General features: G+C 50.5%; 189 protein-coding genes, 2 pseudogenes and 1 riboswitch (1 of these 192 cut by a window edge). Of the genes and pseudogenes, 162 read left to right on the top strand and 29 right to left on the bottom strand.

The annotated features are described in order from the left end of the window. The 20 genes from I8J30_RS07445 to I8J30_RS07350 all read left to right on the top strand — a co-directional run. Window positions 1-590, top strand: partial view of a hypothetical protein gene (locus tag I8J30_RS07445; RefSeq protein ID WP_210656817.1) — the final stretch only. The gene continues 1,564 nt to the left of window position 1, outside the view; 590 of the gene's 2,154 nt are visible here — the last part of the coding sequence; its start codon lies off the left edge, out of view; the stop codon is at window positions 588-590. Between the two features lie 183 nt (window positions 591-773). After that, window positions 774-2,576: a sensor histidine kinase gene (locus tag I8J30_RS07440; protein ID WP_210656815.1), complete on the top strand. Its 1,803-nt coding sequence runs from the start codon at window positions 774-776 to the stop codon at window positions 2,574-2,576. Window positions 2,577-2,580: 4 nt separating this feature from the next. Further along, entirely contained in the window at window positions 2,581-4,257 is a 1,677-nt protein-coding gene (locus I8J30_RS07435; RefSeq protein WP_210656814.1) for a response regulator, read from the top strand. 111 nt (window positions 4,258-4,368) lie between these two features. Next, window positions 4,369-6,147, top strand: a complete 1,779-nt coding sequence (locus tag I8J30_RS07430) for a type 2 periplasmic-binding domain-containing protein (RefSeq protein ID WP_210656813.1) — start codon at window positions 4,369-4,371, stop codon at window positions 6,145-6,147. 73 nt (window positions 6,148-6,220) lie between these two features. After that, window positions 6,221-7,120: an ABC transporter permease gene (locus tag I8J30_RS07425; protein ID WP_420831211.1), complete on the top strand. Its 900-nt coding sequence runs from the start codon at window positions 6,221-6,223 to the stop codon at window positions 7,118-7,120. A 21-nt stretch (window positions 7,121-7,141) separates the two neighbouring features. Next, the gene (locus I8J30_RS07420) at window positions 7,142-8,029 is read left to right on the top strand and encodes a carbohydrate ABC transporter permease (protein WP_210656811.1); all 888 of its coding nucleotides are present in this window, start codon (window positions 7,142-7,144) and stop codon (window positions 8,027-8,029) included. Between the two features lie 79 nt (window positions 8,030-8,108). Further along, the gene (locus I8J30_RS07415) at window positions 8,109-10,001 is read left to right on the top strand and encodes a heparinase II/III domain-containing protein (RefSeq protein ID WP_210656809.1); all 1,893 of its coding nucleotides are present in this window, start codon (window positions 8,109-8,111) and stop codon (window positions 9,999-10,001) included. Window positions 10,002-10,331: 330 nt separating this feature from the next. After that, window positions 10,332-12,407 carry a catalase gene (locus I8J30_RS07410; protein ID WP_210656807.1) on the top strand — a complete coding sequence of 692 codons (2,076 nt, stop codon included), beginning with the start codon at window positions 10,332-10,334 and terminating at the stop codon, window positions 12,405-12,407. Between the two features lie 324 nt (window positions 12,408-12,731). Next, the gene (locus tag I8J30_RS07405) at window positions 12,732-14,345 is read left to right on the top strand and encodes an extracellular solute-binding protein (RefSeq protein ID WP_210656805.1); all 1,614 of its coding nucleotides are present in this window, start codon (window positions 12,732-12,734) and stop codon (window positions 14,343-14,345) included. 87 nt (window positions 14,346-14,432) lie between these two features. Then, window positions 14,433-15,380, top strand: a complete 948-nt coding sequence (locus I8J30_RS07400) for an ABC transporter permease (RefSeq protein WP_210656802.1) — start codon at window positions 14,433-14,435, stop codon at window positions 15,378-15,380. Window positions 15,381-15,393: 13 nt separating this feature from the next. Then, window positions 15,394-16,278, top strand: a complete 885-nt coding sequence (locus I8J30_RS07395; RefSeq protein WP_210656800.1) for a carbohydrate ABC transporter permease — start codon at window positions 15,394-15,396, stop codon at window positions 16,276-16,278. A 36-nt stretch (window positions 16,279-16,314) separates the two neighbouring features. After that, window positions 16,315-17,598: a glycoside hydrolase family 140 protein gene (locus I8J30_RS07390; RefSeq protein WP_210656798.1), complete on the top strand. Its 1,284-nt coding sequence runs from the start codon at window positions 16,315-16,317 to the stop codon at window positions 17,596-17,598. Window positions 17,599-17,998: 400 nt separating this feature from the next. Further along, window positions 17,999-18,142, top strand: a complete 144-nt coding sequence (locus I8J30_RS07385; RefSeq protein ID WP_210656796.1) for a hypothetical protein — start codon at window positions 17,999-18,001, stop codon at window positions 18,140-18,142. Window positions 18,143-18,578: 436 nt separating this feature from the next. Continuing rightward, the gene (locus I8J30_RS07380; protein ID WP_210656794.1) at window positions 18,579-19,478 is read left to right on the top strand and encodes an AraC family transcriptional regulator; all 900 of its coding nucleotides are present in this window, start codon (window positions 18,579-18,581) and stop codon (window positions 19,476-19,478) included. Between the two features lie 109 nt (window positions 19,479-19,587). Next, complete coding sequence (locus I8J30_RS07375) at window positions 19,588-20,673, top strand: fatty acid desaturase family protein (RefSeq protein ID WP_210656791.1); 1,086 nt, start codon at window positions 19,588-19,590, stop codon at window positions 20,671-20,673. A gap of 372 nt (window positions 20,674-21,045) precedes the next feature. Then, window positions 21,046-25,986, top strand: a complete 4,941-nt coding sequence (locus I8J30_RS07370) for a CehA/McbA family metallohydrolase (RefSeq protein ID WP_210656789.1) — start codon at window positions 21,046-21,048, stop codon at window positions 25,984-25,986. Between the two features lie 74 nt (window positions 25,987-26,060). Beyond that, complete coding sequence (locus tag I8J30_RS07365) at window positions 26,061-26,612, top strand: HupE/UreJ family protein (RefSeq protein ID WP_210656787.1); 552 nt, start codon at window positions 26,061-26,063, stop codon at window positions 26,610-26,612. A gap of 25 nt (window positions 26,613-26,637) precedes the next feature. Then, window positions 26,638-27,294, top strand: a complete 657-nt coding sequence (locus I8J30_RS07360) for a hypothetical protein (RefSeq protein ID WP_210656786.1) — start codon at window positions 26,638-26,640, stop codon at window positions 27,292-27,294. Window positions 27,295-27,336: 42 nt separating this feature from the next. Then, window positions 27,337-27,651 carry an SDR family NAD(P)-dependent oxidoreductase gene (locus I8J30_RS07355; RefSeq protein ID WP_210656784.1) on the top strand — a complete coding sequence of 105 codons (315 nt, stop codon included), beginning with the start codon at window positions 27,337-27,339 and terminating at the stop codon, window positions 27,649-27,651. Between the two features lie 75 nt (window positions 27,652-27,726). Next, complete coding sequence (locus tag I8J30_RS07350; RefSeq protein ID WP_210656782.1) at window positions 27,727-27,882, top strand: hypothetical protein; 156 nt, start codon at window positions 27,727-27,729, stop codon at window positions 27,880-27,882. A 125-nt stretch (window positions 27,883-28,007) separates the two neighbouring features. Here the strand turns inward: I8J30_RS07350 and I8J30_RS07345 are convergent, their stop codons facing one another. Next, window positions 28,008-28,877, bottom strand: coding sequence for an SPFH domain-containing protein (locus I8J30_RS07345; RefSeq protein WP_210656780.1), 870 nt, complete (start codon window positions 28,875-28,877; stop codon window positions 28,008-28,010). A gap of 296 nt (window positions 28,878-29,173) precedes the next feature. Here I8J30_RS07345 and I8J30_RS07340 point away from each other — a divergent pair, with 296 nt between their 5' ends. The 10 genes and pseudogenes from I8J30_RS07340 to I8J30_RS07300 all read left to right on the top strand — a co-directional run. After that, the gene (locus I8J30_RS07340) at window positions 29,174-30,298 is read left to right on the top strand and encodes a hypothetical protein (RefSeq protein ID WP_210656778.1); all 1,125 of its coding nucleotides are present in this window, start codon (window positions 29,174-29,176) and stop codon (window positions 30,296-30,298) included. Beyond that, window positions 30,282-30,461, top strand: a complete 180-nt coding sequence (locus tag I8J30_RS07335; RefSeq protein WP_210656776.1) for a hypothetical protein — start codon at window positions 30,282-30,284, stop codon at window positions 30,459-30,461. Before I8J30_RS07340 ends, I8J30_RS07335 begins: the two co-directional genes overlap by 17 nt. Window positions 30,462-30,559: 98 nt before the next feature. Continuing rightward, window positions 30,560-30,694, top strand: a complete 135-nt coding sequence (locus I8J30_RS33575; protein WP_276316092.1) for a hypothetical protein — start codon at window positions 30,560-30,562, stop codon at window positions 30,692-30,694. A 276-nt stretch (window positions 30,695-30,970) separates the two neighbouring features. Beyond that, window positions 30,971-33,169: a helix-turn-helix domain-containing protein gene (locus I8J30_RS07330; protein WP_210656774.1), complete on the top strand. Its 2,199-nt coding sequence runs from the start codon at window positions 30,971-30,973 to the stop codon at window positions 33,167-33,169. 246 nt (window positions 33,170-33,415) lie between these two features. Next, entirely contained in the window at window positions 33,416-34,390 is a 975-nt protein-coding gene (locus I8J30_RS07325; protein WP_091221731.1) for an ABC transporter permease, read from the top strand. Window positions 34,391-34,403: 13 nt separating this feature from the next. Further along, window positions 34,404-35,303, top strand: coding sequence for a carbohydrate ABC transporter permease (locus I8J30_RS07320; RefSeq protein WP_210656772.1), 900 nt, complete (start codon window positions 34,404-34,406; stop codon window positions 35,301-35,303). A 112-nt stretch (window positions 35,304-35,415) separates the two neighbouring features. Next, complete coding sequence (locus tag I8J30_RS07315; RefSeq protein WP_240547965.1) at window positions 35,416-37,080, top strand: extracellular solute-binding protein; 1,665 nt, start codon at window positions 35,416-35,418, stop codon at window positions 37,078-37,080. Between the two features lie 153 nt (window positions 37,081-37,233). After that, the gene (locus I8J30_RS07310; RefSeq protein ID WP_210656768.1) at window positions 37,234-37,467 is read left to right on the top strand and encodes a hypothetical protein; all 234 of its coding nucleotides are present in this window, start codon (window positions 37,234-37,236) and stop codon (window positions 37,465-37,467) included. 134 nt (window positions 37,468-37,601) lie between these two features. After that, the gene (locus tag I8J30_RS07305; protein ID WP_210656767.1) at window positions 37,602-38,081 is read left to right on the top strand and encodes a GAF domain-containing protein; all 480 of its coding nucleotides are present in this window, start codon (window positions 37,602-37,604) and stop codon (window positions 38,079-38,081) included. Window positions 38,082-38,095: 14 nt separating this feature from the next. Next, a pseudogene (locus tag I8J30_RS07300) lies at window positions 38,096-38,633 on the top strand (FecCD family ABC transporter permease); the annotation flags it as partial. A gap of 121 nt (window positions 38,634-38,754) precedes the next feature. Here the strand turns inward: I8J30_RS07300 and I8J30_RS07295 are convergent. From I8J30_RS07295 to I8J30_RS07285, 3 genes are read right to left on the bottom strand one after another with little or no spacing between them, the layout of a single operon-like run. Further along, window positions 38,755-39,864, bottom strand: coding sequence for a GerAB/ArcD/ProY family transporter (locus I8J30_RS07295; RefSeq protein WP_210656765.1), 1,110 nt, complete (start codon window positions 39,862-39,864; stop codon window positions 38,755-38,757). A 26-nt stretch (window positions 39,865-39,890) separates the two neighbouring features. Further along, window positions 39,891-40,979, bottom strand: a complete 1,089-nt coding sequence (locus I8J30_RS07290; RefSeq protein WP_210656763.1) for a Ger(x)C family spore germination protein — start codon at window positions 40,977-40,979, stop codon at window positions 39,891-39,893. Continuing rightward, window positions 40,972-42,513 carry a spore germination protein gene (locus I8J30_RS07285; protein WP_210656760.1) on the bottom strand — a complete coding sequence of 514 codons (1,542 nt, stop codon included), beginning with the start codon at window positions 42,511-42,513 and terminating at the stop codon, window positions 40,972-40,974. The genes I8J30_RS07290 and I8J30_RS07285 overlap by 8 nt, the downstream gene beginning before the upstream one ends. A 178-nt stretch (window positions 42,514-42,691) precedes the next feature. Here I8J30_RS07285 and I8J30_RS07280 point away from each other — a divergent pair, with 178 nt between their 5' ends. From I8J30_RS07280 to ytxJ, 4 genes are all read left to right on the top strand, one after another. Next, window positions 42,692-43,129: a MarR family winged helix-turn-helix transcriptional regulator gene (locus tag I8J30_RS07280; RefSeq protein WP_210656758.1), complete on the top strand. Its 438-nt coding sequence runs from the start codon at window positions 42,692-42,694 to the stop codon at window positions 43,127-43,129. Window positions 43,130-43,329: 200 nt separating this feature from the next. Beyond that, window positions 43,330-44,508, top strand: coding sequence for an MFS transporter (locus tag I8J30_RS07275; RefSeq protein ID WP_210656756.1), 1,179 nt, complete (start codon window positions 43,330-43,332; stop codon window positions 44,506-44,508). Between the two features lie 141 nt (window positions 44,509-44,649). Then, window positions 44,650-45,711, top strand: a complete 1,062-nt coding sequence (locus I8J30_RS07270; protein ID WP_210656754.1) for an alpha/beta fold hydrolase — start codon at window positions 44,650-44,652, stop codon at window positions 45,709-45,711. Window positions 45,712-45,742: 31 nt separating this feature from the next. Then, window positions 45,743-46,081 (top strand): bacillithiol system redox-active protein YtxJ, encoded by a 339-nt coding sequence (gene ytxJ, locus I8J30_RS07265; RefSeq protein WP_210656752.1) that lies wholly within the window; start codon window positions 45,743-45,745, stop codon window positions 46,079-46,081. Window positions 46,082-46,465: 384 nt separating this feature from the next. Here ytxJ and I8J30_RS07260 read toward each other — a convergent pair whose 3' ends face one another. After that, window positions 46,466-47,086: a YjgB family protein gene (locus I8J30_RS07260; RefSeq protein ID WP_210656750.1), complete on the bottom strand. Its 621-nt coding sequence runs from the start codon at window positions 47,084-47,086 to the stop codon at window positions 46,466-46,468. Between the two features lie 218 nt (window positions 47,087-47,304). Between I8J30_RS07260 and I8J30_RS07255 the strand changes: the two genes are divergently transcribed. Continuing rightward, complete coding sequence (locus I8J30_RS07255) at window positions 47,305-47,919, top strand: cysteine hydrolase family protein (protein WP_210656748.1); 615 nt, start codon at window positions 47,305-47,307, stop codon at window positions 47,917-47,919. Window positions 47,920-47,959: 40 nt separating this feature from the next. Beyond that, window positions 47,960-49,297 (top strand): MFS transporter, encoded by a 1,338-nt coding sequence (locus tag I8J30_RS07250; RefSeq protein ID WP_210656746.1) that lies wholly within the window; start codon window positions 47,960-47,962, stop codon window positions 49,295-49,297. A 167-nt stretch (window positions 49,298-49,464) separates the two neighbouring features. Here the strand turns inward: I8J30_RS07250 and I8J30_RS07245 are convergent, their stop codons facing one another. Further along, entirely contained in the window at window positions 49,465-50,061 is a 597-nt protein-coding gene (locus I8J30_RS07245) for a TetR/AcrR family transcriptional regulator (protein WP_240547896.1), read from the bottom strand. Window positions 50,062-50,284: 223 nt separating this feature from the next. On the opposite strand from I8J30_RS07245, the gene I8J30_RS07240 reads away from it, so the two are divergent. The 4 genes and pseudogenes from I8J30_RS07240 (at window position 50,285) to I8J30_RS07225 (ending at window position 55,804) form a co-directional block, all read left to right on the top strand. After that, window positions 50,285-51,784: a DHA2 family efflux MFS transporter permease subunit gene (locus I8J30_RS07240; RefSeq protein ID WP_210656744.1), complete on the top strand. Its 1,500-nt coding sequence runs from the start codon at window positions 50,285-50,287 to the stop codon at window positions 51,782-51,784. A 78-nt stretch (window positions 51,785-51,862) separates the two neighbouring features. Further along, window positions 51,863-52,186: pseudogene (locus tag I8J30_RS07235) on the top strand (SDR family oxidoreductase); the annotation flags it as partial. Between the two features lie 129 nt (window positions 52,187-52,315). Beyond that, entirely contained in the window at window positions 52,316-53,308 is a 993-nt protein-coding gene (locus tag I8J30_RS07230; RefSeq protein WP_210656740.1) for a 3'-5' exonuclease, read from the top strand. Window positions 53,309-53,587: 279 nt separating this feature from the next. Then, window positions 53,588-55,804 (top strand): hypothetical protein, encoded by a 2,217-nt coding sequence (locus I8J30_RS07225; protein WP_210656738.1) that lies wholly within the window; start codon window positions 53,588-53,590, stop codon window positions 55,802-55,804. Between the two features lie 425 nt (window positions 55,805-56,229). On the opposite strand, the gene I8J30_RS07220 is transcribed toward I8J30_RS07225, so the two are convergent. Beyond that, the gene (locus I8J30_RS07220; RefSeq protein ID WP_210656736.1) at window positions 56,230-56,427 is read right to left on the bottom strand and encodes a hypothetical protein; all 198 of its coding nucleotides are present in this window, start codon (window positions 56,425-56,427) and stop codon (window positions 56,230-56,232) included. A gap of 255 nt (window positions 56,428-56,682) precedes the next feature. On the opposite strand from I8J30_RS07220, the gene I8J30_RS07215 reads away from it, so the two are divergent. From I8J30_RS07215 to I8J30_RS07195, 5 genes are all read left to right on the top strand, one after another. Beyond that, complete coding sequence (locus tag I8J30_RS07215; protein ID WP_210656733.1) at window positions 56,683-57,819, top strand: GntR family transcriptional regulator; 1,137 nt, start codon at window positions 56,683-56,685, stop codon at window positions 57,817-57,819. A 363-nt stretch (window positions 57,820-58,182) separates the two neighbouring features. After that, window positions 58,183-59,367, top strand: coding sequence for an enolase C-terminal domain-like protein (locus I8J30_RS07210; protein WP_210656731.1), 1,185 nt, complete (start codon window positions 58,183-58,185; stop codon window positions 59,365-59,367). Between the two features lie 12 nt (window positions 59,368-59,379). Next, window positions 59,380-60,177 carry an N-acyl homoserine lactonase family protein gene (locus tag I8J30_RS07205; protein WP_210656729.1) on the top strand — a complete coding sequence of 266 codons (798 nt, stop codon included), beginning with the start codon at window positions 59,380-59,382 and terminating at the stop codon, window positions 60,175-60,177. Next, the gene (locus I8J30_RS07200; RefSeq protein WP_210656727.1) at window positions 60,174-60,935 is read left to right on the top strand and encodes an SDR family NAD(P)-dependent oxidoreductase; all 762 of its coding nucleotides are present in this window, start codon (window positions 60,174-60,176) and stop codon (window positions 60,933-60,935) included. The genes I8J30_RS07205 and I8J30_RS07200 overlap by 4 nt, the downstream gene beginning before the upstream one ends. Before the next feature lie 21 nt (window positions 60,936-60,956). Further along, complete coding sequence (locus I8J30_RS07195) at window positions 60,957-61,967, top strand: zinc-dependent alcohol dehydrogenase (RefSeq protein ID WP_210656725.1); 1,011 nt, start codon at window positions 60,957-60,959, stop codon at window positions 61,965-61,967. A 51-nt stretch (window positions 61,968-62,018) separates the two neighbouring features. Here I8J30_RS07195 and I8J30_RS07190 read toward each other — a convergent pair whose 3' ends face one another. Both I8J30_RS07190 and I8J30_RS07185 read right to left on the bottom strand, forming a co-directional pair. After that, the gene (locus tag I8J30_RS07190; RefSeq protein WP_210656722.1) at window positions 62,019-63,182 is read right to left on the bottom strand and encodes an ROK family transcriptional regulator; all 1,164 of its coding nucleotides are present in this window, start codon (window positions 63,180-63,182) and stop codon (window positions 62,019-62,021) included. Between the two features lie 73 nt (window positions 63,183-63,255). Then, window positions 63,256-68,772 carry a DUF7507 domain-containing protein gene (locus I8J30_RS07185; RefSeq protein ID WP_210656720.1) on the bottom strand — a complete coding sequence of 1,839 codons (5,517 nt, stop codon included), beginning with the start codon at window positions 68,770-68,772 and terminating at the stop codon, window positions 63,256-63,258. A gap of 188 nt (window positions 68,773-68,960) precedes the next feature. Between I8J30_RS07185 and xylA the strand changes: the two genes are divergently transcribed. The 3 genes from xylA to I8J30_RS07170 all read left to right on the top strand — a co-directional run bounded on the left by xylA (window position 68,961) and on the right by I8J30_RS07170 (window position 73,792). Further along, window positions 68,961-70,274, top strand: a complete 1,314-nt coding sequence (xylA, locus tag I8J30_RS07180; protein WP_210656718.1) for a xylose isomerase — start codon at window positions 68,961-68,963, stop codon at window positions 70,272-70,274. 21 nt (window positions 70,275-70,295) lie between these two features. Further along, window positions 70,296-71,795: a xylulokinase gene (gene xylB / locus I8J30_RS07175; protein ID WP_210656716.1), complete on the top strand. Its 1,500-nt coding sequence runs from the start codon at window positions 70,296-70,298 to the stop codon at window positions 71,793-71,795. Window positions 71,796-72,061: 266 nt separating this feature from the next. Further along, entirely contained in the window at window positions 72,062-73,792 is a 1,731-nt protein-coding gene (locus I8J30_RS07170) for a methyl-accepting chemotaxis protein (protein WP_210656714.1), read from the top strand. A gap of 116 nt (window positions 73,793-73,908) precedes the next feature. Here the strand turns inward: I8J30_RS07170 and I8J30_RS07165 are convergent, their stop codons facing one another. Beyond that, window positions 73,909-74,871, bottom strand: a complete 963-nt coding sequence (locus tag I8J30_RS07165; protein WP_210656712.1) for a helix-turn-helix domain-containing protein — start codon at window positions 74,869-74,871, stop codon at window positions 73,909-73,911. 68 nt (window positions 74,872-74,939) lie between these two features. Here I8J30_RS07165 and I8J30_RS07160 point away from each other — a divergent pair, with 68 nt between their 5' ends. The 3 genes from I8J30_RS07160 (at window position 74,940) to I8J30_RS07150 (ending at window position 83,316) form a co-directional block, all read left to right on the top strand. Further along, window positions 74,940-75,857, top strand: coding sequence for a DUF1835 domain-containing protein (locus tag I8J30_RS07160; protein WP_210656710.1), 918 nt, complete (start codon window positions 74,940-74,942; stop codon window positions 75,855-75,857). A gap of 72 nt (window positions 75,858-75,929) precedes the next feature. Further along, complete coding sequence (locus tag I8J30_RS07155) at window positions 75,930-76,331, top strand: hypothetical protein (protein WP_210656708.1); 402 nt, start codon at window positions 75,930-75,932, stop codon at window positions 76,329-76,331. 814 nt (window positions 76,332-77,145) lie between these two features. Then, complete coding sequence (locus I8J30_RS07150) at window positions 77,146-83,316, top strand: S-layer homology domain-containing protein (RefSeq protein ID WP_210656706.1); 6,171 nt, start codon at window positions 77,146-77,148, stop codon at window positions 83,314-83,316. 763 nt (window positions 83,317-84,079) lie between these two features. On the opposite strand, the gene I8J30_RS07145 is transcribed toward I8J30_RS07150, so the two are convergent. After that, on the bottom strand, window positions 84,080-84,733 hold the full coding sequence (locus I8J30_RS07145; RefSeq protein WP_210657552.1) for a transcriptional regulator: 654 nt from the start codon (window positions 84,731-84,733) through the stop codon (window positions 84,080-84,082). 1,241 nt (window positions 84,734-85,974) lie between these two features. On the opposite strand from I8J30_RS07145, the gene I8J30_RS07140 reads away from it, so the two are divergent. The 5 genes from I8J30_RS07140 (at window position 85,975) to I8J30_RS07120 (ending at window position 93,253) form a co-directional block, all read left to right on the top strand. Beyond that, window positions 85,975-87,822, top strand: a complete 1,848-nt coding sequence (locus tag I8J30_RS07140; RefSeq protein WP_210656704.1) for a sensor histidine kinase — start codon at window positions 85,975-85,977, stop codon at window positions 87,820-87,822. Beyond that, window positions 87,800-89,428, top strand: coding sequence for a response regulator (locus I8J30_RS07135; protein ID WP_210656702.1), 1,629 nt, complete (start codon window positions 87,800-87,802; stop codon window positions 89,426-89,428). The genes I8J30_RS07140 and I8J30_RS07135 overlap by 23 nt, the downstream gene beginning before the upstream one ends. Window positions 89,429-89,542: 114 nt before the next feature. Then, window positions 89,543-90,979 carry an extracellular solute-binding protein gene (locus I8J30_RS07130; RefSeq protein ID WP_210656699.1) on the top strand — a complete coding sequence of 479 codons (1,437 nt, stop codon included), beginning with the start codon at window positions 89,543-89,545 and terminating at the stop codon, window positions 90,977-90,979. A gap of 81 nt (window positions 90,980-91,060) precedes the next feature. Then, window positions 91,061-91,930, top strand: coding sequence for a carbohydrate ABC transporter permease (locus I8J30_RS07125; RefSeq protein ID WP_210656697.1), 870 nt, complete (start codon window positions 91,061-91,063; stop codon window positions 91,928-91,930). A gap of 6 nt (window positions 91,931-91,936) precedes the next feature. Continuing rightward, entirely contained in the window at window positions 91,937-93,253 is a 1,317-nt protein-coding gene (locus tag I8J30_RS07120) for a carbohydrate ABC transporter permease (RefSeq protein ID WP_210656695.1), read from the top strand. Between the two features lie 73 nt (window positions 93,254-93,326). On the opposite strand, the gene I8J30_RS07115 is transcribed toward I8J30_RS07120, so the two are convergent. Further along, complete coding sequence (locus tag I8J30_RS07115; protein ID WP_338044843.1) at window positions 93,327-94,619, bottom strand: BaiN/RdsA family NAD(P)/FAD-dependent oxidoreductase; 1,293 nt, start codon at window positions 94,617-94,619, stop codon at window positions 93,327-93,329. Between the two features lie 234 nt (window positions 94,620-94,853). Between I8J30_RS07115 and I8J30_RS07110 the strand changes: the two genes are divergently transcribed. From I8J30_RS07110 to nadE, 6 genes are all read left to right on the top strand, one after another. Then, entirely contained in the window at window positions 94,854-96,545 is a 1,692-nt protein-coding gene (locus tag I8J30_RS07110; RefSeq protein ID WP_210656691.1) for a two-component system sensor histidine kinase NtrB, read from the top strand. Between the two features lie 13 nt (window positions 96,546-96,558). After that, window positions 96,559-97,230 (top strand): hypothetical protein, encoded by a 672-nt coding sequence (locus I8J30_RS07105; protein WP_210656689.1) that lies wholly within the window; start codon window positions 96,559-96,561, stop codon window positions 97,228-97,230. Window positions 97,231-97,271: 41 nt separating this feature from the next. Continuing rightward, window positions 97,272-97,409: a hypothetical protein gene (locus tag I8J30_RS07100; protein WP_177245916.1), complete on the top strand. Its 138-nt coding sequence runs from the start codon at window positions 97,272-97,274 to the stop codon at window positions 97,407-97,409. A gap of 12 nt (window positions 97,410-97,421) precedes the next feature. Further along, window positions 97,422-97,814 (top strand): DUF3905 domain-containing protein, encoded by a 393-nt coding sequence (locus tag I8J30_RS07095; protein ID WP_210656687.1) that lies wholly within the window; start codon window positions 97,422-97,424, stop codon window positions 97,812-97,814. A 110-nt stretch (window positions 97,815-97,924) separates the two neighbouring features. Further along, a complete protein-coding gene (locus tag I8J30_RS07090; protein ID WP_091221603.1) occupies window positions 97,925-98,359 on the top strand; it encodes a BrxA/BrxB family bacilliredoxin in 435 nt (144 codons plus the stop codon). Between the two features lie 21 nt (window positions 98,360-98,380). Beyond that, entirely contained in the window at window positions 98,381-99,190 is an 810-nt protein-coding gene (gene nadE, locus I8J30_RS07085) for an ammonia-dependent NAD(+) synthetase (protein ID WP_210656685.1), read from the top strand. Between the two features lie 617 nt (window positions 99,191-99,807). Here the strand turns inward: nadE and I8J30_RS07080 are convergent. Then, window positions 99,808-100,488 carry a DNA-binding response regulator gene (locus tag I8J30_RS07080; protein ID WP_240547895.1) on the bottom strand — a complete coding sequence of 227 codons (681 nt, stop codon included), beginning with the start codon at window positions 100,486-100,488 and terminating at the stop codon, window positions 99,808-99,810. A gap of 291 nt (window positions 100,489-100,779) precedes the next feature. Between I8J30_RS07080 and I8J30_RS07075 the strand changes: the two genes are divergently transcribed. The 4 genes from I8J30_RS07075 (at window position 100,780) to I8J30_RS07060 (ending at window position 103,439) form a co-directional block, all read left to right on the top strand. Next, window positions 100,780-101,889, top strand: coding sequence for an SGNH/GDSL hydrolase family protein (locus tag I8J30_RS07075; protein ID WP_210656683.1), 1,110 nt, complete (start codon window positions 100,780-100,782; stop codon window positions 101,887-101,889). A 24-nt stretch (window positions 101,890-101,913) separates the two neighbouring features. Beyond that, entirely contained in the window at window positions 101,914-102,696 is a 783-nt protein-coding gene (gene modA, locus I8J30_RS07070) for a molybdate ABC transporter substrate-binding protein (RefSeq protein WP_210656681.1), read from the top strand. Window positions 102,697-102,731: 35 nt separating this feature from the next. Continuing rightward, the gene (acpS, locus tag I8J30_RS07065) at window positions 102,732-103,127 is read left to right on the top strand and encodes a holo-ACP synthase (protein WP_210656678.1); all 396 of its coding nucleotides are present in this window, start codon (window positions 102,732-102,734) and stop codon (window positions 103,125-103,127) included. A gap of 84 nt (window positions 103,128-103,211) precedes the next feature. Continuing rightward, a complete protein-coding gene (locus tag I8J30_RS07060; protein WP_210656676.1) occupies window positions 103,212-103,439 on the top strand; it encodes a hypothetical protein in 228 nt (75 codons plus the stop codon). 72 nt (window positions 103,440-103,511) lie between these two features. On the opposite strand, the gene I8J30_RS07055 is transcribed toward I8J30_RS07060, so the two are convergent. After that, the gene (locus I8J30_RS07055) at window positions 103,512-103,856 is read right to left on the bottom strand and encodes a c-type cytochrome (protein WP_210656674.1); all 345 of its coding nucleotides are present in this window, start codon (window positions 103,854-103,856) and stop codon (window positions 103,512-103,514) included. Window positions 103,857-104,029: 173 nt separating this feature from the next. On the opposite strand from I8J30_RS07055, the gene I8J30_RS07050 reads away from it, so the two are divergent. The 4 genes from I8J30_RS07050 (at window position 104,030) to I8J30_RS07035 (ending at window position 107,444) form a co-directional block, all read left to right on the top strand. Next, window positions 104,030-104,866, top strand: coding sequence for an AraC family transcriptional regulator (locus I8J30_RS07050; RefSeq protein WP_210656673.1), 837 nt, complete (start codon window positions 104,030-104,032; stop codon window positions 104,864-104,866). Between the two features lie 33 nt (window positions 104,867-104,899). Then, complete coding sequence (mutY, locus tag I8J30_RS07045; protein WP_240547894.1) at window positions 104,900-106,231, top strand: A/G-specific adenine glycosylase; 1,332 nt, start codon at window positions 104,900-104,902, stop codon at window positions 106,229-106,231. 68 nt (window positions 106,232-106,299) lie between these two features. Next, window positions 106,300-106,932 (top strand): bifunctional 4-hydroxy-2-oxoglutarate aldolase/2-dehydro-3-deoxy-phosphogluconate aldolase, encoded by a 633-nt coding sequence (locus I8J30_RS07040; protein WP_210656671.1) that lies wholly within the window; start codon window positions 106,300-106,302, stop codon window positions 106,930-106,932. 104 nt (window positions 106,933-107,036) lie between these two features. Beyond that, a complete protein-coding gene (locus tag I8J30_RS07035; RefSeq protein WP_210656670.1) occupies window positions 107,037-107,444 on the top strand; it encodes a GNAT family N-acetyltransferase in 408 nt (135 codons plus the stop codon). Between the two features lie 222 nt (window positions 107,445-107,666). Here I8J30_RS07035 and I8J30_RS07030 read toward each other — a convergent pair whose 3' ends face one another. Continuing rightward, window positions 107,667-108,407 carry a GGDEF domain-containing protein gene (locus I8J30_RS07030; protein WP_210656669.1) on the bottom strand — a complete coding sequence of 247 codons (741 nt, stop codon included), beginning with the start codon at window positions 108,405-108,407 and terminating at the stop codon, window positions 107,667-107,669. Window positions 108,408-109,252: 845 nt separating this feature from the next. Here I8J30_RS07030 and I8J30_RS34385 point away from each other — a divergent pair. The 11 genes from I8J30_RS34385 to I8J30_RS06980 all read left to right on the top strand — a co-directional run bounded on the left by I8J30_RS34385 (window position 109,253) and on the right by I8J30_RS06980 (window position 122,257). Then, entirely contained in the window at window positions 109,253-109,489 is a 237-nt protein-coding gene (locus I8J30_RS34385) for a DUF6199 family natural product biosynthesis protein (protein ID WP_476703947.1), read from the top strand. Window positions 109,490-109,783: 294 nt separating this feature from the next. Further along, window positions 109,784-110,104, top strand: a complete 321-nt coding sequence (locus I8J30_RS07025) for a Ger(x)C family spore germination C-terminal domain-containing protein (protein ID WP_240547959.1) — start codon at window positions 109,784-109,786, stop codon at window positions 110,102-110,104. Between the two features lie 58 nt (window positions 110,105-110,162). Continuing rightward, entirely contained in the window at window positions 110,163-111,377 is a 1,215-nt protein-coding gene (locus I8J30_RS07020; RefSeq protein WP_240547893.1) for a chromate transporter, read from the top strand. A gap of 125 nt (window positions 111,378-111,502) precedes the next feature. Then, complete coding sequence (locus I8J30_RS07015; protein ID WP_210656667.1) at window positions 111,503-112,561, top strand: Gfo/Idh/MocA family protein; 1,059 nt, start codon at window positions 111,503-111,505, stop codon at window positions 112,559-112,561. A 20-nt stretch (window positions 112,562-112,581) separates the two neighbouring features. Beyond that, window positions 112,582-113,664 (top strand): Gfo/Idh/MocA family protein, encoded by a 1,083-nt coding sequence (locus I8J30_RS07010; protein WP_210656666.1) that lies wholly within the window; start codon window positions 112,582-112,584, stop codon window positions 113,662-113,664. 157 nt (window positions 113,665-113,821) lie between these two features. Continuing rightward, window positions 113,822-115,567, top strand: coding sequence for a sensor histidine kinase (locus tag I8J30_RS33920; protein ID WP_210656665.1), 1,746 nt, complete (start codon window positions 113,822-113,824; stop codon window positions 115,565-115,567). 8 nt (window positions 115,568-115,575) lie between these two features. Beyond that, entirely contained in the window at window positions 115,576-117,261 is a 1,686-nt protein-coding gene (locus tag I8J30_RS07000; RefSeq protein ID WP_210656664.1) for a response regulator transcription factor, read from the top strand. Between the two features lie 92 nt (window positions 117,262-117,353). Further along, window positions 117,354-119,072, top strand: coding sequence for an extracellular solute-binding protein (locus I8J30_RS06995; RefSeq protein WP_210656663.1), 1,719 nt, complete (start codon window positions 117,354-117,356; stop codon window positions 119,070-119,072). Between the two features lie 84 nt (window positions 119,073-119,156). Beyond that, the gene (locus I8J30_RS06990) at window positions 119,157-120,068 is read left to right on the top strand and encodes an ABC transporter permease (protein ID WP_240547892.1); all 912 of its coding nucleotides are present in this window, start codon (window positions 119,157-119,159) and stop codon (window positions 120,066-120,068) included. A gap of 18 nt (window positions 120,069-120,086) precedes the next feature. Continuing rightward, window positions 120,087-120,971 (top strand): carbohydrate ABC transporter permease, encoded by an 885-nt coding sequence (locus tag I8J30_RS06985; protein WP_210656662.1) that lies wholly within the window; start codon window positions 120,087-120,089, stop codon window positions 120,969-120,971. Window positions 120,972-120,985: 14 nt separating this feature from the next. Then, window positions 120,986-122,257 (top strand): Gfo/Idh/MocA family protein, encoded by a 1,272-nt coding sequence (locus tag I8J30_RS06980; protein WP_210656661.1) that lies wholly within the window; start codon window positions 120,986-120,988, stop codon window positions 122,255-122,257. 98 nt (window positions 122,258-122,355) lie between these two features. Here the strand turns inward: I8J30_RS06980 and I8J30_RS33570 are convergent, their stop codons facing one another. Beyond that, complete coding sequence (locus tag I8J30_RS33570) at window positions 122,356-122,916, bottom strand: GNAT family N-acetyltransferase (protein WP_210656660.1); 561 nt, start codon at window positions 122,914-122,916, stop codon at window positions 122,356-122,358. A gap of 25 nt (window positions 122,917-122,941) precedes the next feature. Next, window positions 122,942-123,412: a heme-degrading domain-containing protein gene (locus I8J30_RS06970; RefSeq protein ID WP_210656659.1), complete on the bottom strand. Its 471-nt coding sequence runs from the start codon at window positions 123,410-123,412 to the stop codon at window positions 122,942-122,944. Window positions 123,413-123,612: 200 nt separating this feature from the next. Here I8J30_RS06970 and I8J30_RS06965 point away from each other — a divergent pair, with 200 nt between their 5' ends. The 11 genes from I8J30_RS06965 to I8J30_RS06915 all read left to right on the top strand — a co-directional run bounded on the left by I8J30_RS06965 (window position 123,613) and on the right by I8J30_RS06915 (window position 139,088). Next, window positions 123,613-125,643 (top strand): hypothetical protein, encoded by a 2,031-nt coding sequence (locus I8J30_RS06965; protein WP_210656658.1) that lies wholly within the window; start codon window positions 123,613-123,615, stop codon window positions 125,641-125,643. Window positions 125,644-125,777: 134 nt separating this feature from the next. Continuing rightward, complete coding sequence (locus I8J30_RS06960) at window positions 125,778-127,520, top strand: sensor histidine kinase (protein ID WP_210656657.1); 1,743 nt, start codon at window positions 125,778-125,780, stop codon at window positions 127,518-127,520. Between the two features lie 8 nt (window positions 127,521-127,528). Beyond that, the gene (locus tag I8J30_RS06955; RefSeq protein WP_338044827.1) at window positions 127,529-129,187 is read left to right on the top strand and encodes a helix-turn-helix domain-containing protein; all 1,659 of its coding nucleotides are present in this window, start codon (window positions 127,529-127,531) and stop codon (window positions 129,185-129,187) included. Between the two features lie 36 nt (window positions 129,188-129,223). Further along, the gene (locus I8J30_RS06950; RefSeq protein ID WP_210656656.1) at window positions 129,224-129,469 is read left to right on the top strand and encodes a hypothetical protein; all 246 of its coding nucleotides are present in this window, start codon (window positions 129,224-129,226) and stop codon (window positions 129,467-129,469) included. A 414-nt stretch (window positions 129,470-129,883) separates the two neighbouring features. Next, on the top strand, window positions 129,884-130,861 hold the full coding sequence (locus tag I8J30_RS06945; protein ID WP_240547891.1) for an ABC transporter permease: 978 nt from the start codon (window positions 129,884-129,886) through the stop codon (window positions 130,859-130,861). 13 nt (window positions 130,862-130,874) lie between these two features. Next, window positions 130,875-131,759 carry a carbohydrate ABC transporter permease gene (locus I8J30_RS06940; RefSeq protein WP_210656654.1) on the top strand — a complete coding sequence of 295 codons (885 nt, stop codon included), beginning with the start codon at window positions 130,875-130,877 and terminating at the stop codon, window positions 131,757-131,759. 66 nt (window positions 131,760-131,825) lie between these two features. After that, window positions 131,826-133,454, top strand: a complete 1,629-nt coding sequence (locus I8J30_RS06935; protein WP_210656652.1) for an ABC transporter substrate-binding protein — start codon at window positions 131,826-131,828, stop codon at window positions 133,452-133,454. A gap of 106 nt (window positions 133,455-133,560) precedes the next feature. Further along, window positions 133,561-134,289 (top strand): ThuA domain-containing protein, encoded by a 729-nt coding sequence (locus I8J30_RS06930; RefSeq protein WP_210656650.1) that lies wholly within the window; start codon window positions 133,561-133,563, stop codon window positions 134,287-134,289. Window positions 134,290-134,317: 28 nt separating this feature from the next. After that, on the top strand, window positions 134,318-135,370 hold the full coding sequence (locus I8J30_RS06925) for a Gfo/Idh/MocA family protein (RefSeq protein ID WP_210656649.1): 1,053 nt from the start codon (window positions 134,318-134,320) through the stop codon (window positions 135,368-135,370). A gap of 238 nt (window positions 135,371-135,608) precedes the next feature. Next, a complete protein-coding gene (locus tag I8J30_RS33915) occupies window positions 135,609-138,098 on the top strand; it encodes a GH116 family glycosyl hydrolase (RefSeq protein WP_210656647.1) in 2,490 nt (829 codons plus the stop codon). 159 nt (window positions 138,099-138,257) lie between these two features. Then, window positions 138,258-139,088, top strand: a complete 831-nt coding sequence (locus tag I8J30_RS06915) for a phytanoyl-CoA dioxygenase family protein (protein WP_210656644.1) — start codon at window positions 138,258-138,260, stop codon at window positions 139,086-139,088. 527 nt (window positions 139,089-139,615) lie between these two features. On the opposite strand, the gene I8J30_RS06910 is transcribed toward I8J30_RS06915, so the two are convergent. Then, window positions 139,616-140,428 carry a helix-turn-helix transcriptional regulator gene (locus I8J30_RS06910; protein WP_210656642.1) on the bottom strand — a complete coding sequence of 271 codons (813 nt, stop codon included), beginning with the start codon at window positions 140,426-140,428 and terminating at the stop codon, window positions 139,616-139,618. A gap of 195 nt (window positions 140,429-140,623) precedes the next feature. On the opposite strand from I8J30_RS06910, the gene I8J30_RS06905 reads away from it, so the two are divergent. The 8 genes from I8J30_RS06905 to I8J30_RS06870 all read left to right on the top strand — a co-directional run bounded on the left by I8J30_RS06905 (window position 140,624) and on the right by I8J30_RS06870 (window position 150,199). Beyond that, window positions 140,624-141,574, top strand: a complete 951-nt coding sequence (locus I8J30_RS06905; RefSeq protein WP_210656640.1) for a zinc-dependent alcohol dehydrogenase — start codon at window positions 140,624-140,626, stop codon at window positions 141,572-141,574. A 1-nt stretch (window position 141,575) separates the two neighbouring features. Continuing rightward, window positions 141,576-142,580: a zinc-binding dehydrogenase gene (locus tag I8J30_RS06900; RefSeq protein WP_210656639.1), complete on the top strand. Its 1,005-nt coding sequence runs from the start codon at window positions 141,576-141,578 to the stop codon at window positions 142,578-142,580. Window positions 142,581-142,919: 339 nt separating this feature from the next. Next, entirely contained in the window at window positions 142,920-143,936 is a 1,017-nt protein-coding gene (locus I8J30_RS06895; protein ID WP_210656637.1) for a LacI family DNA-binding transcriptional regulator, read from the top strand. Between the two features lie 122 nt (window positions 143,937-144,058). After that, a complete protein-coding gene (locus I8J30_RS06890; RefSeq protein ID WP_210656635.1) occupies window positions 144,059-144,973 on the top strand; it encodes a carbohydrate ABC transporter permease in 915 nt (304 codons plus the stop codon). Then, entirely contained in the window at window positions 144,973-145,857 is an 885-nt protein-coding gene (locus tag I8J30_RS06885) for a carbohydrate ABC transporter permease (RefSeq protein ID WP_210656633.1), read from the top strand. The genes I8J30_RS06890 and I8J30_RS06885 overlap by 1 nt, the downstream gene beginning before the upstream one ends. Window positions 145,858-145,893: 36 nt before the next feature. Beyond that, complete coding sequence (locus I8J30_RS06880; RefSeq protein ID WP_210656631.1) at window positions 145,894-147,189, top strand: ABC transporter substrate-binding protein; 1,296 nt, start codon at window positions 145,894-145,896, stop codon at window positions 147,187-147,189. Window positions 147,190-147,275: 86 nt separating this feature from the next. Beyond that, entirely contained in the window at window positions 147,276-149,300 is a 2,025-nt protein-coding gene (locus I8J30_RS06875) for an alpha-galactosidase (RefSeq protein ID WP_210656628.1), read from the top strand. Between the two features lie 116 nt (window positions 149,301-149,416). After that, entirely contained in the window at window positions 149,417-150,199 is a 783-nt protein-coding gene (locus I8J30_RS06870) for a transglutaminase domain-containing protein (protein WP_210656626.1), read from the top strand. Between the two features lie 133 nt (window positions 150,200-150,332). On the opposite strand, the gene I8J30_RS06865 is transcribed toward I8J30_RS06870, so the two are convergent. Continuing rightward, on the bottom strand, window positions 150,333-151,514 hold the full coding sequence (locus tag I8J30_RS06865; RefSeq protein WP_210656625.1) for a conserved virulence factor C family protein: 1,182 nt from the start codon (window positions 151,512-151,514) through the stop codon (window positions 150,333-150,335). Between the two features lie 200 nt (window positions 151,515-151,714). On the opposite strand from I8J30_RS06865, the gene I8J30_RS06860 reads away from it, so the two are divergent. The 6 genes from I8J30_RS06860 (at window position 151,715) to I8J30_RS06835 (ending at window position 157,445) form a co-directional block, all read left to right on the top strand. Continuing rightward, the gene (locus I8J30_RS06860) at window positions 151,715-152,641 is read left to right on the top strand and encodes an MBL fold metallo-hydrolase (protein WP_240547890.1); all 927 of its coding nucleotides are present in this window, start codon (window positions 151,715-151,717) and stop codon (window positions 152,639-152,641) included. A gap of 72 nt (window positions 152,642-152,713) precedes the next feature. After that, window positions 152,714-154,336, top strand: a complete 1,623-nt coding sequence (locus I8J30_RS06855) for an ABC-F family ATP-binding cassette domain-containing protein (RefSeq protein WP_210656622.1) — start codon at window positions 152,714-152,716, stop codon at window positions 154,334-154,336. A gap of 238 nt (window positions 154,337-154,574) precedes the next feature. Next, window positions 154,575-155,057 (top strand): zinc ribbon domain-containing protein, encoded by a 483-nt coding sequence (locus I8J30_RS06850; protein WP_210656620.1) that lies wholly within the window; start codon window positions 154,575-154,577, stop codon window positions 155,055-155,057. A gap of 145 nt (window positions 155,058-155,202) precedes the next feature. Next, the gene (locus tag I8J30_RS06845) at window positions 155,203-155,781 is read left to right on the top strand and encodes a class I SAM-dependent methyltransferase (protein ID WP_210656618.1); all 579 of its coding nucleotides are present in this window, start codon (window positions 155,203-155,205) and stop codon (window positions 155,779-155,781) included. 105 nt (window positions 155,782-155,886) lie between these two features. Next, a complete protein-coding gene (locus I8J30_RS06840; protein ID WP_091221456.1) occupies window positions 155,887-156,123 on the top strand; it encodes a hypothetical protein in 237 nt (78 codons plus the stop codon). A gap of 335 nt (window positions 156,124-156,458) precedes the next feature. Beyond that, window positions 156,459-157,445, top strand: coding sequence for a C40 family peptidase (locus I8J30_RS06835; RefSeq protein ID WP_210656616.1), 987 nt, complete (start codon window positions 156,459-156,461; stop codon window positions 157,443-157,445). A 185-nt stretch (window positions 157,446-157,630) separates the two neighbouring features. Here the strand turns inward: I8J30_RS06835 and I8J30_RS06830 are convergent, their stop codons facing one another. After that, complete coding sequence (locus I8J30_RS06830) at window positions 157,631-158,746, bottom strand: MGDG synthase family glycosyltransferase (RefSeq protein WP_210656614.1); 1,116 nt, start codon at window positions 158,744-158,746, stop codon at window positions 157,631-157,633. Window positions 158,747-158,931: 185 nt separating this feature from the next. Here I8J30_RS06830 and kapB point away from each other — a divergent pair, with 185 nt between their 5' ends. From kapB to I8J30_RS06810, 4 genes are all read left to right on the top strand, one after another. Then, window positions 158,932-159,324: a sporulation phosphorelay system protein KapB gene (gene kapB / locus I8J30_RS06825; RefSeq protein WP_210656612.1), complete on the top strand. Its 393-nt coding sequence runs from the start codon at window positions 158,932-158,934 to the stop codon at window positions 159,322-159,324. Between the two features lie 77 nt (window positions 159,325-159,401). Next, on the top strand, window positions 159,402-159,968 hold the full coding sequence (pyrE, locus tag I8J30_RS06820) for an orotate phosphoribosyltransferase (RefSeq protein ID WP_210656610.1): 567 nt from the start codon (window positions 159,402-159,404) through the stop codon (window positions 159,966-159,968). Window positions 159,969-160,080: 112 nt separating this feature from the next. Next, complete coding sequence (locus I8J30_RS06815; protein ID WP_210656608.1) at window positions 160,081-160,665, top strand: TetR/AcrR family transcriptional regulator; 585 nt, start codon at window positions 160,081-160,083, stop codon at window positions 160,663-160,665. 276 nt (window positions 160,666-160,941) lie between these two features. Continuing rightward, window positions 160,942-162,960 (top strand): YhgE/Pip domain-containing protein, encoded by a 2,019-nt coding sequence (locus tag I8J30_RS06810; protein ID WP_210656606.1) that lies wholly within the window; start codon window positions 160,942-160,944, stop codon window positions 162,958-162,960. A gap of 677 nt (window positions 162,961-163,637) precedes the next feature. On the opposite strand, the gene I8J30_RS06805 is transcribed toward I8J30_RS06810, so the two are convergent. Continuing rightward, window positions 163,638-164,975 carry an SGNH/GDSL hydrolase family protein gene (locus I8J30_RS06805; RefSeq protein WP_210656604.1) on the bottom strand — a complete coding sequence of 446 codons (1,338 nt, stop codon included), beginning with the start codon at window positions 164,973-164,975 and terminating at the stop codon, window positions 163,638-163,640. Window positions 164,976-165,296: 321 nt separating this feature from the next. On the opposite strand from I8J30_RS06805, the gene gltB reads away from it, so the two are divergent. After that, window positions 165,297-169,901 (top strand): glutamate synthase large subunit, encoded by a 4,605-nt coding sequence (gltB, locus tag I8J30_RS06800; RefSeq protein ID WP_210656602.1) that lies wholly within the window; start codon window positions 165,297-165,299, stop codon window positions 169,899-169,901. A 197-nt stretch (window positions 169,902-170,098) separates the two neighbouring features. Next, complete coding sequence (locus I8J30_RS06795; RefSeq protein ID WP_210656600.1) at window positions 170,099-172,930, top strand: right-handed parallel beta-helix repeat-containing protein; 2,832 nt, start codon at window positions 170,099-170,101, stop codon at window positions 172,928-172,930. 544 nt (window positions 172,931-173,474) lie between these two features. On the opposite strand, the gene I8J30_RS06790 is transcribed toward I8J30_RS06795, so the two are convergent. Then, a complete protein-coding gene (locus I8J30_RS06790; protein WP_210656598.1) occupies window positions 173,475-173,843 on the bottom strand; it encodes a helix-turn-helix domain-containing protein in 369 nt (122 codons plus the stop codon). Window positions 173,844-174,184: 341 nt separating this feature from the next. On the opposite strand from I8J30_RS06790, the gene I8J30_RS06785 reads away from it, so the two are divergent. The 29 genes from I8J30_RS06785 (at window position 174,185) to I8J30_RS06645 (ending at window position 203,078) form a co-directional block, all read left to right on the top strand. Beyond that, complete coding sequence (locus I8J30_RS06785) at window positions 174,185-174,934, top strand: YveK family protein (RefSeq protein WP_210656596.1); 750 nt, start codon at window positions 174,185-174,187, stop codon at window positions 174,932-174,934. After that, the gene (locus I8J30_RS06780; protein WP_210656594.1) at window positions 174,915-175,604 is read left to right on the top strand and encodes a CpsD/CapB family tyrosine-protein kinase; all 690 of its coding nucleotides are present in this window, start codon (window positions 174,915-174,917) and stop codon (window positions 175,602-175,604) included. The genes I8J30_RS06785 and I8J30_RS06780 overlap by 20 nt, the downstream gene beginning before the upstream one ends. A gap of 265 nt (window positions 175,605-175,869) precedes the next feature. Next, the gene (galU, locus tag I8J30_RS06775) at window positions 175,870-176,760 is read left to right on the top strand and encodes a UTP--glucose-1-phosphate uridylyltransferase GalU (RefSeq protein ID WP_210656592.1); all 891 of its coding nucleotides are present in this window, start codon (window positions 175,870-175,872) and stop codon (window positions 176,758-176,760) included. A gap of 15 nt (window positions 176,761-176,775) precedes the next feature. Continuing rightward, window positions 176,776-177,474, top strand: coding sequence for a sugar transferase (locus tag I8J30_RS06770; RefSeq protein WP_210656590.1), 699 nt, complete (start codon window positions 176,776-176,778; stop codon window positions 177,472-177,474). 19 nt (window positions 177,475-177,493) lie between these two features. Continuing rightward, window positions 177,494-178,432 (top strand): GDP-L-fucose synthase family protein, encoded by a 939-nt coding sequence (locus I8J30_RS06765; RefSeq protein WP_210656588.1) that lies wholly within the window; start codon window positions 177,494-177,496, stop codon window positions 178,430-178,432. A gap of 23 nt (window positions 178,433-178,455) precedes the next feature. Next, window positions 178,456-179,451 carry a GDP-mannose 4,6-dehydratase gene (gmd, locus tag I8J30_RS06760; RefSeq protein WP_210656586.1) on the top strand — a complete coding sequence of 332 codons (996 nt, stop codon included), beginning with the start codon at window positions 178,456-178,458 and terminating at the stop codon, window positions 179,449-179,451. A 79-nt stretch (window positions 179,452-179,530) separates the two neighbouring features. Continuing rightward, a complete protein-coding gene (locus tag I8J30_RS06755) occupies window positions 179,531-180,292 on the top strand; it encodes a WecB/TagA/CpsF family glycosyltransferase (RefSeq protein ID WP_210656584.1) in 762 nt (253 codons plus the stop codon). A 40-nt stretch (window positions 180,293-180,332) separates the two neighbouring features. After that, window positions 180,333-181,565 carry a glycosyltransferase family 4 protein gene (locus tag I8J30_RS06750; protein WP_210656582.1) on the top strand — a complete coding sequence of 411 codons (1,233 nt, stop codon included), beginning with the start codon at window positions 180,333-180,335 and terminating at the stop codon, window positions 181,563-181,565. A gap of 56 nt (window positions 181,566-181,621) precedes the next feature. Then, the gene (locus tag I8J30_RS06745; RefSeq protein WP_210656580.1) at window positions 181,622-182,722 is read left to right on the top strand and encodes a glycosyltransferase family 4 protein; all 1,101 of its coding nucleotides are present in this window, start codon (window positions 181,622-181,624) and stop codon (window positions 182,720-182,722) included. 5 nt (window positions 182,723-182,727) lie between these two features. Then, window positions 182,728-183,933 carry a glycosyltransferase gene (locus I8J30_RS06740; protein ID WP_210656578.1) on the top strand — a complete coding sequence of 402 codons (1,206 nt, stop codon included), beginning with the start codon at window positions 182,728-182,730 and terminating at the stop codon, window positions 183,931-183,933. Between the two features lie 42 nt (window positions 183,934-183,975). Next, window positions 183,976-185,070: a glycosyltransferase gene (locus I8J30_RS06735; RefSeq protein ID WP_210656576.1), complete on the top strand. Its 1,095-nt coding sequence runs from the start codon at window positions 183,976-183,978 to the stop codon at window positions 185,068-185,070. 1 nt (window position 185,071) lies between these two features. Then, on the top strand, window positions 185,072-186,391 hold the full coding sequence (locus I8J30_RS06730; protein WP_210656574.1) for a hypothetical protein: 1,320 nt from the start codon (window positions 185,072-185,074) through the stop codon (window positions 186,389-186,391). A gap of 39 nt (window positions 186,392-186,430) precedes the next feature. Further along, entirely contained in the window at window positions 186,431-187,594 is a 1,164-nt protein-coding gene (locus I8J30_RS06725; protein WP_210656572.1) for a glycosyltransferase, read from the top strand. Window positions 187,595-187,676: 82 nt separating this feature from the next. Next, complete coding sequence (locus tag I8J30_RS06720; protein ID WP_210656570.1) at window positions 187,677-188,582, top strand: ATP-grasp fold amidoligase family protein; 906 nt, start codon at window positions 187,677-187,679, stop codon at window positions 188,580-188,582. A 46-nt stretch (window positions 188,583-188,628) separates the two neighbouring features. Beyond that, complete coding sequence (locus I8J30_RS06715; protein ID WP_210656568.1) at window positions 188,629-189,240, top strand: acyltransferase; 612 nt, start codon at window positions 188,629-188,631, stop codon at window positions 189,238-189,240. Between the two features lie 41 nt (window positions 189,241-189,281). Further along, the gene (locus I8J30_RS06710; RefSeq protein ID WP_210656566.1) at window positions 189,282-190,775 is read left to right on the top strand and encodes a lipopolysaccharide biosynthesis protein; all 1,494 of its coding nucleotides are present in this window, start codon (window positions 189,282-189,284) and stop codon (window positions 190,773-190,775) included. A gap of 41 nt (window positions 190,776-190,816) precedes the next feature. Further along, a complete protein-coding gene (locus I8J30_RS06705) occupies window positions 190,817-191,935 on the top strand; it encodes a CapA family protein (RefSeq protein WP_210656564.1) in 1,119 nt (372 codons plus the stop codon). Window positions 191,936-191,984: 49 nt separating this feature from the next. Beyond that, entirely contained in the window at window positions 191,985-193,355 is a 1,371-nt protein-coding gene (locus I8J30_RS06700; protein ID WP_210656562.1) for a UDP-glucose dehydrogenase family protein, read from the top strand. Further along, on the top strand, window positions 193,336-194,367 hold the full coding sequence (locus tag I8J30_RS06695) for a GDP-mannose 4,6-dehydratase (RefSeq protein WP_210656559.1): 1,032 nt from the start codon (window positions 193,336-193,338) through the stop codon (window positions 194,365-194,367). The genes I8J30_RS06700 and I8J30_RS06695 overlap by 20 nt, the downstream gene beginning before the upstream one ends. An 89-nt stretch (window positions 194,368-194,456) precedes the next feature. Continuing rightward, a complete protein-coding gene (locus tag I8J30_RS06690) occupies window positions 194,457-195,830 on the top strand; it encodes a sugar phosphate nucleotidyltransferase (protein ID WP_210656557.1) in 1,374 nt (457 codons plus the stop codon). 122 nt (window positions 195,831-195,952) lie between these two features. Continuing rightward, window positions 195,953-196,912 carry an LCP family glycopolymer transferase gene (locus I8J30_RS06685; protein WP_210656555.1) on the top strand — a complete coding sequence of 320 codons (960 nt, stop codon included), beginning with the start codon at window positions 195,953-195,955 and terminating at the stop codon, window positions 196,910-196,912. Further along, window positions 196,902-197,408 carry a VanZ family protein gene (locus tag I8J30_RS06680; protein ID WP_210656553.1) on the top strand — a complete coding sequence of 169 codons (507 nt, stop codon included), beginning with the start codon at window positions 196,902-196,904 and terminating at the stop codon, window positions 197,406-197,408. The genes I8J30_RS06685 and I8J30_RS06680 overlap by 11 nt, the downstream gene beginning before the upstream one ends. Beyond that, window positions 197,409-197,669 (top strand): hypothetical protein, encoded by a 261-nt coding sequence (locus I8J30_RS06675; protein ID WP_210656551.1) that lies wholly within the window; start codon window positions 197,409-197,411, stop codon window positions 197,667-197,669. A gap of 45 nt (window positions 197,670-197,714) precedes the next feature. Continuing rightward, the gene (locus I8J30_RS32870; RefSeq protein WP_210656549.1) at window positions 197,715-199,583 is read left to right on the top strand and encodes a stalk domain-containing protein; all 1,869 of its coding nucleotides are present in this window, start codon (window positions 197,715-197,717) and stop codon (window positions 199,581-199,583) included. Window positions 199,584-199,729: 146 nt separating this feature from the next. Further along, window positions 199,730-200,245: a DUF1854 domain-containing protein gene (locus tag I8J30_RS06665; RefSeq protein ID WP_210656547.1), complete on the top strand. Its 516-nt coding sequence runs from the start codon at window positions 199,730-199,732 to the stop codon at window positions 200,243-200,245. A gap of 45 nt (window positions 200,246-200,290) precedes the next feature. Next, window positions 200,291-200,743: a hypothetical protein gene (locus I8J30_RS06660; protein ID WP_210656546.1), complete on the top strand. Its 453-nt coding sequence runs from the start codon at window positions 200,291-200,293 to the stop codon at window positions 200,741-200,743. 233 nt (window positions 200,744-200,976) lie between these two features. Continuing rightward, the gene (locus I8J30_RS06655; RefSeq protein WP_210656544.1) at window positions 200,977-201,234 is read left to right on the top strand and encodes a hypothetical protein; all 258 of its coding nucleotides are present in this window, start codon (window positions 200,977-200,979) and stop codon (window positions 201,232-201,234) included. A 112-nt stretch (window positions 201,235-201,346) separates the two neighbouring features. After that, window positions 201,347-202,285 (top strand): ABC transporter ATP-binding protein, encoded by a 939-nt coding sequence (locus I8J30_RS06650; protein ID WP_210656542.1) that lies wholly within the window; start codon window positions 201,347-201,349, stop codon window positions 202,283-202,285. Next, a complete protein-coding gene (locus I8J30_RS06645; protein ID WP_210656541.1) occupies window positions 202,278-203,078 on the top strand; it encodes an ABC transporter permease in 801 nt (266 codons plus the stop codon). The genes I8J30_RS06650 and I8J30_RS06645 overlap by 8 nt, the downstream gene beginning before the upstream one ends. Window positions 203,079-203,197: 119 nt before the next feature. Here the strand turns inward: I8J30_RS06645 and I8J30_RS06640 are convergent, their stop codons facing one another. Then, window positions 203,198-203,671, bottom strand: coding sequence for a bactofilin family protein (locus I8J30_RS06640; RefSeq protein WP_240547889.1), 474 nt, complete (start codon window positions 203,669-203,671; stop codon window positions 203,198-203,200). A 144-nt stretch (window positions 203,672-203,815) separates the two neighbouring features. On the opposite strand from I8J30_RS06640, the gene cls reads away from it, so the two are divergent. Continuing rightward, on the top strand, window positions 203,816-205,243 hold the full coding sequence (gene cls / locus I8J30_RS06635) for a cardiolipin synthase (protein ID WP_210656538.1): 1,428 nt from the start codon (window positions 203,816-203,818) through the stop codon (window positions 205,241-205,243). A gap of 5 nt (window positions 205,244-205,248) precedes the next feature. Here the strand turns inward: cls and I8J30_RS06630 are convergent, their stop codons facing one another. Together I8J30_RS06630 and I8J30_RS06625 are read right to left on the bottom strand one after the other, a co-directional pair. Beyond that, window positions 205,249-206,481, bottom strand: coding sequence for an NAD(P)/FAD-dependent oxidoreductase (locus tag I8J30_RS06630; RefSeq protein WP_210656536.1), 1,233 nt, complete (start codon window positions 206,479-206,481; stop codon window positions 205,249-205,251). Between the two features lie 97 nt (window positions 206,482-206,578). Continuing rightward, entirely contained in the window at window positions 206,579-206,758 is a 180-nt protein-coding gene (locus tag I8J30_RS06625) for a hypothetical protein (protein ID WP_210656534.1), read from the bottom strand. A gap of 366 nt (window positions 206,759-207,124) precedes the next feature. Between I8J30_RS06625 and I8J30_RS06620 the strand changes: the two genes are divergently transcribed. Next, window positions 207,125-208,336 (top strand): asparaginase, encoded by a 1,212-nt coding sequence (locus I8J30_RS06620; protein ID WP_210656532.1) that lies wholly within the window; start codon window positions 207,125-207,127, stop codon window positions 208,334-208,336. 726 nt (window positions 208,337-209,062) lie between these two features. Beyond that, window positions 209,063-209,224 carry a DUF1328 domain-containing protein gene (locus I8J30_RS06615; protein ID WP_210657536.1) on the top strand — a complete coding sequence of 54 codons (162 nt, stop codon included), beginning with the start codon at window positions 209,063-209,065 and terminating at the stop codon, window positions 209,222-209,224. An 81-nt stretch (window positions 209,225-209,305) separates the two neighbouring features. Here I8J30_RS06615 and I8J30_RS06610 read toward each other — a convergent pair whose 3' ends face one another. Continuing rightward, window positions 209,306-210,163, bottom strand: coding sequence for an AraC family transcriptional regulator (locus I8J30_RS06610; RefSeq protein WP_210656530.1), 858 nt, complete (start codon window positions 210,161-210,163; stop codon window positions 209,306-209,308). A gap of 189 nt (window positions 210,164-210,352) precedes the next feature. On the opposite strand from I8J30_RS06610, the gene I8J30_RS06605 reads away from it, so the two are divergent. The 4 genes from I8J30_RS06605 (at window position 210,353) to I8J30_RS06590 (ending at window position 214,837) form a co-directional block, all read left to right on the top strand. Next, window positions 210,353-211,525 carry a galactokinase gene (locus tag I8J30_RS06605; protein ID WP_210656528.1) on the top strand — a complete coding sequence of 391 codons (1,173 nt, stop codon included), beginning with the start codon at window positions 210,353-210,355 and terminating at the stop codon, window positions 211,523-211,525. Window positions 211,526-211,577: 52 nt separating this feature from the next. Then, window positions 211,578-212,567, top strand: coding sequence for a UDP-glucose 4-epimerase GalE (gene galE / locus I8J30_RS06600; protein ID WP_210656526.1), 990 nt, complete (start codon window positions 211,578-211,580; stop codon window positions 212,565-212,567). Window positions 212,568-212,599: 32 nt separating this feature from the next. After that, window positions 212,600-214,192, top strand: coding sequence for a UDP-glucose--hexose-1-phosphate uridylyltransferase (locus tag I8J30_RS06595; RefSeq protein ID WP_210656524.1), 1,593 nt, complete (start codon window positions 212,600-212,602; stop codon window positions 214,190-214,192). A 186-nt stretch (window positions 214,193-214,378) separates the two neighbouring features. Then, window positions 214,379-214,837: a hypothetical protein gene (locus I8J30_RS06590; RefSeq protein ID WP_210656522.1), complete on the top strand. Its 459-nt coding sequence runs from the start codon at window positions 214,379-214,381 to the stop codon at window positions 214,835-214,837. 72 nt (window positions 214,838-214,909) lie between these two features. Here I8J30_RS06590 and I8J30_RS06585 read toward each other — a convergent pair whose 3' ends face one another. After that, window positions 214,910-215,137 carry a DUF1128 domain-containing protein gene (locus I8J30_RS06585; RefSeq protein WP_091221340.1) on the bottom strand — a complete coding sequence of 76 codons (228 nt, stop codon included), beginning with the start codon at window positions 215,135-215,137 and terminating at the stop codon, window positions 214,910-214,912. A 273-nt stretch (window positions 215,138-215,410) separates the two neighbouring features. Here I8J30_RS06585 and I8J30_RS06580 point away from each other — a divergent pair, with 273 nt between their 5' ends. From I8J30_RS06580 to I8J30_RS06510, 14 genes are all read left to right on the top strand, one after another. Then, window positions 215,411-215,872, top strand: a complete 462-nt coding sequence (locus I8J30_RS06580; protein WP_210656520.1) for a hypothetical protein — start codon at window positions 215,411-215,413, stop codon at window positions 215,870-215,872. Between the two features lie 35 nt (window positions 215,873-215,907). After that, window positions 215,908-216,666, top strand: a complete 759-nt coding sequence (locus I8J30_RS06575; protein WP_210656518.1) for a sugar phosphate isomerase/epimerase family protein — start codon at window positions 215,908-215,910, stop codon at window positions 216,664-216,666. Window positions 216,667-216,755: 89 nt separating this feature from the next. Beyond that, the gene (locus tag I8J30_RS06570; RefSeq protein WP_210656516.1) at window positions 216,756-217,904 is read left to right on the top strand and encodes a Gfo/Idh/MocA family protein; all 1,149 of its coding nucleotides are present in this window, start codon (window positions 216,756-216,758) and stop codon (window positions 217,902-217,904) included. An 18-nt stretch (window positions 217,905-217,922) separates the two neighbouring features. Further along, window positions 217,923-218,507, top strand: a complete 585-nt coding sequence (locus I8J30_RS06565) for a GNAT family N-acetyltransferase (RefSeq protein ID WP_210656514.1) — start codon at window positions 217,923-217,925, stop codon at window positions 218,505-218,507. Window positions 218,508-218,604: 97 nt separating this feature from the next. Further along, window positions 218,605-220,017, top strand: a complete 1,413-nt coding sequence (gene yyaC, locus I8J30_RS33910; protein WP_338044826.1) for a spore protease YyaC — start codon at window positions 218,605-218,607, stop codon at window positions 220,015-220,017. Window positions 220,018-220,051: 34 nt separating this feature from the next. Beyond that, window positions 220,052-220,708 (top strand): DUF6483 family protein, encoded by a 657-nt coding sequence (locus tag I8J30_RS06550; protein WP_210656512.1) that lies wholly within the window; start codon window positions 220,052-220,054, stop codon window positions 220,706-220,708. A gap of 17 nt (window positions 220,709-220,725) precedes the next feature. After that, the gene (locus tag I8J30_RS06545) at window positions 220,726-221,919 is read left to right on the top strand and encodes a class I SAM-dependent methyltransferase (protein ID WP_210656509.1); all 1,194 of its coding nucleotides are present in this window, start codon (window positions 220,726-220,728) and stop codon (window positions 221,917-221,919) included. A gap of 138 nt (window positions 221,920-222,057) precedes the next feature. Continuing rightward, window positions 222,058-223,728, top strand: coding sequence for a histidine kinase N-terminal 7TM domain-containing diguanylate cyclase (locus I8J30_RS06540; RefSeq protein ID WP_210656507.1), 1,671 nt, complete (start codon window positions 222,058-222,060; stop codon window positions 223,726-223,728). 14 nt (window positions 223,729-223,742) lie between these two features. Then, the gene (locus I8J30_RS06535; RefSeq protein WP_210656505.1) at window positions 223,743-224,429 is read left to right on the top strand and encodes a GGDEF domain-containing protein; all 687 of its coding nucleotides are present in this window, start codon (window positions 223,743-223,745) and stop codon (window positions 224,427-224,429) included. Between the two features lie 36 nt (window positions 224,430-224,465). Continuing rightward, on the top strand, window positions 224,466-225,548 hold the full coding sequence (locus I8J30_RS06530; protein ID WP_210656502.1) for an HD-GYP domain-containing protein: 1,083 nt from the start codon (window positions 224,466-224,468) through the stop codon (window positions 225,546-225,548). Between the two features lie 31 nt (window positions 225,549-225,579). Beyond that, window positions 225,580-225,681: riboswitch (cyclic di-GMP riboswitch) on the top strand. A gap of 137 nt (window positions 225,682-225,818) precedes the next feature. Then, window positions 225,819-226,526 (top strand): PilZ domain-containing protein, encoded by a 708-nt coding sequence (locus tag I8J30_RS06525; RefSeq protein ID WP_210656500.1) that lies wholly within the window; start codon window positions 225,819-225,821, stop codon window positions 226,524-226,526. A 154-nt stretch (window positions 226,527-226,680) separates the two neighbouring features. After that, a complete protein-coding gene (locus tag I8J30_RS06520; RefSeq protein WP_210656498.1) occupies window positions 226,681-228,783 on the top strand; it encodes an O-antigen ligase family protein in 2,103 nt (700 codons plus the stop codon). Window positions 228,784-228,865: 82 nt separating this feature from the next. Next, window positions 228,866-229,156, top strand: a complete 291-nt coding sequence (locus tag I8J30_RS06515) for a MazG nucleotide pyrophosphohydrolase domain-containing protein (protein ID WP_210656496.1) — start codon at window positions 228,866-228,868, stop codon at window positions 229,154-229,156. 94 nt (window positions 229,157-229,250) lie between these two features. Then, entirely contained in the window at window positions 229,251-229,613 is a 363-nt protein-coding gene (locus I8J30_RS06510) for a hypothetical protein (protein WP_091221305.1), read from the top strand. 132 nt (window positions 229,614-229,745) lie between these two features. Here the strand turns inward: I8J30_RS06510 and I8J30_RS06505 are convergent, their stop codons facing one another. Together I8J30_RS06505 and I8J30_RS06500 are read right to left on the bottom strand one after the other, a co-directional pair. Beyond that, window positions 229,746-230,057, bottom strand: a complete 312-nt coding sequence (locus I8J30_RS06505; protein ID WP_210656494.1) for a dehydrogenase — start codon at window positions 230,055-230,057, stop codon at window positions 229,746-229,748. Between the two features lie 101 nt (window positions 230,058-230,158). Continuing rightward, window positions 230,159-230,605, bottom strand: a complete 447-nt coding sequence (locus tag I8J30_RS06500; protein ID WP_210656492.1) for a cupredoxin domain-containing protein — start codon at window positions 230,603-230,605, stop codon at window positions 230,159-230,161. Between the last annotated feature and the right edge of the window lie 81 nt (window positions 230,606-230,686).

Genomic DNA, 230,686 nt, shown 5'->3' with positions numbered 1-230,686 from the left:
CGTCGACAGGCTATTATTGGGACACGTTGGAGCGGATTTTGCTCAATACGGCCGTTGTCGGCACCAACGGCTTGACGCTCGGAGCTACCGATCGTACCGGCAAGGCGATGACCGCCTCGCAGCGGCTCCGCTGGCTTGCGCTCGACAAGTGGCGCAGGCGCGGAAGCGGATGGACTCCGTTATGGCTGGACGCAGACTTCGGAGATGTAAGCCGCGAGCCGGTCATCCGGTCATGGGGACGGGTGGAATCGCATACGGGCCGAGACAGCATAACCGCCCTCGCATTAAGACATGCATCAGGCGACGAGAAGGCTTTTTCGCAAGTGTCCGGCATCCGATTCACGGGGGACTGGGCGCTTATCGCTCAAGATGATCAGGATATTATACATTGCTCGGAGCTGGCTTGTATCCCGTTTGCGCCAGGCACTCTTGCCATTGAGGGAGTTTTCGAAGCCGTTATTGAATTCCGTCATCCCGATGAGGGCGAAACGACAAGGGTTTCGACTGCCGATCATAGCGGAAAAGTGACTTTATGCATAAGCGATAAGGACCTGAATGAGATCGTCGGCGTTCTGTTAGTAAGAAAATAAAGGTCTTAATCGGTAGGGGCTGACCATGCGGCAGCCCCATTGTCATGTGTTTTTCGGAAGAGTCGATCGCTTGGAACTGGAGATAAATGGTCGTATTCCTGTCGAAAGCGCTTTATAATTAGGTGAAAAGACTGATTTGCGACAATACGATTGTTCGACATCGGAGAGGAGAAACTGCTCGAAATGAAAATTTTTCGGAAACGACAGTGGAGAATGACGATATTTCCGAAGCTGATCATCGCGTTCCTGCTTGTGGTCGCTCCGATCTACGGCATCGGTCTCGGGATGAACCAGCTGGGCGAGAAGAGCGTCCGCGAGGAATTGTCGAAATCGCTCAAGTCGAAGGTCGATTTCTACCTCAACTCGCTCGAGGTCGAAAATGAGCTGATGAAGGGGCTGCTGCAGCAATACGCAATCGACAAAGACATCCAGCACGCCACATTTATCAGCAATACGATGACGATCGGAGTATGGACGGAAACGGTGCAGCGCATCCAGGAAAAGCTGCAGCTGATCAAGAACTCGAGCCTCTACATCAAGACCGTAAACGCTCACATTCTGACGCTGAAGCGAACGATATCGAGCGACGAAACGATCAGCGACACGATTGATCCCGATTATGAAGCTGTCGCTACCGTATCCAAGCTCCGGGGCGTCGGCAATTACTTCTGGAAAGACCGGCTGTTCATGGCGATCGCCTATCCCGGCTCCGATCTGCCGAATATGAAAGAAACATTCGCGCTCTCGATCGAGATCAACCAGGAGATGATGAAGCAGTCGCTGCAGAACTTCTCCGACTACAAGAATTCTGGAGCGATGCTGGTCAATCCGGAGAACGGCTGGATCTTGGGCAACCAATCCGACGAAGAACTTAGGAAAGAACTTTCGAATTACTTGAAAAACCGTCCCGAGGACAGCGCCGACGAAGACTATAAGCAAATCTCGGCGGGAAACAGCTCTTATTTTGTCGCCTTTAAGCGCTCACCTACGTTCGGCTACTATCTGATCGCCTATGTGCCGTCGTCCGAAATGCTCGGACCGATCGACAAATATCGAATGCTGCTATGGCTGCTGTCATTCGTCTCGCTCGTCTTTATCGTCGCTTACTCTTATTGGCTGTATCAGCTCATTCGCAAGCCTCTGCATCGGATGATCACCGGATTCCGCAAGGTGGAGGCGGGGATGATGGAGCCGATGCCGCTGCCGAAGTCCCGCGATGAGTTCCTCTACTTGTTCCAACGGTTCAATATGATGACGGACAATCTTAAGGTGCTGATTCATGAAGTGTACGAGCAGAAGCTGCGCGCCCAGACATCGGAGCTGAAGCAATTGCAGTCGCAGATCAATCCGCACTTCTTATACAACACTTATTTTATTCTATACCGCTTGGCGAAGATGAACGATAATGACAGCGTCATCCAGTTCAGCCAGCACCTCGGCGAATACTTTCAGTACATTACTCGCAACGGCTCCGACGATGTGCCGCTCGATGCGGAAATTAAACACTCTCGCACCTATGTGGAAATTCAGAATATCCGCTTCGCCAAGAGCCGCATTACCGTCGAATTCGGCGAACTGCCCGCAGGCTGCGGCGACATGCGCGTTCCTCGGCTCATCCTGCAGCCGTTTATCGAGAATGCATACCAATACGGGCTAGAGACCAAGCGCAGGGACGGCAGAATCGCCGTGACGATGATCGAGCAGGATGGCAAATTGCTCATGTCGGTCGAGGATAACGGAGAGAAGCTGACGAATGCCGACCTCCAGTCGATCGAAGCGAATCTAGTGAATCAGGGAGCGAATATGGAGTACACCGGCATGCTGAACGTACACCGCCGTTTGAAAATTCGGTTCGGCGGCGAGTACGGCGTGTCCGTTGCCCGCGGCGAAATGGGCGGCATGAAAGCGACGCTGATGCTGCCGATGCCCCAGTCTTTGGGCAAAGCCGCGGAACCCTCAGATACCAATGACGCGAGAGGAGAGTGACAGCATGTACCGTCTGTTGATCGTTGACGATGAGCCTATCATCGTCGAAGGTTTAAGCGAGCTATTCTTGCAGTCTGAATATCCATTGGAGGTCTATCAGGCGTTCGATGGCATGGAAGCTTTTGCGATCGCGAGGAAGCTGCGCATCGACATTCTGCTGACGGATATCGAGATGCCGGAGATGAACGGCATCGAGCTGCAGAAGGAGGTGCTGCGTCTCTGGCCGCGTTGCAAGTCGATTTTCCTAACCGGTTATAACGAGTTCGATTATATCCAGTCGTCGATCCGCGGGGGAGCGATCGATTACGTCCTGAAGACGGAAGGAGACGATTCGATCATCTCCTCGGTCGAGAAGGCCATTCGCGTCATTGCCGAGGAAGTGACCTACGAAGGGCTGATCGAGAGCGCTCGTTCGTCGCTTAAGCTGGCCATACCGGCGCTGCGCAAGGAGTATTTGACCGGTCTGCTGGAAGGGGAAGCTTCTTCGTTCGCCGTCCGGAAAGAGCGGTTCGCCCAGTTCGAAGTGCCGCTCGATCCCGACTTGCCGGTGGTCATGGCCGTTGGCCGGATCGACCGATGGCGCGAGGATGCGACGGGTGGCGATAAAGTGCTGTTCGCCTATTCGATCAATAACATCTTCGAAGAATTTTTCGCGCATGAATTCGAATTGACGCACTTCAGAGGCGATCACGAACGGCTGATCTGGCTGCTGCAGCCGAAGGCGGAGTCGGGGTATCGTCAGGCGATCGCCGGTAAACCGCACCTGCACGCAGGTTCCGCCTCGGATCCCAATCCGGAAGCCGCCTTACACGCTTACTTGCTGGGCATGCTCGAATCCGTGCAAACCGCCTGCAGCCATTACTTGAAGCTTACGTGCTCTTTCGTCGTGTCCAGCGAGCCGTTCGAGTGGGACACGCTCGCGCCTAAATACGAGCGGCTGTCGCAGTTGTTCGGCCGCGGGCTTGGACTCGGCAGCCAGATGCTGCTGTCGGACGACCGGGCGAAGTCAAGCGGAGACGAGGAAGCGCGAAGCAAGGTCAAGCGCATTCGGATGCTCGACCAATACTTGATGCAGAAGGAACGGGCGAAATTCGAGCAGCTGTTCGACGGGATTTCGGAAGCCGTAGGCGAGTCGGCGACGCTGGAGGCGGGCTTGCCGCTCGAGGTTTTCTACGAGCTTGCCGCGATCTTCATTCCGCATCTGAATCGGTTCGAGGCGCTGGGCGCAGCCGGCGGACAGGCCATCCCGGGCAAGCTTTTCTCGATCCGGGAGCATCGTTCGTGGAGGGAAGCTTCCGACTTTTTCCGCGAGCTGGCGAATTTGTTGTTCGAACGCATGGATGGCGGAAACGAGCAAGAGACGAGCGAAGTCGTAGAGCAGATTCATCGGTACGTGGAGAGGAATATCGACGGGGATCTGACGCTGAACCGTCTGGCCGAGCACGTCTACTTAACGCCTTTTTACCTCTCCAGATTGTATAAACAGAAGACGGGCCATAACATCAGCGACTACATCACGAGGACGAGAGTCGATAGAGCGAAGCGGCTGCTCGGCGAGAGCGCGCTTAAGATTCATGAGGTCGGCATGCGGATCGGATACGATTCGCCGTCTTATTTCACCCGTTTATTCAAAAAAGCAACCTTGTTGACCCCTCAGGAATACCGTGATTCGCTGAAATAGATATAAAAGGATAAGGAATGTAATCGCTTTATTATATTCTTGGCGTCTTGCTGACTTCATAATGAAAGCGTAGCACATATTGATGCAGAAATTAGGGGAGGAAAGCAGCTGATGTCGACAAATACGAAAGCGAAAGTGAAAGGCTCGGCCATACTTTCATTACTGCTTATCATGGTTACTGTTACAGCATGCAGCGACAACAACAAGGACAACACAGCTTCCAATGCCGGTAATTCGTCAAACGCAAGCGCAAGCGATAATGCAAGCAAAAATGCAAACAAAAATGCAAACAAAAATGCAAATGCAAGCCAAGCAGCAACCACTCCGGACGGCCCGACCGGCAAATACGATCCTCCGATCGAAGTCACGACGGTGCGCTCGGTCAATTCGGCCGCAGAGCTGCCGCCCGGCGATTCGCTCGACTCCAACATCTGGGTCAAGACGTTTCAAGAAGATCTCGGCATCAATTTGAAGAACGTCTGGAAAGTAAACGCTGCGCAGTATCAGAACAAGGTTGCCGTAACGATGGCATCCGGCGATATGCCGGACTTCATGGAAGTCGACGCTCAGCAGTTCCAGATCCTCGTAGAAGCCGGCACGATCGCCGATTTGACCGATGCCTATAACACGTACGCTTCCGATTTGACGAAGGGCTCGATGGAAGCAAACAACGGCGTGAGGCTCAAAGCGGCAACGATGGACGGCAAACTCATGGGTATTCCGGCAGACGGCGGAGATATCACCGATACCCAACTCATCTATATTCGCAAAGACTGGCTGGAGAATGTAGGGCTGCAACCGCCGAAGACGATGGAGGATGTCATCAATATCGCCTTGGCGTTCACGAAGAACGATCCGGACAAGAACGGCAAGAACGATACGTACGGATTAAGCCTCGACTTAAACCTGTTCAACGGCTGGTCCGGTCTTGACGGCTTCTTCAACGGCTACCACGCGTATCCGTTTAATCCGACGAAGGGCTCGGCCACGAGTCTGAACTTTATTAAAGACGCGGACGGCAAGGCACAGTGGGCCGACACTCAGCCGGAAGTGAAGACCGCTCTCGGCAAGCTGGCCGACCTGTTCAAGCAAGGCGCGATCTATCCGGAATTCAGCGTCATCGACGGCATGAAGTCCGCAGAGCTCGTCACATCCGGCAAAGTCGGCATGACGTTCGGCGCGTTCTGGGTGCCGACGTGGCCGATCAATAATATGTTCAAAGACGTTCCCGGCTCGGATTGGGGCATCTATCCGCTCGTATCGGCAGACGATCAGCCGGCGCTCTCGCAAAGCATGACCGGGTTGCCTTCGCACTTCTATGTCGTAAGCAAGAAGGCCGAGCATCCGGAAGCTCCAATCTTGATGCTGAACACGTATATTGAAAAGCTATACGGACACTTCGACAAAAATTACCACACGGTTACGGTAGACGGCAAGGATTTCGGCGTCTTCGGTCTTTCGCCGGTCCGCGGAGGCTCGCCGGGCAACAATCCGAAGGCGGCTGCCGCGGTTCAAGCCGCTAAGCAATCCGGCGACACGTCCGCGCTGAACGACGAACAGAAGCAATATTACGATCAGGTGGCCAAATTCGAAGCCGGCGACAAGGACATGTGGGCTGCGAACAAACTGTGGTCTGCGGGCGGGGTATTCAGCCTTCTGGGACAGTACAGCGACAATAACCAGGTCTTCCAGTCAGCGTATGTAGGCAATCCGACAACGACGATGATCGCCAAAGGTCCTTCGCTTCGCGATGAAGAAGTCAAGATGATGACCTCAATCATCATGGGCTCCAAGCCGCTCGATTACTTCGATGAGTGGGCGGCAAACTGGCTGAAATCCGGCGGTCAGGAGATTCTCGACGAAGTCAACGCAAGCGGTCAGGTTCGATAATACGTATTAGGGGGGATAGGGGCTAACCGCTAGCCGCTATCCCTTCTTTGTATCATGGCAGGAGGGGAATCGATTGAGCCGCAGAAATTGGGGATTGGAATGGCCGTTGCATCTGATGTTGGTTCCGGGGCTGATTATTGCGCTGATATTCAGCTATGGCCCGATGGCCGGCCTCGTCATCGCATTCCAGAACTTTATTCCGGTTAAAGGGATCTTTCAGTCCGAATGGGTCGGATTCGAACATTTCAAATATATCTACCATTTGTCCGAGACAAGGGAAGTTCTAAGGAATACGGTATTCATCGCATTCATGAAAATCGTCGGCGGCTTGTTCACGCCGCTCATTACCGCGCTTCTATTAAATGAAATCAGGATCAAGTACTTCAAGCGCACCGTCCAAACGATCGTCTACATGCCGCACTTCCTGTCTTGGGTCATTATGGCCGGCATCTTGCTGGATGTGCTCTCTCCGACATCCGGGATCGTGAATCAGTTCCTCTCTTGGCTGGGGTTCGATAAAGTGTTCTTCCTCGGCAACGATAAATGGTTTCCTTACGTGCTGGCGGGAACCGACGTATTGAAGGAATTCGGTTTCGGAACGATTGTCTACCTGGCTGCCATTACCGCAGTAAATCCGTCGCTGTACGAAGCCGCCGTCCTGGATGGGGCTAACCGCTGGAAACAAACGCTTAACGTAACGATTCCCGCGATCATTCCGATCACGATCTTGCTTACAACGCTCGCGCTCGGCAACGTTCTGAACGCCGGCTTCGACCAAGTCTTCAACCTGTATAGCCCATCCGTCTATTCCACCGGCGACATTCTCGACACGTACGTTTACCGGATCGGACTGGCCGGTGCCCAATATGGAGTAGCGACTGCCGTCGGACTGTTCAAGTCGATCATCTCGCTCATCCTCATTTCGTTGTCTTATCTCGCGGCCTACCGTTTCGCAAATTATCGCATCTTCTGATAAGTCGCAAGGAGGATTGTTATGATTCAACCCTACTCATGGAGTCGCAAGGTGTTCGTAGGCTTCAACTATACTTTGCTTGCGGTCTTGTCTCTCATATGTCTTCTGCCGTTGATTAACGTCTTCTCCGTTTCCTTAAGCTCGGCTGCCGCGATCGAAGCGGGCAAAGTTACCTTATGGCCGATCGATTTCACTACGAAGGCGTACGAGTTTGTAGCGAGGAAGCAGGAGTTTCTGATCTCGATGGGCATATCGGCAAAGCGCGTGGCGCTTGGCGTCTCCATTAACATGCTGTTAACGATGCTTACGGCCTATCCGCTGTCCAAGGAAGCGGCGAACTTGAAGTTCCGGACGGGATACGCTTGGTTCTTCGTCTTCACGATGTTGTTCTCCGGCGGATTAATTCCGTCTTATATGGTTGTCCGTAATTTGCATATGCTGGACAGTCTCTGGGCGCTTGTTCTCCCTGGGGCGCTTCCGGTATTCAATGTCATTCTGATGCTCAACTTCTTCAGAGGCTTGCCGAAGGAACTGTCGGAGTCGGCTTATATCGACGGCGCCGGACATTGGCAGACGCTCTGGCGCATTATCGTGCCGCTCTCGATGCCGTCGATTGCAACGGTAACGCTGTTCGCGATCGTCACGCATTGGAACGAATGGTTCTATGGGCTCATCTATATGAACGATCCGATCCACTATCCGCTTGCCAGCTACTTACAGACCATTGTCGTCCGGATGGATATGTCCTCCATATCCGATCCTTCGATGATTCTATTGTTATCGCAGTTGAACGATCGCTCGGTGCGCGCGGCCCAAATATTCCTCGGCATGGTGCCGGTGCTGTGCGTCTATCCGTTCCTGCAGCGGTATTTCATGAGCGGCATGACGCTTGGAAGCGTCAAGGAATAAGGCGTTGCAAGGTTAGCCGTCCTTTTCTTCGGAGTAGGGCGGTTTTCTTTGATGCTTATTCGAAACGGGAGGTCGAACGATGTTATATGAACGATATGGGTCGGCGCGGCTTGAGGAGCTTGGCTTCGGAGAAGGTCCTTACGCGCCATTTCCGAAGGCGGAAGACCGCGAAGGCTGGGGATCGATTTCAGCTGAGAAAAGAGAGAGTTGGCTGCGGCAAGCGGACCGTTATGCGGATTATGGGTGGCCGGCGCTTAAGGTGTCTGACTATCGCGCCTATTGGACGAGCGGCGACCTGTCGCGCCTCAGTCTCGCCTACTTCGAACGGAGAAGCGTGCTCGGCATTCTCGTCATCGCCGAATGCATGGAAGGCGAAGGCAAATACGTTGATCAAATATTAAACGGGATGTTCGCCATCTGCGAGGAGACGACTTGGGTGCCCCCCGGCCATCGCAGCCACTGGAAGGAATTCGATAAGCAAGAGAGCATCCCCAGCAGTACGGAAAACGGAGTCGAGCTGTCATCTGTGGAAACGGCGCGGCTTCTCCTATGGACCCGCTATTTGCTTGGAAGCAAGTTCGACGCGATCAGCCCGCGAATTAACGAGCGTATCGTCCGGGAGACGAAGGAGCGGGTGTTAACGCCTTACCTTGAGCACGATGATTACTGGTGGCAAGGCTTCACTCCCGGCGAGCGGATCAACAACTGGAATCCATGGTGCAACGGCCCGGTGCTGGCGGGATTCCTGCTCATCGAGGAAGATCCGGAGGTCAGAAGCGCGGGAATCGCCAAGGTGCTGAGAAGCCTCGACGCGTTCATCGCGACTTACCCCGCTGACGGCTGCTGCGACGAAGGACCGTCATATTGGATCGCGGCGGCGGGCGGCCTCTATGAATGTCTGGAGATGCTGTCGCTGGCTTCACAAGGACGTTTCGATATTTTCGGGGAGCAGATCGTTAAGGATATTGGCGCTTATATGCCCAAAGTACACATTCATGGCGATTATTACGCCGCTTTCGCCGATTGCGATGCGAAGGCGAGTCCGGGAGGCGGGAGCGTATATCGCTACGGCGTTAGCGCGGGGGATGAGTCGCTCGTCCGTCTCGGGGCCAGCATGCCGCCAAGCGGCGATCCGAGCACGCGAATTTGGTTTAACCTTTATGCCTATACGCGGGATTTGTTCGTCGAGAAGGAGAGGCTTGCGCAAGAATGGAAGGCGCCTTATATGCGGGATGCCTGGTTCGGCGTTACCCAAGTGATGACCGCAAGGGAGCAGGAAGGCACCGAGCAAGGCTTATACGTCGCGGCCAAAGGCGGCAACAACGGGGAGGCGCATAACCATAACGACGTCGGCAGCTTCCTCGTGTTCGCCGACGGCTATCCGCTGCTCGTAGATTTAGGCACGGAGGAATACAAAGCGCAGACGTTCAGCGCGCGGCGCTATGAGCTTTGGTATTTGCAATCGCAGTACCATAACCTGCCCACGGTGCGCGGGGTGCTGCAGCGCGACGGCGGACGGTACAAGGCGCGCCATGCGGAATATTCGCAGCAAGGAGGCCGCTCCGAGCTTCGAATGGATATCGCCGGCGCGTATCCGGAGGAAGCAGGCATTGCGGCTTGGGAGCGTACGGTTCGGCTGAATCGGGACGGCGTCCCCTCCGTGACAGTAGATGACGTATTTACCATGAAGGACGGCGCTCCGGCGGAAATGTTCCATTCGTTGATTACACCTTGCGAGCCTATAATCGGCGGCGAGGGCAGAGGCGAGATCCTGCTGACTTACGCGCCTGGCAAGCAGGCGGTCCTCCGCTACGACGCCGAGCATCTTCGCGCGCGAATCGAGAAGATCGATGACATGGACAGCCGACTGAGAAGAAACTGGGGCGACCGCATGCATCGCATCGTGCTTGAGGAACGGCAGCCGGTCGCCGCCGGCGAGAGAACGATCGCCGTTACGCTCGTTCGCGGCTGAATATTTCTTCCATAGATGCATCCCCTTCCAAGGTGAAGCGGCTGTGCCCTAACGGTTGTCTTAGCGCTTAATTGGTCTAATTTGGGTTGTTTCAGAAGGCCGAAAATAGGGGGATTAGGCACACTGGCAACCGTTAGAATTTGTGGCGAGCGATCTTCTCGGGTAAACTGAGCCTTACAGTCTGGCTGCCGACAATATGTCGGCAGTTTTTTTATTTGCCGGTGCTGACAGGGTGACAATTGCTCTGATTTTCCTATATAGCCCAAAACAGGGATAAATCGGAGTTGAACTGCGGATATTATGCCTAATCTTGAAGTGGAGGCATTGCACATGAACGAGAAGGATAACATCAAGCAGAAGCAGTTGGATGCCTATCGCGTAATCGATAATGGCGAGGCTCTAACGACGAATCAGGGCTTGCGAGTCGAGGATGACGAGCACTCCCTGAAGGTTGGTCCGCGCGGGCCGACTATAATGGAAGACTTCCACTTCCGGGAGAAGATGACTCATTTTGATCATGAGCGTATTCCCGAACGCGTGGTGCATGCGAGAGGCTTCGGTGCGCATGGCGAATTTGAGCTGTACGAATCGCTAGCCAAGTACACCAAGGCGAAGTTCTTAACCGATACTTCGGTGCGGACGCCGTTGTTTGTTAGATTCTCCACGGTGGCAGGGTCACGGGGCTCAAGCGATACGGTACGGGACGTACGCGGTTTTGCCGTTAAGTTTTATACAGAGGAAGGGAACTATGATCTCGTCGGCAACAATATGCCGGTGTTCTTCATACAAGATGCGGTTAAGTTCCCCGACTTCATACATGCGGTTAAGCCCGAGCCGCCTAACGAGATTCCGCAAGCTTCGTCAGCGCATGATACGTTTTGGGATTTCGTAGGCACGAATACGGAAACCGCCCATATGATTATGTGGGTCATGTCGGGACGAGCGCTGCCTCGCAGCTTCCGCATGATGGAAGGGTTCGGTGTCCATACATTCCGATTCATCAATGAGCAAGGCAAGTCCCATTTCGTCAAGTTCCACTGGAAGCCGAAGCTGGGCGTGCACTCGTTGGTATGGGATGAGACGCAGAAGGTAGCCGGCAAGGATCCGGATTTCAACCGCCGTGATTTGTGGAATGCAATTGAGCAGGGCAACTACCCTGAATTCGAGCTCGGCGTTCAAATCTTGAAGGAGGAAGATGAATTCAGCTTCGATTTCGATATATTGGACGCGACGAAGCTGTGGCCGGAGGAGATGGTTCCGGTGCAAATCGTTGGGAAAATGACTCTGAACCGGAACACGGATAATTTCTTCGCGGAGACGGAACAAGTCGCATTCCATGTGGGTCATCTAGTTCCCGGTATTGATTTCACGAACGATCCTTTGCTGCAAGGAAGGTTATTCTCGTATAGCGATACGCAGCTGCTTCGTCTCGGCGGCCCGAATTTTGCGGAGATTCCGATTAATCGTCCCATCGCCCCTGTGCATAACAACCAACGCGACGGCATGCACCGGATGACAATCAATCCGGGGCAGACGAGCTATCATAAGAACAGCTTGGCCAATAATGATCCGGCGCAGGTACCTCCGAACGAGGGTGGTTATCGCCACTACGAGGAGAAAGTGGAAGGGCGGAAGATTAAGGCCAGAAGCAATAGCTTTGACGATCATTTCAGCCAAGCGTCGATGTTCTGGCATAGTATGTCTCCGATCGAGCAAAGTCAGATCGTAGACGCATTCCGTTTCGAGCTGGGCAAAGTGATGTCAAAACAAGTTAAGCAACGCGTCGTGGATGTGTTCAGCCAGGTGGCAGAGGAACTCGCGGAGCGGATTGCCGAAGGCATCGGAGCAACGCCGACCAAAGGCGTTGCGGCGGCACCGACGGCAATATCTCCTGCACTTAGCATGATGACGAAGACCAAGACAGCTGCCACGCGCAAGGTTGCGGTAATGCTCGGGACGGGTTACAACACGGCAGAGGTTCAAGCACTGTTAAAAGCGTTGACCGCAGCGAAAGTAACAGCGGACATTGTGGCTAAAACCCATGCACCGGTAAGCGGTAATGATGGTACGCTAATCGAGCCGCAGCAATCGCTGCTTACGGCTGCATCCGTATTATATGACGCCGTCTATGTTTGCGGAGGAAAGCAAGGCGCGGATGAGCTGCTTAGCGACGTTGCTTCAGCGGGATTTGTCCGGGAAGCGTTTCAGCATTACAAGACGATTGCTGCTGTAGGAGACGGCGTGCGTCTTCTTACTGCCGCAGACGCGGCACATGCTGTAGGAAGCGATGAGGCGCAGCCAATCGGTGTTTTGCTTACCGGACAAGAAAACGCTGACGCCGCATTCTTCACGTCGTTTATTGAAGCGATCGCCCAGCATCGACATTGGGATCGGATTCCTTTATAGTTACCCCGAAAAGCAAGAATCGAGTGAGCTTCTAACTTCGATTCTTGCTTTTTTTTGGCTGGAAATTGCATAATGCGACAGCATGCGGTCCAGGCGTAAATCAACAAGTTTCACGCTTATTCGTAGCCGTTCCACGGAAGAAAACATCAGTCGACAAGCGGGTTTCGAGTTATTGTATACAATACAAATACACATAAAATTATAATTGTATACATGATAAATATCTGGTAGTATAGCCTTGCGAACGCACCTTGTAAGCGCTTCAGATGCGAGCCGATCAAATCTCACAGATTGGCTTTGAGTGAATTAGGGGAGGGCTTGGGAATGGCAAAAAAGTTGTGGATAGCCTGTTTGGCACTCGTAATGGTTCTCGTTGTCGGTTGTTCATCGAATAATGGAGGAGATACGGGCACAAACAATGATTCGGACACAGCAGATTCTCAGGAAGCGATCACGTACACAATGGGGCGCAACATGAATCCAAACGACGAGAACGTAGCAAAGCTGGAAAAAAACACCGGAGAAAAACTTGCCGATAACCGCTGGACTCGATTGTTCAAAGATCAATTAAACATTTCCGTGGATTACAAAATGCTGTCCGACAGTACTTCTTACGATCAGAAGCTTAAGCTGGCGATGGCTTCCGGCGATCTTCCGGATATTTTCCAAGTCGGTCAAGCATCAGACATGCAGCAGCTGATGGAAGCGGGAGCCGTTGAAGAGATCGGTTCCATCTACGATGAGTATGCATCCGATTTATTGAAGAGCATCATCGAGAGCGAAACGAAGCGCGTGTTCGAGCCGGTTACGTTTGATGGCAAAATTTACGGCTTCCCAATCAAGATGCCTTCGACGAATGGCTACAGCCATCTGTGGATCCGGGAGGATTGGCTGAACAAGCTCGGTCTTGAACGTCCGAAAACAATCGAAGACGTCTACAATATCGCAACGGCATTCGTAAAGAATGATCCGGACGGCAACGGAAAAGCCGATACGCTCGGACTTGAAATCGATAGCGATTTCCGCTATAACCTGCAAGGCCTGTTCTGGGCTTATGACGCTTTCCCTCTCAACTGGATCGAGAAAGACGGCAAGGTGCAGCGCGGTATCGTGCAGCCGGAAATGAAAGAGCCCTTATCATTACTTCAGAAGATGTTTAAAGAAGGCTTGCTGGACAAGGAATTTGGTTCCAAAGACAACGGAAAAGCGATGGAATCCGTCGTAGCCGGAAAAACAGGCATGTTCTACGGTCCGCACTGGATGGCATTCACAGCAGAGAAGACACTTGCTAATGACAAGAATGCGAAGTGGATTACGGTGCCGCTTCCTACTAAATCCGGAGAGCCAGCAACAATTCCGTTGAAAATATCGGCCGACGGCTGGATGGTAATCAAGAAAGGAACTAAACATCCCGAGAACCTGATCAAGATGATGAACCTCTATGTGGAGCAGCTGTTTGGCGAAAGTCCCGATTATAATAAATGGTTCACCGCAGACGACGTTCAAGGCATCTGGTGGATGTCCCCTGTATACTCGCTCGATCCGATGATCGACCTTAAAGCGCATCAGGATATCAAGAAGGCGGTAGCCGACAATACGACCGACAGTTTGACCGGTTCCGGCAAAGGCTTCTACGATGCGATCAAACAAGGGAACTGGTCCATTAATATGATGTTCGGCCCCGGCGACACGCCGTTTAATTTCGTTGACAGCTCCTATCCGGACCAAGTCATGTGGGATGCTTATTTAGGCGCTCCGTCTCCAACGGAAGTCGCGCGCGGCAGCTCCATGGATGAGCTGCTCGTAACGACGCTTACAAGCATCATTCAAGGTAAGACCGAAGCCGAGAAAGGATTCGATGACATGGTCTCCAAGTGGAATTCGCTTGGCGGCGAACAAGTAACGGAAGAAATAAACGCGATGGTCGCCAAAAAATAAAGCTGCAATGATTCCGTGCAAGTGTCACCCCTAATGGTGGCGCTTGCACGGCTGTTTACAAAAAAAGGTATGGAATGAGGGTGTTCCATGGAATTAGCGACTGAAAAACCGGTTGAAACCGGCGGCGGCAAAAAGATTAATTACCGAAAAAAAAGAGAGCTTCCGCTGCACTTGATGCTTCTTCCGGGTCTAATTCTAATTGTGATATTTGCTTATATCCCGATGGTCGGGGTTTCGATTGCATTCCAAAACTTCATACCGCTCAAAGGTCTTTTCGGCGGTCAGAAGTGGACGGGTCTGGATAACATACAATACGTTTTTGCGATGCCAAACATTTGGAATGTGGTATGGAATACCATATTCATCGCGGTTATGAAGATCGTCGCAAATCTCCTCGTGCCCATCACTTTCGCGCTCTTGCTTAATGAGGTACGCAATATGCTGTTTAAGCGTACAACGCAGACGATCATTTATTTTCCTTATTTTCTGTCCTGGATTATATTGGGCGGCATTATGATCGATATATTGTCGCCTTCGGATGGCATCGTGAATTCGTTTCTGGGTTTATTCGGCGTAGATCCGATTTATTTTTTGGGCGAAAATTCGTGGTTTCCATTTACGATGGTCGCATCCGATGTTTGGAAAACATTCGGTTTCAATACGGTAATTTATCTGGCGGCGATTACGAGCATAGATCCTTCGCTCTATGAAGCGGCAGCAGTTGATGGAGCGGGAAGATGGAAACAAACCTGGCATGTCACGCTGCCTGGTATGCATATGATCATCATTCTACTCATGGTATTGAGTTTGGGGAGCGTTCTGGATGCCGGATTCGATCAAATTTTCAACCTCTACAGCCCGCAGGTCTATGAATCAGGGGATATCATCGACACGATGGTCTATCGGATGGGCTTGCTTCAGGCGCAATACGGCCCTTCTACAGCAGTCGGATTGTTGAAGTCGCTCGTATCTTTTGTGTTAATAGCCACCTCTTACTTGATCGCTTACCGTTTGTTTAAATACCGTCTCTTCTAAAGGAGGGAAGATCGTGCTTAACCGACAAACAAAAGGCCAGAAGCTGTTCAGCATTTTCAATTACGCCTTTCTTGCTCTAGTAGCTCTGTTGTGCATCATCCCCTTCGTCCATATTGTCGCGCTGTCCTTGAGCGATAATTCTGCGGTTGCCGGCGGACTTGTCCATCTTTGGCCGGTACGATTTACATTGGAGCCGTATCATTATGTGCTCGATCGACAGGCATTCTGGAGAGCTTTCGGCATCACGATCCAAAGGGCAACAATCGGCACTTTCATCAACGTTATCCTTGTCATTCTGATTGCTTATCCGTTATCCAAAAAAATCGAATCCTTTCGCATGCGTTCAACTTATGTATGGATTTTCTTTTTCACGATGCTCTTTAACGGCGGACTCATTCCAAACTACATCCTGATTAAGGAGCTTGGCATCATGGATACGATCTGGGCGCTGATTTTGCCCGGCGCCGTTACGGTTTTCAATATTATACTCATGCTCAATTTTTTCCGAGAGGTGCCGGAAGAGCTGGAGGATGCGGCTAATATTGACGGTGCCAGCCACTGGCGTACGCTCTGGCAAATTTATGTGCCGATTTCGATGCCTGCGATTGCAACCATCACGCTATTTTGCTTGGTCGGCCATTGGAATGCCTGGTTTGACGGCTTGATCTTTATGCGCAGCGCGGAGAACTACCCCCTTCAAAGTTATCTGCAGACGATCGTCGTAGAGTTCAATTTCCAGACGATGACAGCTACTGAAGCCGAACGGCTGGCGAAGCTAAATGACCGTTCCGTCAAAGGCGCGCAGATGATCGTAGCGGCTATTCCTATACTTCTGGTCTATCCGTTCCTGCAGAAATATTTTGTCAGCGGTATCCGGCTTGGCAGCGTAAAGGGGTAAGACGCGTTGATACAACGAATAGAGGAGGTGCAGGAAATGTCGGCGGTTCAGATCACGGACAATAAACGAATGCTTTCGCGCGGAGGCAAACCATTTTTCATGCTGGCAGATACGGTATGGAGCGTGTTCTCCAATGCGAGCATCGAGGAATGGGCGCAATACCTTCGCTATCGGAAATCGCAAAACTTCAATACGCTGCAAATCAGTATTCTTCCGGTGCTTCATGATGCCAGCAATACCTATACGGGTCTCTATCCTTATGAGCTGAATGAGGAGGGGAATTGGGATTTCTATCGCATCAACGATGCTTTCTTCGATAAAGCTGAGGCGATGGTGCGGATGGCTTATGAGATGGGCTTTGTACCGGCACTGGCTTTGCTTTGGAACAACTATGTTCCCGGAACTTGGGCGAATAAGCGAGTGCCGGAATTTACGATGCCGAAGGATGCAGTGGAACTGTATACCGCTTATGCCGTGAATCGGTTTGCCGCCTATCACCCCATGTATTATGTAAGCGGCGATACGGCGTTCGAGAACGAGGAAGTGAATGCTTACTTCTACATCGCCATGAAGAAGCTGAAGGAGCTGCAGCCAGAGGCGCTTACAGCACTGCATCCTGTAGGGAATTTCCACGAGCTTCCGGAGCTGTTCATGCAATCCGAATTGCTCGATCTATATATCTATCAATCCGGGCACAGGCTTGAGGAGCAGTTTGGAACCTACGAACTGGCTAAGAGCTTCCGAAGCAAGGCAATCGTACGCCCAATTATCAACGCTGAGCCTTGTTATGAAGGTCATGGACACGGTGACCGGTACGGAAGGTTTGGCGCCTTCGATCTGCGCAATGCCTTTTGGTCCAGCGTGCTTTCCGGGGCTAACGCAGGCTTCACCTATGGTGCGCATGGGGTCTGGTCGTGGCATAAGGAAGGATCGGATTTTACAAGCGAGAGTTGGTCCAAAATCCCGTTCGACAGGCAGACAGCGTTGCGTCTGCAGGGCGCATGGGATGTCGGATACGCCAAGTGGTTATTCGAACAGTATCGATTGCACGGGATCGAACCGCAGCAAGAGCTGCTGCTCACACCGTATTCCAGCATCCGTGTAGCGGCATTGCCTTCCCTTGAGAAAATCGTCATTTATTTGCCTTATAGTAACCATATTGTACTGGATGCGGATTTTACCGCCTATGAAGTTACTGTAATTACGCTCGAGGATCGCTATGTACATGTCCCGGATGTTACGGTTGCGGAAGGCAAAACGCGGATCGGTATGCTTCCAAGTCAATCCGATGCCCTTATTATAGCGACCGGCAGGAAATAAGCAGAGAGATTACGTGCAGCAGTCGCGGCAGCACCTTATAGGGGGCTGCCGTTTCTCATGCCGACGCTATGCGGGATTATGGAACGGCATGTCTGGTTAAAGCCGGCGATGAAGCCGAAGGCAGGGCCATGGGTGCGGCTGGCCAGCGGTCCGGCAAAATAGAGTCCGGGTATGCTGCTTTCAAAGTGCTCGCTTAAGAGAGGAAAGCCATGGAAGGGAGCGGGTTCCCGGAGGACGTCTCCGGAAAGCTCGGGCGCTAGGAATGGCACGTGATCCAAATTGATGCGGTAACCGGTGGCGCTGACCACATGGTCTACTGCGCGTGTCTCGCCACGGAAGGCTTCAGGAATAGGGCGACGCTGCCGCGTCTCGGCGTATTCCAGCGCTCCTGCTTCTCTTCGTGGGGCTGGCGTATTACGCATCCCGTGCCGGCGGCAGCAAGGATACGCACTGGTCCAAAGAGATGGCATCGCGGTTCCGCAAAGACCGGCTGCGCCATCATTTGCACGGTTTTATCGAAGGGCAGGGCTACCGCTTCAAGTAAGCCAAGCCGTAGCTGCTAAGACAACGACAGCGCCCATGCTCCATGGGCGCTCAGGCTGCCCGAGAGAGTCCGGGGCAGCCTATTTTTGGTCTATGCATCATGAACAAAACTTTAACGGTTGTCAGCGTGGCTATTTGATGAAAATAAGCCTTTTTTGAAATTCTAACGGTTGAAACTGAGGTTATTTGCAGCAAAGGGGTCGATTCGAGGCGGAAATCGTTCAAATAAGCTCGCTGGCAACCATTAGCCTATAAATAGAGTTTATTTATGCCAAATAACCGCTGTCACAACCGTTAGAGTTGGCAAGCGGCAAAGCATGCGCTCAACGCGGATCTAGGAGATATGAAGCGTTATCTCTGCTATATGCCGCGTTCAAGCTAATTGTAGCTTCTATTCCTTTAGCGTGTTTTAATAAGAATTGGGAGGGGATTCCGATATGGCGAATAAATCGGACTTCAAGAAACTGACCCGATTATTAAACGAATCTGCGGTTGAATTAATCGGCGAGGAGCTTGCTTTTAACGTGTATTATTGGGGCGCGATGCCGGAGCATTATGACAACCCACTCCATCGCCATTCGTACTTTGAAGTTTGTTATGTCACGGAAGGCGAAGGCTATTACTATGAATCCGATCGTGAATATCCGTTGCTTCAAGGAACGATGTTCTTCTCGAGGCCCGGCATGTGGCATCAAATTAAAAGCCGGACGGGGCTGGCTTTACTCTATGTGGCTTACGAAATTGATGAAGCCCGTTCTAAGAGAGAAGCAGTCGATCGTTATTTGCAGCTCCTTCACAATAATAGAATCGTCGTCGCGCAAGCAGAGGATTCGATAACGGCTCAAACCTGGCGGACCCTATTAGCCTTGTGCAAGCAAGATCATTACATGGTCAAGGAAGCGGTTCGCTGCTTTGCATGCGCATTATTGATTTCCTTCTATTCAGAGTTTTCTGAGTCGACGGAGTATGAGGATCTTCCCGACAAGCAGCAGGTGCCCGCTTATTTGCAGCGAGCCAAATTATTTATCGAAGATAACCTGACGCTATCGTTGAATCTGCAGCAATTATCCGGTTATTTGCATATTACGGAACGCCACTTATCGCGGCTGTTCGCTGAGAAAGTGGGTCAAACCTTCTCGCATTATGTGCAGGAACGAAGAGTGCAGAAGGCGATCGAATTGCTGCTTGAGACGGATTGGACAATCAGCCGAATCGCCGTGGAAACAGGGTTTGAGTCGATTCACTATTTTACGAGAGTATTCACTAGTAAGGTTGGTGTTCCGCCCGGTAAATTCCGCAGATCGCAGCTATCCGAAACCCCTTTCATTAACCGTTAAATGTCCGTATAGTGCAAACCGATGTCCGGTTAATTCAACGACAGTTCGGCCTTCTATCGTTATGATTTAAGTAAGCGCTATCATTAATCTTAACGAGGAGGTCAACACCATGGCGGCGAGCATGAGGGATTACAGTCTGACTGGACCGGAGAACAAGCTGGCACAGGAAAAAGGGCTGGCAACCGCTGATTGGTATAGCAGCCCAATTCCGCGTCAGCGCCTGAAAGAGCTTATGAAGCGCAAGGATGGGCCTGCTATTCGCGATACGATTATCATGTTTGCGTGGCTGATCGGCACCGGGCTGCTGGCTTATTATTTATGGGGAACCTGGTGGGCAATACCGGCGTTTGCCATTTACGGCATCAGCTATGCTTCAATGGCCGATTCGCGGTGGCATGAATGCGGTCATGGCACGGCGTTCAAGACGCCATGGATGAATGATGTGCTGTATCAAATCGCGTCCTTCATGGATTTAAGACCGCCGACGCCTTGGCGCTGGAGCCATGTGAGACACCATACGGATACGTACATCGTCGGTCGCGATCCGGAGATCGCAATGACCAGACCACCGGTATGGCGCATTCTTTTCGGAGAAATCATCCATATCTATGGCGGTAAAAGAGATCTCGCAAGCGTGATTACCCATTGCTTCGGAAGGCTTACTGCCACGGAGAAAGATTATGTTCCGGTCTCCGAATTGAGGAAAGCCGTTTGGATTTCGCGGATATGGACGCTGATTTTGCTTGGCTTCATTATTTGGTCGGTGCTAATCGGAAGCATCTTGCCGCTTATGTTTATCGGACTTCCAACCTTCTATGGACCCCTCTTGCTGTTGTTAGTCGGTGTGGCGCAGCATCTGGGCTTGCGCGAGGATGTGCTCGATCATCGCTTGAATACCCGTACGATCTATATCAATCCCTTCTTCCGTTTCCTCTACTGGAACATGAACTATCACATTGAGCATCACATGTTCCCTATGGTTCCCTATCATGCACTGCCCGCCTTGCACGAAGAACTAAAGTTCGACTACCCGGCTCCAAGCCCCAGTCTTTGGGCGGCTCTTAAAGAGGTCGTTGCAGCACTCTTGAAACAGAAGAAAGATCCTACTTATGTGGTGGATCGTCCTCTGCCGGCTACTGCAAATCCCTATTATTATGGTCCGCAAACCGAGAGTAACCAAGCCTCTAACCAATGAGCTAGGGTGATCGGATTAGCAATGATGAAGTAAGGAATGCATCGTTTTTCGTGCGAAGAAATAGGCCGTCCCCCGGGATTCAACCGGGGGACGGCCTTTTATTTACTAAATATCCATACTTCCATTTCATGGTCGACTATCCTCGTAATCCACTCCCTTAGTGGGTTCTACGTCGTTATGGAATTAATTAACCAATAGATTCCTTTCATTTCCGCAACAATTACTTCATGTATTGCGAACATCGGTCTAACAGACCGCGAGTAATATGAATCTTGCTTTATCCGTTGAAAACAAGATCAAGAGAGACATAAGGATGAATAAAGCGAGATAGGAAGAGAAGACAAAACCCGGGAAGGAAGTTTATTCAATCTCATGTGGAAGAAATGGCTTAATACTGGAATTGCTGCAACACTACTTTTTGGCATGCTGCCATACGGCAAATCGTTTGCCGCATTGGAAGGAAACGCCGGTACATCGACCGAAGCGCCGGCTTTTACGTACGAGAACGGGACGACCGGCAAGGACGTAAATGCCGGTGACAAGTATTACTACGTCCAGAACGACGAAGCTATCGCGGTCATTTCCAACAAAGTCGGGAATAACAATGCGCAAGGCTCTTTCAAGAAAGGCTGGCCCGTCGATTTCGTTTCCAAGGATCCGAAAGCCAACATGAAAGAAACGCTCGACTGGGCGGAGCTCGTTCTCAGTCCGACGATGAACAACAAGTATGCCCAAACGGGCTTGCAGCTGGATTTAAGCAATATCTCGGTTGACGGCGACTCTATCGTAGCGTCGGGACAGTGGGATAGTAATGCGAAAATCAAAAGCGCAGTGAAATACGAAATGCTCCCGAACGCACCGGTAATGAAAATGACGCTGACGCTGAACAACACGGACACGAAGGATTTCGCGGGTTATTTCCTTTATTCGCTTGATCCCGACGTGCCGGGTGCACAGGTTTCCTATGCGCCGGGGATTGGCTGGTATCCGGGCCTGCGGACCTCCGGTTGGAGCGAAAACTATATTTATGACGGTACAGATACCTCCTCGGGCGAGCCGGCCCATGCTATCGCATGGCTGGACAACCAGCCGACAGGGATTCACGGCAACGATATCTATTTCGGTGCCTGGTTTGACGCCAGTATGAAAGCCGGTGAGAGCAAGCAGATCACGTGGTATCACATGACGGAAATTCCATCCGAGCGCGGCAACGCGTACGATAATTTCTCCGCGTACGCTAAAGAGCTATCCGTGCTTGATCCCGCCGTGCCCGACTACAGCAAGGTCAGCGGCACGATGACGGACACGACGACGGGCAACGGCATTAAAGGCGTGACGCTTGTCGCTAAGAACATCAACGCGCAAGTGGCCGGTACCGTGACAACGGATTCCGCGGGTAAGTATGAATTATATCTACCGGCTAATACGTATACGCTGACGGCCTCAAGACCGGGCTACGAAGCGAAGTCCAGCTCTGTGGAAATCACGTCCGATTCGACGATACAATATCCGATGGACTATGCGATGAAGCCAATTTCCGTCAGCGCGGGAACCGGTGTTCACCTTCTCGGGCCGATGTCTGAAGGTTCCATGGATGACATCGTCCTGCAGAACTCGAAGGTTGCCATGGCGATTGCGAAGACGACCGTCGACTCGCAGTTGAAAAACTCGGTCGGCCGTCCATTGGATTTTACCGTGCAGGGCATGGAGGATGATCTGGACTGGATAAACCTGCCGTACCTGCGGAAGGGCGCCATGCCGACTACTAACCCGTGGGACGTCGAGACGGTCACGTCGACGAGCGTGGACGTGGGCAGCGTCACGCCGGATGAAGCGTCCGTCAAGGTGAAGGGCACGTACTCCGAGGTGCCGGGCATTGAGGTGGAGACGACCTATTCCGTCAAAGCGGGCAAACAATGGATCGATGCCGAGACCGTGTTCAAGAACACGACCGGTACGGACCTGACGGCTTTTGCCGGCGATGCGCTCGATCATGATGGACCGGGCACGATCTCGTATGTGCCGGGCGTTGGTCAATTGCCTACGCTGGACACCTATACGCCGTCCTCTCCTTGGTTCGCCCAATACGGCACGTCCGGACAGGAATACGGCATTATTTATGACAGCAGCTTCAGCGGCTTCACAGTCTTCGGTAACAACACCTACGTCATAAGCGAGAAGCAAATCACGGTTCCGGCCGGCGGTGAGTTCCGCATGCTTCGCCATCTCGTAGCGGTAGGCACGGAAGGGCTCGTGGACAAGAGCACAGCGATGAACAACGTCTACGACGATCTGATCAGCGAGCAGACGGGCATTCGCATGGACCTTGCGACAGATAAGAACAATCTGGAGACGGGCGATACGTTCACAGCGACGCTGACGGTGACGAACGAATCGGAGCAACCGGTGTCCGGCCTTGCCGTTAACCTGAAGCTGCCGGCGAACCTCACGACTACGGACGTGCTGGCGCAGCCGATCCCGGACATCCCGGCGCATGGCGCTCAGTCCGTATCGTGGAACCTGAGCGCAAGCAGCGGTGGGCACGGCAACCTGGAGGTCGACATCGACAAGGACGGCGCGGCGTATACCGTCAAGACCGAGCAGGTCTTCGTGAATGGTCCCGGCTGGTATGCCGGCGACAACCACACGCACAGCCGATACAGCGACGGCAGCGGTTCAATCAATGACAACGCAACGGTCGCGCGCAACAAAGGATTGGACTTCCTGACGGCAACGGATCATAACTCCATTAAGCAGAAGGACGATGTTCTGAAGGAGAACCGTCCCGACTTCGTTGAGCTGCTCGGCGAGGAAGTGACGACGGGCACCGGGCACTCGCTCGCGTACGATATCTCGAGCCTCATTAACTGGGCGCAGCCGACGCAGGATTATATTAATGAGACACGCGCAAACAACGACGGCCAAGGGATGCATTTCATTGCCCATCCGTACTATCCGGGCCTGGAATGGGAAGACTGGAGCGTCAAAAATTACAACGGCATCGAGGTCTGGAACGGCTTCTATCCGCCGAAGCATACGGTTAACGCCCAGGCGTTCGCCAAGTGGGATGAATTGAACAAGCAAGGCAGGCATATCATCGGGCTTGCCAACTCCGATGCCCATAACCCGGGCAAGGTCGGCGATCCGCATATCAAAGCGTACATGGACAAGCTGTCCAAAGAAGACGTCTACAAAGCGATTCGTTCCGGCATGCTGTATGGAACGAACGGAGACATCGACCTTGCCATCACCGTTAATGACAAACCGATCGGTTCCGACGTCACCGTTGACCCAGCCGGAGGCGAGGCGACGATTACGCTCAGCGGATCCGCACCGGGCGGGTTAACTGCCGCACGTCTAATCAAGAACGGAACGGTAGTGCAAGAGTTCAAGTCACTGACCGGTACGAGCTGGACGCAAACGGTGCAGGATAACGCTGTGCCCGGTGACTTCTACCGGATGGAACTCGAAGGCACCGGCGGCAAATTCGCGTTCTCGAACCCGATCTGGGTGACGGATGGCGTGAACGTACCGCAAAGCATGAGCTTCGAGCAGCCGAATCCGAAGCTGCTGGAGAGCCAAACGGCCGTTCTTAATGTGAACGGCACTTACATCGACAAGACGACGCTGGCGTTGTCCGCAACAGGCAAGCTGGTGTTCGAAAGCAGTGACCCGAGTACGGCCTCGGTCGACAATAATGGCAAACTGACGGCTGTTAAGCCGGGACAAGCGGTCGTGACCGTTTCCTTCGGCAACCTGGAGATCCATACGACGGTTACCGTCGAGGCGAATCAAGCGCCGGTCGGCCAGGTGGGCTCGTATACGACGACTGTCGGTCATCCGGTGGACGGCGTGCTTTCCGCTGCTGACGCGAATGGCGACCAGTTGACGTACCAAATTGCGACCCAAGGGACGAAAGGCGTCGCAACCGTAACGGACCCGGCGAATGGCACATTCACGTATGTGACTAACGAAGGCGCGCAGCCGGGAACGGACAGCTTCACGTTCACGGCAAGCGACGGAAAACTGACGTCGGCTGAGACGACGGTGACGATTACGATTAACGAAGAAGCGCCTACGAATACCGCGCCTGTGGCGGAGGATGGCAGCTTCGAGACGAACCAGGACGCAGCGCTTACGGACGTCACGCTGTCCGCGGCTGATCCGGACGAAGGCGACACGCTGACATATACCATCGTCACGAATGGCGAAAAGGGTTCTGCGGCTATTGTCGACCCGGCGACGGGAAGCTTCACATATACACCGCAAGCCGGCGTATCGGGAACGGACCATTTCACGTTTAAAGTTAACGATGGTCACATGGACTCGAACACGGCTACGGTGACCATCACGATCAAGCCGGGTAACCATCTGCCGGTCGCGGAGAACATCGCAGTCAATACGACGACAGGCGTCGCCATCGACGTGACGCTGAAGGGTACGGACGCGGACGGAGATCCGTTGACTTACGCAATCGTTGATAACGGAACCAAAGGCAACGCCGTCATCGCGGATCCAGCGGTCGGCAAAGCGGTCTATACCCCTTCGGCTGACGTTCAGACGGAATCGACGGATACATTCACGTATCAAGTCAGTGACGGTAAGGGAACATCCACGAAGGCGACCGTTACAGTGTCCATCAAACCGCCTGGCCCGGGGCATCCAAGCGAACCAACGTCACCGACAACTCCGCAGCAGCCGAGCAAGCCGGAAGAGCCGGCCAATCCGCCTGTGGAACCGCCGGTGACAAGCGATCCTACCCCTTCGAAGCCGGTCGACCAGATCTTCGGCGACGTTAAGGAAAGCTGGGCGAAGGGTTTCATTCAACAAGCTGTCGACAGCGGTCTGATCAATGGTTTCCCGGACGGCTCCTTTAAGCCAAACCAAGCGATTACGCGAGTCGAGTTCCTGGCCGTCCTCGTCAGGGCGATGGGCTATGGGGATGCCGGCGCGGCGCTGCCGTTCAAGGATTTGGCGAATGCCCCGGGTTGGATGACAGACACGGTAGGCAAGGCGATTAAAGCCGGTGTCGTAACCGGCTACAACGACAATACGTTCCGTCCTAACCAGCCGCTGAGCCGGGCTGAGATGATCGCTTTGCTCGCGAGAGCGATGGGGCTGGTTGCTGACGGCACGACGTCGACATTCGCCGATGCCGCTTCGATTCCGACTTGGGCGCGCAGCCTGGCGGAGCAGTTAAAGCAGCAAGGCATCATCGAAGGTCGCGGCGACGGTAATTTCGTGCCGGATGCGATCTCGACGCGGGCTGAGGCCGTCAAGGTCATCATGTCCGCCCTGCAAGTGATCAAATAATAGCATTCATCGGTCCGGGAATACGGAATACTCCGTATTCCCGGCTGTTTCTTAGCCGGAAGGAGCTTGTTATAGTGGGGAATTTTTTGCAATACTTGTCCATGGGCATCGAACATATTTTATCGGGGTACGATCACCTGCTGTTTCTGTGCGGACTGATTATCGCGAGAATGTCGAAGCTCGATATTTTGAAGGTGCTCACTGCCTTTACGGTGGGGCACTGCGTGACGCTCGCTTTGTCCTCGCTGGAGCTCGTCAGTCTGTCGCCGTCGATCATCGAGCCGCTCATAGCGCTGTCGATTGTGTACATCACCATTGAGAACCTGTTCCTCAAAAAATTGAACCACCGCTGGATCGTAACGCTCTTCTTCGGATTGATTCACGGCTTCGGTTTCTCGGAGATTTTGCGCGGGAAGCTGTCGGACGAATTCGTGGTGCCGCTCTTTTCATTCAATCTCGGCGTCGAGGTTGGTCAAATCATGGTTCTGGCTGCCGTGCTGCCGTTGATCTGGGCGTTTAAGCAGACGAAACTGGACGAGCGAATTCTCGTATCCGGGGGATCCGCGGTAGTGGCATGCTTCGGGTTGTATTGGTTTGTCGAGCGCATGACGCAGCAATTTCTTTAATCGGCGGGGAGAGTCTATGAACGTAATGAAGATCAAGAGATACATGGCAGGCCTCCTGCTTGGGGCCGCTTTGCTTGCCGCTTGGCCGATCGCAGCATCGGCGCATTTCGAGCCGGTCGGTTATTCGGACGTTGCAGTCGAAGGCGATACGGTCGAGTACGCGTTGTATATGGATCCTTATCAGCTTATGGAATTCGTTGATTTGGATCTCAATTCGGACGGTTACGTGGACGAAGCGGAAGTCAAAACCCAGACGGAAGCATTGAAGGCGTTCATGGGAACCGGTTTGCAGCTATCAAGCGGCGGAGCTTCGGCGGAACCCGTAATTGGGGAGATTCGACTGACGGAGAAGGGCAAGCTGCCCATGGTGCGAGCCGATTTGCTGTTTACGTTCGCGGAGCCGGTCGAGAATCTCGATATCGAGTACGCATTCTTTCAAAAGGAAGGCTTTGTCCACCATCTCAACATGGCTCATATTCAGATAGCGGGAGAGACAAAGGACGTCGTGTTTACGAAAGCCGCTTCTTCATTTATCTGGAACCACGGCAAAGCTGCTGCGCGTCGATGGTCGGCTGTGCCGTCGCAAACCATGGTCAAGCTGGGCGGACTTGCCGGTCTATCGCTGCTCTTGGCGCTCTGCGCGGCGTTGTGGAAGCGCCGCAGGACGCTGAAGAAAGCGTAAGCGTGCCTGAACAGCCGGAGAGGTAGGGACTATCACGTCATCATGAGCAATGAGGAGTTGGCTGCTTGGGGTGTGAGACGGAACGAAGACGGCACTTATACATCCTCCGGAGGCTTCAAAACCGCCGAGCAAGGCGCCGCCACAGCCATTTGGTGCGCAGTCAGTCCGATGCTGAATGATAAAGGCGGCGTCTATTGCGAAGATGGCGATATCGCAGAGATTGTATCCGCAGACAGCCAACTTCATCGCGGAGTCCGTCCATGGGCCATTGATCCGGCGTCGGCTGAGAAGCTTTGGACAATCTGCGAAGAACTCCTGCACATTCCCCATGGGACGATTCCTGCAAGTCGCGATTGATTAACTAATTATTCTATAACTTAGGGAGACGGATGGGATACAGAAAGACCCGATCATATATGATCGGGTCTCGGCATGTCTTCGTCACTGCAGAAAATGTACATGATTCCGTACGACAACCGCATCCATTGGATGCGGTTGTTTGGCAGGTTCGCTACTCCGTTTCATCCGGCGGAATCGGTTTCGGTTGACCGGGCAAGCGATTCGCCTGCTTTAACGCCTCGCGAATGACAAATTCGAGATGCCCGTTAACGCTGCGGAATTCATCGTTGGCCCATTGCTCAAGCGCGCGGTAGATGACGGGATCGAGTCGAAGCAGAAAAGCTTTCTTATCGGTTGAGATAAGTCATCACACCTTACGTATACAGCGTGCCCGCGTTAATGACCGGGGTCGCGCCTTTATCGGATACGATCGCCACCATAAGATTGTTTGTCATCGCGGCACGGCGCTCGCTGTCAAGGGTGATGCCTTTCTCCTCCAAGCGGCGCAAAGCCATGTCGACCATGCCGACGGCGCCTTCCACGATGAGATGACGAGCGGCTACAATCGCGGATGCTTGCTGACGCTGCAGCATGGCGCTGGCGATTTCTTGGGCGTAGGCTAAGTGGGTAAGACGGGTTTCCAAAATTTGAACTCCGGCAATGGCCAAACGGTTCTGCAAATCGGCCATCAATTCATTTGCGACCTCATCCGCGTTACCGCGCAAGGAGTGCTTATCGGTATCCGCGAAGTTATCGTACGGATATTGGGCGGCGATATGCCGGACAGCCGTTTCACTCTGAATCTCTACGAACTTCTCATACTGGTCAACTTCAAAGGAAGCTTTAGCCGTATCGACGACCTTAAAGACGACAACAGCCGCGATTTCCACCGGATTTCCTTCCGCGTCGTTTACTTTGAGCTGTTGGCTGTTGAAATTGCGTACCTTCAGCGATACGGTTCGTTGGGCGGCGAAGGGCATAACCATCCAAAAACCGCTGTCCAGCACGGTGCCGACATATTTTCCGAAGAAGGTAATGACTTTGCCTTGATTGGGCTGCACGATAACCAGGGAACTCAATCCAATGAGAAATAGCAGCGTGAGTACCACAGAACAGGAGATAAGAATCCAGTTAGGTGATTCACCTACTCCCATGACTAAACAAACAACGATGCCTGCCAGCAGTACGGCAAGGATCAGCAGTGCAACAAACCCATTTACGTACCAAGCTTTCCTTTCGATCATCGGGGGACACCTCATGCTTTCTTAGATAGTATGTTGATATTTATATGATATCACATTTAGTAGTAATTTACATTTTTTTATGAAGAAAGTTTCATTATTTTTTGCATGCCGTCAGCTCTTGCGAATAGTGGGAGCGCTATTTGGAGCAGTTGGAGCGAAAAGCGGCAGTTTGGCAGCAAATAAGGCCAGTACGATTCGTTAGCGTGAGCTACCAATGCCTGTTTGAAAATTTATCAAGTAAATCTAGGCTTTGTCCGCATGGTTGTTGTATCATGAATTGAGGTGACTAATCAGGAATGGTAATCAAATCGATTCAGACCAATTATCATAGCTACCTGAGCGGGATCAAGGGCGACATAGACCCGATCATCAAAACAATGCGTAATCAAAATGGGGAACGATGGCGCGGCAAGGCTTGGAAGGGGCCGGTGAAAACGGTTAGCGGCTATTTCAAGCAGGCTAAGCTGCTCAAAGGGATCTCCTGGACGACGCTGCCCATAATCGGGCCTATTGCAGCGGGAGTTACAGCGGGGAACTACGCGCAGTGGCCGCTCTGGATCGGTATTTTGGCAGCTTTGGCGCTAATGATCATCATCTATTATTTGCTCGTCCAAGCCTATATCCATAAAATGGCCGCAATCGGACAGCCTGAGTTTCATGTGGAAGCCTTCAAGGCTAAACGTCCGCGCGAGTACGAACAGGTATGGGCTCCCTTTGTGAAGAAGGACGACTTTACTTTCGAAGGCTTATATAATCTCGTTAATGCCGTATTCAGCCAGCATGACCAAGATCCCTCAAGCGTCGCTTACGTTGTGGCCTACTCGCAAAGTCAGCATGATTTTATGCAAACCAGCATTGCTGAGCTGAAGAGTACCATTACCGAGCAGGAAGCGGCAATCGCTACGCTGAAGGATGAATTGGTAGAGTCGGACAGCGCGGTCTACACGTTAACCAAGGTTCTAAAGGCAATCACGGAGAATCAATATCGATACGTGAATGACGCGCTAGCCTTTACCGATCTGGATTTCATATCCGGCTTCTCTTTATACCGGCAGGAGGGAAATACCCTCAAACTAATGATGGACAAGGGAACCACGGGGAAGAAAAGGGATCTTGATTTGGAAAGCGATCAAGATTTTGCAGCTGTAGCCGCGGCTAAGGATATGATGGGACAAGCCTACTCCAATAATCCGTATCCGGGAAGACATGTTGTTGCCTTTCGCATGGACATGCTGGAGGAGGAGACGTGGGTGTGGTGTTTTCACTTCGATGATGACGATGAGCGTGCCTTGTCTCTGATTTTGGATAATGATATCATAGAGTCAAGACAGATTCGCAGAGTTATCCACGCCTTCTGTCTTACGATCCAGAAACGAATGCTTTCTCAGAAGGAGGTTGACTTGGATGCCGGAGCACAATAATGTGGCTGAATTTGCCAGTACGATTCGAGTGGTGAAGGATGTTTCGCAACAATCGATTATTCAGAAACGCCGAGAACAGCGTGAGCAGCTGCTGAAGCGGATTGGTCAACTAACTTCCACGACAGAGCAAACCATCGAACGTCTATATCAATTAACGCGATAATAGTGAAGCCTTTTGGTAGAAACCAAGAGGCTTTTTCTGTTTAATAGATTGAATTCAGGGGAACACTGACTACTATTCTCTCAAGAAGGGTGAATAGTATGAGTAAGAAGAAGATTGTTCCGTTTCGTCCGAAGCCCGTTCCCGTCAAAGACCGAACGCAAGAAGAGATTTTGGACAATCGGCGTTCTCGCAGAGAGGCCATGCTGGAGAAGTTCAAACGCAAAACGAAATAGCCCTCTCTAATAAAGCCGCCAATGCGGCGAACATTCAAAGTCCTGATGGTCCTTAACGGATCATCGGGACTTCGTTATTTGATGGGGATCATGCAGATCAGAATGTCTGAACAGGAGCATCATCAATAATTTGGAAAAAAAGTTATTGACCTTCCAAGCCCAACATAGACGATGAATACGCCTAAGGGTATAATGAGAAGGAATGCGTGAATGCGTTTACATCGTGGGATTGCCTATGAATGCGTGCAAACTTCCTTATAAAGGAATGGTGGTAATTTGACCCGTATATGGCTGCGAAAGATGATCTGGTCCTACCTCCCCATATTCTTCATCATGTTCTCCTTCCTCTTCTTCGTATTCTTCCAGACGCTCGTCGAGCAAAACAACCGGAATACCAAAGAATCCAGTAAAGTGTTCGCGGGGCAGCTGCTCCAAACCGTCGATGTCAGCTTGAAAACGCTGGACACGATGATGATACGCGAGCTGGTATCCAGCAAGCTTCTGAATGATTTCTTCCTCGAGAAGGGCAGCGACAACGTATTTCTGAACTATCAGGTTGTGAATCGGATGCTGCAATTACAGCAGGAAATGTCGATCATCGACTCCTATTATTTGGTCCGCTATAAGGATGGCATTGTCTTCAGCGGGACGACGACCAAGTTGAACGACTTTGAAGACAACGCCTTTATTCGCAGCCAGCGGTACAGCAAGGAGAGTAATTCCTCATCGTGGAGCGCGATTCGCCCCTATCGCGAGCTGGTTGCCCAGAAACCCAAGAATGTCATCAGCCTCGTACATAAGGTTTCCGTCGGACCCGGCGCTGACGGGCTCGTTGTCGTGAATGTCAGGGCGTCATCCCTTCGGAATATCATCAAGGAGATGTACGATCCGCAGCAAGCGTTCGTCCAGTTATACGATCGCGAAGGCAAGTCGCTGTTCAATCAGGGGGAGGCGTCCGAAACCGGGAAGGTGCTCGCAAGCCTGGCATCGCCGTATTCCGGCTGGACGGTGGAGAGCGGCATTGTGAACGGGAAAATGGTGTCCGTGATATCGAACCTCTCCAGCATCTGGCTCGTGCTGGGATTGATTATTTTTCTGGCGGGCGGCGTTTCGATTGTGTACATTACGCGCAAAAACTATAAGCCGATCGAAGAACTCGTCTTCCGCATCCAAGATCAATTCGGATCGGGGAAGCCGACGCTGGGAAGGCTCGCGGTGGATGAGTTTACGTTCATCGAGACGGCGATCAACAACTTTGCCGAGCAGACGAAGCTGTTTCGCAAAGAAGCCGAAGCATCGGCTGCCCGGAAGCAGAATGCGATCTTCAGGGAGCTGCTGCAGTTTGAGAGCGGCGCTCAGGCGGCAGCCGGTGACCTGTCGGCACTTCCGCAGCATGATAAGCAGCGGGTATTCGTCATTGAGATCGATCATCCGGAGCAAGTGTTCAATCAGTATAAAAGCCGCGACCAATCCCTATTCAAATTCGTCATCAGCAGCGCGGCCCATGAATTGTTCACGCAGCACGATATTCCGATCTGGCTGGAGTGGACCACCCAGCTGCAAATGACAGGCATTCTATTCATGCCGGACACCTCGACCGAAAAGGCAGATTCGATCTGCGAGCACATTACCGCGTGGATTCATCAGCATCTGGCCTTCTCGGTGACCATCGGACTTGGGGAGGCGGCTGCCGAAGGAGCGGGAGCTTCCAACAAACAAGCCTTGGAGGCGCTGACGTTCAAAGCGGCGCTTGGCCACAACCGGGTCATCCATTACGGCGAGTCGCAGCAGGGCGCTTCGGCGAAAGCAACCAACAAACATCTGCAGGCGATCCATCGGTTGATTCAGCAATTTCGCCTTCATGAAGAGAACTGGAGAGAGAGCTTCGATGCCATGTTCAGCGGTATGCGAAGCTGCTGCCTGCCCAAGAGCGAGATCGACGAGCTGTGCCGTTATTTTGTCGCCCATATGGATCTGCAGCTCTCACAAGCTTCCAAGGATTATTATGAGGTATGGATGTCCGAGGCTGCGGTAGACTTGCGCCAAATCATTGACGATTTCGAAACGCTCGATGAGCTGCAAAGCCTGTTCAGTGTGGTCCTGCAGTCCTTTGCCGACAAAATGGGGCGAATGTACAGCAGTCGTCTGCATCATCAGCTGCTGCAGAACATTCGAGGCTATATTGGACAACATTACGCGAATCCGGATCTGTCGCTCGAATATCTCGGAGATAAATTCGGCATCAGTGCCAAATACATCAGCCAGCTCTTTAAAGAAGAGTTCGGCGAGAACTTCCTGGATTACTTGTCCCAGCTGCGTATCGCCGAAGCGAAGAAGCGGCTGCTTGAGGAGCGAGATTCCATCCAGGAAGTCGGCGAGCATGTCGGCTACTTGAATGCGGCGACGTTCCGGCGCGTTTTTCGTAAAGTGGAAGGCATATCGCCGGTTGATTTCCGTAAGCGCCATGCGATGTAAATCATAGAGGCAGTCCTCGAGCAGAAGCATTGCTCATGGGCGGCCTCTATTGTCGTTCACAAGCTGAAATCGGAAAGTTGAGCGCTTGCGGAAAGTTGAGCGGTCCATGACGCAAAGCCAATAACGGCGCGGCTTTGGAAAATTGAACATCAGGTGGATTAGTGGTTGTTGCGGCCTGTATCCTGCGTCCCTTATCGTTGAGAGCAATCAAGGCCAACACTTCAATAGGGGATGTGATGGGACAACATGCCTTCATCTACAGGAGTCATCGAAAGGGAGAAATCGGAAGTTCGTGTCAGCGGCACCTCGCTCCTGCTGAGGGATCGGGGCAAACGCGTGAAGCGGCATTGGCAGCTCTATCTGCTTGTACTGCTTCCGCTGGCGTATTTGTTTATTTTCAAATATATCCCCATGTACGGAGCTCAAATCGCCTTTCGGGATTTCAGTCCGGTACGAGGCTTTCTCGGCAGCGAATGGGTCGGCTTAACGAATTTTAACACCTTCTTCAAATCGCCGAACTTCTGGCTGCTCATTAAGAACACGCTTGTAATCAGTCTTTACTCGCTGCTCGTCGGGTTTCCCGCACCGATTATTCTGGCCCTTGCGCTGAATGAGGTGCGAAGCATGCGCTTCAAACGAATCGTGCAAATGGTGACGTTCGCGCCGTATTTCATCTCGACGATCGTCATGGTATCCATGATCATTCTGTTCCTGTCGCCAAGGCTCGGTTTTATCGATCATATCTTAAGCGTGTTTGGCATGGAAGCCGTGAATTTCATGGGGATTCCAAGCTACTTCAGCAGCATCTTCGTATGGTCGAACGTGTGGCAGGGCATTGGATACGGCGCGGTTATTTACCTGGCGGCTTTAGCCGGAATCAATACCGACTTGTATGAAGCGGCCCGAGTGGACGGGGCATCGCGTATCCAGAAGGTATGGCATATCGATATCCCGGGCATTATGCCTGCGGCAATCATATTACTCATCCTGAATGTCGGGCAGATCATGAACGTGGGCTTTGAAAAAATCTACCTCATGCAAAACCCGCTCAATACGAGCACCTCGGAGGTTATATCGACTTACGTGTATAAGATCGGGCTGCTTGGCGCGAACTTCAGCTTCTCGGCTGCCGTCGATTTATTCAATTCGGTCATCAATCTCATTCTGCTGTTAAGCGTCAACTATTTCGCAAGACGCCTTTCAGACAGCAGCTTATGGTAGGAGGGGTTCGCAGGTGGCGCGTTCAAACGCAATTCGGGAATCGTTCGGAGACAAGCTGTTTCTGACGCTGGTTTATGCCTTCTTGGGGATCATCCTGCTGGCTGTTCTATATCCGCTCTTGTATATCGTAAGCTCGTCCTTCAGTTCGCCACAGGCGGTAATCAGCGGGAGAGTGTGGTTGTTTCCGGTGGACTTCAGCTTAGCCGGATACAAGGCGATCTTCTCCAATCCGATGATCATGACGGGGTACGGAAATTCGCTCTTCTACACGGGATTCGGGGTTTTAATTAACGTCACCTTGACCGTTATGCTGGCATATCCGCTCTCCAAATCGACGTTCTATGGTCGGCATGCCATCATGGTGATCTTAGTGATCACGATGATGTTCAACGGCGGTCTGATTCCGTATTACTTGACGGTGAAAAATATCGGCATTCTGGACACCAGGTGGGCCATGCTCCTACCGGGCGCGATGGCGGTCTGGCAGGTTATTATTGCCCGAACCTTCTTCCAGTCCAGTATTCCGAAGGAGCTTGGCGAAGCTGCAGAGCTCGATGGGTGCTCTGATTTAGGCTTCTTATTGCGGGTCGTATTGCCGCTCTCAAAGCCAATCTTGGCCGTACTTGTGCTCATGTATGCGGTCGGACATTGGAATGCCTACTTCGAAGCGCTTATATTCCTGAAGTCGCAGGAGCTGTTTCCGCTTCAAATCGTGCTGCGCAATATTCTAATCCTAAATTCCATCGACTCCAGTATGATGGTGGACGCCAATAAAATGTCCGCGATGCAGGGTCTCCGAGACTTATTGAAATTCTCGCTTATCGTCGTCGCAACGGTACCCGTGCTCGCCATTTATCCGTTTGTGCAGAAGTATTTTGTACAAGGCATTCTGATCGGCTCCCTGAAAGGATAATCGGACATATTCGGTCCTGGAGGTGATGCCGGCAATTAGCGGTAAGGATGCATGTGCGTGAAGAGAGAAGCATGATAAGATTGAAATTATCGAGGAGGCGTCTGTCTTGAAGATGAAGAGAAGCTCGAAAATGCTAGCTTTACTAGTCATGATCGCGTCAATCATCACGGCATGCAGCAGCAACGGCAATAGCGGTAATAACGGCAGTGTCAGCGAGGGAGCGAATAACGGATCGGGCAACAAGGTGGATACCGGAAAGACGGTTACGCTGAATACGTTTATCAGCGTTTCTCCTAGGATCGAGGACATTAACACGAATGCAGTAACAACGTATATGGAGAAGAAGCTCAATATCAAGTTCAAGTTCGATGCAACGCCAAGCGCAAACGCCAAGGACAAGAAGAAGCTGATTCTGGCGAGCGGCGATTATCCGGCCGTGTTCCTCTCCGGTGATTTCACGCAAGCGGAGCAAATCGATTACGGCAAGCAAGGTATTCTTAGACCGCTGAATGACTTGATTGACCAATATGGCGATGAAATCAAACGCGCGTTCACGGAAGACAAAGATCTGAAGGACGCGATTACGGCTCCGGACGGTAACATCTATTCGCTGCCGCATATTAACGACTGTTTCCATTGCTGGTATTCGCAGAAGCTCTGGATTAACAAGACGTGGCTGGATAAGCTGGGTTTGAAAATGCCGACGACGACGGACGAATATTTTGAAGTGCTCAAGGCTTTCAAAACGCAGGACCCGAACGGCAACGGCAAAGCGGACGAAGTCCCGCTGTCCGGTGCATTCAATACCTGGCACGGTATTCCGTCCAACTTCTTAATGAATGCTTTTATCTATGATAACGATGAGGATTTCTTCTACTTGAAGGACGGCAAAGTGCAGCTGGCAGCCAATCAGCCGGAGTGGCGCGAAGGCTTAACCTACATTAACAAGCTCTTCAGCGAAGGGTTGATCGATAAAGAAGCGTTCACGCAGAATGTCGACCAAATGGCGCAAGTGGGCAACCAAGAAGGCGACAATGTCATCGGCAGCGTGACCGCGGGTCACATCGGCATGGCCTTCAGCTTGGCTGAAGGGCAGAACCGTCATAAGGAGTATGTAACGGTACCTCCGCTTACAGGTCCTGGGGGAGTTGCTTATGCCGGCTACTATAAGGCATACGGCAATGGACAGTTCGCGATCACGAATAAAGCATCGGAGGAAGAAGCCATCGCGGCGATCAAAATGGCGGATTACATGTATTCCGAAGAGCATGCCATTATGAACGAATACGGTCTAGAAGGCAACTTCTGGGAGAAAGCACCGGATGGCGAGAAGGATGTGCACGGCAATCCGGCCAAGTACAGCTTGAAGCCGAAATATTGGGACATCACGACGACGTCCAACGATACTTGGGATCAGATGGGCATCACGAGACGGACGCGTGAAATCCGCGAATCCTGGACGGCGCCGGCCGATATGTTCTCCCAACAGGGCTATGAATTCCGTCTCTTCACCGAAACGGCGAATAATTACGAAAACAAGCAGCCGGAAGAGACGTTCCCGCTCACCATCTTCATGGATGAGAACGACGCGAAAGAAACGATTATGCTGCGCACGCAGATCAACGAGTACATCCGCTCCAACATGGCGCAGTTTGTAACGGGCTCGAAGCAGCTGACGGATTCCGAGTGGGACAGCTACGTCAAAGGCTTTGATGGCTTGAATCTGGCTCACTATCTGGATATCTATCAGAAGGCGTACGATAGCAAGAAGCAATAAGCGGAAGAATAGAGGCTGTGCGGCTCCGAGTAATTCTATCTCGGGCGCATAGCCTTTTTTTAGGTTGTGGAAATTTATAACAATCGTTATGCTGTATGAAGCAGCGGTACTAATTCCACACCTGATTATGGATGCGTAAGGAGAGAATCACCTATGAGAATAGTGACGAGCAAATATTTGCTGATTGCAATAATTGGGGTTCTGGTCTGGATCGGCGGAGCAATTCTGGGAGGGATTTACTATTTCAATACAATCGCAGATCTGGATAACTTCTACGCTGACCCTAGTCCTGCACCTCTGTTCATTTATACATTTATCTCAGGGTTTGGATTAATAGCAGCCATATTTTCAGTTTTCTCGCACGTCTCCTCAATGCGAAGAAGATAGTACTTATAGTGCGGCTAATACCCTGTCAATAATTAGGACTTAATGAATAAACACGACAATGGTATACTGAAAACAGGTATAGCAAATAGCCCGCTCTGATGATGAATAGTCCGCAGCGATTAAGGAGTATAGTTATGTTTCATACGGAAGAATACAAAGGCTCACGAGCAGATAATTATGAACTGTTAATCCGCCAATTGCACGCGTTGCTGGACGGAGAAAGTGATAGCATTGCTAATTTATCCAACGCTTCGTCGTTGCTCAATCAGTTCCTGGATACCATTAATTGGGTAGGGTTTTATCTATATAAGGGCGATGAGCTTGTGTTAGGTCCATTCCAAGGCTTGCCTGCTTGTGTGCGAATTCCGCTATCACGAGGGGTGTGCGGCAAGGCAGCCAGCGACAAGGCGACGGTTCGCGTGGCCAATGTCCATGAGTTTCCCGGGCATATCGCATGCGACGCGGCTTCACAATCGGAGATTGTCATCCCAATGATCAAGAACGGGGAATTGGTAGGCGTGCTTGATATCGATAGCCCGGTCCTCGAGCGTTTTGACGAGCTGGATCAGCAATATTTAGAGAAGTTTGTTGATGCGCTGGTTTCCCATTTGTAAGAGATCCCAATGAAGTCCGCGTGACCGCGGGCATATCCGCGGTGACGATTGTGCTGTCGCTGCCGATTTCGAAAGAAAAGTTTATGTTCATCCAAACGTGGCTGGCGGGAAGCATCTGGGGGAAAGACTGGCAGTTCGTGCTCGCCTTGCTGCCGTTCATCGCAATCCTCTTGCCGTACGTATTCTACAAAGCAAGAACGTTAAACATCCTTAACTTAGGTGAGTCGATGGCAACGGGGCTGGGGGCGTTCGTGTCCCGTGAACAGATTCTCTCATTTGGCAGCGGCCGTCGGGCTCGCGGGCTCCTGTGTTGCGGTAAGCGGAAGCATCGGTTTCGTTGGTTTGATTGCTCCGCATCTTGCTCGCAGGCTGGTCGGCTCGAGGCATCAGGCGCTGCTGCCGGTTACCGCGCTTGTAGGCGCACTGCTCATTATCACGGCAGATACGATCGCCAGATGTGCGTTCATGCCATCGGAAATTCCGACGGGCATCGTCGTCGCCGTAATTGGTTCTCCGTATTTTCTTTTCTTGTTAGTGCGTTCGAAAGCTTAGTCATTCTCCGCATAAGAAAGATCGGAATCTTCTCGGAATCCGATCTTTTTTTGCTGCGTTCATGCGGATGCCTTTAGTGTCGTTTATTAACTAACGAATCGTATAAGAGAAAAGGACGGCCTCAAGTGGAGGCTGTCCTTTTCGTGTTTGCAAGCCAATTCCTGAGGCCAACCCATATACATAGCAGCGGTAGGTAGCCGTACATGAGAATCCACCCCGACAGGGTTAAAGCAGAGTCCAGCTTATTGATCACCAAGGGGCTTTTCATAGGGAGCATAATGACAAACACGATACTGATGGTGATCCATAAGGCGGGCCTTGGTCGCAAGCCGATTGTTTTCTTGAGAATGCGAGTCCCTCCCCACAAGCCGACGCAGCAAGGGGAAATAATGACGAAAAACCAAATGAAAATATACACATAATCAAATCGTTCCAGAACCGGGAAACTGATGATTTTGGATAACATAAGCGTCGGCCATATGATATGGCTCAGCTCCTGTAGATTTAAGAATGCGAAGCTGACCAAGGCGATCAGTAATGGAATGATCGTAGAATGAGCTACGGCAAGATGAGCCCATTTCTTGGACTTTTCCTGATTTTTGATGAACGGGTACAAGAGCAGCAGAAATTCGGCCCCTAGAAATGAGCTTAATGAATGATAGGCAGACTCCGCGTACTGATACCCCGTATGATTGAACATCGGGAGAAAGTTCGTCCAATGAGCGTGCTTCAGCGGGTAATAAAGGGACGGAATCAGCATAGTCGGGATGAGGACACAGACAAGCGTAATTCCGGTTATGACCCTTAAGCCCCCGGCAACGATGTAAGCGGAAATGAGCAAAAACAAGACCGACAGGCTCCACAGTTGTGTATTGGGGAAAACCCAAACATGAATGACTTCCATGTAGGCTCTTAACTCATTTACGATAAACAGAAGGATATAGCCATAGAACGCGAAGGTAAGCAGTTTTCCGAGCCACTTGCCGAATAACTGGTTGTGCAGCGAAATGATATCGCCCTCTGCTGCATGCTTCAGCAAATAAAACATCATCGCGATAAGGAGATGAAAGCTTACGCCAACGAGCATAAAGGAGAGCCAGGCGTCCATTTCAGCCCCCTTAATGATGCTGTTTTGAAATATTAACAAGGTGCTGCGCATTTGGGTACCGTGTATTAATATCCATAGGAAATATGGAGATAGGGTTAAGCTTTCCTTCACATGTGTTCCCATCCGGTTACAGGTACCCCCTCACGTCTTTATTCTGCGATTCCCGCCTTGGTTAACAGGACATGAATGTGAACATCGAATTGGACATTATCGTATTCGGTCGCATAGAATTTCTGCTCCGTCCATCCTCTTTGGCGAGATCTCGTCAAATCGCCGATTCCCAGCGGGTCAACGCCTTCCTTGACGAATTTGTGCAGTAACGCAAGAATATGGCTTTGCACCTGCTTTTCCAACTGATCAGCCAAAGATTTCGTATTCTCCTCTTTGTTCAAAGAAAACCAATCCGGATATTCGTTCACCATCCCCTTCAGCTTAAAGGAATAAGCTACTTTCGTCTCTGAATGACCGGTGGATATCTTCCTCTTCATCTTCCCGGAAGTTGTATTAAATACGGCAGGGGAGTGCTTGGCGTCTTTCCTGATCTCAAACGGGATATCTCCGCGAAGTGCATGGCCTTGAAGCAATTTATAATACACCATTTCTTCTTGGTTCAAGATCAGCTTCAACCGGTCACCTTTGAAGATCGCGTATCCGGCGATTTCAATTTGCTTCTTGTCGTTTAACTTGAGATAAGGCACGGAAAAGTCTCGCCCCAATCCGTAAAAATCAAATAAGACGCTCGATACGGTCGAGTGTGGGATCATTTCTTGCTTCATATTCTGATCGATTAAGTGATAAGGAAACTCTTTGCTGTCTTTGCCCAATAAACTAGTTGCTAAGGAGGCTACGGAGTCGTCAACGACGGCCAAGGTCACATAGAAGCTGATGATAGGGTCTCTGCAAAAGGTTTTAATAAACGTCTTGACCCCTTCGGCGGCTACTTCTTTGCTAAAGGCCAGCATTTTCAGTTTCTCTATCTGTATGGGCTGTGCGGATTGGAAGGCCATTTCTTTGATCATAACCCTTGTTCGCTTGGCTTCTCCTTGAAGCAACTTTATTCTTCCTTTGTCTTCATAATCGGCGTACAATGCCGAGGCCTTGTATCCGGAACCTTGTTTATCGAAACCGAGTACGGCCAAGCTGCGAATATGGTCGACAACGACTGCATTGCTGCAGCCAGCAAGAACAATGAACAAAGCGATAATAAGAAGCCATAGCAGACATTTCATTCTATTCATTGCTAATGTCCTCCTTATCTTCCTTTGGACGATAACGGGTAAGCGACTTTGGCTTTAAATAATATCTTCTTTTTGTCATATAAGGCAGAGGAGCGCGGAAGAAGCTGTCCGAGAAGTTTCCGGTGCGAAATGGAAAGATCGGAGCCAGGTAGGGTACCCCTAATGATTTCAGGCGCAATAAATGTCCTGCAAGCAATAGAAATCCGGCAACGATGCCTAATCCTCCCCATAAAGCCGCAAGCAGGATAAAGGGGAAGCGTAACAATCGGATCGTATTCGCCATTCTGAAAATAGGAGTCGTAAACGAGGCGAGCGCCGTTAAAGCAACGATAATCAACAAAATATTGCTGGTCAGCGCCGCGTGAACCGTCGCCTGTCCGATTACAATACCGCCGACGATACCTAAGGTTTGTCCGATTTTGGCAGGGAGCCTCGCTCCCGCCTCCCGCAGCAGCTCGATTGTGATTTCCAGGAAGATGGCTTCGACGAAGGGCGGAAACGGAACATGGCTGCGTGAGATAATTAGCGGCTCAAGAAGCGTTTCGGGCAGAAGCGCAAAATGATAGGTTAATACGGCAACATATAAGGGAGTGGCGAATACAGAGAAAATAACGCTCATGATGCGAATAATCCGAAAGAACGATCCGACGATCCAGGGCACATAATAATCCTCAGGCGACGCGAAGAAATCCAAAAAACCGGATGGCCCCGTAATCACATAAGGCGACCCGTCCGAAAGAATGGCGACTTGTCCGTTAATAATTGCATAGACCACGCGATCCACTCTTTCCGTGGAGAGAAACAAGGGGAACGGCGTGTTGGTATGATCCGAGATGATTTGATCCAGTACCGAGCTGTCGAAAACGATATCCGCATCTGCTGCACGAAGGCGCTGCCGTGCGGTCTCTACGTGCTGATCATTCGTCACGCCGTCTATATAAACGATCATTACCGTTGTATTGGACATGGAACCGACCGTTACTTCTTCAAAAACCAACTCCGGTACGGAAATTTGCTGCCGAAGAAGATGAATGTTGAGTTCGATATTTTCAACAAAGCCGACTTTGGGTCCGACGACGCTGAATTCATTCTCGGTTTCATTGGTCATCCGATGGCCGAGATCCGCTTGATTGACGTTTACGAGGAGGAACTCATGCTCGGCTTCGTTTAGCTGAAGGACTACATAACCTTTGATCAGCTTATTCCCTACATCCTCCGGATCATGGGACACTTTCACATCCACAAAGGGTATGATGTTTTTTAGATCTTCCAGTTCATGAATGAGTCCGATCTTTTGTTGAATTTCCGAAACAATGTATCGGTTTATTTTCGTGCAATTCACGAGCGTTTCATAGTAGCTGATTTGAATGCGTACGGGAAAGTTGCCTTCAACCGGAGAAAATTGATGGAAATCGCCGGATTTCAGTGCCAGCTCAAAAACCTCGGAGATTGTCTTCGGGGTTGCATGTTTTTGATTCTTATCCGTACCCGCATCAGAATCGGTATCCACAACAGGTTCATTATGCCGTTTCATCGTATGCTCCTTGCCTACACCTGTGGTATGATTAACACCATTATGTTACGGGATGCCCATTTCTATACAATGTGACAAATTGAAGTCGGCCATGTTATCCCACTTGCAATTAGGGGAATATGAGACTAATATAAGTTTATGCGAATGAGGCAACAACGTTTGGAGGTGTGCGTTAAACATGATGACCAACATGGAGCTCTGCAACTGTACCAAGTTGAGACGTGCCGCACGTCATATTACCCGGTTCTATGATACCTGCTTGTCAGAGACCGGCTCGGGACTGCGGGCTACGCAATACGCGATATTAGGTTACCTGAAGAACCGCGGGGCACAGACGATGAATGAGCTCGCGGAGCTGATGACAATGGATCGGGCCACAATCGGACATAATCTTCGGCCGCTCGAGCGTGACGGCTTGGTTCGAATTGAGGTAAGCGAACGGGACCGGCGCGCCAGAATCGTGTCCATAACCGATGAAGGCTTAAACCGAATGGAGATCGGAAGAATCGGCTGGGAACGTGCTCAGGCCGAGTTTGAAGGGAAATTCGGTGCCGAACATGCAGCGTCGATGAGAAACATGATGGATGACGTTGTTGGTGTCAGCCTTCAAGCATAACGGATAGATAGGGGCATATCTGACGGTAGTGTAGGATTCGCCATTATCGTCGTTTCGATGTGCGAGCACCTGTTAAATAGGGGCATATAAGACTATAACCATCATTCGATCACTGCTTGTAATAATCAGGTCATCCGGTAGCAAACTAAAGGTTATGTGGGGAACGCGCATGTTTCTTAATAAAGGAGTGGAGAGATCTTATGAAAAAAATGCTTTGGGTTGTTCTAATCATGTCCTGTGGAGCCACTTATATTTCTTCTTTATTCCCGTTGTATGGGGAGCACTATAAGCTCAGCAGTCTGGAGATTACGATTTTGTTTGCCGTCTATGCGGCAGTTCTGCTGCCAACTTTACTGATTGTAGGCGCGAGGGGGAGCGCTTGGGGATTGAAACGAGTCCTTCGTTACAGTATTTGGATATCGATTGCATCAACGCTGCTGTTCATCATTAGCTCCAGTAGTTGGATGCTGTATGCGGCAAGAATCTTGGAGGGTATCGCGTATGGTGCTTTTACGGGTACAGCCAGCGCGTTTCTATTGAAACAAACCGCCAAAGAAAAAGTGGGTACGGCACTCAAGCTATCGGGGGTCGTGGTGAATATTGGTTTCGGTCTTGGACCGGCCATTTCGGGCTTAATCGTCCAATACCTGGATGTTCAACCGCTTCGTATGCCGTTTTGGATTCTGCTCGTCATGTTGATCAGTTCCTTAATTGTGCTGGAGTTCATGCCGAAACACGAGGACTTAGAGGCGAAGAAGCAAGCTAAGGCTAGAATATCGCTTGGCGTACCTGACAATATTAGCGCTCATTTCTGGTCTTTTATCGGACTGCCGATCTTTACCGTCTTTACATTAGGGGGCGTCGTGTTCTCCCTAATCCCATCATTCGTTAAACATGTCCTTCACACGAACAATTTGTCCATTTCCGGATTGTTAATCCTATTGCTGCTGGGCGGAGGCGCGCTGATGCAGTTCTTCCCTTGGCCGCGCAATCCGGTTACACGAATGAGATTGGCAATTTTATCTCTTGCCATTGGATCGTGGTTGATCGTGTTCTCCGGTCAGGCAGAGAGCTTGATTTTACTTTGGGCCGGGATCTTCATCCAAGGGATCGGTGCCGGATGGACGTTTCAGGTTGCTTTACGATTTGCCGGGCAATTGCCGAAGCCGGAAGAACGTCCGCGAGTGATCTCAGCCTTTTATCTATGCGCGTACTTCGGATTTATCGTTCCGCCCGTCGCTGTCGGCATCCTGACTCAATTTTTCAATCTGAACGTCTCCTTGGTCATCTTCAATCTGGCTGCTGCACTAATCGTCATCTATGTACTCATTTATTCCATAACGTTTAGTCGTTATTACACGAAGCTTACTTCACAATAAGGGAGCAGCGACCAGCCGGCTCCTTGTAATAACCGCAACGTATCTGATTAATAATAATGGCGTGAATGGCGTGCAGCTGGAAGGCTGCAATGTCTTCAATAAAACAGCCATCAACAGATGCGCTTATGCGGAGGAATAGGAATGGTAAGAAGGCATGCAAAAGTGGTCGGCTTGTTGGCTTTGTCGTTGATGATGATGGTGTTTCTTTCCGCTTTCACAGGTTACGATAGTGGAAGTGAAATGGCTGTGGTTTCAGGTAAGCAGCATCCGGCTGACCCAGAGCTGAACATCAAGAAGTTCTCGGATCAGGAGCTTATCAAGAAGGTTCCCGGATTCAAAAACGGATACAAAAAGGTCAATGGCGTCACGCTTCACTATGTTGAAGGCGGCAAGGGTAAACCGCTCTTCCTTCTCCCGGGCTGGCCGCAAAACTGGTATGCGTATCACAAAATTATGCCGGAGCTGGCGAAGAAGTATCACGTGTATGTCGTTGAGTATCGCGGAATGGGCAGCTCCGACAAACCGCCGACCGGCTACGATAAGAAGACCTTGTCGTCCGATGTTCATGCGCTCGTCAAAGAGCTTGGTTATGACAAGGTTCACATGGTAGGACATGATATCGGGGCACAGGTCGCTTATGCGTATGCAGCCCAATACCCGGAGGCTACGACAAAACTAGTGATGATGGATGTTCCTCATCCCTTCGAAGGATTTCTGAACCTTCCGCTCTTACCCCCGCCGGGCGTATATGTTATGAGCGATAAAGAACGTCCAATTTATCCGTGGTGGTTTTCATTAAATTCCGTGCCGGACTTGCCGGAGAAGCTGCTGCAAGGCAAACAAATGAGTATTTTTCAAGATTGGCTCTTCAATTATTTGGCATTTGGCGGCAAACCGCCAATGACGCAGGAGACCAAAGATATCTACTATTCGGCATATTCAAGTCCTGATGCGATTCGCGCAAGCAATGGGTGGTACAACACATTCAGACAAGATATCGATGATCTGAAAACCTATAAGAAGCTGTCCGTACCAGCACTGGGTATTGCCGGCTGGGATTCCACCGCCCATACGCTTGAAGAGTTTCTGAAGCAAAATGCAACTGACATGAAAATGGTCAAAATAAATAAAGCGGGACACTGGATCTCAGAGCAGAGCCCGCAAGAAACCGTGAAGCTGTTGACGGAGTTTTTCGGAACGTAACAACAATTGAAGCAAAGGGAGAGGAACTCGAATGGATTGGAGAGAAATTACGACGCTCGAAGAGTGGAACGACATGCTTGCGAGGTCATCCGAGCGGGAGCAAGTGATTTTGAAACACAGCACGACATGCCCGGTCAGCGCGAACGCGCTTCAGGAATATGAGAACTACTTGAAGGGCAGTCCGAACCAAGGAGCGGATTACACGCTTGTCAAAGTGATTGAATCCCGCCCGGTTTCCAATCGGATTGCAGAGGATTTGAATGTGAAACATGAATCCCCGCAAATGATTGTCATCAAAGACAAGGCTAAGTATTGGACTGCCTCCCACTGGGCGGTCACGAAAGCTCATATCGCGGCTGTACTGGACTGACGTGAAGGTGCTCCATATTTAAAGCGAAAAAGAGCCGTAAATAATTACGGCTCTTTTGTGCAGGCGATCTGATGCACTTTGGCTTCACTATGATGCGCTAACGAATCGTAGAGGTCTTATTTTAGTAAATTACGCCCTATTTCATTTCTAACGAATCGTACAGGTCTTATTTCGTCAATTTGGGCTATTTTTGTAAGACCTCCTGGATTCGTTAGAATTTCAGGATGGGGGTATCGGGCCAAATAAGACCTCCAGGATTCGTTAGAATGATGATGAAAGAAAAAAACCGCCTCTACTTGGCCAAGAAGGCCGAAGAGGGGCGGTTTTTTCATAGAGTAAGCCGAACCCGAGCGGGTTTTATCCTCCTACGCACGCTGAGGCGGATTATAGATTCGCTTTGCCCGCGTACACGTTAACGTGATCGATGTGAGCGACTTTGCCTTTAATCACCTTGCTAGGACCGACGAATTTCAATTCGTATTTCGTTGACGGGTGGTAGACGTAGATTTTGTCGGTGCCGGTGAAGCGAACTTCTTTAGGCATACCAAGCGTTTTGATAACGGACTCGAATGTCAGTGACTTGATGCCAACGGTCTGATCGATAGACTGACCGAAATTACGCAGATCGTAGATGACGCCGGATTTGTTGACTCCGAAACCGTAAGCGCCTTGTCCCATGCCGAAATTGTACGTTTCGTAATGGTTGCCTTTCAAGTCGCCGCCGACTTCCGGATCGCCCCATTTGTAGTGGACGGCGGAGATTGGCGTTTTGCCTGCGATTGCGTTCAGTCCGGGAATTTTCCCTTCTTTGGCAAGAGCGTAGATCGTCTTGATATAAGTGCTGCCTTGCTGCGCTTTAATGCTGCTGGTATCCGGTTTAGCCGCCGCTGCGTGTACATCCGAATGGGCGATTGCCGCCATGGAACCTACTGCGATCAATCCGGCTAGAGCTAATTTACTTCCTATATTCAACGATGAGTTCGTTTTTGTATTCTTCTTCAACATGATGTATACACCTCTTCTTATTATTGTAGACTAGGACGGTTGAGAACAACTTAGCTTGGCTTGCCGTGCCGTGCCTTACAACTACATATTAACGAGCCCGGCATCGAAATGAATGACAGAAAGGTAACGAAAAAGTAACAACAAAGTTACGATTATCGATTCCGGTTCATCTTGTCGTTTATGGGAAAACTGAACATACGGAAGGGAGCGTATTTGATATGACCGCAATGTACGACAAAACAACGACAGGACTTCTTCTGGTGGATCCTTATAACGATTTCTTGGCACCGGAGGGGAAGATTTACCCGCGAACGAAAGAAGTGAGCGAATCCGTAAACTTGCTCGACCATCTCAGGGAAATTGTTGCTGCGGTTCGAAAGGCCGGTATCCGAGTTTTTTTCGTGCCTCATCATAGAGCGGAACCCGATGATTACGAAACTTGGAATCATCCGACTCCTTATCAGCTGGGGGCTAAAGCAAGACAGTCCTTTGCGAAAGGTTCTTGGGGCGGGGAATTTCATGCGGATTTTCAACCTCAGCAAGGCGATGTCATGATCAAGGAGCATTGGGGCAGCAGTGGGTTTGCGAACACCGATCTCGATCATCAACTCAAGATGCATGGTTTACAAAAAGTCATCTTAATCGGTATGATAGCCAATACGTGCATTGAATCGACCGGACGCTTCGGCATGGAGCTTGGCTACCATGTAACGCTTGTGAAAGATGCTACATCGGCTTTCAGTAAAGAAGCGATGCATGCGGCGCATGAGATTAACGGCCCTACGTTTGCACATGCCATTCTAACAACGGAAGAGCTGCTTGCTGCATTATAAGAAGCTTGCACGGAACGCTAACGATTAGGAAGGGATCAGCATGAATGACAAAATCGTAATGCCGGTCTGGACGTTCGGCTTGTTCATCGTAGTGATGAATACGACGATGTTTAACGTATCCATCCCGAGTATCATTCAAGATATAGGCGTTTCGGCAGTGCTTGGATCGTGGATCGTTTCAAGCTACTCGATCGGATATGCCTTATCGACGGTGATTTACAGCAGACTCTCCGACGTGCTGCCGATTCGAAGATTGGTGGCAATCGGACTCTTGATTCTGGGGCTTTCCTCTATTATCGGCATCATCGCAACGAACTTCGAAACGCTGCTGCTCGCTCGCATCGCGCAGTCGGCCGGCGCCGGGGCGATGGCCGGACTTGGACTCGTTCTTGCCAGCCGGTATATTCCGTACGAAAGGCGCGGCAGAACGATATCCATGATATCGGCGGGCTCGGCGATGGCCTTCGGTCTCGGGCCGATCGTCGGCGGGCTGATCAGCGAGTACATAGGTTGGAACGGACTGTTCGCCGTCACTTGCATCGTGCTTATTCTGCTTCCGATTCTGCTGCGACTGCTCCCAAAGGAACAACCGAAGCCGTTTCGGTTTGATTTGATCGGCGCCATTCTAACGGTCGTGAATGCTGCGGCACTCTTGATTGCCGTTACGCAGCGCTCGGTTATCTGGCTGATTGCCGGCTTGTTATCGATCGTCGCACACGCCTGGCATCTCAAACGCGGCAAAGAAACGTTCATTAATCCGCGGCTCTTATCGAAACCTGAGTACTTGAAGCTGCTTGTTGTCGGTTTCAGCATCTTAGTCATGAATCTCGGGAACCTGTTCCTGATGCCCTTGGCCCTCGCCAATCTATTCCACAAATCACCCTTGGTGATTGGCCTCTTAATTGCACCGGGAGCGGTGTTATCAGCCTTTCTAACGCGCTTCTTCGGACGCTGGATTGATCAATACGGCAATGTGCGGTTTCTGATCCTGGGGCATGGCCTGCTGGCGGCAGTCATGATTCTGTTTAAAGAAGAGCTTGGTGCATCGCCGTTGGTTATCTTGATCGGTTATCTGTTCTTCTCACCTGCGGCATCCGCTACTTTGGCATCGTTAAACAATGAAACGTCGCGTATACTGCCGGCCGAGCTGATCGGATCAGGTATGGGACTTATGCAGCTCATCCAGTTTTTTGGCGGATCGTTATCTGTTGCGGTATGCGGCATGCTGCTTGAATTTCATAAGAAATATTCATTGATGCACGCTTATGAATATGTGTACGGCGTTCTAATTGCCGTTAGCATTGGCTCTTTATGTATGCTGCTCTGGTATTCGCTGTCCGGTAAGCGGCAAACCCAAGCTTCCGGCGGGCTTCGTTAGCTAGTGCTAGTATCAAAGTGATTTCTACGGCAACGAACACGGTCCTCGCCACGTTGCCTGCCGGTGATTTCTCTGATGGCGTTGGCGTTACGCCAATCCTATTATTCTAGAAACCAGAAGCGGCGGACAAGGTTTACTACAACCTTGTCCGCCGCTTTTGCGTGGCGTTATGTATGGGAAGGATTTTGGTGCAAACGGAACAGCAGAGAAAGCTGCTTCGCGAGATAAAGCGGCGTATAGGGCATGTCATTACGAAGCCAGCAGACGATCGTGCCGATGAATGCGGACGAGCCATACCAGATGGCGATGTCATTAGGGACGTTCACAGCAGGAGCGGTCGAGGAAGCGATCCGGCTCTCCGCTCGCTTGGAGATGATTTCAACCATCAGCTTCATCAGGCGATCGGTAAAAACAGATACTCGTTTGGAAGCAAGCAGCACCGTGTAAAATTTCGAGTTCTCCGCGATATGCTCCAGAATCCGGAGCAGAATGGTCCAATCTACCTCGACTTGAGGTTTCTCCGGCACTTCCCTCAAGATCGTATGGATTTCATTAATCATGTCATCGGCCATCTTATCCATCAAATCCGGGATATCCCGGTAATGAAGATAGAAGGTGACGCGACTGATCGTAGAGCGTGCTGCAATACGATTTACGGTTATTTTCTCAAGGTCATATTCCTGAAGCAGATCGATGAATGCATCTCGGATTAATTGACGCGTTCGAAGGACGCGCGGATCGGTCCGTGGTGTTTTAACGGTCAAAAGTTCATCCCCTTGTTCTACCATTTTGTTCACGACAATTATGCTCGCATCGTAAAAGATGTTTCGTTTAGACGACATAAATCGCGGATACGTAAACTAATTAACATTTCTCGAAAAGCTGTTGCTTGTGATCGAGAAGTACGGTGACTATAATCTTACATTAGGTACATTATACAACACTGTGTAAATTAGTTCAGAAAAGAATTTGAAGGGGTTGAGCAATATGAGTACTTCCGGCCTTGAAGTCAGCAGTATTAAGAAAGGTCCTCTGATGTTTGTTATGATTCTGGGGGCGTTCATCGCAGTCTTGAATCAGACGATAATGAGCGTTGCGCTGCCGGAGCTGATGATCGACTTCGACATTGCGGCATCCACTGCGCAATGGCTGACTACGGGATATATGCTGGTAAACGGTGTTCTGATTCCGATTACCGCTTATCTCATGCAGCGGTTTACGACACGCGAGCTGTTCCAGACCGCAATGATTATTTTTCTCGGGGGTACGATTGTTTCGGCAGTGGCACCTAATTTTGATGTTTTATTGACCGGCCGTCTCATCCAAGCTGCCGGTGCCGGTATCATCATGCCGCTGCTCATGACGGTAATTCTAACCGTATTCCCTCCTGACAAGCGAGGTGCAGCAATGGGCATGGTCGGCTTCGCCATTATTTTCGCACCTGCAATCGGGCCTGCTTTGGCGGGTTATGTGATGGAGCATTTCTCTTGGCGCACGATGTTTTATGGCATGATTCCAATTGCCGCTATCGTTATCGGAGTCGCGTTTGTATTCTTGAAAAATGTAGCTGAACGACAATTTCCTAAAATTGACCTTTGGAGTGTCCTTCTCTCTACAATCGGCTTCGGTGCCGTTCTTTACGGTTTCAGCAGTGCCGGAAGTAAGGGCTGGTCAAGCGTGGAAGTGATCCTCTCGATCATTGTCGGCGTAATCGCCTTGATCCTGTTCGCGTGGAAACAGCTGGTTTCCAAAGAGCCGCTTCTGGAGCTTCGTACATTCAATTACAGTATGTTCTCCCTGACGACCATTATTAATATTGCGGTCACGATGGTGATGTATGCGGATATGATGCTGCTGCCTCTGTATTTGCAGAATGCACGCGGCTACACAGCGCTGGAGTCCGGTTTGCTGATGTTACCCGGTGCGCTTCTGATGGGCATTATGATGCCGATCACAGGTAAACTATTCGATAAATTTGGAGCGAAGTGGTTGTCCATTATCGGGATGGCAATTACGATCGCAACTACGATTGGCTTCGTGAATCTCACGGATTCCACCAGCTATACGTACCTGGTTCTGATGTCCACGGGCAGACGTTTCGGTATGGCGATGTTCCTCATGCCAATTACGACAGCAGGTTTGAATCAGCTGCCTGCCAGACTTAATGCGCATGGTACTGCGATCTCCAATACAATCAAGCAAGTAGCCGGTGCAATCGGTACCTCCTTGCTGGTCACCGTAATGACGACCAGAACGAAGACGCATTTTCAGGATATGATGGCTGCCGGCGGAGATGCTACACAGGAGCATATGATCATGGAGTCGACGATTCAAGGTATTAATGATGCCTATCTGGTTATTATTGGTATTGGCGTTATCGGACTCTTGTTATCTTTCTTCATTAAACGTACAGGGCAGGCTGTCGAAGAGAAGGCAGCAACAGGAATTACCTTGGAACCTAAACCGGTTGCTGTATCTAATAGATAACAAAGGAGAAATCGACCATGAAACTTCGCAATCAAGTAGCCGTTGTCACCGGGGCAGCATCGGGAATGGGCAAAGAATAATGGCGGACACGCAGGGGCGATCTATACCGCTTCCAAACATGCGGTTGTAGGTTTGACTAAGAATACGGGCTTTATGTACGCCAAACAAGGAATTCGTTGCAACGCGATCGCACCGGGAGCGGTTATTACGAATATCGCATCTTCGATGAAGAACGTCAACGAGTTCGGCCTCAGCCGCTCGAAAGTGGTGCAAGGTTTGATTCCGCGCGCAGGTTCGGCTGAAGAAATTGCCAAGGTAGCGTTGTTCCTGGCTTCCGACGACTCCAGTTTCTTGAATGGAACGGTCGTTACTGCGGATGCCGGATGGACTTCCGCATTCTAACAATTCTTTTCAAATGATAGAGTCAGGCTAGCGAAAAGAAGCAGCTTCCTCAAAAAAATGAGGAGGCTGCTTCTTTTTTGCCTTATAATGAAGAGCAACAGCCACTTTGTAGAACGGTAGGTGATTGTGATGAACAGGACCATTATATTGGCTGCGAATCTCTATGAATATCAATCCGAAACCAGACTGATGTTCTATTGCTGCATTCCGGATGTAAAAGAAGGCTATATGGCGCTGAACGTGGGGCAAGGCAGGGCGGATTATGGATTTTGGAGCGGGCTGCGTAAGGTCGTTGGTTTGCTGCATCGCACTTACCGAAGCTGCGGCATTCAGCTTGCCGTTTCCAAGTCTGCTCTATCCTTGCACGGCTTAGCGGATAAAGATCAGGTCGCCGGACTGCTGAACGAATTTGCTTCCTATGCCCAAATAACTTGCGATCCCTATACAGAGCGGCTTGATTTGCTCAATGACATTAGCATTGTCGATCAGATACAGCCGGGCGTACTCAAGGGTTACCCGCTTGAGGTGATCACCGCAGCGCAGTTAAATCCTCCTGTAGTTGTGAAAGAGAAGCCCAAAAAGTACGACTACTACAGTGAACTTACGATGCCAGGCGAAGGTGTAGTGCTGGACTTTGAGACCACTTCTCCTATCGTGGAGTATGCCAAGATTATTGAAATCAGCGCTCTGAAGTTTAGAAATGGCCAAGTCATCGATCGGTATCAAACACTGGTGAACCCCAAGTCGAAGCTTCCCAAGCAAATTAGGGAGCTCACAGGCATTACCGATGAAGAGGTAGCCGATAGGCCGACATCGTTTCAAGCCGTGAAACAATTGAATAAATTCCTTGCGGGCACTCCGGTGCTCGTCGGCCATAATGTGCAATATGATTACCGCGTGCTAAAGGCGATGTGCGACAGAGCGAACATTCGAGTCTGGACAGGCAAGCTGCTCTGTACGATAAAGCAGGCAAGGCAGCTTAAGCTTCCTATCGAGAGCTATGATTTATCCACCCTCTGCGAATTATATGGCATTCAGAACGAACGACCTCATCGCGCATGGGCTGATACCAAAGCAACCTTTGAGCTCATGAAGTGCATTTATCAATCCCACCTCGTTTAGTAAGCAACAGATGGCTTGGAAACCTCGATGCCGAGACTTAAGGCGTTGAGGTTTTTTTTGTTTGCGATGAGCATAAGAAAATATTACCAAAGTATATTTATTGTTGGGTATTGGCGTGTTAAGGTATTGATAGTCGGTTATTAAGGAATAATTAGTATACTTAAATAACCGACGGATGAAAGGAGGTTATTAATACACGGATGTGATTCTGATTCTATTTTGGAAGCGTTTACTTCATGGGCGTGAGGCGACTATTCGAAAAGGGAAGAGGGAGAAAAGATGGCTCTATCGATAAGGATGACTTTCGGATCGAAAATGCTGAAGGCAATGCTGTTTGCGCTAGTCGTGGGCTGCTGCTTCTTTGTATGGAACGCGAAGGCGAATGCAGCGGACTATTACGTGGATTGTTCTGCCGGAACGAATGGAACGGGAACACAGGTATCGCCATACAACAGCTTTAACGCTATTAACAGCATCGGTACGATGAGTGCCGGCGACCGGATTTTGCTCAAGAGCGGCGTCACTTGCAATCAGCAAATGACGGTGACCGGGCAAGGAAACTCGACAAACTATATTTCCATCGATTCGTACGGCGGCACCGCTAAAGCAAAAATCATCCGCAATGGCAATCAAGCGGATCGCGGCATTAAGCTGACCAATCCAAGTTATTGGAAAATCAATAATTTGGAGGTAGGCAGCGCCGGAACGGGCATTTTGGTTACCTTCTCGACAGCGGGGCATAATGATTTGTCCTTCACGAATTTATATTTCCATGATATCTACGGCATTCATCAAGGATCAGGCAGCGGCAATGATTCTACCGGGGACGCCATCTGGAACTCGGCAGGAATTGAATTCACCTCCAAAACCTTCAACGCCTCCAACCCCGCAAGCACCTACATTGTAGATAACGTCACTTTCGATACGATTGAAGGCACACGAAACCTCGATACGATTTCGATCGACTGGTACAATTCCGGTTATATGAATGCAACGGGCCATAAAGCAGCGGAGCATGTATTTATGAACAATCTCAACATGCACGGCGATAATGCGGGCGGCGGCACCGGTTGCGACGACGGGATGCGGCTAACGTCCGTTCGGTACTTGACCATGATTAACTCGAAGCTCGACGGCGAAGGAGGCTGCCACTCGGATACGGGAACGGCTGCGATCTATATTGCTTTCGTAAGCGACTCGTACATTCTGAACAGTATGTTCACGAACGTGCCGAACACGTCCTCGCCGGATATGGTGGCCTTCGATTATGAGTGCTGCACGGACAATCTGCAAATCAATAATAACTATATTGCGGGTAACGCAGGCGCCGGTATTTCGTATTTGGCGATTCATCCGGGGCTCGGTTTGGAGACAAACAGCGTGGCCGGCGGCAATGTTTTCATTAACAACGGCAGCGGCTCCTTCCGCCGTGCGGGCAATTCGGATACGCCTAGCGGAACGATCCGCGACAATCTGTATTCGGAGCCCAACAATTTCTTGTACCAGGACGGCGCCAATTACAGCGGATTTACGCTGACCAACAACCTTCAAATTACGAACAGCAGCAATATCTATCATGCGGCTAAGCAGTTTAGTTCCACGCAAGGAAGCAGCAACTGGTCGTATAAAGCCTATAACGGCTCCTCGTGGAGCAACCTCGGTTACTATGATACAGCGGGTAACATTTGGCAGGCATCCTCCGTGTCGAACGTGCCGCAGGTTTCCCAATTTGAAATGCATCCTGACACCGGAGCAGGCAAAATCGTTGCCCGCGCATGGACGGCGCCAACAAGCGGAACGGTGAGTATTCGCGGCCGCGTGCTGAAGTCCGTCATTGCCGGAGGGGATGGCGTCGTTGCCCGCATTACTAAGAACGGGACACGGATTTGGCCGGCAGGCGGCGATCAAAGCGTCGCTTACAATGATCGCTTCGGCTATGAAAGCAACCTGGATGGCGTAACGGTCGCTGCGGGAGATGAGATTCGCTTCGAAATTACGAGCGGCGCTGCGGGCAGCAACCAGTACGATAATGTAAGCTGGTCGCCGGCAGTCGCTTACACGGCTTCGAGTATCGCGGCGCAGTGGGATTTTGCAACGGCAGGCAGCACGGACGGCTGGAACAATACGAATCAAATCAGCAGCAGCGTGTCCGGCGGCATTTGGACGATCACTTCAAGCGGCGGAGATCCGTATTCCGTCGGTCCGAATAACCTCGGCATCGCGTCTTCTTACCGGTACCTCAAGATTCGATTGAAAAACAACACGAGCGATACCGGCGCGAAGTTCTTCTTCATCACGAACGCCGATTCCACCTGGAATGAAGCCAAGTCCAAGACGTTCACGACTGCTGCGAATATGGGCAGCTACACCGAGTACACAATCGACATGGGTACCGTTGCCGGCTGGAGCGGGACGATCAAATCCTTGCGCTTCGATCCTTTCTCAACCACAGGCACGATGAACGTCGATTATATATGGCTGACGAACACACCTTAGAGCTCGTAGACGGAGAGTAGCTAGGCAGGCAATTGGAGAAATGCGTGGTAAAGCGAATTAGGCGAGGCTGATGAAGGTGGCTGGGCAGGAGAAGTGGATCCTGCTCGGTCACTTTTTTTTGTAGTTTGGGCTGTGTAGAAGGCAGCACGGAGTTGTGAATATTCGCCGCTGCTGCTAGATAGCCAAGTAGCTTGCCTGGGGATCTACATTGGCCGAAAAGTAGGGGGATCGGCGAAAGTAGCTCACCCAGAGATCTACATAGTTTGGAATTTGGATAAAATCGTGAAAGTAGCTCATCCAGAGATCTACATTATGCGAACCTCAGAGCAGTAAACTGCCGCCGCATTTGCTTAATAGACAAGTAGCTTGCCTGGGGTTCTACATTAGCCACAATGTGGATTAAGAAAGGTAACAGTTACCCTAGATTAGCTAGAAATGGCGGCAGCGAGTGAAAGAGAGGTAACCGTTACCGTAGTCGGGCCGGAAAAGTTAGCTAAGAGCGAAAGAGAGGTAACTGTTACCTCACTTGCTGTCAGGTGGCCCACGCCGCCCTCCGCACCAAGCCGCTCTTGCCGCGGATGCAGCTTAAGCTGCGCCTCTGCGCCAAGCCGCTCTTGCTGCACTCGCTGGTTGCGCCAAGGCGCCCTTGCTGCGGATGCAGCTCAAGCTGCGCCTTCGCGTCAAGCCGCTCTTACCGCACTCATGCCGCGCCAACTCCGCCAAAGCCGTGCTCGCCCACCTTGCGTCACCCCTAATTAAAAGGCGTGTCCATCAACTTTTGATTGGTTTTTTGATAAAGTATACTATATAATCAAGTTATAGATTTATAAGTATAATGTACTGTCCGCGCATCGGGTAGGAACCGGCAGAAGGGGTGTATGATGATGAGAGAGACAATGCCGCTTTACAAGTTTATTGTGGAAGATATTAAAGAGAAGATCGGCAGCGGTCAGCTGAAGGACGGAGATGCGATACCGACGCAGATCGAGCTGGCGAAGCTGTACGAGACGAGCGAGATTACGTCGCGCCGCGCGCTCAGCGAGCTCGTGAATGAAGGACTCGTCGTCCGTATTCGCGGCAAAGGGACGTTCATTCAGCTGCGAGACCCGCACAATACCGATCCTTCGGAGGGCGGCAAAATCGCGCTCGAACAGATCGTGTTAATCCATCCCTCCGCCTCGCCGCATCTGTTCAACCATCCGTTTTATGCCAATTTTATTAGCGGCATTCATGCGGCGTGCGAGGAGCACGACATTCGTTTCCAGCTGCTCGACGTAAGCGAAAGCGATGGAATCGAATCGAATCCGTTGGTCGGAGCCATCGTGCTGCCGGGCGCACCGGGCGCGCAAAATATAATGATCTCCCAGCTGAAAGCGTGGAAAGAAGCCGGCCTTCGCATGGTGCTGGCTCACTTTTATTTTCCGCAGCTGCAAATTCCTTATGTCATCGTCGACAATCTGACAGGCGGCTACCTGGCCACTGAGCATCTGATTTCACTCGGCCACAAGCGCATCGGCATCATTGTAACGGGACACTCGCTAATGGATATCAACCAAGAATTCTCGCTGCGCCTGCAAGGCTACAAGCTGGCCCTCTCCCAGCACGGAATTGCCTTCGATGAGTCGCTTGTATCGGTAATGGAGGCCAACGAAGAGCTGGAAGAGATGGGCTACGAAGGTGCCAAGCAGCTGCTGGCGCTTGAGAATAAGCCGACCGCGATTTTCGCCACGAGCGATTACAAGGCTTTCGGCGCCATTCGCGCCGGCAAAGAGCTTGGGCTGCGCATTCCGGATGAGCTCAGCATTGTCGGATATGATGATGTCATTCAAAGCCGATACACCTCGCCGGCGCTCACGACCGTTAATCAGAATACGGAGCGCATGGGCAAGCGTGCCGTTGAGCTGCTGCTGAAGCCATGGAGCGAAAAGGCGATTGAAGAGTCTTTTGTGAAAGAAGAAATCGTGCCGAAACTGCTGGTTCGCAGCAGCACCGCTCATTACTCTGCAATTCGTTAAAAGTATACCTATATACAAATTAAAACTAATATTGAAACAAAATAACTTACATTGTATACTTAATTCGATAGCGGCGTCGGACTGCCAACTCACATTTGGAGACCGGCGCTGCTCCTACACCTCAACCTCAAGTTACCTCACTGGCAAAGATCACCATGATCGCCTAACCAGCTGCAAAACAGACTCCCGCATCTTTTCCGACAAACCTCACTACCGCCGTTGTACCCGAAAGGAATCACTCAAGCCGAAATCCATCGGCTGCTTGATGTTTTTTGGCATGCCATGCTTTTGTAAGCGCTTATATGAACGCAACTGCCAGGTGCAGGAATCACCCAACTAACAGATCAAGAGGAGGCTGCTTGTATGAAAATCGAGCATGTGCGCGTCTTTATTTTGAATGGCGAGAAAGCTCATGCCCAGCAAGTGAAGCAGGGGAGCATTAACACGGAGGGCTCCTGGTTATCGGAAACGGTAATTGCGAATCCCATGTCCAATTATCCGGAATATTTCGATCGCAGGTCCAGCTGGCTTGGCATGGGAGGCCGCGTGATCGTGCAGATCATTGCCGACAATGGACTCGAGGGGTTTGGCGAGAGCACGGGAGGCATGGCGACGGCATCTATCATTAACGAGCATATCAGCCGCATTTTGCTGGGGAAGGATCCTTTTCAAATCGAGAAGCTGTGGGACATGATGTTCAAAATCACGCTTCCTTACGGTCGCAAAGGCATTCCGATCATGGCCGTTTCCGCGGTCGATTTGGCGCTGTGGGATCTCATTTCCAAAGCCAGGCAAGAGCCGCTCTATGTCAGCTTGGGCGGCGCGACGAAGGACAAAGTGCAAGCTTATGTCACCGGCAACGAGTCGACTAAAATAAAAGACCGCGGCTTCATGGGCCAGAAGCTTGCGATGCCGTACGGTCCGTCCTCGGGCTGGGATGGCATGAAACGCAATGTGGCATTGGTGGCGGAAACCAGGGATATTTTAGGCCCGGATATGGAAATTATGCTGGACTGTTATATGGCGTGGAACGTGGAATATACGATTCGGATGGCCGAGCTGGTCGCGCCATACCGCGTCAAGTGGATCGAAGAGACGCTGCCGCCGGACGATATTGACGGTTACGCGGAGCTAAACCGCAAGGTCATCACTTCCGCTATCGCGACAGGCGAGCACGAATATACGCGTTACGGCTACCAACAGCTTATCCAGGCGCGCGGAGCGCAAATTCTGCAGCCGGACATTTGCTGGGTCGGCGGGGTATCGGAAGCGCGCAAAATATGCACGATGGCATCCGCATGCAACCTCGAAGTTATTCCGCACGCAGGCGGATTGCAGCCTTGGGCGCTGCATTTGATTTTCTCGCAGGTGAACATTCCGTACGCAGAGTTTGCTTATTACCATGGCGCGGATAAAACCAATTATGATGTCGTGTTTGAAGGCGTACAGCTGCCGCAGGACGGATGGTTTAAGCTGCCGGAGTGCATTGGCACGGGACTTTCGCTGCGCGAAGGGGCACTTGAAGTGCTGGATGAGCTGACCAGATAGGAGGCACCTCAAGTGAGCGTCTATACGATCAAATGTTTGCGAACCGCGACGCACAGCGCGCCGAAGCCGGTTTTTCTATTCATGGAAGGGTTCGGGGAGCAGGTGCACGTGAATTGCTATTTTTGGCTGATTCAAGGTGCCGGCCGGAACATTCTCGTGGACACGGGAATGGGCGGGACGCATCAGCTCCGTTACGGTGGCGAATATGGCGAAGAGTTTCATAGACTCGATCAGAATAGCCGTGCCGGGTTCCCGGTCGCCGAGGGGGAGGATACGATATCCTTGCTTGCCAAATGTGACGGGCTGCGACCGGAGGATATTGATACGGTCATTCTGACGCATTTGCATTATGATCATATCGCCAACATTCCGCTCTTCGTCAACGCCAAGATTTACGTGAATCGCAGAGGCTGGGACTTTGCGGTCGAACGCGGCGTTCCAATCTTCGATACGTTCCCGCACGCGCTTCTTCGATACATGGATAACGAAATGAACGAACAGCTTACGCTCGTACCGGACGAGGCGGAAATTGTCCCGGGTATACGGGTCATCCACGTAGGCGGGCATACGCGCTGCTCGCAAGCGGTATTGATTCGGATGGAAGACGGCATAGCCGCCATTACAGGCGATGTCGCATTTCTATACGAAAATTTGGAGCGGGAGCATCCGATCGGATTCGGGTTCAGCTCGGAGGAAAGCGTGTATGCGATTCGCCGTTTGAAGCGGGAAGCGGATATTTTGCTGCCTGGGCATGACGCGGCGGTCTTGGAACGTTATCCGGACGGATGGGTGAGGGGGAAACGAGCTTGAGCGGAAAATTGCAGGGGCAAATTGCAATTGTAACCGGCGGAAGCCGCGGCATCGGAAGGGGAATCTGCGGTGAGCTTGCCGATGCGGGAGCGACGGTTATTGTGAATTACACCAGTCATGAAGCAGCCGCCCAAGAAGTGGTTGCCGAGATCAAGCGGCGCGGAGGGCAAGCAGAAGCAATAGTCGCGGACATTGGGAAGAAGGCAGATATCGATCGCATGGTCAGCGATGTGAAATCGCGATATGGCCGCATCGATATTCTCGTCAACAACGCAGGCATTTGCCCATTTCGCGATTTCTTCGATATCGAGGAAGAGACGTGGAATCGGACGATTGCCGTCAATCTGGCAGGCGCTTTCTTCTGTTCGCAGGCAGCCGGGGCTGTCATGCGGGAGCAAGGGGGCGGGGCAATCGTGCATATCAGCACGGTCACCGCGATGAGGGGCGGTCCCGAGCAGGTACACTATGCAGCGAGCAAAGGCGGCATGAATTCGCTGACTTCGTCGATGGCTAATGCCCTTGGCAAATACGGCATTCGAGTCAATGCCATTCTATGCGGCGGTGTGGCGACAGACATCAATCTTGAGCAGCGGAAGCAAGCCGGTGCTAAGAGCGATGAATGGGCTTCGTATTTGCCGGCCAGACGCGGAGGAAGGCCAAGTGATCTTGGCAAAGCGATTGTCTACCTGACGTCACCGGATGCGGAATGGGTAACCGGTGCATTGCTCGCTGTCGATGGCGGCGCACTAATCATGTAATAGGGGAAAGAGGAGATAGCCATGAAAGCAGTGATGTGGACAGGACCGGAGCAAATGTCGTTCATTGATATGGCTTTACCGGAGCCGAAGGAGCAGGAAGTGGTCATCAAAGTCAGCCATGCCGGCATCTGCGGCTCTGACCTGGAAGGGTATCTCGGTCATAACAGCCTGCGGCATCCGCCGCTGCTCATGGGCCATGAATTCGCCGGTGAAATTATCGGTGCTGCCGCAAGCTTCGCCTTAGGCGAGCGTGTCGTAGTGAATCCGCTGATCCACTGCGGAACATGTCCGCGCTGCGTTCGCGCGCAGTATAACCTCTGTGATCGCAGACAAATTATCGGCATCCACCGGCCGGGCGCCTATGCGGAGCAAATTACGGTGCCGGCGGCACAAGTGGTGCGTATACAAGACGTTCTTTCCTACCGCCGAGCGGCACTGACCGAGCCGTTAGCATGCTCCTTGCGTGCAACCAGGCGTGCGATGGCGACTGTTCCGTTCGGTAATGTAGCCGTTATCGGAGCCGGCGCGATCGGTTTGCTTTGCGCATTTACGGCGCGTTTGCTCGGAGCTGGCAAGGTGTTCGTGCTAGATAATAACCCGCTGCGGCTGGAGCTTGTTTCACAAATGGGCTTCGACGGCGCGGTAGACAGCACAAGCGATTCGTCGCTTGCTGCCATGAAGCAGGCCACGAAGGGCAAAGGCATTGATATCGTCATTGATGCGGCAGGGTTTAGCGTGACGCGCAGTCTCGCGAAAGCCATCGTCAACACCGGCGGCACGATCATGAATATCGGGCTAGGCAGCGCAGAATCGCCGCTTCCGATCAACGATATGATCCGCTGCGAGACGAACGTACTCGGCTCGTTCTGCTATACGCCGCAGGATTTCGCCGATGCGCTGGAGCTGCTGTCCGACGGGAAAGTGACCGAGGAAGGCTGGACAACAGAAAAACCGCTGGAGGAAGGCCCGAGAAGCTTCCAGCGGCTTGTGAAAGGCGAAATTCAATACGGCAAAATCATTCTCGCTGTTTAGGCGAAGGGAGTCGCAAAGCCTAATCGCTTAAGCGATAAACTCTGCCGCATGTTAGCTGTCCTTCATCTTGGCCAGAAACGCGGAAATCGCATAATGAGCGGCCCCCCGCACAGCGGACCTGTCACCTTGCTCCGCGTAGAGCAGGCGGAATTGCTCCCGGTGATAAGCGAGCGCGCGGCTGCCGACCGTGGCGGCGACCGCATCACGAATCCAGGGTTCCGCGCGGCGCATCCGGTTGCCGATGATGACCACATTGGGATTGAATACATTGACGATGTTGGCAATTCCTGTCCCAATCCATTCCCCAATACGATGGAACAAGGCGATGACATGCTCATCGCCTTGTTCGGCTGCGCCGATAAGAGCGTCCAGATCTGTATATCCAAGCGGCTCCGCCTGTTCAAGCAGCGCATTCTCGGATGCGTACAGCTCCCAGCAGCCGCGATTGCCGCAGCGGCATGGCGTGCCATCCGCCATAACGGACAGATGGCCAAGCTCGCCGGAGAAACCGGCCGCCCCTTTATACAGCTCCTTATTCAAAATTATCCCCGTTCCGATCCCGATGCCGACACTCACGTAGATCTGATTGGCAATGCCTCGTCCGGCGCCGTATTTCTGCTCGCCCTGCGCACCCGCATTCGCTTCGTTGTCGATGGTAGCCGGCACGCCGAAGCGTTCTTCGATCATAGCCCGAAGCGGAACTTGCGGCCAGGATAAGTTAGGCGCGAACAAGATGGTTCCCTCGCCATTGACGATGCCGGGCACGCCTATCCCGATGCCGACGAGACCATACGGACTCGCAGGCATGGATGTTCTCAGCTCTTCGATGCAATCCATCAGCTTCGGAAGCACGATGGCGGCCTCATGATTATCAATCGTCAGCTCGCGTTCAAGCACGACCGCGCCTTCCAGATCCGTCAAGATGCCGCGGATATAGTTGACCCCGAGATCGATGCCGATCGCGTAGCCTGCGCGGGCATGGAACAAGAGGAGAAACGGCTTGCGTCCGCCGCTCGATTCACCCGGGCCAATGTCGAGCACGAGATGGCGGTCGATCAGATCCTGCACCAAGCTCGATACCGTCGCTTTGTTCAGTCCGGTCCGCTCCGATATTTGAGCACGTGAAAGAGGCGCGTGACGAAGCACCGCCTCCAGCACGATCGCTGTATTCATTTTTTTGACTAAAGTCAAATCTCCGGTCTTCTTAATGGCCATAACGTCCCCCGAATCCGCCTCGCGGATGATTTGGGTACGATTTTACCACGCGGAAGATGAAGTTGCACTTTTTTTATTCCTCGTCGTCGTAGACCTCCACGATCCATACATTCGACTCCGCATTGCCGTTCACCGTATATCTGCCTTCCGTAAACGAAAAGCTCGCATGCGCTTGGTTCTCTAATTTGCGGCCCGGCGGCTCGAGTTTCACTCTAGCCTTGAACGAAACCGTCGCGAATGTGCCTGCGGGAATCGTGCCAATCGGAATACCCGGGAAGCCCGGAACGGCATCAGGCAGCCGTTCGCCGTTGACCGATACGCTGCCCGGAATAAAGGCGGCTTCCATCGGAAGCGGATCTCTCAATACCACATTGTGCGCCGCATATGGCGTCGGATTTCGAACTACAAGGGAATAGGTGATGCGATCGCCGACAACGACGGAGATGGCGCTTGATGTCTTCTCGATTAGCAGGCCGACAACCGTAACGATTGCACGCGCTTCGAACGGAGCCGTTTCGTTCGAGCTGATAACAGCGGTATTGACGACTTGTGAACCAATTTGCGCATCCTGAGGCAGGATGAACCACAATGCTCCTCGTTGATTCGCCCCCGGCGTCAGTTCATCCAAGTGGAAATGATACCGCGCAGCCGCATCGACCAAATGAATGTTATGCAAGGTGACGTTACCGCTGTTGACGAAGAACAGTTCCATTCTTAGCTTGCCGCCGGGAACCCCGATGACCGGCAGTCTTTTGGTCAGATCAAGCCGCGGATGTGGAAGGACGAGCACCGATCTGTCTGCAACGGCAGGCGGTGTCTCGCTTGTGGTTACCGTCACGACGTTGGTGATAATGGTGTTAGCCAATGTGCCCAGAGGGACGACGTAGTCGGAACGAAGGGTGAAGGAATCGCCGATATCCAAGGAGTTGATCGTCTCATTGATGCCTACAAGCGGGTCATACAGCACCAAATTCGTCAAAATCGCATTAGAAGTATTGGTCACCGTCGTTTCGAACGTAATCGTTCCTCCCGGCAGCACTTCCGTTTGCGCCGACGTCTTCCGGACATCAATCGAATATACCGGCAGTACCTCCAGATTCGTCATGGCCTCTTGCGGGGCGGTTTGATCAGAGACGGCCACAACGGTATTAAATATGCTGGTTCCGGCCGGCAGTCCGAAAGGCACTCGATACGGGATGTTCAGGACGAACGAATGCTGCGGTTCCAGCAGCGAAATGACTTCGTTCAGATTGAGCAAGGTATCCGTCAGCCGAATGCCCGTTAATGCCACATTGCCTGGATTGGTTACCGTGATCATATAAGTGACGAAATCCCCGGGTTCCGCGGTTCTTGAACTTTCGCGTTTCTCCAGACTTAAGGAAGGAGCGGCGGCCACGGTTACGGCGGCGGCAGCGGAAGCAGGCAGCGTCTGATCGGATGTGACGGTTGCGACGTTGTTAATCACCGTGCCAGCCGGCGTTTGAGGCGGAATCGTGTAGTCGATCGTAATGGTTCGAGTCACACCCGCAGGAATAACCGGGGCATCGATGAGCAAGCCAAGCAGCTCATCCGTGATCTCCACATTCGTTAAATTAACCGATGAGGTATTGATGATTTCAATGGTGAACGTAACGGTTTCGCCCGGAGCGGCAGAAGCCGGGGTGACCGTCTTCGTAATCGAAATGCTGGCCGGTGTATCCACGCTGATCGATGCGGACGCAGTCACGGGCGTCGGAATCTGATCGGAGGTTACAGAAGCCGTGTTCGTAAGGATCGTACCGGCAGGAACGGCCGGAACTACGAATTGGACGATGGATGGCACGCTTTGACCGATTGCAAGAGAAGGAATTACTTCCGCAAAGCCGAGTGTCGGATCGGTAACCGTTACATTCGTAAGCGGCACGTTTCCGGTATTCGCAACCGTGATGGTGTAGTTCACGATGTCGCCGGGCAAAGCAGTCGATTGGCTGGCCGTCTTGGTCAACGTGACCGCGGGAATTCCATTGACAGTAATCGTTGCCGTGGCCGTCAGGGTTTCTCCGATTGCATCGACTAAGACGGTATTGACGATTACCGTGCCTCCCGGTGAACCAAGCGGAACCGTATAAGGCACGCTCAGCGTATAGGCGCTCTGCGGCGGCAGTTCGGCCAATGTCTCGCTGATCCCAAGGATAGGGTCCGTAATTTGAATATTTGTGACGAGCGCGGAGGAGTCGTTAAACACAATAATCGTATAAAAGACCGTTTCGCCCGGATCCGCGGTTAAGGTGCTCACAAGCTTCTGCACTTTAATATCGCCGGCGGGAATCGGCAGTATTTCGACGCTGGCACTTGCCGTGCGATCACCGGTCTGTATGCTGCTCGCCGTAGCTGTGTTCGCAATGACAGAGCCGGGAACAGCATCATCGGGAATGGTGAACGGAATCATATACGTCTGAACAGCGTTAGCGTCAAGCTCCGTAATCACCGTTTGCAGACCAAGAATCGGATCCGTTACCAACACATTGAAGAGGGAGACATTGCCTGTGTTTTCGACCTCAATGGTGTACGTGATGGTTTGGCCCGGAAGCGCCGTGGCGAAATTGACCGTTTTCGAAATCGTCATATCGAAAACATTCTCGGTGGTGACGGAAGCCGATGCCGAGACAGGCGGCGTCTGGTCAGAAGAAACCGTTACGGTATTCACATAAACAGTTCCTCCGAGTGAATCGAGCGGTATCATGAAATCGGCATTGATAGTCCGGGACTCGCCCGGTGAGAGGCTGTCGAACGTATAGTTCAGATTGAAAAATTCATCGACGAGCAGCACGTTCGTTAACACAACCGCAGACGTATTTGTCAGCGTAATCGTGAAGGTCACCGTTTCACCCGGAAGAGCGGAAGGTTCGCTTACGGTCTTAGTCAGCGAAAGGGTCGGTGGAGTTCCAACGGTTACAAAAGCGTCGGCGAACACCGGAGTCGGCGTCTCGGTCGAGGTTGCGTTCGCGATATTATGAATGATCGTTCCCGGCGGCAATCCCGCAATAACCGAAGGAACGTTGAACGCGGCCTGACCGCCTATCGCGATTAGGGGAATGGTCGTATCCACGCCAAGGAGCGGATCTTGGACACGCACCTGCGTCAAGGCGGTGTTGCCGGTATTGGTAACCGTAAAGGTATAGGTGAGTGGAGTACCGGCCGGACCGCTGGTCGGCGCAACGGTTTTCGTTAAACTAAGCGATGGCACGGCTGTGATAATAACCATCGTCGTTGCCGTGGTTGGCTCCGTTTGGTCAGAGTCGGCTGTCGCGGTGTTCGTCAGAATGGTTCCTGCGGGTGTACCGGCGGGAACGGTGTATTCAATGTCATACATGATCGTGGCGCCGGCAGGAAGGGTGGCGATCGTTTCCGTCAAAGACAGCAGATCGTCCGTAATGGTGACATTGGTCAAATCGGCATTGGAAGTATTCGTGACCGTAATGGTGTAGTTAATAATTTGACCGGGTACGGCCGTATTCACATCCGCTGTCTTAGCCAGCGACAATCCGAATACCGCAGCGACGACGACTTCTGCCATTGCCGAGACCGCCGGTGTTTGATCGGTTATTACCGATGCGGTGTTGATGATTTTCGTCCCGGCGGGCGTTCCCAGCGGAACCGAAAAAGAGGCGTTAGCGACATATTGCCCGCCTACCGGGAGAATAGGCACCGTAACGGAGAAGGACAATACCGGGTCGGTAATAAAGACATCGGTAAGCGGGATGTTGCCCGTATTGATTACCGTAATGTCGTAGAAGATGGTTTCGCCGGGCGCTACAAGCGTCACACTTGGTGTTTTGGCAATCGTGATGCTTGGGGCTGCGAGGATGGTGACGTCTGTACTTGCTGTTTGTGTGCCAAGTGAGGATACGAGTGTCGCGGTATTGTGAATAACCGTGCCGGCAGGCGTGCCCGCGGGAACGGTGTACATGCCATGAAAGACTACCGTCGTTTGCGGATCCAGCTTCGCGATCGTTTGATTGACCTGGAGCAGCGGATCTGTCAGAAGGAGATCGAACAGCGTCGTAGCTTTAGATTCATTGCTGACAGTAAGCGTGTACGTAATCGTCTGGCCGGGTACAGCTGTAGCGGTATCTGCCGACTTGGTTAAGATGACAGATGGAGTTTCCGTGATGAATACCGTTGCCGAATCGGTTAAGGGTTGAGGCAAATTGCTTGCGGTCAGCGTCGCGGTATTGACGAAATTGCTGCCAATCGGCGTGTTCGCGGGAATGACGAAGGGAACGGAGGCCAGCTCGCCGCTTGTCGCCGAAGGAAACGTCAAGTCCAGACCAAGCACGGGATCGACCAAATGCACATTTAAGAGCGTAGCACCATTCTGAACAACAAGCGTGAAGGTGTAAGTAACCGTATCCCCGGGTTCTGCAGTCGTGGGTAGAACGGTCTTGATCAGCTCCGCTACAATCGGGCCGACGATATTGATGGTGACAGCAGCGGATTGTAGGGGAGTCTGATTGCTCATCGCTGTTACGATATTTTGATAGCTGCTGTTAGGCGGACCGGCTTTAATAACGGAATTGATCGTGAATTGCACGGATTGTCCGGCCGGCAGCACCATGATCGTTTGATTGAAGTTCAGTTCAGGGTCGTCGACGACAATATTCGTTAATGTCCCGGCACCTGTGTTAGTGACTGTAATGACGTACGTAAGCGGTGTACCCGGAGGCCCGCTTACAGAGCTTCCGCCATTGACGGTCTTCGCCAGCTGCAGCCTTGGCGTACAGAAGACTTCCGGCAAACAGCCTGTAAAAGGAATGTGATGCTCTTCGATGGAGCCTGTCGTGTTCGTCAGGGAATCGACGACAATCGTGCCGTCGATGTTGCCAAAGCCGGACGCGCTCCAAGCGGCGAATGGGGCAAGCACGGAGCCTTTGATCGACAGATTGAGGTTGAACGCATTTGTGGCTTGAAAGAAATTCCATAGAATAACGGCTCCGTTTGCTGGGGAGGATTGTCCGCCATTGATAAAAATCGCATAGCTGCCAAACCCAACATTGTTGCCGGTGATGTTCACAAGTACTGTGGAGCCGGGCGGTGTGATAATGTTAATGCCGTTTGCGGTAGCGAGTGAAACGCCGGAGCCCGCTACGTTATTGCCGTTAATGGTGAAAATGTTCAGAGTAGGACTGTTACCGCTTAATACGATTTGTCCGAAGTTAACGAAGGCGGTTCCGTTCGGGCTGAGTGACCCCCAAGAACTCGAGGCGCAGGTCAAATATTGCTGTGCTGCCGCAAAATCAACCGGCGTTCCTCGGAAAGGCTGACCGGTAACGCCGTTATTGTTCGTCATCGTGTAATTGATTATAGTCCCGGCAGGACTGATGACGCTGTTCCCGCTGAAATTGGTTCCGCCGATAATGTTCATATTGCCGCCAACGATTAAGTCGGCACGCGTAGTCGATGTGGGAAGTGCATTGCCGATCCCGTAGCTGTTATAGGTAGCGTTGCCGCCAACAGCGACGCGCCCGCCGGAATCGACGAACGATTGGGTGTGGTTGCCCAGCACGAACACGTTAAAATCATTTGCCACGCCTAAATTGCCGCAGGCCATCCACGCTCGCCTCCTGTTTGAAAAATAAACTATGTACAATGTATGCACGCAAGCCGGGAAGCATGCCTGTATTTGGCTTGGCGGATTTATAAAAAAAACATACTTTGTTTAGTAGACAAACTAAGTTTGATGATGCTAGAATAGCTGTAAGAGCGTTTTCAATACTTTCATTCTGGGAGGAATTATTCATGGCTTATTTTCAAAATATCGGTAAAATCGCTTACGAAGGCAAAGGTTCCGACAATCCGCTGGCATTCAAACATTACAATCCAAAGGAAGTTGTACTTGGCAAAACAATGGAAGAGCACCTGCGTTTTGCAGTTGCTTACTGGCATACATTCACAGGCGCAGGCTCCGATCCGTTCGGCGTAGGCACTGCAGTTCGCGGCTGGGATTCCGCTAATGAAATGGATCAAGCGAAAGCTCGCGTTGAAGCGAACTTCGAATTCCTGAACAAAATCGGCATTCCTTACTTCTGCTTCCATGACCGCGACATCGCTCCGGAAGGCGCTACGCTGGCTGAAACAAACAAAAACCTCGATGTAATCGTGGATTTGATGGAAGAGAACATGAAAGCTTCCGGCGCGAAGCTGCTGTGGAACACGGCTAATATGTTCACGAACCCGCGTTTCGTGCATGGCGCGGGTACAACATCGAATGCAGATGTGTTCGCTTATGCTGGTGCTCAATTGAAGAAGAGCCTTGAAGTGGGTAAACGTCTCGGCGCTGAGAACTATGTATTCTGGGGCGGCCGCGAAGGCTACGAAACGCTTCTTAATACGGATATGGCGCTTGAGCTCGATAACCTGGCGCGTTTGCTTCACATGGCTGTTGCTTACTCCAAAGAAATCGGATTTGGCGCTCAGTTCTTGATCGAGCCTAAGCCGAAAGAGCCGACTAAACACCAATACGACTTTGATGCGGCAACGACAATTGCGTTCCTGCAAAAATATGATCTGAAAGAATACTTCAAGCTGAACCTTGAAGCGAACCATGCAACGCTTGCCGGCCACACATTCGAGCATGAAATCCGCGTTGCTGCTATCAATGGCATGCTTGGATCGCTTGATGCAAACCAAGGCGACTTGCTGCTTGGCTGGGATACAGATGAGTTCCCGACGGATCTGTACTCCACAACACTTACGATGTATGAAGTGCTTAAAGCCGGCGGTATTGGTAAAGGCGGCGTAAACTTCGACGCGAAAGTACGTCGCGGGTCATTCGAAGATGTGGATTTGTTCCTTGCTCACATCGCAGGTATGGATACGTATGCTTGGGGTCTGAAGGCGGCTGCGAAGTTAATTGAAGAGAAAATTATCGACAACATCGTCGACAACCGTTATCGCAGCTTCAAAGACGGCATCGGTGCCGAAATCGTTGCGGGCCGCGCTACATTGCAATCGCTTGAGCAGTACGCCATGCAAAACAATGCAATTAAGAACGAATCCGGCCGTCTTGAGCGGATCAAATTGGTACTGAACGAAGTTATCTACAGCGTTTAAGTCGAGGGGGTCCATTCGCGCATGTCCTACGTTATCGGAATTGACCTTGGTACAAGCGCCGTCAAGGCGCTTCTCCTGGATCGGAGCGGCACTGTAGCTGCTGAAGCTTCCCGTGATTATCCGCTGTATCATGAACATTCCGGCTGGAGCGAGCAAACGCCGGATGACTGGGTGGAAGGTACGATCGGCGCGCTTCGCGAGCTGGTGGAGCAATCCGGCGTACCGGCTGATGCGATTGAAGGCATCAGCTTCTCCGGCCAAATGCATGGCTTGGTGCTGCTGAATGCGGCAGGAAATCCGGTTCGTAAAGCCATTCTGTGGAACGATACGCGCACTACGGCGGAATGCCGTGAGATCGAAGCGTTAGTGGGCCAAGAGCTGCTGCTTACGGTAACACGCAATCCGGCGCTTGAAGGCTTCACACTGCCGAAGATTCTATGGGTGCGCAAGCACGAACCGGAAGTCTTCGCGCAGGCGGTATCGTTCTTGCTGCCGAAGGACTACGTGCGCTATCGCCTTACAGGCGCGCTGCACATGGACTATTCGGATGCAGCAGGCACATTGCTGCTTGATGTAGCGAACAAATGCTGGAGCAGCGAGGTGCTCGAAGCGGTCGGTCTACCGGCTTCCTTCGCGCCGGCGCTTGTGGAATCGCATGCGTTGACAGGCACCTTGTTGCCTGATCAAGCGGCGGCTTCCGGCCTATCCGAGAGCACGAAGGTGTTTGCGGGCGGTGCGGATAATGCTTGCGGCGCCATTGGCTCCGGCATTCTGCAAGAGGGTCTGACGATGTGCAGCATCGGCACCTCCGGCGTTATTCTTTCATTTGAGCAAGGCAGCGGCAACGATTTCCGCGGCAAAGTGCATTTCTTCAACCATGGGAAAGAAAATGCGTTCTACGCGATGGGGGTTACGCTCGCGGCAGGCTACAGTCTCAGCTGGTTTAAGAATACATTTGCCAAAGGCGAATCGTTCGACGAGCTGCTAGCCGGCATTGGCGACGTGAAGCCGGGCGCTAACGGACTTCTGTTCACGCCTTACCTGGTTGGCGAGCGTACGCCGCATGCCGATTCGGTTATTCGCGGCAGCTTCATCGGGATCGACGGCTCGCATGAACGGATTCATTTTGCCCGTGCGGTCATGGAAGGCATTACGTTCTCGTTGAATGAATCGGTGGATCTGTTCAGACAAGCCGGGAAAACAGTGGATACAATCATTTCCATCGGTGGCGGCGCTCAGAACCCGGTATGGCTTCAGATGCAGGCTGATATATTCGGTGCGGATGTCGTATCCTTGGAGAATGAGCAAGGTCCGGGGCTTGGTGCGGCAATGCTCGCAGCATATGGCTGCGGATGGTTCGAAAGTTTGGAGGCGTGCGCAGAGTTGTTCGTGAAACGCGCCGCCGTTTATCATCCGGACCCGGCTGCTGTCAGCGCCTATGCTGGACTGTTCCGTGTCTATCAGGACGTTTACGCACAGACGAAAGCGTTGAACGCCGGCTTGCAACCGTATCGCAATTAGATGTAGTTATTAAAGCCGCTTCTTTCGAACGTTGAGAGAAGCGGTTTTTTTTGTTGTGCCTGATGGGGAATATTTCTTTAATTATTTAACTTTCAGCAAAAATATGGTAGATTAACAAAATAGACATATGGCGCTAAAATGGAGGTTTAATCTACATTTTCTTGCAATGAAAAATGTAATTATTAAAGCGATGAATTTCCAAGTATACTGGAAATGTTGCTGTTATTAATGGCATTAACCTAACTAGGGCGGAGGCGGAGATCAACATGGGGAAGAAGAATGGAAAGGTTAGATTTACGGTGGGAGCCAAGCTGATGATTTCCTTTATCAGCGTTCTGCTTTTGCTGCTTGTAAATGGGGTATTGAGTTCCCTCATGATGACCCAAATTATCGACAACACGAAGAAAATCGCGGACAAATGGCTCGTAGGCGTCGAGACGATCAACAACATCAACTACATGGCGGATCACGTGCTAACCCTGCAGTACAAGATTCTTCTTGAAACCAATGCCAGCTTGAAGAAGCAATATATATCGGATACCGATGCTACGATTAAGAAAGTCGATGAAAGTCTTGCAGCTTATAAAGCGATTATGACGGCGGGAGATCAGACGGATCAGGAGCTGTTCACGAAGCTTGAAGAAGCGTGGAAAGGGTATCAGGACGTTACGAGGAAAGTGTCGGCGAGCAACAAGAATTCGCTGAGCACAGAAGAGATTGTAACGCTGATGAAGGATTCGGAGCACTCCTATGCGGCGATTCAGAGCAGCATTGATTATTTGGTCCGTAATAACCATACCGGCGCTGAAGAGGCGAAGGCGCAAAACGCAACGATTAATTCGCAATCCCAGCGGACTAGTCAAATTGCGCTCGTTGTCGGTACGATTCTGGTCATCTTCCTAACCTGGTATGTGCGCAGAACGATATCGAAGCCGATTAAGCAGGCGGCTGTCGTTGTGAATGAAGTCGCAAGCGGCAATTTGGTTACGGAAGTGCCGAAGATTCGCAATAAAGATGAGATTGGCGCTTTGTTTCACTCGCTCTCCGGCATGATCGTGCAATTGCGTTCTGCTATGCAAGGCGTGCAAGAGGCTTCGGCAGGCATTGCTTCTTCTTCGCAGCAGATGCTGGCGATTTCGGAGCAGAATGCAGGCTCGTCCCAGCAAGCCGCTGAATCGGTTGCGGATATGGCAGCCGGAACTGAGATTGCGCTGCAGCGCTTCGAGGAAGTAAGCAAGACGACGCAGGATCTTGGCGAAGGTATCAATCGCATCGCGGAGTCGACCTCGCTTGTTGCGAGCTTGTCGGCGGATGCGAGCCGTCAGGCAGCGATTGGGCATGAAGCGGTTTCGCAGGCGATGGTGCGGATGTCGGCCATCCATGAGACGGTGCAGCAAGCCACCGAGCAAGTGAACCGACTCGAAATACATACGCGCAACATTGGCGGCATATCGAAGCTGATCGGCGAAGTGTCGAAGCATACGAACTTGCTCGCCCTCAATGCGGCGATTGAAGCAGCGCGCGCCGGCGAGCACGGACGCGGCTTTGCGGTTGTCGCGGACGAGGTTAGGAAGCTCGCGCTTCAAACTTCGGAAGCCATCGAAGAAATTGAGCAAGTGATTGAGCATGTCACGAGTGATACGCTTACCGTCGTGGAAACGATGCGCTCAAGCTCCGAAGAAGTGGAGGCCGGTCTGCGGAGTGTGCGTGAAGCAGGTGCATCCTTCGCCGGGATCGCTGCCGCGTCGGAGCGTGTATCCGGTCAGGTGCAAGAGGTAGCGGCAGCATCGGAGCAAATGGCAGCAGGCTCGGAGCAGGTCATCAGCTCGATGCAGCGTTTGCAGGAGATTGCAAGGAACAGCTCGGAGACGGCGATGACCGTTGCAGCAACAACAGAGGAGCAGACCGCATCCGCAGAGCAAATCGCCACTTCGTCACGCGCACTGAGCGATATTGCGATTGAGATGAACGAATTAACAGCGAAGTTTAAACTGTAACTGCATGATGAAGGACCGCCTCGGTAGTGTGCAATTCGACTGATGAGAGCGGTCCTTTTTGTATGACATGCAGGTAGTGAGGCAGTGAGAGTGGAAGTATGGAGTTAAGCTCCATCTCAGTCTCCCCAAATTTCACCGGGCTCCACGCCTAGCTCTGCCGCAATCAAATGGGCCGTCAGGCGCTGCGGCTTCTTGATTTTGCCGTTTCGGATATTGGAAATCGTCGTTAATGAGATCTGGGTGTTCTCGGCAAGCTGGGTGACAGAAAGCTTCTTCTCGACCATGAGCAGACGAAGCTTATAGGCCGGATCGATATCCGCATCGCGCATGTCGCTCTTAAAGACTTGGGTTTGTTTGCGAATGGCTTGTCCGAACTTGGATAGGTGAATGGAATTCATGGCAAGCGTTAGAATGGCGTAGCATTTAAAGCTGTCATCGGCATTGTAGAAGGGCTGGATGAGGGATGTGGTGAGGTAGCGATCTTCAAACAGCTGCAATGTGTATGTGATTTGACCCGACTGGCGACTTTCGCGAAGTGAATTAAAGAAGTTGTGGACACGAGCTTGGTCCTCTTCTATAACAAACTCTTTGTTATGTTTCAGGGAAAGCTTGTACCGGTCATATGGGATGGAGTTGCGATAGCTCCGAAGGGACGTCATTAATCCACCGCTCGTGTAGATGACCGAGCTAACCACATTCTGTTGAAGCACCATTTCTTCAATCCATTTGTGCTCAGAGCGGTCAACAAGCTTCACGGTGTAGTAGACGGCGTTAATAATTTCAAGCTGTTGAATATGCACCTCAGCGAAAATAGGTTTATCTGCCTGCATCGTAAGGTTGCATTCGGCGTATGCGCTGTTCTTATGCTCCGAAAAGGTGGCGCAAAGTCGGCTTATAAGCCCCCATAGCGTGTTGGCAGTATCAGGTTGTATCGTAGCTATATCTTGCCCGACCAATTGCTCAGACGTAAAGCCGGTTATAGTCGAGAAGGCATTATTAATCGTATGTATTGTACGTACACCTTGATTCTCATGAATGATCATGATTGCATCTGTATAATACGTAAATAAATCATCCATTATTATGCACCCCTGCACCTGTTGTTCGTTTATTATACCATATAATTAATGGAAGGGAATGGATAAACATGCTTCACATCACAAATGGCGATCATGCTGCCGCGTTATTAGGACAAACCAAGCTTTTCGAATCAGACCGTATTCTGCCTTGGAGAGAGAGCTGGATCGATGGTCCGTTGTCTCTGGAGTGGTGGGGGCAGGCTGAAACAAGCGAACGCGCGGAATGGATGGAACATGATTTTGGCGTTCCGGGCGAGCACTACCGTCGAGAGTGCGAAGCGCAATTGGCCGTATTGACGAGCGCAGTAAAAGAAGGCGAGGACATTGTGCTCTGGTTCGAATATGATTTGTTCGACCAAGCGATGCTTGCGGCTCTGCTTTATTGGCTGTGGCGCGCGGAAGCTCGGCTTGGACAAGCTCCGAAGCTTTGCTGGATTATCGCTGAAGAGGTTGCCGGAGCTGTTGATTTCCGCGGGTTGGGTCAGCTGTCACCGGAGCAGCTTGGCGGGTTGTGGCCGGAACGAAAGGCGGTTTCCGTCGAAGAGCTCGCGGCAGGTGCTCGTGCATGGGAGGCTTATGCGGCAGGAGGCAGGGAACCGATTAAGGCGTGGCTGCTGAGCCAAGATGCTGCGGTTCTTCCCGTGATGGCTGCAGCGCTTCGGTTCCAGCTTCAACGGATTCCTACTGAAGCTGCCGGCGATGTTGGCATTGTGGAACGATTAACTTTGCAAGCATTAGCGGCGGGAGAAGGCGATTTGTCGTCGTTGAGGCCGGATCAATTATTCCGTACTGTTTCTGCGGCACTGCCGATGCTGGGCATGGGGGATTTGTCGTATTGGGCCGTGCTCAAGAGGATGTCAGCCGGGGAGTCGCCGCTCATTATCATCGACAGTGAGGAGTCGTTGCCGGGTTATGATGCGGTACATCCGATCGAATGGAGCAACTGGCAAATTCGTCTCGCGGCCGATGGAATTGGCAAGCAATAGGAATGACTTCTCGCGAAATGGGCATTCTAAACGGGAATGGACTATTTTGCCGGAGAAGGGTGTGCCTGAAAGATGCAGAATGATACTGCGTTATTTTTTCAATTCGGTGATAGCAAGACCGCCGCGCTCGCGTGCAGCACGCTTCAAGAGCTAGGTTATGAACCTGTCATCCAGCAGGATATGGGGGTACATATTCATTTGCACGGCAGCGATCTTACCTCCGCACTCGAGATTGCTCAGGCTCATGGCGGCCAGCTCGCGGTTCAGTCCTCCATACCGGATATCGAACTCACGAATGACGCTTACAATATGGAGAATATTACGATACCGGCCCACGTGGTCAACGAGGACTTGATCGCCCAAGAAGAATCGCAAGCCGGCTTGAGCAATTGGGACGACGACGCTCCGCAGCAGGACGAATTCTTCCCGGACGACGGTTCGTACGGATATTTCTCCGGCGATGTACATACGTAAGCTCGCATAAGTTGCGAGTTCGTTTGAGAAGCCGACCAGCTTGCTGGTTGGCTTTTTTGCTGCGCAGAGATGATCAGGGCTTTCAAGTCCGGCATGCAGGATGCGGGAGGGGCGAATGCGAGATGTTGAGTGTGGAGAGCAGGATGTGCAGGTGTGAATGCTGAGTGAGGAGAATGGGGGGGGATTTGAGAAGCTGAGTGTGAAGTGCGGGATGCAGATTGCAGAATGCAACGTGGGGAGCGGGTGAGAAAAAATGCTTTGTACTCCGAAAAATTCTAACGAATCGTACAGGGCTTATTTGCCCCAAAATAGCTCCAAAAAAAATCTAACGAATCGTACGAGCGTTATTTGACGTTTTGGAGGTGTTTTGGAGCTGATTTCCCCACAATAAGGCTTCTACGATTCGTTAGAATCTTGGAAGCGCGAAATCCGGGCAAATAAGGCTTCTACGATTCGTTAGCTTTTCGCGGCATGCAGAAAAACGGAAAACGGATTGTGAAAAGTGGGAACGGAGGACGGAGGACGGAGAAGGCCGGTCTAAGTTGCCGTTCCATTCGAAGGCAGGTTCAGATGTCAAAATAACAACAGACACAAGTAAAGATATTCTATTAATGCGTTTTGCGAATCGCAGTACAATAGCTTTGAAAACTTGAAAGCGCTTCAATCATGCGAAATTACATACATCCTATTCACGCGAGCGGTAAAAGAATCCATTGAAGGAGGCGTTGCAGGGGACAGGAGATGGCCCGAAACGCAAAATGCTGCAAAAGGATAAACAGATTGGTGAAGCAAACAAACGGGAGGTTATATAAGCATGTTCAGACGTATAAATGCCATTATTCTTACAGCCGCATTGCTGCTTGGCTTGATAAGCGTCGGCGTCGCTCCGGCGAGCAGGGTATACGCAGCGGATGATCAGGTAGTATCGGTAAATCCGACTACGCAAGAAGAGGTTATTAACGGCTTCGAGAATATAGCAAATTGGTCGAAAAATAACGCCGATATCACGCTGGCGGCTGATACAGCAAACAAAACGGAAGGTTCGCAATCACTCAGTGTGACCTATACGGTGCCTGCAGCAGAGCCGGCTTCATGGCATACAATCGAATGGGATGCCTCAACCGATCCGATTGACCTGTCAACGGCAACGCAGCTAAAGCTGGATATTCGGTCGGCGAACGATCAAACGACCGGCAACCACGAGCCGATCCGTTTCAAGCTTTATAACAAGTCTATCAATAAAGCGATCTTCGAGGATGTGCTTCCTGTACAAACAGCAAATGAGTGGGGTACATTTACGCTGAATTTGGGTGATATTCCGGCTGCTAATCGAGCAGCGATCAGCCATATCGCTTTCTATATTTATAGTAAGGATGATGCCTACCAAGGTAGAACTTCATTGCATTATCAGCTCGACAATCTGCGTGCAGTAAAGCCGATTCAAATGACGGAGCAAGTCGTTACAGGCTTCGAGGATATAGCAGACTGGTCGAAAAATAACGCCGATATCACGCTGGCGGCTGATACAGCGAACAAAACGGAAGGCTCGCAATCGCTCAGTGTGACCTACACGGTGCCTGTTGCAGAACCTGAGTCCTGGCATGCAATCGAATGGGACACCTCGGCTAATCCGCTGGACCTGTCAACGGCAACGCAGTTGAAGCTTGATATTCGCTCGGCGAATATTCAAACGACAGGCGGGCATGAGCCGATTCGATTCAAGCTGTATAACAAGTCTATTAATAAAACGATCTTCGAGGATGTTCTTCCAGTACAAACAGCTAATGAGTGGGGCACATTTACGTTGAATTTAGATGATATTCCGGCTGCCAATCGAGCAGCGATCAGCCATATCGCTTTCTATATTTACAGTAAAGATGATGCCTATCAAGGCAGAACCTCGCTGCATTATCAGCTGGATAATTTAAGAGTAGTGAAACCGGCCGATACATTAATGAAGAATGTCATTAACGGCTTTGAGGATTTAGCGGAATGGGGCGGACCAACTGATTTAGCGGATACTGTGAACAAAACTGAAGGAGCACAAGCCGCTGATGTGACGTATTTTGTCCCCGACAAAAAGAATGGTAATTCGTGGGTGGAGTATGCCTGGGATTTGAATGCAAATCCGATGGATTTGACGCCGGCGACGGAGATTGCTTTCGATATCCGCCCTGTGGGCAGCCAAACAACGGGCAGTCATGAACCAATCTATTTTAAGATCTTGGATACTGTCGGCAATGCGATCTATGAACAGCCGCTTCCGGTATTGACGGCGGATGAGTGGACGAATTTCAAAGTGGATCTAACCAACATTCCCGCACAAAAACGTGCACATGTAAATAAAATCATCTTTTATGTGTTCAATATGGACGATGCGATAGCAGGGAGAACCTCGCTGCGTTATTTATTCGATAATATGACCATTCTGACAAGCCAAGTGCAGCGCGTAACGGCAACTCCGGGTTCTTCAATCGTAACGCCGGGCACGACTGTAACGCTTGCAACGCTCTCTGTGGGAGCAAACATTTTCTACACACTGGACGGATCCGATCCTAAGACTTCTACGACGAAAGCCTTATACAGCGCTCCAATTCCAATTGCAGATGTCACAACAATTAAAGCTTATGCGGAAATACCGGGCAAACCGAAAAGCGCGATATCTGTCTTCGACTACACGATCGGAACCGGCGTGCCGGGAGAAGAGATTTACGGCATTCATTCCAGTGTAGCGGATATTGGCAGCAGCATGCTTGCCGGCATTCACCGTACGGATAAAATTGGCGAAGACGGCTTTATGAATGATTGGAGCGGTCAGGCTTCTTTCGTTTTACCGTCCAATGCGAGCAAGCAAGTGAAAATCGCAGGCTGGGGCGGCGTGGACGATCTGTCGGCAAATGCGGCACTTGCCTACGATGACAATAATCTCTATCTGCACGTCGATGTGAAGGACGCAGATCAGCTTGGTTACTCGGGGGATGTCATCTGGCGCGGAGATAGTGTTCAGGTCGCATTTTCCAAAGATGGGGCTGTGTATGGACCGGAATACGGATTCTCGTATGGCGACAACGGTACGGCGAGCAAGTTTAGCTGGAACAGCGGCAGTGCTAAGCTTGGCGTGGATTCGATTAAACTGAAGGTCAGCCGTGACAATACCACTAAGCTTACGGCGTATGATTTGGTCATTCCGTGGCTGGCAGCATTACCTGCAGCTCCGGGAGAGAAGGTTCCGTTCACGCTGCTCATTAATGACAATGACGGCGCTGACAGAAGAGGGTATATCGAATGGACACCGGGAATCGGCAATGGTAAAGATGCAACCAGCCTAGGTTCCTTGATGCTGCTGGATCAAAACCAAACCTGGAGCACTTGGATGCATGGGCCGCAGGATGTCCTTCAGAATACAGCGTACGACTATTCCGTCGCGATTGCTAACTTCGGAGAAGAAGCGGAAACGTTCCAGATTTCTCTTCCGAATGTCAGCGGTACGGAAGTACAAGAAGTAACTGTACCCGCACATAAAGTGCTCAAGAAAGCAATTCCGGTATCTTTTCCAACCGTCGGGAACCTGCAATTTGAGGCCGTCATCACCAATAAAGATACAGGCGAGGCCAAACATGAAACAATCGCTGTTTCCGTGAAACGGAATGCAGAGGCCTTGTTGGGCTTGTTGGATGAGATGAATGAGAAACTGCCTCTGCTTGCGGAACTGCTCGCGACAGCGAAGGAGCAGAACATCCCGGTAGATTATGAAACGGTGAATTACACCGTCATCAAGAACTTTATTCAATACGGCAAAGACGACATTACGAACAATCTCTTGCCGCGTGCCGATTATGTCGTGAATGAACTTGAACGTCTTTATGATGAAGCGACTGCGAATGTGCAGGCTTACTTGAGCGGCGAGAAAACGGCGCTAAGCGTTCCTCGATATGTGACTGCTCGTTCGACGATGGAAGGGTTCTCCTTCGTAGGTCCAACGAAAACATCGACTTCGGATGACGTCGTTAATCGGCCGATTTTCTTCACTGGCTATGGGCACTTCAATCAAGCTAAAGCCGATATTCCGCAGTTTAGCGATTATGGTACGAATATCATTCAGATGGAGCTCGGTCCGGATGGTACAGTGCTGCCGCCGGCAGAGGGTAGCGATGCCGATTACAGCATCTCGACAGACTTGATCACCAATAGCGTTATTCCAACATTGGAAAATGCAGCGGAGCATAATATCGCAGTAAGCTTGCTCATCTCGCCGCATTATTTCCCGCAGTGGGCGAAGGATACGTGGCCGGATGTGGTCAATAACGACAATTCGGGCTTCTTGAAATTCAACGTTAACGCGCCGAAAGCACGCGAAATCGTTGAAGCTTATATCAAAACCCTAGTCCCGCTGGTGAAGGATTTGCCAGCTCTACACAGTATCATTATCAGCAATGAGCCGATGTACAACACGAGCACGGATTCTACGGCACAAGCGCCATGGCATCAATTCCTTGCCGAGAAATATACAACAATCGCTAGCTTGAACGAGAATTATGGCTCGGAATACAGTTCATTTGACGATGTTGATATGCCTTCCGCGAAGGAGGCAACGCCTTACTACTATGATTGGACCGTCTTTAACAATGAGTATTTCTCATCCTGGCATCAGTGGATGGCAGAGCTCGTGAAGGAGCTTGCTCCGGATGTACCTGTCAGCTCCAAAATCATGGCTAATCTAACCGGTGCGACCTCGTACGGCGTTGATCCGGAGGACTTCAGCGAATTCGCCGACATGAATGGCAATGACAATTGGAACTACCTGGGCAGCGGAATCAGCGGTTTCATCCGCGAGAACCGGTTCTACGATTTGCAGGGCTCTTTTAGAAAAGCGCCGATCTTCAACTCGGAAACACATGTCATTCCAGACAGAGATAACGTATATACGCCGGAGCAAGCTAATCACGTCGAAACATCATTATGGCAATCGGCGGTTCATGGCAAGAACGCATCTGCGATTTGGGTATGGGAGAGATCCTATGATCCGAACAGTGATTTCTACGGCAGTGTGCTGCAGCGTCCTGATGTGGTACAAACGATCGGTAAAGTGAACTTGGACTTGAACCGATTGGCTAATGAAGTCACTGAATTGCAAAATAGCGCACCGCAGGCAGCCATCCTCTATTCGCTTCCTTCCATGGTGTACTCGAGCTCATATCTGGATGCGATGGACCGCGCGTACGAAGCGTTAACGTTCAACGGTCAACGAGTCGGCTTTGTGTCCGAGAAGCAGTCGCAAGCCGGCGGCTTATCTGATTACAAGCTGCTTATCGTTCCGCAAGCAACGAATGTATCGGCTGCTACGCTGACGGCTATTAAAGCTTTTGTAGCTGCGGGCGGGAAGGTTATCGTGATCGGCGAGAACTCGCTGAATGCGGATGAGAACAATAAGCCGCTGAACAGCGATGACAAAACGGCTGTGTTATCAAGTGCAACCGTTCTTGGCGGCGACGTCGACAGCAGTACGTTGAAACAATCGGTCAGAACGAGCTTGACGAATTTGGGGCTCATGGAAGTCGTTCTGAAGGATAAAGCGACAGGGCAGCCAATCGACGGCGTGGAATGGCTGAGCACGGAGTATAATGGCAAGCTATTGATCAATATTGCCAATTATGACCCGACTACAGCTTCCAAAACGATTAGTATTGAAGTGAATGGGAAGCCGGCAGGTACGGCGGCTGAGTTGATCAATGGCGGTACGATCGATACGGGCAATCTGACGGTAGCGCTCGAGAAACCGTATTTGCTTTCAATACCACTGGCAACAACCAGCGGGGGCAATGCTTATATTCCGGTTGACCAAACGGAAGTGAAGGACGCCGTCATTAAAGTGGCACCTAAGCTGGAGGGCGGCAAAGCGATAGCTTCGCTCTCAGAAGGTGACTTTGCCAAAGCGCTTCTAGCCGCGAAGAAGGATGAACAAGGTAACAGCGTGGTTACCGTTGCAGTTGGTGCTCTGAAAGGTACAAATGGTTACGTGCTGGAGCAGCCGGCTTCCCTATTCTCGGAGAAGAATGCTGCGACTAAAATGGCGGTTCAAACAGGGGATGCCGAGGTTGTGCTTCCGCTGGATATGTTTGCGGATAAGGAGATTGCAGGTGCGAAGACCATTTCGTTGTCGATCAGCCGTGTGCTGAAGGATGGCAAACCGGTTGTCGACATCAGCTTCACAGCGGATGGCAAAGCCATTCACTGGAACAATCCGAATGCGCCGGTGGTGGTATCCATCCCTTACACGCCGACCAAGGAAGAGCTGGAGCATCCGGAGCATATCGTGATTTGGTATCTCGACGAGGCTGGACATGCGATTGCTGTGCCGAATGCCAAGTATGATGCTGAGTCAGGTAAGGTCGTGTTTACGACAACGCACTTCAGCAAATATGCGGTAGCTTACAGCGTGAAGACTTTTGCAGATGAAGCGAAGTACAAATGGGCGCTGCAAGCGATCGAGGCTGTAGCTTCCAAAGGTATCTTGAGCGGAACCAGCAAGACACAGTTTAGTCCTGCGAAGAACATTACAAGAGCGGACTTTGTCGATGGTCTGGTGAAGGCGCTGGGACTGTCTGCGAAATTCGATTCCAACTTCAGCGATATTGACAAGTCGGCTTCGTATTATGAGTCGCTTGGCATCGCGAAGGCGATCGGTTTGTCGCTGGGAACAGGCGGCAATACATTCAACCCGAACGGTGAAATCACAAGACAAGAGATGGCTGCACTTGTTGTCAGAGCCATGAAGTTGGCAAAGGCTTCGTTGACTGCAGGCTCAGGCAGTGACCTCAAGGCATTTGCTGATGCTTCACAAATTGCCGGCTATGCAGTTTCAAGTGTGGCATCCCTTGTGAAAGAAGGGATTCTAGTAGGCGACGGCGGCAAAATCTCGCCGACAGGTCACTTAACAAGAGCGCAGGCTGCAGTTGTACTCTATCGACTAATCACTAGGGAGTAGAAGATGGGTTTGAACAAGTCCACGATGTATGTCGTGGACTTGTTTTCGTTCGCTGGCTGCCGCTCGGCCAACCGCATGCATTCGCATCGGCGACCATTCGCAGCCGAAAACCCACCACACTTAGGAGCGTTGGCGACCATTCACCGCTGAATCACCCACCGCACGCAGGCGCGTCGACGACCATCGGCATCCGCATCATTGACCATTCACCGCCGAATCACCAAACACACACAGCCGCATCACCGATCATTCGCTGCTGTATCACCCAACACACACAGCCGTGTCACCTACCGCACATCGCCGCATCACCGATCATTCGCTGCCGGGCCACCTACCGCTCGCAGTTGGAACATCTACCGCACAGCCGCGTCCCCGATCAATCACATCCGTGTCAATTACCACACATCGCCGCATCACCGATCATTCGCTGCTGGGCCACCTACCGCTCGCAGTTGGAACATCTACCGCACACAGCCGCATTCCCGACCATTCGCCGCCGAATAACCCACCGCACGCAGCCGCATTCCCGACCATTCCCCGCCGAATAACCCACCGCACGCAGCCCGTCGTCACTCTAACGAATCATGGAGGTCTTATTTTGGAGAAAGTGGCACTTTAGAAATTCTAACGAATCACAGAAGCCTTATATAGTCGAATTAGCCAGAAATGCACTGGTTTTTGAGCAAATAAGGCCTGTAGGATTCGTTAGAATTTCAAATCGATGTTTTTCGATCAAATAAGGCTCGTACGATTCGTTAGAATATTATGGGGTTCGCAAGGTGTAGGTGCGATATCGTTGCTTACCGTTTGCTACAATAAGCAGCTGATGCTCGACTAAGTTGTGAAGAACAAGCCTAGCCTGATTGTCTGAAACTCGCAGATGGGAGGCCAACTCTAACGGTGTAAATGGACGAAATAGCCTTCTTGCAAAACGTAGGGTCTCGGCTTCATAACAATTCAAATGTTCGGGTACGTCCATGGCAATGAACTTGCCGATAAAGGCTAGAATGAGCTGCTGACAACGCTTGGGTTCATCTGTAATTGAAAGGTAAGCGATCGGCATGAAGATCCAATCGTCGAGTGCCAATAAACTATGCCGCCAGCACAAGTCCTTAAAGCGGCGCACATCGAGATCCCTTGCGTGAGAGCCGTACCCTTGGATCTCGATTCCTCCTTTAACATCGCTGCCCGGCATATAGGCCAAATCGAGGTAACGATACCCGTTGTTAGCATCTCGCACCTCCCATTCGGGATATAGATGATTGAAGTTTCGTACAGAGGGAAACCAGACATAACGTAAAAACTCAACAGTGCCGTGGCCGAGCCCATTCCCCAGTATTTCGCGTCTTCTGGGATTCTGTTCTTGGGTAATGTTAGATGCAATCCATTCCTCAAAAGCTTCGTCAAATCTAGCTATAACTCCCCCTCCCCCATCCTTCCTATTAGCCGCATAAGCGCAAAAAGCCGCTTAGACACAATTGCCCCTTTAAAAGGGGCTATGTGCTAAAGCGGCGTATGCTTCACGACCGAAAATATATGACTAGTATAGCAAAAATGGAAGTCTATGTCATAGAAAAAGACTCGACAAGATTTCTAACGAATCGTCGGGCTTATTTGGATGAAATAGGCTTCTCCAATATTCTAACGAATCGTAGAGGGCTTATTTGGATGAAATAGGTACTTCCAAAATTCTAACGAATCACAGAGGTCTTATTTAGCCGAAATAGCCAGAAATGCACCTGTTTTTGAACGAATAAGACCTGTAGGATTCGTTAGAATTCAGAATCACTTTTTTTCGATCAAATAAGGCTCGTACGATTCGTTAGAGTTGGAAGCAGGAGGTGAGGCGTGGGGTGGGAGGATGAGCGAGTGACGGGACCCGAAACTATACGATTACTATAGCAAAACCGGAAGCTGGGGTCATAAAAAGACACGACAAGATTTCTAACGAATCGTGGGGCTTAATTGGGTGAAAAGGCATCTCCAAAATCTAACGAATCATGGGGCTTAATTGGGTGAAAAGGCATCTCCAAAATCTAACGAATCATGGGGCTTATTTTGGATGAAAAAGGCATCTCCAAAATTCTAACGAATCGTGGAGGGCTTATTTGGATGAAATAAGCACCTCCAAAATTCTAACGAATCACAGAGGTCTTATTTAGCCGAAATAGCCAGACATGCACCTGTTTTTGAGCGAATAAGACCTGTAGGATTCGTTAGAATTCAGAATCGCTGTTTTTCGATCAAATAAGGCTCGTACGATTCGTTAGAGGTGGAAGCAAGGTGAGAAGGCGGGGGGGAGAGGAAGAAGAGAAGTGAAGAGAAGAGAAGAGAAGAGAAGAGAAGAGAAGAGAAGAGAAGGTGAGCGAGTAACCGCCGGATTGCTTCCACTTGTGCTGGGGAGGATTATTACGAGTGTTTTGAGCAAAATGCGCCAGTGTGAGCGAAGGCCGCTATGGATGGTATCGTAGGAGCCTACTCGGGCAGCAAGGCGATCAACCATGACAATTCCGTTTCTGTGTGGCACAGGGACGGATCACATGTGCTGCAACGCGAAGAAAACTTTCACGATTTTGCTAGAAGGAAGTATAAAAACTAATGAAACAAAGGCCGTTCTCCCTTTATAATTTAAGTAATTAAGGTGAGATGAGGTTCAGGATGCAGAAGATGCGGACCAAAGTGCTGCTATTTCCCTACCATTGGATAACCAAGTCGCTCTATCGGAAGATATGGTTCTGCTTCTTCATTACGATTTCAATCACAGTCTCGGCGCTGGGGCTCGATTATTATGTCCAGACCTCCTCGGACATCAAGCAGCGAGCGGTCGGCAATATGGAGCAGATCAGCAGCCAATCTGCCGCCACATTGGAATCTTATATGCTGAACGTGAAGAACTTCGCGTGGGACTATTTTGGCAATAAAGATTTCCAGCAGTTTGTCAGCAAAATGGGGGCCGATCCGGATGCATACTCCCATTATTCCGCGAAATTCAGCCAGTTTCTGACCGACAACCCGGTGGTGGACTACATCATGGTCAGCCAATTGGACGGTTATATGCTCTCCAGCGGCAGAATGAATGAAACGAATGAGCTGGATTTTGATTTTGAGCCGATCGAGAAGGCCGCTGTCACCAAGGACGGGAAAGGGATCTGGGTGCCAACGCATACGATCGATGCGGCTACGAATCAACAAGTGAATACGTTAATGTTCGCGCAAGCGGTCAAAATCATCAATTTCAATATCGACACCCCGATCGTCGGTGTCATTTATATCCGGCTCTCGCCGGAATATCTGAAGAAGTGGCTTGGCGATATTGCCAGCGATGAACAGGGCAACTACATGCTGGTCGACTCGGCAAGCGGGCAAGTGATGCTCTCGGATCATGAGCGGACGGACGCGCAGCTGCAAGGTCTTAATGGTCTTTTCCGATTCAGCTATGGCATATCGTCCAGATATCTGTTCGGCGATGATCACGGCGTGGAGACGTTGTTCGTCTCCAACGAGCTGAACAATACGTCCTGGGCACTCATTGGAAAAGTCCCGCTGCAGGTGCTGCTGAAGCAATTGAACACGTTTGCTCTTCGTACGCTTGTAATCGGGATGATCTGCCTGCTCGGAGCGATGGTGATCGCAAGTCTCCTCGCCAGTCGAATTATTACGCCGCTTAAGCTGCTGAAGAATGGCATCATTTCCATCGAGCAAGGCAATTACGAGGTTTCCGTGCCCGTTACCTCTAAAGATGAGATCGGTTATTTTATCCGACACTTCAATCAAATGGCGAAGGAGATCAACTCGCTCATCGTGAAAGTATACGAGACGGAGCTGGTGAAGAAGGATGCGGAGATCAAATCGCTGCAATCCCAAATCAATCCGCATTTTCTATACAACACGCTTGGGATGATTGATAGTTTGGCCTCGCTTTACGAGGATGAACGAATTAGTCTGATCAGCTCCTCGCTTGCCAAAATGTTCCGGTACAACATCAGCGGCGGCCACATGTCCACGCTGCAAACCGAGATCCGGCAGCTCGAAATCTACCTGTCGATTCAGCAAATTCGTTTCGGCGCGAGGCTTCGGTATTCGATCGAAATTGAGGAGGGGCTCCACGCGACGCTAACGCCGAAGCTGCTCTTGCAGCCGCTTGTCGAGAACAGCTTTATTCACGGCATTGACCACCTGACGCAAGGCGGGGAAATTCGAATTCGAGCTTACAGCCTCTCGGATACCGACGCCGCGATCACGGTTTGGAACAACGGTCCTGCTATCGAACCGCATAAACTCATGGTGCTGCAAGAGAAACTGGAACTATGCCAGCAGCAGAACTATTCGGATCACACGGCTTCATCCATCGGGCTGTTCAATGTGCTTTACCGCATCAAGCTAGTCTTCGGCAGCAGCTATGGGTTAACCGTTCAAAGCAGCCAAGATCAGGGGACGACGGTAACGGTTCTGATCAAAAAAACGCGAGTGGAGGAGCCTTCCTATGAAATTGCTAATCGCAGATGACGAACAGCTGATGCGGCAAGGCATTATGAAGAAGATTCAGATGTCCGGCTTGCCGATCACAGCGGTCTTCGAAGCGGGAGACGGCGTGGAAGCGTTGCGAGTGCTGCACGAGGTGAAGCCTGATATCGTCATTACCGATATTCGAATGCCGCTTATGGATGGGCTCACGTTCTTGAAGGAAGCAGCGCAAGCGATGCCCGAGCTGCAGTTCATCGTTATTAGCGGCTACGGGGAGTTTGATTACGCCCGCAAAGCGATACAGTTTGGCGTGACCGATTACTTACTTAAGCCAGTCGACAAGGAAGAGCTGAAGGAGAGCTTGCTGCGGGTTATCGGCAAAATCCGGCAGCGCCTGGAGCAGTCCGAGGCCGGCGAGCAGATCAAGCATTTGCAGAGCAGCGCGGAAGAGTCGATTCGAGAGCGGATGCTGAGCAAGCTCATCCAGTACGGACCAGGCGGCGTGCCCCAAGCGGAGAGAGACGAGCAGCTGCTCGCCCTGCGCCGGAGCTGCAGCTATTTTGTGGCGGTAGTCTTCGTACTGCAGGCGGTGAAGCTGCCCCATCTGTCCTTTCGGCAAGGAGACGAGAAGCTGCTTTCGTTCGCTGTTCAAAATATGATCTCTACCGTTCTCGAATCAACAGAGCGCAAAGGGGTGTTATTCCGTCATGCGATGCTGGAAAATGAGCTTGTTTACGTGCTTGGCGGCCATTCGCCGTTTGAGACGGTTACGCTTCATCGGGAGCTGGAAGAGATTCTCGGCGGTATACAGCGTCATCTGAAGCTGGAAGCAACCATCGGATGCGGCGGTGCCGTCAATCAGATGGAAATCATTCAGCAGTCTTACCAGCAAGCGAAGCAAGCGCTTCGCAACTGCATTATTCACGGAAACGGACGAATTTATATGAACGATGCCGGCGAACAAGTGAAGGCCGGATTGCATTCCGTTATCTCCAGAGAAGACGAGGCCTTGCTGCTGCGCTTCCTGAGCGAGTGCAACGTTGCGGCGCTGACAGGCTGGATCGATGAACGCGTCGAGACGATTGCCGCAGGCAAGCAGGTGTCCTTCGCCCATCTCGAAAGTTTCTGCGTGGAGTTTCATCTCCTGCTGCGCAAATATTTGCTCACCCAAACGAGCATCCCGGAGTGGATTATCGGCGAGCTGGATGATCTGCTGACCTGGCTGCATAGTCTGAAGCAGTGGCAGGACATGCAAGGGCACTTAAGCGAAATGATTCACAATATCGCAGGCCATTTGTACAAACTGCGTCATTCGTCGGAATACAGCGTCATCGACGAGGTGAAGCTCTACATCGACAGCTCCCTGCATGAGCCGATTAACCTACAAACGATCGCGGACCGTTTCTACTTTCATCCCAGCTATTTCTCCCGCCGCTTCAAAGAACGGTTCGGCGAGAGTTTCGTAAACTATCTGACCGCAGCGAGACTGCGCAAATCCGAACAGTTTCTGCGGGATTCCAATTTGAAAATCCAAGAGATCGCCGAGCTGGTCGGGTTCAAGGATGCCGCTTATTTCAGTAGCGTTTTCCGCAAGTCGACCGGCATGACACCGGTACAGTTCCGCGCGACGGTATCATCAAAAATTTAATAGCGCATAAGTTCGTAATTTCCATTAACGTGTTCAGCCGATCCAGCTATGATTAACCTGTAAGCGGCGGCGGTAGCGAACGTGACCGTGCTGTTTACGCTCAGGAGGTAGGGAATGAGAGAGCACAGGATTTCGAACAAGCCGGCAGCTCTTATGCTGGCAGCAGCCTTATGCTCAGTACTGCTTAGTGCTTGCAATTCCAATGATAATCTATCGGGTACGGCTGTTGGTGGGGATAACAATGGGGCTGTGGCAGCCGAAAATAATGGTGCTGCCGTAGATGCTTCCTTGGATAGCAGAGAGCCGATCATCGAGATTACCGCTTGGGATCAACCGGCACCTGACGATCCCGGCAAACCTTTCATCGAAAGCCGGTTCAAGCTATTCGAGGAGCTTCATCCGAACATTAAGGTTAAGCATGTTGAAGCATTCCAGACGAACGTGCGCGAGAAATTCATGACAGCGGTTGCAGGCGGGGAAGGGCCAGATGTGATGGAGCAGCCGTTCCCGGACATGCAGCTCTATATGCAGAAGGGAATTGCCGCAGACATCACGGATATGATGAATCACTCGCCGGATAAGAGCCGCTTCATCGACGGGGCATTTGATCTGGCAATGAAGGACGGCCGTATTTACGGCATTCCAAGCTTCATGTATTCGTCCGGCTTGCTCTATAACAAGTCGATGTTCAAGAAAGCGGGGATTGTCAGTCCGCCGAAGACATGGGATGAATTTGCGGAAACGGCCAAGAAAGTGCAGCAGCATAATCCGGATACGATCGGTTTCGATATTCTGGGCATGGACTGGGCGGATTGGCATTTCGAATATTATGTGTGGCAAGCAGGCGGGGACTTGACGGAGCTTCAGCCCAATGGAACCGTGAAGCTGATGTTCAGCTCGGAAGCGGCCGTGAAGGCGCTCCAATATTATAAAGATTTGAAATGGACCCACAAGGTGACCCAGAAGAACGTCGTTCAAGATTACAACGAGAATTTGCGAGACTTCTATACCGGTCGTTCCGCAATGATTCTTGGCAGCTCCGACAGCTTCGGCAACTTCTTGAAGCAAGGGATGAAAGCGGAGGATATCGGCTTCACTCCTTTCCCGGTCGGACCCTCAGGCAGAGCGCCTTCGCAAGTGGGAGGGAACTTCTGGATGCTGAATCCGAAATCGACGCCGGAGCAGCAGAAGGCCGCATTCGAGTATGCGATGTTTTTCCTGTCGAAGGAACATATGGAGGCATGGGCGCAGTTCTGCTTGGACAACGGCTTTGCGATCAATCCGCTGTCGATCGTCAAAGACTTCGACGTAACGAAATGGGTCAAGGATTTGCCTCCGGATTATGTAGCGGCTGTCCAGGCAACGGCGAAGGATAAACATCTGGAATATTATTTGAAAAGCAGTCTGAGCAGCTACCTCGTAAAGCCGATTCAGAGGATTCTGCTTGATCCGAGCGCCGACCCGGCCACAGAGCTCAAAGCGGCCGAAGCACTAGCCCAGAAGGAAGTCATCGATAAGTATAACAGTGATATTTTGGCAGGCGGCAAATAGCTGATTTGACTGGAGCAATTCATTACTGCACCGCGCCGCATAGCAATAAGGTGCGCGGTGCAGCAAGTAGGTGGTGAGGAAATGGTGAATAAATGGAAGATCCCGTGGACACCGATTTTGTTCCTGCTTCCTTCTATCGTCGTGTTTTTCATATTCAAATATTATTTGCTGTTTAAAGCGGTCTATATCAGTCTCTTTAACTACGATATTATGACCCCGCCCGGCAAGTTTGTCGGCCTTGGCAATTACTTCGAATTTCTCAGCAGCCACACGTTCTGGGTTGCGATGAAGAACACGTTTATTTTCTTCGGCTTGTCGGTGCTGCTCGTATTCTGGGTTCCGATCGTACAGGCGCTCTTCCTCAGTCATATTAAACGGCTGAACGGACTCTATCTTGTGCTCTATCAAATTCCGAATGTCCTGCCGCTTGTTGCGGGAGCTCTGCTGTGGAAGTGGATGTATAACCCCGATCGTGGATTGTTCAATTATCTGCTCGGTAAGCTCGGGCTCGGCCCGTATGGTTTTCTGAACGACCTCCGCATGACTAAGCTCGCGATTGTGCTGCCCGGCTTCTTCGCAAGCGGCGGTATCGGGGTACTGCTCTACTACGCAGCTATTAAATCGATCTCTTCCGAGTTATTCGAAGCCGCGAAAATTGACGGCTGCGGACCTTGGCGGCGCATGCTGATCATGATTTTGCCGAACATTTCGTTCGTCATCATCATTCAGTTCGTCGGGTTTATGTCAGGTGTTCTGCTGTCGTTTGATACGATATTTGTAATGACGCAAGGCGGACCGGCAGATGCCTCGCTGGTTGTGGCGCTCATGATTCAGAAGACAGCGTTCGAGCAATCTAGATTCGGGGTTTCGGCAGCGCTCTCCTTCTTCATGTTCCTCTTAATCGCCGTACTGACCGTCATTCAATTCCGCTTGCAGAGAGAGGACGACTGAACGCAGATGAGACCTAACCGTATTGTGGAAAAGGGCGAACGTAAGCTGGACATCGCTTCCTATCTGGTTACGATCGTGTTCGTCGTGCTTGGACTGCTTCCGCTGGTTTGGCTGCTCGTAACGTCCATTATGGATAACGAATCGATTGAATCGACGACCCCGAAGTTTCTCCCGAGAATCCCCCATACGATCGAACTGACGCTGGATTACTCCGGCATAAGGAATCAAGAGCAGACGTTCTATGAGAAAGATGCGATGAAAGCGATTTGGTATCCTTGGCGTGCCTTCATGCGGGACAATATCGGGGAGATTACCGTCACCGGCGTTAAGGATGGGCTCAAGCTGTATAAGGCGAAGACAACCGCGGCTGAGTTCTACGTGGGGCAGCCCTTTATCGTGTCCACTGATCGTTTCACCGACAAAATCATGAATACGAAGCTGACCCAAATTCGAGAACGCCGCTTATCAGACTTCACGTGGTATGGGATATCGGAAGGGGAGGCTTATCGCGTGCAGCCCAATCTATCCGATGATCCGCTGAGTACGCAATTACGAGCTTATTTCGACGAAAGTGGATTGCTGAACGGCAAAGTGGTGGAGATGGAGCAGTCTCGCAATTGGCTGCGTTTGTTCGATAGTTTCCGAAGCTTGAATCTGCTGGCAGTGGAGACTGCGGGCAGCCTGGGATTCTATCATTTCTTCATGAACAGCCTCATCATTTGTCTGGCGGTTATCGCGTGGCAGCTCTTCTTCGGGGCGCTGTCCAGCTATGCGCTGTCACAGCTCATTCCGAATCGGAGAGTTCGATTCATCGTCCTGATGTATTTCCTCGCAACGATCATGATTCCCAGCGTGTCCGTGCTCATTCCGCAATATTTGCTTATGCAGAAGCTGGGCCTCGTGGACAATATTTGGGCCATCGTTTTGCCTCATTTTGCATGGGGGTTCGTTATTTTTCTATTCAAAGGGTTCTTCGATCAGCTGCCCAAAGAACTGCTTCAAGCCGCACGCGTAGATGGCGCTTCGGAGCTTCGGACTTTCTTGCGTATCGTCGTCCCGATGTCCGTGCCGGTCTTTACGATCGTGGCTGTACTGACTTTCATTCCGGTCTGGAATGATTTCCTCTGGCCTTACGTGGTATCGAGGTCACCGCATAATTGGACGTTCACGGTGGCGATGAACGATATGCAAAGCGGTCAGAACCCACGGCCCAACTGGATCAGCGCGAGCGGCGTCATCTCGATTCTGCCGCTGTTGCTCGTATTTATGGGCACGCAAGGTGCGCTCGAGAAGGGGATTTTGTTTAGCGGCGTGAAGGGTTGAAGGTCGGCAAACTTAAAAAATGGTGGCAATAGGGTTTTCCCTTATCGCCACCATTTTTTGATGAGAAAACAATCTATACGCTTGCACCGGTTTGCATCGCGGCATGACTGCCCGCAGTGTAGCCGGTCGAGAAAGCAGCCGTGATATTGTAGCCGCCCGTGTAGCCATGGATATCCAATATCTCGCCGCAGAAGTACAGCCCTTCCTTGCACTTGGACTGCATCGTCTTCGGATCGATTTCTTTGAGATTCACGCCGCCGCCCGTAACGAAAGCTTCCTCGATCGAAAGTGTTCCGTTCACGTAGATAGGGAATGCTCTCATCAGCTTGCTGAGCTCGCGCCACTCTAGTTTAGGAATATTATCATAGGTGACATAGGGATCCAGCGTGGTACGTCCGAGCACAATCGGCAGAATCCGTTCCGGCATGTAGCTTTTGAGCACATTAACAATGGCTTTCTTGGATTCCGATTTCGCCGCAGTCAACGTTTGATTGTAGAGCTCCTCTACGCTTAAGTCCGGGAAGAAGTCGATCGTCAGCTGAACAGGAGCTTTGGTTTTTACCCGCTGCTTCACGACGAATTGACTGCAGCGCAGCACAATCGGCCCGGAAATGCCAAAGTGCGTAAACAGCATATCGCCTCGATGCGTAATGATAGATTTGCCTTTCTCATTGTGCACGCTAAGTGCGACGTCTCTTAGAGCAAGTCCTTGAATCTCCCGTTTCACGATAAAATCTTCCTTTGACGTCAGCGGTACCTCGGTCGGGAATAACGGCGTGATCGTATGGCCGGCTGCTTCCGCCCATGCGTAACCATCTCCGGTCGAGCCTGTGTGCGGCACCGATTTGCCGCCGACCGCGACGATAACGGCGTTACCTTCAATTCGTTTGCCGCTGGCAAGCTTAACGCCAAGCACCTTCTCTTCATCATAGAGCACACTGGCAACCGGGGAGTTGACAAGCAAGTCTACTTCGTAGCGTTTCACTTGGCCCACCAAGGCATCGACTACCGTTTTCGCTTTGTCCGAAACGGGGAACATGCGGCCGTTATCTTCCTCCTTAAGTGCGATGCCGAGCCCTTCGAAGAACTCGATGATCTGTTTATTGGAGAAATTGCTCAGCGCGCTATGCAGGAATCGACCGTTGCCGGGGATGTTTTTGATCAGCTCGTCGGTATCTTTATTGTTCGTCACATTGCAGCGTCCGCCGCCGGAGATGCCGAGCTTGCGCCCCAGCTTGTCTCCTTTATCGAGCAGCAATATTCGGGCACCGAGCTTGCCGGCTGCTACGGCAGCCATCAGACCGGCAGAGCCTGCACCGACAATGATAATATCATAGGGTTTCATTTCTACTATTCCGCCTTTTATGGAGTGGAACAATGTCCACGAGAGTTTCGCTAATTATTTACTGAATATAACTGCAATTTACCGTTAATTATCATACTACCCCGAACATGCCGCGTCTACTCGTTAGTAAGTTTTAAAACTACCATTTAGAAACGTTGTAAATTTCCAAGACCTATGTTTTAATCGGATTAACAGGTTTTCTCTATTACATATACTGGGTTTCTAGGCGCTAGTAGGAAGGTGGGACTTGTTTTTGTGTGGAAGCTTATTCTCCTGCAAATTATCGTAGCTTTAATGCCCGTATTCGCCTTTCAAGTTTGGTACGATTATTCGAAACCGCGCAAAAATATTCCCATCATTCTCATCCTCATTTGTGGAGTCTGCGTCCTTCTTGGGCTGGAGGTCTGTGTTGAAATCAAAGAGTTCTACTTAGATTACCATTATGCACCTCTTCTGGTCGGATCGTTGTACGGCGGTATAGGCGTGTTGATCCCATTAGCGACCATATTCATCGTAGCGGAACTGTATATGATGGATGGATTCTGGGTTTGGATCGATGCTGTCGGCATGCTGCTGCTGCTATTCCCCATTATTTACAAATACCACAAAGGCTTCCTGAACTTCTCCAGACAACGCAAGCTTAAGATCGTGATGGCTTCGACTGCCGTCATTTTATTGATTCGCGCAAGCGCCTTCATTTACTATGATTGGGCCGAACGACCAGACCTGAGCCCAACTGACCTCTTCTACTTCATCGGCCATGAGCTTCTCTACTTTTTGGTGATGTGGATGATGCTGACCTTTGCAGAGAATTTCATCCGCAGGCAGATGACCGCATACGAGCTCAATGGCATTTCCAACAACTACCGCATTGAGGTTCAGAAGCTTCAGCAATTTATCGATGAAACGCCGCTCGGCGTCATCTTCGTCGATCAGCAGGGAACGATAACCCATATCAACGAAATGGCGATTCATCTCTTGCGTGATAAAGTAGGGGGCAAACGGCGTCACGAGCTGCTCGGCCAGCCGTTTACCATCATGTACGATCATATCGAGAAGGATGTCCTTGGCAGGCTGCTCTATCAGGCACTCAATGGGCATCGTCTGACGACGGAATACGTGCAGGAGCAGGGCAAAATGTACGTCAACTCCGGCATCTGCGTACGCGATATGCAAAATAACGAAATTATCGGAGCCGCTCTCATCGCACACGATATAACAGAGCTTAGCCGTCTGCGCGACGAGATTGGGCGGATGGAACGCTTAAGCTTGGTCGGTCAGATGGCGGCAAGCATTACCCATGAAATCCGCAACCCGATGGCTGTTATCCGGGGCTTCGTGCAATTAATGCGGGAGCGCAGCCCGGAGCATCAACAGGAATATTTCCGCATTGTAATGGACGAGCTCGATCGAGCGAACAGTATTATTAACGACTTTCTTTCCTTGGCTCAGAATCGGATCATTGAGAAAGAAAGCTGCTCCCTGCATGATATCCTAAACGAGATCATGCCGCTGCTCTGGGCAGATGCCAATTTGCGAGGACAGTCCATTGAGCTGCGTTTGGCGGAGAGAATTCCGGCTTTAATGTTGAATGAGAAAGAGATGAAGCAGCTGATCTTGAACCTGGCCCGCAACGGGATGGAGGCCATGGATCAGCATGGCGTATTGACGATCCAGACCGAATCGCATACGGATTATGTGGAGCTTCGAGTAAACGATAACGGCAGCGGCATTCCGAAAGAAAAGCTGGAACGGCTGTTTGAACCCTTCTTCACGACAAAATCCCGCGGTACAGGCCTTGGCTTACCGCTATGTCTGAGTATTATCGAGCGTCACGGCGGCGGCATTCAAGTGGACTCCGAAGAAGGAATCGGTACGACGTTCATCGTCAAGATCGACAGAAGCCGCAATCATAATGAAGCCGCCGCTGCGCTAAGCAGCTACTAAGGAGAAACCGAACATGTCTGAAGCGATCGAAATCGGTCCTTTACGTCTGGATGCGATGCTGCTGGCGGGTCTTCTATCTGCGGCAGTTGGACTGGCCCTCTTTAAGTTTTGGATTTCGCGTTCATCCCTTCAAAATGAAACCAATTGGCTGGATATCGGATTGAATGCCGTTATTTGCACGATTATCGGCTGGAAGCTGGCTTTTCTTATCCGAGATCCGGAGATACTCTGGGAACGGCCAAGTGCACTGCTGCTCGTTCGCGGCAGTGGGGTTGATACGGCTTTTGGCTTTGTTCTTGCTTGCGCGTATATCGGATACGCAGGCCGGAAACGTAAAATCCCGCTTAAGAAACAGCTGGATGTGTGGCCTTATGCGATTTTGCCCGGCTGCTTCGTGTGGACGCTTGTAACGGATTTTCCTTACGGGATCCCTTATGCGCTGCTGATCGCTTGCGTGTACGGCGTTTTGTTTCGCACCGGCGCTTCGAGTCGAATCGGGAGCGGGGAGTCAGCATCGATCAGTCTGCTTGGAACAGGTATAGGCGGATTGTCTGTTAGTTTGTTTGCTGTCTATCATCCCGGGACTTTGCCGGCGTTGACCTTAGGTTTGACGACGCTGCAATGGCTGTTTATCGCGTTGTCGTTTATCGGTATTTTCATGCCCCGGAAGGTACGGATAAGCTGATTGTCCCCCGCGCATACTAGCGGTGGAAGGGGGTGCCAGCATTGGGAAACAAACAAAAGCAGCACAATGCCGGGGCACAGGATGCCGCAGCAAGCAACAAGCAGCGCAGCAGCGGTAAAGCTCCGGAATCGGAAGGTTACGACAAGAAATTAGACGGCCCTAATCGCCCTGCGGACTAAGGGGGACTTAGTATGAGCAAGGATAAAGAGCGGGATTTGGATTCCCATCCGCTTGCTTTCAGCAAGGATGATCCGGATTTGGATCCTTTTGAAATCAACTTTCTGCCTCAGTTTCGCGATAATCGTGGGCCTCGGGGACCGTTTGTGAACAGCAGCGGCGTCGTTATCGGCGATCATAACTATGAATCGCCGAATTCTCCGCTCAATCAGTGGACGGAGGAAACGGATCCGGCCGTTATGGCGGGCAGCGAGTGGGTGCATCCGTTTAAGGATATCGGTTTTCTGACAAGCGAGAACCGGGATTATTTTGAACAAGGGATCCTTCCGCAAGGCGGCATTTTTCTGCATGAAGATAAGAATGCGGCTTCCGGAATCGCGGAGAATGAGCCTGCTGAGGATAAGTAAAGCGGTAAACAGGAAGCAATCGGGCGCGGGTCCGGTTGCTTTTTCTTTGCTTTCAAATTGAGCGGGGCGTATAATAGAAAGAAAAATGAACTTTTAAGGAGCGATTATTCATGTCGATGTCTTTTGAAAAATACATGGTGGATATGGTGCAGCCAATGCGCGATGACCTAACTCGAATCGGAATTGAGGAGCTTCGTACACCTGACGAGGTTGCTGCTAAATTGACGGATTCCAAGGGAACTGCGCTTGTTGTCGTGAACTCCGTTTGCGGCTGTGCTGCAGGACAATGCCGTCCGGGCGTAGCGCAAGCGTTGCAGCATGACATCACCCCGGATCACCTGTACACGGTATTTGCCGGCCAAGATAAAGAAGCAACTGCGAAAGCGCGTGAATTCTTCGCGCCATACCCGCCGTCTTCGCCATCCATCGCATTGATGAAAGACGGAGAACTCGTTCATTTCATTGAACGCCATCAAATCGAGAACCGTTCGGCTGCTGACATTGCTGCAGATTTGACATCTGCTTTCGAGCGTTTCTGCCGTTAAGAGGTGTAAGGAGACATGGGGATGAGCTTGCAGGACGAAATCATTAAGCAATTGGGCGTAAAGCCTGAAATCGATCCAGAGCAGGAAATTCGCCGTCGCGTTGATTTCCTCAAGGAATACGTGCGCAAGTCCGGCACGACGGGGCTGCTCATTGCGATCAGCGGCGGGATCGACAGCGCGGTAGCAACAGGTCTCTGCAAGAAAGCAACAGATGAATTGTCCGCTGAGACGGGCAAAGAATATATGACACTAGGCGTGTTTCAGCCTTACGGTGATCAGGTCGATATTGCAGACAGCTACGCGGTTGCGGAAGCGTTCAATCTGAAATATCGCGTCGAAACCAACATTCAAGAGGCCGTCGATGAGATTGCCCTTGAAGTGGAACACAGCATGAAGTCGATCGGCATTTCGCGCCACATCAGCCGCGGGGGCAAAGGCAACGTGAAAGCCCGCACCCGCATGGTGACGCAATATGCGCTCGCATTCGAGCTGAACCTGCTGGTGGTGGGGACTGACCATGCATCCGAAGCGGTCACCGGCTTCTACACCAAATGGGGCGACGGCGCGGTCGATATTACGCCGCTCACGTCCTTGAACAAGCGGCAAGTCCGCCAGCTGGCAGCTGCTCTCGGCGTACCGGGCGCAGTCGTCACCAAGGCACCGACTGCCGGCCTCTGGGACGGCCAAACCGACGAGAACGAGCTCGGCATCACTTACGATGACAACAGCTCCTACCTCGAAGGCAAACAAATCGACGATGCTACTCGGGAGAAGCTCGAGAAGCAATTCATCAAAACCGCCCACAAACGTGACCCGATTCCGGGTATCTAATGCAAAAACCGCCCCGCCGATTCTCGGCGGGGCGGTTTTTGCTTCAACATTCAAACTAACTCCAGCCTCCCGTTCCGGTTGATGAGAGTTGCCCAAACCGACTCTCACCGCCAAAACCAAGAGAAAATGCAGTTGAGAGTAGGAAAATCCGACTCTCAGCGTCCAAACTAATCCCAGATCCCCGTCCCGGTAGGTGAGAGTCGCAAAATGGAACTCTCAGCACCAAAACCAACCCCAGATTCCCCGTCCTGGTAGCTGAGAGTCGCAAAAACCGATTCTCACCACCAAAACCAAGAGAAAATGCAGCTGAGAGTAGAAAAATCCGACTCTCAGCGTCCAAACCAACCCCAGATTCCCCGTCCTGGTAGCTGAGAGTCGCAAAAACCGATTCTCACCGCCAAAACCAAGAGAAAATGCAGCTGAGAGTAGAAAAATCCGACTCTCAGCGTCCAAACTAACCCCAGATTCCCCGTCCTGGTAGCTGAGAGTCGCGAAAACCGACTCTCACCGCTAAAACCAAGAGAAAATGCAGCTGAGAGTAGAAAAATCCGACTCTCAGCGTCCAAACTAACCCCAGATCCCCCGACCCAGGTGGTGAGAGTCGCGAAAACCGACTCTCACCGCCGATCCCCTAATTGTTCACGATTGATGAGGAAGCTGCGAATCGTCTTGGTGCCTTTGCCAGCTGGGCGCAGAAGATTGTTAAGCAGCATCTGATGTAGTAGATGATAAGCTTTCTCCCTACTAATCTGCAACAACTCCATCACATCCCTCGGTCGCAATGGCCGATTTAAGCGTAGGCCGTAGCGAAGTACCTCCGCCTCGAGCAGCTCCGACGCTCCGCGCGGGCGTCCGCGGTGGTAGACGCCACCAAGCCAGCAGCCCATAAACTGCTGGAGAATTTGCTCACACATGCGCGGACGTTCAGCGATGTCATCGTAGGAGAAGCGAAGGAGCTGCCAGCCGTCGATGATGAGATGGTTTTGGCGCATTAAGGAGTCGGAGAATTGCCAACGGCTGACTTTGGCCGAATGGGGGCCATACCCGTCGATTTCGATGGCCAGCTTGATCGGTTCTCGAATGTAAGCAAAGTCCAAATACCGCGAACCATCCTTGAAATCAGCCACCTCGTATTCACCGAATAAATGATCGAAACTCCGAATTGCCGGATACCACACTTGCTGCAGAAACAGTCGCTCCGAATGGCCCTGGCCCTCCTCTAGCCTGTGTCTTCCTTCCCCCTTCTGCACCAGCAACTGACGCTCCATCCATAGTTGATACGCAGCTTGAAACGACATTCCACTCATCCTCCCTCGAAATGAACATAAAAAAACCGCCACAATCGGACAGACGCGTCCAATCGAGCGGTGTGTGCTTCACAACCTAATGATTTGCTATGATGATTGTAGCATGGCATTATAACTATCACAAAGGTTTCGAGACGAAGTTTTATAAGCATTTCGCCATGAAACTACACAGGACAAGTGGTATGATAAGGAAAGCAACGCAAATCATCATGGATATGCAGCAGCACCGCGGGTCGAAGTTGGATGAGTTTAAATGAACCTCATGGGGAGGAAGTTCAACGAATGAATGCAGCCGTGTGGAAACATCGCAATCCATTAGTACATACGCGCAAGGCACTGTCGGAGGGACGATTGACGGTTGGTTTTATCGGCGGTTCGATTACAGATGCGCGCACGCGGCACAATTGGCCGGAGCCCGTCATTGCCTGGCTGGTCGAGCACTACCCCGAAGCAAGAATTGTCGTTGAAAATGCGGCGATCGGCGCAACCGGCAGCGAGCTTGCCGTATTTCGTGCAAAACGCGATCTTATCGATCGTGGCTGCCAGCTCGTGTTTATCGATTATGCCGTAAATGATTTCGGCGATCCATCGGATCAAAGAAGACGCACAAGAGAAGGGTTACTCCGGAAGCTGCTTGCGGATGGAGACCGCGATATCGTGCTCGCACATACGTTTATGCTGGCGATGTATGCGGTAATGAGCGAAGGTGGCGTGCCCGATTCGATCGCCGAGCTGGAAGAGCTCGCCGATTACTACGGGACAGGCTCGGTATGGATGGGACTGTACGCGCTTGAAGAAGTCCGCAAAGGCCGGATGCGCTGGGAAGAGTGGCTGCCGGACGGCTTGCATCCAACCCACAGAGGCAGCTTAAGCTACGGGCAGAGCATTATCGCTTTTCTGGAGAAAGAGCTGCTGGGGGAGGCGACCACAGCTGCACGTGCCGCCCCTGGCTCGGCGAACGAGCCCCTTCCTGCACCGCTGCATCCGCAGCACTGGGGAGCCGCGGAACTGCTGCCGCTCGCGCAAGTACAAACCGAAGGCCCATGGGCCATCCGTCGCTGGCCGTTCTATGAATGGATCGACCAAGTGCTGGAGACGGCGGCAGTAGGCGCGAAGCTGTCCTTTACTTTCGAAGGACGCGGATTGTCGCTGGGGTTTGATTTTGGCAAAATGTCGTCCGAATTTCGTTACCGTATTGACGGTGGAGACTGGGTGGCCATGTCGCGCGAGCGCCCGGATTGGTGCGGGGATGACGGCTGGTATCGAGCCTGCTTCCTAGGCGATGAGCTGCCGCAGGGCACTCACAAATTGGAGCTGGAAGTCACGCACGGCGACGGTCCGGAATGCAAGGGGACGAACTTTAGATTGGCACATATCGGCGTTATCCGCTAGCGTGTGTGTATCCCGGAGATGAACATGAACAGATCGTATCGATTAGCTAGATTGCTCATTATCATACTGCTGAGCGTAAGCTTGTCTTCCTGCAGCAAACCACCCAAGCAACCGGTTGAGCTAACCGTATCGGCCGCAGCGAGCTTGAAGGACGCGCTCACCGAACTGAAAACGACCTACGAAGAGCAGCACGATGTGCGAATCACGTACAATTTCGGAGCATCGGGTGCACTGCAGCAGCAGATTGAGCAAGGAGCTCCGGTGGACCTGTACATTTCCGCGGGTCAGAATCAGATGGAGGCCCTCCGGAACAAGGGACTGGTAGGCGTAAGTCCGATTTTGCTGCGAAACGAGCTGGTCTTGATTGTGCCCAAGAAGCCCAATGATGCAACATCAGCAAAGCCTTCCGAGCTCGCTGAATTAACCGATGCCTCCTACAAAACCATTGCGATCGGCGCGCCCGAGAGCGTTCCCGTCGGAAGTTACACGAAGCAGTCGCTGGCAGACGCGGACATTTGGGACGAGATCGAGCCTAAAGTGGTGTTTGCAAAGGATGTGAGGCAGGTGCTGTCCTACGTAGAGACGGGCAACGCGGACGCGGGTTTCGTCTATTTGACGGATGCGAGGACATCGACCAAAGTCACGATCGCATTAACGGTAGCCGCTGAAACGCATAAGCCTATCGTGTATCCGGCAACGGTTGTGAAGGAAACGAAGCATCAAGAGGAAGCTTTGGAGCTGTTAGGTTTTCTGCAAAGCGAAGAGGCAGGAAGAGTGTGGAAAAAATATGGATTCATCCTGCCCTAGTGCAGAAACATTCACAAGTAAGGCGGTAGACGGCAGTGATTATCGGAATTGGGCATGACATTTCATCGCTTGAGCGAATGGACAAAATGATACAAGGCGATAGCGGCGCCAAGTTTATGCGCCGAATTCTGACCGAACGCGAGCTGGAGCTTGCCGAAGCGGCTGGCGGGAAACGGCTGGTGGAGTTTACGGCCGGCCGGTTTGCGGTGAAGGAAGCGGTATCCAAGGCGTTTGGCTGCGGGATTGGAAGCAAGCTTTCTTTTCGCGATATCGAAGTGGGTCGACATGAAAGCGGGAAGCCGGTGTGCCGATTGACGGCCGGTGCTTGGGAACGGCTTGGCTTGATGCAAGCGAAGACGACTATCCATGTCACGATCACGCATGATCAGTCGCTGGCTTCGGCGTTTGCGATTGTGGAACGGCTGGATTGAAAACGGATGCATAGCATCGTCACCATTTGCCCATAATTGGAATATACCAATAGGGATTAAACAGGGTAGAGGGACGGTGGAAGTATGACGGCTCACTCTGAACGAGACGACAAGCGCTATTATAGAAGCGGAGAGCTTGTTCCGACCGATGGTGTGTACGGTGATGCTTGGGGCAGCATGCTGCCGCTGATTGCCGGCGATCTGTTTCCGGCTCATCCGAAGATGGGCGCATCCAAATGGTTCTATGAAAGCACGTTGTCATCCGGTTTGCCCCAGATGCGTATCGGTAAGCGAAAAACTCGCGAATCATAAATAAAAGACCCACTGCTCAAACAGCATCATGCGCTATGCATGCATCCGCTGTAGTAAGCAAGGGTCTTTTTATTATTTCTTGGCACTTAACCAACCAGCCAGCTCCTGCACTTCGTCCGGAGTAAGCTTTCCGGAGAAGGCAGGCATACCGCCGCCGCCTTTATTAATTTGAGCTGTAATTTGCTCCTTCGTCATTCGTTTGCCGACATGCTGCAGGTTGGTTGCAGCGCCCATCCGGCCTTGCAGCTCCGATCCATGGCAGGAGATGCAATTGGATTTATATACCTTGGGCACGTTTGAGGCCGAAGTCGAAGTCGGTGAGGACGAGCCGCAGCCTGCCAGAAGAATCACAATAAGCAAGGCAAGCAGCGGGAAAAAGCGTGCAAAATCAATGTTTTGGCTGGTAGAAGAGCGCATAGGCTGGCGTATTCCTCCTCCTGTTGATGGACTTATTATTGAATTTTTGGTCGATGAATCCGGGAAAGCATGGGCTGTACGTAGGTGTTCATTTGGTCAAAGAGTGCGCTATAATAGGGAAATGCGCGTACACTCGCAAAATCTGAAAAGTGGGAGACGCAGGTGAAAATAGAATGAAACACACCTACAAGACGATCATACAGAATTATTTTCACCGCTTTCAAGCGGATGTAACCATAGCAGCATTCTCTGCGCCTAAGAACGGACAGGCCATGGAGCAAGTTTCAGAATTTTACAGGCTCTGGTTTATTATAGAGGGTGAAGGCGAGCTGATGCAAAGCGGACGCTTGTATCATACAAAACCCGGACAGCTGCTGCTGCTGCCTCCCGGTAAGCAATCGTTTAATACAGGATCAGCGCCGAATGCGGTATACTGGTGCAATTTTCGAGCCTCCATCGGGGATATGGAAATATTCGATCTGCTTAAGCTGCCGATCATCGTAGAGCCGAAGGAGCAGGTTCAACTGCGGATGTTGTTTGAACGATTGATCGACGTCTACAGATCGTCGATGATTACACGGGAGCTGCGCATTCGGGCAGCTTTGTTTGATATTATGGCTATTTATTTGGAATACGGCGGCATAAGCGAAGAGTCGCTTCAACAGGTCGAACCGCTTGAGAAAATCGACCGTGTGCTGGACTATATCGAGCTCAATCTGTCCGAACAGATCGGCGTGGAAGATTTGGCCAGACTCGCATATCTCCACCCGAATTATTTTATCGGCTATTTCAAAAATATCGTCGGTTACGCACCTACTCAGTACGTGAACATGCGCCGCGTGGAGCGGGCCAAGCAGCTGCTGGAGAAGCCGGATTGCAATATTTCGGAGGTTGCCCAGCAGGTTGGGATGCAGAATCATTATTTATCGCGGATGTTCAAGCAGTATACGGGCGTAACGCCGAGCCGCTATCGGCAAATTTACTTAAGCAAAAAACAGAATAAATCTTAAAAGTTGTGTTGGGCTGAGAGGATGAAAACAATCATGGAGTCGGAGGCTTCCCGATATTTCAGTATCGAACTGCTGAAGTGGTATTTAGCAAATAAGCGTGTTTTGCCGTGGCGAATGAACCGTGATCCTTACCGAGTATGGGTCTCTGAAATTATGCTGCAGCAAACGCGAGTGGATACGGTGATTCCGTATTATGAACGGTTTATGGAGAAATTCCCGACAGCGGCTGCGCTTGCGGAAGCCCCGGAACCCGAGGTGTTGAAATGCTGGGAAGGGCTCGGCTATTATTCGCGGGCTCGGAATTTGCAGGCCGGGGCGCGCGAAGTTCTAAGCCTTCACGGAGGCGTCGTGCCGGACAATAAAGAAGCGGTAGCTGCATTGCGCGGAGTCGGACCGTATACGACAGGTGCGATTATGAGCATCGCGTTCAATCGGCCGGAGCCGGCGGTGGACGGCAATGTCATGCGCGTGCTGTCCCGCTATTTCTGCCTAGAGGAAGATATTGCGAAGCCGTCCACGCGGATCGGCATCGAGAAGCTGGCCGCATCGCTGATTCCCGAAGGATCAGCGGGAGACTTTAACCAAGCGCTCATGGAACTCGGAGCGCTGGTGTGCACACCGAAGTCACCGGGCTGTCTTACTTGCCCGGTCATGATGCACTGCGAAGGCAGGATGGCTGGGAAAGAGCATATCCTGCCGATCAAGACGAAGGCGAAGCTGCCGCGGCCGGAAACGCGGCTTGCCGCCATTATTACGGGCAGCGGCGCGCATGAAGGCAAGCTGCTCGTGCGGCAGCGGCCGGAGAGCGGCTTGCTCGCCCAGATGTGGGAGCTGCCGCATGTGCTCGCGCTGCCCGGGGAAGGCGGCGTTGCGAAGCGCAAAGGCCGCGGCAAAGCTGCCGCTGCAGCAGCGACTGCGTCGGCCGAGCTCGAAACCGCAGCGGCTTCCATCGCAGAGGCGGCAGCACCGGCAGGCGTCGGCAGCTTGATGGACCGCCACGCGGCCCAAGCCGATTATCTGAGCCGCATGTTATCGGCGGAGGAAGGTTTGCTTGTCAGGCCGACAAGCTGGTGGGGCGAAACCGAGCATGTATTCAGCCACATCGTGTGGGACATGCAGGTATTCCGCGCGGAATTCGGATTCTGGCAGCAGCAAGCCGGGGCTGACAATGTCGATGATGCTGCCGTTGCAGATGAGTCAGCCTCCGCAGTACAATTAGCCGCGGAAACTGCCCCCGTATACGGGCTGCCCGAAGGTAAAGCACCGGCCAACTATCGCTGGATCGGGCCTGAACAGATGAAGGAGCTTGCGTTCCCGAACGTATTTGTCCGTATTTTGCGAGATTATTGGCAGGGTTTGGATTGATTTTCGCAAAGGTCTCGTTCTACAATGATCTATAGGATTGTCCATAGTGATGAGGAGGCTGCTTAAACGTGAGTCAAATGCTGGAACGATTACAGCAAGAGAAGGTTGTAGCTATTTTTCGTTATATCGAGGATCAATATGCAGACCGGGCTGCCGAAGCGCTGATCAGCGGCGGCATTACCCTGATGGAAATTACGATGAATACCGAAGGTGCTGCCGGGATGATTAACCGCTGGCGCGATAAATACGGCGACCAAGCCGGAATCGGTGCCGGAACCGTTCTTGATCTGGATATGGCGAAGGAAGCCGTAGCAGCAGGCTCCCAGTTTCTGATCTCCCCGAACTTGGATGAGTCAGTCGTGGAATATGGTTATTCCAACGGTGTGCCGGTATGGCCCGGGGTGATGACACCGACTGAAATTGTTCGTGCATGGAAAGCCGGTGCCGAAGCGGTGAAGATCTTCCCTATGGGCACGTTGGGCTGGAAATACTTATCCGAAATCCGGGCTCCGCTGGACAAAATCCCGATGCTCGCTACGGGCGGCGTCGATCTGGACAACATTGCGGATTATTTCAAAGCCGGTGCATGTGCGGTTGGCATGGGCAGCAAGCTTGTGAATTTGGATTGGGTACGCAGCGGACGGTTCGATCTGCTCACAGAGCGTGCACGCCAGTTTGCGGATGCGGCTAAAGCGTTGTAAGTAATCGTTAGAATAGGCTTGAAGCGTGGCAGGCTGCCGCGCTTTTTTTTATCTCCCAGTCAATTTTTCTGTTGCTCGGCGATAAACTATTATGGGTGATGCGAATGGAAGAAAATGGGGATATTATCGAGGTTCTCACTCCTGCAACCAGTGAGGATAGGGACTGGCTGAAAGCCTTGTTTGTCAGAGTCGGTGCAGCAAGCTACCGGCTAACGAATGATGAATGTGAATTGACGAGCATTAATGCCATTATCAGAGGCAAAGGGATTGGAAGAGAACTGCTGACTTTTGTAGAAGAAATAGCAAAGCAGTCTGGCAGTCATCACATTTGGCTTGTCACTACGAATGATAATGTCGATGCCATGCGCTTTTATCAAAGGCTGGGGTACCGAATAATCGCGGTACATCCTGGCGCAGTTGATGAAGTAAGGAAGCGCAAGCCTGCAGTCCCGCTTGTAGGATTTTACGGGATTCCCATGCTCGACGAAATCGAACTCCGGAAATTCATATGAAGTTTGAACCGCCCTCACAGCATGAGGGCGGTTTTTCGTTTGGACGAACGATGTGAAGGGCACGAAGGCAAAAAAAGAGGCCTGCGGCATCTCCGCAGGCACTAGAGAAACATATATTTTAAAAGGGGGGTCATGTGACTTATTATATAGACCGATTATGAAGAAAAGATGAGGAGAGTATGAAAGAAGTATGAAGGGAATATTACAGTTTGATTACGCGCGTCAACACGAAGCCAACGTTTCAGGTACCTGCTCAGATTGGCTGCGATACATGCCATCTCTCCCATTACTTTTTGCCGTGTAAAGGGCTTTATCGCAAGTTGCATATAACGTCTCCAGCTGTGTGTGCTTATTCGGCACTACCGTGAGCACACCCATGCTAATCGAATAAGGCACCGGCGGTTCTTCGCCGAACGAGCCGCCAAGCGAGCGTTTAATCTGTTCAGCTAGTTGAGTGGATTCAGCTTCATTCGTTCCAGGGAGCATAAGTCCAAACTCGTCTCCCCCATACCGGACAAATAAATCCTCGCTGCCCAAGCGCCGCTTGATCCTTGACGCCAAGTCCTGCAAGACCTGGTCGCCAACGTGATGGCCATAGGTATCATTAATGGTTTTGAACCAATCAATATCAAACAGCAGGTAGGAGACAGGTTTCCCCTTCTTCGCGTACTGTGCGAGTGCCAGCTTTGCTTGAAGCGTGAACGTTCTGCGGTTCAGTGTGCCTGTCAGATCATCGTAGCTGGCTAACTGCACTAGCTCTTGATTGGTTTTCTCTTTCAAAAGCAATGCAAATGCTATACTCCCCAGAACGGTAAGCAGGAATACCCCCAATATCGAAATCAATTGAAAGATTCCCGGAATGAAGAAACTGGCTGATTCCACGGAATGCAAAGCAATGATCCCTCTTGCCACAAAAACGACGATTGCAATCATATATAGACTACCGGTAACTCTCCTAAGCATAGTTGTTCCTCGCTCGAGAAGGAGCCGATAGGCTGGAATTAACATTACTGCAGTAACCCAAGAGATATAGGCAATTCGGACATCTTCCTTGTTATGCAGAAGGAGGATCAATTGAAAGCCGATAATGCTGCATGCCGTCAAAATCGTATATCGTATAATAGTCTTGCGTCCAATAGGTTTATGAAGATTCAAAAGGGTTACCATTTCTAGGGCAGTCCCTGCTAATAGAATAGAATTCGCGAAACTGATGGTTACTAAGTCCGGTACGATATCTCCCCGAAACGCCATACTAAACCAGGCTATAATTTGCAAGCATTTCGCGAATAGGTAGCTTTTTATAGATGCTAAATTCGTACGATCCAGCCAATAGGAGCTGCCGAGCGATAATGCCAATAAGTAACCGATTCCAAGTACAATGATAATTGTGCGTGAATCTAAATATAAATTCATGGTGTGCACCTGCTTAAATGGGAATATCTACTCCCTCTGATTATAACAAATACTGGGGGAGTGTATATACATCCATCTATGAAGCTAGCTAGATACAGTCACACAAAAGGCAGTTTAAATCCTTACAAAAGAATTACTGAATATCGCCGTTTCCTACTATTCTCCGCGCAAAGTCTCGTAAAAAACAAAGAGGCCTGCGGCATATCCGCAGGCACAAGAGAAAATATATAATAAAGGGGGGTCATGTGTTTATTATAAGGGCTCAATATGAAAGGAATATGAAGGGAATATTACAATTACATTACAAAGTTAAAATTTGGACGGGCGGACAAGTTTTTTTATTACGGATGTTTGACATGTAAACTCCTAACTGAGATTCGAAGAGAGGGAAGAAGTTGAGTATATCCATTGCTTCAGCGCTGATTATTATCGGTCTGTATTTCTACGTATTCCCAAGCCATCTATGGAAGCTAGGGACCTTCGGAATGTGGGAGGGAATGAACGAATCATTCGAAAAACACGGTGACGGCCGCAAACCGACGCAAAAGTTGATCTTTATTTACAGGTTGTTGAGTGTAGGAGTAGTCATTTTGGGCAGCTCATTCATCCTTTTTAAGTGCCTACTGTTCTAACGAATCGTACAGGTCTTATTCGATAGATTTGCTGGTGTTTGAAGCCAATTTCCCCGATATAAGGCTTCTACGATTCGTTAGATTTTCGCAGGCTCGAAATCGGGCTAAATAAGCCCTCTACGATTCGTTAGAATTTTTAATGCGTTAGCTTTTCGAGGCTGGCAGGATTCGCGGAGTGCGGTAAGCGAGATGCGAACTGTGTGGAACACTGCGTGCCAAATTAGAGCTTGGAGCGTACTATGTGGTAGGAGATTCCGGACGGAAAATTGAAAGGGGTTCCAAATAGTGGATCACATGAAGGCTGTTGATTATAGAACAACGGTCTTGTTTGCGTGCGGACAATTGGAAAAAGATACATATTATTTGTTGGATTGGGCCATATTTTATGGAAAGGTGGTATGTCCCATGAAGCCCAATTGCGATGGGCTCGGAATTGGTCTTCAAATGAAGGCACTGCATCATAGGGAATGGAGTCAATTGGATTGGAATAAGGAATACGCGCAGATTAAGATCCAGCCTCATATTCGAGTCAAAATTAAAAATCACGGGTTGCTGATTAGTTGGTTAGCAGCAACCGCGGCTTCATCAAAAGTTAACTTTAACAACAGCGATTAAAATGATAATATAATAGCGATTTTCGATGATATGTCAAAAATAAGAGAGATGCTATTCTATGAAAACCTCCCAATCAACAATGCAGAGCGAACCAAACAGAAAATGGAAAACACGCATGGAAGTACTGGTTGTATCGACCAAACTCGGACTTACTTCTTTCGGAGGACCGATCGCTCATTTAGGTTACTTTCATAACGAATATATTCGCAAACGTAAGTGGTTGGATGAGAGAAGCTATGCTGAACTGGTAGCGCTTTGCCAGTTTCTTCCCGGTCCGGCCAGCAGTCAGGTCGGCATCGGAATCGGGGTTATACGCGCCGGTATTCTTGGAGGTTTTTTAGCCTGGATCGGCTTTACGCTGCCTTCAGTTATTGCCTTAGTATTATTCGCATTGCTGTTAAAGGGATATGATATTAGCCACGCGGGATGGATTCACGGATTAAAAATAGTGGCCGTTGCTATTGTAGCTCAAGCCATTGTAGGCATGGGGCAAAAGTTGACGCCGGATAAAAACAGGGTAACCATGGCCATTATCGCAGCTGCTGTTAGCCTGTTGTGGCAGTCGGCGTTCACCCAAGTGCTGCTTATTGCGGCAGCGGGGGCCTTTGGTTTAGGGATGTATAGAAAGACAACGACTGTTATGGATGCGCCTAACCTTCCCATTCAGGTCAGCCGCGCTTTCGCGTTTTTTTGTTTGATGCTGTATTTCGGTCTATTAATTGCGTTGCCATTGCTCGGCCAGGTTACCGGTTCCGAATGGGTTTCGTTTATTGATCGTTTTTATCGGCCGGGCTCTCTCGTATTTGGCGGGGGACATGTCGTTTTGCCGCTTTTAGAACGGGAATTGGTAACTGCGGGTTGGGTAAGCAAAGAAGACTTTCTCGCTGGATATGGTGCGGCGCAGGCAGTCCCCGGTCCACTGTTTACTTTTGCATCATACTTGGGAGCGATGGCAAAAGGCGCCTCCGGGGCTATAGTCGCTACAATAGCCATATTTTTGCCCGCCTTTTTACTTGTCATCGGAGCTCTGCCCTTCTGGAACTCCCTTCGCGCAAGCTCTTACATCCAAGGTGCGCTCATAGGCATAAATGCGGCAGTAGTCGGTATTTTGTTGGCCGCGTTGTACAATCCGCTGTGGACGACAGCGATTATTAGACCTGAGGACTTTGCGCTTGCATCGATCCTGTTTACCATGCTTGTGTACTGGAAAGTTCAGCCCTGGGCGGTTGTCATTTCCGGAGCGGCCGGAGGTATTTTGCTAAGTATGATTTAAGAGAAACAGAACCGGAAAAGGACTATTTTTTAGGAGATTCCGTATGGTAAATTGAAAGGGGTTCCGACAGAGCAGCGGCGATACGGCTTGGGTGAAATTATGCTGGGAAAATGAGGAGGAGTTTCATGAAGAAAATGACTGCATCAGTCGTTGGCGGAGGAGCCGGCGGGCAGCTCAGCATGAATGCCTTACACAATTCAGAGCATTACGAGTTGGCAGCGATTGCGGATCTTCGGCCGGAAGTGTGTGAGAAACTGCAAAAACAATTTCCCGGCATCCGCACTTATTTGGATCATAACGAGATGTTTAAGGACTGTCCGACTGATGTCGTATGCGTAAGCACCTTCCCGCCTTCGCATGAAGAAGTGACGCTGGATGCGCTCAAGCTTCCGCTCAAGGGGATTCTCGTGGAGAAACCGCTTGGACATACGGTGGCATCGGGACGGAGAATTCTGGAGGAAATCAAGAAACGCGATTTGCCGATGGCTGTGCCGCATGGCCTGCTTGCGAAGAAGACACCTCTGGAAATCATAGAGAGAGTTAGAAGCGGAGAGATAGGCGAGCTCAAGCTCGTAGAAATTCAAAATACGAATTGGGATATTATCAATGCCGGCATCCACTGGCTGCATTTCTTCGTGCAATTGACAGGGAATGAGCCCATGGACCATGTGATGGGGATCTGCGAATCGAGCACGCGTACCTATCGCGACGGCATGCAGGTGGAAACGACGGCTGTCACGTATGGGCAAACGCAGAGCGGTGTCCGGGTAGTCATGAATACCGGAGATCATGTGCGGATTAACACCGAGGGGAAAGACACGTTATTCCGCCTTATCGGAACTGCGGGTCAAATTGAATTCTGGGGCTGGGCGAACGGCTACCGGCTTCTGAATGCGGCGTTTCCGAAAGGCGAGCTGATTATCCCCGAAGAGCTGGCGGTTACGGGGCATCAGGCACATCTCGAGAGTATGGCTGGAATGATCCAATCCGGCGAGCGGAATTATTCGATCCCGGAGAGTTCTCTGCTTGCGCTTGAAATTGTGGAAGGTGCGTACATATCCAGCCGACATCGCTGCAAAGTGACGTTCCCCGTGGATGCATTCGAAGCACCGGCTGAAACGGATTGGAATCCCGGCGTTGCATATAGCGGGACCGGCGGCGGCCGAGACGGCAGGAAGCTTTAATGACGACGGAGGGATTATCGATGAGTCGAATACGGTTTGGGATTGTTGGCGGCGGCTGGCGGACGGAGTTTTATCTGCGCATAGCCATGGAACTGCCGGAGCTATTTGAAGTGAGCGGCGTCGTAGTCCGGAATGAAGAGAAAGCGAAGAAGCTGGCCTCGACGTGGCAAGTGCCGGCATACCGCACTACCGCTGCGCTGCTGGAGCAGGCCGATCCGCTGTTTGTCGTGTCGTCGGTTCCATGGGATGCGAATCCCGGCGTAATCGAAGAATTAGCATTAGCAGATATGCCGGTTCTGTCCGAGACGCCGCCGGCACCGGATGTAGAAGCGCTGATCCGTTTGAATGAGAAGTACGGCGGCAGCCGCATTCAAGTTGCGGAACAATATTTGTTTCAGCCGCTTCACGCAGCACGGATTGCCATCGCGCAGTCCGGGAAACTCGGGACGATATCCCAAGCACAGGTATCGGCGGCGCACGGGTATCATGGCATTAGCCTGATCCGTCAATTTCTTGGCATTACCTTCGAGAACGCGGTCATCCAAGCTTCGCGTTTTCGGTCACCGCTCGTGAATGGGCCGGGGCGGGAAGGAGCTCCGAAGGAGCATCGACTTACGGAGTCCGATCAGGTCATCGCCTCGCTCACGTTTGATGGCAAACTGGGAATCTATGATTTCACAGGCGATCAATACTTCTCGTGGATTCGCAGTCAACGTCTGCTGGTGCGCGGGGAATCCGGTGAGATCAGCAATAAGGAAGTCCGTTATTTGAAGAATTATTCGACGCCGATTGAGCTGGAGCTCCGCAGACAAAATGCGGGGGAAAACGGGAATCTCGAAGGTTATTATTTCAAAGGCATCCTGGCCGGCGAAGAGTGGGTCTACCGGAATCCGTTCACTCCGGGCCGATTGACGGATGACGAGCTTGCCATTGCAACCTCCCTGGCGAAGATGGCTGAATATGCGGCCGGCGGGCCAAGCTTTTACAGTTTAGCTGAAGCTTCGCAGGATCATTATTTGAGCATCAAGATGAATGAGGCACTCGAAACAAAGATGCCGGTACAAACGGAAACACAGCCATGGGCAGCTTCCGTTAAGCGGTAATGTCGATTGCAAATGAAACGATGAAGGCCAGCAGAGAACCTTTGGTTCGGATGCTGGCCTTTTTTTGGCAGTGCAAAATTTTAGTAAATGAGTGATAATGTGACAAAAGGCAACGGAAATGCACGAGCAGAAGGGAAACATGAGGGGATGAGGCATCGTGAAAACGAAGTTTAGACTTGCAAATCTGCATGTGTATCAGAAGGTTATTCTCATATTCATCTTATTGATCGTACCCCTGCTCTTGATAAACCTCCGAATGAATACAACGGGCGCAGCCTTCATCAAGAAAGAATATACGAATTCGATTAACTCCAACGTAAAGTTTTATTCCCGCCAGCTCAATGATCAGATCGCATTTATTCGTAATTTGCAGCTTCAGTTTCTGAATGAATCGGACCTGCAGAAGCTCAGTTTTATCGGAAAACGGCTGGAAGGCTACGAACAATTTCAACTGGTGAACCGCGTACGGGAACGATTGCTGTTGATTCAGAACTCCAGCGAATTTCTGGTAAACAGCGGTGTGTACGTGAAGTCGCTGGAGAAAACCTTCTCCGTCAGGGCCGGTATTAAGGATTTGCCTAATGCGGAATATGAGGCCATTGCATCCTACCGGGAATCCGAGCAAGCGCAGCCGGTTTATAGCAAGAGCGGCAGATTATACTTCATTGCCTCCAGCAACAATGGCAGAATCGTTTCGTACATGGAGATTTCCAAGCCGAAGCTGGAAGAGACGCTGCGCCGATTTGTGGAGAGCTACGAGGATTCCGGGGCAGCGCTTACCAATGATGATTTTACGACGACAATCGCCGTGAAGATGGACAAGGATATTTTCAGCCAAATGCAGAAGCACGTTGCCGGCACGGTCGCCACTCCGCCGGATGATCCTACCCGTACCGATACGCTGAGGCTTGGCAATCATAAATACTTGATTACATCAAGCGATATTCAGATGCTCGGCATGACGATCTTCACCTACATCAATCAGAATGAAGTGCTTGGACCGATTCGGACGTTCAATTTCTGGTATATTATCCTGTCTACGGTTTCCGTAGGCGTGCTGGTCGTATTCTCCTTCTCGGTCAACGTCATGATTCATCGACCGCTCAAACGATTGATTCAAGCCTTCAAAATATTAGAAACCGATAACTTGAATATTTCCATACGTCCGCAAGGCGATATCGAATTCGGATACCTCTATCGAAGCTTCGACCGAATGGTAGACAAGCTTAGAGGCTCCATTCAAGAAAACTATGAGCAGAAAATCGCGCTGCAGCACTCCGAATTGAAGCAGCTGCAATCGCAGATCAATCCCCATTTTCTATACAACAGCTTTTTCAATATCTACATGATCAGCCGAAGCGGAGATGCGGAGAACGCGGCGACGCTGGCGCAGCGGCTCGGCAGCTACTATCAGTTTATTACTCGCAGCGGCAGCGACGAGGTCACGCTTGACCTAGAGTATCGCCATGCAGTGGATTATTGCGATATTCAGGGCATCCGCTTCTCGAATCGGATTACCATTGAAGCGGCGAAGCTGCCGGAGGTGTGCAAGCCATTGCTGGTGCCGAGATTGCTGATTCAGCCGGTCGTGGAAAATGCTTTCGAGCATGCCTTCGAGGATGGGATGAGGCGTGGCAATGTTACCGTCCAAGTGGAATACGAGGAGGATAGGCTGTGCATTTCCGTCGAAGACGACGGCGATACCTTAACGGACGAAGCGCTTGAGCTGCTTCACGAGCGGCTTGCCGATGTGTCTGCTTCGCAAGAGAAGACCGGATTGTTCAATGTTTGCAGGCGTATCCGGCTCAAATTCGGGCAGCGCAGCGGCATCTTCGTTTCTCGAAGCGCACTTGGCGGGCTAAAGGCGGATATGATCATTCACTTTAACGAGATGGGAGATTGAGAGATTCCATGTATCGATTACTCATTGTAGACGATGAACCAGCTATCGTTGACGGCCTTGTTCAGCATTTTCAGCAGGTGGAATCCTTAGAGCTCGACGTATGTAAAGCGTATTCGCCGCTTGAAGCACTTGCCATTGTGAAGAAAACCAAGATCGATTTGGTCATCAGCGACATTCGGATGCCGGGGAAGAGCGGCTTGCAGTTGGCGGACGATATTCTCTTCTACTGGCCGGCTTGCCGGATCATTCTGCTTACGGGATACAGCGAATTCGACTATGTGTACAGCGCCATTCAGAAGAATATCGACAACTACATTCTGAAGACGGAAGGGATCGAAACCATTGTGTCGGCAGTCCTTGCTGCCATCGACAAGCTGGATCAAGCGAATCAAATGCAGGCGGCGCTGGAGCAGGCTAAGCAGCAGCTTACGGTCGCGGAGCCGCATCTGAAGAAGCAGTTTTTTGAAGCGCTGCTGCTTGGGGAGAAGGCACTCGATCTATGGCAAGCGCCTTATTTTGCAGGACTTGCAATGAAACTGAGGAGCACCGACCAAGTGATGATGATCGTCGGAAGGATGGATCGCTATGACCATGTACCGACGACGTATATGGATAAATTGAAATTGCACTTGTCCATTCAAGATGTACTGCGGCAGCAATTACCACCTCACTTTTATGTGGAAGCCGTCGTTCATGATGCCTCCCTGCTCGTATGGTTTATTCAGCCGGCAGAGGATGCCGGTATGTTTAAGAACGGTGAAGGCATCACGCAATGGGAGGATATATCGGAATACCTCAAAGGGATGCTGGAGCCTGTTCAAGATCAATGCCGGCATGCGCTTAATGCGGATGTATCGTTCGCGATCAGCCGCTCTGCGGTGGAATGGGACGATGCGGCAGCCGAATTCGAACGGTTGAAGTCGTCGATGAAGAAATGCTCGCTCTTCGGTCAGCCGATGTCCATTATTCATCTGGGCGATATGGACGATGTCCTTAAGGCAGAGCGGCCGCATCCCGCTGCGCAGCTGTCCACGGGTATGTTCAACAAGCAGCTCGACGCGTTGCAGCGGAGCTTGGAAGCGGGCGATGAGCCGGCTGCCGCGAAGCTGACCTCGGAGCTATATGCCCATGTTGAGATGAATGTATCTTCTCATTCGCTCATCGGCATGGAACGTTATTATCAATTCGTGCTTGTTATTATTACGCAAATGACGCAGGTTCGCCCATCGTCAGTACAGGCTGAAGATGCTTGGACGCTTGATCTCAATGCTTCCAAGGAGCAGCTGTTAGAGCTTGTCCATAAGCTGTGCGAGCAGAAGAAGGAGCAGCAGAACAAGAGCGAGCATCTCATTATCGAGCGCATTCATCGGTTTATCGCGGAGCATTTAGGCCGCGACCTGTCGCTCGCGAGGATCGCGGAGGCGGTTTATTTTAACCCCTCGTATCTCTCCCGGTTCTATAAACAGCTGACGGGAAGGACGCTGTCCGACTATATGAATGCAACAAGAGCGGATGCCGCGCAGCAGATGCTGGAGGAAACGCAGATGAAAGTGAATGAAATCGCGCTGCGGCTCGGGTTCGAATCGCCCTCTTATTTCACCGCCTTTTTCCGGAAAATGACGGGCAGCACGCCGCAAGAATTTCGGGAATCGGTCCTATTGCGAAGAGATCGTAAAGAAAACAGAAGCATGTAAAGATGTTTATAGAGCGAGCCCCCTGCCGCTCAATTTATGATGAAATAGCAAAGTCAAAAGCAGTGACAACAACTTTAATGGGGGGAAACAAAATGAACAGATGGGCAAGTTCTTTTCTGATTATCTCATTAATCGCCACCATGACCGCATGCTCAAGCAATAACGACAACGCTGCAAACGATCAAGCGAGCGAGACAGACAACGCTGTCACAACCAACAATGCAACGACAACTACGGAAAAGACAGACGATGCAGCAACGGAGAACGTCGATCCGCTGGGTAAATATCCGGAGACGTTAACGGTAACCGAAGTACTCGGGTACGGTCCGCCAGAGGATCCGAAGACGCCTGCAGGCTTAACACCGGATCAGAATGCGTACTTGAAGGATCTGAAGGAACAGCTGAACATCGATTTGAAATACAAATGGACGGTGCCGACCGACCAGTACGAGCAGAAGTTCTCGCTTTCCATTGCGTCCGGCGATTTGCCGGATATTATGGATGTCGATATTCGCAACTTCGAGAAATTCAAGAATCAAGGCGTACTGGCCGATTTAACCGACGCTTACGAGAAATACGCTTCGCCGACGCTGAGAAAGTTTATGGAATCCGATGGCGGGCAGGCGATGAAGTCGCTGACTTCGGACGGCAAGCTGTACGGGATTCCGGGTTTCGAAGAGCCGTTCTTATCGACTCAGATCCTATGGATTCGCGCCGACTGGCTGAAGAACGTGAACCTGGAAGCTCCAAAGACGATCGATGATTTAGAGAAAATCGCAACGGCTTTCGTCAATAGCGATCCGGACAAGAACGGCAAGAAAGATACGTACGGCCTTGCGCTTCAGAAGAACATTGTAAACTGGGGATTCGATACACGCGGCCTGTTCTTCGGCTTTAATGCGTATCCGAGCGGATGGATCAAAGGCAGCGACGGCAAGCTGGTGCCGGGCGAGATTCAGCCGGAGATGAAACCAGCGCTCAGCAAGCTGCAAAGCTGGTATAAGAACGGCATCCTCGATAAGGAATTCGCGCTCAAAGACGAGAACAAAGTCGTCGAAGATATTGTCGGCAGCAAAGTCGGCATGCTGTACGGCGAATGGTGGCTCCCGAACTGGCCGCTTAATCTGAACAAAGATGCGGATCCGAATGCAGAATGGATTTGCGTACAAATCCCGTCCCTTGACGGTTCACCGGGTAAATCGCTGGTACCGAAAGTGCGCATGGGACATATCGTTGTCGTAAACAGCAAGTTCAGCAACCCGGAAGCGGCCATTAAGATGATCAACTTCTATATCGAGATGAACACGAAAGCCCATTACGACACGAACAAACCGGAGAATGGCTATGTGTATAACTGGTTCGTGCCGCGCATTTACAACCCGGTTGAAATTCAAACGATTCATGACGAAGTCAACAATGCGATCGCGAACAAGGTGAATTCGGTGAGCGAGGACATTCCGTATTACGTCAACATCCAGAAGCCGCTCGAAGCTGCGCAGAAATTCCTGTCAGGCGACAAAACCGGATGGGGACTCTACTCCAGCCGCGTTTCGAAGGACGGAGGCTGGGGCCTTACGAGTCAAATTCGCGACAGCAATCAATTCGTGTACAACGAGTTCTACGGCTCTGCAACGGAATCGCAGGTCGAGAACGGCGCGCAGCTGGATAAGCTGATGAACGAAACGTTCACGAAGATCATCATGGGCGAATCGATCGACAGCTTCGATAAATTCGTCAGCAGCTGGAAAGCGCTCGGCGGCGACGATGTAACGGCAGAAGTGAACGAGTGGTACAGCAGCGCATCGAAATAAGGAGAATGGCAGAAACGGCGGAGGACGCTTACGCAAGTAAGCTCTTCTCCGCTGCTTCTTACCGGAGCTGGAGGCGGAACCTTGATGAAACAGCAGACAATGCGAAGAAGCCGGTTCATCCGGCAGTTGCCATTCCATATCATGCTCATACCCGGAATTATCGTTACGCTTATTTATGCCTATGGCCCGATGTTCGGCATCGTCATGGCTTTTCAGAAATTCGATCCCGTGCTCAGCTTCTGGAAATCCAAATTCGTCGGCTGGAAAAACTTCCGCTACATGTTTCACCTGCCGGACATGAATCAAGTCATCTGGAATACAGTGGTTATATCCGTGCTGAAGATCGCCTTTGGTCTGGCGGTACCGCTTATTCTTGCCTTATTGCTCAATGAGATAAGCAGAGACTGGTTTAAGCGAGTGATTCAAACGAGTATCTTCCTGCCTTTCTTCCTCTCGTGGACGGTGCTGGGCGGTGTTATTCTGGAGCTGTTTTCCTTGAAGGGGCCGATCAATGATTTGCTTGCCGGCACGGGGATTGAACCGATTATGTTTATGGGCCAAGGCGATTGGTTTCGGGCCATCATAGTCGGCTCGGAGGTTTGGAAGGGCATGGGCTACAATATGATTATTTTCCTGGCAGCCATTGCGGGGATCAATTCAAATTTGTATGAAGCGGCCGAGGTAGACGGAGCGGGAAAATGGAAGCAGGTCGTCCATATCACGCTGCCGGGCATGGCGCCGATTATTATATTGCTTGCTACGCTTAGCTTAGGCAATATTCTGAATGCCGGATTCGATCAAATTCTGATCCTGTATAATCCGGTCGTCTATGAGAGCGCGGATATTCTCGATACGTTCGTCTACCGGCTCGGGATATTCAACCAGCAATATGCGCCCGCTGCTGCCGTCGGATTGTTTAAGTCCGCGATATCCTTAGGATTGGTAGGCTTATCCTATTACTTAGCCTATCGGTTCACCAAGTATAGAATCTTCTAAGAGACTGGAGGAGATGACATGGTTTATCGAGCATCGTGGAGCAGAGTCCTGTTCATGGTCGTGAATACGATCGTGCTGGTAGGGGTGACTTTGCTGGGCATATTACCGTTCATTCATCTGCTTTCAGTCAGTTTAAGCTCCAACATTGCCGCAGTGGCTGCGCAGGTTAAGTTATGGCCGGTCGGATTTACATTGGATGCCTATCAATATCTGGCGCAAAAGGTAGAGTTTATCCGTTCCTTGAAAGTATCCCTGGAGCGCGTTATTCTCGGCACGGCCATCAGCATGTTTCTGACCATCATAACCGCATACCCATTATCGAAGAGCAGAGAACAGTTTGATTTCCGAACGCTGTACGTGTGGTTCTTCGCGGTTACGATGTTTTTCGGCGGCGGCTTGATACCGACTTATATTGTTGTCAAAGAAACCGGGCTGATTAACAGCATCTGGGCGCTGATCGTTCCCGGGGCACTGAATGTGTGGAATATGGTGATGCTGCTCAATTTCTTCCGCAATATTCCGAAGGATATGGAGGAAGCGGCGACCATCGATGGGGCAGGTCAATGGGCGATTCTGATACGCGTCTATCTGCCTGTGTCCTTGCCGTCGCTTGCGACCATCCTATTGTTCACCATCGTCGGCCATTGGAACTCCTGGTTTGACGGCATCTTGTACATGAATTCTCCGGAGAAGTATCCGCTTCAGACGTACTTATCGACACTGGTGACGGCTATTAATAAAGCGGCGATATCCATCGACGACTTAAAGCGGCTCGAGGAAGTCAGCGAGAAAACATTGCGAACGGCGCAAATTTTCTTAGGTGCTTTGCCGATTATGCTGGTTTACCCGTTCCTGCAGCGTTACTTCATCAAAGGCATTACGGTTGGCAGCGTAAAAGAGTAGGAGATGAGCGTCTGATGAGCAAAGTGAGGATTGCCTTAATCGGAGCGGGACTGCGCGGACAAAATTACGTCGATTATGCGCTGGCACATCCGGATGAGATGGAACTGGTAGCAATAGCGGATCCTAATTCAGATCGGCGGGATCTCTTGAAGCAGCGTCACGGGGTAGATGAGCGCAAGTGCTATGACGATTGGCGCGAATTGCTGGCGCAGCCGAAGCTCGCAGATGCCGTGCTGATCTGCACGCAGGATAAGATGCATTACGAGCCGACGATGACGGCGCTGGATGCGGGTTATCATGTTCTGCTTGAGAAGCCCATGTCACCGGACCCGCTCGAGTGCCTGGAGATGGGGGCGAAAGCAGAGCAGTCAGGGCTCATCTTCTCGATCTGTCATGTGCTGCGGTATACGAATTTCTTCCGTTCTGTGAAACGGATGCTCACGGAAGGCCGGATCGGACAACTGATGTCGATCCAGCACAATGAGAATGTGGGGTATTGGCACCAGGCACACAGCTTCGTTCGCGGCAATTGGCGCAATGCCGAGGAATCGAGTCCGATGATTCTGGCTAAGTCCTGCCATGATATGGACATCTTGTTGTGGCTGGCGGGAGCGGATTGTACCCGTTTATCCTCCTTCGGCTCGCTCTCGTATTTCAAGGCTTCCAATGCTCCGGAGGGAGCACCGAAGCGATGCACGGACGGTTGCCCGGCGGCTGATGAATGTTTATATTACGCGCCTAATGTCTACCTCGGGGACGCGGAAAGCTGGATGGCGGCGGCAATTAGCGATGATCCCAGTCCTGAAGCAAGGCTTAAAGCTTTGCAGGAAGGGCCGTACGGACGCTGTGTCTACCAGTGCGATAACAATGTAGTGGATCATCAGGTGGTGAATATGGAGTTTGCCAATGAAGTGACGGCGGTCTTCACCATGAGCGCATTTACGCAGGAATGCAGCCGAACGCTCAAGCTGATGGGCACGAAAGGCGAAATTCGGGCTTCCATGGAGAAGAACGAAATCGAACTGATTCGTTTCGGAGACAGTTACGCGCCGGAGAAGATATCTCTCGAAATGCCGGGCGGCTATTCAGGTCATGGCGGAGGAGATTATGGGTTAATGAGCGACTTTATCGGACTGGTGAAGTCGGGCGGCGGCGCAGGCGATAGTCTCACTTCTGCGGCCAAATCGGTGCAAAGCCATATGATGGCTTTTGCTGCGGAAGCTTCGCGCTTAGAGAAACGCGTGATTGAGCTGGATGCATTCAGCAATGAGTTCGCAGCAGACTAATCTTATGTTCGTTGGGTAAGATCGTCATTATTCTTCTTGCACAGCAAAAAGGACTGTCTCAAAAGTTGCCATGCGCACTTTTGAGACAGTCCTTTTACTTAAACTCGCTTGACCATGCGGCGGTAGTCGCTGTCGCCGATGCGCAGCATGTCGTCTTCCTCGTAGCCGCTTGCGAGATAAAGCCGGTAGGCCCGCTCGTTATACGTTTCGACGATTAGTGCCGCACGCTCGAAACCGAGCTGTGCCGCGCGCTGCTCGGCGGCTGCCATCAGCAGCTTGGCGATGCCTTGTCCGCGATATTGCTCATCCACGGCCAGCGCGTCCAGATAGAACTCGCCATCTCTTGCCTCACGGACAATAACGCTGTTTTCTTTGCCCGGTCTGCCATGTAGCTTGGCGAGGAAAGGCTCGTCCAACTGCCCTGCATCGTTACCGGAGTAGGCCACGACCATGCCGGCAATCCGGCCTTCCTGTTCGGCGACGATCACATTGTCGAAGCTGACCCGATTGCCCGGCTGTTTGTAGAAGGTAGTCAGCAGCTCTGCTGCTTCGATTTCATCCGATGCTCCCGTAAGCAGATAAGCAATCGATCCGATCGCTTCGAGCAGCAGCGGAATGACCTCAGGGGCGTCGTCTCTTGCTGCAATACGCGTAATCACTGCGATAACACTCCTTGTGACGCGATTATTTTCCGAGAAGAAACTCTCCCAATACATCCACGATAATCTGATGATCCAGCTCGCCGGGCAGTCCGGAGGCTGTAATCGTCCCTACTACGCCGACATTCTTGATGATGAGCGGGAAGGATCCGCCTTCTGCCGCATAATCCTTCGGATCAAGGTGAGACGCCTCAATGGAGTTGCCGTTTGCTTTGAACTCGACATGCATGAAGTAGGAGCTGTGACCGAAATGGTGAACAACATTGCGCTTACGCTGAATCCACTGATCGTTGTTTGTATTTGTTCCGTTCATTTTGCTATGGAATAATAGCTCGCCGTTTCTAACAATCGTGACCGCGATCGCTTTGTCCTCTTGCTTTGCTCTCTCAATTAGCTTCGTGCCGATTTGAAAAGCGGTTTCGTTGGTAAACGCGGAGAATTGAAGCTCGTTCTCCTGTTGCTGCAGTTGCTCTAGCAAAGCTTGATACTCACTCATATGTAGCACTTCCTATCGGCTGATTTTTTCACCTCTTATACTATGCTTTAACCTAGGCTTCGTCAAACCGCGGCTATCGTTTGTAAGCGCTAAGGGTTGGTCTAATCGGACAAAAGCTTAGGCAGGAATGCAATTCCGGCGCTCGAATAGGATGGAATAGAGGACGACCTGATTTCCTCACATTGAAGGAGTGATCGGCAGTGCCGGAATTTACGCAGGGCAGCTATGGCGGAGAATCGATACGATTAGCTAACGAGCATATGCGGATTGACGTGCATAAGAGATTGACCGGATGGGGATGGGCGGAAGTATTTTCGGCAGATGAGCGGTTTATGGGGGTGCTGGAGCATTTCGGCGAAGTGCTGCTGCGAGATCAGGAGATTCCGATTCGAATGGAGTCGGAGTCGTACGAGCGGACGCAGTCGGAGGAAGGAGAGTCGCTGACGTTCAAAGTAAAAGCGCTCGTCGTGCAGCAGAAGCTCAAAGGCACTTCGTTTGATACGTGGATCCGGTATCCTTTCGATGCGCCGTTGATGGATGGCGAAGTGAAGCTGACGTTAGTGCGCGATCAGCCTGTATTGAAGCTGGCCTATTCGTTTGTGTCGCATTACAACCTGTTTGTCCGATATGTCAGAGGGCCGTGGGTCAAAGTCGGCGCGGATTCGTTCGGGGCGAAGAAGACAGATGCCATCTTCCCCGGCGTGGAATGGCTGGAAGGCGAGGAATGGTCGAGCGGCACAGATTGGTTCAAGGATCCGTGGGCACTTAGAGTCGCGCCGCATCCGAATAAGGTAGCTTTCCCGGTGATGGCGGTCAGTCATGAAGGTACGGCAGTCGGCTTGTCGTGGGACCCGGCGCTGCATGCAACCCGATGGTTCAACTATCGCGTTCATGTGCAGCAGCCTGTATTCGCTTCTCCGAATTTCATAGACAGACGGAATCATCATCTGCTCGGACTGATGGTACCGGATGCGCAAACCGAGCATGCCGAGAATCAAATCTATGCGGCGGCAGAACCGTTGGAACTCCATCCGAAGCAGGTAGTTGCTTGGAACGCTGAGCTGGTCGTCATCCCGGGGCGATCGCTGGATGCGGTAACGGATTGGATCACTCGCTCCGGAGGACTTCCTGTGCCGGCCGCAGCTAGGTGGACTTATGAGGACGCGCTTGATCGCATCGCACAAGCTTACGATGAGCGATATTGGCAGCAGGGACAAGGCTTCGGAACACCGCAGTTTGAGAAAGGGCATTCGCACCGCGTGCCGCGTTTCGCAGAAGCCTACATAGAACGCCGCAAAGGGACGGCGATAGCCGCATCGCTGCAGGAGAAAGTCGACCAATGCAATGCGATGAATGCGGCGAGTGATACAGGGATAGGCGAATCCACTGCCGTGGAACGCCTACTGCAAAAGGGATTGGAGCTGCTTTCGCATCAAAGGGAGGACGGTGCATTCCCGTTTGATCCGGATGGGCGGCATTATATGAAGGATGACTTTGTCGTGGCGAGAGCTTTCCTTGAACCGATGGGTCATGCCGGAGATACGGCTCTTGATCTGTGCGTCGTGCCGGCAATCGAGCTGCTCCGGCTGTGGCAGGCAACCGGCGATGAGCGCTTGAAGGAAGGCGCGCTGCGCGCCATCGACTATTGCTTGCCGATGACAAGGCCGGAGGGCGGCGACTTCTGGGAGACGCCGCTGCATAGTCCGAACCTGTTCGCGGCAGGCCATGCCGCTATCGCGAATTGGCTCGCTCATCTGGCAACAGGCGAGCAAGTCTATAAGGATAAGGCGGTGTACTGGATTCGTTCCGTGCTCCCTTTCACCCATCTATGGCAGCCCGCGGATAAACCCATGCTGTACAACACGAAGCCGTGTTTCTGCTCAAGCGATTGGTATTTTGCCAATTGGGTGCGCGATCATGTGCAGTGGGAAGTGCTGGAAACGTTCGCGGAATCCTATAGACTCGGCATCGATTGGGCGGTCATAGATCCGGCCATCGACTGGACGCGTTATCGGGAGGGGATCACGAATGCGGCGATGCGCTGGATGATCGATCACCGGGATGCCACGTGGATGCCGCATAATTTGCAGCATACGAAGGCGTATTATGAGCAGGGTTTGCTCGACGATTGCTTCGCGGATACGCATAATTCGGTCACCGGCTTGTATGGCGGAATGGCGATTATGCCGGATGCGATCGCGGTGAACTTGCTGGCGATAACGGAAGGTTAAGATGAAGCCCACGGTTGCGGTCTGAACTGTGGGCTTCTATTTGTCTTGCTTGATTCGGAGCCTGCCGCTATGATCATTCCTAGAGTAATTATGGGAAGACTGCCTAGTGATTGCGGATAGGAGGACTCATCGGAATGAATAAATTGAACACGCTCGGTTCCCGATTTATTTTGTTATTCTGCGCGATTACGATTCCGCTGTTAATCATCTTGTTCCTCGTAGGGAGCTACGCGAAGAGCGTCGTGCTCACCCAGGTGGCGAATTCCTATCAGAATCTGGTGAACTCCAACTTGAATATGATCGACAGAAGCTTGGAGGATATTACGACGAATATGGTGGATATCGTGAATAACAGCGATGAGTTCCAGCGATTCGGCCAGCCGGGATTAACCGATTCGGATTATTATTTTGCACAGATGGAATTGATTCACCGCAATACGACCTATCAATCGTACTACCATACGGTCGATATGTTCTTCGTTTATTCAATGCCGAATGCTGCTCTCTATTCCACGAACCTGGTCGGCGCGGCTTCGGGTTATTATGAACCGGTCAGGGCGTGGATCGACAGCTCGTTCCGGCGTCCGGATTTGCTCAAGCAGTATTTGTACAAGTGGTCGGTTATTCGAATAAAAGACCAATATTTCCTGTATCGGCTGGTCAGCGATGACTTAACGAACAATGCCTACATCGGCGCCATTATCAACATCAACAGCTTGAAGACGCCGCTGGGTAACTTGGATGTAAAAGGCGGCGCAGGCGTCTTAATCGTAGGCGATGACGGCAGCGTACTATCGAACCCTTCCGCACCGCTTTCTACGATTACGAAGCTGCCTCCGGACAATATCAAGGTGACCGGTTCTTTCACCGTGGAGGATGGAGCGTCCAAGCTGCTCGCGGTGAACAAGCATTCGGGGACTGCAGGCATCAGCTACGCAGTCGTCGTTCCGAACTCAGAGCTGCTCAGCGGTTTGAGCCGCTTTCAAGCCGTCATTAACTTCCTGCCGCTGCTCGTATTCGCGATATTGGTGCTCTATTTATTTATTTTCCGGAACATTCTGTTCAATCCCATTCGTCATCTGCTGGGCGCCATTCGGAGAATCAAAGAAGGCGATATGAGCACGCGGCTGCCGAATTCGCAAATTGCGGAGTTTGCGATCATTAACCATACGTTCAACAACATGGTCGAAGAGATCACCCATTTGAAAATCGACGTGTACGAAGAGAACCTGCGCGCGCAGCAAGCCGAACTGAAGCATTTGCAGACGCAGATTAATCCGCATTTCTTCCTGAACACGATGAATATTATTTTCCAATTGGCAGATTTGAAGCGGAATGAGCTGGTGAAGAAAACCGTTCGTCACATGGTTCAGTATTTCAGATTCAGTTTGCGGACGAAGCGGGATGCAATCATGCTCGAACAGGAGCTGGAGCATATTCGGAACTACTTGGAAATTCAGAAAATGCGATTTCAGGACTCATTCGCCTTCGAGATTCACGTGCCGGATGACTTATTGCGCGCTAAACTGCCTTCGCTGATCGTGCAGCCGTTCGTAGAGAATGCGATGATTCACGGCATGAGCGTGAAGAACGCGCCGTTCATCCTGCAGTTGTCGGCACGGCGCGTGCAAGGCGAGCAAGAGATGATGGAGATTGCTATTGAAGATAACGGCAAAGGCATGACGGCCGAGAAGTTAGCTGAATTGAACGATGACGGGTACGCCCCGGATTCGGAAGACAATCATATCGGGATTTGGAACGTGAAGAAGCGATTAACGATGCAATACGGAAACAAGGCTGAGTTGGGATTTTATCCGAATGAACGAAATGGCGTAAGGATTCGTCTCCTGCTGCCGATTGACTATGCGGAGGAGTGAGGTTTGCGGTGAAACGGTGTACGATGCTGATTGTCGATGATGAGAAGTTCGCCATTGAAGGCATTATGAATTGCAAGGATTGGGAAGCGCTCGGCATGGATGCGGTTTATGCGGCCGGCAGCGCTGATGAGGCTAGGGCTCTCATGCTGGAAAAGCCGGTGGACATTCTAATCTGCGATATTGAGATGCCCGATGAGGATGGACTTTCGCTGGTCCGCTGGGTGAAGGAGCGGTACCCGCTGACGGAATTTGTGTTTCTGACCTGTCACAGTGAATTTACGTATGCGAAGCAGGCGGTGCATCTTGGGAGCTTCGACTATTTGCTGAAACCGGTGGATAGCGAGGAACTGGCGCAGGTTGTCGGGCGTATGATCGAATCTATCCACGAGCGAAGAGAGCAGTCGGATTATAACGAGAAGTATCAGAAATATTACGCGTTATACAACAAACAGCAGCCGCTGCTGGTCGAGCATTTCTGGCAGGACATGCTTTCTCGCCGGATTTTGTCTTTCGGGGATTTCCTGGATCGGGCGCTGCAGGACGCTCAAGTTGCGCTGTCATCCGGCGATTATGTGCTGCCCATTCTGATCAGTCCGGAAGAGTGGACGAAGGTGCTGCCGGAGCGGGATCAGGAAATTCTGGAGTACGCGGTGAAGAAAGCGGCGGAGGAAATGCTGCTGGCAGGTCGGCGGGGGCACGCGGTTATGGACAGGAACGGATTCCTGTTCGTGTTGGTGTACGGTGGCGGCGAAGGTGAAAGCAATGGCGCTAGCGATGGCGTTGGTAATAACAATGGTGACGGCTCGGATGGTTGGGTCCAAGCAGCGGAGCGGTTCAAAGCGGCTTGTCTGTCCTACTTCTACTGTCAGATCTCCTGCTATATCGGATATCGTGCGACGCTTCAGGAGCTGCCGGGATTGTGCGATGGTCTGAAGGACATGGAGCGAAATAATGTGACGAAGCCGCATTCGGTGCTGCTCTTCAATAAGGCTGCAATTGCGGGAGTGGTGGCTGCGTCTTCTCCTTCGAATGAGCCGGTTAGCATGAATATTTCCGAGTGGATGAGTGTGATCTCGAGCGGCAACCGCGATAAAGTAATCGCATTAATTGGGCAGCATGTGGCGAAGCTGGAGCAAAATCCGAATAGTACGCCGAAGCAGCTTGAGGCGTATTTGCATGAGTTTCTGCAGGTTATTTATCATTTTCTGTACGGCCGCGGCATTGCTGTCAGTCAGATCCCGAATTTCACGATGTGGTCAACGGCGCAGATCCGTACGCTCGCCCAGTTTAAGTACTGGGCCGTTCATCTGGTATCGGCGGTGATGGATACCGTGTTTCGCGATAAAGAAGCGGATGGATTCGTGCAAAAAGCGATTTACTTCATGCGAGAGAACGTCGAGGAGGATATCTCCCGCGAGGATGTTGCCGCATATGTGAAACTTAATCCGGCCTATCTCTCCCGGCTCTTCAAGAAGGAGACGGATCGGAACTTGATCGATTATCTCATCGAAACGAAGGTAAACCGCGCGAAGCATCTGCTCGATACGACGGACATGACCGTCAGTGCTATCGCCCAGCAGGTCGGCTATTCGAACTTCTCGCATTTTACGAGGACGTTCAAGAAGCACACCGGCGTGAACCCGCAGGAGTACCGGAAGCAGTCGTAGTGGCGCGGATGATATAGGCAATGGGAGACATGGCCGATGGTGGCCATGTTTTTTTGTGCTTGGACGCCGGTTGGTGCAGGGGTAGTGGTGAAAAAGTTTGCCGAAAATGCAGCATTTGGCCGGGAATCGTACGCGATATCGGGACATGTTGCGCGAAAGGCAACATTGCGGGCATCAAAGGGCATGAACATTCGAGAAAAGCGAAAATGTTGCATATTGAACAACATCTCGCCGGATGTCGCACCGGTTACCGAGAAATGCTGCACAGATAGCAACATTTAAGCAATGTCGGTGGCAGTGTACAGCCTGTAATCAGAGCAACAAACTTAGTTAGTTGGGGGAATCAGCGAGAGTAGCACCCAGAGATCTACATGGTAGCCTAACCAACTATTTTCTAACAAGAAGCGCACCCAGAGATCTACATGTTGGCTAAAGCAGCAAATTCCGCACGAGAAGCACGCTAGGAGATCTACATTGCAGTCCAAACAGCAAACTTTGAGCAAGAAGCACACCCAGAGATCTACATGTCATGAAACCAGCCACAGCGGCACATCTCAAGACCCGCGTCTGCCGTTTTGTCACTTGTCCAAATGAAGATGTCACAAATCGACTAGGCGAGGGTGACAAAAACGGTAGGGGCGCGGTCCGATTCTCGGTATGATGATCACATCAACAAGCAACAGGATGGTGAACGGCATGAGCGCAGATCGGCCGATGACAACGGCGGCGACGGAAAGAGAGAAAGGGAAAGGCAGAGCGGGCAATCCGCTGCGGGCGCTGCTGAAATATCACGCGCTTTGGCTATTGGCCTTACCCGGTATTTTGCTGCTGCTGATTAATAATTACATGCCGATGTTCGGCATATTCCTCGCATTCAAGAGCTTGAACTTCTCCAAGGGCATATGGGGCAGCGACTGGGTCGGCTTCGATAACTTCAAGTTTCTGTTCGCCACGAATGAGATTTGGCGCATTATCGCGAACACGGTGCTGTACAATATCGCTTTTATCGTCATCAATACGGCACTCTCCGTTCTGCTCGCACTGTTACTCAATGAGGTGAGAAGCAAGGTGCTGTCGAAGTTTTTCCAAAGCTCGATGCTCTTGCCGCATTTTATATCGATGGTGGTAGTGGCCTATCTCGTGTTCGGTTTCCTCAACCCGGATTTGGGGTTCATCAACAAAGCGATTCTGGAACCGTCGGGGCACGAGGCAGTCTCATGGTACATGTCACCTAAGTACTGGCCATATATTCTGATCATCGTGAACAGCTGGAAGTCAGTCGGCTTCGGTTCGATTATCTACTTGGCGACGATCGTCGGCATCGATAAGGAATATTACGAGGCGGCGATGATTGACGGAGCCGGGAAGTGGAAACAAATGACGAGGATAACCGTTCCGTTCCTGATCCCGATCATGATCATCCTCACGCTGCTGTCGATCGGCAAAATCTTCAATGCGGACTTCGGCTTGTTCTATCAGGTGACGATGAATTCGGGCATGCTGAAGGAAGTCACGGAAGTCATCGATACCTACGTGTACAACGCGCTGCTTGTCTCCGGAGATACGGATTTGGCGTCATCGGCCGGGCTGCTTCAGTCGGTTATCGGATTTATTTTGGTCGTATCCGTCAACTTGGTTGTGAAACGGGTCAGCAGTGATAAAGCTTTATTTTAAAAGGTGGGAGAGCATGAACAACAGCAATCGGACGAACCCGATCATCATTGTATTCTTTATCATCGTCAGTCTGGCGAGCTTGCTTCCGTTCTGGCTCATCCTCATGGTGTCGCTTACGGGTCAAAATGCACTGGTGAAATACGGATACAGCTTCTGGCCTCAAGATTTCGATCTGGCCGCTTACCGCTTCCTCATGCATGATGCGGAACCGATCCTTCGCGCATATGGCGTTTCGATATTCGTCACCGTGGTCGGTACGATAGTCAGTTTGTTTGTCACATCGGCATTAGCGTATACGTTGTCGCGGAATGATTTTCCGTTCCGCAATTTACTCAGCTTCTATGTACTGTTCACGATGCTCTTCGGCGGGGGCTTGCTCCCATGGTACCTTGTGTACACGAAGTTCTTGCACTTGCAAGACACGCTTCCGGCGCTTATTATCCCGGGCTTACTGGGCGGATTCAACGTGTTCATTATGAGGACGTATTTCACGACCAGCATCCCGCCGTCTTTAGTGGATTCGGCGCAAATTGACGGGGCCAGCGAGTATCGGACGTACTTCAGCATTATTTTGCCGCTGTCGCTTCCTGTGCTTGCGACGATTGGACTGTTTGTCATCGTGACGTACTGGAATGACTGGTTCACAAGCTTGGTGTTTATCAACAATGACAGGCTGTACAACCTGCAATATTTCCTCTATAACACGCTCATGAATGCCCAATATTTGCAGGCTATTGCGAGCAAAGCGCATATTGACGCGTCGTCCACGCAAATTCTTCCGCTGGAAGAGCTGCAGATGGCGATGGCCATTATCGCGGTGCTTCCGGTTGCGATGGTGTTCCCGTTCTTGCAGAAATATTTTGTGAAAGGCCTAACGGTAGGCGCTGTGAAAGGCTGAATTCGGCAACAGCCGATTTAGTATATAGACATCATACAGAGCATTCATTATGGGAGGTTACAGAAAATGAAACAGGTATCAAAAGGTTCCTTCGTTCTGTCATCGCTGCTCCTTTCACTCTCACTCGTAGCGGCAGGCTGCTCCAGCGGCACCAACAACAATGCAGCTAACAACGAGAAGCCGGCGAATCAGGCTCAAGAGAGCAGCACGAACACCAACACGGGCACCGCCAATACGACCGAAGCTCCGAAAACGCTTGAGCCGTACGAGGTTGTCATGGTTTATCCCGATGGCAAGCAAAATGACCTTGGCGTCGTGCAAACCGCGATGAACGATTACTTGAAACAAACCTATCCGGATATGAATATGACGGTGAAGCTGAACCCGATCGACTGGAGCGCCTATGCCGACAAGACGAATCTGATGATGTCTTCCGGGCAGAAGTTCGACTTGATCTGGACGGCAAACTGGATGAATTTCGATGCACAGGTGAACAAAGGCGGACTGCTTCCGCTAGACGATTTACTCGCTCAGAATGCGCCGGATATTGAGGCAATCGAAGGCAAGTTCCATGATGGCGCATTGCGTAATGGCAAAATCTACGGCGTTCACGTGCATCAAGAGCTGGGCAATCCGCAAGGCGTCGCGATCAGCAAAGCACTCGTAGACAAGTACAACCTGGATCTGAGCGCGCTGAAATCCGGCGAGTTCAAAGACCTCGGCCCCATCTTGAAAACGATCAAGGAAAATGAGCCCGGCGTAACGCCTGCCGTTGGACCTTCGTTCCCGCTAGGCGCTTACTACGGTTCAGGAAGCACTGCGAATATCGTAGGCCCGATCGGGCTTGATCTGAGAGATACCGATCCGAACAATACGTACAAAGTCGTGAATACCTATGCAACGCCGCGTTATATGGAGCTTGCGAAGCTGACGCGCGAATGGTTCAAAGCCGGTTACATCAATAAGGATGCAACAACGCCCGGCGTAGATATTTGGAAGAAGTTCCAAGCGAAGACGGCGTTCGCTTCCATCGGCAGCGACTTGGACATTCTGGCAGGCACCGAAATCGGTTTGCCGCAGCTGATGCCGAGCAAAACAAGCAGCGTCGGCAGCGACATCATTCAAGTGCCGCTGAACATCGACAGACTGCAAACGACGAAGCTGGCTGCTACGATGCAAGGGATTTCGCAAACCTCGAAAGACCCTGCCCGTGCCATGATGCTGCTTAACCTGTTCTACAAAGATCAGAAGCTGCTGAGCTTGTTCAACTTCGGCGTCGAAGGCACCCACTACGTGCTGAAAGACGGTCAAGTTGCGCTGCCGGATGGCAAGACTCAGGATACAGTCGGTTTCTATCACGACAACATGTGGCAAATCGGGAATCAAATGCTGAACTACACACGTGTAGGCGAAGATCCGAATAAGTACAAAAACTATGAAGAGTTTAACGCGAAAGTATCGAGCAATCCTTCGCCAATCTTAGGCTTCGTCTTTAACTCTGAGCCTGTGAAGAACGAGCTGATTGCCGTCAGCAAAGTACAAAGCACTTTCGATCCGGGACTGCAATCCGGCCAGCTTGATCCGGAGGTGGAAATTCCGAAGCTGATTCAGAAGCTCCAAGGTGCGGGCATTGACAAAATCATTGCCGAAGCGCAAAAACAGCTGGACGAATGGCGTGCGGCAAACGGAAAGTAAGGGTTACGGCCAAGGGGTATAATCCAAAGCGATTATACCCCTTCATTTATCAAACCGGCAGTATTGGATCTTATGGCCGGTACAACTAACAGGATGGTGTTCAACGATGATCAAAGTAACCGTTTGGAATGAATATTTGCATGAAATCAACAACCCTACTGTGGCGGCTATTTATCCGAAAGGGATTCACGGCGCGCTCGTCGAAGGCTTATCCAGCGAGCAGCTCACGGTGAAGACGGCGACACTCGCGGAGCCGGAGCACGGTTTGTCCGAGGAAACGCTGGCGAATACCGACGTTCTCATTTGGTGGGGACATCTGGCTCACGATCAGGTGGATGATGCGGTTGTGGAGCGAGTATATAACCGGGTATTGCAAGGAATGGGACTCCTTGTATTGCATTCCGGTCATGCTTCCAAGATCTTCAGCAAGCTCCTTGGCACCCCGACAGGGCAATTGAAGTGGCGCGAAGCAGATGACAAAGAGCGTATCTGGGTCATCGATCCCGCCCATCCGATTGCCGCGGGCATCGGGGAGTACATCGAGCTGGAGAAGGAAGAAATGTACGGCGAGCATTTCCATATTCCGGCACCGGATCAGCTTGTATTCGTCTCTTGGTTTGAAGGGGGAGAGGTGTTCCGAAGCGGCGTTACCTACAGTCGCGGACAGGGCAAAATCTTCTACTTCCGTCCGGGTCACGAAACCTATCCTACCTACTACAACGAAGAAATTCTTCGTGTCATCACGAATGGCGTGCGCTGGGCGGCTCCGAGCGGGACAACTGCTCCTGCATATGGTCATTCGGCACCGCTGGAGCCGATTTCGGTAAAAGCGTAACTTGTACGTTAAGAGGGGGAGAGCGGCAATGAGTAAGTTTGGTATCGGTTTGATAGGGCTTGGCGGCATGGCAAACGCGCATATCCGCTGGATGGCTGACGAAAGCGAGCGTTTCGAGGTCGTAGCAGTGAGTGACGTCAGCACGGAGGCATTGACGCGAGTCGGCAGTCAGCTCGGCCTTGACGAGGGCAAAAGGTATGCTGATTTCAAAGCGTTGATTGAGGATTCCGATGTAGATGCGGTCGTATCGGTAACGCCGAATCATGTACACGCGGCCATAATCGAAGCGTGTTTGAAAGCGGGCAAGCCGTTCCTGGCGGAGAAGCCGTTCACGCGCGTGTTCGAGGAAGCGGGGCCGCTGCTTGAGCTGTATAAGCAGCAGCCGGTAGCGGCAATGATCGGGTTTACGTACCGCTATACGCCTGCTTTCCGATATGCTCGTGAACTTGTGCTGCAGGGCAAGCTGGGCACGATTCGCAGCTTCTCCGTGCAATATTTGCAAGGCTGGGGTGCGGCGCAGTATAAGGTTCCTTATGTGTGGAGGTTCGATAAGAACATTACCGGTACCGGGACGCTTGGCGATCTCGGTTCGCATATGATCGACTTGGCGCGGTTCCTGTTCGGTGAGTTCGAAGAGCTGTCGGCACAGCTGAAGACGATTATTACGGAACGTCCCGATTCGGCAACGGGGCAGATGGTTCCGATTGAAGTCGATGACTTTGCCAGCTTCCAAGCGCAGATGACAGGCGACGTGATGGGCGTCTTCCAAACGTCCCGTAATGCGATCGGTTCGGGCAACCAACACGAAGTATCCATCTATGGCGACTTCGGAACGATTCACGCCTCCACGGAAAATCCGGATAAGCTGATCTGGATCCGCGAGGAGGAGCCGGGCCAGCTGTCCAGGTCGACGCTTGATGTGCCAAGCTCGTGCAAAGTCTCCCAATATTCCGATTTCCTCGCGATGCTGGATGGCAAGGAACCGAACGGTCTGCCGGGCTTCATGGACGGTTACCGCAATCAAGAGGTGCTGGATGCGATCATCCGTGCAAGTGAGACGAAGACGGTTGTGAAGTTGTAAACGCAACTCATCGGATCATAGATAAGAGCCGCAAATGCTGCGGCTCTTTATTATTAGGTCAACCGGGAAATAAGGGATGGCCTTTTTTAAATTCTAACGAATCGTACGGGCAGCGACCCTCTCCGGGAGAAAATTTTATGCAATTAGGGTGAGATTTGTATTCGGTTTCATTAAACTCGTATTCATAGGATAAGAGAGCGCTTATGATGGATGAAGACTCTTTTAAGGGGGAAACAGTGTGAGCCAGCAAACTTACAGTCAATCGTATTCGGGGACTCGCAATTCGCATATCGCTTATCCGCTTGGCGGAATCGGAGCGGGAATGTTCTGTCTGGAGGGGACGGGAGCGATGTCCCATTTCTCCTTGCGTCATGCACCCGATATTACGCATGAACCTATCATCTTTTCGGGCTTGTGCGTGAAAGGGGAGCAGGGCCATATTGCGAGAGTCATGGAAGGCCCGGTTCCTTCTTGGAAGATCTACGCCAATAAAGCGGAATCGATGAATCCCGGCAGCGGGCTGTTCGCTAAGCACTTCGGCTTGCCGCGCTTTGAGAGCAGCTCGTTTCACGCAAGGTTTCCGTTCGGTACGGTAGAACTGAATGATAATCGGCTTCCCGTCGAGGCGTCGATTACGGGTTGGAGCCCGTTTATTCCCTTAGATGCAGACGATTCGAGTTTGCCGGCAGCGGCGCTCGAAATAACGCTAATCAACACAACCGATCGCCCTGTCGAGCTCGTGTATTCCCTTCATGCGGCCAACTTCATGGCGTTTAATAAGTCAACGAAACAACGGGTTTACAGCGCGAAGTCAGGCAAAGGTTTTGTGCTGGAGCAATCGCCGGCGGAAGGGAAGCCGTGGGAAGAAGGATCGTTCAGCGCCTTTACGGACCACCCGAACGCCAAAGTCGACTGCGCTTGGTTCCGCGGCGGATGGTTCGATTCGTTAACGATGGTTTGGAACGCGATAAAGGAAGGCCGAAGCGCGGAGAAACCTGAAGTAACGGAAGGGAAACCAAGTCCGGGAGGAAGTCTGTTCGTTCCGCTTACGCTTGCTCCTCATGATCGCGAGGTCATTCGAATCATGCTGTCCTGGCATGTGCCGGAGACAAAGCTGATTGAAGGCGTAGAAGCCGCTAAACATCCGGATTGGGCCGGCGAATACCATAAGCCTTGGTACGCCGGCAAATTCGCGACCATTTCGGAAGTTTCCGAGTACTGGTTCCGCCATTACGATTCGCTTCGCGAACGAAGTCTGAAGTTTAGCGACACATTCTACGGCACTTCGCTGCCAGCGGAAGCCAAGGATGCAATAACCGCTAACTTGACGATTCTCAAATCGCCTACCGTCCTGCGCCAGACGGACGGACGGATGTGGGGCTGGGAAGGGCAGCAGCTTAAAGAGGGCAGCTGCAGCGGTTCTTGCACGCATGTGTGGAACTATGCGCAAGCGGTGCCGCATCTGTTTCCGGATTTGGAGCGCAGCTTGCGGGTTACGGAGTTTACGGAAGGGCAGGATGAACGGGGGCATCAGAACTTCCGGGTTCCGCTGCCCATTCAGCCGGCAAGCCACAAGTACCACGCGGCTTCGGACGGCCAGCTGGGCGGCATCATGAAGGCATACCGTGAATGGAGAATCAGCGGGGACACCGAGTGGCTCCGGAAGTATTGGCCGCAAATCAAGCAAAGCCTGACGTATTGCAAAGAACTTTGGGATCCTGACGGTATCGGGGTTTTAATCGAGCCGCATCACAATACGTACGACATCGAATTCTGGGGACCGGATGGCATGTGCTCTTCCATTTACATTGGCGCGCTTAAAGCGGCTTCGCTCATGGGCGAAGCGTTGGGAGACATTTCAAACGGATACGAAGAGCTATACCGTAAAGGAAGGGAATATTTGGAGCAAGAGCTGTTCAATGGCGAATACTTTGAGCAGAAGATTATTTGGGAAGGGCTCCGCGCGCCGGATCCGGCCAAATTAGTTCCCCAAGGGAATGATAGCTACAAGGCGGCGGAGACATTGGAAGGACCTGAAGCCTGGAATGTTAACTACTCCAAGGAGGCCCAGGAGCTGCTGCAGCAGGAAGGACCGAAATATCAATATGGAAAAGGCTGCTTGTCAGATGGGGTCATCGGAGCGTGGATCGCGGAAATGTGCGGGCTGGGAGATATCTTGGATCGCGATAAGGTCAAGTCCCACCTGCTAAGCATCTATAGATACAATCTCAAACGCGACTTATCCGAGCATGCCAACCCGCAGCGTTCCGGCTTTGCACTCGGCCAAGACGGCGGACTTCTTCTTTGTACGTGGCCAAGAGGCGGTCAGCTGTCGCTCCCGTTCGTATACAGCAACGAAGTTTGGACCGGCATCGAATACCAAGTCGCCTCGCATTTAATGTCGATTGGCTGCGTGGAGGAGGGGCTCGATATCGTACGCGTGTGCCGCGATCGTTATGACGGCAGCATAAGAAATCCGTTCGATGAATACGAATGCGGGCATTGGTATGCCAGGGCAATGGCATCCTATGGCATCATCCAAGGCTGGAGCGGTATTCGGTACGATGCGGTGGAGCGCGCGCTCTACGTTTCACCGAAGGTATCGGGGGACTACAGCAGCTTCTTGTGCACGGCTTCCGGGTACGGAATTGCCGGAATCCGGGGCGGTGAAGTATTTGTTGAAGTGAAGGATGGCACGATAGAAGTAGATGAGATTCGCTTGGTTTAAAGAATAGCGGCATCTTAGGGGAGCTGCAACTCCATGTCTCATCTGCAGTTTGGTGAACGCCGTTTCACCAATTAATGCTTTCCAAGTAGGAATGAATTTGTTATTTTATAGCTTAGCAAGCGCGTTCTTACCAAAGCTAAACAGATTGGATGGGATAAAGTGAGAGTTAGTGCAGAAGAATTAGCATCCGGTAAATTGTTGCCCGCGACAATTGAGCTGGCTGTGCAGTTAATTCAAGTAAATGGTTATGTGTTGATTGAAGAAGTGCTGCCACGGACGCAAATCGATCAATTGAACAACAGAATCGGCGATTTTCTCGAAGGCTTCATGGCGAAGAACGAATTCAGCCTCGAAGAAGGCTTCCATGATGGCACGAATCACATCGGCATGTATTTGCCGTTTGAGCAGCCGTTCTGCGATGAATCGCTCATTGCGCATCCGTTTGTCATGGATATTGTGGATCAAATTCTAGGCTCCGATTGCGAGCTTACTTATTTTGCATCAAACACGTCGATGCCTAAAGGCACCAAGTCGCAAGACGTCCACGCCGACATGGGCGCTCGATTCGGAAGCCGTTTTGGCGTGAACGTGCCCATTACGAACCTGGTCGTGAACTACCCGCTCGTAGACGTCAATGACGAGAACGGTCCGATGGAAGTATGGCCAGGCGGTACGCACCTGCATCCGGACAGCTGGTACAGCTGCAAAGTGGTGAACAAGCCCGAGCTTGCTCCGCATATGCTTTCTTTCAAAGCCCATATGCCTGCCGGCTCCATCATGATTCGTGACGACCGCATGTGGCACCGCGGCACGCCGAATCGCTCCGATAAGCCAAGACCGAACATTGCGTTGATCTACTCGTCTACATCAACGGCTCCTTACCAAGGCGGCCTTCAAATCCCGCAAGAGACGTACGATCAATTCTCCGATCGCGCGAAGCAGCTGGTTCGCAAGCAGAAGATCGGCGCTGAAGTCATCAAGCCTTACTAATAGCGAATTAGAGCAGCAGAAAGCACCTGACCAAGAGGTCAGGTGCTTTCTGCGTTTCGTCGCTGCTCTTTTTCGGAGAGGCTGTTGAGGTGCGGGCATGGCACCGGAGGCAGCGTGCCAGCTCACCCAGGCGTGTAGCGAAAATGTTGGTATTGGATACCGCTCATGAGCGTACAATGGATGCTTTGAGCGGATGAGAGGTACTGGTTACCGCTCATAGGTTGCCGAGTCGGGGATCTCACAGGGTCAAACTCGGAGCAGCATACAACCGCAAAAGATGCTTGATAGACAAGTAGCTCATCTGGGGAGCTACATTGGCGGATGTGGGGAATTGTTAGAAAGTAGCACATCTAGGGATCTACATTGGCGGCAATGTGGGGGAAATGGAGAAAGTAGCACACCTGGGGATCTACATTGGTCGAGCAGCGAAGCAGCAAACAATCGCCATACATGCTTAATAGACAAGCAGCTCATCTGGGCAGAGAATCGGATTAACCGACTCTCTGTCTATTATATTTCTACCGAATTCAAGTCCGCGACGGCTTTCGCCATTCGCTGGGCGACATGCCGAATTGTTTTTTGAAGGTGCGGCTGAAATAGTGAATGCTCTGAAAGCCGCATGCTTGAGAGACATGCTGCACGGTCATATCGGAATGCAGCAGATACTGGGAAGCAGCAGCAAGTCGCAACTCGTTTAAGTAGCTGAACGGTGTCTTTCCGGTATGCTGCCGGAACAGGCGCACGAGATAGGAAGGATTGTAGTGGGTGTAATCGGCGATCGTCTGCAGCGAAATCGATTGTGGGAAGACCGATTCCAAGAAACGCAGCACCTCCGTGACGAGCATCTCTCCCGAGGAGTAGCTGGGAGCCTGCGGCGTCAATGCCGTGATATTCGGGATAAATACTAGCAGCTTATGTAAATCCGAGAGGAGCGCTTCTTGAAAAATAGCAGGGGCAAACGAGGTTTCCGCCATCATCAGCATGCGGACTGCCTCAAAAGCAGCGCGCAGCGCCGGATAAGGCGCGCTGCTCCAACTAATGTCCGATTGCATGCTGTTCCAGCGATAAATCAGATCCACACTCGGCAGCGCAGCGGCATCCTCTTCATGAAATTCGACGAACCAATAGCAAAGTCGATGAGACCGTTGAACAAGCTGATGAGGCGTATTCGGCAAAATGACAAACAAAGCAGTTCCGTTCGCATGGTACGTCATGCCCGACCATTCCAGATCAGCCTCGCCCTCCGTAATGCAGAGCAGCTCCCCATACGGATGAACGCCTCCGGCGCGGCTGCCGACACCGCCTTCAACCTCAGCCAAGCCATGTTTTCGAATCCTCATCTGATGCCCCCGCTTTCAACATGTCAATGATGTGCAAATCATATCATGCGCCACAATGCCCGTAAACGGGTGAAATGCATCGCATTGCGTTCACCATCACTATAGAGTGCAAAGACAACATGCTTGTAAGCGCTTATTCTAAGTAGTAACAGGACCAGCCAAAAAAACGGCTCGGCCATAAGGAGATGAACGCACATGAAAGCGATCCAAATTACAGGTGTGCACCAGTATGAATCGATTGAAGTGCCTGTACCCGAAATCAAGGATGATCAAGTGCTCGTCCGCATCCATCTCGTAGCGACCTGCCCCCGCTGGGATCTGCACATGATGGGCGGTAAGGATATGTTCATCCAGAATCGTCAGCCGGATTATCCACTGCCCCCGGGTTTCCCCGGTCATGAAGCGGTAGGTGTAGTGGAGGCGGTCGGCTCAAGCGTACAAGGCTTCGCTCCCGGCGATCGCGTAGTGGCTCTGGAGCATGTTTCGCCAGGTTTTGGTGCGTACGCACAGTTCATGGCTTATCGGGAGAACGATCTGTTGAAGCTGCCGGACCACATTTCGGATAAGCGCGCCGTTTCGTCGGAGCTGCTTAAATGCGTGATGTACGGGCTAGATCAGTTCGATGAATTGCAAGGCAAGACGCTGTTGGTAGCTGGCCTCGGCCCTGCGGGCATTCTGGCGATGCAGCTTGCATCGCTATGGGGAGCAAAAGTGACAGCGATCGATGTGAACAGAGAGCGCGTTGAATATATAAAAGGGCTATCCCTGCAAGGCGAGGCGGTACATGCGGATGATCTCGGAGACCGAAGATTCGATCTGGGTTATGATTGCGTAGGCTATTCGGCATCCGTGCAGAACGTGCTTGACCGTACCGACGAGCATGTCATTATCTTCGGCGTGCTTAAGGGCAATATCACCTACCCGGAATCGTATTGGTACAAGGGGACACGATTGGAATCCTATCGTTATCATCCCGTTACGAAGCGGGACCGCCATCTGCTGCTGGACGCACTAAGCAATCCGGCCTTCAACACGGAATGTTTGCAAACCGAGGAGCTCTCTTTTAAGGAGTACAAGCGCGGTGTAGAGCTTCTAAAGGCGCAGAAAGCGATCAAGATTTGCTTCAATGTACAGGAGGATTTCTAATATGAAAGCATTGGCAGTCGTATTCGAAACAAAAGAAGTGGTAAGCGTTCGAACCGTAGAAGTGCCTGAACCGACTGACCGTGATGTTGTCATTGAGCTCGAATATTCCTGGATCAGCATCGGGACCGAATCGTCCTTCTTCCGTGGGGAGCGTATTTCAGGAGAGGTTCCGTACACGGAAGGGGGGCCTTGGCCTTTCCCGCATGTACCAGGTTATCAAAAGGTAGGGCGAGTCATCTCGGCTGGTGCAGAGGTTACACATGTAAAAGCCGGTGACCGCGTATTCGCTTCCGTCAGCAAAGTTGACGGCATGTACTTTGATTTTGGCGGGCATATTAATCCGTCCGTTACAGATGGCTCCCAAGTGTGGAAGTTATCGGAGGATGGGCCGGAGCCGCTAGCTTACTCCGGTACGGTGCTGACGCAAGTCGGCTATAACTGCGGTATGCGGCCGCCGGTCACAGCAGGCGACATCGCGGTTGTTATCGGCGACGGGCTCGTTGGCCAATGGGCAGCACAAACACTGGCTCATCGCGGCGCGCAGGTGTATCTGCTCGGGCATCGGGAGGAGCGGTTGAAGCTTGCTCTTGCAGGCGGTTATGCCATTCCGCTCAATGGCCATAACAGCGATCCCGTTCAAGTGCTCGAGAGTGAGAATAAGCAGCTCGCCATTGTGATCGACACAGTGGGCAGCCTCGAAACGTTCCGCAAGCTGCAGCCGCTAATGAAACATGACAGCCACCTTGTTTCGGCAGGCTACTTAGGCGAAGCGGGCCTGATCGATATCCAGAAGCTGCGCGAGCAGGAGATCACGCTTCATACCCCTTCAGGCTGGTCGGCAGAACGAATGGCAGCTACAATTGCGGCCATTGGAGAAGGTTGGCTGACGACGGAGCAGCTCATCACCCATCGGTTTCCTGCCACCGATGCCGCCGAAGCATGGGAGCTAATTACCGCTCCGAAGAGTCCATGCTTAGGCGTCATTTTGGACTGGCGGCAGGTGTAGATTATCTTTCAAGAGCTATCTCAAAAGTGTGCAGGGCAACTTTTGAGATGGCTCTTTTGTATACTCAAATAGTGGGAAATTGGCAAAGCAGCACTAAGAGAGGAACTGGTTACCGCTCAATGGTGGGAAACCGGTGAAGTAGCAGCAAGAGAGGAACTGGTTACCGTTCATAACAAAAGAGCAGCCCCCAGATCCACACATCAGCGGGTAAACTAGCGGACAATCGGCCTGTCGATCCCTAGTAGTTGTCCACTAAATTAGCTATTGCAAACGCTGTCATTTTGACCTATACTGAGTCCATAATCAATCCGAAACGTTTCGATAGAGGATGTGCAGGTTGTGACCACCATTAAAGACCTGGCTAAAGCAACGGGATTGTCGGTTACGACTGTATCAAGAGCGCTTAACGGATACAGCGACGTCAATGAAGAGACTCGCAAGAAAATTAAGCAGGCCGCCGAGAAATTGAACTATCGGCCCAGCGCTGCTGCCAGAAGTCTGGTGATGAAGAAATCAAGAACGATCGGCGTCATCATCTCGGATATTAACCGGGAAGGCGTCAAGGATGCGCTCGCGTACGAAATCTTGTGCGGCATCAATGACCGCTCGACGATGCTCGATTATGATATTTTGCTGTTCAGCACAAGCTCCAAGAAACAGCTGAAGAAATCCTATTCGGATCTGTGCAAGGAGCGAGGGGTTGACGGCGCGATCGTGTTCGGTCTAAGGGTGAATGATCCGTATCTGGAGGAGATTGTGCGCAAAGCCGATTTCCCTTGTGTGCTCATCGACATTCCGGTCGAAAGCAAGAATGCAGGCCATGTCACGACAGATAACGTGTACGGGGCAACACTAGCGGTCAATCATCTACTGGAGCTTGGGCACCGTAAGATCGCGATGATCAACGGGCATAATGAAGCGGCAGTCAGCATCAGAAGGCTGCAGGGCTACAAGCTGGCATTGGAGAAAGCCGGCATCCCATACGATCCGGACCTCGTCTTCGACGGCAACTTCTCCGAAGACGGCGGCTGCGAGGCGATGTATCGCATCCTGCTCAACCATCCGGATGTCACGGCGGTGTTCTCGGCAAGTGACCTGATGGTACTCGGCGCGCTTCGTGCAATGGAGAAGCTGAAGCGACAAGTTCCGCAAACGCTGTCCATCGTCGGTTATGACGACATCCCGGTAGCCGCCTATTGCTCGCCGAAGCTGACGACGATCCGCCAAGATAAATACGAGATGGGTTATCAGGCTGCACAGCTCGTCATCGATATGATGGAGAACCGCCAAATTGATCGCAAAATAGTGTTGCAAAATGAATTAATTATCCGAGAGAGCACGAGAGCGATACCTTAGAAGCTAGTGGTAGCGAGCGAAATGAGGAGAGCAGCAGCGCTCTTTTTCAGAAGGGTATCCGAAACGTTTCGGAACATAAAGAATCAGTTTAAATCCAACAAACTTGGAGGTGAACGACGAGTATGAACACAAAGAAGAAATGGTGGACCCGGTCCAGGCGCGAAGCGCTGGATGGGTATGTATTTATGAGTCCCGCGATACTCGGCCTGTTATTCTTCATGCTGGGGCCAATCGCGGCATCTGCCTATTTCAGTTTTACGGACTACGATATTCTGAGTAAGCCTAAATGGGTAGGGCTGGACAATTATATCGAATTGTTCCAAGACTCTCTGTTCTGGCAATCGCTTAAGGTAACGCTGATCTACTCCGTCGTAAGTGTGCCGCTCGGGCTGGTCGTCTCCCTGGCACTGGCACTGCTGCTCAACAAGAACATTAAGGGGATCTTTTTCTTCCGAACGATCTTCTACTTGCCAGCGGTTATGTCGGGTGTCGCGGTTGCGCTGCTGTGGAAGTGGATATTCAATCCGGATTTCGGGTTAATCAACTGGGCGATCAGTTTAATCGGTTTCGAGGGGCCGAAATGGTTTATCGACGAGCAATGGGCACTGCCGCCGATCATAATCATGGGACTATGGGGCGTTGGCGGAAGCATGCTGGTCTACCTGGCCGGACTGCAAGGCATTCCAACGGATCTGTACGAGGCAGCCGAGATTGACGGAGCGAACAAACGCAAGCAATTCCGGCATATTACGATCCCTATGCTGTCGCCGGTCATTTTCTTCAATCTGATTACCGGCATTATCGGGGCGCTCCAAGTATTTACGGAAGGCTTCATCATGACGGCAGGCGGGCCGAACAACGCGACGCTGTTCAGCGTGCTGTACTTATACCGCAATGCTTTTGACTATCTGCAAATGGGTTATGCGTCTGCGCTGGCTTGGGTGCTCTTCCTTATCATTCTGGCGTTCACATTAATCATCTTCAAATCATCGCCGATGTGGGTCTTCTACGAAGGGAACAGGAGGTCGGGAAAATAATGAACACGATCACACCAAACGATGCGCCTGTCCGTAGAAAGCTGACTCGCAGTCAGTCCGAGCTTGTGTCCAAGCTGTTCAGCTATCTGCTGCTCTGCCTCGGCTCGATTGTCATTCTGATTCCTTTTGCGTGGATGCTGTCTACTTCATTGAAGCTCAAAGCGGATGTCTACATCTTCCCGCCGCAGTGGATCCCGCAGCCGATGCAATGGCATAACTACGTGGAAGCTTTTACGACTTTTCCGTTTGGATTATATACACAGAACTCGGTCATTATTGTCGTATTCGTTATGATTGGAACGCTGCTCTCTTGCTCCTTCGCCGCCTATGGCTTCTCAAGGCTGAATGCGCCCGGACGCAATTTCATCTTCCTCGTGCTGCTGGCCACAATGATGCTGCCGAGCGCTGTCACGATGGTGCCGATTTATCTGTTCTTCAACAAGCTTGGCTGGGTAGACACCTTCCTGCCGCTCATCATTCCGGCTTGGTTTGGAAGCGCCTTCTTCATCTTCATGATGCGCCAGTTCTTCATGGGCATCCCGTTCGAGCTCGAGGATTCGGCGCGAATAGACGGTTGCAACACCTATGGCATATGGGCGCGAATCATGGTTCCGCTCAGCAAGCCGGTGCTGGTTACGGTTGGCGTGTTCACGTTCATGGGTACTTGGAATGATTTTATGGGACCGCTCATTTATTTGACGGATGAGAATAAGCGTACATTGGCGCTCGGACTGTCCTACTTCCAAGGTTCTGCCAGAAGCGCGCCGGACCTTCATCTCCTGATGGCCGCATCGCTCTACGCGATCGCTCCATGCGTCATTCTGTACTTCCTATGCCAGAAGATTTTCGTCAAAGGCATGGTATTTACCGGCGTTAAAGGTTGACAACCATAACGTAAAACAGAGAAAAGAGGGATCTGTATGTTTCGCAAACGTAAGCTGGCTTTAGTTATGACGCTCGTCATGGCACTGTCGACGGTCTTGTATGGCTGCGGCGGGAATGACAACGGCAACACGGGCAGCAAGGATGAGAAGGTAGAACTGAATTTCATCCGTTGGTCGAACGGCCCCGCTTTAGACGAAGAAGAGAAAGATAAAGTGAAACGCTTTAACGATACGCACCCGAACATTCAAGTGAAAATGACGCTCCTGCCATGGGACGAAACGTTCAAGAAAATCGAGCTGTCCCTGGCTTCGAACTCGCCTGTAGACTTGTTCTACTGGGATGTGCCCGCCTATGCGTGGTACAAAAAAGGACTTATGAAAAATCTTCAGCCTTACTTCGACCGCGATCTGAACATGGCCGACTACGACGAGAAGCTGCTCGAGCCGTTTAAATTCGATGGCAGCAACATGTATGTTGCGCCGGAAAACTATCAAACGCTCGTCATGTACTATAACAAAGACCTGTTCGACAAAGCGAACGTCGCGTACCCGAACGAGAACTGGAACTGGGACGATTACCTCGCAGCGGCTCAGAAGCTGACAATCAAAGAAGGCGACAAAACGGTGCAGTTCGGCACAAGCATGTCCCTCGGCGCATGGTGGGGCTGGATGGCGCTTAGCCAAGAGCAAGGCGGGGCACTGGCACCGAACATTCACGATCCGGAGAAGCTGTCGTTTAATACGCCGGAAACGAAGAATGCGCTGCAATACTTGCAGGATCTGATCTACAAGCATCATGTTGCTCCGGATGCGGCACAATCGAGCGCGCTTGGAGGCGACTTCTTGACAGGCAAAATCGCCATGTATGTTGGCGGTGACTGGGATCTGGGCAATCTCAAAGAGAAGAAGGACCTGCACTGGGATATGGCGCCAATGCCGAAGTGGGATGACAAACGCGTCGTTCCTTACTGGATGGGCGGCTATGCCATGACTGAGAAGTCGAAGCACCCGGATCAAGCATGGGAATTCATCAAATGGACGATGACCGAGAACCAAGAAACGCTGGCGAAACAGCAATCGTGGATTCCGATCAACAAAACAGCTCTCGCGAAGGTGGAAACACCGGCATGGGCGCCGGAAGGCTACCAGACGGCTCGCTTCGACTGGATGAAATACGGCAACATCGGCGACATCTATCACCTCAGATGGCGTGAAGCGCAGGATAAAGCGATCGCTCCGCTGGTCGATCAAATTTTTGCAAACAAAATCACGGTCGACGAAGCGCTGAAGAAAATGGATGAGCAAGTGAACGAAATTATTTCGAAGAAGTAGGGAAGAGGAGGCTGTGCCTTAAAGTAGAATTTCTACTTTAAGGCGCAGCCTTTTGCCTGCAGACTCGAATAGGAGCGTGTGGAGAATTGAATCGAATAGAGCATGTCATTAACGGGACGGATTTTGCGGTTTACGTGAACGGGCTGAGAATAGATAAGCAGACGGAAGGTCTCCAATTAGTAGGCGTAGATAAGAGAGCCGCTGCAGAGGGAGCGCTGCATAACGTCTCCGTCTATCGTTACAGCGATTCGTTTGATGTACATATAGAGAGTCATGTCATCGCTTACGAGGAAACCACCCTGGTAGAACGTTGGGTGTCGGTCCTTAATGTCGGAGCAGATTCCGTGACGATTGGACGAGTGGATTCCTTCCGGCTGGCGCTTCCCGAGGATTCGTGGACGCTTATGCATTATAAAAGCGAGTGGGGAGCCGAATTTGAGCCGGTTCGCATGGAGCTGGCTAATGAGGATGTTATTTTGCAAACGAGGCAAGGACGTTCGTCGAAGGACATGCATCCTTGGATGAGTCTCATCGGAAGCGGGGGCGATCTGTTAACGGTATCGCCAATGTGGTCAGGCAACTGGATATTGCGCTGTGAACAAATCGGGGTTAGCGATGAGGGAGCGGGAATCGTAAGCGATGAAGGCTGCAGCCACTTCGAAGTGAGCGGCGGATTAAACGATTGGGAATTCGCCAAAGTGCTGCAACCTGGGGAAACCATGGAGGGCATTCATGTGGCCATCGCAGCGGGAAGCGGCGGTGAGCTTAACAGCACCTCCATCCCATTTGCTCGCGTGGGACGCAAGCACTGGTATGTAAGCAATGCGTTCTCCCGTTCGCTGCCGGCAGAATGGAATCATTGGTGGAGCTACGAGGACAAGACGATTAACGAGGATGTATTCCGTGTCAATGCGGCGGAAGCGGCGAAGCTCGGCATTGAAATTTGTACGCTTGATGCCGGTTGGTTCGGTCCTTCCGAAGCGGCTTCAGAATGGTTCGAGCATCGCGGCGATTGGGAAATGGTGAATACGACACGTTTTCCGAGCGGCATTCGTGCGCTGTCGGATTACGTACACAGCCTCGGCATGAAGTTTGGACTATGGTGCGAGATTGAAGCGTTGGGCAAAGCCGCTAATCTGTCGCAGCGCCATCCTTCTTTCCCTGCACGCAGGGATGGGGAGCAGCTCGGTTATCTCTGCTTTGGAAATCCGGAAGTGCAGGAGTGGGCTTTCCGTACATTAGATGAGCTAATTGCCGGTTACAACTGCCAGTGGATCAAACTGGACTTTAACTTGGATCCGCAGGCGGGCTGCAGCTGCACCGACCACGGACACGGTGCCGGAGATGGACTGTTCGAGCATTACAAAGGGTACTATCGCATGCTCGACCGCGTTCGCGCGAAACAACCGGAAGTGATTTTGGAAAACTGCTCTTCCGGCGGACTTCGCATCGATCTTGGGATGCTGAGCCATACGCATACTACCTTTCTAAGCGATCCGGACTGGCCGGAGCACAGCCTGCAAGTTTTCTGGGGAGCGACCACGATGCTTGCGGCGGAGGTCTGCTTGCATTGGAGTTATTCCGAGTTTCTATGGAACTACGAGAAACAGCAATTCCATCCCAATTCACCGGACTTAAAGCCCTACCAATTCGACTACTACACCCGAATTGCCATGCTTCGCGGCTTCGGCATCTCGCAGAAGCTTCCGCAGATGCCGGAGTGGATGCGCGAACGGCTTGCGTTTCACATCGGCGTGTATCAACGGACGGTGAAGCCTTTTGTCCGCTCGGCTGATTTGTATCGGTTGACCGGACAGCCGGTGAGAGGCGGCCTCGGCGATTGCTGGTCCGCTTTTCAATACAGCCAGCAAGGCGGCGAGGAGCATTTGCTGTTCGTATTCCGTCTGCCAGGCGCAGAAGCGACTCGCTCCATTCGCATGCAGGGACTTGATGCGGCTGCTGCCTATCAATTGACGTACCTATCCGGCGATAGTCAAGAGGAGTCAAGTGTACGTACAGGGGAGCAGTTGATGACGGAGGGCATGCTATTCAGCGGGCTGGAGATCGAAGAATCGGCTTTGTTGACCATCAATAGACTCACGGTGTTGTAATATCAGGTTCCAACTATTTTCCCATATTTTCCTTCTTTGCTTTATTCCATCCATTCCACTTTGCTATAATGGATCTATGTAAAGCGAAGAGGCAGATAGAAGGGAGTCAAACGGACATGCACCGGTTCATCATACGATTGGCCTTCGTCTCTTTGATTCTATTCATTGGGCTTGGTTCGGAGTATCCAGAGAGCAACGCCCAGGTGGCTTCGATGAGCACGACTCTTCCGGGGCTAAGATCGGAAATATTGGAGCAGCTGCTCGAGCAAAAGCCGGAAATCTCCATTTCCTACGATGGGGATCGCACGGAGCTGTCGAAGCAATTTCCGGAGCTTATACGCGACACCTTCGCGGCTAACGATTATATTGCCTATATTGTTGATTCTTATCTCTATACGATTCGTACATGGGGGACGTCTGCCAAGATCAAGCTGACCATTACCTACCGTGAAACAGCGGAGCAAACCAGGCGCGTGGACCAACTCATTAATCAAGCGCTGCCCTCGATTGTGGCGGATAAAATGGATCCGCTCGAGAAGGTGACCTACATCCACGATTGGATTGTGAAGCATGTGGCTTACGATACGACGCTGCAGCGCTATACGGCGATGGATGCGCTTGAAAACGGTACGGCAGTCTGTCAGGGGTACTCGCTGCTGGCCTACCGGATGCTGTCACATGCAGGTGTTGAGTCGAGAATCGTGGAAGGCATGGTCGATTCCGGCAGTCATGTGTGGAACTTGGTTCGCTTGAATAACGGCTGGCATCACATGGATGTGACTTGGGATGATCCGCTTCCGGATCGTCCGGGTAAAGTCAGCCATACGTATTTCTTGAAAAACGATCGCTTCATGAGGCAGGATCACAGCTGGGAAAAGGCGTATCCGATGACGCGATAGCGAGTAAGTATGAGGCATGACGAGTAGAGACTAGCGTGACGATGATGCTAAATAGATTAACAATCAAACCAATAAGGGCTTCCTATCTGCGATCTTGTAATGAGGATCATGGTCAGAGGAAGCCCTTTATGTTTTAATCGTGGTTTGATTGATTGGTTCTTTGCGCCGTCATCTGCTGCCAGACGGATCCGGCAGCTTCCTCGCCGCGCTCGATGCGTTCCAAGGCGATGCGCGCTTGCAGGCTGACCTCGAACTCCGGGTCAGCCGCAGCTGCTTGCAGCGCCTCTGCCGCGGAGTCGTCGCCGACCTCGTAGAGGAAGCGGGCGGCCCGCCAGCGGACGAGCTTGTTGCGGTCGCGGAGCGCTTCAATCATGGCCGGGATCGCGGCGGGGTCGCCAAGATCCGAGAGCGTGTCGCCGGCGGTGCGCCGCACGGACGCGGATGCGTCGCGCAGTGCCGCGATCAGGAGCGGCATCGCCTCCGGCAGGCGCAGCTCGCCGAGATAAACGACGGCCAGTCTCCGGATGGAGACGTTGTCGTCGGTTATGGCTTTGGCGAGCAGCGGGAGCATCGCCGGCTCCGGCGCCGTGCGCGAGAGCGCCTCGTAGCGCACGCCCCACTCCGGCGATGCGAGCCGCTCGGCGAGCTGCTCTGCCGTCAGCGGCGTTGGCCGCGCAGCCGGCGCCGCAGGCGCATCGCCCTGCGCGGCGCCTAGGGCGATCGCTGCCGCGATAAGCTCCTCCAGCCGCTCCTGCGGATAAGCGGCTTCAAGCTCCCTCACGAGCTCCGCTGCAATTTCATCGGGCTCGCCGTAGCGGACCCCGAGCTCCTCCAGCATTCGCTCGCGAATCATCGAGGAGGCGGCTGCACGCGTCACCGCCTCCGTGAACTGCGCGGGCAGCGCCGCACGCGCTTCGCCGCCCGGCGTGCGCACGCGCACCTGCATCGGGATGCCCCGATACAGCTGCACGAACGCGTGCGCCTCGCCGAAGCTCTCCGCGCCGGGCACAGCTGCGCCCGTGCCCTCGGCGGAGCCTTCGGCCGAGCCGGCCTCATCGCCGCTCTGCAGGATGCGCCGCGCCTCGGCCAGAATACGCTCCCAGTCCGCCCCCGGCTTCCGGTCGAGCGCGATAAAATCCGTCGTGCGGAACAAGCCGCGCACGCCATCAATGCGAAGCAAGCTGCGCAGCGGTTCAACCGCGCCGTCGGCATCGCTCAGCGCGAGGCTGAAGCGTTGCCCGGCAGGAAGCTTCTCGTTCACATTCAATTTCATTGTATTTGGACTTGGCGTCGGTTCAATTCCAAGTAATTTCATGTGGTTTTCCCCCATTCCCGTTCATACTTAGACTATATTGTAAACCATTTGGCAAGGGATCCACAATTGAGATTCAAACCGCTGAACGCTGTTTGCTTAATCGATTTAAGCTTGGTATCTTTGAAATAAAGAATGGTTGTATCATGCAGCCAATAGAGACAGACAGGAAGAGACAACACGACGGGAGACGTGAGCAAGCCATGCGCTTTGAAAATTTAAATCGGGAAGCGACACCCAAGACGTTCAAGGAAGTCAGACAATGGCGACGGGAACGTGCCGGCAAAATGAAGCTGAAAGACTATTCCTATGCCGTTCCGACCGCAGATCCGGACTTAATTTATTTGCATTCCAATTCGGCTGAGCCATCGCTTACTTGGATCGGTCACTCGACATTTCTTATCCAGCATTCCGGGCTCAACATCATTACCGATCCGATCTGGGCCGAGAAGCTCGCGTTGCAACGCCGTCTGTCTCCTCCGGGTCTCGCGGTTCAAGATGTGCCGCCAATCGATGTCGTCTTGATTTCTCATTCTCATTATGATCATCTTCATATGAAATCACTCGAACAGCTCAAAGGCAGTAAAATGATGATCGTACCCGTCGGATTGGCCGCTAAGTTACGACGCAAAGGCTTTTCCTCCATAATCGAGCTGGAGTGGTGGCAATCGGCTACGATTAGCGGCATTACGTTTACCTTTGTACCGGCACAGCATTGGACGCGCCGCACCCTGACGGACACGAACACGTCGCACTGGGGCGGATTCATCATAGAATCGGAACTGGCGCCAACGGTATATTTTGCCGGGGACAGCGGGTATTTCGACGGATTTAAGGAGATTGGCAGCCGCTTTAACATCGACGTCGCGCTGATGCCGATCGGCGCTTATGAACCGGAATGGTTCATGGGACAGCAGCATGTGACGCCGGAGGAGGCGCTCCAAGCGTTCCTCGATGTAGGTGCCAAGCGGTTCGTACCGATGCATTACGGCTCGTACAAACTGGCGGATGACACACCGCGCGAAGCCTTGGATCGGCTGGAGGCGGAGAGCAAGCGGCTCTCGTTGGCGCGAGGAACCGTAATGATACTCCCTCACGGGGAAACCGTTCGATTAAATGATAACAAGTAGGCAATCATATGCGATTTTATGCTATAATGGTGTGATGAGTAGAACTTTTAGTGAAGGACGGGATTGTGCAAAATGATTAGTACAAGCGGCATAACGCTTCGATTCGGTAAGCGTGCGCTATTTGAAGATGTAAATATCAAATTTACGCCTGGCAACTGCTACGGCTTGATTGGTGCAAACGGCGCAGGCAAATCGACGTTTCTGAAGATTCTTTCCGGCGAAGTGGAACAAACGAGCGGCGAGGTTCATATTACACCGGGTGAACGCTATGCGGTCCTGAAACAGAACCATTATGAATACGATGATTTCCTCGTACTCGAAACGGTTATTATGGGTCACAAGAAGCTTTATGAAGTAATGAAAGAGAAAGACGCGATCTATGCGAAAGCGGAATTCACCGATGAAGACGGCATGCGTGCGGGCGAATTGGAAGCGGAATTCGCGGACATGAACGGCTGGGAAGCGGAGTCCGAAGCAGCAGGCATGCTGAACGGTCTTGGCATTACGCCGGATCTGCATGACAAGAAGATGGCTGAGCTTTCCGGCAACGAGAAAGTCCGCGTGCTCTTGGCGCAAGCATTGTTCGGTTCCCCGAACATTCTGCTGCTCGATGAGCCTACCAACCATCTCGACATGCAATCCATCGGCTGGCTTGAGGATTTCCTCTCCCGCTATGAAGGCACTGTTATCGTAGTATCCCATGACCGTCACTTCTTGAACCAAGTGTGTACGCACATTGCGGATATCGATTTCGGTAAAATCCAGATGTATGTCGGCAACTACGACTTCTGGTACGAGTCCAGCCAATTGGCGCTGACGCTCATGCGCGATAACAACAAGAAGAAGGAAGACAAAATCAAAGAGCTGCAAGCGTTCATTCAGCGTTTCAGCGCGAACAAATCCAAATCCAAGCAAGCGACTTCCCGTAAGAAGCTTCTTGATAAAATCTCCCTGGATGACATTCGTCCATCAAGCCGTAAATATCCGTTCATCAACTTCAAGCCGGAGCGCGAAGCCGGCAAGCAATTGCTGTTGACTGAAGGCTTGACGAAGACCGTTGACGGCGTGAATCTGATCGATAACCTGACGATCACGGTAAACAAAGGCGACAAGATCGCACTTGTCGGGCCGAACACCCTGCCTAAGACGATCTTGTTCCAATTGCTTACGGGTGAAATCGAACCGGACGCAGGTTCATTCCAATGGGGGATTACAACGACGCAAGCGTACTTCCCTAAAGACAACTCCGAATATTTCGACGGTGTAGAGATGAACCTTGTCGACTGGCTTCGCCAATATTCGAAGGATCAGGATGAGAGCTTCATCCGCGGCTTCCTTGGCCGTATGCTCTTCTCCGGTGACGAGGCGCTTAAGAAAGCCAGCGTCCTATCCGGGGGCGAGAAGGTCCGCTGCATGCTCTCCAAAATGATGCTGTCCAGTTCGAACGTTCTGCTTATGGACGAACCGACGAACCATTTGGATCTCGAGTCCATTACCGCGCTTAACAACGGCTTGATCGATTTCGACGGCACGCTGATCTTCACATCGCATGACCATCAGTTCGTTCAAACGATTGCGAACCGCATTATCGAAATTACGCCTAACGGTGTAATCGATCGTATGATGACTTACGATGAGTACCTCGAGAGCGCTGAAATTAAAGCGATTCGCGAGCGTATGTACCCAGCTGAATAAGCTACAATCAATTCAATCCCATTAGCGGGCTTTTTCGAACACTACGTTCGGCGAAGCCCGCTTTTTTGCTGCGTGATGCGTGATTTGTTGTTCTTCCGCAATTGTCCGATACATAAACTATAGTAATAGCCTGTGTAAGGTTATGTCGTATATTAGGTCTTTGGATGTGCATGACCTCTCAGGGCGGTTTATGTTAAAATGACAATAGTAGATGAATAGTTGAAGGAGTCGATCGTTTATGTCCTTTTTCGATAAAGTTAAACAAGGCGCATCGGAAGCGGCGAAGAAAGCACAGCAAACCGTTGAAATTACGAAATTGAAAGCGCAGATCTCCGGTAAAGAAAGAGAAATCGATAAAGTGTATGCAACCATCGGAGCGGCGGTTTACCGTGCTCATCAAGCGCATGACATGGCTTCTGCCGAGCATGAAGTGACCAACTGCTGCTCACAGGTAGATGAGCTGCAAGTAGAAATCGGTCAGCTTGAAGAGCGTATCAAGATGATTCGTTTCGAGAAAACGTGCAGCTGCGGCAAAGTGGTCGCGCTGGATACGAAGTTCTGCCCGGATTGCGGATCTGCACTGGGGGATGAACCGAAGAATGAAACGACTGTCGGCGAAATTGTCGTCATCTGCAACACATGCAAAACCGAGAATGAACTGAACGCCAAATTTTGCGTGTCCTGCGGTTCCGGCTTATCCGCCTCCGGTTCCGGATACTAGCACCATAATGATGTAGTCAGAGCAGTCCCTATGCGCCTATCGGTGTACGGGGACTGCTTTTTTTTAAATGTACAAGTGCCGTTACGTTGCAAGGACATGCTCATAAACTAACAGAAGAGCTGTCAGGCGAAGGAGGTAATAAAAAGTGGCATACGAAACAACGGACCGAGATTTCAATGCAATGCTTCATAAGAAGCTTACGAATAGGGAGAGCTTACTCGATATCGGAAGCGGGCCTTGTGTCCTGCTGGACACTTTCCCTTATGCATCTATTGTCGCGCTTGAGATTCATCGGCCCTATCTGATTAACCGGGCTACGAATGCCAGTCATATCATCCCTTTAAATGCGGATGCCAGGGAGATCCATAAGCTGTTTGTGCCCAAGTCGTTCTCGGCGGTGTCATTCATCGATTCCATCGAGCATTTCACCAAGCATGATGCCCATTTGCTTCTGCAGAAGGCGGAGATGATCGCCAAGCACCATGTCGTCATTTATACGCCGCGAGGGTTCTTCCCACAGCAATATGTGGATCACTTCGGACTGAATGGCGAGAAGTTCCAAACGCATCGCAGCGGCTGGGAACCGGCAGAACTGGAGCAGCTGGGTTATGAAGTTACAATTCTGAAAGGCATGCATGATCAGCGAAATCCGGCATTTGTTCACGCCTTTGGTTTGGAACATGCGCCGATTGATGCGCTGCTGGCCATTAAGTATTTGGGATAAATAATATTTTGTAATGATATCGATTCACTGTAGTGCTGTTATGGTTACTATTTGGATATATATAGTAATGTCCTTGCGATATTCTACACTTGGGAGGCGTTGGTTATGCTCGTACCCGTGGAATCCAAACAAATCGCATTCTGTTCGTATAATGAGGACGAGGCATCTTTATATCTGTACTACCATACAGGGGATGTGGCTATTTTCTCGTCGATCGGGAAGCTTGATTATCAGTCCGTCATCGATTCTCCAAACCGTTACGACACCCTTATGCTGATTACCAAGAAAAGCCAGAGTGAATCGGAGCTCCATGCATTTCTTCCGGAAATGGAAGGGAATTAGCAATACAATCATACGAAAGCCGCATTGGAATAATTTACATGATTGCAGAAGGCGAGGAAGAAATTAGTACTTTAGACATTCATATAGGACCGAAGCGCTTTGGGGTGATAGGAAGCGTTCACTAAGGAATCGTGTGGGTCCGAGGGAAGGCATCTCTGAGAAGGAGATGTCTTTTTTGCGTGTTCAAGTTCGGGTGCTAGTGCTATTCGACTAGTATGCAGGATGACAAATGAGACATGTGGACGATATATGCATCTTACGCGCGCACGTACAATTGAAACTAGGGTCGAAACACCTACAGCACGACCATCACAAGAGGAGGATATCCAATCAACATGAAAAAGTTTACAGCATCGTTACTTGTCCTGATTCTAACTGCTTTGCTTGTCATGCCAGCAGTGATGGGCGCCTCACCGGCTCCAGCACCTGTCGTCGGAGAAATTCAATCCAGTGTCAGTTTCCGCAGCGCACCGTCTACATCTTCAACCGTCTATAAATACTTGAAGGCGGGCGATAACGTTGTCATCTTGGAGAAAACGAACGCGAGCTGGTACAAAGTACAAGACGTTTTCGGCACGGTCGCTTATGTCTCTTCTTCCGATAAATATATTGAAATCATCTATAACGCATCGATCGTTTCATCCGTTTCGTTCCGTAAATCCGCTTCCACGGAAGGCACACGTCTACGCTACCTGAGCAAGGGTGAATCGGTCCTTATTACAGGTCAGCCGAACAGCGCATGGTATGCCGTAACCGATTCGAATGGCGTTAAAGGTTATGTCAGCTCCAGTGAGCAATACATATCGATTGGCGCAAGCTTCTCCCTGCCTAGCGGCACGAAGCCCGGCTCAGGCACAGGCGGCGGCACGACGCCGAACGCACCGCAATTAATCGAGAACGCGATTGCAGCCGGTATGAAATATTGGGGAACGCCCTATGAGTTCGGATCCGATCGCGATACGACTAAAACATTCGATTGCTCCGACTTCGTACGCACGGCATTCCGCGAAGGCGCTAACCTAACGCTTCCTGCCGATTCGCGTAAGCAAGGCGACTACGTGAAAGCGAAAGGCGCAACGAAATCCGATTGGCGTTCATTGAAACGCGGCGACCTGATGTTCTTCATGGCGTACAAAGGCTCGAAAGCTTCTAACTATGCAGGCGTCAACAAAGCGACTGAAACGATTACGCATGTAGGCATCTATCTTGGCAATGGCCAAATCCTGCATACCTATTCCACGGAATCCGGCGGCGTTCGCACAAACGACATCGCAGGCGGACAATGGGAAAACCGCTTCTTGTTTGGCGGAAGCGTGCTGTAATGAATTGAAAACCGGAAGGGCTTGAAGCCTTTCCGGTTTTTTGTTTGGGAGAGGGTAGGGGCTGGGACAGCACGGCTGATTGTCGCTAAACAGCCGTTGACGAATCGTCGGATAACCGCCTGGTTTCCAAAGTTGATGTTCCAGCTTAGACACTAATCTGAAACGGAGCCGGGCAGAAAAAACCGTCACTGCAGAAACTGCAGGACGGCGCGGGAGCATTCCATGGGGTTGTATTGTTGGTTGCGTTTATTTATAAGATCAAGCCGGTGCTGTCCGGAGGTATAAGGCTCTTGAATAAGGGCGAACCATTTATCGATCGTTTCCGAGGAGATCAGCATCTCGCCAAAGCCGCTCGCAACGAAGTATTCGCAATTGACTTCTTCTTGTCCCGGAATCGGTTCGTAGAACAGCATCGGGATGCTTTTGCTCAAGCCTTCCGTACATGTCATGCCGCCGGGCTTCGTAATCAGCAGGTCGGATACGTCCATCAGCTTGTTGATTTCTTTGGTAAATCCAAGCACCTTAATGTTCGGATGTTGAAAATTAGGGTCTGCGAGCATTCGTTCACGGGCCTTCTCATTGTTGCCTACACAATAGATCAGCTGAATTTTATCGCGCCAACGGGTCATGTAGCTGAGCAAATCATCGCTGTACATAATCCCCCAGCCGCCGCCCATAATAAGGACGGTTGGCAAGGGCTTCAAATCAAACTGGGCTTGCAGCTCCGATTTGTCATGCGTTTGCCAGAAGTTCGGATGGACCGGGATGCCGGTAACCTCGATTCGGCCCGGCGAGATTCCGCGGTCGGTCAGCTTGGTCTTCACCTCATTGGTGGAGACTAAATATTTGTTCACCTCGGAGCTTGTCCATGTGCCATGCGCATCATAATCGGTAATGAGCGTATAGAGCGGAACTTGCAGCCCAAGCCTCTTCAGCCGTGAAACGACCGCGTTAGGTACGGGGTGCGTGCATACGATCAGATCCGGCTTCAATTGGGCGATGACCTGCGATGTATGCGTGTAAAAAATACGATGCAGCGCCAGCTGGGCGAATCGGTTAAGTGATTTTTTATATTGTCTGCGGTATAGCTTTCCGAGCAGTTTCGGCTGTTTAGTCACTGTTTTGCGATAAGCGGATACAATCAGCGGGCCGATGACCGGGTTAAGAAAATTGCCCAGCTCAATGACGCGAGTCTGAATTGTAGAATCAAGTGAACGAAGGCCTACCGCAAGCGCGTAAGCCGCCTGGGTATGCCCGGAACCGAACCCTTCGGAAAGGAGCAATACTCTTTTTTTTCGCACATTCTCACCTGCTTCTTCTACCGGTTCAGGAATCCCTAAGAACTCTCCTTCTCATATTACGCTGTTTTCCCTTTGAAGCACAAGATTGGAATTAAGACTTGCGTATGATTGCATCCTTATTTTATGCTAAAAATTAGGCGGTTCGCGTAAGTAGCGAATACGGACAAGAATGGAGTGGTTGTCAATTGCAGCAAAAACAAAGGTTTATTCCGGAACAAGGCTCTATCGTAACGTTTACCTATAAATCAGGCGATTATGCAGGGGAAGTTATGGAAACAGGCGGACCGCGCGCATTGATTAAAGTGCTGGCGGTATTAAAGCACCCGGAGCAGGGCGATTTGCACAATCCCTACAATCCCGATGTACCCATGTTCCATGAACGCAGAGCGCTGAGCTACACGGAGAAAACGAATGTACCTTACGGCGATATCAGCGGGCTTTATCCGGGAGAAGTGCCGTCGTACAAAGAATCGTTAACACGGGCAGTGGCTGCGGAGATCGAAGCGATCGACCGTCTGAAGCGCTGGGCGGAGCGGGGATTGGAGCAGTTGAGGCAGTTGGAGAAGGAGTATAAGTAAGATCAGGCGAGAGCAGCTTGGCAGCAGGGAGAAGAGTAATGACTAGAGCAGCTTAGGCGGCCGGAGGGGGATGCGGTATGAATAGGAACGAATTGGCGAAGGGGATTTATAACAGCTCGCATTTGTCGGGAAGTTTTACGCTGCGTTCGGGTCAAGTTTCGGAGACGTATTTTGACAAGTATTTATTTGAAGCGAACCCTCGTTTGCTTGGCGCAATAGCCTGCGAACTGGCCTTATGTATTCCGATTGGCATCGATGTGCTTGCAGGACTCGAGATGGGCGGTATTCCGGTTGCGACGGCACTGTCGCTGGAAACGAATATCCCTGCGGCTTTCGTGCGAAAGCAAGCGAAAAGCTATGGAACATGCAAACTCGCCGAAGGCGCGGAAGTGCGAGGTCAGAATGTGTGTATTGTGGAAGATGTCGTCACAACCGGTGGACAGATCCTGCTCAGTGTTGCAGAACTGCGAGCAGCCGGGGCTATTGTTGAGGACGTCGTATGTGTCATCGAACGGCACCCGGATGGCCGCAAGAAACTGGAGGAAGCAGGATTGAAGCTGCATGCTCTGTTTACAATCGAGGAGCTTGAAGCTGCGGGTAATGTGGAGGATGTTGCGCTTTCGGGTGAGGGTTGGAGCGATTAAGTGAGTGATTTGAATAGTTTTTATGCATTTCTGACTGAATGACCGGATTGCGTTTTCGGTCACTAAGTGCTATTATGACCTATATCATGTTGAAGAAGGAAGCTGCAGCGCAATGGAACAGAAGAAACCGGTCGACCGCAGAATGCAAATTGTGGAGGCGGCAGGGAAATCGTTTGCCATGTTTGGGTATAAAGCGACGACGATGGAGCTGGTTTCCAAAATCGCTGCAGTCGGCAAAGGTACGATTTATACGTTTTTTGCAACGAAGGAAGACTTGTTTAATGAAATCATCGGGCAGCTGGCTGCCGAGCTTCGGAGCTTGGCGGAGCGCACGATTGACCGAGAGCGGAATTTCTTCGATAATTTAGCGGCAGTCCTGCACGAGCTGCTGCTGTTTCGCGAGAAGCATGAACTCATCGTGAAATTGTCTCAGGAGATTCGCGATCTGGGCACGCCAATGGCGAAGGATGGAGCGGCACGGCTTGAACAAGCCATTCAAGCTTTTATCCAGCATGAGATCGAGCTTGCCATTGAGAAGAACGAGCTGCGCGAGGTTGATCCGGCGCTGACTGCTTTTGTGATCTTGAAGCTGTATATAGCAATCGGCGTCGAGTGGATCAGAAGTCACCAGCTGTCTCGTGAAGACCTTGCTGCTTATTTTACGAGCTTGCTGCGTGAAGGTGTTGGAGTGAAGTAAGAGCTAGGTCATGAAGCGGATTTGTAAATGTTAGGGCTCGAGGGTTATGGCAGAATGGGTAACGCTTAGAGAAGGTATGGTTCGAGGGGGATGGCTTGCTGAGACTGCTTCGTAAGGTGTTGATGCAGAGTAGGTGAAGAATCGGACTGCGGCTTCGAAAACGTTTAATTCGAGGGCAATGGCTAGTTGGGAAGGTGGGCTAGTCCTTTTTTTTTGTAGTAAACTGACCAAAATACCAAATTGGTCATTTATTCTGAAATTGGAGGGGAAAACGCAATGCGAGGTTTATCATTGTTTGGCAGGGAATTTAGCCGGATTGTACGCAGTCCAAAGCTCCTAATTCCGATTGTAGGCGTGTTGTTCATTCCGATTATGTACAGCGGGATGTTGATTGGGTCGTTTTGGGACCCTTACGGGAAGCTGAGCGAACTGCCGGTGGCGGTCGTGAATGAGGATGCCGGCGCGCAGTTTGAGGGAAAACCGCTGGCTGTCGGACAGGATTTGGTCGATGCATTGAAGGTCAATAAGGAGTTTGATTGGGCTTTCGTGAGCCGGGCTGAAGCGGAGAAAGGCGTCCAAGACGGGGATTACTATTATGTGATTGAAATTCCCGCGTCCTTCTCCAAGCAAGCGACCACGCTGCTGGATGAGAAGCCGCAGCCTGCTGCTATCCGTTATGTGTCCAACGATAGCGGCAACTACTTAGCGGCCAAAATCGGGCAAGCTGCGATCGAGAAGCTGCAAACTGAAATTTCGCAGCAAGTGACAAAAGCCTATGCGGAGGCGGTTTTCGACAGTATCGGCGATGCATCTGACGGCATTGTCCAAGCCAGCGAAGGCGCAGGCAAGCTGAACGACGGCGCTTCGGATGCGGAGAAGGGTGCCAAGCTGCTGCGCGATAACGTAGCGAAGCTGGCTTCCGGGACGGAGCAGCTCGCCGGAGGCGTTAAGGCGCTTGGCAACGGCGCCGGTCAATTGGCGGCCGGAACGGCCGCCGTACGGGATGGCTCGGCGGCGCTCGCAGCCGGGCTTGGCAAGCTCGAGGCTGCCGGCGCACAGCTCGGCGGCGGAGCTAAGCAAGCCGCCGAGGCCGGTGCGAAGCTGGCCGACGGGCTTGCCTCGGCGGAGCAAGGCGGTGCGCAGCTCGCCGGCGCAGCCGCGAAGCTGTCGGCGGCGCTTGAGGCGTATGCCGCCGCAGCTTCGCCGGATGCAGCGCAGGATCCCGCGCTGCAGGAGCTGCTCGGCGCAGCCCGCGCGGTATCCGCGGGCGCAGCCGAGCTCTCCGGCGGCAGCGCGAAGCTTGCCGCCGGCGGCGCGCAGCTGCAGCAGGGCCAGCTGCAGCTGCAGCAAGGGCTAGCGGCGCTGCACGCGCAGCTCGCAGCCGCGCAGCAAGGCGGCGCCAAGCTCGCCGCAGGCGCCGAGAGCGCAGCGGCCGGTGCCGCGAAGCTGGCGGATGGCGCAGCCGCCGCTGGCCGCGGTGCGGCCGAGCTTGCCGGGGGCTCCGGCAAGCTGGCCAGCGGCTCCGCCGCGCTTGCGAGCGGCGCGGAGCAGCTCGCAGGCGGCACGGCCGAGCTGTCGGGCAAGCTCGGCGATGCCGCGAAGCAAACCGGGGGCATCACCGGAACCGATGCCCTGTACGACATGTTCGCGAATCCTGTACATGTCGATGAACAGAAGTTGACCGAAGTGCCGAACTACGGTACGGGCTTCACACCGTACTTCTTGTCACTTGGCCTGTTTGTAGGCGCATTGCTCTCCACAATGGTCATCCCGATGCGCGAAACAGGGCTGAAGCCACGCTCCGGCTGGAGCTGGTTCGTCAGCAAAGTATTGCTCTTTATCGTAGTTGGCGTTGTGCAAGCCTTAATTGCAGACGCGATTCTGCTCTACGGAATCGGCCTTAAGGTCAACCACTTAGGCGCGTTCATCGGCATGTCGATGCTGGCAAGTGTCGCTTTCATGATGATCGTGCAGTTCCTTGTTACCTTGCTCGATCAGCCGGGGCGCTTTGTTGCCGTCATGCTGCTCATCCTGCAGCTGACCGGCAGTGCCGGAACATATCCATCTGAGCTCATCCCATCCTGGCTGCAGCATATCAGCGCATGGCTGCCGATGACTTACACCATCAGCGCTTTCCGCGAAATCGTGACAGGAAACGAGCTGCTGACTGTAGGCAGCAAAGCGCTGCACACAGCAAGCTTTGCAGTCGTATTCGCAGCACTTTCACTAATCGTCTTCCTCATGCTGCATCGCAAAACCAAACGCGACACAACAGAACTCGCGGCAACGGCGTAGCTCTCAGAGCCACACATCATCAAATAACCGAGGAATTTTAGCATGAGTGGCTCTCGGAGCAACACATTACCCGAATTCACGTGAAATTAGCGAAAGAGTAGCCCTCAGGGCTACTCTTTCTTCATCTAACCAATGTTAAGCGCAAAAGTGCCTCAGAAAGTAACGCATCATCCCATCATGCTGGTTTCAGCTAAGCAGTAAATGTGACCACCAGAATAACGCTTCATCATATAATGCTGGATTAGGCTCAAGAGTAGCTCCTAGAGCAACACCTCATCTAATAACCTTGGAATCCAACCAATGATTAGCTCTCAGAGAGGTATCCGTTACCGTACATTCGATTAACACTTACCATTTTAGTCCAAGAGAGGTACCAGTTACCGCACATTAGCATGTAAACGTCCAAAATGACAAAAGAGCAGTACTGGTTACTCTACAGGGGTTGCCATGCGTACATCAGGAGATCCACAACGATCAATCCCCCAGCTTATCCTCAAAAGTAGCTCACCAGGAGATCCACAACGAGCAATTCCCCTAGCAATAGCAATTCCCCCAGCAGCTTACCAGCCCCAGCAAGCGGCGTAATCCCCACGCCGCGCCGCAATCAGCGGCCCAGCCGCACACCAACAAAAAAAGCACGAATTCACCACCCCGGTGAATTCGTGCTTTTTCAACCCCTACGACTGAATAAACACAGTCGCAATCGGCTTGCGATAAATAACCTGATAACCAAGGCCTTTGGACAATGCCGCGAGCGGCAGGTAGGTCACCGAGGTGCCGCCGGATTGCTGAAGGTAAGCAGGCGTTTCAAGCGGTACCGTTTGACCGTTCACTTTCATCGTATCGGCGCCAATGGTGAAGGCAACGACCCTGTCTCCGGATTTAATGGTAGCGGTACGTGTCGGGCCGTCCCAAGCGAGTGTTGCATTCAATGCTGCCGTTACGTCGCGCATCGGCAGGAACGTCGTGTTATTTTTCAGAACCGGCTTATTGCCGCCTTTGAGCGACTTCCCGTTTACGATCACGCGAAGCGGCGATCCGGCTGCCAGCACTTCAGGGTCGCGATAGTCGCCCCAGATCCCTTTGGCAAAAGCTCTTCCCATCACGTCGTAACCGGATTGCTTCGGATGAATGTCACCTTTGAGGATCGAGGTGTACGTGAGCTCTTTGCCGCGGAATGGAGTCGATACATCGACGGTTCGCACATCGTAGCCTTCTTGCGTCAGCTTAGCGGCAATGGCTTCGGTTTGCTTTTTCAATTTATCGACACCATTGGTTAATACCGCATATTGTTCTTGTGTAATGGTTTGATTAATCGTGGAAGGCTTCGGCGCAGGCAGGTACTGGTCGGCAAACACAACCGTAGCTTTCGGGTTCAATTTAAGTATGGTGCGAAGCGATGCTTCTAATGAAGGATAATAACCAGCCAATAAGGCATCTAACCGAGTTTGCAGCGTCGAAGCACTGATATCATCCTGTAAGATGTCGTTGAAAATCGGCGTAAAATCATTCCCGCCAATCGTGAGCAAGATCAAATTCGCTGTCTTCAGATCCTCGCTTAGCTGCTCGCTCTTCGAGACGGTCGCTTCTGCGAGAGGGTAAGTCGATAAATTCGGCTGAAGTTGATCGGCCGTTATATGTGTTCCCGCCGCAGCGGCTTCCAGTAGTTTTTGCAATCCGGGCGATTTCAAACCAAGAATCCCGTAATTTTGCAGCTCGGCACGGCCGTGATAAAGCGCCTGCTCGTACACACGGTCTGCGTAGCCGTAAGGAACGGAGCTTTCCGACATGCCGTACTCATAGCCAAGCGTCAATGAATCGCCAACCGCAACAATACGCAGCGGTTGATTAGCCTCTGCTTTCGGAGCGGTGATTGCCGAAACTGCCATAATAGGCGTTGAAAATGAAGCTCCTGCGGAAGCCCAAGCACCGCCGTTACCTGCTGCACCAACCAACATAGCGGCAGCCGTGAACGTGATCGTCCATTTTGGCAATTTCCTGAATTTACTATACATATTCACCACATCCTTTTGCATAATTATGCGTTTTATTTGGTGGTATCCATTTTCAGATATTTTTTTGAATTGATGCTGTGACGTGGTAAAGAACGCTTATCGCAATAATAAAAATATTAAATTGATATCGTAATGCACTGATGTTAAAATAATATAATAACTTTTTTCAAGGGATGAATTATTGGAACGCAACCTTTTTATTAAACTGCGTGTACACCTTCATTTTAAGCGATATCGCTTTCGAAATGAAGCCGGATTCCATGAATAAGAATCCATTCCATCCGTTTATTTAAAAATTTCTCATAGAAAGGTTGCATCCAAGTGAAAGAGAACCGTTTAGGATTGCCGCCGAAGCAAGGTCTATACGATCCGCAATTTGAGAAAGACGCCTGCGGAATGGGCTTTGTGGCTAACATCAAGGGAATTAAATCACACACAATTATTCAGCAGGCGCTGACGGTGCTCGAGAACATGGAGCATCGCGGCGGTCAAGGCAGCGAGCCTAACACAGGAGACGGAGCAGGGATTCTTTTGCAAATCCCGCATGGCTTCTTCTCGCGTGAACTCAGAGAGCTCGGTGTCGAATTGCCTGCAAACGGCGAATATGCCGTAGGTATGCTGTTCCTGTCGCAAGACGAGAACATTCGCGTGAAGCATGAGCGCGAGCTCGAAGCCATCATCCGCGAGGAAGGCCAGACGCTGCTTGGCTGGCGTACCGTTCCTACGAATGATGAGAAGCTGGGCCACTCGGCGAAATCGGTTAAACCGTATGTTCGTCAAGTGTTCATCGGCCGTAGTGCCGAGCTTCAAGATGAGCTTGCTTTCGAACGCAAAATCTATGTCATTCGCAAACGCGCGGAAATTGCGATTCGCTACTCCGGTGCTGAAGGCGCAGACAGCTTCTACTTCTCCAGCATGTCCAGCAAGAAAATCGTGTACAAAGGGATGCTGACAACAGAGCAGGTTCGTTCGTTCTATGTTGAGCTTAACGACGAAGCGATGGAAACAGCTATCGCGCTTGTTCACTCCCGTTTCTCCACGAACACGTTCCCGAGCTGGGAGCGCGCGCATCCATACCGTTATCTTATTCATAACGGCGAGATCAACACGCTTCGCGGTAACGTAAACTGGATGCATGCCCGTCAAACGATGGTAGCTTCGGAGCTGTTCGGCGACGATTTGGACAAAATCAAACCGATTATCAATCCGGACGGATCGGATACGGCGATGTTTGATAACACGCTTGAATTCCTTTACCTATCCGGTCGTTCCTTGCCGCACGCGGCAATGATGATGGTGCCGGAGCCTTGGTCTAACCACGAAGGCATGAGCGACGAGAAGAAAGCATTCTACGAATACCACAGCTGTTTGATGGAGCCGTGGGACGGCCCGGCAGCGATGGCATTTACGGATGGCACGCAAATCGGAGCAATTCTTGACCGTAACGGTCTACGTCCTGCCCGTTATTATGTAACGAAGGATGACGTCATCATTCTTGGTTCTGAAGCCGGAACGGTTCCGATCGATCCGGAGAATATCCTGTACAAAGATCGCCTTCGCCCAGGCCGTATGCTGCTTGTCGATACCAAAGAAGGCCGCATCGTATCGGACGAAGAGGTTAAAGCTCAAATCGCAGCGGAGAACCCGTACCGCGAGTGGCTTGATGAGCATCTTATCGGTCTTGATGAGCTTCCAGATGCTCCCGAGCTTCCGGAACCGGATCATGAAACCGTTGAGAAACGTCAGCAAGCATTCGGCTACACGTTCGAAGATCTGCGTAAAGTACTTGAGCCAATGGCAGGCAGCGGCGTAGAGCCGATCGCTTCCATGGGTTACGATGCACCGCTTGCGATTCTGTCCGAGCGTCCGCAGCGTTTGTTCAACTACTTTAAACAAATGTTCGCCCAAGTTACGAATCCGCCAATCGACGCGATTCGCGAAGAAATTATTACAGCTACAGGGACAACACTGGGTCCTGAGCGCAATCTGCTCAATGCCGAGCCTGAAAGCTGCCGTCATATTAAATTAGCTTCACCGGTATTGTCGAACGAAGAGTTCGCGAAGCTGCGCCATGTGCGCCGCCCGGGGTTCAAATCCATTACGCTCCCTACGCTGTTTAATGCAGCGGAAGGCGAAGCAGGCTTGCGTTTTGCGATTAAGCAAATGTGCGAAGCGGCTGACCGCGTAATTGGCAAAGGCCATAATATTCTTATTCTGTCTGACCGCGGCGTAGACCGCGAGAATGCGGCGATTCCGTCGCTGCTCGCTGTTTCGTCCCTGCATCACCATTTGATTCGCGAAGGTACGCGTACACGTGTCAGCATCTTGCTGGAATCCGGCGAGCCGCGCGAAGTGCATCACTTTGCGTTGCTGCTTGGATATGGTGTAAGTGCCGTGAATCCGTATCTTGCGTTCGAAACGCTCGACGATATGATCCGCCAAGGGCTGCTCAGAGGCGTAACGCATGAGAAAGCGGTCAAGAACTTCATTAAAGCAGCTACGAAAGGCGTCGTTAAGATTCTATCCAAAATGGGTATTTCGACGATCCAATCGTACCGCGGCGCACAAATTTTCGAAGCCGTCGGCTTGAAGGAAGAGCTCGTCGATGAGTACTTCACTTGGACGACTACACGTATCGGCGGCATCGGTCTCGACGTTATCGCAGACGAAACGCTGAAGCATCATAACCGTGCTTTCGCAGAGCAGGAAGGCCGTGTGAAGGAGCTTGATTCCGGCGGCGAATATCAATGGCGCAAAGACGGCGAAGATCACTTGTTCAGCCCGCAGACGATTCATACGCTGCAAATGGCTTCCCGTTCGAATGACTATAAGCTCTACAAGAAGTTCTCCGCGCTTGTTCAAGGCGAAGACAAGAAACATCTGACACTGCGTTCGTTGCTTGATTTCAACTACGATGCAGCGCCTGTTTCGATTGACGAAGTCGAATCCGTCGAATCCATCGTGAAACGCTTCAAGACCGGCGCGATGTCATACGGTTCGATCAGTAAAGAAGCGCATGAAGCACTGGCTATTGCGATGAACCGCATCGGCGGCAGATCCAATACGGGCGAGGGCGGCGAAGATCCGGCGCGTTACATTCCGGATGCTAACGGCGATTCCCGCCGCAGTGCGATCAAGCAGGTTGCTTCCGGTCGTTTCGGCGTAACGAGCAACTACTTGATTAATGCCGACGAAATCCAAATTAAAATGGCGCAAGGCGCGAAGCCGGGCGAAGGCGGCCAGCTTCCGGGACGCAAGGTTTATCCTTGGGTTGCCGAGGTTCGCGGTTCAACACCGGGCGTAGGACTAATTTCCCCGCCTCCGCATCACGATATCTATTCCATTGAGGACTTGGCTGAGCTTATCCATGATTTGAAGAACGCCAACCCTCGCGCACGTATTAACGTGAAGCTCGTATCCGAAGCAGGCGTAGGAACGATTGCTGCCGGCGTTGCCAAAGGCCGCGCAGATGTTATCCTCGTCAGCGGCTACGATGGCGGAACAGGCGCTTCGCCGCTTGCGTCGATCCGTCACGCCGGCATGCCTTGGGAGCTTGGACTTGCCGAAACGCATCAAACGCTGATGATCAATAACCTGCGTGACCGCGTAGTTGTTGAGACAGACGGCAAAATCATGAACGGCCGCGACCTTGCGATTGCAGCGCTTCTCGGCGCCGAAGAATACGGCTTCTCGACAGCACCGCTTGTTGTCCTTGGCTGCATCATGATGCGTGTCTGCCAGTTGGATACTTGTCCGGTCGGCGTAGCTACGCAAAACCCTGAGCTTCGCGCGAAGTTCATGGGCGATCCTAGCCACGTAGCGAACTACATGCTGTTCGTAGCACAAGAGCTGCGCGAGATTATGGCAGAGCTTGGCTTCCGTACGATTCAAGAAATGGTCGGCCGTGTAGATCGTTTGCAAACGAAAGATCTTATCGAACACTACAAGCTCAAAGGCATCGACCTTAGACCGCTTCTGCATCAGATGGAAGTTCCGCAGGATGCGGCACGTTACTGCACGCAGGAGCAGGATCATAAACTCCACGAATCACTGGATATGCAGCAATTGCTGCCGCTCGCATTGCCTGCGATCGAAACCGGTGAACAAGTTCGCGCAACGCTGCCGATCACGAACATCAACCGCGTAGTTGGTACGATTGTAGGCAGTGAAGTAACTCGCCGTTACGGCGCGAAAGGATTGCCTGAAGATACGATTTCGTTCCACTTTGTCGGCTCCGCCGGTCAAAGCTTCGGCGCATTCGTACCGAAAGGGATCACGCTTTCCTTGGAAGGCGACTCCAATGACTATGTCGGTAAAGGACTTTCCGGCGGTAAAGTCATCGTAGCTCCATCCAAGAAAGCAACGTTTAAGGCAGAAGAGAATGTCATTATCGGCAACACGGCTTTCTACGGCGCGACAAGCGGCGAAGCTTACATCCGCGGTATCGCGGGCGAGCGCTTCGCAGTTCGTAACTCCGGCGTGAAAGTTGTCGTCGAAGGTGTTGGCGACCACGGCTGTGAGTATATGACAGGCGGCCGCGTCGTTATTCTCGGAGGCACAGGCCGTAACTTCGCAGCCGGTATGTCGGGCGGTGTCGCTTATGTCCTCGATGAAGCAGGCGATTTCTACAAACACTGCAACATCGAAATGGTTCTTCTGGAGCGCGTAGAGGATCCGCGTGACTCCGCTGAGCTGCAAGGCATGATCCAGCGCCACGTGGCGAACACAGGCAGTGCGATCGGCGATCGGCTGCTCTCCGATTGGGAGTCGTCGAAGGCTAAATTTGTCAAAATCATCCCGAAAGATTACAAACGGATGCTGGAGCAAATTGAGAAGATGGAACAAACCGGCCTTGCCGGCGATGATGCCCTTCTTGCCGCATTTGAAGCTAACATGAAAGAGCTTGCTCGCGTAGGCGGTAACTAATACTTCGAAGCCAAAGACCGATAACGGGAAATCCGTTATCGGTCTTTTTTAGCGTTTGGGCAACGCCGCGATGATGAAGTGCATATCCGTAGTACAAGTTGGACACAAGTCCCGTCAAGCGCTCAGTACAGATGCTTGTATGCTCGCATATGATACGTTGATAGTTTGATTCTCAACTAATAGAGGAGGTAGATAATATGGGAGTAACTCAAATCTATGCGGGCCCTACACTTCCGGAAGAAGGATTGCAGCAATTTGATGTTTTTATGGATGGGATTATACCAGCCTATCTGCAAACGCTTCTTGCAACGAACAAGGACGTAGATTTGTTGATGGTTGCAATGGAACAGTTCTCCGATGTCTATGTAGCTGCAGGAACGCCTGGAACACCTGAGAATGCCGCTTATTTACGACTTTCAAACAATGTTGCTCCGCCAAGCGAGGACGGAGATATGCTTAAATCGGTTTATGATGTGAATAAGGACGGTATTGTTGACCAAGCCGCTAAACTGCAGGTTGCCAGAACGATTTCGTTAACGGGCGATGTGACAGGAAGTGCAGCTTTTGACGGATCCGCGAACACGGCAATCTCTTCGACGATCCCAACCGCAACATCAAACGCCAAGGGACTGTTAAGTGCAGCAGACAAAACAAAGCTGGATGGAGTAGCTGCGGGGGCAAACAATTACACACATCCTGCAACGCATCCGGCTACGATGATTACCGAAGATGCGGGACATCGCTTTGTTTCGGATGCGGAGAAAGCAGATTGGAACAGTGTTAAAGGCGATATGATGCGCTCCGTTTATGATACGGACAATGACGGCGTCGTCGATCAAGCAGAGAAGCTGCAAACGGCACGGGCGATCGCCATTAACGGAGACGTAACAGGTACGACTACTTTTGACGGTTCAACCAATGTCACGATCAATGCGGCTATACCTACCGTCACGCCGAATACGAAAGGGCTAATGCCCGCATCGGATAAAGCAAAATTAGACGGCGTTGCGGCCGGAGCAAATAACTATACGCATCCGGCCACACATCCGGCGACAATGATAACAGAAGATGCCACGCACCGGTTTGTCAGCGATACGGAGAAAGCAGCTTGGAACAGCGTAAAGGGCGATATGATGCGCTCCGTTTATGATACGGATAATGATGGCGTCGTCGATCAAGCAGAAAAGCTGCAAACGGCACGGTCGATCGCCATTAACGGAGACGTAACAGGTACGACTACTTTTGACGGTTCAACCAATGTCACGATCAATGCGGCTATACCTACCGTTACGCCAAATACGAAAGGGCTAATGCCCGCATCGGATAAAGCGAAATTAGACGGTGTTGCGGCCGGAGCAAATAACTATACGCATCCCGCCACACATCCGGCGACAATGATAACAGAAGATGCCACGCATCGGTTTGTTACCGATGCGGAGAAAGCGGCTTGGTCCAATTCATCATCGGATGGCGGCTTACGCGGGAATGTACTAAACTATGGTGCCAAAGGTGACGGCTTTACCGATGATACCGCTGCGTTTCAAGCGTGTTTGGATGCGAACAACTTCGCTTATCTTCCGACTGGCACTTATAAGATAAAAACGGTCTATGTAAACAGAGGGGCTACCGTTCGCGGTGAAGGATTCAGTTCCGTCATCCAGCCTTATACAGGTGCAACGGGTTGTCTATTTTCCCTCAAGGGCGATTACGTTCTCTTCGAGAAGTTTTATATTCATGGCGGCGGAGTAAATATTCATGCCTTTGCCGACTTTGACGGTGGACGAACCGCTTGGTTTTCGCGGTGTCATTTTAACGACCTCGTTATTTATAATATAGGTGGGGATGCTTTTCATCTAACCGGTCGCGGACTGGATTATATTATTGACCGAATTATGACGGACGTCATAGGCGGGTATGGATTTTATGGGCGCAATTTATCGGATAGCTTAATGACTAATTGTCATTTTGGCACATGTGGTAAATCAGGCGTATCGTTTGACGGTGGGAATTTTCGAATTGTTGGTACAAAAATCTGCATGAATGGTAAAACCGCGCCGGGATATGCAGGGCTAGAAGCAAGCAATACGCTGAATGTGAATCTATCGGGTTGCGAGATTCAGCAGAATGTTTATGATGGCATATTATTTACAAACGTTTACGGATCGAGCATTACAGGAACCGTAATCGACAGCAACAATCAATTTGGTTTAACGGGTCCTTATGCGCAAGTGAGGTTGATTAACTCTTCATTTAATAAGATCGACTGTACGATGGTGGACGGTCGCTTTAAAAATGACACCGTACCATACAATACGCCGGGACTGAACGGCATCGTACAAGATGACAAATGCTGTTACAACAAATTCGACATTAATTACTACCCGTATGAACTTGTTTACTCAAATAAAGCAAATCATGTAACTGCGCCATTCACGGCGACAGTTAACGACATTTCGTCCGTTTTCAAAGTAAATAATACGGACTATTTCAACTTCCCTTCGACATCTGTCGTTATTGGAAGCAATGCAACTATTGGAACGGGGGCGAATCAAGGCAGCAGCGCGAATTTTGTTATCGCGGCCTCGTCCGTTAATGGCGGTACGCAGGTTAACCTTACCCAAACGGCAAACAGGACTTTAGCAGCCAATGGAGAGTATTATTTCAACAGAGTAACGCTCAGTATGGCAGGGTTTACAGGGGCAAACAGTCCGGCAGGCAAAAGCAGGGTTTTCATCGCCTATGATTCGAAAGTGCTCGAAACGCTGCCGGGGGGACTCAGCGTGTTTATCAACATTTCCGAATCCAGCACAGCGCATCCAACGCCTATTACAACAGGCCAAGTCCGCATCATCAATGTGAATAAGAACTCGCAATGGATGCCGATTGCAGCGTATAAGCCTTTGAGCTATTCAAGAGAGGCCGGCTTCACCGTCAATCTGGAAATCAATATTGGATGCAATCAAACTACAACATTATCGACCTCTGATATTGTCGCATCCGTTCGCAACATTCGCGTTGGATTTTATTAAATTTCTGGAATAAATAGGAAAAATTAATATTTAAATTTAGACCACTATTCGTATAGAGTGGTCTATTTTTTGTTTGTAAACGAATGTTAAAAAATCCCTCTCCAATAGTAAAAATATACCGTCAATCGACAAAAAAAGATTTTAATTGTGAGAGAAGTCCCACAACCTTCGACATCCTTTTTGGATGAGGTTGGATATAATTAGTGAAGACAAGTAGAACGAAATGTAGAGAGATATTTAATACGGGTGAGGTTCAGGTAATTAGAGTAAACAGAGTTGCAGCTATGTCCTAGCAAAAGGCGTTAGATTCATTATAAATAGAGGAGTCGGAGCCGAGGTATGATGAGAAACTTTGAGGATCAGAACAATGAAGCACAGACAACAAAGGAGATTCTACAGTTGGATGTACGCACCATAATGGAACAACTTGGAATTGATCTTTCTAAATGGCCCTCAGACTTACCGCCGCTACAAAGTAATAAATAAGATAAACAATAAAAACCATAGTCGATGAGGACTATGGTTTTACTATGTAATGGAAGCGTTATTTCATATTTCTCTCTGCACGAACGAAAGCGACGAAACGTTTTGTTTCTTCCAGCGATAATTTCTTCCCGTCAATGGCAAGCGCAAGTCTGCTAAGCAAGTCTTCTTCGGAGAGCTCAAGTTGGTCAACAAATTCACGAACAGGCTCGTCCAACGTGATATGAGGCACGTTCGTTCTTCCGACAAGGAAGTCGACAGAAACTTTGAATAAATCGGCAAACTTAGATAGTGTTTCCGTATCCGGTTCGCGGCGGTTTTTCTCATAATGGGATAAAGCTGCGCGTGAGATTCCCAGTAATCCCGCTGTCTGTTCTTGTGTCCAACCCCGATCGTCCCTCAGTTTGGCAATACGGTCACCAATATTCATATTTCTCCTCCTAACAGGCTATAACTCCATATTAATACGAAACGCTTACAATTGCATTCATTGCTACGAAATGTCACATCGTATCTGAAACCATGAAAAAACTATTGACATGCTACGTTCCGTATCGTAAAGTAAATCATGAAAAGAGATACAAATTGTATCAATTAACTGTTATTATTCATTACCCATAGAACCGCCTGTTATACCTGCCGACATTCACAATACTCCAATTTTTTCTCTAAAAGGTGAGAGATCAGCGCTATGCGCAAGACGCCCGGACCAGACACAGCTGCATCCGATGCGCTGGTAAATTCTAATGCCAATTAACTGGAGGTATTTAAGTGGAACTTAAGGATTACATGAAAATCATTCGCAAAAGACTTCTTCTTATCTCGGCTATTGTAATGGTGGCATGCGGGTTAACGGGGGTTAAGACTTACCTTTATACCGACCAGGTATATCAAGCTACTGCGAAACTGATTGTGAGTCAATCCTTTGAAGTTGGCGGAACCAGAACAATAGACTGGGACGTCATTCAATCTAATATCAGGCTTATAAGCTCCTATAAAGAAATTATCAATTCGTCAGCCATCTTGAACAAAGTGGTAAGTAATTATCCGGATTTAAAAGCTTCGCCCGGTGAACTAAGCTCCGTGCTACAAATTAGCGCAGCAAGCGATTCACAGGTTATGAATATTAACGCAACGGATATTTCCTATGAACGAGCGGCCCACATCGTAAATGCCGTAGCTACCGTCTTCAAGAATGAAATCCCATCCATTATGAAGGTCGATAACGTTACGATTTTGTCTGAAGCCACTCCCAGCGCAGATGCCGCACCGATTAATAAGAGCCCCATTTTCTATATCGTCTTGAGCTTTATCGTATCGCTCATGTTGGCAATCGGCTTTGTTTTCTTACTCGATTACTTCGATGACACGATTAAGAGCGAAGAAGATGTGCTGCAGTCGCTTGAGTTGCCGGTACTGTCACATATTACGAAAATCAACAAATCGGATTTGAATCCCCGTAAGACGCGGGTATCTGAAAAAAAAGTAGGTGAAGGTACATATGTCACAGCAAGACAATAAACATCGCCATCTCATTTCGGCTATTAATCCCATGTCTCCAATCTCAGAAGCGTATCGTACCTTGCGTACGAATATTCAATTCTCAGCGATTGATCAGCCCATGAAAGTGCTAATGGTTGCTTCTGCAAGTGAAGGAGAGGGCAAGACCACTACGGTTACGAATCTTGCCGTGACCTACGCACAAGATGGGAAGAAAGTGCTTCTCATTGATACGGATCTTCGAAGACCTACTTTACATCATGTATTTCAACTCACGAATCGTTCGGGACTAACCAGCGCGATTCTCAATCAGCATGTGCTTGCGGATGTTATCCGGGAAACGAGTGTAGAAAACCTCTTCGTCCTCACGGCCGGTCCTATACCGCCAAATCCTTCCGAAATTTTGGGTTCGCAACGGATGCAACTACTCGTTGAAGAACTGAGGGGCCAGTACGATGTCATTCTCTTCGATACGCCGCCTGTCCTTCCGGTGGCTGACAGCCTTATTGTCACATCCTATTGCGACGGAATCATCCTTGTCATTCACGCTGGCAAAGTGAAGAAAGAGCTTCTAAAAAAAGCAAAAGCCAGCTTGGAGCATGCAAAATCCCGCATCTTAGGTGTCGTTCTCAATAATAATGAACGCTCTAAGCATGATGGGCAATATTACTACTATTACGGCAGAAAATAATAGATAGCAGCAAGTGAACATTCCTTGGGTGATGTCTACTGGACCTGTATCACACGTAGGCACTCGATCATGCTGTGGGCTGGCTTGCCAGCCTTAGACGTTCATCGTCAAGGGTGTGATGTGAGGCAGGGTTTAATGCCCTCAAATACTGCGGCCATAAACGGCTAAAAAAACGAGCTATGTTTTTAATGCTAATAAAGGTATAGCTGGTTTTTTTAACAGCAGCTAATTCCTTAAGAAATTAGAATAATAGGGGTGAATGATGATGAAACAGGTTAGAAAAGCGATCATTCCAGCTGCAGGTTTAGGGACGCGATTCTTACCGGCAACGAAGGCTATGCCCAAAGAGATGCTTCCAATTGTGGACAAACCTACCATTCAATACATCGTGGAAGAAGCTATAGCCTCCGGGATCGAAGATATCATAATCGTTACGGGGAAAGGGAAGCGCGCAATCGAGGACCACTTCGACATTGCTTTCGAGCTGGAATCCAGCTTGATGGAGAAAGGGAAGATGGAGCTGCTCGGAGAAGTGCGCAAATCATCCAGTGTAGATATTCATTATATTCGGCAAAAAGAACCCAAAGGTTTGGGTCATGCGGTATGGTGTGCTCGTAAGTTTATTGGGAACGAGCCCTTCGCCGTCCTCTTAGGGGACGATATCGTCGTTGCCGATGTGCCATGTACCAAACAGCTGATTACACAATATGAGCATGTCCAGCGATCCGTGATTGGGGTCCAAGCCATATCCATTGAACTGATGGAACGGTATGGAGTAGTTGATCCTCTGGAAGCTATTGGTAAGCTCTATTCCGTTAATCGTTTTGTAGAGAAGCCTAAATTAGGTACAGCCCCTTCCAATTTAGCCATTATGGGCAGATACATTCTGACACCTGAAATCTTTGATTTCCTCGAGCTTCAAGAAGCCGGTGCAGGCGGAGAAATTCAACTGACGGATGCGATTCAGAAGTTAAACGAGTTTCAAGGCGTCTATGCCTACGACTTCGAGGGCAAACGTTATGACGTTGGCGAGAAGTTAGGTTTTATTACAACCATTCTGGATTTTGCGCTGCACAATAACGAGTTACGCCTTCCACTGTTAACGGCGCTTGAGGAGCTCCTTGAAAATGAACGTTTAAAGAAATATAAATTGTAGGACAGGTGGGAAAGAATGAGTTTATCCACACAACGCAATGATGGGGATGTCGTGCTCAAGACCAAACTTTCGCCTTCAATCCAATCGATGGAGAGAGCAAGAGGACTTGTTCAGTACTTGATGGTGAAACGAGCAATGGATATTGTATGTGCAGCTATCGGACTGATTTGTTTAATTCCTTTGTTCATGATCGTGGCCATTATGATAAAAGTGGAGGACCCGCGCGGTCCTATTTTTTTTCACCAGGTCCGGGTCGGCAAGAATGAAAAACCGTTTCGCATGTATAAGTTCCGGTCGATGGTATCCAATGCAGAAGTATTGCTTGATGGGCTGTTAAGTCAGAACGAAATAAACGGCGCCATGTTCAAGATGAAAGAAGACCCGCGGGTTACCAGAGTTGGAAAGTTCATCCGAAAAACCAGCATCGATGAGCTGCCGCAGCTATGGAATGTCATTAAGGGCGATATGTCCATTGTTGGCCCCAGGCCACCGTTACCCAGAGAAGTAGCGGAATATACGACTTATGACAAATTACGGCTTAAAGCCATGCCCGGCTGCACCGGTTTATGGCAAATCAGCGGAAGAAACGGATTAAGCTTCGGCGAGATGGTGGAGTTAGATTTGGCCTACATCGAGCAAAGAAGCATCTTCTTTGATATCAAGATTATGTGTAAGACCGTTAAAGTAATCGTTGGAAGGAAAGACGCTTTTTAACATGATTCGAGGTGCAAATATGGATAAAAGCTCGACTATATATGTTGCCGGCCATAGAGGTCTGGTAGGCTCTGCAATTCTAAGGGAATTAGAGAGAAGAGGGTACGAGAATCTCCTTTACCGTTCCAGTAAAGAGCTGGATTTAAGGGAAAGGGATCAGGTTCAGGACTTCTTCGAGAACCATCACATTGATTATGTGTTTCTGGCTGCTGCTAAAGTAGGCGGTATCGTGGCCAACAATGATTTCCCGGCAGACTTCATTCGCGATAATTTACTTATTCAGACGAATGTGATCGATTCCGCTTATCGTGCCAACGTGAAGAAACTGATGTTTCTGGGCTCCACTTGTATTTATCCTAAATTCGCGCCGCAGCCGCTCAAGGAAGAATATCTGCTAACCGGCGAGCTTGAGCCTACGAATCAACCTTATGCGGTTGCCAAAATTGCCGGGATCAGCATGTGTCAGTCCTATAATCGTCAATATGGAACGAAGTTTATCTCCGTAATGCCTACCAATATGTATGGGCCAAATGATAACTTCGATTTGAAAACTTCACATGTGCTGCCGGCACTTATCCGGAAGTTTCATGAAGCTAAAGTTACTCATGCAGAGCAAGTTGAGGTATGGGGAACGGGACAGCCAAGACGTGAATTTCTGCATTCGGATGATCTTGCAGAAGCATGTTTATTCCTAATGGACCATTACGAGGACAGTGAAATCGTGAATGTGGGCGTAGGCGATGATATTTCCATTCGGGAATTGGCGGAATTAATCAAGAGCATCGTTGGTTATCCGGGAGAGATACGTTTCAATACCTCGTTGCCGGATGGAACACCAAGGAAACTGGTTGATGTTTCAAAGATCAACAGTCTAGGCTGGAAGGCTGCAATTTCCTTGGAAGATGGCGTTAGATCGGCATACATGGCTTTCCAAAATGACTATTTAGTTAACAAATAAAACGATCATGTGGAGGAAAATACATGCAAAAGCGCGCACTGATTACGGGTATTACCGGTCAAGACGGATCCTATTTGGCAGAACTCTTGCTTGATAAAGGATACGAGGTCTACGGGTTGAGAAGAAGGACCAGTACCCCGAATTACGAGAATGTCAGCCATATTAAAGATAAAATTAAGTGGATTTCTGGAGACCTGACAGATCTGGCTTCCCTCATTGAGGCGGTCAAAGCATCTGATCCGGATGAAGTGTATAACCTTGCAGCTCAGTCCTTTGTAGCGGCTTCGTGGCCACAGCCATTGTTGACAGGCCAAATCACGGCATTGTCTGTCACGAATATGTTAGAGGCTGTAAGAATTATGAAGCCTACCGCGAGATTCTACCAGGCTTCGAGCAGTGAAATGTATGGAAAAGTGGTGGAAACGCCGCAGAAGGAAACAACGCCTTTCTATCCTCGCAGTCCATACGGCGTATCGAAGGTGTATGGGCACTGGATCACGGTTAACTATCGTGAAAGCTTTAATATGTTTGCTTGCTCAGGTATCTTATTTAATCATGAATCGCCTCGTCGCGGTCATGAGTTTGTTACGCGCAAAGTTACGGATGCGGTTGCGAGAATTAAGCTGGGACTGCAAAAGGAGCTTCGTATGGGGAATCTCGATTCTTTGCGCGATTGGGGATTTGCGGGGGATTACGTGAAAGCCATGTGGCTGATGCTCCAGCAGGATGAGCCTGAGGATTACGTGATTTCAACGGGTGAAATGCACACCGTTAAAGAGCTGCTTGAAGTGGCATTTTCCTATGTGGGATTAAACTATGAGGATTATGTTGTCATTGATCAAGAATTCGTCCGCCCTGCCGAAGTGGATTTATTGCTCGGAGATTGCACAAAGGCGAAGGCGAAACTGGGCTGGGAATTAAATGTTGGCTTTCAGCAGCTGGTCCATATGATGGTAGATGAGGATTTGAAGCGAGTCAGAGCTGAGGATCGTTACAATCAGCTCATGCTAACGCACTGAATTTCTACATAGCCATACAAATATATGAGTAATGAAGGGCATCCCTAAGATGCCCTTTTTTGGTGCGAGGAGGTATCTCGTGATAATCCGAACCGTTGATAAGTCGAAGATCCCTACATGTAACATTCTAGGGGTGAATATAGCCGCAATTAATATGGAGTGGCTGCTGCATTATTTGAAGGAAAACATCGAGAACTTAGCCGGTGACTACATATGTGTTTCCAATGTTCATACTACGGTGATCAGCTATGAAGAGCCGGAGTATCGAGCAGTTCAAAATGGCGGTATTTTGGCCATACCTGATGGCGGCCCGCTGTCGACCATTGGCAGAAAACGAGGCTATGAGAACATGGCCAGGACGACCGGTCCCAGTCTGATGGAAGAAGTTTTTAAAGTTTCGGTGGAGAGAGGATACCGCCACTTCTTTTATGGTTCTACAGAAGAAACGTTAAAGAAGCTCTACACCAAGCTGAATGAAAGCTATGCAGGCATTGCAATCGCCGGGATATACAGTCCTCCCTTCCGACCGATGTCGGATGAAGAGGATAAAGCCATAGTAGAGATAATCAATGCCAGTAAACCTGATTTTATCTGGGTTGGGCTGGGAGCACCGAAGCAGGAGAAGTGGATGGCAGCTCATCAGGGTAAAGTAAACGGCTTGATGATCGGCATCGGTGCCGGATTTGATTATTATGCAGCTAATATCGCAAGAGCTCCGGAATGGATGCAGAACAATAATTTGGAATGGCTGTATCGGCTGATCCAGGATCCCAAACGGTTGTTTAAGAGGTATTTTCATACGAACACGAGGTTTATATGGCTTGTGGCGAGAGGGAAATGATTGCACATATTTTATGATATATAGCATTGAGGTGCTTGGAATGAATTTATTACTGTCCGCCTATGCTTGTCGTCCGAATATGGGGTCAGAACCAGCTGTTGGCTGGAATTGGGTAGAGGAATTGAGTAAGTATCATGATCTATGGGTCCTTACCAACTATACCAATCAAAGAGACATCGAAAGCTACAAAGCCAGTCATCCCGAGGCATTAAAGAATGTAACGTTTATTTACGTGCGAGTAAATAGGGCATTTTGGTACAAAGAATGGAAGAGATTCGAGAGAATGTACTACTATCTTTGGCAAAAAAAGGCGTTGCATGCAGCTAGAAAATTAACACAGGAAATAAATTTCGACTTTGTCCAACACGTTACATATGTTTCATGCATTTTGCCGAGCTTTATGTATAAACTCGGCATTCCCTTCATCTATGGTCCGATATCAGGAGGGGAAAATATACCGAAAATCATTCAATATCCAATGAGTATGAAAAGCAAACTAATAGAAACCGTCAGATCCCTTACGCAATTAATTCCGGTAGTTGCGCCAAGTGTTCAAAAGGCTTTTAAGCATGCCAAATTAATTATTGCCGTTACGGAAGAAACGAAAGCATTAATTCCAAGCGAATATAGAAGTAAAGTGAAGGTTGTTCAAGCGATTGGTCTTAAGAGTGAATTCTTTGAACCCGAACCGCCGGCCAAACAGAATACGGTATGCAAAATTTTGTGTGCGGGTAGAATGCTTTATTGGAAAGGGTTTGAATTGGCTGTGCAAGCTGCGATTCAAGCATTAGATCACGGAGCAAGAATTGAGCTTACCGTATTAGGGGATGGAAACGAAGAGCATATCAATAAGCTTCGAACAATGTCAGGTAAGTATCTTGATCAAGAAATTAAATTTGTAAGACGCGTTGAGTATGATCAAATGAAGTCATTTTATGATCAATTCGATATTTTACTAAATTGTAGTTTGCGCGATTCCGGATGTCTTGTCGTTATTGAAGGAATGAGTCGTGGTTTACCAGTTATTTGTGTGGATACCGGTGGTCCCCGAGTCAATACCAATTCTTCATGTGCATTAAAAATTGCACCGGCACCGTATTTACAGCTTGTCGATCAGTTGGAGCAAGCCATTCATCAATTGGTGAATGACGAGGAACTGAGAACTTCGTTGGCCAAAGCAGCTTACTTACATTCAAAAACAGCTTTCGGAAATGAAAGAAAGATACAGGAACTCTTAGAATATTATACGCTGCCTAGTGTAGATGCAATGTAATATTTTTGTGCAATCGAAAGGATTCTTCAAAAATACGTTTACGGTGGTTGCTGTCCATGAGAAAAAATAAAAGAATCTGTATGATCGTACAACATCCCATGGTAAAAGGCGGCATTTCTGCTGTTGTGAATGGGTATCGCGGTTCCGTTCTCGAGCATGAATTCCAAATTCGATATGTTGAATCTTATACGGACGGTGGGAAAATCAAAAAACTCTTTAAAGCCATTACGGGGTATTTTGATTTTCTTAGAGTCCTGTTACTGGAGAAACCGAATCTTGTACATATACACTCTTCATTTGGGCCGAGTTTCTATCGCAAGCTGCCGTTCATCTATATGGCCAGCTGGTTTAATGTTCCCATAATCAATCATTGCCATGGGGCAGACTTCGAAACGTTCTATTTAAATGCCGGTCATAAGAGGAAAAAGCTGATTCGAAACGCTTATAACAAATGTACGGTTATGCTTGCACTTTCTAAAGAGTGGAAAGAACGCCTAAGCATGATTGTGCAAAAAGAAAAAATTGAGATCATTGAGAATTACAGCAGCATTGATGGCGATGCCATTCTTGAACGAACGAGCCGAAGCAGCAATATGCAGATCCTTTTCTTAGGAGAGATTGGCCAAAGAAAAGGGTGCTATGACATCCCGGCTGTTGTGGAGAGAGTTGCCCGCAAGTTTCCGAAAGTGAAATTTGTTCTAGGCGGTTCCGGAGATATGGAATCGGTACGAAACGCGTTAAGGGAAAAGGGCGTGGAGCAACATGTCGTTTTCCCCGGCTGGGTAAGAGGCAAAGAAAAGGATCGATTGCTTCGCGAGAGCGATATCTTCTTTCTACCTTCGTACAACGAGGGAATGCCGATGTCCATTCTGGATGCAATGGGTTATGGAATGCCCATTGTTAGTACGAATGTAGGTGGCGTACCCAAAATCGTTCGCAATGGGGAAAACGGATACGTTTGTGAACCCGGGGATGTAGAGAGGCTAAGCGATGCATTGATGAAGCTGCTCTTAAATGAAGATGTTTGCAAACAATATGGCGATTCAAGTGTGAGCATCGTTAAACAAGGTTATTCGTTTGAATCGCACATAAACAGACTAACCAGCTTATATATCAGCCTAATGTCCGGAAACACTAATAAACAAGTAGGGGTTTGAAGTGAATGAAAAAAGTTCTGTTTGTAATCCCGACCTTGACAACCGGCGGGGCAGAGAAGAGTTTAGTCAACCTGCTGAATCTGTTTGATTACACCAAATATAAAGTGGAGTTGCTGTTATTTAAACATGAAGGTGTATTTATTAAACAGGTACCGAATGAGGTCCATATTTTAAGTATACCGAACACGCTGAAATATGCTTTTAAATCGCTTGATACGGATGGCGTTAAACAAATTTCCTCGCTAAATGCAAACCTTAGAAGATACTTAGGTGTGTTTCTCACGAGGATTAAATATAAAAGTAATCAAAATAAGGGGTTTCAAATCCGGTGGATCAAGCTATATCGACAAGCGATTAAAGAGTTACCCGGCGAGTATGATGTAGCGATCTCATATATGCACGGTGAAGCCATGTATTACGTGGCGGACAAGGTGAAAGCACGGAAGAAAATGATATGGATACACAATGATTACAATGCAGAAGGCTTTGATAAAGCATTAGACCGGCCTTATGTTGCGAAATTCGATAAAATTGTTTCCATATCTGAAGAGTGTGTCAAAATATTTTGCGATAATTTTCCTGACGCAGCTGCGAGAACGGTTCACATCCCGAATCTCACTTCCTCATCATTAATTAAACAGATGGCGCGTGAGTTTCAACCGGTTGAGTATGTGGAGGCTAGGGGGAATGATCCTGATAAGGTGATTCTCCTGTCGATTGGCAGGCTCGTCACTCAAAAAGGATTTGATGTGGCCATTCAAGCGGCAAAAATGATGCAGGATCAAAACATCAATTTTATCTGGTATATTATCGGCCAGGGTGAACTAAGAGAGAAGCTGCAGAAGCAAATTATTGAGGCAAATGTAGAGCAACGATTCATCTTATTGGGAATTAGGGAGAATCCGTATCCCTACTACTACCATTGTAATATTTTCGTGCAGCCGTCTCGATACGAAGGGAAATCAGTTGCATTGGATGAAGCGAAAATTCTAGCGAAGCCGATCATTGTATCTAATTATGACACCGTGAAAGATCAGATTATCGAGGATGCGGAAGGGATCATTGTTCCACTGGAGCCTGAGCAAATCGCGGAAGCCATAATAGACTTAGTGAATAATCCCCTAAAGAGTATGCAGCTCAGCGAGTATTTAATTCAACATGAGTATGGGAATGAAGAATTAATTGAAATGTATTATAGACATATCGGCTAAGCTATCGATGGCATTTGAATCTTGTTTTAAGGAGATATAGATATGGCTGTTAAAAAATATCTATTTGTAACGAGTTCCCTTTCAAGCGGCGGCGCGGAAAGAGTTGTTTCCATATTAGCAAGCGGGATCGCTGAGAGAGGATATGACGTTCATCTAATCCTTTATGAGAGAGTGAAGAATGAATATCCGATCTCTGACAAAGTAAAAATTCATCTTCTTCCCAAAAATAAAGGTGAAAGCCGAATCAAGTATTTTGCGAATAAACTCGCAGCGATGAGAAGGACGATACGCGAGGTTAATCCTAATGTCATTATTCCCTTCTTACCTGATCAAGTGAACCACTTCTTTATTGCATCGCGATTTATGAATATTCCTTTCGTTGCTACGGTTAGAAATAACCCGTTTCAATATCCGGATTCGAGACGGAAGAGAACCGTTGGAAAGATCGTTGCATTGTTATCAACCGGGATATTGCTTCAAACGGAAGAACAAGCCGGCTTTTTTCCGGAATTTGCAAAACGTAAAACGCTCGTCGTTCCGAATCCGGTTAGCAATGACTTAATCGATTGTCATTATCCGAAACGGGACTCCATTCGGGAGATCGCAACATTCGGGAGATTAAATAGCCAGAAGAATCAGGAGCTGTTAATCGAGGCTTTTGCAATGGCTTATAAAGCCAATCCTTCTTTAACATTAAGCCTGTATGGAGCGGGAGAAGAAGCTGACAGATTAAAGGATCTGGTGAAGAAACGGGGCATCGAGGATGTCGTAACGTTTAGAGGAAGAATATTGAACGTTGCCGAGGCGCTCGTATCTACCGATTTGTTTGTATTATCGTCGAACTACGAAGGAATGCCGAATGCATTAATGGAAGCGATGGCCGTCGGATTACCTTGTATCTCGACGAATTGTCCGACAGGCCCAAAAGACTTAATTAACAACATGTCAGATGGTATCTTAATTGAACGGAATAATGTCAACGAGCTGGCGGCAGCAATTCATTACTGTGTGTCGAATCCCGTTTTCTGTAATGAAGCAGGAAAAGCTGCCAAGAAAAAAATGAAAGAAGAATATCAGGTAGATATCATAATCGATAAATTTATTAGAGAAATAAACGGGATAAAAGGGTGCTCATAAGATGAAGCCAAATGAGATGAAAGTGGATTTAAAAGGAATTCTATTTACTGGCATAATTGTGCTAATGCTAATTAGCTTAGTGATTCCGGGGATAACGGGGTCATGGGTAAGAGAGGCGAATTCAACGGCTTTTACATATGCACCTCATTATTCAAAACTTACATCTCTATGCTCATCGATGTCGATCTATTTACTTTATATTTTGTTGATTGTTTGCATATGGAGTAATCAGAAAAAGGGGAAGACCCTATTAATTGTATATATAAGCTCGCTTGTTTTTATCGTTTGGGGTTTATTTGCGTTTTACGAAGCGAACCTCCAAGAAGTTCTTCTGGATGATGTTTCTATTAACATCATTCTCATTCCTTTGTTTTACATACTTGGGTATGAGAAGGCGATATTTGATAGCGCTAAAAGATTAATTCCGTTTATGGTTGTACTTATGGTTGGATTGATTTTCTGGAGCAGCCTTTCATTTGTATTCCAATATGGGCTCTCAACGGAAACAAGAACATCACCAAGTAAAGAAATGTTTGCAGTTGCGATTAGTGCATATTGGTGTTATTCACTCGGCATGTCTGAAAGTAAGAAGTATCATCGATCATTTAAGTATATTCTGGGTATTTGCTTATTAATCTGTGCTTTTCTTATCAGATCCAGAAGCTGGATTATACAGTGTATCCTACTGCTGTATGCTATGTTAGCTTTTAGCGCCGGCAAGAATGCTTTGCTTCGGAAGATAGTAGCCGCTTTTACTGTGGTGCTCGTATTCCTTTTAATTATCCTTCTATTGCCTAATCTTACAGGCGCTTTATTCGACCGTATTGGGCAAGATACGAGATCCGGACAGTATGAGACGTTCTTCTCGCAAGTAGATGCAACCAGTTTGATATGGGGGCAGGGACGTAATGCGGGCTATAGCTTTCTTGGGATTACAAACTATCGATACTTTGATAATCAATTTATCTATATCATGTTTCATTATGGCATTGTTCCGGTGCTTTGTTTGTTGGGTATTATCGGCGGCTTATTTAGAAAGATAAATAAGGATCGTTTTACGTTAGAGGAACAAGCTTATATTGTCGGATGTCGGCTCATGAGCATTTTTTTCCTGACAGCTTTAGGCGGGTTGTCCGTATACTTTAAATTTGGCTGGAATCTTGGTACGTTATTCGTGCTTATTTTTATTGGACGCGGAGTTGCAATGATGAGCGAAGCAAGGGAGCGTAAGCGAGATACAGAGCTGCGACCAAGGAATACGGTGATTAAAGGTGCAATGTATGATGGATCACGATTGAAAATGGTTGAAAATAATTCCTAATCAGAGAGAGAGAAACAGGATAAAAAGTGGAGGACTGTAATGAATAAGCGAATTTTTCTTTTTGGATTTTTAAACTATCCGCGAGGATCGGCAGCTGCAAATTATACACAGTATTTAAGTAATGCCTTGAAGGAGGCGCAATATGATGTTTACTTGATTACAAACATCAATGAAGAATTTAAGCTTCAAGAGCAAGAAGGTTTTATGTCCTATAATGCGATTAAGATTATTCCGTTTCATATTTCTAAAAGAAGAATTCTACGCCGATTAGAATTTGAATATGGGAAAGGACGTATCTTAGTTAATATTTTGAAGAAACATAATCTAACAAGTGAAGATATTGTATTGCTCTATTCTCCGGATTTGTATGTGCATCGAGAAGTTTTGAAGTATAAGGAGAAAGTTGGCTTTAAGACTGCATGTGTTGCTACGGAGTGGTTCCCTACCAGCTCATTTAAGTCAAGGCGTGAAGGGAAGGCGTATCATACTTATTTCGATCAGTTTCTCCCCCGCCATGACTTGCTTTTTCCCATCTCAAGTTATATACAAAACCATTTGATCGAGAAAAACTGTAATACGATGCGCTTACCGATTATGGCCGATGTACACGAACATCCGATTGGAACGAAGTCGTTTGATAAAATAAAATTCATTTTTCCGGGCAACGGGCTCATGAAAGATGCAATAGAAGTTATCCTAAAGAGTTTTTGCAAGCTGGCTCCCAACGATAGAAAGCGAGTGGAATTACACTTATGTGGCGTCAAAGAGGAGCAAATTGAAAGTTTGCTGACTCCACAAGAATACGAAAACCTGAAAGAGATTCTAGTCGTACACAAATGGATGCAGTACAAGGAACTGATCGCATTATATCAGGCTATGCATTTCTTAGTGCTGGCAAGAGAAGAAAACCAAATGACGTTAGCTAACTTCCCAAGTAAAGTGCCGGAAGTGATGTGTTATGGTGTAATTCCGATTGTTTCGCGCGTTGGAGATTATACGAAGTATTATCTGGAGGACAATGTGAATAGTCTTATCTTTGATGGATGCGAGATCGATTTGTGTTTCGAACAAATAAGTAAAGCTCTATCCATGACACAAGATGAAATATTGGAATTATCAGCAAAAGCAAGGGAATGTGTAGAAAATAAATTTGATTATCGAAATTGGGTTGGGAAAATTCATCATGCACTTGTAAATATGTAAATAGCTCATTTATTAATGAAACCATCATCCATGCATGATGGTTTTTTTGCTGGGTTTCTAACACACTTGGGAGGTCAAATAAATGAACGTTAAAGACATAATTAAGAGCAGCCCAATCTTATATACGGCATTATCGGCAGCATGGGAATCGCGGAAAAAAATCTCAAACCTGGTCCCGGATGAACCCTATATCAAAATGCAATATAAAAAACAAATGGGTAAGAAAATCGATCTCAGCAATCCGGAGACATTTAATGAAAAAATACAATGGTTAAAGCTTCACTGTCATAACCCTTTGATGACAAAGTGTGCGGATAAATATGAGGTTCGGAGTTACGTTGAAGAAAGGATCGGTAATGGGGTTTTGAATAAACTATACGGCGTATACCAAAAGGTAGAGGATATTGATCTATCGGTGCTGCCGAACTCCTTTGTAATCAAGGTCAATCACGGAAGCGGACAAAATATTATTTGCAAAAATAAGGATCATATGGATTTTAATCATGCATTTTCAAAAATTAAAAGATACTTAAAATCAAATCATTACTCTTACGGCAGAGAGTGGGCATACAAAGATATAAAGCCATTAATTATCATTGAAGAGTATTTGGATGATAATGGCCGTCCGCCCGCTGACTTTAAGATCTTATGTTTTCATGGAAAGCCGGAAATCATTCAATTAGACCTGGATCGTTTTGGGCAGCATCGGAGGAACTATTACAACGTAGACTGGTCCCAAATGGATTTGCGGTTTATTGTGGATAATTCTTCTTATGAAGTGCCGAAGCCGGATAATCTGGATGAAATGATATGTTTTGCTACAAGACTGGCCATTGGATTCCCTTTTGTAAGGGTCGATTTTTATAATTTCGATGGCAAAATATATTTTGGAGAAATGACTTTCTACCCGAATAACGGCATTGGAACTTTCTATCCTGAAGAGAACAACAAATTGATGGGGAATAAACTTGTGTTACCAATTCAGTAAGTGCTGCTATTTTGAGAGGGTAGAATACTCGAAGGGAAGGTGGAAAATGATTTTTCAAAAAGTAATCAACCGGTTGTGGATCCCCCTTGTTACAAGGTTCTACTCTCGTTTGAATCGTATAAAGTGTAAGCTTTATCAAGTAGAAATTGGTGATCATTTCGTTACAAGAGGGAATATCTACATTAAAAATGACGGCAAAATCAAAATAGGCAGCCATGTTACGATGAATTCTGCTGGTTGGGCGAACCCGATAGGGTTGGGAGACAGAATGTATCTTCAAATCATGCGGGGCGGGACAGTATCTATTGGAAATTATACGGGCATCTCCAATACAGCCATCACAAGCGAGAATGAAGTGCAAATCGGTAATCATGTTTTGATTGGTGCCGGATGTAAAATATTTGATACGGATTTCCACCCATTGGAGGCCAGGTACCGTTATGGTTCTAACAAGGATAATAACAAAACCAGAAATCGGTCGGTTGTTATTGAGGATGGTGCTTTCATAGGTGGAGGCAGCTTTATATTAAAAGGAAGCCATATAGGTAAAAACAGCATTATAGGTGCCGGTTCCGTAGTGGCAGGGAAAATCCCGCCGAATGAAATTTGGGCAGGCAATCCAGCTAAATTCATTCGAAAAAACGATGAAGCAATTTAACATATACAAAAATATGTCTTATAGGATGTAGTGAGGGTACCATGGGAGATAAATTGCTTAAGAATAAAGTTATATCTGGGGTATTTTGGGCATTTAGCGAGCGTGTTATTTCACAAGGTGTATCATTTGTCTTATCGATCATCTTGGCACGGCTGCTTATGCCTAATGAGTATGGCATTATCGCTCTCGTTCTTGTATTCACGAATTTAGCTAATGTATTTGTTTCTAATGGAATTGGGGAGACCTTAATTCAAAAGAAAGATGCAGATGAAACTGACTTTTCCTCACTTTTCTACTTCAGCCTAACGGTATCGGTCGGCTTGTATATGATGTTATTTTTTTTGGCTCCGTATATCGCCGTCTTCTATGATAATTCCGAATTAGAATCCGTATTACGAGTAATTGCCCTGATTATTCCTCTATCATCAATTATTACCATCCAACAAGCCTATGTATCGAAAAAAATGATGTTTAAAAAGATGTTTTTCTCGACAATCGGCGGCACGTTAGCTTCCGGTTTGATTGGCATAGTGATGGCGTATTATGGCTATGGTGTCTGGTCATTGGTGGCCCAATACTTAATCAATGCAGTAGTGAATACTATTGTACTTTTCTTTATTGCACAATGGAGACCGAAATTAAAATTTTCAATAAACTCGGTTAAGCAGCTCGTCGGATTTGGGTGGAAATTGGTGGTTGCTAATTTTATTAATGTTTTCTATGCCGAGCTAAGAAGTCTAATGATCGGTAAACTGTATACGCCGGCTGCGTTGGCTTATTACAATCGGGGGAATCAGTTTCCGAATCTGCTGATTACCAGTATTGATACTGCGGTTGGGAAAGTGTTATTTCCAGCGATGGCGGAAGTAAATAACGATACGGCTCACTTGAAAAATGTAACCAGGCGATCCATGAAAGTTACGGCCTATATTATCTTTCCGCTTATGATTGGCCTCATGAGCATTGCTCCTTCTCTAATAGAGCTATTGTTGACTCGAAAGTGGATGGAAGCAGTGCCTTTCTTGCAGATTTGCTGCGTATTTTGGTTATTTCAACCTGTGCAAACGGCAAACTGGCAAGCCATTAAGGCCTTAGGAAGAAGTGACATGATCATGAAGCTGGAAATATACAAGAAAATTATTGGCGTAACTTTGCTTCTGATTAGCATGAACATAAGCGTCTATGCAATAGCGATGTCTAATGCTGCTTTTGCAGGTATTTCAATGCTAATCAATATGTTGCCAAATAAAAGATTGATGAATTACTCCATGCCTGAACAATTCCGTGATTTAGCACCTTCCTTATTACTATCGCTTGTCATGGGAGGGAGCATCTACACGATCTCGTGGTTATCACTTCCGACAATCGCCATTTTGTTCCTACAAATTGGATGCGGAGCAATCATCTATGTAGGGGCTTCCCATTTATTTAAATTAGATAGTTATGTCTATTTATTGAGTATGTTATCGACTAAGCTGCGGAGAAGAAGCAATGTGTTAACCTCGACGCAAGGAATTGTGATTAAAAAGTGGTAATGGAAAAGTCGTTTCATTTAACAGTAAGAGGGTGAACTTACATGGAATTACTGATTGCAAGCGATCTGGTCCCAACTCATACGAATGAAGAATTGTTCAACAACGGAGATATTCGGGAATTGCTTGGGGAAGATTTGTTCAAGATTTGGATGGCCGCGGATATGAGGGTGTTTAATCTGGAGGTTCCGCTTACGGATCAAGAAACACCGATTGCAAAGTCCGGTCCGAATCTTGTGGCCAAGACAAGTACAATAAACGGTATAAAGAAATTGGACCCTACGCTGGTTACTTTAGCTAATAACCACATATTAGACCAAGGCGTGCAAGGGTTCCTCAGTACAACAAGTCTACTGGAACAATACAACATTCCCTATGTGGGGGCCGCTAATAATTTGTTCGAAGCTGCCAAGCCTTATATCCTGCTTAAAGATGGGGTTTCCGTTGGCATCTATGCTTGTGCGGAGAATGAATTTACGATAGCCACTGCTACATCTGCAGGCGCGAATCCATTTGATCCCTTGGAGAGTCTGGACCATATACAAGAGCTTAATCAAAAGTGTGATTTCGTGATTGTTCTATACCATGGCGGGAAGGAGCACTATCGGTATCCATCCCCCAATGTTCAGAAAGTCTGCAGGAAACTGGTGCAGAAAGGCGCAGATCTTGTCATTTGCCAACATAGTCATTGTGTTGGAGCTTATGAAAACTATCTGGATTCCAAAATCATTTACGGACATGGAAATTTCATTTTTGATTATATGGATAGTGATTATTGGCAATCCAGTCTATTGATAAAGATACATATCAGCGAACGATTGGAAGTGGATTATGTTCCCATAGTCAAACAGAAGCATGTGATCCGAGCAGCTCAAGGCAGCGAAGCGGATCACATTCTGAATGGCTTTTACAGCCGATCCAAGGAAATAAGCCAAGAAGGTTTCGTGGAGCGGCGTTATCAGGAGTTTGCCCATACAAATACAGAAGCCTATTTAAAGGCTTTCTCCGGATTAGGCAAATGGATGTCCAGAATTGATCGAAAGCTGCTGAATGGCCGGTTATTAAGAAAAAGGTACTCCAAACATCACTTGTTAGCGATGCAAAATTTTATAGAGTGCGAAGCACATCGGGAGTTGTTGTTGGCGGGGTTGAAAACGAAATGATTGGAATGCCACTATAACCTTGGATTACTAATGGTAGAGGGGGCTTTACATGTTTAAGATCGCAGTAGCGGGAACCGGATATGTCGGATTGGTTGCAGGAGCATGCTTCGCGGAAGTCGGACATCAAGTGACCTGCGTGGATATGGATGAGAATAAAGTAAAGGTCATGCAATCCGGCATTTCCCCGATTTATGAAGAAGGATTGGAAGCTTTAATGCAGCGAAATTATGAAGCGGGGAGAATCCGTTATACGACAGATTACAAAGCATCCTATAAAGATGCGGATGCCATCTTTATCGGTGTAGGAACGCCGGAGCAGCCGGACGGATCTGCTAATCTTACCTACATAGCAACAGTTGCCAGGCAGATTGCGGAATCGGTGGAGAAGGACTGCTTGGTGGTCGTAAAATCAACCGTTCCCGTTGGCACGAACGATAAGGTTGAGCAATTCATTCGCGATTTCTTAGTCCATAACGTGAATGTGGAAGTAGCATCAAATCCGGAATTTCTGGCACAAGGCTCGGCCGTTCATGACACCTTGCACGCCGAGCGAATTATTATAGGAACGGAAAGTAAATGGGCTGAAGAGCTGCTTATGCAGATCTATCAGCCTTTTCATTTGCCTATCGTAGCTGTAAACAGAAGGTCGGCAGAGATGATCAAGTACGCCTCCAATGATTTCTTGGCGCTTAAGATATCTTACATGAATGATATTGCCAATCTTTGTGAGCTCGTAGGTGCGGACATCGAGGATGTTGCAAGAGGAATGAGCTACGATGAGCGGATTGGAAGCAAGTTCTTAAATGCCGGTATTGGTTACGGCGGTTCATGTTTTCCGAAGGATACCAAAGCATTAGCGTACATTGCAAAGCAGCAAGGTTATGAGTTGAAGACGGTCAAGGCCGCAATTGATGTAAACAAAGAACAGAAGACGCTCTTATATAGGAAAGCCAGCAAGCGGCTCATTACCTTCAATGGGCTTAAGGTAGCCGTCCTGGGCTTGACCTTTAAGCCCGGAACAGATGATTTGAGGGAAGCCGCATCGCTCGAGAATATTCCTTTATTGCTGGAGCAAGGCGCAGATGTATGTGCGTTTGATCCGGTAGGTGCGGATAACTTTGCTAAAGTACATGCGGCAGGTAAGAAGGGAAGCGGCAGCATGACGTATGCCGCTACGATCGAGCAGGCTTTAGAGGGAGCAAATGTCTGTTTTATTTTTACGGAATGGGGAGAGATAAAGGCAGTATCTCCGGGGGCTTATAAAAACTTGATGAGAACGCCTCTAGTCTATGATGGAAGAAATATATACAGTGTTGCCCAAATGCAAGCGGCAGGGGTAGAGTATCACTCCATTGGAAGAAGGCCGGCAAGAATAGATAGGTTGAAGGAGTCGAAGAACATTGAATTACAATACTCTTGATAAGAGTAAGACGTATCTGGTTACCGGGACGGCAGGGTTCATTGGTTATTATCTGGCCAGAAAACTCTTGGAACAGGGCTGTCGAGTAATTGGGATAGATAATATCAATGAATATTACGACGTCAACCTGAAATATACGCGCTTAGAACTGTTGCAGCCTTATAAGAGGTTTACCTTTGTTAAAGGCGATATCTCCGATAAAGCGCTCATTATGAATATGTTTGAGGAATATAAGCCTCATGTTGTGGTGAACTTAGCAGCTCAGGCCGGTGTACGGTACTCCATAGAGAACCCCGATGTATATATGCAAAGTAACATCATTGGCTTCTACACGATACTTGAGGCATGCAGGCAATATCCGGTAGAGCATCTCCTCTACGCATCCTCAAGCTCCGTCTACGGTGCCAATCAGAAGGTCCCATTCGAGGAATCCGATCGCGTTGATCAACCTGTATCCCTCTATGCCGCAACCAAGAAGTCTAATGAATTAATGGCTCATACGTATAGCCATCTGTATAGAATCCCCACTACGGGATTACGTTTCTTTACTGTGTATGGCCCGTTAGGCCGGCCGGACATGGCTTATTTTGGATTTACGCAGCACTATTTTTCAGGTAAACCGATTAAGATTTATAACAACGGTGATTACGAAAATGACTTATACCGAGATTTTACCTATGTAGATGATATCGTGGAAGGGATCGAGCGCTTGCTAGGTAACCCTCCTGTAGGGGAAGAGAATGCTCCCCATCAGGTATATAACATCGGCAATAACAGCCCGGAGAAATTAATGACGTTCATCGGAACGTTAGAGAAATGCCTGAGCCATTCATTAGGCAGGGAAGTGTTATTCGAAAAAGTATTTGAACCGATAAAACCCGGCGACGTACCTGCTACTTACGCATCGACGGAATTGTTAGAGAAGGTCGTTGCGTTTAAACCGAAGACGTCGATTGAAGCAGGATTGCAGAACTTCACGGACTGGTACTGCGAATATTACCGCTTGAATTAATCCATAGATTGGGAGTGGCTTTCATAAGCTGCTCCCAATTTTCTGTTTTATGGAAAATTCGTTTCATAGAGAGAATGGAGGAGTGAATAATGAAACTCATCTTACTGTCCGGCGGTTCCGGAACAAGGCTCTGGCCGCTGTCCAACGACGCAAGATCGAAGCAGTTTCTGAAAGTGCTCGAAAACGATGAGCAGCAATTGATTTCGATGGTACAGCAGTTATGGGGACAGCTTGAGGCAAGCGATCTAAGCGAGCATAGTTATATTGCAACCAGTCAAAGCCAGGTTGAAATGATGCAAAGTCAAATCGGCACAGACGTTCCGCTAATTATTGAACCGGAACGCAGAGATACGTTTCCTGCGATCGCTTTGGCCGCCGTATATCTCTACTCGGTTAAAGAGGTTCGTTTGAGCGAGACGATCACCATCGTGCCCGTGGACCCGTTGGTTGAAAATGAATTCTTCGAAACCATTAAGGAATTGGAAGAGGTTTTGAACGAATCTAAAGCTGATTTGGCCTTGATTGGCGTAAAGCCGACTTATCCATCTTCCAAGTATGGATACATTATTCCGGATGCAGCAGACGAAACCTATGAAAGTGGATATAAGCGCGTCCGTAATTTTCGCGAGAAGCCGACAGAAGCACAGGCCGTGGAGCTGCTGGCACAGCAGGCGCTGTGGAACTGCGGCGTGTTCTCCTTTAAGCTCGGCTACCTGATATCCCTATTGGAACAGCTGAATATGCCGATTCAATATGATGAACTGCGAAAGCAGTATCAAGTGCTTCCTAAGATTAGTTTTGACTATCAGGTGGTGGAGAAAGCAAGAAGTATCGTGGTGGTACCCTATGAAGGGGGCTGGAAGGACCTTGGCACCTGGAATACGCTGACCGAAGAAATGAAAAATAACCAGATTGGTAAAGGAATTATCAGTGAGGATTGCAAGAACACGCATTTGATTAATGAAATCGATATCCCCGTTTCCATTGTGGGCTTATCGAACATCGTGGTTGCGGCCAGTCCGGACGGAATACTGGTTTCGAGTAAGAGCGCAAGCACGAGAATTAAGGATTATATCAAATATAATCAAAAGCCGAAATATGAAGAACGCAAATGGGGCTGGGTAAGAATTCTGGACGACCAGATTTATGAGGATGGCCGATGCGTAGCTACCAAGCGAGTCGGAATCCGTGCGGGAGAAAACCTTAGCTACCGCATGCATACGTACCGGGAGGAAGTATGGACCATTGTGAATGGTGAAGGGGAGTTTCTGCAGAACGGCAATTATATGCATGTAAAGGCCGGCAATATCCTTCATATTCCAATGAAAACGCTCCATACATTAAGAGCGGTCAAAGAGATTGAAATGATTGTGGTTCAAAGCGGTCAAAGTCAGGAAGTCAATCGAATCGTCGAATTATATACCACCTGGAAAGAAATTACGGAAAGCTGCATCAAAGTGTAATGTTCGGAACAAAGGCCTTGCTTGCCAATACGGTAGGCAGGCCTTTGTTGCGTCCGCCGGTTCACTACCAGCATCCCTCAACACTACGGTGTAAACTATGCGATCAATAAGGAGTCTTGAACATGAAGCTGAAGCGATTTCTGGTTTGGGCGAGTGCTGGTGCCGCTGTAATTCTTGTGATTGCAGGCGGAGTAGCGTGGTATTTATACCATTCTGTTGAACAGGCTGCGGCGAAGATGTATGAAGATGTTAAGACGACGAAAACGGTCTATGTCAGTAAAGATGTCGAATTGAAAAAGGCTCCTCCTGAGCCGGTCCAAATGAAAAATCTAGCCCCCTTCTCCGTTCTTGTTCTAGGTGTGGATGAGCGCGAGAATGATCGGGGGCGTTCTGATACGATGATTGTGCTTGCTGTTAATCCAGCGAAGCAGTCTATATTAATGTTCAACATTCCTCGCGATACGCGCACCGATATCATCGGTCACGGTACGGTTGACAAGATCAATCATGCCTACGCGTTTGGCGGCTTGGAGATGTCGATCCAAACGGTAGAGCACTTTCTGGACTATCCAATCGATTATTATGCCAAAGTGAACATGGAAGGTTTCGCGCGATTGATCGATTTAATAGGCGGGGTCGAGGTGGATAATCCGTTTGCTTTTGACTACGAGGGTCGTTTGTTCGAGGAGGGCCACTTGATGCTAAATGGTTCGGATGCCTTGAAGTATTCTCGCATGCGTTACGAAGATCCGCGCGGAGATTTCGGCCGCAACTCCAGGCAGCGTGAAATTCTGCAGGAAGTCATGAACAATGCGATGAACATCTCAAACGTCGCTCGCCTGCATTCTCTTCTGGGCGAACTCGGAAACAGCGTGAAGACGAATGTTACCTTTGACGAGATGAAGAAATTCGTTACCGATTATCGGCCTAAGATAAATAAGATCGATACAGTGGAGATAAAAGGATATGGGAAAACTATAAATAAGGTTTGGTATTACTTGGTGGACGACAGCGAACGAGATCGCATTCATAATATAATTAAAGAACAACTTCAGCAGCAGGTGCCTTCCAATGCGCAATAAAGGCCGGAACTACTGGATTAGTTTGATCGTCTTGGGCTGGATTGCCGTCATCTTCATCCTATCTTCTCAATCCTATCAGGAACAGAACATTCAACCTGCCCTGCATCGGATCGTGACGGAGGATACAATTAGAGAGGTGCTGCCGGATATAACTTTCACCTATCACCACAGAAGCTATTCCTCTCATAGAGATCCTTATGTATTCCTTGAATTTATTATCCGTAAAAGCGCTCATCTGTTCATGTATGGTGTTCTTGCCATTGGGGCAGCTATCGTTACGAAATTGAAGGATCATCTCGCCGGAAGATGGCCGTTTCCTCTCCTTATTGTCCTTATGATCGCATCGCTTGATGAATTAAACCAGCGAATATCTCCGGGGCGAACCTCGAATTCACAGGACGTCCTTGTTGATATTACAGGAGGCTGCATCGGCTTGTTTGTTTATATGGCGGGTAGTTATTTTGGAAGGTTTGTGAAGAGAGGAGCGCGTCTGTAAATGATACCATCTTCTATTAAAATGTTAGCGTTGCTAATCGGATTGATGAACAACACGCCTACTGAAGTTTCCGTCTATACCATTGTTGAATGCCCTCATGAGCATTGTTATGAGGCAACCAATGGATTAGAATCTCATTGTTTGTTCAGCGAATCTAATATTCAGCAAGAAACACCGTTATACATAGGTGATAAAGTATATGCCATTTTTCTTCAAAATGAGGAACATAGAGTCGTTCGAATTATTAAAGCGGAACAGTAACCATGTAGAAACGGCAGCTGAGTCTATTATTCTAGGAGGGACAAGGTGAAGAAACGAAGCTTCTTAAGACTGCTCCTTTGTACGGCAGCGTTGCTCACGTTGATCTGGATTTGGAGCGGAAGGGGAACGAGCTTTTACGAGCATGCAGATGGGGCGGTAGGGCCGATTACGGTCAACTTGACCGAAACATCCGAAGCTTTCAAAAACCCGATTATGGGTTTCAGACCGTCGCGCGGGGTCAACGAAACTTCTTTCAGGAATCGAGAATACGCAGATATATATAAACATTATATCAAGTACACGGATCTGGAGTATGATGCAACGGATTCTGTACAGAAGATCATTGATTGGAGTAATAAGGCTTGGGCGGGCATTGAGAAGCGAAATATTAAGGTCGTTCCGCGAGTCGTCATTGTTTATCCGGGCGCCGGGGAGTATTGGCCTAAAGGGGTGCCTCATGGCGATGCAGTCAATCAATGGCTGTCAGACGAATTGAAATCGCGACTTGTGGCGTTTATCGCGAAGCTTGGACAAGCTTGGGATAATGACCCGCGAGTAGCTTTCGTGGAAATGGGGTTATACGGAAATTGGGGTGAGCACCATGTTTATCCGTTGAGGTTTAAGGACCGTTCCAATCAAATTCCGCTCAGTTTCCAAATTGCGCTCGGCGATGCGTATGAGGCCGCCTTCCATAACAAGAAAGTACTCGTGCGCTATCCGGGAACGTTCAAGGATTACGATTTCGGCATTCAATGGGATTCTTTCGCGCTGCCGGACGATGCTTCCGGCGGGAATGGAGAGATTAGACGCGATACTTGGCGGACGCAAATCAACAGCGGTGAAGTCGCCTACAATTGGGGCGATCAGTCCAAGCTGGGCGGCAACCCGGATGGAACGCTTAGCAACATCGCACATACGAATTATGTCATTGACTGGATTATGAAAACACATACCTCGAGCTTGGGGTGGATATCGGATTTTTCGGCAAACAACCCCGCTGTCTCAGTTGGGGCAAAAGCGATGCAAAAGGTGCTCGGTTATCGTTACGTGTTGAATCAGGTCACGTTTACCGGGAATGTGACGCCGGGCGGAACGATGAACGTGTTGTTCCAAGTGACCAACAAAGGCTCGTCACCGTTCTACTATAACTGGCCGGTTGAGGCGAGTCTGCTGAAGAGCGACGGATCGGTTGCCTGGAAGGGACTCTTCCAAGCTGATATTCGAGATTGGCTGCCCGGCACCGATTGGAACAGTACGACGCGGGCATACAATGAAGCGCCTGCCGTGAATACGGTTAATGGCATGTTCACGATTCCGAAGTCAGTGCCTAGCGGAACCTATACGCTGGCGTTGTCCATACTGGATCCGGCGGGCTGGAACCCAAGCGTCCGATTCGCGAATACGAACTATTACATGGGCGGCAGGACACCGATCGGCAAGGTTGGTATCGGCAGAAACCCTACCGATCAAAACCTCGGATCGTTCGCAAGCTTGAAGTCGGATACGACACTTGGTTACAGCCTGGAAAGCGGTACGTATAACGGAGCTGTCGGCAGCAGATTCAGCACGATTATCGTAAATGACCGCGCGCTTAGTTTTGAAGCCAAACCAAAGATTATTAAAGGCGTCACGATGGTTCCTTTCCGTCAAATTTTCGAGGCTTTGGGCATGATGGTGGAATGGAACAACGCGACCAAATCTGTACTTGCGTCCAAAGGGAATTTAACCATAAAGATGACGGCCGACAGTAATAAAGCAAGTGTGAATAATAAGGAATTCCAGTTGACCCCGGCTCCGTTTGTTACGCCGGAAAGCATGTTTTATGTGAATCTGCGATTTGTAAGTGAAGCGGCCGGTGCCAAAGTGAACTGGGACAACGATAATAAAGTCGCCACGATTAAAACCGCAGATTAAGCTTGACACGATACAAATTGTATCATAGATTAATAGAGACGATTATGATCACATTCGTTTTTGGAGAAGGGCAGGCCCAGGCCTGCTCTATTTCCTGATCCTATTTTTCTATCTATTGAAGAGACGTGCCGGAGGTGATCTGATTCATGAGCAATCTTGTCTACATGAAACCGAAGAAAGTAGGTCCGATTCTACTTTATCGCACTGAGGATGGCACTTTGATGGCAGAGGATAAGGAGGGACGGCAGTACCAGCGCGTGAAGCTGGTACGCGAGCTTCCTCATTCGTTTCCGGATCGCTTCATTTCCATTCGGAGTGAACTAAACGAGGAAATCATTCTGCTGCATGAAATTGGGCTCTTGGATGATCGCAGCCAAAGAACGGCAAGGGAAGAGCTGCAGAGGCAGAACATGGTGCCCGCTATCAAGCGAATTACTTCGATTCGAAAACATAATACGGAGTGGAACTGGCAGGTGGACACGGACTTCGGCCGGCTAACCATTACGATGGATAACCTGCTCGATCACGTCCATGCAATCAATGCAGGTCGCTGGATTATTACGGACATGGATGGCCGTCGTTATATGCTCTCGAAAGTAGAGGATATGGATGCGGAGAGCCAGCGTTGGTGGATTAATAGCAGGGACCCTTTTTTTTACTAACGCAGATACGTTTTGTAACAATTATCGAAACGAGGCGTAGCGAAAATGGAGACGGAGATGAAGCCGCGGGAGCATGTCCGAATGAAGCTGTTAGGCGGCGTACGGGCTGAAATGTTTATTTGCCACATAGAAGGACAAGAAGGGAATGCGAGTAAGCCAACGCCGATCCTTCTGCAAAATATGAGCCCATCGGGCTTGCAGGTTCTGTGCCATCTCCGATTGCCTGTCAACCGCAGCTATATGCTCCAAGTGAACGTCACGCTCGGAGAGTGGCAGTTCAGCCTGCTGGCACATATGGTTTGGCGGCGGCCGGAAGGCAATCACTACATTTACGGCTGCGCTTTACTTCCGGATGAGGGAATCCGCAAAGGGCTGCTTTGCGCATTGCTTGCCAAGCTGCAGGCCATGAGTCCGAAACAGCAGCGCATTCATGAATTGTACAAGCGCATGAACTATAGAAAAGAATCAAGTTACGCGCGACTGGATGTCAGAGGTTAAGCAATGGGCGATGGGGAGAGGTCGGCAGTACGCTGATTGAGATCCCTCATTGCCCAGGTTTTTTTTGATTTCTTATTGAAAGCGCATACACGACAAAATTCTTTCTTTATTCACGTTCTCCTTATTGACATGTAGCGATAATTGTCGTATTCTATCTACGATACATTTCGTAACATTATTATTATAATTGCTACATATAGTATTCGGTATCCGATCAATAAGGAGCGATTGACATGACGAATAAAGAACAGTTTCATTGTGTAGGCTGCGGAGGGACGCTAACGAGCATGGAGGCGGAGTTGGTGTTTTTAACCGGCTTTTACCGGGTCATTCACCCGCTTGGTTTGTGCAAGGCCTGCTTCATTCCTTTTCAGGAAAGTGAGCAGCAAAGAAATTCACCGAGTGCAGCTGCGCCAAATTTGACTGTACTTGATGAGTTTGAATTTAACCGTTCCTATACCCCGGATCATCTGCTGGTTACGCATACCTAAACAGCCGCGTTATACGTAAAACTTCCAATCTCTTCCTTACTTCGTTATACTGGTGGAGATGTGAAGTTTGAATGCGAACCATTCAGCTTCCCTAAAGCAGGAGGGGATAGATGTGGATTATCGGACCGAGCAAGATGAGCAGCAGCCGATCGTTCGTCTTCAGCAGGTAACGAAAGTCATCGGAAGGCGTACCATCATCGAGGATCTTACGTTGGATTTGCCGCGTTCAGAGGTATTCGGATTTCTCGGACCTAACGGAGCCGGGAAAACGACAACGATCCGGATGATGGTAGGTCTAATGAAGCTGACCAAAGGCGATGTCCTTATTGAAGGGCACAGCATCCGGACGGATTACGAGAATGCCATTCGTCATGTCGGAGCTATCGTAGAGAACCCTGAAATGTACAAATATTTGACCGGCTTTCAAAATCTGCTGCATTACTCGCGGATGGTGCCGGGGATTACGAAGCAGCGCATAGACGAGGTCGTTGAGCTTGTCGGGCTGAAGAGCCGGATTCACGATAAGGTGAAAACCTACTCGCTCGGCATGCGCCAACGGCTTGGCGTTGCACAGGCTATCATGCATAAACCATCGCTGCTCATATTGGACGAGCCTACGAATGGGCTGGACCCGGCCGGTATTCGCGAGCTGCGCGATTACTTGAGGAAGCTGGCCAAGGAAGAAGGCATCACCGTCTTCGTCTCAAGCCATTTGCTCAGTGAGATGGAGCTGATGTGCGACCGCGTTGCGATCATCCAAGCAGGCAAGCTCATCGATGTTCGCGGCATTCGTCCCGGTACATCGCTTGCGGATGAGGCGAATCAAGTGCTCTTCGAGGTAGATCAGCCGGACGCCGCAGTGCAGCTGATGGCAGAGCACGGCGCATCCCGCGAAGCGGATGCGGCGCTTGTAAGGGCAGATCGGGAAACGATCGCGCGGCTCAATGCCGAGCTTGTCGAAGCGGGTATCAAAGTGTACGGCATTCGCGTCCTGAACAAGTCGCTGGAAGATCAGTTCCTAGAGATGACGGGAGGTGAGCAGGTTGTTTGATTTCCTGCAGCTCGTACGCAATGAGAATATGAAAATCTACCGCCGTATCGGCACCTGGATCATGCTCGGCATAATCCTGCTGATCGTTATCGTCGTCAGCACACTGTCGAAAATTTTCTCTGAGCATGATACGATGTGGACGATAATGAACGGTATCGAACAGTTTACCTATTACCTCATTACCATCTTCACGGTCGTGGTCTCGGCAGAATGCGTAGCCGGCGAGTTCTCGGCAGGCACGATCAAGCTGCTGCTGATTCGTCCATGGAGCCGCTCGAAGATCTTGCTTTCCAAATACATAGCGCTGCTGTTGTTTGCACTGACACTTTCCGTAGTCATGCTGGTGTCATCCTATTTGCTCAATTTGATCTTGTTCGGCTATAACGACAGCGCAACGGCGAATGAGGCACTTGCCGTGCTAAACAATTCCCATCCGCTGTCCTACATGATTCAAGTGTATGTGCTTGATTACATCGGGCTGATCATGATTGTGACATTCGCGTTCATGCTCTCGACGATCTTCCGCAGCGGCGGTCTTGCAATCGGGTTATCGATGTTCATCTACTTCTTCGGGCTGATTGCAAGTGGTTTGCTCTTCAATCTCAAGTATGACTGGGTTGAATATTTGCTGTTTCTTCACCTGGATTTGAAGCAATACCTGCAAACCTCGGTCATCAAGCACAATATCCATGAATTGACCATGGGCTTCTCACTGGCGGTGCTGGCGGTTTACTATATTGTATTCGTGGGCATCACTTGGCTAATCTTCAATAAACGCGATGTTGCCACATAAATGAAGGGAGCCGCTGCAAGGTCGCCATGATGGGACCTTGCAGCGGCTCCTTTATTGTTGCACTGCGGCGGGAGAATCGGCATTACAGCGAGGTGGAAGAATGAAACGACGAACCTGCGCTAACCGGCCTGCCTGGATTTCTCCTTCGCTTGTGTTTCCTTCACCTGCTGCGCTTGTTGCTGCTGCTGCTGGAGTGCGGGTTCGGTACCGTCCTGCAGATGCCGTGCCCGCTGCTCGACAGCGCGCTCCATGCGGCAATTGCCGTTATAGATGCCTCCGTCTTGAATCAGCATCGTATGGGCAAGGACATTGCCGTACAATTGACCGGAGGCGGTGATGGTCAGTCTTCCTTTGGCCACAATATCTCCGAAAACCTTGCCTGCAATCGTGAGGTCGCGCGCGATAATACCCGATTTCGCCACGCCGCATTCCCCGATAATGACATCGCCTTTACAATCGATATCCCCCCGGTATTCACCTTCGATCCGAATGCTGCTTTCGCTAACTAACTTCCCTTCTACATGTGTGCCCAGTCCGATCAGAGTTTCGGCCGAACCGGACCGTTTGGACTCTTTGAACATCGCTGCGATCATCCTCCCTCTCTTACGGTAGGTCATATAGCTATTTATTCTTGGAAGCTTTAAAACATGCCAATATCACATGTATACCCGCTAGAAGGGGGGTGAAAGCTAGTCTAAGAAGGAATGGCTGTTTCCGCATGAAAAGGGGGGCTGGACTTGGGGTGGATACTCGCCGCACTGCTCATATTTATCTTTCAAATCGCTACGATTCTTGCACTCGAATACCGTCGTCCGGCCAAAACCGTCGCTTGGCTGCTTATCTTGTTCGTGCTGCCGGTAATCGGCTTCGTGATGTATTATTTTCTGGCGCAAGCGTTCAAGCGTCAGCGCGAATTTCGTATAAACAGCCGTTCGACCGAGGAATCGCGGCGTCTGGCGTTGTCCCGGTGCGGGCAGGTGCACCGGCCGAGCGACATGCACGGCGAGGAATTCGCCGAACAGGAGAGACTCTATCACATGCTGCAGCGGCTGACCTTGTCGCCGATTACAAGCCGCAACGAATCTGCTGTGCTGACTGATGCAGAGGCCGCGTATAGTGCTGTTTTTCAGGCAATAGAGGAAGCCGGGCATCATATCCACATCGAATTTTATACGATCCGAGATGATCGCGTCGGACAGCGGCTCAAGGAGCTTCTTATTCGCCAAGCGAGGGCAGGCATTGAGGTGCGGGTCATCTATGATGGCATTGGCAGTGTGAGTTTAGGCCGTAGTTACGTGAAAGAGCTTGAGCAGGCAGGTGTAGAGCTGCGATGCTTCTTGCCGCCGCGAATTGCCTTTTTTGATAAACGGATGAACTTTCGAAATCATCGCAAAATCGTCGTCGTAGATGGGCTGGTCGGATATCTCGGCGGCATTAACATCGGTGACGAATACCTCGGCGGTAATCCGAAGCTCGGCTTTTGGCGGGATACGCATCTGCAGCTTAAAGGAGATGCGGTGTATTTTCTGCAGGAAGTATTTATGCAGGATTGGTGGTATACCTCGAAGGAGCAGCTGGCGGATCCGATCTACATGCCTCCGCATTCCTGCACCGGCAGCGAACAAGTACAGATCGTAGCCAGCGGACCGAACAGCAGGGACGAAGCCATACTGGAATGTGTGTTTGCGGCGGTGTCGGTTGCGAAATCGCGTATTTATATCGAAACCCCTTATTTCATTCCGGATCCCAGCTTGTTAATGGGGCTTCGTACGGCAGCGCTGAGCGGCGTCGATGTGCGAATTATCATTCCGTATGTACCGGACACGAAGCTGGTGCTGTCAGCCACTCTATCTTATGTCGAGGAAATGCTTGCGGCAGGTGTGCGGATTTATCGGTATCGTAAAGGTTTCATGCATGCCAAAGTACTCATTGTCGATCATTTGCTGGCATCGGTTGGGACGGCGAATATGGATATGCGGAGCTTCTTCAGCAATTTCGAAATCAATGCGCTGCTGTTCGATGAGAAGGCGATCGATCGCTTAGAGACGGATTTCGTGAAGGATATGGAGGATAGCGGCGAGGTCACGCGCGAGGCGTTTATGAAACGACCGCTTCGGCAGAAAGCCGGAGAGGCTGTCGCGCGTATGCTCTCGCCGCTGTTATAAGGCTGTTACACGTTTTGCAAGGATGGTCGGTTCAGTGCCACGATTGAGGCAAGCGGGTGCTCGGTTTTCGTAATCTGAGCCTGGAGAATGCTTGCCCCCATCATACTGTACGCGGTACCGTTTCCGCCATAGCCGAGACAATAATAGACTCCGCTCCAATTTGGATCTTCCCCGACGAAAGGTAGGTTGTCACGAGAGCTACCGAAGGTAGCATTCCATTCATGGGCAATCGGTGCATCGAAGGAAGGGTAGAAAGCTTGTACGCGAGTGAGCAGCAGGTTCGCATGTTCGCTTCTCGCGTTTTTCTCTTCCAGCGGTATGGGGGATTCTTCATCATAGCCACCGGCAATTACCCGGCCATCATCGGTAATGCGCATATAGAAATAAGGACGGGCGGTTTCCCATATAAAATATTCCCTGTACTGTGGCTGTAGATGCGTTTGCGGCTCGGTTACGATGACATAGGTGCGATCCAGATTGGACTTGATAAGCTGTCCATGCAGCTCCTCCGGTTCGTAGCCAATCGCATAGATGACATGCTTGGCCCGAATGACAGCCTGCGACGCGGTGCGAAGCACATGCGTTCCGTCTGCTCCCGTTTCATGGCTGACCACATCGGTATGCTCGTGAACGGCAAGCTCATAGCGGTTCACCGCTGCTTCGATTACGGCATGCACGAATCGAAACGGATTCAGCTGCGCATCTCCGCGAGTCACGATAGCACCGGGCTTGCTGAATGGGAATGCCGCTGCAATTTGTTCCGGTTCCCAGTAGCTCACGTCGAAGCCATGGCGCTTAAGTGTCTCGTATTCGCGCTTCAGCTTGGGCAAATCCTGCTCGGTGCTTGCCACGTATAAGCTGCTTTTTGGACCAAATCCGACATCCGCTTGGAGCTCAGCGGCGATTTCTCCCAGCTGCACGAGCGCTTCGGCGCAGCCTTTATAGAAGAGAACCGCATCCTTCTCGCCAATTTGGTCGATCAAATCGCACAGCATGATGTCATTGCAAAATTGCAGCAAGCCTGTGTTGGCCGTCGTGCTGCCGCCTGCGATATCGCCTCGTTCGAGGAGTACGGTTTGGATGCCTTGCTGGGCCAGCTTGTACGCGCAAATCGAGCCCGACATCCCGCCTCCGATAATCACAACTTCAGTTTCCGCATTGCCGCTTAACGTAGGGTAGGTTGCTTGGTTCTTCAGCGTCTCCGGCCAATAGAGATGGCCTTTATGTAGTACTTTCATCAGTATCATACCTCCAGTAGCTACTATGCCCATTTTTGGACGAGAAAAAAGAGGGACCGTTCGCGATCCCTCCGCTTATTTTGGCTGGACAAACATGCTATTCTTGAATCGGATCGGGTACGAGACCTTCATCCTGCAGCTGGCTGTTTGTCTTCATATGTTTCATGTCATGGCCGAGCCGTTTCATGTCCTGGTAGTCCTGAACCATTGAACCGTTCTGGGCGTTCGAGACTGGCTTCGACTTGCTTCCGGCTTGCCCGCAGATTGGATTTTCCATGATTGATGACTCCTTTGGTATACTGGATTAAGCGGTGGCACCGGGTGCGCTCGCTTTAACCTTATATGGCAATAAGGTGTATACTTGACTTCTATATACCCACAGACATAAAAAGTTGAAACGTGAAACCGAAGTTTGGGCTTTCGAATAGGCTGGTAGGGGCAGGAGTTGGATGGCTCAAAGGCAGGAACCGGAGGGCTCAAGGAAGGAAAGCTGATGGCTAAAAAGGCAGGAAAGCCAAGGCCGCGGTACGGCGAGGATGGAAGACATCGAGAGTGGAACAACAGGATATAGCATGAGCAGATGGATAGTTTGGGAAAACATAATTGGGGAGAAGGATTGGGAAAAATGCCAGGGGTGAGCACGATGATACAGACAGCAACAACAGCAGCGAGCGTACTGGGAGTTCCGCTCGTTCAGACGACAAGAGGCGAGTGGGTAGAAAATGTTCACAGCGGTCACGCGGCGGTCGTGACATGGGATGGTGAACTAATCGCGCAGGTTGGGGATGCGTCCATATGGACGTTTATGCGCTCTACCGCAAAACCCATTCAAGCTTTGCCATCCGTGCTTGGCGGCGTCGTTGACACTTACGGATTGAAGGATGAGGCCATTGCGCTGATGTGCGCATCGCATCAAGGTACGCCGGCACATATTGCCGTGCTTGAAGAAATGCTGGAGCAAACCGGCGTTCGCGAGGAACAGCTGGTATTTGGTCCGATGCTTCCGGCCAGTCAGGAAGCTCGCGATGAGCTGATTCGTCAGGGCGGGAAGCCGCGCAAGCTGTATCACGTGTGCGCCGGCAAGCACATCGGCATGCTTGCGCTATGCAAGCTGCGCGGCTGGCCGCTTGAAACGTATACGCAGCCGGAGCATCCGCTTCAGCAGGAGCTGCTGCGTACAATAGCGATGATTGCGGAGCTTGCTCCGGAGGAGATTGGCAGCGCCATCGACGGCTGCGGCCTGCCGGTGTTCGCGATGCCGATGTGGCGGCTCGCGCTTGTTTATGCGCGTTTTGCCGCTTGGGGCAGCGAAGCGGCAGCGCAGTTATTAGGAGAGAGCAGCGCTGCGGCGGCCGGAGTAGTCGGCGTTTCAGCCGTAATTGCAACGGCTGGCGGCGGAGGTGTTGGTGGAGCCGATGTGAAAGTGGCGGAAGCGGGATTAGCAGGGACACGCGAGACTGGCGTTGAAGGCAGCGCAGGAGCGCCTGCGGTGGAAGCCGTTGCAGCGGCTGCGAAGCGCATCTCCGCAGCGATGATCAGCTACCCGGCACTCGTGGAGGGATCGGACCGGCTGGCCAGCGTTATGCTGGGTGATGGGAATGTCGTCGCCAAGAGCGGCGCGCAAGGCGTCTTCGTCTTCGGTCTACGCCAAGAGCGGCTCGCCGTCGTCATTAAGCTGGCCGATGGCGGGGAATCCCCTTGGCCGGAAGCAGTTTGCGGCATCCTTGAGCAGCTGAATCTCGGCGAGGCACTCATCACGCGCATCCGCAGCCAGATCTCACCCGAGATTCGCAACGACGCCGGCCAACTCGTCGGCCACCGCGAATCCTGTTTGACGCTGACGCTAAACGCCTAACCGCTGACTTCCGCAGACAGAGTGGCACTAGAAGCCTAGAAGCAACACATTGTCGCGGAACCGTTGAATTCGGCAGAAGAGTGGCTCTAGGAGCAACACAATGGTGAGAAACCGTCGCTTTGGGCAGAACGAGTAGCTCTAGGAGCAACACAATGGTGCGAAACCTTCGAATTGGGCAGAAGAGTAGTACTGAGAGCAACACAAGAAGCTCACCCAGGGATCTACATGAAGGCATTAGCAACGAAATTCGAGTAAGAAGCACACCCAGGAATCTACATGGAGGCTTTAGCAGCGAAATTCGAGTAAGAAGCTCACCAAGAGATCTACATGGAAACCAACACTAATCAACCCATCTGCGGGTGAACCGCCGATGTGACAGGTACTGCAATGTTGGTTGAAGTGCCGCGGATAGAGTAACTTTGGAGGTAATTGAGGTAACAGGTACCGCACTTGCAGCATATCAGAGCTAATTAGCTCGAAGAGGGGAACGCGTTACCTCTCATTCGGCGTAATCGCCTGAAATGCACGCATGAGCGGTATCGGATACCTCTTTTAGTTTGAGCAGCTTCTACGCCAAGGAACAGCAAAGGGTTACCTCGTTTCATCCGGAATCGTGGATGAAGGGGTAACCCTATTTTGCGTTTCAAGTACGTACAGGTTGTTTAAAGCAGAGTAAGGCAAGGTGCTACACCATACAAAACAATCAAACCGAAAGGGTGAGAAATGATGTTGGGATATGCACTTATGTTTTTTATCATCGCTATTATTGCAGGTGTTCTAGGGTTCTTCACACTGGCGTCAGCGGCAGCAGGCATAGCGAAAGTCCTGTTCGTCGTGTTCCTGGTACTGTTTGTGATATCGTTTATTTTTGGCCGCAGACGCGTATAGCGCTGCGGACTCAGCATCCCGAGGCCACAATCGCGACCAGCGTACAACCTCAGCGCAGCCCGCAAGCAAGCTTGCGTATCTCTACAGCCGCCGCATCGCTTCGCGATAGGCGGTCGGCGACTGTCCATAGAAGCGGCGGAACTGCTTCGAGAAGTACAGCGCGTCTTGGAAGCCGACGGATGCCGCGATCTGCTCGATCGTCAGCTCGAGGCGCTCGCGCAGCAGCAGATGCGCTTTGTCGATGCGCAGCTTCAGCAGAAACGTGACAGGTGTTATGCCCGTCTGCTGCTTGAAGATGCGCGACAAATAAGCGCGGTTGTAGCCGAGCGCATTGGCCATATGCTCGATCGAGATCGGCTCGGCGTATTGCGTCGACAGATACCGGATGACGTCGCCGGTAAGCGCCTCGCTGTCTTGCCCGCGCTGCGCCGAGCCGGAATCCGTATCGGGACCGGCTGCGCCGAACTCCGCGAACAGCAGGTACAAATAACCGACCGCACGCAGATGAGCCGCTCCGCCGCCAAGGCGGAAGGTGCGCTGTATGCTGCGGAACAATACGGCGACGCGCGGATTGGTTCCCGTATCGACGATCGGCATCGCCGAATCGAGGCCGGCACCTGCCACCAGCTGCTCGGCATGCCGGCCTTCGAATGCGATCCAGCGATACCGCCACGGATCAGCTTCGCTCGAAGCGTAACTGATCAGCTGCCCGGGCGGGATAAGAAAGGTCTGCCCGGCCCGCAGCTGGTACTGTCCGCCGGCATAGGCGAAAGTGCCGGAGCCGGATAGGATATGATGCATCAAATAAAAATCATAGACTTTAGGCCCGATCAGATGATCGGGCTTTGTCTGGCTTTCCCCCGAGAACAATACATATAAATCACCATGTTCGTTAGGAACAGGATTCGAGAGTACGGTATAGGTAGGCTGCAGCGGCATCGCGCTGAAACACCTCCATTTTGTTATGAAGAGCTTACAGGTATTGTAACACAGCCAGCTCTTTAATATCGTTAACAGGTCACAAAATTCCATGTGAAGTTCACATCAAGCCATTTTGTTCCGCTTTCTGTTCCGCTATACTAAACCTATAAAACAAACAACTAAAATCCAAGAAAGCGGTGTAGCACAATGGCGAACATCCATGAATTGACTGAGCGGTTTCTAAACACATACGGCAGGGAGTCGACAGAGCAAATAGCGGTATTCCACGCACCGGGCCGCGTCAATTTGATTGGCGAGCATACGGACTACAATGGCGGCTATGTTTTCCCGGCTGCATTGACCTTCGGCACTACACTGCTTATTCGTAAACGCGAGGATCAACAGCTTGGACTTGCTTCCACAAACTTTGATCTTCATAAACATATTCCGATTGCGCCGATCGTCCATGACGAAGCAGATGACTGGATGAACTATCCGAAAGGCATCGTGAACGAGCTGGAACAACGCGGCATCACATTCAGCCAAGGCTTCGACCTCTTGTTCCATGGTGAAATTCCGAACGGAGCTGGTTTATCGTCATCAGCATCCATCGAAGTGGTAACGGCTTATGCACTTCTAACCATGTCGGGCCATGCGACGGATACCGTTCAAATTGCGCGTCTTGCACAGAAGTCCGAGAATGAATTCAATGGCGTCCAATGCGGCATCATGGATCAATTCGCTGTTGCGAACGGCAAGAAGGATCATGCGATTCTGCTGATGTGCGACACGCTTGAATATGAGCTGATCCCGTTTAATTCCGGCGATTATCAAATCGTCATCGGCAACACGAACAAACGTCGCGGCCTAGTGGACTCCAAGTACAATGAGCGCCGCAGCCAGTGCGATCAGGCGGTTCAGGATCTTAAGGCAGCATTCCCCGAGCTCACGCTGCTCGGCCAGCTTACCTTGGAGCAATTCCAAGCCAATCAGCACCTTATTCATGATGAAATCGTACTGAAGCGTGCGAAGCATGTTGTGGAAGAGATCGACCGCGTGCTCCAATCGATGAAAGTGCTCAAAGAAAATGATCTGCAAGCATTCGGCCAATTAATGAACGCTTCTCACGATTCGCTTCGCGACCTGTACGAAGTAACAGGAGACGAGCTGGATACAATGGTAGCTGCGGCACGCACCGTTGACGGTGTACTCGGCTCCCGCATGACAGGCGCAGGCTTTGGCGGCTGCACGGTATCCCTCGTTCATAAAGACAGCGTAGAGACGTTCAAAGCTGAGGTTGGACGCATTTATACCGAAGCAACCGGACTAATACCTGACTTCTACGTATGCACGATCGGCAACGGGGTCGAACAACTATAATCATTCCGGTCATTAACACCATCATTACACAGATATAGAGGAGGAGAGAACTATGGCAGTTCTAGTAACAGGAGGCGCAGGCTACATCGGGTCGCACGCGGTTGCGGCATTGCACGAACGCGGCGAGGACATTGTAATCATTGATAATTTGCAGCAGGGGCATAAGGAAGCGGTGCTTGGCGGCAAGCTCTATGTAGGCGATTTGCGTGACGGAGATTTCTTGGACACGGTATTCGGAGAAAATGCGATCGATGCGGTCATCCATTTTGCAGCAAACTCGCTCGTTGGCGAGAGCATGAAGGATCCCGGCAAGTACTACCATAACAATGTGTACGGCACGCTATGCTTGCTTGAGAAAATGAACCAATACGGCGTCAAAAGAATCGTTTTCTCGTCAACCGCAGCTACCTACGGCGAACCGGAGAACATTCCGATCCACGAGGAAGATCGTACATTGCCGACCAATACGTACGGCGAAACGAAGCTTTCGATGGAGAAAATGATGAAATGGTACGACACCGCATACGACTTGAAATATGTGTCGCTTCGATATTTCAACGCAGCAGGCGCACATGCAAGCGGCCGAATCGGTGAAGACCATAATCCGGAAACGCACTTGGTGCCGCTAGTCCTCCAAACGGCACTTGGCCAGCGCAGCCATATCTCGATTTTCGGGGATGACTATGCGACGGAAGACGGTACTTGCGTACGCGACTATATTCACGTGAGCGATCTGGCGGACGCGCATGTACTTGCCGTGGAACGGCTGCGCAAAGGCGGCGACAGCGCGATCTACAACCTGGGCAACGGAACAGGCTTCTCCGTGAAGCAGGTCATTGATATCGCACGACAAGTGACGGGTCGCGAGATTCCGGCTGTCATGGAAACACGCCGTGCCGGCGACCCGGCCGTACTCGTGGCTTCTTCGGACCGGGCACGCCAAGAGCTTGGCTGGAATCCTTCCCGCAACAAGCTGGAAGACATCATTGGAAGCGCATGGGCTTGGCATCAAGCCAATCCACGCGGCTACAACAAAGACTAGTATATACGAGTGCCGCGAGAGGAGTAAGTGCGATGACTGACCTTCAACATCAAGCCAACACGAGTACGGAAACCGTACTCCTTCACATAGAACGGCTGGTTCAATTTGCGGTGCAGCGCGGTATGATCGAGCCCCCGCTGGATGTATACGCATCTCGGAATGCGCTGCTTGAATTATTCGGATTGAATGAAGCGTATGAAGGCGTCGTTCCGGAGGAACGGCTTGAGAGCGCAGTTCCTCTGCTGGAACCGTTGCTGGATTACGGCGCTTCTATCGGATTGATTGCCGATAATACAACAACCTTCCGCGATCTGCTGGATGCGCGTATTATGGGACTGCTGATGCCGCGTCCTTCGGAAGCTGCCGCGAGGTTTCGCCGCACTTCAGAGACGGAGGGCGTGAGCAAGGCAACCGATGCGTTCTACCGATTGAGCATCGATTCCAACTATATTCGGATGGATCGGATCGCGAAGAATCAGTATTGGGAGCAGCCGACGGCCTATGGCAATCTGGAGATTACCATCAATCTCTCCAAGCCGGAGAAAGACCCGAGGGAGATTGCGCTGCTGAAGTCGCTCGCGCCTACTAAGAGCAACTATCCCAAATGCCTGCTCTGCGCCGACAATGTAGGTTATGCCGGCCGAGCGGATCACCCCGCTCGTCAGAATCTGCGAATTGTACCGCTAGAGCTGCAGGGTGAAACCTGGTACTTCCAGTACTCGCCGTACGTGTATTACAACGAGCACAGTATCGTGTTCCACAGCAAGCATGTCCCGATGCGGATTTCGGCGCTTACGTTTGCGCGGCTGCTCGATTTCGTTGAAGCCGTCCCGCATTACTTTATCGGCTCCAATGCGGATCTGCCGATCGTAGGCGGCTCAATCCTTAACCATGATCATTTCCAAGCCGGACGCCATGTCTTCCCGATGGAGACAGCCGTTGCCGAGCAAGCGTTTGTGCATCCGCAAGAGGATGGCGTTACTTACAGCATCGTAGCGTGGCCAATGTCGGTCGTGCGTTTGAACGGCACGGACAAGGCAGCTGTGCTCCGTGCCGCAAGCAGCATGCTCGATGCATGGCGTGCATACAGCGACGCGGAAGCGGATATTATCGCATTCTCCGAGAAGAATGGCGAGCAGGTGCCGCATAATACGATTACGCCAATCGCAAGACTGCGTGATACCGGCGAATACGAGCTCGATCTCGTGCTGCGTAATAATCGCACAAGCGATGAGCACCCGGATGGCATTTTCCACCCTCACGAGCATTTGCATCATATTAAGAAAGAAAATATCGGCCTCATCGAGGTCATGGGACTTGCGGTTCTTCCGGGCCGTCTCAAAGCTGAGATGGAACAAATCTCCTTAATCCTAACCGGTGAGCAAGCGTTTGACAGAGCTTCCCTCGCGGGCGGCCCGCTTGAGAAACATGCGGATTGGATTGGTTCTATCGTAGAGATCCACGGATCGTCGCATACATCGGAGCAAGCCGAGGCGCTTCTACGTGATGAAGTCGGACGCAAATTCCTTGAAGTGCTGATGGATGCAGGCGTCTACAAACGTACTGCCCAAGGCGCGGAAGCTTTTGCGCGATTCCTTCTCTCGCTCGGCTTAACCCGGGTCTAAACGACAAAAGCCCATCCCTTCTGACAAGAGGAGATGGGCATTTTCTATGCACGGGTGTGAGAAAATAATGTTATTCGAACAAGAAATAGCATATATTTTGTAAAAATTATAGAAAATGAAGAGGGATATCGGTTGTAATGGCGAAAAACATATAGAAAACGTATTTCAAAGTCGGGGGGATGTTTAATGCCGCTTCCAATTATTCCTATTGATGAATTTCTGGCGCTGTCGACAGATGATCAAGTCGAGAAGCTGAAGCAGTGGAAAATGGACTATACGCTCAAGGATATTCGCGAAGCGTGGGGGTTCAAGCATTCAGCTCAGTATTACATGCTGCTGAAGAAGCTGCGGATCTACGAACGCGTCGTGAACAAGTCAGACAAATTCTCGCCGGAGCAGATTTTAACATCCAGAACCGGCCCGGAGGCATATACAGCAGGTGTGTACACGTACAGCGAACGTTCCGTTCCGGCTGATCAATTCGGCTATGAGCTGAATGTAACGCTGAGCGGCCCGGAGCTTGCAGATAAGCTGGAACGGCTGGCCCATTTTCTGAAAGGCGAACACAAGCCGGTTTCCATCAAGCTATCGATCTCCGCATCCAAGGCGGTTCAAGCTGCCGATGATGAAAGCGCAGACATCTAGTCTCCTACATCATGCATAACGGAACAATAAAAAAAACCGAGCGCGTCCCGTCTCGGTTTTTGTATTTTACTCCTATTTCTCACGAAGCTGGCCAAGCTCGGAAACGATGGCTTCCACTTCGCTGATGCTGAATTTATCTTTGCTTGCGACGATATCGTAGATGTCCTTCAGATCCTCGTATCGCTCTAAGCTGAAATTATTCGCTTGCATGGCGGCGCCTGAGGCCATGCGCAGCTTATTCTTTATCGTATCAATCATAAACGCGACGTTGTCCTGGGTTGCTTCCGATAAGTTGTTCATTGGTTGATAGCTCCTCTCCATACTTGTCTGTGCTCGTATTGTAACATGCCTCACACGGCACATGCTACGCCTAATAAGCCGTTGTTAGAGAGTGGAGGATAATGGATAAAGATTCGTCTGCTTCATAAACAAGTCGATACGGAGCAATGCCCGCTATTATACGAAACAAGCTTCGAACAGGAACACGAGCTGGACAATTGGCGGATTTGCAGCGGGGAGTGGTGGATCGAGAACGGTTGGCTGCATGGCAGGAATCCGCTGAATGCGCCGGGCGTGCTGCTGAGCAAGCAGGATTTTCCCGGCAATGTGCTTGTGGAATTTGAAGCCCGGACCGTTCTGCCGAGCACGCACGACATTAACTTGATGTGGAATACCAGCTGGGATGAGGAGAAAAACATGCGCGGCGCCGCATACGTCGCCGGACTCCAAGGCTGGTGGGAAGGCAAAATCGGTCTTGAGAAGTCTCCGGACTATGTGCTCAACGCCGCTACGCCTTTGTTCGATTTTGAACCTGGCCGCAGTTATCGCATTCAAGCCGGCAGCATTGACGGCCATTGCTTTGTTTGCGTGGACGGCAAGCTGCTGCTCGAGCTGACCGATTACGATCCGATCGATTCTCAACTTCACACGAAGGTCGGCTTCGAAGCTTATGCAAGCTTCATCCAAATCCGCCATGTACGTATTCGATCCATCGAATGGCAGCCGCTCGTGCGCTCGTATCCTGTTGAATTTTGACCCTGCATTCCTACCATACGGAGGTTAACGCAATTATGACTTCACCTAAATTAGGCTTAATCGGCATTATGCATGAAGAAATGAAAGCGGATTTATGGGGAACGCTTCGCCGGATCGCGGATGTCGGCTATAAAGGAATTGAAGGCGCGGAGCTGCTGCTTCCGGGCGATACGGCGGAGAATGTACGTCGGTTCCAAGATCTCGGACTGCATGCCATCACGCTAAGCGCCAGCCGTGAAACGCTGCGCGGAGAGCTGGACACGATTATTGCGAATGCGAAAGCGGTACAGACCTCCCATGTATCGGTTTGGTGGGGGCCGTGCAACGCCAAAGAAGAGCTGCTTCAGGATGCCGAGCTCTACAACGCAGCCGGCGCGAGGCTGGCTGAAGAAGGCATTAAGCTGTGCTACCACAACCATGAGCATGAATTTCTGACATCCTTTAATGGCGTGTCTGCGATGGATATCCTCGTGGAGTACACCGATCCGAAATTGGTCTTCTTCGAAATGGACATTGCCTGGATTACGATGGGGAAGGCGGATCCTGTCCAAGTGCTGCGCAGGATGACCGGACGCGTACCTTCGATTCACATCAAGGATGTGTTCAGCACGAGTGAGAAAGGCCACTGGACCGCGGTCGGGACAGGCGTTGTCAACATTCCCGATTCCATTCGTGCAGCGCGGGAGATCGGCGTAGATTGGATGGTGGTGGAGCAGGATGATCTGCGCAATCTTACCCCGATGGAAACCATCACTGCGAGCTACTTGAATCTGAAGGAAGCAGGCTTAATTTAAGTTCAAATATAGCGAATAGAGCGATTGCTTCGGGGAACTGAGGCAATCGTTTTCGTATTAAGAATCGGGCATGTGGAGGCGGCTGAAAGATGACGATTAAAGTAGGTATCGTTGGCGCAAGAGGATTGAGTACATTGCAAGGATTTCGCTGCATCGAGGATACGGAGGTAGTGGCGCTTTGCGATCTGGATGGCGATTACGTGAAAGAAGCGGCAGCGAAGAACGGTATTCCCCGCACCTACCGCGTTTTCGAAGATATGCTGGAATCGGATATTGACGCCGTTGTCGTTTCAACGCCCATGCAGCTGCATGTCCCGCAAACGATTGCTGCCATGCAAGCCGGCAAACATGTGTTGAGCGAAGTGACGGCAGGTGTCACGATGGACGAACTGTGGTGGCTGAAGGAAACGGTCGAGTCATCGGATAAGGTGTACATGATGGCAGAGAACTACTGCTATATCCCGCAAAATCAACAAATTTTGAATATGGTCAAGCAAGGATTGTTCGGCGATGTTTATTTCGGCGAAGGCGAGTACTTGCATGACGTTCGCAGTTTGGCTACGCGGTTTAACCGCGAAGGCATGGCAGAAGGCGCGAAGCCGACCTGGCGCAGCTACTGGCAGCTTGGCAAACGCGGTGCCTTCTATCCAACCCACAGCCTTGGACCGGTAATGCAGTGGTTTCAAGGCGACCGAATTCAATCCGTGTCCTGCTTCGGAACAGGCTGGCATACGGATAAACGTTTTCGCCAAGAGGATACTTCCATCACGATTTGCCAGATGGAGAGCGGTAAACTGATTAAGCTGCGAATCGACTGCATATCGAAGCGTCCTCACAATATGAGCTATTACACCCTCCAAGGGACAAAAGGCAGCTTCGAGGCGCCGCGCGGCTTAGGCGATACCCATAAAATTTGGCTGGCGAGCATGGGCGATCCGGAGGATCATGCCGCTTGGCGACCGCTAAGCGATTACAACGTTTATTTGCCCGAGCGCTATAAGAACGTGACCGAAGAGCAGAAGGCTGCGGGCCACTGGGGAGGCGATTATTTTATCGTGGAAGACTTCGTAGAAGCGGTAAAAGGGAATCGCAAGCCTGCCATCGATGTTTATGATGCCTGTGAATGGACAGCGGTTGCGCTTCTGTCGGAACTATCGATCATGAACGGCGGCCGGACGATCGACATGCCGAATTTCAAGACAAGCTCTTCCTTCAAGGATCAGATCATTAAACTATAAAAAAGGAGCAATCAACCTATGAGCGAACAACAGCATCCATCCCAATTGTTTATGGTGCGGGAGGATCTTTCCACATTGCCGGCACTTTCACTTCCTCCCGGATATGCTGCACGCAGCCTGCAGCCGGGTGACGAGAAAGAATGGGAGCGCATCATTAACGATTCCTTCGGCGGAGAGCACCCGTTCGATAAGGAAATGGCTTCGGACGAGCCGTATAAGCCGGAGCGGGTGTGGTTCATCACGGATGATCGGAATGTGCCGATCGCTACAGCATCGGCATGGTTCCGTCCCCAATACAAGGAATCGACGGGCTACTTGCATATGGTAGGTCTATTGCAATCGCAAGGAGGCAAGAAGCTTGGGCTGTATGTCAGCCTGGCCGCGCTGCTCCATATGGTGCAAGACGGGTTCACCCGAGCGGTGCTGAACACCGATGATTTCCGTATCCCTGCCGTCAAAACATACTTGAATCTCGGGTTCGTGCCCGTCTTTACAGACAGCGGCCATCATGAGCGTTGGCAGGCTCTGGCGAACAAACTGAATTGCCGTATCGACGCCATTCAGACGGATGGTACGCCGCTCGTACTGGAACCTAGCTGCTAATCGGCGACAGCGCTTCGTCGTGCCGATAGGGTAGATTTGAAGCGGGAGCAGCATTTCGTTACAATGAAGTCAGCTATGTTTGAAGGAGTCGTTCATCATGGGAAGTCGGGCGAAAGCGCGCAGACACCGAAATGAAGACCCGGTTATCCGGGAGCGCGCAGGCATCGACGGCGCGGAAGCGCTGCTGCGCGAAGCGGCAATGCTCCAGCCTGACCGGTCGAAGGTTCTCTTCGTATGTATCGGAACGGATTGCTCTACGGGCGATTCGTTCGGTCCTTGGGTGGGCACGATGCTGAAGGAAGCCGGCTGGCCGCATGTGATCGGAACATTGGAGCATCCTTGCGATGCGGATCACTATGAAAGGCTCGTTGCCGAAATCCCGACATTTATGACGGTGGTTGCTATAGATGCCTGTTTGGGTAAGAAGAATGAAACGCCCAGTTATATGATAGGCAGAGGTCCGCTGTTCCCGGCGCAGGCGGTCGGCAAACGGCTGCCGCCTATCGGCGATTACAGCATTGCCGGAATCGTAGCGCCGCACAGTGTCAAACCCTATTGGGTGCTGCAGCATGCTTCTTTATTCGAAGTGATGGGAATGGCTCGCATGCTCGCGGATACAATAAATGAGGTATGGACGTTTTTAGAGTTGAATGAGAAGGGAAGAAGCCGCATGACGAAGAAGCCGCTTTCTCTGGCGAATAACGCCTTTCAATTACCGAATGGTCAAACGATAGCTTATTATGATTCCACACCGCAAGCCGGCGAATCGACGGCCGATACGGCTATTGTACTCTTGCATGGATTCTGCGGAAGCTCTGCCTATTGGGTAGAGGTAGTGTCCGCGCTATCGACCCATGGGCGTGTAATTGCGCCGGATCTTCGCGGTCATGGCGGGAGCACGGCCCCGGACCAGTCTCCCTACGAAATGGAGCAGTTCGCAGAGGATCTCTTCGTGCTTGTGAGCGAGCTTGGCATCGAGCGCATCTGTTTATTCGGACATTCGCTCGGCGGTTACGTGTCGCTCGCTTTCGCGGAACGGCATCCGGAGCTGCTGAAGTCGTTTGCACTCGTGCACTCTACCGCCAAGCCAGACAGCGAGGAAGCCAAAGGAAACCGAGATAAAGCGGCGAAAGCGCTGCTTGCCGACGGTATCGCCCCTTTTGTAGAGGGATTGGTTCCGAAGCTGTTTGCGCCGGCTCATAAAGAAACGATGGCTGCGGCCATATCGGATATGATCGAGATTGGACGAGGGACGTCCGCAGCCGGAGCGGCGGCGACAGCGCTCGGAATGAAGGCACGCCCCGATCGGACCGGAGTGCTGGAAGGACTGGATGTGCCGCGGCTGCTTGTTGCAGGATCCGAAGATGGCGTCATCGCTCCCGCAAACACGTTTACGGTAGATGGGCCGCATGTCACGCAGGCACTTCTAGAAGGTTCCGGTCATATGAGCATGATCGAAGCGCCGGAGCAGCTGGTTCATGAGATGATCGCGTTTTTGAAGTCGCTTTAAGCGGCAAAGCATGAGTGGAGAGGGGATGCGACCGTTGTTTCAAAGGGATTATTTTATGCGGATGATTGAGCAGATGAGCGAAGTAGTCGGCCAAGTCATGGGGCTGAGACAGCAGCGCAAGCAAGAGGAGGCGCTCCTTGTCATTGACGAGCTGCTCGATCGGCAGTTTCGGATGAACGGGAAGCTGATTCGTCAGCTGTCGGATGCCGATCTGGTTCGCATGATGACGACGAACGGAATCGTAGAAACCGCCAATCTGCATGCGGTAGCGCTGTTAATTAAGGAAGAAGCCGACATCCTTACCGAGCTCGGCAGGCAGGAGCAGGGGTATCCGCTGCAGCTGAAAGCTTTCCATCTCTTCATGCGGTTAGCTATTCTGGATGCGCCTGCGCTTCTGCGCACGCCTTCGGAGGAAGCGGCAGAGCTCGAAACGAAGCTTGGTATCTATGAGCTGCCAAGAGAAACGAAGCTGCTGATGTGGGAGTGGCATGAAAGCGACGGGCGCTATGACGAGGCCGAGAATGTACTGCATGAGCTTGCGGAGGATGGGGCAATTGAGACAGAAGAAGCGGTAGAATTCTATCGTCGACTGCTGTTGCTGCCGGACGAGTCGCTTCTGCAAGGCGGCTTACCTCGCGATGAGGTGAATGAAGGGTTAGAACGTATGAGGCAACAATCGACGCAAGCTTAGGAGCTGAATGGACACAGATGGAAAGCAAGGAACAATGGCAATCGGATATTGAGCAGTGGGTGGGCAGCGGGCAGCTGAGGCAGGCGACCTTCAGCCAGCTGCGCCGCAAGGACGGTCAAGTGCCGGCTAAGACGGTCATTCGTCCGATTGAGCTCAAGGGAACGCTGCACTATCAATTTCAATATTATATCGACAATAAAGTGACGCATGAAAATGTGCCGCAAGCGGATGCCGCGGAGCGGATTGCAGCTTGGCTGGAGCAGCATTACCGGCAAGCGTTGTTCAAGACCAATGACGCAGATGTACAGGTGCTGTTCTCGAAGAAAGGTAAAGCAGCGATTGTCGCGAAACCTGCTACGGCAAAATCAGAGCCGGAATCGCTGTCGCATAACAGGCAGAAGCAGCGTGTCGTGCAAGAGGGAGAAGCAGCGCCGTTCATGGTCGAGCTGGGCATTATGACCAAGGATGGTCAAGTGATCGCGAAGAAACAGGATAAGTTTCGTCAGATCAACCGATTCTTGGAGATGGTTACCGATGTGCTTCCGCATCTGCCGACGGATCGCGAAATTACGATTGTGGACTTCGGCTGCGGCAAGTCCTATTTGACGTTTGCCCTCTATCATTTGCTGGCTGTGAAGCAGCAGCGAAGCATCTCGGTGGTCGGGCTCGATCTGAAGGCCGATGTCATCGCATTCTGCTCTGAGCTTGCACGGAAGCTCGGTTACGATAAATTGAAATTCCAAGTCGGTGATATTGCGCAGTACAAGGATCAATCCAAAGTGGATATGGTCGTCACGCTGCATGCTTGCGATACGGCGACGGATGCGGCTCTGGTAAAAGCGGTAGAATGGGGGGCTTCCGTCATTCTTAGCGTACCATGCTGCCAGCATGAGCTGTTTCGGCAAATTCAGAACGAGGCGATGTCACCTCTTCTGTCGCATGGTCTGCTCAAGGAGCGGTTCTCTGCGCTTGCGACGGATGCCATCCGCACGCAGCTCTTGGAAGTGCTGGGCTATCGCACGCAGCTGCTGGAGTTTATCGATCCGGAGCATACACCGAAAAATATGCTGATTCGGGCAGTACGTACAGCAGGAGGAACAGCTGATTCGGCGCGCAAATGGCAGGAATATGTCGTCTTCCGCGATATGCTGCAGGTGAAACCTTACTTGGAGCAAGCGCTTGGCGAACGGTTAAAGCAAGCGAGTAAATAATTTTTTTCTCCATGTCAATAAAGATAACAAGTTTATTGTCGATTAATTAAACAGTATGATAGAATATAGTTACTTGTAAGTAGATTGTCCCAGTTCTTCTATACGTTTAATAATATGATTGTGATTTGGGTGAAGCGAATGGGACTAATGACAGGGCTGGATTTGAGCCTATTTCTTTTTTTATTCACCATTTTCATCTATGTATTTGCATTTAATGTAATCACAACACAGCATAAGGTCTATCTGCTATTTCACTTCTTCATGATGATTTGGCCCCTCGGTCAAGTCGGCGTCCACATAACGGATCAACCACACCTCCAGATCATATACATTAATATTTCCTTTGTTGGTTTATCGATGCTTGGCTTTGGGTGGCTCCTGTTTACGAAATTCCTGGTGAACGTCAGTTACAGGCCGAGTCGCAAGACCCTCATTTATATGCTGCTGCCATCCGTACTCATATCGGTCGGCGTGTTATGGAATCCGTGGGATAGTTTTGTTTCCACGGTGGATAGTACTTATGCCGAGAGGGTCTATGGTCCTATTTTCTGGATAATGGTAGGCTTGTTAATTTCGTATTACATCTATACGGTTCGCATCTTACTGAGAGCTTATCATTCACGTAAGCTGCCGCAGGATCGGGTACGAATCGCCAATGCGCTGACAGGCATATTTATTATGATGGCGTTTCCATTGCTGGATCTGGTATTGAACGTCATTCTTGATCCATGGCTGCCTGTTATCCCCGGTCTGACGTCGCTTGGCATCGTGCTGTCCGATCTGTATTTCGTATTCTCCTTGAAGAAGCATCGTTCGTTCGACTTGGTGAAGATTGCGCAGCAAGATGTAATGGATACGTTGTCCGTAGGCATTATCGTGCTGGATGAGCATGACAATGTTATTGAAATGAACCGGATCGTCAGCCCTCGCCTTCAAATTTTTATAGGCGATACGCTCAATATGGAGGAGCTGCTTTCTTGGTTTAATATCGATAAAGGGAATGAAGATGAGTTTCTGTACTCGTACAGGACGGATCCTTATAAACGTATCCAAACCGAAATCATGATTGAGCAGGACAGCTCGCGCAAGCAGTACTTCTCTCTGCATGTCGGGCCGATTGTTGTGAATGAAGGCAGAATCGGCAAAGTCATCACGTTTCAAGAGATTTCCGAGCTTAAGTCTCTGATCTTCAAATCGCAGGAGCAATATGCCTCCATGCAAGAGCGCAATCGTGCGCTCATCTTTATGCAGGACGAGCTGTTTCAAGCGAATCGCAAGCTGGAGCAGCTGGCGATTACAGACAGCCTGACAGGCTGCTTTAACCGCAGATTTCTGATGCAGCAGCTGGAGCATGAGGTGCTGACGAATGTCCGTTACAAGATTCCGTTTGCGCTGTTATTGTTTGATATTGATTTGTTCAAGCTCGTCAACGATACGTACGGTCATGTGATCGGTGACGAAGTCATCCGAAGAACGGCCGATGCCGTTCGCGGAGCACTTCGCAGAACAGATATATTGGCACGTTACGGCGGCGAAGAGTTTACGGTCTATTTGCCTCATACAAACAGAGAGCAGGCAGACATGCTTGCCCAGCGTATTCGTGAGGTTGTCCAGAACAATGAGATTGCGATTGGAAGAGGGCGTTCTCCGGTATCCGTAACCATTAGCATGGGAATGCTTGTGGTGGAAGAGCAGTCTGATCTGCAGATTGAAGATGTCAAAGGATACATAAGAGATTTGTTCTCGAAGGTGGATTCCGCATTGTACAGAGCCAAAGACAACGGTCGTAATCGGGTCGTTAATTTATAAGGGGGGGACTGCGAATGGCGCGTAATGGACGTCTTACAGCATGTGCGGCATCATGTGGAGCAACACTGGCTACAGCGAGTTTATGCCTGCTTGCAAGTAAGACACCTACGCCGCTCGCTGTTCTAATCGGTACTGCCGCTTTCGCAGCGGCAGCCCTGCCTATTGGCTTTCTCTTAGGACTCCAATATGACCGTTTGAAGGAAGCTTCTATACAGGACAGTTTAACCGGCCTGTATAATCGGAGATTCATCGAGACGAATTTCAAGAAGCTGGCGGCTAAGGCGAACCGCAAACGGAAGAAAATGACGGTCATGATGCTGGATGTCAATGATTTCAAAGAGGTAAACGACCGTTTGGGCCACAGCCAAGGCGATCAAGCTCTGGCGCTGATCGCAGGAGCACTTAAGGCATGCGCAACCTACGGTGAAATTATCGGCCGCTGGGGCGGCGATGAATTCATCATTATTTGTCCCTATGCAGATGACAAAGGAATCGATCGAATCGTAAAGCTAATTCACGAACAGCTCTTTAGCATTTCATTGCGAACCGGATTACGGCTGTCGATTTCGGTTGGCCATGCTTCATTTCCGGAGCACGGCATGGAGATTGGCCAGCTGCTGCAAGCTGCTGACAAACGGATGTACGCAGAGAAATATGTCCGTAAAGCCCAGTTGACCGAACCGGCAGCGTTGCAAGCTTAATCCGTGAGCAAGCGGTAAAGGCGGGATGAAACACCGATGAGAAAAGTTCACATCAACTCCGTTAAGCCGGGAGAAAAGTTAGCTCGCCCTATTTTGCAGGAGAATGGGAACATATTGCTAGGCGCCGGTGTGGAGTTAAATCAACGATTTATCGACAGATTGGCTGGTTTAGGCATCGACATGCTTTTCATTGATGATCCCCTGACAGAGGGTTTAGAGCCGACAACGGCTATTCAAGACAGCACGCACAAAGCGGCATCGGATACGATTTACAAGACGATGAATTCGCTAATGGACCAACAGGTGACAAAAGGGCGAACGATTGCCCCTGAGCTTGGCCGCACCTTCCGTAAAGTATTCGGCGATATTATGCAGGATCTCATTAGGCGTGAAGATGTTATGGTCAGCTTGACCAACATTCACGTGGCGGACAGCTACTTGTTCCACCATTCCTTGAATGTCACGATACTGGCAGGCATCATGGGGTTGGCCAGAGGGTATAACCGTACGCAGCTCGAAGAGCTTGGCATGGGTGCGATGTTATTCGATATCGGCATGACGCGGCTGCCCAAAGAGATTCTGACCAAGACGTCCGCATTAACGCCAAGCGAGCGGATGCTCATGGAGAAGCATACCGAGGATGGCTTCAACATTATAAGAGCGCAGCATGATATTAGTTTACTCTCGGCACACTGCGCGCTTCAGCATCATGAGCGCTACGATGGCACAGGCTATCCTCGCAAGCTTAAGCGGGAGGCCATTCATGAATACGCTCAAATCGTCGCAATCGCAGACGTATACGATGCGCTTACCTCTCCAAGGCCGCATCGGAAACGATATACCCCATCGGAAGCGATCGAGTTTTTGTTTGCTGCGGGAAACACCTATTTTGATTTAGAATTGATCAAAGTTTTCTGCAAGCATATTTCGATTTATCCGGTCTCAACAACGGTACTGCTCAGTTCAGGGCAAGTTGCTGTCGTAGCTATGAACGATCCGCTCGCGGTTCATCGTCCAACGGTTCGGATTATCCGAGAGTCTGACGGAACTGCCCCTGCTTCAGCCTATCAGATCGACCTCAAAGACCAACATAAGTTAATGATCGTGAAGGAACTGTAGGCAGGTTAGCATACTGCTGACAACTGCATATCATCGATACTGGCAAACTTATCGAAAGATAAGGACGCAAAGTTAAAGGGTCTAATGTCCGCTTATTATGAAGTAGCGAACGAATGACAGCCTGACTGCCGAAATGAACACCCGAGTCTGTCTCGGGGTACTGAAGCGGCTCCGTTCTTGTATGAGGAAGCGCTTTTTCTGTTTTTATGCATCGTACTGAGGTTGCCGGAGTGTTTCTTCATATGTAAAGGGGGAATGGATGTGTCAAGCATGAATGAAAGAATTGGCTTCAGTAATAAACCTACCTTTGCTATGAAGGCATTGCTGCACAGCCGTACTATGGTTGAGAAAGAAGGGTATGTTGCTACAGGCGTACTGGCCCATGCAGAAGGCGAAATGATGGAAATCGAGCTTACGGAGTTCAAGAACTTCGAGCTCGGAGAGCCGGTTAGCTTAACCGTGTATTCACCTGTCGGCATCCACCGTCTGCAATCGACGATTATTGCCAAGGCGGAAGGTTCCATCGCGGTTATTTTTCCGGTCCGTTCACTGGCGGGACTGGATGAGAAGCGGGAATCACCGCGTATTGATATCGAGGCAAGAGGCACGATTTCGCGAACGTACTCGCAAGAGGTAGAAAGCTCCAAAGGGGAGAAATTGACGATAGAAGCGACAGACAGCTTCGATATAGAGCTAAGAAATATAAGCAACACCGGCATAGGTTTTTCCTTAATGAGCCCTCCGACACTCGCGAATGGGGATATCCTCATGACGAGCTTATCACTGGGTTTTAAGCTGGAGTGTAAAATAGAAATTATCCGCAAGGATGATGGAAGCGAGTGGAAGTTTTACGGGGCTCGCTTTCAAGAGTTAGACGAGCAGCAGCAGAGGGCGCTTCGGGCGTATTTGCTGCGCATGCAGATTGAAGCCTATTTCAAGCTTAAGCAGGAGAAGGCATCGGCTAAGAAGAGCAGATAAACGTGATTTCGGCGTTGCTGGCATAAGAAGGCGTCTGAACGGATGATGGTGATCCGGCAGCGTCTTCTTTTTTTAGTCAGCTCTTCAATTATGGTACAATTGGAAAAATAACGAAAAAGAGTGCGACGGGGCTTAAGCAAAAGGGGAAGTGGTTATGCGAAGTGGGCTGACGGGATTAGCTGCGCTGGCCGTGGCGATCGTGCTGGCCGGTTCGGCTTATCATTACGGCATGTTCTTTGATCCAATCTTTTATCGGTGGGAATCCATCCTTATCGTCGTCTGCTTGTTCATAGTAGGAGCAGATTTAGCGGCTCATTCTCGGAAAGCGGATACGCGGCTTAGGAAGAGCGCGCCGGCGGCGTTCTATGGACTGCTTGCGATTGCGCTGTTATATGCAGTGGCGCTTATCCATCGTCCTGCTTCCATGTTAGGCAGCTTCGATGAGGCTTTGCGATGGACGGCTTACACGGCTTTTGCTATCACCTTGTACAGCTGGTTCAGTTCCAGCTCCGATACGGCTGTGCGGCAGCACCGCCTGATGTGGCTTTCTGCGGCCATTCAGGGCTCCGGCGCTTTCGTAATCCTGGGAGCGATCGCGGGTTGGATGGGGTGGATCGCTTTTCCCGAAATCATCATGACTACCGGCGATGCAAGACTATCCGCTGTTGGAGCGCGTTTATCCGGGTTCATGCAATATCCGAATTTCTTAGGTGCCGTAGCAGGTGCCTATCTCTTATTCTATTTGCTTTTGCTAATAAGGGGAAAGGCAGCAGTATCGTCGTTTATCGGGGCTGCAGCAGGGGTGGTGCCGGCTGTCTTAGTACTTCTGCTGACCGAATCCAGGGGAGCTTGGCTCGTGACCGCACTGGCATGGGTTGGCGGCCTCCTGCTGCTGCGCGGTAAGGAGCGCATCACGTGGCTTATCTATAGCGGCTGGGCATTGATTAGCGGCGGGGCTGCCTATCGAGCCGTCGTTCATGCAGGTTTACGCAGTGGGGATGCCGGTGTTGGTTCGAGCAAGTTTGTGCAGGAGGGGGCAACATCGCAAGAGACCCTATTGCTGATTCTGATAGGTGTGGCTGCACCTGCCGGATTTATTGTCTTGAGGTGGATGCAGGCAAGAGGACGTGAACAGCTGCTCAGCCGAATCGCATGGGGATGCTGGCTTGCAGGATTATTTGGCATGGTGATGCTCCTGCCATCGGTTATTCAAGGACGTTTAAGCGGCGGGTTTCAGACGGCCGGCGCGCGCGGGTTATTTTATAAGGATGCCTGGCTGCTCATGAAGGAAGCGCCGTTCTTCGGCCGTGGCGGCGACACATGGCGGATGTTGTTTACCCAAGTGCAGACAGCTCCTTATGTTGGGAATGAAGTACACAGCGGTTATATTGAATTTGCGCTTGATCTTGGGCTTATAGGGCTGTTGATTGCTGCTGCGGTCTTATTTGTCCTGCTGCGCGGCGTATGGCGGTCGAATCCGATCGGGCTTCTGCCGATTAGCGTGCTGCTGCTGCATGCGGCGGTGGATTTCGATATGTCCTTCGGGTATTATTGGCTCTTGCTGCTCAGCTGGGTGGTCTACTATTCGGGCGAACCTATGGGAGAGGTCAAGCGCAAGCGGGCCATTCGCGTAGCTCCGCCGCTGCGACAGCTGCGGACCGCGCTGCTTGTCGCGGCCGCAGCAAGTCTCACCGCCGCCGCTGTGTTCAGCGTGCGGTTCGACCGCGCCGCGCAGTACCGCGAGGCGGCTGTGTCAGCCGCTCGCAGTGCTGCTGCGCAAACAGCCGCGCTTCGCGCGGCGCTCGGGTTGAATCCGTATTGGACGCGGATTCGACTCGAGCTTGCCGCACTGGCATCGCCGCCGGAACGGGCGGTGCTGCTGGCGGCCGGACTGCGCTATGAGCCGCAGTCCGTGCCGCTCTTGTGGGCGCTCGGCGAGGCTGCGGCCGAGCAGAGCGATGTGCACGGCGCGGCGGCGTATTGGCGCCTCGCCTTGCACTATGATCGTTACGACCGCGACAAGCAGACGGACGCGGTCGTCACGATGGCGCAGCTCGCCGATGGCATGCGAGCTGCTTCGCGCCTCGCGGATGCAAGGCTGGCCGCGCAGACGGCGATCGCCTTCTTCGAAGCGTATGAGGCGCAGAAGAACAACCCCGGCGTGAACGGCCGCAAGTTTGCCGTCACGGCTGAGTCCCAGGCAGCGGCGGATCAAAGCCGCCTGCTGCTCAAGCAGCTCGAACCAACGTCGAGCTAAACAATATCTTTTCTGTTGCACCTCTTTCAAGTAGTACATTTTTACTTGCACAATTTCACATATAGAAAGGATAGTTCCACCTATGAATACAGCCGAATTTCAGCAGTATGTGAAAGAATGGAGCGCGCTCAAAGGGTTCGACCAGAGCTCCATCGAGCAGAGGATGTTGTACTTAATGACAGAAGTCGGAGAGCTGGCCAAAGAGGTGCTGTCCGTCTCGTTCCATCCGGATGCGGAGCGTAAAGAAAACCTGGGCCACGAGATGTATGATGTGGTCTGGAATATTTTCGATCTGGCGAATATGCTGGGTATCGATCTGGAACAAGCCTTCAAAGAGAAGATGAGGATTAATAGTACGCGGACCTGGGTTTAGTTATCAAAACAGGCTCATCGCCCGTGAGGATTGTCCACTCTTCCCCGTCAGGCTCGGCATAAGCTGTAAGCAACCCCCGAAAGGAGTGATGCTTATGGCATTATCACGCGTCAGACCGAAATATTATTTGCCAAGCTCCGGTAAAGTCATCCGGACAACCGTGCCCAAAACATTAAATGAAACCACAACTACAGGTCCGACTTTCAGTCGTCTAACGGTTGTTTGGGTAGCTCAAAACGGCGTGCCGTTCCTGACAACCGGCTTTTTTGCTCGCTTGTTCCGGAACAACCAGGTCGTCGCCACAGCTTCGTTCGACTCTTTTGGCGTCGTTCGCTTTAACAACATCGGCACGTTGACGAATGTTACTTACACGATCCGCACCTTTAATTCGAACGGTGTCCTGTTTCGTACGCGTACCATTCCATCCGGTGTCCAAACCTATGCAATCATTGGCTAAGTCAGATCATCCCCTGCGCAAAACTCTCATTAACGACAACAGCAGCACGGCTCCTCAGAGAGAGCTGTGCTGCTGTTTATGTTTCGGGACGTGCTGCTGCGGCGCGAGAAACAGGGGCGGGAGAGGCGGTCATCATCCTCCGAAGGCATCGCGGAATGCCGTACACAGCTTAGGCTGATCCACTTCCCATAACGCGGCGATATCCGCGCTGACGTTCTCGTCGAACCAGTCGGACAGCAGCTTCCGGTTGCTGGCATGCTCATGAATCCACTGCAGATTGAGATAAACCTTTTGTACATAGAGCTTCTCGGCAAGCTCCATTTTGTCCTTGGGAATGTACACGCCAAGCCGTTTCACGGTGCGGTAAAGCTCATTCTCGCAAGCGCGTCTGATTTTCCGTGCGGAAGGGTACTCCGAGGTGTGCTTCTGGGTGGAAGGTTTCATCGTAACCGACTCCTCTCTACCCCCTATATATGCACAAATGCACATACTGGTCACAGTCCCCAAATGCCCGTTATCCTTTCGCGTTCCTGCACTCCCGCAGCCTACTGCACCACAATATACCCTATCATCGGCCCGCCGTTCGTCAGCGACGTGTGGCTCAAACAGACAATCGGATAGGTTCCGCGTTGGTCGGCAGTGAAGCGCACCACCGTCGTTTTGCCCTTATTCACTTCTCCTTTAATGCCAAGCTCCTGAATGACGAAAGGATGCGATTTTCCGTTAATGCCCGTAATGCGCAGCTCGACATGCTCGCCTTTATTCACGACGAGGGAGCCGGGATCGAAGCGGTATACCTCCAGCTCCTTACCGTCATCGGTTTTGGTTTTGAACTCTCCGGTTACAAGTTGATAGACGCGCGACTCCTGCTGCAAGGCGCTTGCCGTTCTGACATGGTTCCACCTTAAACTTGCGGCCGCAAGGATGATGATGAGAACCAATAGGGTGAATAACCAGAGCTGTTTTCTGCTGACGACAAAAATATTCGACATTTAAGCTCACCCAGCTTTCCTTCAAAAGTTACAGCTAGTCTATGCGTAGGCTTGGCCATGAATGCCTGCGGTGGAGGCGAG

It is taken from the genome of Paenibacillus lignilyticus (assembly GCF_017942085.1).
GTDB classification, from domain to species: domain Bacteria; phylum Bacillota; class Bacilli; order Paenibacillales; family Paenibacillaceae; genus Paenibacillus_Z; species Paenibacillus_Z lignilyticus.
The sequence above is the reverse complement of the archived record's forward strand: the minus strand, read 5'-3'. Positions and strand labels throughout refer to the sequence as shown.

Coding starts and splice junctions, on each gene's coding strand:
- I8J30_RS07440 (WP_210656815.1), top strand. CDS start 774: ATGAAAATTTTTCGGAAACGACAGTGGAGAATGACGATATTTCCGAAG.
- I8J30_RS07435 (WP_210656814.1), top strand. CDS start 2,581: ATGTACCGTCTGTTGATCGTTGACGATGAGCCTATCATCGTCGAAGGT.
- I8J30_RS07430 (WP_210656813.1), top strand. CDS start 4,369: ATGTCGACAAATACGAAAGCGAAAGTGAAAGGCTCGGCCATACTTTCA.
- I8J30_RS07420 (WP_210656811.1), top strand. CDS start 7,142: ATGATTCAACCCTACTCATGGAGTCGCAAGGTGTTCGTAGGCTTCAAC.
- I8J30_RS07415 (WP_210656809.1), top strand. CDS start 8,109: ATGTTATATGAACGATATGGGTCGGCGCGGCTTGAGGAGCTTGGCTTC.
- I8J30_RS07410 (WP_210656807.1), top strand. CDS start 10,332: ATGAACGAGAAGGATAACATCAAGCAGAAGCAGTTGGATGCCTATCGC.
- I8J30_RS07405 (WP_210656805.1), top strand. CDS start 12,732: ATGGCAAAAAAGTTGTGGATAGCCTGTTTGGCACTCGTAATGGTTCTC.
- I8J30_RS07400 (WP_210656802.1), top strand. CDS start 14,433: ATGGAATTAGCGACTGAAAAACCGGTTGAAACCGGCGGCGGCAAAAAG.
- I8J30_RS07390 (WP_210656798.1), top strand. CDS start 16,315: ATGTCGGCGGTTCAGATCACGGACAATAAACGAATGCTTTCGCGCGGA.
- I8J30_RS07380 (WP_210656794.1), top strand. CDS start 18,579: ATGGCGAATAAATCGGACTTCAAGAAACTGACCCGATTATTAAACGAA.
- I8J30_RS07375 (WP_210656791.1), top strand. CDS start 19,588: ATGGCGGCGAGCATGAGGGATTACAGTCTGACTGGACCGGAGAACAAG.
- I8J30_RS07370 (WP_210656789.1), top strand. CDS start 21,046: ATGTGGAAGAAATGGCTTAATACTGGAATTGCTGCAACACTACTTTTT.
- I8J30_RS07360 (WP_210656786.1), top strand. CDS start 26,638: ATGAAGATCAAGAGATACATGGCAGGCCTCCTGCTTGGGGCCGCTTTG.
- I8J30_RS07355 (WP_210656784.1), top strand. CDS start 27,337: ATGAGCAATGAGGAGTTGGCTGCTTGGGGTGTGAGACGGAACGAAGAC.
- I8J30_RS07350 (WP_210656782.1), top strand. CDS start 27,727: ATGTCTTCGTCACTGCAGAAAATGTACATGATTCCGTACGACAACCGC.
- I8J30_RS07345 (WP_210656780.1), bottom strand. CDS start 28,877: ATGATCGAAAGGAAAGCTTGGTACGTAAATGGGTTTGTTGCACTGCTG.
- I8J30_RS07340 (WP_210656778.1), top strand. CDS start 29,174: ATGGTAATCAAATCGATTCAGACCAATTATCATAGCTACCTGAGCGGG.
- I8J30_RS07335 (WP_210656776.1), top strand. CDS start 30,282: ATGCCGGAGCACAATAATGTGGCTGAATTTGCCAGTACGATTCGAGTG.
- I8J30_RS33575 (WP_276316092.1), top strand. CDS start 30,560: ATGAGTAAGAAGAAGATTGTTCCGTTTCGTCCGAAGCCCGTTCCCGTC.
- I8J30_RS07325 (WP_091221731.1), top strand. CDS start 33,416: ATGCCTTCATCTACAGGAGTCATCGAAAGGGAGAAATCGGAAGTTCGT.
- I8J30_RS07315 (WP_240547965.1), top strand. CDS start 35,416: ATGAAGAGAAGCTCGAAAATGCTAGCTTTACTAGTCATGATCGCGTCA.
- I8J30_RS07310 (WP_210656768.1), top strand. CDS start 37,234: ATGAGAATAGTGACGAGCAAATATTTGCTGATTGCAATAATTGGGGTT.
- I8J30_RS07305 (WP_210656767.1), top strand. CDS start 37,602: ATGTTTCATACGGAAGAATACAAAGGCTCACGAGCAGATAATTATGAA.
- I8J30_RS07295 (WP_210656765.1), bottom strand. CDS start 39,864: ATGGGAACACATGTGAAGGAAAGCTTAACCCTATCTCCATATTTCCTA.
- I8J30_RS07290 (WP_210656763.1), bottom strand. CDS start 40,979: ATGAATAGAATGAAATGTCTGCTATGGCTTCTTATTATCGCTTTGTTC.
- I8J30_RS07285 (WP_210656760.1), bottom strand. CDS start 42,513: ATGAAACGGCATAATGAACCTGTTGTGGATACCGATTCTGATGCGGGT.
- I8J30_RS07280 (WP_210656758.1), top strand. CDS start 42,692: ATGATGACCAACATGGAGCTCTGCAACTGTACCAAGTTGAGACGTGCC.
- I8J30_RS07275 (WP_210656756.1), top strand. CDS start 43,330: ATGAAAAAAATGCTTTGGGTTGTTCTAATCATGTCCTGTGGAGCCACT.
- I8J30_RS07270 (WP_210656754.1), top strand. CDS start 44,650: ATGGTAAGAAGGCATGCAAAAGTGGTCGGCTTGTTGGCTTTGTCGTTG.
- ytxJ (WP_210656752.1), top strand. CDS start 45,743: ATGGATTGGAGAGAAATTACGACGCTCGAAGAGTGGAACGACATGCTT.
- I8J30_RS07260 (WP_210656750.1), bottom strand. CDS start 47,086: ATGTTGAAGAAGAATACAAAAACGAACTCATCGTTGAATATAGGAAGT.
- I8J30_RS07255 (WP_210656748.1), top strand. CDS start 47,305: ATGACCGCAATGTACGACAAAACAACGACAGGACTTCTTCTGGTGGAT.
- I8J30_RS07250 (WP_210656746.1), top strand. CDS start 47,960: ATGAATGACAAAATCGTAATGCCGGTCTGGACGTTCGGCTTGTTCATC.
- I8J30_RS07240 (WP_210656744.1), top strand. CDS start 50,285: ATGAGTACTTCCGGCCTTGAAGTCAGCAGTATTAAGAAAGGTCCTCTG.
- I8J30_RS07230 (WP_210656740.1), top strand. CDS start 52,316: ATGAACAGGACCATTATATTGGCTGCGAATCTCTATGAATATCAATCC.
- I8J30_RS07225 (WP_210656738.1), top strand. CDS start 53,588: ATGGCTCTATCGATAAGGATGACTTTCGGATCGAAAATGCTGAAGGCA.
- I8J30_RS07215 (WP_210656733.1), top strand. CDS start 56,683: ATGATGATGAGAGAGACAATGCCGCTTTACAAGTTTATTGTGGAAGAT.
- I8J30_RS07210 (WP_210656731.1), top strand. CDS start 58,183: ATGAAAATCGAGCATGTGCGCGTCTTTATTTTGAATGGCGAGAAAGCT.
- I8J30_RS07195 (WP_210656725.1), top strand. CDS start 60,957: ATGAAAGCAGTGATGTGGACAGGACCGGAGCAAATGTCGTTCATTGAT.
- I8J30_RS07190 (WP_210656722.1), bottom strand. CDS start 63,182: ATGGCCATTAAGAAGACCGGAGATTTGACTTTAGTCAAAAAAATGAAT.
- I8J30_RS07185 (WP_210656720.1), bottom strand. CDS start 68,772: ATGGCCTGCGGCAATTTAGGCGTGGCAAATGATTTTAACGTGTTCGTG.
- xylA (WP_210656718.1), top strand. CDS start 68,961: ATGGCTTATTTTCAAAATATCGGTAAAATCGCTTACGAAGGCAAAGGT.
- xylB (WP_210656716.1), top strand. CDS start 70,296: ATGTCCTACGTTATCGGAATTGACCTTGGTACAAGCGCCGTCAAGGCG.
- I8J30_RS07170 (WP_210656714.1), top strand. CDS start 72,062: ATGGGGAAGAAGAATGGAAAGGTTAGATTTACGGTGGGAGCCAAGCTG.
- I8J30_RS07165 (WP_210656712.1), bottom strand. CDS start 74,871: ATGGATGATTTATTTACGTATTATACAGATGCAATCATGATCATTCAT.
- I8J30_RS07160 (WP_210656710.1), top strand. CDS start 74,940: ATGCTTCACATCACAAATGGCGATCATGCTGCCGCGTTATTAGGACAA.
- I8J30_RS07155 (WP_210656708.1), top strand. CDS start 75,930: ATGCAGAATGATACTGCGTTATTTTTTCAATTCGGTGATAGCAAGACC.
- I8J30_RS07150 (WP_210656706.1), top strand. CDS start 77,146: ATGTTCAGACGTATAAATGCCATTATTCTTACAGCCGCATTGCTGCTT.
- I8J30_RS07140 (WP_210656704.1), top strand. CDS start 85,975: ATGCAGAAGATGCGGACCAAAGTGCTGCTATTTCCCTACCATTGGATA.
- I8J30_RS07135 (WP_210656702.1), top strand. CDS start 87,800: ATGAAATTGCTAATCGCAGATGACGAACAGCTGATGCGGCAAGGCATT.
- I8J30_RS07130 (WP_210656699.1), top strand. CDS start 89,543: ATGAGAGAGCACAGGATTTCGAACAAGCCGGCAGCTCTTATGCTGGCA.
- I8J30_RS07125 (WP_210656697.1), top strand. CDS start 91,061: ATGGTGAATAAATGGAAGATCCCGTGGACACCGATTTTGTTCCTGCTT.
- I8J30_RS07120 (WP_210656695.1), top strand. CDS start 91,937: ATGAGACCTAACCGTATTGTGGAAAAGGGCGAACGTAAGCTGGACATC.
- I8J30_RS07105 (WP_210656689.1), top strand. CDS start 96,559: ATGTCTGAAGCGATCGAAATCGGTCCTTTACGTCTGGATGCGATGCTG.
- I8J30_RS07095 (WP_210656687.1), top strand. CDS start 97,422: ATGAGCAAGGATAAAGAGCGGGATTTGGATTCCCATCCGCTTGCTTTC.
- I8J30_RS07090 (WP_091221603.1), top strand. CDS start 97,925: ATGTCGATGTCTTTTGAAAAATACATGGTGGATATGGTGCAGCCAATG.
- nadE (WP_210656685.1), top strand. CDS start 98,381: ATGAGCTTGCAGGACGAAATCATTAAGCAATTGGGCGTAAAGCCTGAA.
- I8J30_RS07080 (WP_240547895.1), bottom strand. CDS start 100,488: ATGTCGTTTCAAGCTGCGTATCAACTATGGATGGAGCGTCAGTTGCTG.
- I8J30_RS07075 (WP_210656683.1), top strand. CDS start 100,780: ATGAATGCAGCCGTGTGGAAACATCGCAATCCATTAGTACATACGCGC.
- modA (WP_210656681.1), top strand. CDS start 101,914: ATGAACAGATCGTATCGATTAGCTAGATTGCTCATTATCATACTGCTG.
- I8J30_RS07060 (WP_210656676.1), top strand. CDS start 103,212: ATGACGGCTCACTCTGAACGAGACGACAAGCGCTATTATAGAAGCGGA.
- I8J30_RS07055 (WP_210656674.1), bottom strand. CDS start 103,856: ATGCGCTCTTCTACCAGCCAAAACATTGATTTTGCACGCTTTTTCCCG.
- I8J30_RS07050 (WP_210656673.1), top strand. CDS start 104,030: ATGAAACACACCTACAAGACGATCATACAGAATTATTTTCACCGCTTT.
- mutY (WP_240547894.1), top strand. CDS start 104,900: ATGGAGTCGGAGGCTTCCCGATATTTCAGTATCGAACTGCTGAAGTGG.
- I8J30_RS07035 (WP_210656670.1), top strand. CDS start 107,037: ATGGAAGAAAATGGGGATATTATCGAGGTTCTCACTCCTGCAACCAGT.
- I8J30_RS07030 (WP_210656669.1), bottom strand. CDS start 108,407: ATGCTTAGGAGAGTTACCGGTAGTCTATATATGATTGCAATCGTCGTT.
- I8J30_RS07025 (WP_240547959.1), top strand. CDS start 109,784: ATGAAGGCTGTTGATTATAGAACAACGGTCTTGTTTGCGTGCGGACAA.
- I8J30_RS07020 (WP_240547893.1), top strand. CDS start 110,163: ATGAAAACCTCCCAATCAACAATGCAGAGCGAACCAAACAGAAAATGG.
- I8J30_RS07015 (WP_210656667.1), top strand. CDS start 111,503: ATGAAGAAAATGACTGCATCAGTCGTTGGCGGAGGAGCCGGCGGGCAG.
- I8J30_RS07010 (WP_210656666.1), top strand. CDS start 112,582: ATGAGTCGAATACGGTTTGGGATTGTTGGCGGCGGCTGGCGGACGGAG.
- I8J30_RS07000 (WP_210656664.1), top strand. CDS start 115,576: ATGTATCGATTACTCATTGTAGACGATGAACCAGCTATCGTTGACGGC.
- I8J30_RS06995 (WP_210656663.1), top strand. CDS start 117,354: ATGAACAGATGGGCAAGTTCTTTTCTGATTATCTCATTAATCGCCACC.
- I8J30_RS06990 (WP_240547892.1), top strand. CDS start 119,157: ATGAAACAGCAGACAATGCGAAGAAGCCGGTTCATCCGGCAGTTGCCA.
- I8J30_RS06985 (WP_210656662.1), top strand. CDS start 120,087: ATGGTTTATCGAGCATCGTGGAGCAGAGTCCTGTTCATGGTCGTGAAT.
- I8J30_RS06980 (WP_210656661.1), top strand. CDS start 120,986: ATGAGCAAAGTGAGGATTGCCTTAATCGGAGCGGGACTGCGCGGACAA.
- I8J30_RS06970 (WP_210656659.1), bottom strand. CDS start 123,412: ATGAGTGAGTATCAAGCTTTGCTAGAGCAACTGCAGCAACAGGAGAAC.
- I8J30_RS06960 (WP_210656657.1), top strand. CDS start 125,778: ATGAATAAATTGAACACGCTCGGTTCCCGATTTATTTTGTTATTCTGC.
- I8J30_RS06950 (WP_210656656.1), top strand. CDS start 129,224: ATGGTGGCCATGTTTTTTTGTGCTTGGACGCCGGTTGGTGCAGGGGTA.
- I8J30_RS06945 (WP_240547891.1), top strand. CDS start 129,884: ATGAGCGCAGATCGGCCGATGACAACGGCGGCGACGGAAAGAGAGAAA.
- I8J30_RS06940 (WP_210656654.1), top strand. CDS start 130,875: ATGAACAACAGCAATCGGACGAACCCGATCATCATTGTATTCTTTATC.
- I8J30_RS06935 (WP_210656652.1), top strand. CDS start 131,826: ATGAAACAGGTATCAAAAGGTTCCTTCGTTCTGTCATCGCTGCTCCTT.
- I8J30_RS06930 (WP_210656650.1), top strand. CDS start 133,561: ATGATCAAAGTAACCGTTTGGAATGAATATTTGCATGAAATCAACAAC.
- I8J30_RS06925 (WP_210656649.1), top strand. CDS start 134,318: ATGAGTAAGTTTGGTATCGGTTTGATAGGGCTTGGCGGCATGGCAAAC.
- I8J30_RS06910 (WP_210656642.1), bottom strand. CDS start 140,428: ATGAGGATTCGAAAACATGGCTTGGCTGAGGTTGAAGGCGGTGTCGGC.
- I8J30_RS06905 (WP_210656640.1), top strand. CDS start 140,624: ATGAAAGCGATCCAAATTACAGGTGTGCACCAGTATGAATCGATTGAA.
- I8J30_RS06900 (WP_210656639.1), top strand. CDS start 141,576: ATGAAAGCATTGGCAGTCGTATTCGAAACAAAAGAAGTGGTAAGCGTT.
- I8J30_RS06890 (WP_210656635.1), top strand. CDS start 144,059: ATGAACACAAAGAAGAAATGGTGGACCCGGTCCAGGCGCGAAGCGCTG.
- I8J30_RS06885 (WP_210656633.1), top strand. CDS start 144,973: ATGAACACGATCACACCAAACGATGCGCCTGTCCGTAGAAAGCTGACT.
- I8J30_RS06880 (WP_210656631.1), top strand. CDS start 145,894: ATGTTTCGCAAACGTAAGCTGGCTTTAGTTATGACGCTCGTCATGGCA.
- I8J30_RS06870 (WP_210656626.1), top strand. CDS start 149,417: ATGCACCGGTTCATCATACGATTGGCCTTCGTCTCTTTGATTCTATTC.
- I8J30_RS06865 (WP_210656625.1), bottom strand. CDS start 151,514: ATGAAATTACTTGGAATTGAACCGACGCCAAGTCCAAATACAATGAAA.
- I8J30_RS06860 (WP_240547890.1), top strand. CDS start 151,715: ATGCGCTTTGAAAATTTAAATCGGGAAGCGACACCCAAGACGTTCAAG.
- I8J30_RS06855 (WP_210656622.1), top strand. CDS start 152,714: ATGATTAGTACAAGCGGCATAACGCTTCGATTCGGTAAGCGTGCGCTA.
- I8J30_RS06850 (WP_210656620.1), top strand. CDS start 154,575: ATGTCCTTTTTCGATAAAGTTAAACAAGGCGCATCGGAAGCGGCGAAG.
- I8J30_RS06840 (WP_091221456.1), top strand. CDS start 155,887: ATGCTCGTACCCGTGGAATCCAAACAAATCGCATTCTGTTCGTATAAT.
- I8J30_RS06835 (WP_210656616.1), top strand. CDS start 156,459: ATGAAAAAGTTTACAGCATCGTTACTTGTCCTGATTCTAACTGCTTTG.
- pyrE (WP_210656610.1), top strand. CDS start 159,402: ATGAATAGGAACGAATTGGCGAAGGGGATTTATAACAGCTCGCATTTG.
- I8J30_RS06815 (WP_210656608.1), top strand. CDS start 160,081: ATGGAACAGAAGAAACCGGTCGACCGCAGAATGCAAATTGTGGAGGCG.
- I8J30_RS06810 (WP_210656606.1), top strand. CDS start 160,942: ATGCGAGGTTTATCATTGTTTGGCAGGGAATTTAGCCGGATTGTACGC.
- I8J30_RS06805 (WP_210656604.1), bottom strand. CDS start 164,975: ATGTATAGTAAATTCAGGAAATTGCCAAAATGGACGATCACGTTCACG.
- I8J30_RS06795 (WP_210656600.1), top strand. CDS start 170,099: ATGGGAGTAACTCAAATCTATGCGGGCCCTACACTTCCGGAAGAAGGA.
- I8J30_RS06790 (WP_210656598.1), bottom strand. CDS start 173,843: ATGAATATTGGTGACCGTATTGCCAAACTGAGGGACGATCGGGGTTGG.
- I8J30_RS06780 (WP_210656594.1), top strand. CDS start 174,915: ATGTCACAGCAAGACAATAAACATCGCCATCTCATTTCGGCTATTAAT.
- galU (WP_210656592.1), top strand. CDS start 175,870: ATGAAACAGGTTAGAAAAGCGATCATTCCAGCTGCAGGTTTAGGGACG.
- I8J30_RS06770 (WP_210656590.1), top strand. CDS start 176,776: ATGAGTTTATCCACACAACGCAATGATGGGGATGTCGTGCTCAAGACC.
- I8J30_RS06765 (WP_210656588.1), top strand. CDS start 177,494: ATGGATAAAAGCTCGACTATATATGTTGCCGGCCATAGAGGTCTGGTA.
- gmd (WP_210656586.1), top strand. CDS start 178,456: ATGCAAAAGCGCGCACTGATTACGGGTATTACCGGTCAAGACGGATCC.
- I8J30_RS06750 (WP_210656582.1), top strand. CDS start 180,333: ATGAATTTATTACTGTCCGCCTATGCTTGTCGTCCGAATATGGGGTCA.
- I8J30_RS06745 (WP_210656580.1), top strand. CDS start 181,622: ATGAGAAAAAATAAAAGAATCTGTATGATCGTACAACATCCCATGGTA.
- I8J30_RS06740 (WP_210656578.1), top strand. CDS start 182,728: ATGAAAAAAGTTCTGTTTGTAATCCCGACCTTGACAACCGGCGGGGCA.
- I8J30_RS06735 (WP_210656576.1), top strand. CDS start 183,976: ATGGCTGTTAAAAAATATCTATTTGTAACGAGTTCCCTTTCAAGCGGC.
- I8J30_RS06730 (WP_210656574.1), top strand. CDS start 185,072: ATGAAGCCAAATGAGATGAAAGTGGATTTAAAAGGAATTCTATTTACT.
- I8J30_RS06725 (WP_210656572.1), top strand. CDS start 186,431: ATGAATAAGCGAATTTTTCTTTTTGGATTTTTAAACTATCCGCGAGGA.
- I8J30_RS06720 (WP_210656570.1), top strand. CDS start 187,677: ATGAACGTTAAAGACATAATTAAGAGCAGCCCAATCTTATATACGGCA.
- I8J30_RS06715 (WP_210656568.1), top strand. CDS start 188,629: ATGATTTTTCAAAAAGTAATCAACCGGTTGTGGATCCCCCTTGTTACA.
- I8J30_RS06710 (WP_210656566.1), top strand. CDS start 189,282: ATGGGAGATAAATTGCTTAAGAATAAAGTTATATCTGGGGTATTTTGG.
- I8J30_RS06705 (WP_210656564.1), top strand. CDS start 190,817: ATGGAATTACTGATTGCAAGCGATCTGGTCCCAACTCATACGAATGAA.
- I8J30_RS06700 (WP_210656562.1), top strand. CDS start 191,985: ATGTTTAAGATCGCAGTAGCGGGAACCGGATATGTCGGATTGGTTGCA.
- I8J30_RS06690 (WP_210656557.1), top strand. CDS start 194,457: ATGAAACTCATCTTACTGTCCGGCGGTTCCGGAACAAGGCTCTGGCCG.
- I8J30_RS06685 (WP_210656555.1), top strand. CDS start 195,953: ATGAAGCTGAAGCGATTTCTGGTTTGGGCGAGTGCTGGTGCCGCTGTA.
- I8J30_RS06680 (WP_210656553.1), top strand. CDS start 196,902: ATGCGCAATAAAGGCCGGAACTACTGGATTAGTTTGATCGTCTTGGGC.
- I8J30_RS06675 (WP_210656551.1), top strand. CDS start 197,409: ATGATACCATCTTCTATTAAAATGTTAGCGTTGCTAATCGGATTGATG.
- I8J30_RS06665 (WP_210656547.1), top strand. CDS start 199,730: ATGAGCAATCTTGTCTACATGAAACCGAAGAAAGTAGGTCCGATTCTA.
- I8J30_RS06660 (WP_210656546.1), top strand. CDS start 200,291: ATGGAGACGGAGATGAAGCCGCGGGAGCATGTCCGAATGAAGCTGTTA.
- I8J30_RS06655 (WP_210656544.1), top strand. CDS start 200,977: ATGACGAATAAAGAACAGTTTCATTGTGTAGGCTGCGGAGGGACGCTA.
- I8J30_RS06640 (WP_240547889.1), bottom strand. CDS start 203,671: ATGATCGCAGCGATGTTCAAAGAGTCCAAACGGTCCGGTTCGGCCGAA.
- I8J30_RS06630 (WP_210656536.1), bottom strand. CDS start 206,481: ATGAAAGTACTACATAAAGGCCATCTCTATTGGCCGGAGACGCTGAAG.
- I8J30_RS06625 (WP_210656534.1), bottom strand. CDS start 206,758: ATGGAAAATCCAATCTGCGGGCAAGCCGGAAGCAAGTCGAAGCCAGTC.
- I8J30_RS06620 (WP_210656532.1), top strand. CDS start 207,125: ATGATACAGACAGCAACAACAGCAGCGAGCGTACTGGGAGTTCCGCTC.
- I8J30_RS06615 (WP_210657536.1), top strand. CDS start 209,063: ATGTTGGGATATGCACTTATGTTTTTTATCATCGCTATTATTGCAGGT.
- I8J30_RS06610 (WP_210656530.1), bottom strand. CDS start 210,163: ATGCCGCTGCAGCCTACCTATACCGTACTCTCGAATCCTGTTCCTAAC.
- I8J30_RS06605 (WP_210656528.1), top strand. CDS start 210,353: ATGGCGAACATCCATGAATTGACTGAGCGGTTTCTAAACACATACGGC.
- galE (WP_210656526.1), top strand. CDS start 211,578: ATGGCAGTTCTAGTAACAGGAGGCGCAGGCTACATCGGGTCGCACGCG.
- I8J30_RS06595 (WP_210656524.1), top strand. CDS start 212,600: ATGACTGACCTTCAACATCAAGCCAACACGAGTACGGAAACCGTACTC.
- I8J30_RS06590 (WP_210656522.1), top strand. CDS start 214,379: ATGCCGCTTCCAATTATTCCTATTGATGAATTTCTGGCGCTGTCGACA.
- I8J30_RS06585 (WP_091221340.1), bottom strand. CDS start 215,137: ATGAACAACTTATCGGAAGCAACCCAGGACAACGTCGCGTTTATGATT.
- I8J30_RS06575 (WP_210656518.1), top strand. CDS start 215,908: ATGACTTCACCTAAATTAGGCTTAATCGGCATTATGCATGAAGAAATG.
- I8J30_RS06570 (WP_210656516.1), top strand. CDS start 216,756: ATGACGATTAAAGTAGGTATCGTTGGCGCAAGAGGATTGAGTACATTG.
- I8J30_RS06565 (WP_210656514.1), top strand. CDS start 217,923: ATGAGCGAACAACAGCATCCATCCCAATTGTTTATGGTGCGGGAGGAT.
- yyaC (WP_338044826.1), top strand. CDS start 218,605: ATGGGAAGTCGGGCGAAAGCGCGCAGACACCGAAATGAAGACCCGGTT.
- I8J30_RS06545 (WP_210656509.1), top strand. CDS start 220,726: ATGGAAAGCAAGGAACAATGGCAATCGGATATTGAGCAGTGGGTGGGC.
- I8J30_RS06540 (WP_210656507.1), top strand. CDS start 222,058: ATGGGACTAATGACAGGGCTGGATTTGAGCCTATTTCTTTTTTTATTC.
- I8J30_RS06535 (WP_210656505.1), top strand. CDS start 223,743: ATGGCGCGTAATGGACGTCTTACAGCATGTGCGGCATCATGTGGAGCA.
- I8J30_RS06530 (WP_210656502.1), top strand. CDS start 224,466: ATGAGAAAAGTTCACATCAACTCCGTTAAGCCGGGAGAAAAGTTAGCT.
- I8J30_RS06525 (WP_210656500.1), top strand. CDS start 225,819: ATGAATGAAAGAATTGGCTTCAGTAATAAACCTACCTTTGCTATGAAG.
- I8J30_RS06520 (WP_210656498.1), top strand. CDS start 226,681: ATGCGAAGTGGGCTGACGGGATTAGCTGCGCTGGCCGTGGCGATCGTG.
- I8J30_RS06515 (WP_210656496.1), top strand. CDS start 228,866: ATGAATACAGCCGAATTTCAGCAGTATGTGAAAGAATGGAGCGCGCTC.
- I8J30_RS06510 (WP_091221305.1), top strand. CDS start 229,251: ATGGCATTATCACGCGTCAGACCGAAATATTATTTGCCAAGCTCCGGT.
- I8J30_RS06505 (WP_210656494.1), bottom strand. CDS start 230,057: ATGAAACCTTCCACCCAGAAGCACACCTCGGAGTACCCTTCCGCACGG.
- I8J30_RS06500 (WP_210656492.1), bottom strand. CDS start 230,605: ATGTCGAATATTTTTGTCGTCAGCAGAAAACAGCTCTGGTTATTCACC.